Raw genomic sequence first — 230686 nt, 5'->3', positions numbered from 1 at the left:
ATAGCAGTGCCCGGCAGTGGTAAAACCCGGACCATGATGGAAAGAATCGGCATCCTGGTCAATAAGCATGGCATCCCCCCGGAAAACATCCTGGGCCTCACCTTTACCCGGAACGCGGCGGATGAGATGAGACACAGACTGGTCCCGGTGTTAGGAGAGATGTCATCCAGGGTCTTTTTAACCACCATACATTCGTTCTGTTACACGTTATTGCGGTCGGAAGGGATTGTCTTTGAGATTCTTTCCGGCAGGGAACAGATGATTTTCATAAAGGAGGTCATAAAAAAGCTCAAAATCAGAGAGGTGTCCGCCGGCATGGTGCTTGGAGAAATCTCCCTGGCGAAAAACAACCTGATCGGTTGCGAGGAGTTCCGGGTCATGCATGCGGGTGACCGGACCATGGTCAGGATCGCTGATATCTACGAAGCCTATGACCGTGAAAAATCGGCACGTATGCTCATGGACTTTGATGATCTGCTGGTGAGAACCCATGACATGCTCAATAACCGTATCGACATACGAGAAAAATATCAGGAGGTGTTTTGTCATCTGCTGGTGGATGAGTTCCAGGACACCAATCCCGCCCAGATGGAAATCTTAAAACTGTTGATACCGGAAAACCGGCAGGGCTCTTTCTGGTGCACGGGAGACGACCATCAGGCGATATTTTCCTTTACCGGGGCTTCGGTGGGTAACATCATTCATTTCAAATCCATCTTTCCGGATTCACAGCAGATGATACTGCATGTCAACTACCGGTCAACTCCCCAGATCCTTGCAGCCTGCCAGAACCTGATCCGGCATAACGAAAAACAGATCCATAAAACCTTAAAAACGGACAATCCGGACGGTGAGGAGGTCATCGTTCTTGAGTCCTCTTCTGAAGAGACCGAAGCCATCAACCTGGTCCATGAGATACAGACCTTAAAAGAATCTACGGATTATGATTACCAGGATATGGCCGTGCTCTACCGGTGCAATTTTCAAAGCCGGATCATCGAAGAGGTGTTCTCTCAGCACAAAATCCCTTATCACATTGAAAACGGCCTCTGCTTTTATGACCGGCGGGAGGTAAAGATTCTGCTGGACTATCTGCGGGTTATATCCTCCCCTGAGACAGACGAAGGAGATGAGGCCCTTGCCGGGATTTTAAATGTCCCCAACCGGTATATCGGCAGAAAGTTCATCGGCGAGCTCAGGTCCTTTGCCGCAGAAAAACAGTTTCATCTCTACCGGGCCTTAAAAGAACTGCCTGTCACCCTTCCTTATATCCGGAAAAACATTCAGGCGTTAACCGGATTTTTAGATCCGCTGATCAGTGAGGCCGGCCATATCAGGCCTGCTGAGGCAATAAGCCTGGTCAGGACCTCTCTGGATATTGACCGATATGTCAGTGAAGAGGACATGCCCAGCCCGGATGACGTGAAGATTCAGAATATGGACCAGCTGCTGCTGTCCGCGGCCCGGTATGATGATATCAGGGCCTTTCTGGACTATGCGGCGGGCTTTCAGAACGAATCGGTCAGTGACAACAGGGAGGGGGTCAGCCTGATGACCATTCATAAGGCAAAGGGGCTGGAGTTTCCCGTGGTGTTCCTGGTCGGTATGGTGGAGGGGATTCTGCCCACCCGGCGCAATGAAAACATCGAGGAGGAACGGCGTATCTGCTTTGTCGCCATTTCCCGTGCCATGCATCTTTTGTATTTGAGCCATTACATGACCTGCCTGGGTCAGGCGGCCCGCACATCCCGATTCCTTTGCGAGATACTGGGCCAGGAGACCGACAAAAAGGTTTCTGCCTGACCTCGCCGGATGCCCTCCTGAGCACCCGATCCCCTTTAACCCAACCCATATATACCAACGGCCGAAAGGACCCTCAGGGGCGCTGTCAGGCCCATTAACGACGATGTTTAACCGACACAAATACAAGGAGGAAAACCATGCCCGTAGAAATGCTGCACTTTAGAGGTTCGGACGCCATTTTAAAAGAAAAGCGACTGATCAGTGACATCCATCTCACCATGGATTACCTGTCCGATGTTTTAGACGGGTCATCATACCGGCGGGAGCTGACACATCAGGCTTTAGCCGAGATGGGCTGGAGAGAAAACGGCACATTGGCCATTCTTGAGGGCCGGCGGTACCAGCACAAGGGATTTAAAAAACGTATCGCCCTGGAGGGTAATTTCGCGACCTACGAATACATCCTGGAAGGGCTTTTACGTCTTCAGGTCTCTTTTGACAAGGGCCGGATCGATGCCGGCGTTCTGATGCTCACCGCCCAGAGAAGTGAAAAATCATCCTACGGCTCCAGCTATGACCTGGTCAAAACCGAGGTGGAGATGCTTACCCCGACGATCTCCCTTCCGGTTTCTGTGGCCCTGTTTGATATCGGGCGACCTGTGGCAACAGAATACATTCATCAGGGAGGAAACCATGGCATATCCGTTCCAGCCGGTCACACTCCGGCAGCTGAAAATGATGCGCAAGTCACACCCCCATGACCCCACAAGCGCAGGAAACATCGAATCGACAATAGACTTGCGCCCTATGCCCGGTAAGCCGCCGATACCCGGCAGTGATATGCACCGGGATTATTTAAAACACGATCATAACGAACAGGAGCACTCTCATGCAGAAACTTGTTACCCTTGAAAAGGTCTTTGACCGGGTTGATAAAATGTCGGCCCAGTGCCATGACCACCACGTTGACGTAAAAGATATCGATTTTGAAAGCCTTGACAGTATTCGCCTGTCAGGAACCCCTCATCCGGTGAGGCCTGTCGCTCAGAGGTCATTTGCCAACCGGCTTGGAATCCCTTTTCCCTATTTGAGACGCTGCCCGGAAGAGATCCAGGCGGCCAACCTGAACCACTGGATAAACCAGGAAAAAAACGATCAGCTGTTTATCCGGTTTGACGGAGATGAGATTCGGGCCGTCTTTACCCCGAAATACACGCCGGTGGACAACTTTGAAATCCTGGAAAGGCTGGATTCTCTTGGATATGGGCCGGACACAAAGGTTCAGTGCAGCCTGGACGCGGAATTCTTGTCACTGTCCATACCGGACGGCAGGAAGGCTTTTGATATCAATGGTGACCGGTTCAAGCCCGGTATCAGTATCTCTAACAGCGAGGTGGGGCTGGCGTCTTTGACGATTTCTGCCTTTGTGCTGCGTCTGGTCTGCACCAACGGACTGATTGCCAGGACCGGTATATCCGCCTCCTATCGCCATGTGTCCACCCGTATTTTAAAAGAGTTCCCCCAGACCATTGAAACGGTATCAAAAGAGCTCGGTGCCCAGCAGAGGCAATTCAGAATCTCTATGGAGGCCCCGGTGGATAACCCCATGCAGACCATGGACAGCTTTAACCGTCAGTTCGCTGTCAGCGCTCAGGAAAAAGAGGCGGTGGATTGGGGCTGGTCCCAGGAATCCGGAAAGACGATGTTTAATATTATCCAGGCCTATACCAGGGCGGCACAGATGGAAGGCCTGCCGGCGGAGTCCAGTTATCGTCTTCAGCGGATAGGGGGCGACATACTGGACATGGTTACTTAGAGGAGGCGCCATGGAAGACCAAGCAAAGTTCTGGCGGCAGTTAAAGTCCGGGCATTTTGTACCGATGGTCAAGGAGGCGGTAAGGGGGCAGGAGATCAGCAGCGCCCAGGAGGTCTACAACATCATGAAGCCGGTCTTTGCCGAAACCGATGATGTTGAAACACTTTACTGCCTTTATCTGGACACGAAAAACAGAATCCTGGCCATGGAAAAGATGTTTACCGGTAGCCTTTCCAGTACGGCAGTTTATCCCCGGGAGATTATCAAGCGGGTCATTGCCCTTAAATCTTCCGCTGTTGTGATTACCCATAACCATCCTACTGGTGATCCCGGCCCGTCTGTCGAGGACACAAGAATCACCATCCGGTTGCTGGTGGCCTTAAAAAGCATGAATGTGGACCTGCATGACCATATCATTGTCGGTGAAGGATATTACAGTTTTGCCGATGCCGGTGTGATCGGGTCAGCGGATGTCCGGTTTTGTGACTTTCTGTGCCGGTTGTCCCGGGAATAATAAAAACGGCAAAACAAAGGAGACATATGATGATACCCCCGAAAGACAAACCTGTTGTCAGGCTCACGGGACATGACGGCAATGCGTTCGCTGTAATGGGAACCGTCAGAAAAGCCCTCAAACGTGCCGGGGCAGACACGGAATATGTTGATAAATACTTCCGGGAAGCCACAGCCGGGGACTATAACACCCTGTTGGCGGTCACCATGGACTATGTGGATGTGGAGTGAAAGGGACCGACATGAAAAAATTCTTCTGCGAGATGTACGTCAAGATTTACACGGACGGCTATCCCTCCATTTACGGCAAGATCCCCCCTGAAACCCTATATGCCTACCTGGTTGATGATATGGGGGCCTGCTATGACGGCGACAGTCAGCTCCCTGGCGATCACAGGCTTTGGTATTTTGGCTGTAATGAGAAGTTCGGTGTGATGCGGATCGTGCTTGGTCAAAAAACGTTTGTTCGGCGATGGGGAATGGGCGAGGCGTCTTTTAAAAACGTCCGGGATCTGCTCGCCTTCTGCCTGGAGAACAAAATCTTTGACCAGCAGCAGCATGACCGGCTTTCTCGGATAACCGGAGAGGGAGAGACCATCAACGATATGTATCGGATCGGGGATTACCTTGCGGCAAAAGCATCAGGCAGGGTCGCCCCGGCAACCACACAACGAAAGGAATCAGAATATGCACAACGATCGAGTTGAAAACTGGCGGCGCTTTTCTGAGCACATGGAGGCGTATATCCAGGACCAGACGGTGGAAAAATACAAGATGGATGGGAGACAGGGTATCGACCTGATGTCCATGTCAAAGCCGGAAATCGGCATCTGGAATATCCTGCGATACGCCCTGCGGATGTGGAACGGGAAAAAGAAGCCGCATGACCTTGAAAAGGTGGCCCACTATGCTGAGATGGCCTGGACCATGAGCCTGGACCCTTCGGATTAACCGGATAACAAGACCCCATGTCCTGCCTGATGGAGGGAGGGCATGGGGTTTTTTCGATTATTCATAAATCAACGATTCATAGTGTTTTTGTAAGACTTCCAAGTCGGCGAGGCTTTCTTCCCATTCGATCAGCAGTTGCTCAAACATAAATTCGCGGGCAGTATTGTCATAAATCTGTTCTTCAGATAAAAAATGATCATCAAAAAAAATATCTGATATCGGGCTTTTATGTATACAATAGGGGGCTTTGGATTCATTGGTATCATAGTGATCGTTAAACATAAGATTTCCTCCTTTAAAAAGTTTTTTTATAAGTACAGCTTTTGTAGTTGTTTCTTTTTTTTCAAAAAAGAAAATAAATCTAACAAAAATCAATTAACGAACAACATAAAGAATTGCCAGTTAAGCATATTTCTGTAAAAAATATAAAAAAAAGTAATATCTATTCGATTATTTATTGTAATAACTTAAAAAATAATTAACGCTTGATTAAATTTGAAAATAGGATTTATTGTATAATAACAAATATTTAGTTTAAAAAATTAAAAAATTAATGTGGTATATAAAACTTTTATTTATAAATAATATATATTACTAATAATATATATATAAAAAAGTTTTGTTTTTTACATTAATCCTTAATCTTTTTCTATAACAGCTTGTATTTTTATAATATTTTGAATTAACAGAGATTAAAAAAATTATTTATCTAACATTGGTTAGATATATTTTTTCACTTAAATATTATTCTCTTTTTTTTTGAAAAGAAAAAGAAAGCAATAATTACAATAATGCTATGCCATAGACACAAAGACTATTTGATGCTTTGGTGTTGTTATCGACTTTATACCCACTGTTCTCCAAGGTCTTTCTAAAGTCCTTTTTTGACAGGACATCTGCTCCATTACTCTCACAGTAAGCACAGTACAGATGATACAGATCTTTGAATAAAATATAGTTATCAGTCGCTTGCGCCTTAGCGCACTTTTTCTTAATGAATGATATGACGTTATTGTTTTGGCATTGATAGTTGTATTTTGCTTGTTCCAAGCTTTCTCCTGTGTGCAGGATATAGCCATTTTCCTTAAGTCTGTGATATCCGGCAATCGCCCAGTTAAAAATTCCTGACAATTCATTCTTTAATTTGTCGGTTAGAAAAACATCCATTTCATGCTTATGAAATGTCCTTTCAAATTTTAAAACATATATACGTCGCCACCAACCATAGGAATTATCATCTGTTGCCGGCTCCTCATTCATTGCAATAAAATGTTTTGCATATGGTCTGAACTTTGTGGGTCGCTTATAGGGGTCTCGTCCTTGTACCCAGTCACCGGACACGATCGCTTTAACTACGTCTGTGCTAAGAAACTTATTTGGTGCTTCTCCGGAGATATTTGCCATTTTTCCGAAAAGGCCCAAGGTATAATACTCCTTACTAAAGCTACCTAAACTGATGCTTGCCACATTTTCTTCGCCAAATAAATTAGTGATTGTATTTATAAAAACAGACTTGCCATTACTTCCAGTGCCTTTTAAAAAGAACAGCGCTGGGGTTGGTATCTGCTTTAAAAAAACATATCCGATTGCTTCCTGGGCAAACATTATTTTGTCTTGATCGCCCATAAACACATCATCCAAATACTTCAACCATAATGGGCATTGGGCTAATTCGTCGTAATCATACGGTAAAAGATTTGTTGTAAAGGTATCTGGTGAATGATGAACAAGAACACCCTGATCCAAATCAAATAACCCGTTTTGGAGAGTCAGATATTTGACTTGGTCCTGATTCGCATTGCTTAAAATACACTGCGGGTCTCCTATGCAATGATGCTCAAAGCTTGATAAATCTTTTGTTGTAAACAACTTACGTTTTCTGCCCAGTTCTTTTTGGCATTCTGCATTCAGCGTGTCCTTATTAATATATTCATAACACTGACCATTATATTTAAAAAACGACGTCTCATCTGCCAGATACTTCAACTGATGTTTTTTTGAAAAATATTCTTCAAAACAAAAAACATCCAGCTTGTATTCATTATTTTTGTTCTTGGTAATTGTGCCAGATATAAACAGAGGATCAGCCATTTCTTCTTCGGTCAGATTGGAAATTTTTTTTGCTTCTTTAATATTATGGTTCAAATACTGGGAAGGATCACTATGTTCCAGATATTTGGCACCCCTTGGATAATTTTCGAAAATGGACCTGATTTCATCGTCACTATACCCCTTACTGACCAAAGCCAGAATAACCGCCATATCAGCTTCACTACGGGAAGAATAGTGTCCCGCTCCGCCTGACAAGATAAGATCTTTCATCTTATCCGATATGCGGAGATCCGGAATTCTCAGCCCACTGTTAATCGGCCTATCGCCTTGGCTGGCCTGTTTTTCAACAGTTGGCTTTATTCCTTTGATTTCAGGTTCTTTTGAAACAAGGTAATCAAAATTTTCTAAATTATATTTAGGTCCGCTTTTATCAACAATGGCAACTTCCCGTGGGTTTTCCGGTATTTTAAAATTATACGTGTAGGGTACCCGCAGAATCATATTGACTTGGCTCGTCGTGTCCCCCTTTAAAAGGCGGGACAACGCCTTGTTTATGTCTTCGACTTTTTCTATTCCAACATCTTTGACGCACACTGGATTTTCCAACACCCAATAACAATGAAAACCACCGCCAGTGTGGATCACAACAGTCGGCTTTAATTCAAAGCGTTGAATGGCATTTAGTGCAGAATCATAGTCGGCATATTCGGATGCTTTCTTGTGGCCAGGTTTTCCGTAGTCGATATCAACGTGTAGGGTGGTCACATAATGCACATTTTCTTTTTTCCCTGCGCCACCAATCCTCGGATTAACGCCGAAATAAACATCATGCGCAAGGTTGCAATAATTAAACGCGGCCTCGATGACTTTTCCAAAATTACTGTTAAATAAAGCATTTGGATGGCCGTCCTTCAATACCCGAATTTCAATGGCACCATAGCCTTTTGTGCCTATATCGCCGAACATGATATTAAAAAAATTGTATACCTCGGTACAAAAGAGCTCCTTGTCTTTAATTTGTGGTTGTCGATTATTCTTCATACTTGTTTTCCTCCATATTTCTGATTTCTTGAATTAATATCCGTCGTGCGATCTCCGCACATGACGTGACCCGTTCCTGGTTTTCGATGTTTTTTCGGGCCGCCATTTGTCGTAGTTTGTTCCTGACGTCTAAAGGTAAATTTGTGGTAAAAGATACTAATGGGTTTCTTTTCATGCCTTTGTCTCCTTTATGTTGTTGAAAATTAATATTTATTATTTGTTCTGAAAAAATGTTGAGATCGGTTGGAGATTGTTTCTAGGGCGTTGAAATTCTGGTGCTTCTGGTGGGGATTGTTTCTGTCGGGCTGGGTAATGCCTGGGGCAAAGAAAAAATAGGGCAGACTCGTTTGAATCTGCCCTATCTAGGGGAAAACGCAGGAAGCTGCGTTTTTGCGCTAATCTTACGTCTTAAAACCCTTCTGCCGGTGGATGTCGGTTATAATGTCCTCCAGTTGGGCGTAATAATAGGTGTTCACCAGTTGTTTGTTTGCTTGCCCTGTAGGCCCGATCAGGTCATAATATGTAAGATTAAAAGTTTTCCAGAGGAATTTATCCAATTCCGATCGATACTGATATGTGGAATAAACCGTGTTACCTACCGGGCCCCCCTTGATTCGTTCTTGAAGATATATTCGGTCTGTTTTATTGATCCCTTTTTTTTCAGGGTTCCAGTATCTGATGAGGCCGAATCCCCCGGTTCTTGCCCATCCGGCTGTGTCTGCACTATGGATCGGAAAATTGGCAAGATATTTAAAACGGACATTGCCCATCAGATGGATCTTTATGTCGGTACCCGCAAATTTAGATAAAGCCATGGCCAAAGCATCTTCATTTGTTATTTGTGGAGAACCCAGCGCCACTCTGCGATACCCTTTTTGAATGTAGTAGGGGATTTCATCGCCATAAATGTCATGCACGACAGGGACTGGAGACAAGCCCTCAGCTTCCAGAGCCTGCTGGCTTCCCAGATTGTTTTCAAATCCGTTTTCATTGAAGTCCGCATCGAAATTTGCGTACCAGTCAAACCTGCCTCCAAACAGTTTAAGATATCTTAAGTAGCCATTAAGGCATACCTGTGCTGGGTTGATGCCTGCTGCATAGTTTAACGAAAATGTTCCCGAGTCCAGTATCATGCTGCCTATCTTACCCCTGTGCGCATTATGCAGCAGGCACTCGTAGGGGCTCAGCAACGCGAATGAGCGGAGTACATTCAGCCTTCTCCCGGGACAAATTTTATTAAACCGCAATAGGGTCTCAAAATTCAAACTGGCACAGTATATTTTCATGGTTGCCTCCTTAAAGAAAAAGCCCCTCCCCAGACCAAGCGGCCAAGGGAGGGGCTGCAATAGGGTTATTGATTGTTCTTTAATTGCTTCAGGGCCGCGATTTCACCTTCCAGAGCCTCAATGTCCTGAAGCTTGATCTGATCAAGCAAACTTGCGTCATCGCTTATATGTTCACGGATTGACTTCACGCGCGCAATAATAGTGGGCAGGCTCTCCGCCGTGACACTCGACCCGGCGACATGAACATCCGCCCCGCCATTCATACAGATCTCATCGAGGTAGGCGTTGGCATCACCGCCGAATTTTTGCATCGTTACCATCTTCTTAAGCAAAGAATCGCTTGGCTCTTTACCAAGTGCGATCAGCATCTCGATCTTCTGGGGATCGACCTCCAGGTCAACTCCGTTTTTCTGCGCGATGGACTGAACCTTCTCCATCACAAGGGCTGCATCAACCTTCGTTTTGAGCTCCGTGATATCAGACAGGTCATCATCATCCGGTGTAAAGTTGATGTCATTCTGGAGGAGAAAAGCGCCGATCGGGTCGTCTGATTCGGCTGGTTTGATTGCCCTTATTATTTCCAGGAGCCGCTCTTTACCAAAGACGGCATAGCCGATAATACGGGGTATCTTTGCGAGTCGCATATAGTCCTGCGCACTTCGGCGCGACGATTCGGGATAATTTGCATTGAAGTGCTCTTCCCATGTGAGTCCCTTTTTTTTAATCAACTGCTTGGCTATATTAAGCAACATGGCTTCCCGCAGCCGGTATTTCGTGATGACACCGGCGCAGAAGGCTTCCGACCTGGTAACAACAGCTGAATACTGTCCGACCAGTTCTTTTATTTGCGACAGTTTTTCGTCTATTTCATTTTCTGCAATGCCGGCGCCATCAGCATGCTGATTGATAAAATTTTTGACCCGTTGTTCCAGGTCTGGATTGCCATGAAGTGGGCCATCGTCATCAGATACACGCAAATAGGCAATCGTCATGTCGGGATCACCATGAAAAGCATCCAGATGCACTTCTTCCCCGTTGCGAGGCTCTTTGGTAACATCTGGGGGAAGCTCCGCCGTTGGCGTTTCGACTGAGGTAACATCCGGGTCAACTCCATCTGTCACCATTTGATCTTCCTGGTCAGCGGCCTCTTGAGTGGGCACCGACTCTTCACTTAACTGATTGTTTTTATTTTTTTTTAATGTTGTCATTTTTCTTTCCTCCATTTTGGGTTGATTGGTTTGTCTGGGGCTTTGCCCCGCCTTGTTCAATCCCCCGTCTGACGGCCTTCGTTCACCGGCCTCCTTTCCACCGCCAAAAAATTTCAGGGCATCTGTTAATAGAAAAAATCAACCCAAACATGAGGTAAATATTTGAAATAAAACAAAATAGATGAAAAATTGCCAATACGCAGTATGCTGCGTATTGGCAGTGGTCTTCAGGGATATTAATCCTCGGGTGAGATGGAAATCACTGCTGAAGCTGATCTGGATTTAAATGATGGTTATACGACTGGGAAGGGATTGCTTAAAAAGTAAAAAGGGGTGGTGTTGCAGAGATAAATTGTGTTGATATTCTTGGTCTGCATGGATTGGGTGAGTTCGGAACGAAATTTTTCTATGATCTGATTTTCCTGCTCAAATGCTTTGAGTTCGTGTTCACAGAAGTTCTTGATTGACTGTTTAGCACCGGCATCATCCCTGGCTGTATGTAGGTGGCTATGGAGTTTCCATTGTCTTAATAATTCTGATGGTGATCGGCTTCCTGTTGGCAGAAACGCCAGGACTGTTGCGCAGAACATATTACGGTAGGCCGATATTATTTCGTCCTTGTCAGCTATGTCAAGCACAACGGTATCGTCCTTGGTTTTTGTCTTTACGGACTTATAAGTTTCAAGAACGTGCTTGATAAAATCAGCCTTAGCATCATAGGCTTTGAAAACGATCTCGGCAAAATCGTCCGCAGGGTTCCGCATATCTTCACATTCATCTATAAACGCGTAAAGCTCAGCGTCATCGTCGCTGTCATCCTCTTGCGCTTTGTCTTCCAAAAAAAACTGATACTTCCTGTCATAAATCGAAAGAGCTTCAAACGCGTCAGCACGTGCTTTATCAATACTTAACGTAACCACACCGGGCAGGCTCTCATGAATAGCGCTGTTCCATGCCTGATGTTCAATCGACACAAAACAGAGCCCCTTAAAATCCGTGATTAAAGAAAAGGGGATATCCTCATAAATGATGGGCGCCGTGACTGTTGAGAAAAGATCATTATCGAAACAAAACTTTTGTAAATACTGATGGTCAGCATCCTGAATAGAAATTCCCTGGTTTTTCAAATTCAGAAGCCGGTTATTTAAGGCCTGCCATAGCAGAGACTCTTTAAGCTCGAATCTTATTTGCTCGATTTTATTCATGGCGTTCCGTGAATCCATTTTCTTTTATATCCCGTTGGCGTTAATTTAACAATTTCCTCCTGATTGTCTTTGGCCAACCTCCTAACTATACAAGTAAACATCCTTGCCAAATATTTTCTTATGTTTTCTGGGGTACAGCCGGCTCTTTCGGCCAGTTCTTTTTCTTTTGCACATCTTATGAAAGCAAAAAATAAGCGTTTTCTTTTTCGACGACTCTTGTGGTCACAGACTGTGGCATGCTTTCTTATTATTTTATACATCTTATCGTCCATAACAATATCCTCTATAACATCTTGAAATGATTTAGTATCCCATTCCACATTTTGATCATTGTCCGCCACATATTTATTCCCGGGCACAATCTTCCTACGGGCATCAATATTCTTAATCATATTATGCCCCGATTTTATGGGAGCAAGACCTTCTTTCTTCAGCTGCGCCTCAAGCTTCGTACATTGTTGTGGACAAGGGCCTGTTTTGTATTGCCCGCATTTTATACAAACCGATTTGACCATCCCAAATTGCCTATTTATCGATTAAATACAAATGTTTGTATAAGTTGATGGTTGTTTTTCCCTATATGTAGAGGTTTACATTGAAAATGTTTTTTTTCAACAAAAAAAGAGTTTTGGTGACATGCAAACACTCGGGATAAACGGGTGCCGAATATTAGCGTTCAACCTTCATATATCGCAGCAGAGAACCCTGTAACGGGCCGGGGAGCAATCAAGTGTCGCAAACAGATCTTGACAGCCATTCCAGACCTGAAATAATGACAGTCGAGGAGGTCGCCCGGTATTTTCAAAAAAGCCCCAGTTGGGTTTATAAAAACTGGAAAATACTGGGCGGCAGGAAGCTCGGGGGTTCTCTTTTTTTTGCATCAAAGGAGGACCTTTATGAGCGTTTATTCTGTAACAGGGAAGGGGTGGAGGTACGACTTCACCCACATGGGGACCAGGTACACGGAAGCCTGGTTCAAAACAAAAAAAGAGGCCAATCAGGCAGAGGCCGAAAAACGAAAGGAGATAAAAAACCCGAAGCCGGTTCTGGAGACGCCAACAGACATGGCCTTCTTGGAACTGGTGAACCAAAAGCTTGACCATGTCAAAGCCTATAATTCAAAAAGCCACTACATATCCTATCTGTATATGGCGCGGCGATGGGCTAACCTTTGGGGGCACTTGCCTTGTGGTGAGCTAACGGGAGATATGATTCAGAAGCACCTTTATCAGCGGCATAAAGTCTCCGCATATACCGCCAATCAGGACCTGCGGTACCTGCGGGCTGTCTTCAATTTTGGGGTCGGACAAAAGATGATTTACACCGACCCTACGGCGGGCATACGGTTTTTCCCGGTTGAAAAAAAAATCAAGTATGTGCCATGCAGTGAAGACATTGACAAAGTGATAGCCGCTGCAGATCCTGATACACAGGACTATCTCTGGGCGATCAGGGAAACCTTGGGCCGCGTGAGTGAAATAAACAGGCTCGTGTGGGAGGATATAAATCTGGATGAGCGCTTTATCATCCTCTATACCCGCAAAAAGCGTGGTGGTCATTTGACTCCGCGAAAGGTGCCAATGACCGAAAAACTACACGATGTTTTACAAAACCGATTTAATCGGCGTTCTCCCGACGTCCCTTGGGTATTCTGGCACCGGTTTTGGAACAAGAGAAACGGTGAATTCAACATCGGCCCATACAAGGATAGAAAGCGCTTTATGAAAAGCCTTTGCGAAAAAGCAGGTGTTCGGTACTTTCGATTTCATGCACTTCGACATTCCGGTGCATCTATCATGGATGGTAATGATGTGCCTATTGCCGCCATACAGCGAATTCTGGGGCATGAGAACCGCAAGACAACCGAAATCTATCTTCACAGCATGGGTGACATGGAACGTAATGCAATAGCCGTTTTTGAGCGTGCAAGGGGAAAGTCTCACACAGACTCTCACACAACAATGGGGTAAAAGAAAAAGGGCTAACCTTTGATCCGGCTAACCCTTCTTCTTTATTGAAAATTTGTGGTGGAGCTGAGGGGGATCGAACCCCTGACCTCATGACTGCCAGTCATGCGCTCTCCCAGCTGAGCTACAGCCCCGAGTAACTGCCTTTTTTAACAAACCGGCATGGTACAAGTCAACACTTATCTTTGACAGCGTTGTAAAAAGCCCTGTTCAAAGCGAAATTTCTATTGGAACCTGGACTGATACGGGTCATTGCGAGCACAGCGAAGCAGTGTTGAACAGATGCGAAGGAGATTGCTTCGTCGCTTTGTTTGTAGTGACGCCGTCAGGCGTTTTGCTGCGGGGCATATCCGATGCCCTTACGGGCACACTACAAACAGGCTTTTAACCGCAAGGCATGTCCCGGTTTGCGATGACGGAAAAAAATCACGGGCACGAGTGAGGGAAAGAGAGTTGGTTCGGATGGCCGGATTTTCCCCTGAAATCAAGGTACGTGTTTTTTGAGAAAGGCCAGTTGATCGGCAATGGTCTGGTCAAAATCCGGAGGAACATAAACCGCGAAATGGCCCAGCGGATAGGTGATCAGTTCTCCTTTGGGCGCTTTTTTGGCGGCGGCAATGGTGGGCTTGGACGGGGTGGTGGTATCCTGAAGCGCCACCTGGACCAGCCAGGGCATGGTGATTTTTGAAGCCAGCCGGCCCGGTGAATAGAGGGCCAGGGAAAGGAAAATGCGGGCCGCCACCCGTTCATCCACCACCGAGCCCTCGGGCATGAGCTTTCGGGAGGCCTCAAATTCGCCGGGGGCGGTCATGGCCGCCAGATCACCGGGACGGCCCAGGGCAGGAACATAAAAAGGGGGCCGGCCCAGGATCGCGCCGACACGGTCGATAAAGGAAACAATGCCCAGCCGCAGGTTCTGTGCAACGCCCACGGCCATGGCAGTGGCCAGCCCATTTATGTGCGGCACCTGGGAGATGACCGCGGCAATGTTTTTATCTTCAGACGCCATCACCGCCACATGGCCCCCGCTGAAGGATGTGCCCCATAAAATGAGGCGCCGGGGGTCCACGCCGTCCAGGGTCCGGGCGTGGGCAATGGCGGCCCGCCAGTCCTGGTGCTGCTTTTTAATGTCCAGAATCTGCCGGGGGTTGCCGTCGCTGATACCGAAGTGGCGGTAATCAAACACCATGGCATGGTAGCCGGCAAGGGCAAAGGCTTCCGCGTAGTCTTTCAGCCGCATTTCTATGGTGCCGCAGAATCCGTGGGCCAGCAACACGCAGGGCGCCTTTCCGTCCCGGTCGGCCCTGAAAAAAAGTCCCCGGCAGGTGACTCCCTGTGATTTAAATGTGATGTTCTGCTGTTGCACTGTCATGAGGACTCCTTAATAGAGATGTTACCATTTTTGTGTCATTGCGAGGAGCGCAGCACATCCCCCGTCATTGCGAGGAGCGAAGCGACGAAGCAATCTCCTTCGCTTCTGGACAAGATTGCTTCGCTGCGCTCGCAATGACCGATTTCGATAGCGATCCCGATTTCGATTAAAATAAGGTCAGGCTTTGCATCCTTTAATCATGGACTCAATATACCGGATTTTTTTCATGGGCGCCATGCCCAGCAGGGCCTGAATCTGTTTGGCGTCCCGGAACCGTTTCTCCTGGCCGTAATCCTTCATGTAGCCCACCCCGCCCAGCACCTGAATGCCGTCGGTGGTGACGTCGCAGGCGCTTTTCTGCACCTGAAGGGCCGCGGCCCGGGTACACAGCTCCCATCCCGGAATCCGGGCGTCGGCCACGTGGCAGGCCATGCCCACGATCATTTCCGCGTTCTGCACGGCAATGGCCATCTCGGCCACGATGCGCTTGAGTTCGGACCACTTGATGATCTCCTGGCCCCCCTGGAACCGCTGCTGGCTGAAGGTAAAGGCCTCTTTGAACGACCCCTTCATCACGCCCAGGGCCATGGCCGCGGCCGCGGCGTGCATGATATCCGCCATCTCCCCGAAATAGACCGATCCCTGGTCCGCCTTCCCCACCGGCTGGGCCGCCACGTTATCAAAGGACATGTCCACGGCCGGGCAGGCGTGCAGGCCCAGGCTGACCACCGGCTCGCTGAGGGTGATGCCCGGTTCGGCCAGGTTGACCAGAAAGAAGGTGTAATCGTCTTCACAGTCCAGGTGGGCCGGAATCAGCGCGTGGCCGGCCATGGCGCCCAGCACCACATACTCCACGGTTCCTGAAAGCCGGAACCCGTCGCTCCCCTGCTTTGCACGGGCCAGGTTGCGGACATCCCTGGGGTTGTTGAACCCGGGAAAGGCGATGAGACAATCGGAAAGGCTTTCCGCGGCCGTGATTTTTTCCAGCAGGGCCGAGCCGCCGGCTGCCATCAGCACCTGCTGGGCCGAGGCATTGGTAAACAGAATACCGCCCAGGCTGCTGTCCTCCTGGCAGAGGCCTTCCAGCACCGTGGCAAATGCCTTAACCCCCATGCCCATGCCGTTTAAATCCTCCGGCAGCATCACGGCAAAAAAATCCAGATCAAAAGCCTTTTGCACCACCGTGTCAAAGAACGGGCCAAAGGGATAGGCGTCGTTGGCCTCCCGCTCCGGAGCCAGCTGCTTTTTTGCAAAGTCAGCGGCCGCCTTTTCCAGCATGAGAATTTCTTTGTCTTTCCCGCCCGCGATAATGTTGATCATGGTTTCACCTTTTTATTGTTATTCGTGCTCGTAAACCCTCACCCCGGGGTGGTGCCTTCCCACAAACGCCTCAAAGGCATTGACCCGGTTGAGCTGGTTGGTGCCTTCGTAAACCTGGAGCAGCTTGGCGTCCCGCAAAAATTTTTCCGCTTCCCGGTCATGGCGGATTCCGGCCTGGCCCATCAGCTCCACGGCCAGGTGGCTGTTTTTCATGCCCGCGTCCGTGGCGATAAACTTGGCAATGGCACCCCATCCGGCGGCCCGGAACCGCTGATCTTCACTCTGCCAGTCTAACTGAATTTTTCGAAAAAGCCAGGTGACACTGTTCCGGCTCATCATGCGCGACACCAGGTTTTCCGCCCAGTCAAAGGGCAGGTATTTAAAAAGGTAGAACAGCGGCTTTACATACAGGGGCCGGGTCATACCGTCTGCGGCATTGGCATAAGCACCCTCAATATAACACAACCGGGCCGAAGCCGCATTCTTATACATTTCCGCCAGCAGGCTCTGGCACCACTCGTGGTTGATCAGCGGTTTGCCGTTGACCCGGGTGGTGGCGGCAAAGGAAGCCGCCTTTTCAAAGGCCCCCCGGGCCACGCCCGTGCCAAAGGCTGCCACGCCCAGGCGGGAGGTGGCAAAAAAGTGGCTCAGCACCTTGCGGGTTTTGTCGCTGTGATCTCCTTTCAGGCCGGCCACCTGTTGCGGGGCCATCGATACATACCGGTCCGGCACAAAGCAGTCTTTTAAAATCAGTTCGCTGGCCGGGCACCCCAGCTGGCCCATCTTGTTTTCCTGGCGGCCGAAGGAAAATCCCGGCGAGCCGGTTTTGACCAGGCAGACCACGGCGGTTGCCGAGGGCCGGGCCGGGTCTTCGTAGCACACCACGTTGTGCCAGGTGGAAAGATGGCCGTTTGAGATGAATATCTTGGTGCCGCTGATCCGGTAGCCGCCCTCCACTTTTTTCGCGTGGCAGGCGATTGTCCCCCTGTCCAGCAGCTCGGGCTCTTCGCAGTCGGTGCCGGCGCCCGGCTCAGTGGTGGCGGCGGTGAGCAGGCAGGGAACCCCGGTTTTTTCGCCTTTTGCCACATCCCGGAAAATCTCGTTGGCCACCCGTATGTTCCACACGCAGAAAATGGCGCAGGCCCCCAGGTAGTGGACCCCGATCAGGTTGGATATGGCCACGCACTCAGAGGCGATCTCTTCAAGAAAGAAGAAAAGCGAGTGGTAGTTGTAACCGTGGCCCCCGAAAAACCGGGGCAGCCACATGGTGAAAAATCCCCATTCGTTGGCTTTTTTCACAATGTCCCACGGCAGAAAGTCGTGGTCTTCCTGTTTTTTGCGGTCCAGCTCCAACACATGAGGGACCACCACCTCCCTGTTGAACTTACGGGCCAGGGCCACGATTTCGCGGACCTCTTTTAACAGCGCCCTGTTGGGAAACCGGGCCGCTCCCCGCATGCAGTTTGAAATATCGTCAAAGGCCGGCTGCTCCTTTAGCAGGGTCTTTATTTCCGATCGCCTAAGCATGAAACGCCCCCCTTTTTTAAAAAAGGTTGTGTTTTCCCGAACGGGTTTGGCAGGACCGTGTCAGGGCAACGAAGTATTATAAACAAATAACGATAATTGATTAAACCAATACAACCAACAAAGACCTGTCAAGTCAAGCACCTTTTTTGATAAAGGGTGAGGTGATGTGGCGGTTTTGAGGCCAGGAATCAGAAGACAGCGGCGGATTTTATGATAAAATTCTAAGATTAATGTATTATTTAATGGTGAAGGGGGTTTTCAGCGGAAAATGAAGGGGGTATGTTTTGGTAAAATTGGTTAAACCAAACCATCTTAATATTGGGGCCGATTCGGCAGGAACTCAAACTCTTTTAGCAGAATCATGGCTTCATCGGTCAGCAGGGGGCGGCAGTTGACCCGTCTTTTTTCAGGTGGAAGGGCAAATTCATTAAAAATCACGGCATCATTAAAGCCAACAGTCCCGGCATCAACAATGGAAAATCCGAAATAGACGGTTTGAATGTGGGCCCAGTAGATGGCGCCCAGGCACATGGGGCAGGGCTGGCCCGTGGTGTAGAGCACGCATCCGTCAAGGTCATAGGTGCCCAGGCGTTTTGCCGCGTCCCGAATGGCCACGATCTCGCCGTGGGCCGTGGGGTCGTTATGGGCCAGCACCCGGTTGGCCCCTTCTCCAACGATTTGTCCGTCGCGCACCACCACCGCGCCGAAGGGCCCGCCGTCGCCGGCTTTCATACCGGCCCGGGCCAGCTCAATGGCCCGCCGCATGAATGCGTCGTGCATCTCCATGAACCGGTCTCCCATCTTTATCTTTTTAACCGGTAAACCGCCGATGCCTCGGTCCAGTCAACGGGTTCAAGCCGGTTGAGCCGGCGCACCAGGTCGCTGATCATGCCGGTTGAGTTCTGGTCATAGGCCTGGAACGCCCCCTCTTTAAAACCCAGGGAGAGCAGGTCTTCTTTTCCCCGGGTGGCCACCAGCTTGATTTTTTCTTCCGCTGTGTCACCTTTGTGGCCGGGCAGAAACATGGCCGTAAGCGCAATGGCGCTGTCCTCCGGCGGAAACCGGCACGCTTTGCCGGCTGGCGTAAAGTTGTCCGGCATGGCGGCGTTGGGCAGCAGGAGGGTCACGGAGCCGTCCGCTGCAATGGAAAAAATATAAACATAGGCGTCCCGGCTGACCTGGTAAAAAAGCTGGACCGGGTCCCCCTCTTTTAACTCGGTTTGTGACAGAAAAAGATCCGCCGACAGCCCTTCGCCTTTTTCAGGGTAGACCGGTTCAACCCGGGCGGAAATGGTGGTCCGGTAAAGCGACCTTTCCTCTGGGTCCCAGTCCGCGGACACCACCTTTTCTTCAACGATTTTGCCCCGCACCGCCGCATAGATCAGGTCATCGGCCACCTGGCTGTTGGAAACCAGGGTGTGGGAGCGGATAAAAACGCCTACCGCCTTTTCAATAGCCCTGCTTTCCGCGTCCCGCCGGGAACGGTCCCTGACCTCCCTGGCCGTGTCAAAGTCGCCCAGCCAAGCCTCGCCCGTGGCCTCGACCCAGACCGGCACATCTGCGGCCGGGCAGACCAGCGGTGTGATCAGCATCCATACCAGAAGAACAATCGCTTTTTTCATCATCATGTCTTTCCGTTGTTTTACAAAAAGGCCTTATTCTATCAGGCTGAACCTGTTTTTAATCGTATCCGCGCCCGGCGCGAGACTGGGGCTTTGCTGCACATTAAGCCGCCTGGCAGCGTCCTCCACCTGGGGGCGGATGGTTGTATAGATATCGGCCAGGTCGGTTTTGCCGTCTTTTAAAGCCTTGAGAAAATAGTAGGTCAGAATGCCGTGGCCCTTGTCCGGGGCAGAGGTGGATATCTGGCTGCCCTGGGCCGCGGCCAGCACGGCCACGCGGGCGGGCATCGGGCCGGCGGCGGCCGTCATTACCAGTGGCCGGGCGCCTTTGGCCAGTACGCTTCTGCCGCCGGCACCTGAAAAACAGGAATCCAGCACCACGATGATCTCTTTGGCGGGAAGTTTCCCCAGGCTGTCATACAACCTCTTTAAAGAATAACCGGTCACGCCGAGATAGTTGGGGTCCCCGTCATAAGGCACCAGATAGGATTCGCCGGTGGCCGGTTCCGGCGCGCCATGGCCGGAAAAATAGACAAACACCGTGCTCTGGTTGGTCACCTGGTTGGGGAGCCATGCCTCCAGGGCCTTTGCCATGCCGGATCGGGTGGCCCGCTGGTCGGTCATCAGCTCGACATTTCTTTCCTGAAACCCCAGGGCCACTAGATAGCTTTTGATCGTTTCCGCGTCTTTTTTGGAATAGTCGGATCGGGGAATAGTCTGATAGGATTCAATGCCGATCACCACGGCAAAGGCATCGGGCCGGGGCGATGCCTTCCAATAGGGAACCATATCCACGTCGGACCGGACGACTGCCGTGACAGACGTTTGAGGGGAAGACACGGCGGCCGTTGCCATGGGCCGGGCATACTTTTCAAGCAGGGCCAATCCTTCAGCATGGCCGTGGCCGTCCTCATCAAAAAGCGATGATGACGTCCATCGTCTCAATACAGAGGCGGCGTCATCCACATCAGCCCCCCGGCTGATCAGGTATTCGACCAGCCTGCCATCACCATTCATCGCCGCGATGGCCAGAGCCGATCCCCACCTGTTATTGGCCTTGGCGTTAATATCAGCGCCTGCATCCAGAAGTATCTCTACCGCCTTAATACAGCCTGCATCGACAGCAATATGCAGGGGCCGCCACCCCGCTCCACCGAAACCGGTGGCCTCTACATCCGCGCCCCTGCTGACCAGATATCGGACCACTTCAGGCTGGCAGTGATGCGCCGCATGTGACAATGGTGGCCCCGCAATGGTGCCCCCCGCAGCGCTTTCATTGATATCCGCGCCCTTGTTTAGTAGTTTTTCCATGGCAGCCACATCACCCTTTTGTGCGGCCCGGCTCAGCGCGGTTCCGCAACCGGTCAGCGAGGCAATGGCCGCGACAGCCACAAGCGTCCAAAATATTCGTCTCATGCAGCTTCTCATAATGCTTATCTTCCTTCCAGCAACTGGGGCGTTTGTTCATTATTGTACTGCTTGCGGGCGATACGCTCCACCTGTGGCTTGAGGTAGCCGTACAGGTCGTCCATTTTGATAGAACCGTCCGGATTGACCACATCCTCGTTTTTAATCCCTTTGAGCATGAAATAGGTGAACAGGCCGTGGCCCTTTTCGTCATAGGTGGAACTGATCTGGTCCCCGGATGAGGCAGCCAGCACCGTCATGTTTTTTGACAGGGCCGTGCCGGTCTGAAGGTTCATCACCAGGGGCCGGGCGCCCTTGGCCAGCACCGACCGGCCACCGGCGCCGGAAAAGCAGGAGTCCAGGGCAACGATGATCTCTTTTGCCGGAAGTTTGCCCAGGGCGTCATACAGTCTGCTTAACGAGTAGCCGGTCTCGGCGATAAACGTGGGGTCCCCGTCATAGGGAACCAGATAGGCCCCGCCGGTTTTGGGGTCGGGCGCGCCATGGCCGGAGAAATAGACAAAGACCGTGCTTCCCGGCTCCACGTTGTTGGGCAGCCACTTTTCAAAATACTTTACCAGATCAACGTTAGATGCGTGATCGTTCAGAAGCGTCACCACATTCTCTTCCGGATATCCCATGGCTTTGGTCAAATACCGGGACATTATCAGGGCGTCCTGGTCGGCGAAATCGGCTTTGGGCAAATTCTGCCGGTAGTTCTCAATTCCTATAATTATGGCGTAGGCGTGATGATTGGGCTTTGCTTTTATCCCTGGGATTTCGTCAATATCTGATCTGCGGGGCACGCCAAGTGTTTGAGAAGGTTCTGCCGTAATCAGCTTTTTCTCCTGCTCTTGAGCAATTCTTTTAATCAGACTATTGCCTCTTGAAGCGTTCTGGCGCGTCAAGAAACCAAGAGCATATTCGACATCAGCGCCGTTTTCTATCAGTAGTTTTACAATTTCCACATGGCCGGAGCTAGCAGCCACTGCCAAAACACTCCAGCCATTTACATCTTCCTTATTAACATCAGCGCCTTTTTCTATAAGCGTCTGAACCATTTGCACATGCCCCTCCTGCGCTGCAAGCTGCAACGCAGTGATTCCCCATAAATCTGCTGCATTAACATCAGCGCCCCGGTCTATCATAGTATTCACTGTGTCAATATCGCCTCTTTGCGCTGCATTATTTAATTGCGTACAGCCGATGGCCACCATGCACACAAACAATAAAAAACCCCCCTTGATTAATATTGTGGATTGCCGCACTTTTTTCGGGCACTCGCATCCTGCTGGAAAAAGGCCAACAGGGTATATGGCTCTTTGTACATCCATAACAAAGTCTTTGCTATACATCGTAGCCCCTTTCAACAGGATCTGTATTTGCACAGTTCTTTTTGGTGATCTTCGTTTCTATCCCATTCAACTACTTCGCCCCGATCAGCTGCGGTGTCTGTTCGTTGTTGTATTGTTTGCGCGCAATGCGCTCCACCTGAGGCGAGATGTAGCCGAACAGGTCGTCCATGCGAAGGGAGCCGTCCGGGTTGAGCACATCCTCGTTCTTGATGCCTTTGAGCAGAAAGTAGGTGAACAGGCCGTGGCCCTTTTCGTCATAGGTGGAGCTGATCTGGTCGCCCGCTGAAGCGGCAATCACGGTCATGTTTTTTGATATGGCTGTTCCGGTCTGAAGGTTCATCACCAGGGGCCGGGCCCCTTTGGCCAGCACCGACCGGCCACCGGCGCCGGAAAAGCAGGAGTCCAGGGCAACGATGATCTCCTTTGCCGGAAGTTTGCCCAGGGCGGTATACATTCTGCTTAACGAGTAGCCGGTCTCAGCGATAAATGTAGGGTCTCCGTCATAGGGCACCAGGTAGGCAGAACCGGTTTTGGGGTCGGGCGCGCCATGGCCGGAAAAATAGACAAAAACCGTACTGCCCGTCTCCACGTTGTTGGACAGCCATTTTTCAAAATATTTTTCAAAATCACTTTTCGCCGCCCGGTCGTTTAAAAGCGTCACCACGTTTTCTTCAGGATACCCCATGGCTTTTGTCAAATAACTGGTCATTGTCTGCGCGTCCCGGGCGGCAAAATCTGCCTTGGGAAGTTGCTGACGATAACTTTCAATGCCGACGACGATGGCATAAGCGCTGTGGTTGTTCTTTGAATGAATGGAAGGAGGGTCATCGACGTCTGATTTGAGAATCGAAACGGAGCCGCCGTCGATCGAAGGTCGGGCCTCTATATCAGATTTTGCAAAAAGTGCTTTATACTGCTTCTCCTCTGCATCCTGAAGCAGGCGAAGCATAACGGCCTGGCCGTTTTCCTGGGCCATTTGTAACGGGGTTTTGCCATGGGGATTCTGAAAAGAGACATCTGCCCCCCGGTCAATCAGAAGCTTGACTACAGCGGCATTGCCGTTATCAACCGCCAGATGTATAGGCTTCCATCCATTCCCCATCCCTCTGTTGACGTCGGCGCCGTTATCAAGCAGAAGCCTTACTATCTCTATGGGGGCATCATATAAAACCGCTTCATACAGAGGTGTTACGCCCATCAACGCCGTTTCATTCACATCGGCGCCGTTTTTTAAAAGCGTTTCTACCTGTCTGATATCTCCGCTCCTTGCCGCCTTCCCCAGCTGGGTGAGCGTGGCGCATGACGGCAGGACCAAGAACAGTGCAACGATTAAAATGAATGTGATAGTTTTTTTCATAGCCCCTTCTCTATTACTTCCCTTTCATCAACTGCGGTGTATGCTAGTTATGTTACTGTTTCCGGGCGATGCTTTCCACCCGGGGCCAGAGGTAGCCGTGCAGGTCCATCCATGCGAAGGTAGCCATCCGGGTTGATACCGTTTCCGTCTTTTATGCCTCTGAGCAGAAAACAGGTGAACAGGCCGCAGCCCTGCCCTGACAGTGATAGGCCGCATGGTGCAAGGGCGGGCCACCTCACCCCGCCGACATCCCCCCGCCAATGAAATTGATCTTCGTCCCTTTATGATCGTTGGGGCAGGCGCCCTTGTTCTGACGGGCCGTGCCGAATCGTTTTTGCTATGTTACCCGAATGCAATCAGGCATGTTGCCCAACCATCCCCGTCCCGCGACAAATTTTGCCGACCGCTGCAACCGTGCGGCATAAATAGAAAATTGATTTATGTTAGCACACCCCCAAAAAGTGTCAATCAGAAGGGTGAAGCCGGAAAAGTCACAGGTATTGTGAGCGGGAGGGGCGAGCTTGGCCACGTGCTGGAAAGGATGCCGGGCTCGACAAGCAAAGGGAAGGCGGCAACAGGAGTGGCGCATGTTATCTTCCGGCCACCCATACCGCATCACCGGGTAATGGCGATGCCTATGCGGATGGCCTCGTATTTCTGCCGGTAATTTTTCAGGGTTTCGGCGTAGCCGGAAAAATACTGGGTATAGAGGTAGAAGTCGATGTTGTCGGCAAACAGCCGGCTCAGGGGGTAGGAAAAATCGACATGTACCGTGGGGCCGGCCGAGCCGTGCCGGAAGGTACTGATCAGGGCGAAACTTTCCAGTTTGCTGACGCCGGTCTCGATTTCAAAAAATCCCCGGTAATCCTCAAGGTCCGGGTTGGTCCTGTCGTCATTGTTGTGAAACATCCAAACCTGGGGGGAGATACCCATCCGGTAGTCGCCGGCAAGGTCGAAAACAAAACCGGTTTTTAAATAGGTATAGTTGGTGCTTCTGGACTCAATGCCGCTGTGGCCGTTGGATTCGTGTTTAAGCCCGGCCTGAATGACCCAGGCGTTCAGCCAGGAAGGGCGGGCCTGAATGTTGTCTGACAGAAAAAAAATTTCCGGTTTGTAACTGGTGTCCACAAAGGGCTTGGAACTGGACTCAAGGTCCCACAGAGAGGTCTGCGTGTATCCAAGGTGAAGCCCGGATATCCAGGGATGGTTCCGGGTAAGGGGCTTGTCCGGGCCAAACAGTCGGTACTTGAAGCTGAGCTGGAACTTGCTTTTTGAAAGGTCGGTGCCCGGCAGAAAGTAGGTGGGTTCGTAAAAGGAGAGGTTGGCCAGGTAGTCCTGAATGGCGCGCCGGGGGTCTTCGTCGGATACGGCGCGATCATGGGCCGTCATCGCAGGCCGTGCAGGGGTTATGGGACCCTCATCGTTGATTGCGAAGGTGTCTGATGCACCGGCTCCGGAACATGGCAGCACCAGCAGCATGGCCGCCAGCAAAGCAAGGCATCTGTTTTTAAAAAAAACCATATTGATTTTCCCGCGGGTTTTTATTCGTTTTCCTCCCGGGGTTCCGCTGTCGTCTGCCCGCCGCCCAGCACCGCATAGAGCCGTATTCTGCTGGCCATATCTGCCAGGCGAACGGCTATCAGGCCCTGCCGGGCCGCGTACAGGGAGCGCTGGGCATCCAGAACCCCCAGGTAGATCATGGCGCCGGCGTCATACCGGGCCTGGGCAATGCGGCAGATTTCGGCGGTGGCCCTTACAAGGGAGGCCTGGGCGTCCAGCTGTTCCTGAAGGGTGCCCCGACTTGCCAGGGTATCGGCCACCTCGCGAAAAGCGGTCTGAATGGCCTTTTCGTACTGGGCCAGGGCGATCTCCCGGTCCACCTTTGTCACCTTCAGGGCCGACCATGTGCGGGGATCGAAAATCGGCATGGAGATTTTGGGCGCAAAGCTCCAGGTGTCTGACTCGGTGTCAAACAGGCCGGACAGCTCGCTGCTGGCCGTGCCCAGGGTCCCGGTCAGGGTGATGGAAGGAAAAAAGGCGGCCCGGGCCGCGCCGATGTTGGCATAGGCGGCCTTGAGCCGGCTTTCCGCCTGGCGGATGTCAGGGCGGTTGAGCAGGATTTCCGAAGGGGTTCCGGCGGCCAGGTCGGGCAGGACCGTCATTTCGTCCAGGGACCGTGGCAGCAGTTCCTCCGGCACCGGTCCCCCGGCCAGCAGGTTCAGGGCATTCCTGTCCTTGGCCACCTGGGCCGTGAGCCGGGCCACCGCGCTTCTGGCTTCATCCACCTGGGTCTGGGCCTGGTGCAGGTCTATTTCAGCGGCCAGCCCCACCTCCACCCGCCGGGCCACCATATCGCGGGCCACCTGGCGGGTGGCCAGGGTGGATTGGGCCAGATCCAGGGTCTCGGTGTCCGCGGCCAGGGTCAGCCATGCGCCCGCCGTTTCCGACACCAGCAGTATTCTGGCGCCCCGGCGGGCCGCTTCCGTGGCCAGAAACTCTTCCAGGGCACGGGCCTTGAGGCTGCGAATACGGCCGAAAAGATCAATCTCCCAGGCGGTGATGCCCAGGTTAACGTTGTACTCCTCAACGGTCATGGCGCTGCCGGAACTGGAAAGATCGGCCGGCACCCGGCCCTTGTAGCCGGTGCCCGTGGCGTTGATCTTCGGCAGCAGCTCGGCCCGGGAAATCCGGTAATAGGCCCGTGCCCGCTCCACGTTCAGGGCCGCGGTGCGCAGATCCCGGTTGCTGGCAAGGGCCATGTCAATGACCTGGACCAGGCGCGGCTCGGTGAAAAAAGCATCAATGGCAAGGTCGGCGGCGGCAGCCGCGCCGTCCGTCTCTTCCTGAACATAGGCCGGGCCCGCCGGCCACTGGTCGGATACCGGGGCCTGGGGCCGTTCATACCGGGGGGCCAGTGTGCAGCCAGCCAGCAGCAGGGCCGCTAGCGTCAGTGCGGTTCCTCTGTTTCGCATCATATTACAACTCCCTGGGCGTGGTTTCCGAAGAAAAGGCCACGGTTTCCGAGGTTGCGCCTTTTTTCCGGCCAAACAGGTTGACCACAATCACGTAAAAAAGCGGAATGAAAAAGATCGCCAGAAAGGTGGCGGTGATCATACCGCCCAGCACACCGGTGCCGATGGCGGTCTGTGCCCCGGCCCCGGCACCTGTGGCCAGGGTCAGGGGCAGAACGCCGAAACCAAAGGCCATGGAGGTCATCACAATGGGCCGCAGCCGCAGCCGTGCCCCCATCAGGGTGGCGTCCACCAGCCGCATGCCCTCGGCGGATTTGGCCATGGCGAACTGAACGATCAGAATGGCGTTCTTGGTGGTGAGCCCCACCACGGTGAGCAGGCCGATCTGAAAATAGACGTCATTGGGAAAGCCCCGTAGCATGGAGGCGATCATCCCGCCGATCAGGCCCAGGGGCAGGGCCAGCATGACGGAGATGGGAACGGTCCAGCTCTCGTACAGGGCCGCCAGGCAGAGGAAGATCACGATGGTGGAAAAGGTGTAAAGCAGGCCGGTTTGGGCCGTGGCCATGCGCTCCTGGTAGGAGATCCCACTCCAGTCAAACCCCAGGCCCTCGGGCAGCCGGGCCGCAATCTCCTCCATGGCGGCCATGGCCTCGCCGGTACTTCTTCCCGGCGCCGCCTCACCCTGAATGTTCATAGAAGGAAAGGCGTTGAACCGTTCAAGGCGCGGAGAGCCATACTCCCAGTTTCCGCTGGCAAAGGCGGACAGCGGGGTCATGGTGCCTGACCGATTGCGCACGTAGAGCCGCTCCAGGTCTTCGGGCAGCATGCGGTAAGGGGCGTCGGCCTGGGCATAGACCCGCTTGACCCGGCCGCCCTGAATAAAATCGTTCACATAAGCCCCGCCAAAGGAGGCGGCAATGGTGTTGTGGATGGCGTTGATGGGAACCCCCATGGCTCCGGCCCTGTCCCAGTCCACGTCAATGCGGTACTGGGCCACGTCCTCCATGCCGTTGGGCCGCACCCGGGTCAGCCGCGGGTCCGCGAACGCCATGCCCAGCAACTGGTTTCGGGCCGCCATCAGCTTTTCGTGGCCGATGCCGCCCCGGTCCTGAAGCTGAAACTCAAAACCGGTGGCCGTGCCCAGTTCGGGCACCGAGGGCGGGGCAAAAGCAAACACCCGGGCGTTGTGAATTTGTGAGAACCGTCCCATTGCCCGGCCCACCACAGCCTTGACCTTCAGGTCGGGCCGGTCCCGTAAATCCCAGTCCTTAAGCCGGACAAACCCCATGCCCACGTTCTGGCCACCGCCGGCAAAGCTTCTGCCCGACAGGGTCATGACCGAGTCCACGGCCTCGGTCTCGTTTTCCAGAAAATAGGCCTTCACTTCGTTTAACACCTTGCTGGTCTGTTCCTCTGTGGAGCCGGATGGCAACTGGGCCTGGAAAAGCATCACCCCCTGGTCCTCGTCCGGCAGGTAGGCGGTGGGCATGCGCAGAAACAGGAAGGCCAGTGCCGCCACGATCAGCAGGTAAAGGACCATGTACCGGTACCGGCGCTGCAGAATGTTGCCGATGGCGGCTCCATAACGGTCCCGGGCCCAGTTGAACCCCTTGTCGAAGCGGTGGTAAAACCGGCGAAAGGGCGCCAGGACGGTTTTCGCTTTTTCCTCCCGCATGGCCACGGGCCGCAGCAGGGAGGCGCACAGCACCGGGGTGAGGATCAGGGCCACCACCACGGAGAGCAGCATGGCCGCGATGATGGTCACGGAAAACTGGCGGTAGATCACACCGGTGGAACCGCCGAAAAAGGCCATGGGCCCAAACACAGCGGCCAGCACCAGGCCGATGCCGATCAGGGCGGAGGTGATCTCTTCCATGGACTTGGCCGTTGCCTGGCGGGGGCCAAGTCCCTCATCGTGCATGATCCGCTCCACGTTTTCCACCACCACGATGGCGTCGTCCACCAGCAGGCCGATGGCCAGCACCATGGCAAACATGGTGAGCATATTAATGGTATAGCCGAAAAAGCCCAGCACGGCAAAGGTACCCAGAATTACCACGGGCACGGCCAGTGTGGGAATCAGGGTGGCCCGAATGTTGCCCAGAAAGAGGAACATGATCAGGAACACCAGGAGGATGGCCTCAAAAAGGGTCTTGACCACGTCGTCGATGGCCACCCTGATAAAGGGCGTGGTATCAAAAGGGTAGAATACCTTCACGCCTGGGGGAAAGTATTCGGAAAGTTCGTCCAGCTTGGCCCGAATGGCGTCGGCGGTGTCCAGGGCATTGGCGCCGGCTGCCTGCCGGATGGCAAGGGCGGCGGCGGGATTACCGTTGAACAGGGCATCCACGTCATACCGCTCGGTGCCCAGTTCGGTGCGGGCCACATCCCCCAGCCGCACAACAGCACCGTCGGCGTCGATGCGCAGGGGGATGTCGGCAAACTCTTCCGGGGTTTTCAAAAGGCTCTGAACGATGATGGATGCGTTGAGCCGCTGGCCCTTCACCGAGGGCATGCCCCCGAACTGGCCGGCGGATACCTCCACGTTATAGACGCGAAGGGCCGCTATCACATCCTCAATGGTCATGTGATAGCTGTTCAGCTTGTCCGGATCCAGCCAGACCCGCATGGCATATTGGCTCCCGAAGCTCTCCACTTCGCCCACGCCCGGCACCCGGGCCAGCACCTTTTCCAGGCTGGACTGGGCGTAGTCGCGCAGGTCGTTGCCGTTCATGCTGCCGTCATCGCAGATCAGGCCCACGATGAGCAGGTAGTTGCGGGTGGACTTGCTGACCTTGACGCCCTGGCGTTGAATCACGTCGGGCAGGCTGGACATGGCCAGTTGCAGCTTGTTCTGCACCTGAGACCAGGCCAGGTCGGGATCGGTGCCAGGCTGAAAGGTGAGCTCGATGCGGCCCGACCCCGAGGCGTCGCTGCTGGCCGTCATGTAGAGCAGCTTGTCAAACCCGGTCATTTTCTGCTCAATGATCTGCACCACACTGTTTTCCACGGTTTCAGCCGAGGCCCCGGGATAAAAGGCGTCAATGGCGATGGAGGGCGGCGCAATGGGCGGGTATTGGGAGATGGGCATGTTGTAAATGGCCAGCCCCCCGCCGATCATCATGATGATGGCGATCACCCAGGCAAAGACCGGACGGTCTAGAAAGAATTTTGAAAGCATGAAAGATCTCCGTCAGTTGGATGGCGCGGGTGCGGGCGTTTCGCCGGAAGATGGAATGTCCGCAGGAATGGGCTTGACCGTCATGTCCGGCCGGATATTTAACTGGCCCTCCACCACCACCCGGTCCCCGGCGGACAGGCCGGACAGCACCAGCCACTGGTTGCCGATGGCCCGTTCAACAGTCAGGATGCGCTGTTTGATCACGTTGTCGCTGTTGACCACCAGAGCCAGGGGCTCGCCCTTGGTGTTCCGTGCCACACCCTGCTGGGGCGCCAGAATGGCCCGGGGCGCCGTTCCCTCCATCACCACGGCCCGTACAAACATGCCCGGCATCAGCACCTGTTCCGGGTTGGGCACCTTGACGCGCAGCACGTACGATCCGGTAGACGGGTCCACGGTCACGTCCCGGAATTGCAGCGTGCCTTCATGGGGGTAGGGCGTGCCGTCCTCCAGAAGAATGCGCACCTTTTTTGTCGCGTCGGTGCCGTTTGTGATCTTGCCGGTCTCCAGGTCCCGGCCCAAGCGCAAAAGCTCAGACGATGACTGGGTCACATCCACATAAATGGGATTCAACTGGACGATGGTGGACAGCGGCACGGGCTGGTAGGCCGTCACAACCGCGCCGGCGGTGACCGATGACCGGCCGATGCGGCCGGAAATGGGGGCCGTCACCCGTGTATAATTAAGATTGATGCCGGCCTTTTCAAGTTCCGACTTCCAGTATTCGATATCGGCCCGGACCTGGGAAAGGGCCGCATCGGCATCATCAACGTCCTGTTGGCTGACCGCTTTTGCCGCCAGCAGTTCCCGGTACCGGTCGGCCCGCGCCTGCACCGACGCCAGGTTGGATTGCGATCGATCCAGGGCGGCTTTGGCCGCTGCGTAAACCGCCTCGAACTGGGCCGGATCAATCTGGTAGAGTACCTGGCCGGCCTTTACCATGGCCCCCTCTTCAAACAGGCGCTTCTGAATGATGCCGTTGACCTGGGGCCGGATGTCCGCCATCAGAAAGGGGGCGGCCCGTCCCGGCAGTTCAGTGGTCAGGGCCACCGGCTGTTCTTCGATGGTGACAACGCCCACCTCCGGGGCCGGGCGCTGGGGGGGCGGGTTGTTGTCCCTGCACCCGGAAACCAGTACCAAGCCGGTCAGCACCACCGCCACAATCAGCGCTGACGGTACAATTTTGTTTTTACCAAACCGTTGCATTCACAAACCTCCACGTTTTTACATCATGTCATGTTTCAGCGGCCGGCTGAGACGTGAAGCCGCGGAAAAATCATTTCTTTTCCACAAGAGAGTGCCATGTGTGGCGTTCCAGGAAGCTGCCCGGAACGTTTGTCTCCATTTCACAAAACAGCCGCCAGGGCAGGGCCACGGTGAGCACGTTTCTGCCCAGCAGGTTTTGCGTGTATTTCCGGGCCGAGATATCGGTAAGCCCCACCACGGCCCTGGGACAATCGGATTGCGCTTCCTTAAAAGGAATAATGCCGATGGTCTGGCACCCGGCGGCCCAGGGAATGATCGCGTTTTCCATGCCGCCCCTCCCGTAGTTGGCCAGGATCACCAGGGCCGACACCCGGTCCGGATCAACGGTAAACACCACGGTTTCCGGTGTCTCGGTCGCGGCATCCACTTCGGCCAGGGGCTTGAATATCACGTAAGGGGAACCGTGGTCCATGATGGGCAGCGCTTCCAGAAAGCGGTCCACCAGATCCGGGCTTTTGACATACGCCTCGCCGTTTAAAAAATTGTCGGCAAACTCCTTGCCCGCGTTTTCGGCAACAGCCTGTCCCACCTGGCGGCCGGTTTCCCACTGTTTATTGCCTGAAGAGAGAAAACGGGTAAAGCAGGGCACGCCGCCGGGGAACTGTTCGTAGGCGTTGCCGAACCCCAGGCCCACGCCGCCGCCCCAGCAGCCGTAAGTGGTTCTGTCAAAGGCTGCGGTTTTGCCCCGGACCGCATTGGCAAACATGAACATGACGCAGCCCCACCGGCCCGGCTTGAATCCCAGGGCATTGTCCGGTTTCGTGCCGGAGAGCATCACGGCCACGGGAGCGTGTTCGGGATCAAGCGCCTTTGCAATCACGGATTCCATGGTAACTCCTTTTTACTTTTTTCCTGTTTTGCCAGTGCCCGAATGCCGCCGATGGAAAACAGGGTGACATGATCGGCCAGGGTTTCAATATTCGCCGGATCAAAGCTTTTTGGCCGCAGGGCTTCAACAACCTCTTTCGCCTTGAAATGGTGCAGGCACTGGCCAACGATGCTCATGGTGCACAGAAAAAGGGCAGGGCTGCCGGTTTCCACGGTTACCCCCTCTTTTTGAAACAGGGCGCTGACAATGCCGGACAGGTGGGTGTGAAGGGGCCGGATGGAGTTTTTTATCATCTGTTTCATCAGGCCGGTGGGGTTGGCGATCTCCTGGGCCATGAGCTTGCCGTGCCAGGCGGGCAGGCCTTCTCCCAGAATGCGCAGCAGCAGGGACCGGATAAAGGCGGAGAGCCGTTCTTCCGGCCCGGCCCTGCCGTCAAGGCCCATGTCGGGCGGATACTTTTGTGTCGCCATGCGGTGAGAGTAGTCCAGCACCGCTTCGTAGAGACCCTCCTTGTCTCCGAAGTGGTAGTTCACAGCCCCCACGTGGGCACCGGCCCGGCGGCAGATGTCGCGCACCGTTGCCCCCTTGAACCCGTGGCCGGCAAACTCCTCGCCGGCAGCCTGAATCAGGCGGGTCTTTGTGTCATCGGAATGAATTGTATTTTCTTCCATGCGGCGCCTTTAAAAACAGTTTGGAACGCCAGTTTAGAACATGCGTTCGAATTTGTCAAACGGTTTTTCAGCCGTGTATTTGCTTGACGCGAGCCTCCAGATGTCGCTAAACTGTCGCAACCCTGCGAACTCAGAAATTTATTTTTCAAGTGCGTATAATAAGGAACGCAAATGGTTTTTTCCGTCGCGCAGATTGAAGCCGCTGTCTGGATTCCGCCGGTCACGGCCTTTGTCATCTCCTTTTTCACCTCCATGGGCGGCGTGTCCGGCGCCTTTCTGCTGCTGCCCTTTCAGGTGTCGGTGCTGGGCTACACCAGCCCCTCGGTGTCCGCCACCAACCAGCTCTTCAATATCGTGGCCATTCCCAGCGGGGTCTGGCGCTACTGGAAAGAGGGCCGCATGGTGTGGCCCCTGACCTGGATCGTGATTTTCGGCACCCTGCCCGGCGTGCTCATCGGCGCGGTGGTGCGGGTGGCCTGGCTTCCCGACCCCCGCCATTTCAAGTTGTTTGCCGCCGGTGTGCTGCTGTACATCGGGGGCCGGCTGGCGTGGGACCTGGTAAAAAACAGAAAGCGCGCCGCAAAGGAGGCGGCCGGCCCGGTTGGCGGCGGCGGCGCCGTCCGCGTGGTCCGGTTCGACGTCAGGCGCCTGGAATACAGCTTTCAGGGAGAGGTGTTCGGCGCGCCCTTCTGGGGCATATTTACCTTGAGCTTTATCGTGGGTATTGTGGGCGGCATTTACGGCATCGGCGGCGGCTCCATCATCGCCCCCTTTTTCGTGACCTTTTTCCGGCTGCCGGTTTACACCATTGCCGGGGCAGCCCTGATGGGCACCTTTGTCACTTCCGTGGCCGGCGTGGCCTTTTACCAGGCCATGGCCCCGTTTTACCCGAATATCTCCGTGGCCCCGGACTGGATGCTGGGCCTGCTGTTCGGCGTGGGCGGCATGGCCGGCATGTACCTGGGGGCCCGGTGCCAGCGCTTTGTGCCGGCCGACGCCATCAAATGGATGCTGGCCGTGGTGATGCTCTTTACCGCAGCACAGTATGTGGCCGGGTTTTTGGGTTTTTAGCCTGAATCCTTATTGTCCCAAAGCGGTTTTAATTTTGACAGGGCAGATCTTTGGTTGTTTACCCCGCGATTTCCCTCCGCCCGTCATCGCCGGGCTTGACCCGGCGATCCAGCATAAAATTGACCGGTTTCCCTATCCGTCATTGCCCAACCGGAGTGGGCAATCCAGCGTAAAATTGATTTGTAATACCGTTTTGCTTATCCGTGTACTTTTCTTGGCGGCAAGAAAAGTACCAAAAGAACCGGCCCGTGCAGCTTGGCCTTCGGCTGCCCTCACGCAAACGCTTTTTTCGGCGCGGGCAGGAACTCGCCCGCTTCGCGGTGCTCAAACAGCCTGCCCGCTTTTTCCCGAAAAAAGCGTTTGCGTGAGGCTGCGCTGCAATGGGCGGGGCCTGCCATTAATGTCCCGACGGGGTGTATAAAAAAATTTGTTTCTCCAGAGGCAACCTGGTTTTCAGTCTTATTTCCGTAATTTGTAAATTCAGATGGTTATAAAACTTAAAAGTCCTTTTGGGCGCTATTTTGGACACCACTGACGTCATGCCATATAATCTATGTTCGCTGTCAATATGCCTTTACATAATCCTTGACCTCTGTAACCTTTTAGGTTACGCTCATCCACAAATGATTAAATCATTCAAGCATAAAGGCCTTGAAGATTTCTTTTATTCTGGAAAGAAAAAGGGCATCCGACCAGAACATGCAGATAGACTTTCCAGAATTTTAGACCGGTTAAATGCGGCAAATGAGGTTATGGATATGAATTATCCCGGATCAAATTTACATAAACTGTCTGGAAATTTACAAGGCCAGTTTTCTGTGCATGTTTCTGGAAACTGGAGAGTATTTTTTCAATTTGTAGACGGTGATGCTTATATCGTTAACTATGACGATTACCATTGAAGGGGAATATGATGAAAAGAATTCAGCGAAAACCTTCCCATCCTGGATCCATACTGCGAGAAGACTATCTAAAGCCATTATCAATAACGGTAACTGATATGGCGTCAAAATTGAATGTGTCGAGAAAAACGCTATCTAAAATACTGAATGAAAAAGGTGCGGTAACGCCGGATATGGCTTTGCGGCTATCAAGAGCTTTCAACACCACCCCCGAATTATGGCTGAATTTGCAAAAGAACGTCGACCTTTGGGAAGCTGAGAATTTATCCAGAGACTGGCGCCGTGTTCGTCCTCTTCCAGAAAAAGCACTGCATTCTGAGCTATAATAAAAACAGCGAACCATGCGGTGCAGCTGATGTCCGCGGCTTGCAAATCTTCGTTGCGCTCTCACAACCCCGACCTTTCCAGGCCGGCAGGCAAACCTTTAAAAAAATGTGCGCAAAATTCCGGGCACTGCCCGGAGAAAGCCGCTTCTATTGAAAATTGAAAAGACACCCACCAAAGAGATATCAATGCCGGCATGCAACGGGTGTGGATTGTGTTGCAGGGATTTCGCATATATTCGGCTCTCTCAGGACGACATCAAGGCGCTTGAAAACTTCACGGGACTGACCCCGGAAGCATTTGCCGACAATGTTGATAAAGCCGGTGAGAAGCGTTTTATGAAATTCCAGGAGAACGGAGATTGCATCTTTCTGAATATAATAGATGGCGCCAGTTTATGCAGCGTATATGAAGCAAGACCGGCGGCATGCAGAGACTATCCATCAACCGATATTCAGAGAGAAACCTGCCGTGTAAACAGTAACCGGTGATGATGACGAAGAGCACACAATTCCGGGGCTGGCCCTACAGAACCCCATCCTGTGTCTTGCCTCTGTGGCCAAATGAATTTGTGAAATATGCGGATCAGGCACCGGCCAGAAAAGGCCGGACAATGAAATACCCTCCCAGGACGAAAATCGCCACTCCGGCCAGGCGGCGGAACCAGATGCCTGACTGCTGGAACCGGCTGTTTTCCAGCACACGGCGCACCAGGGCCGTGCTGGAACCGGCCACGGCAATGGGAATGCAGTGGCCGATGCCGAAAAGCGTGATAAACAGGATGCCGGTGGCGATCTTTTCCTGAATGGTGATCACGGCCAGGATCGGTGCGATAAAACCAAAGGTGCAGGAGCCGGAGAGTACGCCGTAGGCCAGGCCCAGGGCAAAGGCGCCGGTCATGCCGCGCACGCGAAGCCGCGCCATCAGGGTGCCGGACATGGAGCAGGCCTTTACCCCCAGCATGTCCAGGGCCACCCAGATAAGAATGGCCCCCACCAGGAGGGTCCACCAGGGGCCCACGTCACCGAGCATGCGGCCCAGCAGGGCGCAGGCGATACCTACCACGGCAATGGTGATAAACAGGCCGACGGTAAAGGCGGCGGCGTAAAAGGCCGCGCTCCGGGGGCGCAGGCCCCGCTCCTGGCCCGCCACGTAGCTCACGATCAGGGGGATGGAGGCCATGTGGCAGGGGCTTAAGGCCACGCTGACCATGCCCCACAAAAAACAGCCCAGGGCCGCGATGCCGATGCCGCCGGCCATCCACTCATTAATTGCAATCAGAAACGCCTGGATCACAGTGCTTTTTCTCCGGGAACGCCCAGCTGTTCAAATACTTCAATGATGCTTTTCTTGTCCATGAAGCCCACGTGGCGGCCGACCTCCTTGCCGTCTTTATCATAGAATATCTGGGTGGGAATGCCCCGAATCCCGAAACGCGGGGCCTGCTCCCGGTGCTCCCACACATCAATGAAGATGATGGAGGCCCGGCCGGCGTACTCTTTTTCCAGTTCCACGAGAATGGGCGCCATCATCTTGCAGGGAACGCACTTTTTCGCTCCCAGGTCCACCATGGTGACCATGCCCGGTGTGGGTACCGGCGGAATGGCCGCTGTTTTGCCATCTTCCGCCACAGCCAGGCCGGCACAGCAGAACAGCAAAAGTCCGATAAACAACAGGCGATTTATTCGTGTCATGAACGTTCCTTTTTTAATGAATTGGCGGAGGTTTTGTATCCGGTAAACTGGAAAAACAGCAGGTATCCGGCGATCACGAGGAAAACCGGGTCCCGGACCAGGTACCAGGCCGTTGCCGGCGGAGATGCCGGGTCGGGCCGGGTGGAAAAACAGCCGCAGTGTACATCCAGGCCCCGGAAGTGGTTGAACAGCAGGGCCGCGAAAAAAACCCACAGCAGGCCGTTGGCCCAGACCAGGGCGCCGGGCAGCCACAGGCCGGTGATCAGGCAGAGCCCCAGCAGAAGCTCCAGCCAGGGAAGAACCAGGGCCGCCAGGTTGATCAAGGCGTCCGGTAGGATCTGGTAGTTGTAGATGATCCGGGCAAATTCAGCCGGAGCAAAAACCTTGTCCGCGCTGGCATACAGAAAGACGCCGCCCAGAAAAAGGCGGCCTGCCAGCGGCAGCCAGGCGAGGGGTGTGTTGCGATGAACGTCTGTTGTCATGGCGTCAGTGTTCCTGTTCACAGGATGTCATCTGGCAGAGCAGTTCCCCCTGGCCGCAGACCCGCGTTTCAAACTGAAACACCGGGTGGTCGATGCCGAAGCCGTCCAGCAGCCTGTCGCCCAGGGTGCGGGCCAGTTGTTCGGTGGCGCTGACCATCTGGTCGGTCACCACCACATGGCCGGTCATGGCAACGGAACAGCCGCCCATGGCCCATGCATGCAGGTAGTGAACGCTCAGAACACCGTCCACCGCTTCCATGTCGGCCCTGACCTTTTCCAGGTCCAGCCCCCGGGGTGTGCCGTTCATCAGCACATGTGTCGCCTCTTTGAGCAGCAGGACCGCGTTCCAGGCGATATAGGCCACGATGGCCAGGCTCAGGGCCGGGTCCAGCCATGGCATATCCGCCACTCGCATGACCAGGGCGCCGGTCAGCACTGCCGCGGAGGTGAGGGTGTCGCCCACCATGTGCAGAAAGGCGCCCCTGGCGTTGAGGTTGCGCGCCGAATCCCTGTGCAGGAGCCAGGCCGACAGGCCGTTGCCCGCCAGTCCGGCCAGGGCCAGCCATGCCACGATACCCAGGCGAATGGGCTGCGGATTGGCCAGTCGATCCAGGGCTTCTGTTGCGATGAACAGGGCCGCGCCGCCCAGCAGGGCCGAATTGATCACGGCGGCCAGGATTTCCATGCGTTGCAGGCCAAAGGAGTGGCGCAGGGAGGGCCCCCGCCTGCCGGCCCGGTGGGCCCCGTAGGCCACCACCAGGGAGGCAAAGTCTCCCAGGTTATGCACGGCGTCGGAGATCAGGGCCACGCTGCCGGCCACGATGCCGCCGGCGATCTGGGCCGCCGGAATCAGCAGGTTGATGGCCATGGCCATCAGCAGGCGGCTGCCCATGGTTGTTTCATGGCTGTGAGAATGGTTATGACCCATGGCGGTCCTCTTTTTCCACCGGGTATCCATGGCGGGTCCATTGCCCCCAGCCATCGGCCAGCACTTTGACATGGACATATCCCATGTCGATCAGCATGCGGGCCAGGTCTTCGCTCAAGGCGCAGGCCTCGCCATCACAATAGACGATCACAATGGTTTCCGGGTCGGGCACGGTTGTGAAAAACTGTTCTTCATATTCATCAACCAGTATCCACGGAACATTCAGGGCGCCCGGAATATGGCCCGCGGCAAACTCCTCGGGCAGCCGGGCGTCCACAAAAACCGCTTCCCTGCGGTCATACAGGACCACGGCTTCATCCAGGGGGATGACCATGCTTTCCCCTGTGGCGGCTGAAAGCCGGGCCGCCGGAGACCAGTCCGCCACCAGGGGAATGCCGCCGGGCCGGAGCGCATTGACGCCCAGGGCCAGGACCCAGGCGATCACCAGCAGGGAAAGTCCCTGCCGGAGCGCCTGTTTTATCGTGCTGTCTGTGGTGGCATCACTCACGGGTGGTTTCCTTTGGCAACGGTTCGGTTGATTTGTTTACGATAAGTCTGTTTCATTGAAAGTCTACCCTTTTTGGTTTTGGGTATCAAACCAGTGCCGGGTCCGCAGGCAGATTTTTACCAGCATGAGCATCACCGGTACCTCGATCAGCACGCCCACCACCGTGGCCAGGGCCGCGCCGGACGAAAGGCCGAACAGCATGGTGGCCGTGGCAATGGCCACCTCGAAATGGTTGGAGGCCCCGATCATGGCCGCTGGCGCCGCGTCCTCGTAAGTCAGCTTAAACAGCCGGGCCAGGCCGTAACCCAGGGCAAAAATCAGCACGGTCTGAATAAACAGCGGAACCGCGATCCAGACAATGGTCAGGGGGTTTTCAACAATGACATCGCCTTTAAAGGAGAAGAGCAGCACCAGGGTGGCCAGCAGGGCCGTGATGGTGACAGGGGTGAGCACATGCAGAAATTTTTCCTGAAACCAGGTTTCGCCTTTGGCGGATATGACCCATCGGCGGGAAAAATAGCCGGCCACCAGGGGCAGGGCCACGTAGATGCCGATGGACAGCAGCAGCGCCTGCCAGGGCACGGGCAGCTTTCCCACACCCAGCAGAAAGCCGCCCAGCACGCCGTAAAGCACCAGCATGGTAAGGGAGTTGATGGCCACCATCACCAGGGTGAGGCCGTCGTTGCCTTTGGAAAGAAATCCCCACACCAGCACCATGGCCGTGCAGGGGGCGATGCCCAGCAGGATACAGCCGGCCAGGTAGCTGCGCCAGAGGGGAACTTCCATCATCTTGACGCCGTCGACCATCACCACCGTGCCGGCGCCGTGGGCCGCGCCCACGGGCAGGTCCAGGCCGAAGGGCATCTTGACCAGGTCCACGGCATCCGGGCCGATAAAGTTGTAAAACAGGGTGCCCAGGAAAAAGGAGGCAATGGCATACATGGTAAAGGGCTTGACGCACCAGTTGACAAACAGGGTCAGAAACACCGGTTTGCCGCTTTTGCCGGCCCGGACCACCGAGGCAAAATCGATCTTTACCATGATGGGGTACATCATGAAAAAGAGGCAGACGGCAATGGGAATCGACACCACCGGCGCGCCGTTTACATAAATGGCCAGCCCGTCCAGGTAACGGGCCACGCCCGGCGCCGCCTTTCCCAGCACGATGCCGGCAAGAATGCACAAGAACACCCAGACGGTCAGATAGCGCTCAAACAGGCTTGTCATCTTACGGTCGTCGGCTTTTGCGTTCATGTTGATTTCCTCTTTTTATGATGCGGCCAGGTTGCCGGGGATGCCGGCCACAAAGTCCCGAATTTCGTCGCGCACCCGGCGATAGTGGGCCATGGCCGCTTCGTCGGTGGGCTCGTTTTTCGCCAGTTCCGGCGGGTCGTCAAACCCGGCGTGAACCCGTTTGACCGGGCCGTAAAACATGGGGCAGGTCTCGTTGGCATGGCCGCACAGGGTGATCACGTAATCAACGTTTTTATCGGTCAGTTCGTCGATGGTCTTGGAGGTCTGTCCCCCGATGTCAACGCCTGCCTCGGCCATGGCCCGCACGGCCAGGGGGTTTAATCCCTTTTTTTCAATGCCCGCCGAGTACGCCTCGATTGTATCCGGTTTTAATTTTTTCGCCCAGCCCTCGGCCATCTGGCTGCGGCAGGAGTTGCCGGTACACAGAAAAAGGATTTTTGTTTTTTTGTTCATGCGGTCTCCTTTACAGGCCTATCCAAAATCAAATCCTGAGAGATATGCGCCAAGTTTTTCACGATTTTTCTGGCTCAATTCCGGGCAGTCGTCCGGCCCCCGGCCGCCGTCCATCACCTGGGCGGCAAACACCATGCAGGTGGGCTGGCCGCATTTCTTGCAGTTGGTCCTGGGCAAGAGTTTCAAAATTTCGATCAGTTGCGGTTTTGCCCGGCCCTTGTAACAGGGGGTGATCTCAGCCCGGTTCTCCCAGGCCTGGTTGATCTCGTTTTTCAGCCATTCCACCAGCTTTCCGGCCTCGGCTTCGTCCTTGAGCGCGTTGATCGCTATTTTCCGGCCACTGACCGTGATCAGCTTGCCCTGGGCCTTGAAGGTCACCGACGGTGGGTCCGAAAGATACACATCCCCGCCCAGGACCGCGTTCAGGTAGGGCAGGGCTTCGCTCACATCCTGGTCCAGGTGGGCAAAACAGTGCACCCCCATGGCGCCGGGCATGCATTCAGAATTAAAGATTTCCAGATGGTATGTTTCCAGCAACATTTTGCATCCTTATTGGTCCTTCATGCGGTCGTTCTCCTGGCCCAGGAGAAGGCGGATCTCCCGTGAACATCACCTGCCTCTCGGGCTGGTTTCCCGGCACCGGCCTTTTGTACAGGCTCCGGTGGCGGTTTTTATGTCTTCCAAGGACCGTGCCCCCGCGGCAACGGCCCGCAGAATATCAGCCTTAGTTACCCTGGAACAGTAACACACGGTTTCTGCCTCCGGCGCCAGGCGGATATCCTCGGTAAATGGACTTTTGGCCAGATTCTTCACGTTATTGTCGCCTGTGCAACATGCGTCCGGCATTCTACTCTCCTACTTTTTCAGCCATTGAATAACATCTTCTTTTTTGGGGATCTTGCCGACGCACTTGACGTCTCCGTCCACCACCACGGCGGGTGTGCCGAACACGCCGTATCCGGCGATTTTCATCAGGTCGGTGACCTTTTCCACGGTGGCGGCCACACCTGCTTCGGCAACGGCCTCTTTAACAATTTTTTCAGCCTGCTGGCATTTTGCGCAGCCGGGACCCAGCACCTTGATTTCCATGATGGCACCTTTCTGTTAGGTTTTTGTTTGGATGATCAGCCGGCCATCACGCCGTAGGCCATGCCGGCAATGGTGGACATGACCACGATAATGGCGCAGAAGACCGCCGTCTTTTTTATTCCCAGTACGCTGCCGATCACCAGCATGTTGGGCAGGGACAGGGCCGGCCCGGCCAGCAGCAGGGCCAGTGCCGGGCCCTGGCCCATGCCCGACCCCACCAGGCCCTGAATAATCGGCACCTCTGTGAGCGTGGCAAAGTACATGAAGGCTCCGGCCAGTGACGCGATCAGGTTGGCGGACAGGGAGTTTCCGCCCAGGAGCGACGCGATCCACTGCTCGGGAATCAGGGCCGGGTGACCGGGCCGTCCCAGCAGAAAGCCGGCCACCAGGACCCCGCCGGCCAGCAGGGGAAATATCTGCTTCATGAAGTCCCAGGTGGCCTCAAACCAGTTTTTGGTCTCTTCTTTGGTGTACCATGCCTTGACCATGAACCCCAGAATGACCAGCAGGGCCACGGTGATATACCACTTGGCCGCGAAAATGGCGGGCCACAGGCCGGTGGCACCGGGGGCCGGCTTGGCAAAGGCGGCAAAAATAAGAATCAGCACCATGGTGCCGATATACAGGCCGTCTTGCAGCAGGGTGCGTTCTCTGGCGCCCTCCTCAGGCACATAAATCTGCCCGGTGGTTCGGGCCGCGTCGTCCTTGCGGAAGATAAACGCCATGAGCAGGCCGGTGATAATGGCAAAGATCACGGCCCCCACAGCCCGGGCCAGGCCCAGTTGCCAGCCCAGGATTTTGGCGGTGAGGGTGATGGCCAGCACGTTGATGGCCGGGCCGGAATAGAGAAACGCGGTGGCCGGGCCGATGCCGGCCCCCCGGGTATAGATTCCGGCAAACAGGGGCAGCACCGTGCAGGAGCAGACCGCCAGAATGGTGCCAGACACCGAAGCCACCGAGTAGGAAAGAATTTTGTTTGCCTTGGCTCCGAAGTATTTCAGCACCGACGCCTGGGACACAAACACGGCAATGGCGCCGGCAATGAAAAACGCCGGAATCAGGCAGGTGAGTACATGCTCCCGGGCATACTCCTGGAGCATGAGAAAGGCCTCCAGGCCCGACTGCCGGACCACCGGGTGGGTCCATGGAATATAATAGGCCCCGGCAAAAACAGCGACAATCCACATCAGCTTGGTTCGTTCCTTCATTTAACACCCTCCTGTAAGCAGCCCGGTTTTAGCCCGAATATTTCATGAAATTTTCGGGGTTTGTAAGTTTTATATAAGACACAATATGTTGCATTTAATTCCATGCGGTTTTTGAAAATACAAACTGTCATAAACGTTGTGAGGCGTTTTATATCAATTTTGTGTCGAAAAATTTCACCCTTCGGGCGAGTCACCTTGACCGCAGTTGCTGTGTTGCGGGACATTCGCGGTATATTGACTACAGCTTCATGTCCCGCGCCTTGCACCTGCGGCCAAATCAACTCGTGAAATATCCGGGTTAGACCCTTTGTTCAGGCTGTTCTAATAATTCGTTTTTTGGCGATATATCAGTGAAGTGTTTTGGGCCGCAGATGTGCTCACGGTGAATGGCGGGCAGTTTTTTTACCAGGGTCTGAATTTCGGCCTCCTCTTCCAGCCAGTGGCGCAGGTTTCCCAGAAGGCTGGCCGCGTAAGGATTCGCGCTTCCATCGGCCAGGCGGTAGTTGACCCAGAGCCCCTCTTTGGCGCAGGTGATCAGGCCGGCCTCTTCAAGGATTTTAAGGTGCTTGCTGGCCGTGGACTGGGCCAGGCTAAGGGCCGCCTGTATCTCACATACGCATAAAACCCGGCGTTGCAGCAGTTTGACCATCCTGACCCGGTTGGGATCGGACAGGGCCTTGGTCACTTTGACAAATGATTTCATGTCTGCCTCCATATCGTTAAATTGGAATATAACGATGCAGGCAACCGGTGTCAAGAAAAAAATCGGGGCGAGGCGGGCAAGCTTAATCTTGCCCACGCGTCGTAAAATGATTGTTTTTTTCTGTTTTGTTTATCCAGGTACTTTTCTTGGCGGCAAGAAAAGTACCAAAAGAACCGCGCCCCGCAGCTTGGCCACGCCACAGGCGTGGCTTCCCTCGCGCGAAGAATTTTTCGGCGCGAAAATGAACTCGCCCCGCTTTCAGCGTGGCTCAGACAGCATTTTCGCTTTTCCCGAAAAATTCACCCGCGCTCGGCTGCACTGCAATGGGCGGGTGCCGTCATTGTGGAGACGGGCCGGGCTTACAACATCAAGGTTTGTAGTGTGCCCGTAAGGGCATTTGGCAGGACGGTTTCAAACGCCTGACGGCGTCACTACAAACAGGGAAGCGTCATGAAAGTCTTTTTTTTGTGTTAAATCATCAGATGTCTTCAGCCGGCGAAGCCGGGCAAAGACGGGTGTATTGGCGGGCAGGGGGGGGGCGATGCCGACTTGGAGAAGGTGGAAGATTATGGACGCCACACACTTGACCCCTTGAATCCTTGACCCCTTTGTCGTAAAAAAACGGCGTGCCCGGCATACACCGGACGCGCCGCGGGAGGAAACAATCTCAAAGGTTACTTGCCGGCCATCATGGCCGCCACATCATCGGCAACCGTACCGATGGGCTTGATGTCGAACTTGTCCACCAGGACCCCGGCCACGGTGGGTGAGAGAAAGGCCGGCAGGGTGGGCCCCAGGCGAATGCCCTTGACGCCCAGAAAAAGCAGGGCCAGCAGCACGGCCACGGCCTTCTGCTCGTACCAGGCGATGTCGTAGGAGATGGGCAGGTCGTTGATGTCGGCCAGCCCGAACACCTCCTTGAGCTTCAGGGCGATGACGGCCAGGGAGTAGGAGTCGTTGCACTGGCCCGCGTCCAGGACCCGGGGAATGCCGCCGATGTCCCCCAGGTTCAGCTTGTTGTACCGGTACTTTGCGCACCCGGCGGTGAGGATCACCGTGTCCTTGGGCAGGGCTTCGGCCACCTCGGTAAAATAGCTTCTGGACTTCATGCGGCCGTCGCATCCGGCCATGACCACGAACCGTTTGATGGCGCCGGACTTGACCGCGTCCACGACCTTGTCGGCCAGGGCCAGAACCTGGTGGTGGGCAAACCCGCCCACAATGGTGCCGGTTTCGATCTCCGTGGGGGGCGCGCACGTTTTGGCCCGCTCAATAATCGGGGAAAAGTCCTTGGCCCCGCCGTCCGGCCGGTCCCCGATGTGGGCCGCGCCGGGATAGTTGACCACGCCCGTGGTAAAGAGCCGGTCCTTGTAGGTGTTGTCGCCCTTAATGGGAATCAGGCAGTTGGTGGTCAGAAGAATGGCGCCGTTAAAGGACTCAAAATCCTTGTTCTGGTGCCACCAGGAGCCGCCGTAGTTGCCGATAAAATGGCTGTATTTCTTGAAAGCCGGGTAGTAGTTGGCCGGCAGCATTTCACCGTGGGTGTAGACATCCACGCCCGTGCCCTCGGTCTGGCGGAGCAGCTCTTCCATGTCTTTCAGGTCATGGCCGGAGATCAGAATGCCGGGGTTTTTGCCCACGCCGATATTGACTTCCGTAATTTCCGGGTGGCCGTAGGTGGCGGTGTTGGCCTCGTCCAGAAGGGCCATGGCAGCCACTGCGGTTTCGCCGGCCTTCATCACCAGGCCGATCATATCGTCCACGGAAAGCTCTTTTGTGGTGGAGGCCAGGGCTTCCATGAGAAAGGCGTAAATATCGTCCTTTTCATACCCCAGAATGGCGGCATGGTCGGTATAGGCGGCGACCCCTTTGCACCCCAGGATCAGCAGCTCCCGCAAGGAGCGCACGTCTTCATTGGCCATGGTGGTGATGCGCACCTCGTCGGACAGGGCCTTGGCCATGATGGCCGCCTTGTCTTCCGATGCCCAGGTGGCGCAGTCGGGAAGCGAGCCGGACACGGCCTCTCCCGCCTTTGCCTTTACGGCATCCCGCACCGCCAGGCCTTCTTTGATCCGGTCGACGAGCACGTCATCATCCCAGGCCACGTTGGTGATGGTGGTAAACAGGGCGCGGCAGATGAAATGGGCCGCTTCGCGATCCAGAGTGCCGGCGGCATTCAGCGCTTCACCGTAAATCGCGATCCCCTTGCACACGTAAATCAGCAGGTCCTGAAGATCGGCGGTCTCTTCGGGTTTGCCGCACACGCCCTTGACTGTACAGCCCTGGTTTTTGGCTGTTTCCTGACATTGAAAACAAAACATGTTCACGCCTCCTGTTTATGGGTTGGTAAGTTGCTTGCCTTTGTTGGAACCCACTTTATGTCAAAGGCCGACCCACTTCCTTGATTTAAGTCAAGACGGCAAAACTTTTTTTATTTTTTCATTCGTGCGGTGGCACACAGCGCTGCCAGAACTCCAGGCGATGCCCCTCCGGATCAAACAGGTAAAAGACCCTGGCGTTCCAGGCGTGGGATTTGATTTCACCGGGCCCAAGACCGGCGTCGCGGAGCGCGTTCCATGTCGCCTGGAGATCGTCCACCTCCAGGGACAGGGTCATCCCTTTTTCCGGGCCGGTCCGGACCGTGGCATGGCGCGCATCGGCAATGCTCAACCGGGCACTGCCGGTCAGGGCAAACTCCACAAACCAGCCGGTTGAAAAGGTGACGCCCAGCCCCAGCCCATCCTTATAGAAAGAAACGGTCTCTTCCCACCGGGTACAGTAAAGAATTGTGTTGGCATTTTTAAGAGGGCAGCGCATGGTGAAGGTGTCCTGTTGAATTTGACGCGAATCAGGCTGGTAATGTCACAGATTTCAGAAAACGGGCTTTTTTATCCCCTTAACAGCATTTTTTATAACAGAAAAAGTCGCCCCTGCGCAACCTGTTTCCCCACCGCTCTGGCTTCGGATCCCGATCCCGATTTCGATAGCGATAGCGATTTCGATTTGGAGGGGCCAAACCTTTTTATTGACACTCCCGTGGAATTTGCATATTTTCCTTCAGCCTGAATTTTTAACTTTTTCGTTTGCCTTTGGATCACAGACGCCAGGCGGAACAACCACATACGGGAACGCCATTGAAAGTCGCCCTGCTTGCCTCCCCCTATCCCCTGGCCGAGGGACCCTCTCCGCCCCTGGGTCTTTGCTATGCCGCAGCCGCTTTTGAAGCTGCCGGGGCCGATGTCCGCATCTTTGACTACATGGTCCGGGCCTGGTCCCCGGAAAAGATGGAAGCCGAGCTGTCGGCCTTTGGCCCGGATGTCATCGGCACCAGTTCGGTGACCCTGAACTTCAACGCCGCGGCCAATCTGCTCAAAATCGCCAGGCAGCTTTTTCCCGAGGCTATTACGATCATGGGCGGCCCCCATGTGAGCTTTGATTACGGGAACACCCTGACCCGGTTCCCTGAAATTGACCTCATCGTGGTGGGCGAGGGAGAAGCGACCATTGCCGAGCTGACGCCGGTCATCAGGGACCGCAAGGCGTGGCCCGGCATTGCCGGCATCGCTTTCAAAGAGGGCGAGGCCGTGCGCTTTACCGGCCCCCGGGAACTGATTGGCGACCTGGATCGCCTTCCCCTGCCGGCCCGGCACCTTCTGCCAATGTCCCGGTACCTGGCCATGGGGTTTCCCGCAAGCATCATCACCAGCCGGGGATGTCCGGGCAAATGCATCTTCTGTCAGGGCCGCCGCATGGTGGGCAGCCGGGTGCGCAACCGCGATCCCCGGCGCGTGGTGGATGAGATTGAAAGCCTGCTGGCTTTCGGGTTTGAACGGATCAACTTTGCCGACGATTTTTTCACCTCCAACCCCCGCCGGGTGCGGGCGGTCTGCGCTGAAATCGAGCGCCGGAACCTGAAGTTCTGCTGGACGGTGTTTGCCAGGGCCGATTCGGTGACCCCGGAACTGCTGGCGCAAATGCGCCATGCCGGGTGCGACACCATCTTTTTCGGTTTTGAATCCGGCGACCAGGAGATGCTGGACCGCATCGGCAAAACCATCACCCTGGACCGGATTCGCCGGGCCGTGGCCGATTCCAAAGCCGCGGGCATGCGGGTGTTCGGCTCCTTTATCGTGGGCCTTCCCGGAGAAACCGCCGAGACCCTGGCCGCGTCGGACCGCTTTGCCAGGGAACTGGGCGCGGAGTACGGCTATCACTTTCTGGTGCCGTTTCCCGGCACCGATGTAAAAGAGCATATCGGCGACTACGATCTTGAACTGCTTTCCAACAACTGGGACGAGTTTGACGCCAACCGGTCCATCGTGCGCACCTCTTCTTTAAGTCCGCAAGCGATCGAACAGTTCGTGGAGGAGTGCTACTTTAAAGAAATTCGACAAGACGAGAACCGGATCGAAAGAGAGTTTTACAAAGGGACGTTAAGCGAGGCCGACCAGCTGCGCCACCTGGGAAAGCAGAAAATGGAGATTGTGTTTGGCCTGCTCTCACATGACCTTGTGGAAACGGCCCCGTCCTTTGCCCTGGGCAACGGTACGCCGCCCGCGGCGGCCCTTTCCCAATACCTGGCTGCTGCCCTGAACAAGCCCCTGGATTTTGTTCAACTGAGCATTCAACAGCTGTTTGATCTCGGTTACCTGCACTTTATCGAAAAAGACCGCCAGGCCGTGTGGCAGTGGCGGTAGCAGCACTCCCTCCGGCCCCCTGCCTGCTGTATGTTTGTGCACGCATTACATGCTCATGATGTACCTGCTTTGAGCCATTATCCATCCCCGTTCTTTCTCAGACCCCAAAGTTTTGCTGTTATTTATCCGTAAACATGTTAAGCTGTTTGACATAGCATACCTTAATGGTCTAGAAGGAAATAAGTAAAAAAAGCCCGTGTGTTTTGCAACAGGCCGGGCTGTTTTATTCATCCGTAAAAAAAGGAGGCAGGCAATGGCACGAAAGGCGACACAGATTTCAATGGATGCGGCGTTCAAGCAGATTCTCAAGGACCAGGGATTTTTAACCAAAAAGGATCTGGACAAGCTGAACGCCAAGATCGACCGCCTGGAGAAGGCTGTTAAAAAGGCGGCAACCGCAAAGGCGGCCGCCACCGCCCAGAAACGGGCCGTCAAAGGCACCGGGCTGCGCCGGACGTCCGCCACCAGCACGGTGCTGGAAGCGGTTCAGCGCAGCAAGAAGGGGGTCACCTTTGCCGCGTTGCAGAAAAAGACCGGGTTTGAGGAAAAGAAACTGCGCAATATCATTTTCAGGCTTCACAAACTGGGCCAGCTTGAGCGGGTGGGCCGCGGCGTATACGTGGCGGTAAAATAAAAGGCGGGCGGGGTTTTTGTTCGACAGCGGCAGCGGCAGCGGAAACGGAGAGGTAAATGACAAACGGCGCCGGTCTTGACGTCGGCTCACGGGTAAGCGGTTACCGGGTAAAACAGGTTATTGCGTTTGACGATATTCAATCGCTGGTTTACGAACTGGTGCACGAGGCCACCGGCGCGCAACACCTGCATATCGCCAACGCCGACAGGGAAAACACGTTCGGCGTAGGCTTCAAGACGGTTCCCAGGGACTCCACCGGGGTGGCCCATATCCTGGAACATACCATTCTGTGCGGGTCGGAAAAATATCCGGTGCGGGACCCGTTTTTCTCCATGATCCGGCGCAGCTTGAATTCCTTCATGAACGCCTTTACTGCGTCGGACTGGACCCTGTATCCCTTTGCCTCTCCCAATAAAAAAGATTTTTACAACCTGGCCGATGTCTACCTGGACGCCGTGTTTTTCCCCCTGCTGACCGAGCTTGCTTTCAAGCAGGAGGGCCACCGCCTGGAGGTGGTAAAGGCGGCCGAAGGCCAGGGAGCGCCGGAGCTTGCCTACAAGGGCGTGGTCTATAATGAGATGAAGGGGGCCATGTCATCGCCGGACCAGGTGATGTCCCGTGCCCTGACCGCCGCTCTTTGCCCGGACACCACCTACAGCAACAACTCCGGCGGTGATCCGGCGGTGATCCCGACACTGACCTGGGAGCAGCTGCGGGATTTTCACCGGCGTCACTACCATCCCAGCAACGCTTACTTTTATACCTACGGCGACATTCCCCTGCAGGAGCACCTGGCCTATATCAACGACCACGCGCTTTGCCGGTTTTCCCGTATCGACCCCGATACGCAGGTGGCGTCCCAGCCCCGGTGGCAGGTCCCCCGGCAAGTGGCCCACGCCTATCCGCTGGCGCCGGACGAAGACCCGGCAAAAAAATACCAGGCCTGCGTGGCCTGGCTCATGGCCGATGTGCAGGAGAGCTTTGACGTGTTCGTCCTGGTATTGCTGGAGCAGGTACTGCTGGGCAATCCCGGGGCACCCCTGTACAAGGCCCTGATCGATTCCGGCCTGGGAAGCGCCCTTTGCGATGGCACGGGATACGACCCGGACATGAAGGACACCCTGTTTGCCTGCGGCCTGAAGGACGTGGGAAAAGACGACGCCGAAGCCGTGGAAAAGATCATTGTCGACACCCTGACCGATGTGGCGGACCGGGGTATTGATCCGGAGCTGGTGGAATCGGCCATTCACCAGATTGAGTTTCACCGCCGGGAGATATCCAACACGCCCTATCCCTACGGCATCAAGCTGTTGCTGACCCTTTGCGGCAGCTGGCTTCACGGCACCGATCCCGCCGAGATCATTCAACTTGACCCCTACCTGGAACGCCTGACCGGGGAAACCGGCCGGGGACCGTTTCTGGAAAATTCGATCCGGCGGTGGTTTTTAAACAACCCCCACCGGGTGCGTTTTACCCTGGAACCGGACATGGAAATGGGGGCCAGGGAACAGGCCGAAGAAGAGCGGGAACTGGCCCGTGTCGCCGCGTCCCTCTCCCCTGAAGCACTGGACAAGATTCAACAGGATGCCCGGGAACTGGACGCCCTTCAGATGACCGATGAGGACCTTACGGTTCTGCCCACCCTGACGCTTTCCGACATTGACGCGTCGGTCCGGACCGTGGCCCCGGTCATGGCGGCCGAGCCCCTGCGCTGTTATGACCAGCCCACCTCCGGTATCCTATATTATACGTCGGCTGTGGGCATCGACCGGCTTTCGCCGGACCTGCTGCCCCTGGTCCCCTTCTTCTGCGCGGCACTTCCCCGCATGGGCACACGCCGGCACGATTATGTGGCCCTGGAGCGGCTGATCGACATGCACACCGGTGGCCTTGGCCTGTCGGCCCAGGCCCGGACCCGGTACGGGGAAACGGGCGAATGTATTCCCTACATCTCGTTTTCCGGAAAGTGCCTGGACCGGAAGATCGAGCAAATGTTCGATCTTGTGCGGGAACTGCTGTGCGACTACAGTTTTGCCGACCATCAGCGGCTTGGCCAGCTGGTGGCCGAGTACCGGGCCCACATGGAATCGGCCGTGGTCCACAACGGCCACCGGTACGCCATCTCCCTGGCGTCACGGCACGTTTCTTTTGCCAGCCATCTTTCCGAGATGTGGCACGGCATTGGCCAGCTGCAATACTTCAAGTCCCTGACCGCCGACCTGGAAGGGCCCGCCCTGGCCGCCATTGCAGACAGGCTTTGCCTGATTGGACGGAACCTCTTTTCAAAAGAAAACCTTCAAGTCGGCCTGGTCGGCCATGGAAAGGGTCTGGACACGGCCTCCGGTCTGGCCCGGGCCATGGTGGAAAACCTGGGAGCCGGCGCGATGCCGGCTGAATTCAGGGGGCAGGCCATTGAACATGACACGCAGCCGCCCAGGGAGGGATGGTACACTTCCACGGCAGTGTCCTTTGTGGCATCGGTTTTTCCCACCATTCGCATGGACCACGAAGACGCGCCCGTGCTGGCCGTGATCAGCAAACTGCTGCGGTCCACGTTTCTTCACCGGGAGATACGGGAAAAGGGCGGTGCCTACGGCGGGTTTGCCCTGTATAACCCGGAAGACGGCCGGTTCTGTTTTGCCTCCTACCGGGACCCCCACATTCGGGCCACGCTGGAGGTCTACACACGGGCCGTGGCCTATATTCAGTCCGGTGACTACACAGACGAAGAGATCACCGAGTCCGTGCTTCAGGTCTGCTCGGACATCGACAAGCCCGACACCCCGGCCGAAGCCGCTACCCGGGATTTTTACCGAAAGCTTGTCGGCGTTACCGATACCTGCCGGCAGCGGTTCAAGGAAGGGGTGCTGACCGTGACCAGGGAAAAGGTCAGGGCCGTGGCCCTGCGCCATTTTCCCACCGGACAGGAGCACTGTGGAACGGTGGTGATCTCTTCGGAGGCGCTGCTGAAAAAGGCCAATACCCGGCTGGCTTCCCCCCTGGCGCTTCACCACATCTGAGGCACAAGATTGTCCGGCGGCCTTGACATTATTTTTCTTAGTGCCTATATTTCTACTTATTCAGCGGTTCGCGCCGGTCGGTCATGAGACGCCGGCATGTCGACGAGCCGCTGCCATCTTTTCATTATAATAAAATTCCAAGGAGGTTTGTCATGGCGGAACGATTTCAGATTTATAAATGCGAGTTATGCGGAAATATCGTGGAGGTGATGTTCGGCAGTGACGGTACCCTGGTATGCTGCGACCAGCCCATGAACCTGATGACGGAAAACACCGTGGACGCGGCCAAGGAAAAACATGTGCCGGTGATTGAAAAGTCCGGCGACAAGATTACGGTCAAGGTGGGCAGCGTTGCCCATCCCATGGAGGAGAAGCATTACATTCAGTGGATCGAGCTGATCGCCGATGGAAAGAGCTATACCCAGTTCCTCAAGCCCGGAGACGCGCCCGAGGCCGTTTTTGTGATGGCCGCGGACAAGATCACGGCCAGAGAGTACTGCAACCTTCACGGCCACTGGAAGGCCGACATGTAAACTGCCTGGCCGGCGGATGCTTTGTCGCCGCCGGCAGAGACAAGGAGGGCGTTATGACCACACCTCAGCACTGCCCGGGATTCGAGCAGTTCAAACACCTGAAGTCCTTCAGTTGTAATTGTCCCAACTGCGGGGAGTCCAAGGAGATCTTTTCCGACGAGTTTGACCGGACCCACAAATGTGATAAGTGCGGCCAGGAGATCGACTTTACCCAGTGCAAGATGGAGGGCGGAGCCTAGCCCGGATATTTCATGAATGTTTCGACATGGATAAATAGTTACATCAAACACAGCCTGTTGCGATAATATTCAGACGGTTTTGCAAAATACAAACTGTCTGAGCGGTTTGATGTCTTTTCCGTCGATTTCTATGTCGAAACATTCACCCTTCGGGCGAGCCGCCTTGGCCGCATCTGCTGTGTTGCAGGCCGCTCGCGGTAGATTGACTACAGCTTCGCGTCCTGCGCCTTACATCTGCGGCCAAATCAACTCGTGAAACATCCGGCCTAGCCCGAACATTTCATGAAATATTCCAGTTCGTCTGGTATTGACCTGTTTCTCGCGCCGGTCATGGCTGCTTGCGGCCATGACCGGCCCTTTTTTGCGGAGTCGTGAGTGTTGATGGGAAACGGGACCGGAGAAGATCGAAGCAGAACACGAAAGGCAACATTCAGCCTGACATGGCTTGCGCGACCATCTTCATGTGTTCCGTCTTGATGCATCTGTTCATGATTACGCGAAGCCCGGCCGCCTCGGCTTTTCGCGCGGCTTTGTTGTTGACAACGCCCACCTGCATCCATACCACCCTGGCGTTTACGGCAATGGCCTGGTCCACGATGGGTTCCACCATGTCGGGCCTTCGAAAGATGTTTACAATCTCTATGGGAAACGGCACAGCGGCCAGATCCGGATAAACGGTTTGCCCCAATATCTCTTTTTGAAGAGGGTGGACCGGCACCATCCGGTATCCGGCGCCCAGAAGATAGGCGGCGACCTTATGGCTGTCCCGCTCCGGCTTGTGGGAGATGCCGACCACGGCCACGGTTGTGTGGTTTTTTAAAACCGCCCGAATCTCCTTTTCCGGCACGTTGCAGGCCGGCACCTCGCACTGAATATTCATTTCAGGCCCCCTGTGATGGTTTGAAAAAAGACTGTAGCCAAAACAGTCAGCCGGGTCAACTACAACAGCATTGACACATGCCGCCGCGTTCCCTATGATACTCCCTGCGTTTTATCGGCTGTACAGAATGATCGAGCACAGAAAGGTGTTGTTAATGAAAATGCGATCCACCCCGATGGTGTGTATGATGGCAGTGGGCCTGTGGCTGTCTCTGTATACCGGCGTGATCGGCTTTGGCGTGGAGCGGTATCAATACCTGCAATGCGTGGAGTCGGACCGCACCGACGTGGAGTGGCGCCTTGAAACGGGCGGCCAGACCCGGCTGGTCTACGTGGAAAAAGAAGAAAAGTCGGTTACCACCATTGATGCGGACTTTGCCACCATTTGCTGGGAAACGGTCCGGCCGGAAGAAAACACGAAAGTGAGAGCGGAAAGAAAAGGCAACGTGATCCGCCTGACCGGTACCTTTCAGGGAAAAACGGTCAACCGGGAGTTTCCCATTGACGACAAACCCTGGTACCAGGCCACCACCCTCTGCTTCCGCCCTTTTGTGACCTCCGGCGACGAGAAGCTGGAGTTCTGGATCCTGCGGCCTTCCACCCTTGAACCCCACCGGCTGGTGGCCCGGAAAAAGGGGGTGGACCGATGGCCGGTGCTGGGTGAGCCGGCAGAGGTTCAGCAGGTCAGAATCGGCCTGCCCGGAATGCTGGCCCCGCTGTGGAGCGGAGACTACTGGTTTCGAAAAACCGACGGTGTTTTTGTGAAATATGAAGGACCCAACGGCCCGCCGGGCAGCCCCACCGTGGTGGTGGACCTGGTCCGCGTCCTGTAATCTTTTTTTATCCATCTTTCCCCCGCGCGAGGTTGTCATGAGAATCGGGCCGGTTTTTCTGGCGGGACGCACCATTCTTGCTCCCCTGGCCGGCATTACCGATGCCCCTTTCCGCCGGCTGGCCAAGGCAGCCGGCTGTGCCCTTGTCTACTCCGAGATGGTCAGCAGCCACGGTCTTTTTTACCAGTCTGAAAAAACCGGGGCCATGCTGCGCACCACTCCTGAAGAAGCCCCCTTTGCCGTCCAGATTTTCGGCGGAAAACCCGCTGTCATGGGCCGGGCCGCCGCAATGGTCCAGGCCTCCGGTGCTCACATGATCGACATAAATTTCGGCTGCTCGGTAAAAAAGATTTTAAAATCCGGAGCAGGGGCGGCCCTGATGAAGGACCTGCCCCTGGCCGCGGAGGTGATCCAGGCGGTGCGGGACGCCGTCTCCATTCCCCTGACCATCAAGATGCGAAGCGGCTGGAACCCGGACGGCAGCGATGCCTTTCACCTGGCCGAAATTGCCGAGGCCCGGGGCGTCAACGCCGTGGCCCTTCACCCCCGCACTGCCACCCAGGGGTTCGGGGGCACGGCCGACTGGTCCCTGATTGCCGCCTTAAAACAGCGGACCGGCCTGCCGGTGATCGGCAACGGGGACATTGTTCTCCCGGAAGATGCCCGGCGCATGCTGGACCAGACCGGGTGTGACGCGGTGATGGTGGGCCGGGCCGCCATCGGGGCGCCCTGGATTTTTAAACAGATCAATGCCTGCCTGGCCGGCAAACCGGTTGTGGAACCTTCCCTGGAGCACCGGTTTGAGGTGATGTCCGAATATATCAACGCCATGGTGGCGCATTATGGTGAGGACCTTGCCTGCCGGGTGATGCGCAGCCGCCTGGGCTGGTTTACCAGGGCCATGCCCCACGGCACCCTGTTTCGCGAGTCGATCAGGCGGATTGAGACAAAAGACCAGGTCCTGGCCGCCGTGTCCGATTACAGGGAGCGCCTGGCTGCCGGTGGTTTTTTGCCGTGAGGATTGTCTTTTACCGGCAGACGAGTGTATGTTGTAGTTTCTGGATCTTTTCTAATTTAGCGGGTGCACAGGATTCAAGGGGTCGAGGGTCCAAGGGGTTGTTGTTGAAAGACTTATCAGGGGCCCCTTTCAAAACCATCGGCAGCACGAAAAAAGTATGCAAATCGTTTACTGCAACTAATCGGGAGATGAACCTGATTTTTTAATGCCCGGCTCTTTTCCGGGCCGATTTAACGATCAACAGGAGAAGACAATGAAAAAGAGAGCAGCGGTGTTTCTGTGTGTGTTGAGCCTGGTGCTGCTGACCGTGGCCTGCGGCGGCAAGTATTCGGACATCATCAGCGTCAACAAGCAGTTTGCCAAGGTGATGGAGACTTACGTGACTGCCTTGGAAAAGGCAGAAAGTGCAAAGGATGTGGCGGCCGCCATTAACCGGTTTGCCGATGGCATGGAATCGCTGGCGCCGGAGATGAAGGCGATCAACAAGAAGTACCCGGAACTCAGAGGGGATGGGGATCTGCCCGAGGAGCTGGAGCAGTCCCGGAAGGAGACCGAGGCCGTCAGCCAGCGGTATGCCGAATCCTTCATGAAGATGATGCCCTACATGGCAGATCCCGATGTGCAGGCGGCCCAGATGCGACTGTCAAAAGTGATGAGTGAGATCGGCCAGGAGTAGGGGTTATTCCTTCTGGGTTTTTTCCAAGGTAGTGGGTACACAGGATTCAAGGGGTCGAGGGTCCAAGGGTTTGTTATTGAAAGATTTACCAAGGCCCTGTACCGGTTTTTGTTACTGTTCTATTGTTATTGCAAAAAAGTTGAATTATTGGTGAATAATCGCCTGATTTCAATTTATAAACCGAAAGTTTCGGTGTTTGTAAAGTTTTTGTTTACAGTCAGTGGTGTCCAAAATAGCTCCCAAAAGGACTTTTAAGCTTTATAATCATCTGAATTTACAAATTATAAAAATAAGACTGAAAACCAGGTTGCCTCTGGAGAAATAAATTTTTTATACACCCCGTCGGGGCATTAATGGCAGGCCCCGCCCATTGCAGCGCAGCCGAGCGTAAACGCTTTTTTCGGGGGAAAAGCGGGCAGGCTGTTTGAGCACCGCGAAGCGGGCGAGTTCCTGCCCGCGCCGAAAAAAGCGTTTGCGCGAGGGAAGCCGAAGGCCAAGCTGCACGGGCCGGTTCTTTTGGTACTTTTCTTGCCGCCAAGAAAAGTACACGGATAAGCAGGATAAGGGAGATAGTCTTTGAGAGCGCAGCCGTAAAGACAATTCGATTTCGATCCCGATCCCGATTTCGATTTGGATAAACAACCGGGGATCTGCCCTGCCGTGATTAAAACCGTTTTGGGACAATAATGGTTTACAGTATTTTATTTGATCACTTGAACCCTTGGCCCCTTTTAAAACCATCGACAACACGAAAAAAGTATGCAAATCGTTTACTGCAACTAATCGGGAGACGAAGCCTTTTTTCTCAGGCTTTCCAGCAGGGCGTCGATGCGCCGGTGGTTGTCCGGTGCCCCGATATAGGTGCGGAACAGCCACTCCTGGGTTTTCATGGCCCCGCCCAGATCCTGGTTTAAAAGCGCATTGGACAACTCCTTGGTTTCCCGCAGGCACTGGCGGTCGTACGCGGCCATGGATTTGGCGATGGCCATGACTGACGCGACAAGTTTTCCTTCCGGAAACACACGGCTTACATATCCCATCTGCTCGGCCTCGGCGGCCCCGTAAATCCGGCCGGTCAGGGCCACCTCCTTTGCCCGGCCCAGGCCGATGATCCGCCAGAGGGGGTCTAAAATGGGCGTCAGGGAGAGGGCGATTTCCCGCTGGCCGAATTTGGCCCGTTCCGACGCATAGCGGATGTCGCACATCATGGTCAGGTCAAACCCGCCGGCAATGGCCGGTCCTCCCACTGCCGCGATCACCGGCTGGCCGCAGAACAGGACGGCCCGGTAGGCCCGGTGAAACAGGGCCGTGAAGTCCTCGTTGCTGTTTTTTTCAATGGTGCGGATAAAATTGAGGTCAAACCCGGCGGAAAAAAAGTGCTCTCCGCCGGTGAACACCACCACGTGAACATCAGGGTCGGCGTCCAGTGCGGTAAACACGGCCTCGACCTCGGCCAGCACCTCCGGGGAGAGGGCGTTTTTCTTTTCCGGCCGGTCAATGGTCACCAGGGCCACCCGGTCGGTGATCTCCAGCTTCAGGTAGGTGTTTTTCATTCGTGATCTCCCGTTTATGAACGGCCGTTTGTCCCTGAATGCCGGAAAAGCGACGGTGTCAGGGCCAGAATCAGAACGGCGCCCACCGGTCCATTGACCACGAAGACCGCGGCGGAAAACAGCAGGGTCACGGCCGTGATGTCGTTAAAGGTCAGGGCTTTCAAAGCCGGTGGATAGACCGCGAAAAAGATCAGCTCCAGGCCGCACAGCACCACCAGCGCCCACCCGGCCCACCGTCGCAGTTTCCACGCGCCAAAGGCGCAGGCGACAAACGGAGCCATGAAAAGCACATGCTTGACGCCCAGAACGGTCAGCTGGGAGGCCGGCAGGTTGGGGTCGGTGGAGAGCCATATCACCCCTTTTAACAGGGCCATCCATCCGGCCAGCCACACAGGCCAGGGAAAGTCGGTGTTCATGCGTTCGGCAATGGAACGGTTGTTGTGGGTCATGGCGTATTCTCCTTGTGTTTCTTCGGTTGCTGTCGGTCGGAACCGTTGCGTCGGATCATGGCCGGTCCGGAAGGACCGCGGGGTCGTTGTCCGGGCTGACGATATAGCGTTTCCCCTTTTCCTCAAACACCACCACGCCGTCCAGGTAGGCCACATCGCCGTGGGCGTCGTGGGCCAGGCCCAGCAGGTACTCCCGGGCCACGAACAGGTTCCAGTCGTGGGTGATGCAGATATCCACGGTCTTTTCGCCGGTGCTCCCCGTGTCCAGCCGGTGGTGCCAGAATCCGGCCATTCGCCCGGCGATGTCGGAGGGGTGATCAATGATTTCAGGTGAAATGCGGCCGGCAAACCACTGGGTAAAAAAGTCGGAAAGCGTTTTGCACACCTCCAGGAACCGGTGGGCGTTTCTCACGTAATAGGGGGACAGGGTCTCTTCAATGACCGTGTGCCGGGTTTGGCCCCCGGCCGCCACGTGGCCCTTGTCGATCAGGTAGGCGGTTTCGATGCACCGGCCTATGAAGCTTGAGAAAAACGAGACCGGCGCGCCCGGTGGCAGGGCCTTTCCCCAGGCATGGGCGATCTCCTTTCCCTCTTCGGTGAGTTCCATGAAGGGCTCGCCGGCCGGGTGCTCGGCATAGCGCCGGGCCGAGTGGCGCATCACCACCACCAGCCGGGAGGTGCCGGGCCGGTTGTAAAGACGTTCCAGCAGGCGGGCCATGGCCAGGCCGTAAGGTTGTGTCGTTGTCATGCGTTGCTCCGTTGCCCGTTTGCCTTGACGGCAGGGCGCTTTTCAGGCATCATGAACCCGTAAAAACGGCCTGTTCGCCCGCAGACAAACAAGCCCCGGTGGAAAGAAAATGATGCCGCACAGCAACCGAATACCACTATTTGTAGAAACAATCAAATCGATCAAAGAGACGATTATCACCAACATCGTGCTCACCGGCCAGGTGCCGGCCCCGACCTTTGAGGAGGCCCAGCGGGCCGATATGCTGCTGGAGCGGTTCTCCACGGCCGGCATTGAGTGCGCCGCCGATGGCATGGGCAACCCGGTGGGTATTATTAAGGGGAAAGACCCGGACAAACCGCCCCTGTTCGTGGTGGCCCACCTGGACACGGTGGCGAACCGGGACGTGGACCATAACTACACGGTAAAGAAAAACACCATCATCGGCCCCGGCATCATGGACAATTCCGTGGGCATCGGCGTGCTGGCCTCTCTTCCCGATATTCTTCGGGCACTGGACCTCTTCTTTGCGTCGGACATCGTGCTGGCCGGGGTGGTCCGCTCCATCGGCAAGGGCAACCTGGAGGGCATCCGGTTTCTGCTGGACCACTGGCGGACCCCGATCCGCGGGGCGGTCTGCATCGAGGGCCACAAGCTCGGCCGGATCAGCTATTTTTCCGAAGGGCTGAAGCGCTGTGAAATCGAGTGCAGCGTCACGCCGGGCGCCGGCCTTAAACACAAGTCTCCGCCCAATGCCATTCTCGTGTTAAACGAGGTGATCAACCAGATTCTGGAACTGCGCCTGCCCCAGCGGCCGCTTACCCGGGTGGTGATCGGCCGGATTCGGGGCGGCACCAAGCACGGCACCGCGGCCCTGGAGGCCCGGCTCAGCCTCGAGATTCAGAGCGACCATGCCGATATGGTGACCGCTGTCTGCAACGACATTCAAGACATCGTGGCCGGCCTGGCCCATGAGTATCATGTGCATCTTCGAATGAAGAACATCAGCGAACAGCTGCCGTCGCGCCTGCGGTTCAGCCATCCCCTGGTCAAGGCCACGGTGGAGGTGATGAAGCGGCTCAAGCTGGAGCCGGTGGCCCTGCCCAGCGAGTCGGAGCTGTCCGCCTTTCTGTCGAGAAACATACCGGCGGTGACCCTGGGCATCACCTACGGTGAGGAGGCCTTTGCGCCGGAGCTTTCGAAAATCCGGATCGAGCCCATGTTCCGGGGCATCGCCCAGATCGTGGGCGTGATGCTGGCCATTGACGACGGAGTGTGCGATGAACCGGCCCTGGATTGAAACCAATACCCTGCACCACTCCGCGTTCAGCGATATCGGTGCCCTGGTGGAGGCCAAAGAGAAAAAAGGCCTGACCATCTCCCTCTGCCTGCCCACCCTCAACGAGGAAAAGACCATTGCCAAGGAGATCGTTATTTTAAAGTCGGAGCTGGTGTCCCGCCATCCCCTGATCGACGAGATCGTGGTGGTGGATTCGGGCTCTGAGGACAACACCCTTGGGGAGGCCGCGGCCTACGGCGCCAGAACCTATGCCGCCGACGAGATCCTGCCGGACCTGGAGCGGTTTTCCGGCAAGGGGGAGAACCTGTGGAAAGCCCTCTACGTTACCGAAGGAGACATTCTCGTCTACCTGGACGCGGACATCAAGAACATCCATCCGCGGTTTGTCTACGGCCTGGTGGGCCCCCTGATCACCACCGACACCATCAGGTTTTCCAAGGCCTTTTACGATCGGCCCATCGCCCTGGATCAAAAAAAAGTGGTGGCCAGCGGCGGCGGCCGGGTCACCGAGCTGGTGGTGCGACCCCTGTTTTCGCTTTTTTTTCCCGAACTGGCCCAGCTGCTTCAGCCTCTGTCCGGAGAGTATGCCGGTTACCGGTCGGTGTTTGAAAAGATTCCCTTTCCCATCGGCTATGGCATTGAGACCGGCATGATTCTTGATATCTACAGAAAGTGGGGGCTGGGTGTCATGGCCCAGGTGGACTTAGACAAGCGGGTCCACCGGAACCAGGACACCAGGGCCCTGGGCCGCATGGCGTTTACCGTAATGAAAACCTTTTTTGACCGGATTGAAAAACTGGGCCGCATCACCTTGACCCGCAGGCTGTTTGAGGAGATGATCCAGTTTGTTCTGGTCAACAACGAACATGTTCCGGACATTCATACCATGGTCCTCAACGAGCGCCCCCCCATGGTGGAGATCGCGGCATATCAACGGAAGTTTTCACAGCGGAAATGAGACAGACCCTTGCGAAATGATTTATTGATCGACACTCACGGCCGGCGCATCACCTACCTGCGTGTTTCCGTCACTGACCGGTGCAACCTGAACTGCATCTACTGCAACCCGTCCCGGTATGCGAAAAAGCTGGCCCATAGTGATATCCTGACCTATGAGGAGCTTCTTTCCATTATCGAGGCCGGTGCCGGGCTGGGCATCACCAAGGTGCGCATCACCGGCGGCGAACCCCTTGTTCGAAAGGATGCCTGTGATTTTATCGGCAGTGTGTCAGCCATCAGCGGCATCACGGATCTGTCCCTGACCACCAACGGCGTGGTGCTGGCCGACTGCGCCGGCAGGTTGCGGAAGGCCGGCGTCAATCGCATCAACATCAGTCTGGACACCCTGGACCGACGGCGGTTTAAAACCATCACGGGCCATGACCGGTTTGACCGGGTCTGGAAGGGCATACAGGCGGCCCTGAAGGCGGGGTTTTCCCCTGTGAAGCTGAACATGGTGGTGATGCGGGGCATCAATGACGACGAGGTGGCCGACTTTGCAAGGCTGGTGCTCAAGTGGCCTGTTCACGTCCGGTTCATCGAACAGATGCCGGTGGAAACCCGGCTGGCTGATGCCGAGGCGCCGCTGCTCGGTCCTGATATTCAGGCGCGTATTGCCGATGTGGGCCGCATGGTGCCCATCGGAGATACCGGTGACGGCTCCACGGCCCAGCGGTTTACCATTGACGGCGCCATGGGAGAAATCGGTATCATTCGCCCGGTGAGCTGTCATTTCTGCAAAACCTGTAACCGGCTTCGCCTGACCGCGGACGGCAGGCTGCGGCCCTGTCTGATGTCCGACCGGGCCGTTGACATCAAGGGCCCGTTGCGCGGCGGTGCCTCTTTGTCTGAGATCGAAGCGACATTCCGGGAGGCGGTGCGCCTGAAACCGGGGGGCCATAACGCCGTGGGAACAAACGGCTCCCGTCTGCCCAGGGAGATGTGGTGCATTGGTGGATAACCTGAACGCCAGTGATCTTTTAACCATTTATGCTGATCTTCGGCAGACGGCCCGGCAAATGGCGGAGGCCGGCCCGCAGCCGGACTTTTACCGCGATTTTGCGGTGGCCGTGGCCCGCTCCCGCCGGGACCTTGAAACCAGCGTCTATCTGGGGGAGCTGGCTGAAACGATAAGATCCCGTTCCCCCGGCAACCTGGGCCATGGCCTGGGCCACGCCTGGCAGGTGGCCCTGGACGCGGGCGCCGTGGCCGCGGTGGAGGCGGAGCAGGCCGGCTGTTCTTCGGCGGAAACAATTCACATGGTGCTGCTGGCCCATTGCGCGGGGCTGCTGCATGACATTGCGCGAAGCGCTCCGGACCATGCCGCCGAAGGGGCACGGGTGGCACACCGGCACCTGGAACGTGCCGGCGTGCTGGATGGTTCGGGCATCGACCTGGTGACCTTTGCCATCCGTCACCACGAGGCGTTCAAACCGGTGCCGCCGTCACCGTCGACGGCCGGCCACATTGTTTCCGGCAGCCTTTATGACGCGGACAAGTTCCGGTGGGGGCCGGACAATTTCACCCATACCCTGTGGCAAATGATACAAACGGCACCGCCCCCGCTCCCACGGTTCGTGGGGTATTACCCCAGGGCCATGGCGGTGATTGCCGACATCAAAACCACCTTTCGCACCCGCACCGGCCGGGCTTACGGCCCGCAGTTCATCGACATGGGGCTTGATATCGGCAACCGGTTGCTGGCGGTGATCCGTTCCCGTTACGGCCACCTGTTGCCGTGAGCCTGTCCATCCGGGACCGGGCGGGCAAAAAAATTGTTCTTCCTTTAAAATAGGGTATTGACAGGCAATCGGTGTTTTGTTATAGCTGTTAGCGGAAAAACGGTTTGTCGCCGTTGGTCCACAGGCGCATATACCGGGGGAGTTCCATCCAACAACAACTTTTAGAGGAGAGGTGTACACCATGACAAAGGCTGAATTGATTGACAAGATGGCCGCGGATGCAAAGATTACCAAGATGGCCGCGGGCAAAGCCCTTGACGCTTTCATGGACGGCGTGACAAAGGCGCTCAAGAAAAAGGAAGGCAAGGTCACACTGGTCGGCTTCGGCACCTTTGCCAAGGCCCATCGCAAGGCACGCACCGGCAGAAATCCCCAGACCGGCAAACCCATCAAGATCAAGGCGTGCAACGTTGTAAAATTCAGACCTGGTAAAAAGCTTCGGGACGATGTGTAGTCATTGATGTCACCGGGGGGGCGGCACTCCCGCCCCCCGCTCCTCTTTTCCCGGCCTTTCCCGTTTTGTCCCGCCATCGGCCGGAAACTGTTCAATCCGCCATGTTTAAAAATTTTCCGTCACTGTTCCGTTGCCGGCCCCGGGCCTGCCCGGCCCAGAAGGAGAGCAGACTGTTTTACACATAAACCCTGTCGCGGTGTTGCCGTCATGCGGTACTGTTTTGCATTAACGGATAAAAGGGGGTCTTTGTGAAAACCGACGTGCCTACCCCGGTGCCGCCGCATGGCAAAACCGGCCAGTTCGGGCTGCTGTCGACCCGGCGGTTTCTTCCTTTTTTCGGCACCATGTTTTTCGGCGCTTTTAACGACAACGTGTTCCGCAACGGCCTGATCGTACTGATCGCCTTTGGCGCCGGCCTTGCCGACAGCAGCAGCGCCAGCATTCTGGTCAACCTGGCCGCCGGCCTTTTTATTCTGCCCTTTTTTCTGTTTTCCGCCACTGCCGGCCAGATCGCGGACAAGTACGAGAAGGCGGTGCTGATTCGGGGGATCAAGCTTGCCGAGATCGGAATCATGGCCCTTGCGGCCGTTGCGTTTTATCTGAACAGCATTGCCCTGCTGCTGGCGCTGCTTTTTTTCATGGGGGTTCAGTCCACCTTTTTTGGCCCCATAAAATACAGCATCATTCCCGAACATCTCGAACCGGACGAAATCGTGGGCGGCAACGCCATGGTGGAGATGGGAACCTTTGTGGCCATTCTGCTGGGCCTGGTGGCCGGCGGCAAGCTGGCCCACCCGGACCGGCCCCTGCTCATCGGCGGGGCCGTTGTGGCCATCGCGGTATTCGGATGGGTTGCCAGCCGGTTTATTCCGGCATCACCGGCGCCGGCGCCGGACCTTGCGATCAATTTTAACCCCCTGACCCAGACCGCAAGGACCATCGGTTTCGGCCGCCGGGTTCACTCCGTGTTTCTCTCCATTCTGGCGGTGTCGTGGTTCTGGTTTCTGGGCATGGCCTATGTCACCCAGCTGCCCAACTTCACGGCCCGGGTGTTGTATGCCAACACTGATGTCTACATTCTGCTGATGGTGATGTTTACCGTGGGCATCGCCCTGGGATCGCTGCTCTGCGAAAAGCTGTCCGGCAGAAAGGTGGAGCTGGGCCTGGTGCCCCTGGGTTCCATCGGCTTGAGTATTTTCGGGTTTGACCTGTTTCTCTCCTGGACACCCCATCCCGTGGAGCCGCTCATGGGCATCCGGTCCTTTCTGGCCGCTGACGGGGCGTTTCGCGTGCTGGTCGATCTGCTGCTTATCGGTGTGTTCGGCGGGTTCTACTCGGTGCCGCTGTTTGCCTTTATTCAGAAGCGCACCGATCCCGCATACCGGGCACGGGTGATCGCGGCCAGCAATATTTTAAACGCCCTGTTCATGGTGGCGGCCAATGTTGCCGCCATTGTTCTTATCGGCATGGCCGGCCTCTCCATTCCCCTTTTTTTCGCGGTGCTGGCGGTGATGAACGTGGTGGTGGCCCTCTACATCTATACGGTGGTGCCCGAATTTGTGATGCGGTTTCTCATATGGATAATGACCCATACCCTCTACCGGGTGCGCCATACCGGCCTGGAGCATATTCCGGACGAGGGCCCGGTGGTGCTGGTCTGTAACCACGTGAGCTACGTGGATGGCCTGCTTATTGCCGGGGCCTGCCGCCGGCCGCCGCGCTTTGTCATGTACAAACCCATTTACCGGATGCCGGTGCTCAACTTTATCTTTCGTACCGGCAAGGCCATTCCCATTGATTCACAGAAAAATGACCCACGGACCTATGAGCAGGCGTTTGACCGCATCGCCCAGGCCTTAGACGACGGCCAGGTGGTCTGTGTTTTTCCGGAGGGCCGGCTGACGGCCAATGGAGAGATCGGAGAGTTTAAAACCGGCATTGAGAAGATTCTGGAGCGCAACCCCGTTTGCGTGGTGCCCATGGCCCTGCGGGGCATGTGGGGAAGTTATTTCAGCAGAAAGGGCGGAGAACCTCTTTCCAAGAAGCCCCGCCGGTTCTGGTCACGTGTGGAGCTGGCGGCCGGACCGGCCATGGCCCCTGAACAGGCAACCGCTGACGCGCTTCGGGCCGCTGTCATAAAGCTGCGCGGCGACCGGCGGTAAACCGAATATTTCATGAACTATTCAGGTTTGCTCAGGAAGCGCTTTTTTCCCTGGCAATGTCCGCGTACATGGAGTCCGGGTATTCGGACACGATTTGAGCGAAGGCCTTTTGGCTTTTTTCCGTTTCCCCCACCTGTTCATAGAGGCGGGCCAGGTTGAAGAGGGCCGTCTCCTTGTGGGCGGACACAGGTGTGGCCGCGATGGTTTCAAAGCAGTCGGCGGCGGCCTTCAGATCCCCGGCCGCTTCATGGGCATAGCCGAGACCGTTTAAGGCCAGGTGGTGAAGGGTCGGTTTGCCGGCCACGCTTTTAACGAGTTTTGTATAGACATCAACGGCGGCCGCCGCTTCCCCGGACCGGTAGAGCTGTTCCGCATAACGGAGTCCGGCAATCTGCCCGGCAACGGTGCGCGGGTATGTTTCGTAAACCGCCCTGTACTCATCCGTGCTGCCGGCCCCGGCGGCGTCCGCCCGGGCCGTGGCCGAAGCCAGCATATCCGATGCCTTGACCTCGGCCCGGGCGCCGAGGTAGAACACCCCGCCGGTTACCACGGCCACCGCGATCACCAGGCCGATAATGGCGGTGATCTGTTTTCTGTAGGTCTGGGCAAGCTGCATGGCTCTTGCCACAAACACCATGAATTTGTCCGGCTCTTCAAGTTCCCGTTTTCTCTCAAGGGAGATGCGACTGATTTTGGCCATGGTTTTTTGCTCCTTAATAGATCAACAATGAATCAACGAACGTATCCGCTTCCACCCGTGGTCCGGAATTTTTGCCCCGATCACCTGGCACACCTCGTATCCGCAGGCCGACCCCAGGGCCCCGCACCGGTCCAGGGAATAGCCGTTGACCAGCCCGTAAAGGAACCCGGCGGCCCACAGGTCGCCGGCGCCGGTGGTGTCGATGGCCGGGCAGTCGGTCTGCGGCTCGATGCGGATCACCTCGCCGGCGTGCGAAAGGTAACTGCCCAGGGCCCCGACCTTCAGGGCCGCAATGGTGACGTTTCTGGAGAGGCCGGCCAGGGCCTTTAACGCATCGGTGTGGCCGGTGTAGGCATGGGCCTCGTCCTCGTTGGCGATCAGAATGTCAACGTAGTCGGCCACAAGGGTTTCCAGCAGGTCCCGGGACTGGTTGACCACGTCGAAGCTGGCCAGGTCCAGGGAGACCAGTGCCCCGGCCTCCTTGGCGGCCCGCACCGTGGCCAGCATGAGTGCGGGGTTGAACAGCAGGTAGCCTTCCACCACCACGATGGCGCATCCTTCAAAGAGGTGGCGGTTCATGGCCGCCGGATTCAGCTCGGTGGAGGCGCCCAGGCAGGTGAACATGGTGCGCTGGGCATCCGGGGTGATCACGGACAGCACCTTGCCCGTGGGAGAGGCGGACAGGGAGAGCACCGCCTCCACGTTGCTCTTTTTCAGGTCAAAGTGGAAGAGCTCGCCAAAGGTATCCTGGCCCATCACGCCGATGAACCGGGCGTCGCCGCCCAGCATGCCGACACCGGCCACGGTGTTGCAGGCCGATCCGCCGGACACGATGGCGGGTTTCCGGCTGGCCCGTTCAATGGCCCGTTCGATGAATTCGCTTTCCACCAGGGTCATGCCGCCCTTGGCGCTGCCCAGCAGTTGCAGAAACGTGTCCTCTTCCAGGGCCAGCAGATCCACCAGGGCTGAGCCCACCCCGGTGATCCGTTTGGTGTTTTTCTTGATCATACGGTCTTATCCATTTGCCCGGCGGTTTTTGTTGCCGGACTTCACGAAAGTTCCAGTTTGCCGGCGCGAAAGGCGGAAAGGTAACCGGCGCAGTAATTGTCCCTGCCGGCCAGAGCCTCGGCCGCCGCGATATGGGCCACCATCCGTTTGTCCGTGGGATTGATGATGGCCGCATCCAGTCCCTTTAACACGGCCATGACAACAAAACACTGATTTAACAGTTTTCTTTCAGGGAGTCCATAGGAAATGTTCGACAGGCCACAGACGGTGTGAATACCGGGAAATTGCGCCATGATGGTTTCAATGGTGTTCAGGAAGGCCGTTCCGTAGGCGCTGTTGGTGGCCACCGGCTGGACCAGGGGATCCACGTAGATGTTGTCCACAGGCACGTTTGCTCCCACCAGGCGATTGACCAGCCGGTCGGCGATAGCCATGCGCTGGTCAACGGTCTCCGGCATGCCGTCGTCGCTCATGCACAGGGCAATCACCTTCAGATCGGTGCCGGCAATGACGGGCAGAATGGCGTCGCACCGCTTTTCTTCCAGGGAGATGGAGTTGATCATGGCCGTTCCCTGGTGGACGGCCAGGGCCGCCTCAATGGCGGCGGGGCTGGGGCTGTCGATGCAGCAGGGCGCGCCGGTGGCCTGCTGGACCGTCTGAACCAGCCAGGCCAGATGATCGGCCTCGGCATCGGCAAATACACCGGCATTGACATCGATATACCCGGCGCCGCAGGCATGCTGCATGGCGGCGATGCCGGCAATGGCGGCGCCGTCCTGCTCCCTGATGGCCTGGGCCACGGGTTTGCGGCTGGCATTGATCAGTTCTCCGATAATCAGCATGGAACCTCCTTTTTGGATGTGTGAAAAAAAACAGGCGGCCGGAGCAGCGGCGTTGCCGCTTGCGAACCGGGCTCAACATAAACAACCCGTTTCCGGCACCTGTCTGCGTTGTATCCAAAATCCCCTGGTGCTGTCAAGAAAGGGCCTGAATGCGAAACAAAAACAGGGCATGAAAAAACCGCCTGTTGCACCGGCAGGAAAGATCCGTAACAACGGGCGGTTTCAGGGCCAAGAAAGGGCTGTGTCGCAGTGCGGCCGGGTTAAAAGTTGACCGATGTGGCCTCAAAGATGACTTTTTTGCTCTTCAGCGTCTCAAGGATATCGGCGGGCACCGGCTCGTCGGTTTTGATGATCACCATGTTCTTCTGGCCCTCAATCGCTTCATTGCCCACCATAAAGCGAACGATGTTGACGCCCCCTTCGCCGAAGGTGGTGCCGATTCTGCCGATCACGCCCGGCTTGTTCTCGCTGAGAATGATCAGCATGTGGCCTTCCGGGCTGACATCCACGCGGAAATCGTTGATCTCCACGATACGGGGATAGATTTTACCGAACAGGGTGCCGGATACCGTGTCGGTCTGCTCTGTGGTGGTCACCCGCACCGTCATCAGGTTGAGGTAGTCAAAAGGCTCGGCCCGCAGGGTTTCCGTCACCTTGATGCCCATCTCCTGGGCAATGGCCGGGGCGTTGACCGCGTTGACGCCCTCACGCACCAGAGGCTCCAGCAGCCCGTTGATCAGGGCCGTGGAAATGGGCCCCAGCTCCAGGTCGTGGTACTCGCCACTGTATTCAATGGCTACTTCCTGCAGTTTGCCGCGATGAATCTGGGCCAGCAGCAGCCCCAGCTTTCGGCCCAGTTCCAGGTAGGGTTTGAGCCGGGCCAGGCGGTCACCGGTCACCGAGGGCGTGTTGACCGCGTTGATGATGGTTCCCTCTTTCAGATAAGCGATGATCTGCCGGGCCACGTCCACGGCTACGTTGGTCTGGGCCTCCTGGGTGGAGGCGCCCAGGTGGGGCGTGCAGATCACGTTTTCGCAGGTCAGCAGGGGATGTTCACCGGGCGGCTCCTTGGCAAACACGTCCAGGGCCGCGCCCGCCACCTTTCCCGATTGTAAGGCATCGTAGAGGGCTGCTTCGTCGATGATGCCGCCCCGGGCGCAGTTGATGATCATGATCCCGTCCTTCATCCTGGAAAAGGCGTCGGCATTGAGCAGGCCGATGGTTTTTTCCATTTTGGGTACATGAATGGTGATGTAGTCGGACCGGGCATACAGTTCATCCAGGGAGACGCTTTCGTAACCGGCTTCCTGAATTTTTTCCGGGTTCACGTTGGGGTCGAACACGATCACGTTCATGCGCAGGCCCCGTGCCCGGTCCGCCACGATGGAACCGATCTTGCCGAAGCCCAGCAGGCCCAGGGTTTTGTTCATCATCTCCTGGCCCTGAAGTTTTTTCTTTTCCCACCGGCCGGCCTTCAGGGAGATGGTGGCCTGGGGAATGTTGCGGGACAGAGCCATCATCATGGCAATGGCGTGTTCGGCGGTGGTGATGGTGTTGCCCGTGGGCGTGTTCATTACCACGATGCCCTTCTGGGTGGCGGCCGGCACGTTGACGTTGTCCAGGCCGATGCCGGCCCGGCCGATCACCTTGAGGTTGGTGGCCGCCGTAATGACCTCGGCGGTCACCTTGGTGGCGCTGCGGATTATCAGGGCGTCGTAAGTCCCGATCTGCTGAATGAGAGCTTCTGGCGTCAGGTCGGTTTTTACGTCCACCTCAATGCCGGGCTCATTTTTAAACAGTTCAATGCCTGCCTCTCCCAGTTTGTCACTCACCAGGACCTTCATGATGGCCTCCTCTATGGTTGGGTTGTCAGCGGGTTCCTGCCTTGCTGCTTAAGACAAGTCCCGCAAACACTTTTGGATAATAAAAGGTCGATTTTCTCGGCATGATCTCCCCGGCCCCTGCCACGGCCTTCATCTGGTCGTTGGTCGTGGGGTTTAAAAGGAACGCCATGTCGCAGTCGCCTGAAGCCACAGCGTCAAATGCTTCGCCGGCGATGCTGGTATAGGCCAGCACATGTTCGTCATCCAGATCGGCAAGGGGGTACCCCAGTATTTGGATCAGGATCAGCCGGGTGAGCACGGTAACGTCAAGGGTGCGGAGCACCGGCGGTACCTCTCCTGAGAAGACGGTCTCCATCACCCGGGGCTTGGGGGTAAGCAGGTAAAAGGCATCCTTACCGCCGATGGCGCAGCCGATGGTGTTATTTGCGGTATCGGCCTGCAGCTGTCCCATCAGTTCCTTCCGGGCCGCGGACAGGTCGGCCCCAGTCACGGGAATCGTCTGAATGTCGAAACAGGCGGACGCCTCTTCCAGGAACCGGTCGCGCCGGGCCGGTGCCACCCCCTTCAGCAGGCGGTGGGCCGGGAGAATCACCAGGCCGGGGTCGGCCATGCTGGACAGGTACATGAGCACATAATCGGCCGGGTGGCGGTCGGAAAAATCCGGGGTCTGGTCGGCCACCCACTGCCGGTAGGCCAGGGCCGTTTCGTAACGGTGGTGGCCGTCGGCGATAAAAAGCTGTTTGTCGGCCATTGCCCGTGAGATCTCCTGCTGCACGGCTTTGTCCGTGATGCGCCACAGGCACTGTTTTTCGCCCCGGTCATCCACAAAGGAGGCATCCGGGGTGTTGCCGCCGGTGGCCTGTTTTACCAGATTCAGTACCCGGTTGTCGTCATCGGAAAAGAGGGAGAAGATGGGGCTGAAGTTGGCTTTTGTGGCCTTTGTCAAAAGCAGCCGGTCGGCCTTGACCTTGGAGGAGGTCCGCTCGTGGGGCAGAATGATGCCCCGTTCAAAGGGCTCCAGCCCCACTTCGGCGATGATGCCGTAACGGGTGTAAGTCTGCTGCTCCACGGAAAAGGTGACCGAGGAGAGATAAAAGGCGGGCTCGCTGTCTTGCGCAAGAATGCCTTGTGCCCGCCATTCTTCAAACCGCTGGGCCGAGGCCCCGTAAAACCGTGGAGTTTCCCCGGCGTTTTCCCCGGGCTCGCCGAGAATCAGCCGGACCACATTATGGGGGTGGCGGTCACACAGGACCTTCTGGTAGCCAGCTGAGATGACATCGTAGGGAGGGGAGACCACGTTTCCAAAACCCCCCGTTTTTTCAGGATTATAGAGAATCCCCCGCAAAGGGACAACGCGTGCCATGGTGTATCCTTAAAAGTTAGTTTCCGTTTGTGCTTCAGCGGTGCCGTTGTATAGCGAGTACCGCTCTTTGGACCGAATGTAAAGGGCCATATTATGATCATGTGGCTTTTTTTTTCAAGAAGATATTTCCTGAGGCCGGCCTCCGGGGACAGCCGGGTGCCGGAATGTGGGCAAACAGTGGGAAGGCTCCGGCAGCACAGCGCTAAAGTGTTTACAACACATTGATTTTAGATACATATTGCCCGCCCCCCCCGCCGTGTTTCCTGTTGACAGGCAGAAAAATATTATATATATGGTCAACACTTGACAGATGTTTGGACCGGCAACACCGTGTTCCGCACCTGACTGGCGATACCCGGCGGCCACGCGATTTGCTCCACCGCCCCGGCAACAACAAAAGACAAGGAGTTTTTCATGGGCAGGACACATCTTTTTACATCCGAATCCGTTACCGAAGGCCATCCCGACAAGGTGGCCGACTGCATCTCCGACGCTGTTCTTGACGCCCTGATCAGCCAGGACAAAAACTGCCGCGTGGCATGTGAAACCCTTGTCACCACGGGTGTTGCGTTTATCGCCGGTGAAATCACGGCCAATGCCACGGTCAACTTTCCCGATATCGTCCGGGACACCATTCGCCGGATCGGTTATACCTCTTCGGACATGGGGTTTGACTGGCAGACCTGCTCCGTGGTGACCAGCATTGACAAGCAGTCTCCGGACATCGCCCAGGGCGTGAACGAGGGGGACGGTCTTTTCAAGGAACAGGGGGCAGGGGACCAGGGGCTGATGTTCGGGTTTGCCTGTGATGAAACCCCTGAACTCATGCCGGCCCCCATCAGCTACGCTCACAAGCTGACAAAACAGCTTGCCGATGTGCGCAAAAACGGGGTGCTTGATTTTTTAAGGCCTGACGGCAAATCCCAGGTCACGGTTCAGTATGAGGACGGCCAGCCCAAAAGGATCGATACCATTGTCATTTCCTCCCAGCACAGCCCGGACGTGACGTATGACGAACTCAAAGACCGGATTATCGCGGAGGTGATTCTGCCCGTGATACCCGGAGAACTGCTGGATGAACAGACAAAATATTTTATCAACCCCACAGGCCGTTTTGTGGTAGGCGGGCCCATGGGAGACTGTGGTCTCACCGGCAGAAAGATCATCGTGGATACCTACGGCGGCATGGGCCGTCACGGCGGCGGCTGTTTTTCCGGCAAGGATCCCTCCAAGGTGGACAGAAGCGCTTCTTATATGGGCCGGCACGTGGCCAAGAATATCGTGGCCGCCGGTATTGCCAAACGGTGCGAGGTGCAGGTAGCCTATGCCATCGGCGTGGCCCAGCCGGTATCGGTCATGGTGGATCTCATGGGGACCGGTCGCATTCCCGAGGCCGATGCCGAGCGGATCGTGCGGGAGGTGTTCGATTTGCGACCGGCAGCCATCATCGATTACCTGGATCTGAAGCGGCCCATCTACGGGCCCACCGCCGCCTACGGCCATTTCGGCCGCACCGGCGACAGCTTCCCCTGGGAATCGACCCGCCGGGCCGATGAGATTCGCGGCAAGGCGGGAATATAGTCGGCTTGTTCAGAGACCACAATATGGCGGTCTGTTGCCGGGCGCCGATCAGGACCGGAGCCGCGCCTTGACGGATGCTTGCGTCTTTTTGATATTAGCTTGAAAAGTTCCTTATTATTCCGTATAGTAACAACGATGCAGCAGACGGCCTGCCGGTTTGCCGGCAAAAGGGCTTAACCCGGATGTTTCACGAGTTGGTTTGGTCGCGGATGCAAGGCACGGCATGCGATGCTGTAGCCGGCTACCGCAAGCATGCTGCAACACAGCAGACGCGGCCAAGGCGGCTCGCCCGAAGGGTGAAATTTTTCGACATAAAATTGGCGTAAAATGCCTCAAACCGCTCATGACAGTTTGTATTTTCAAAAACCGGCTGAATTTTATTAGAGCAGCCTGTGTTTGGCATGAATATTCGTCCATGCTGAAAAATTTCATGAAATATTCGGGTTAGGGTTTAGCGGTTCATAACAGCGAGGAGGAGCGATGGCGCTTTATCTCTGGGAAGGAAAGCGAAAAGACCAGTCGACCCAGAAGGGCGAGATGGAGGCCCCCAGCGAGGAGGCGGTCCGTGCCCAGCTTCAGCGGCAGAGAATCACGCCGATAAAAGTCAAGAAAAAACCAAAAGATCTGTTTGAAAACGTCGCCTTTCTTCAGCCCAGGGTCAAGGAAGAGAATGTTATTATTTTTGCCCGCCAGTTCTCCACCATGATCGATGCCGGTCTGCCCATTGTTCAGTGTCTGGATATTCTTTTTTCCCAGGAGGACAACCCCACCTTCAGAAAGATTCTTAAAAGTATAAAGGACAGCGTGGAAGGGGGCCAGACCCTGGCCGACGCCATGAAGCCGTTTCCCGATCAGTTTGACAATCTGTTTGTCAACATGATCGCCGCCGGTGAGGCCGGTGGTATTCTGGATGTCATTCTGAAGCGGCTCTCCGCTTACATGGAAAAGGCGGCCAAGCTCAAGCGGCAGGTCAAGGGTGCCATGATGTACCCTCTGATCACCCTGTCCATTGCTGTTCTGGTGGTGATCGTGATTCTGGTGTTCGTCATTCCGGTGTTTCAGGAGATGTTTGCCGATTTCGGCAAAGAGCTGCCCGCCCCCACCCAGTTTGTCATTTTTCTTTCCGATACGGTGAAATCCCAGATTCATTTTATCATCATCGCCTTTGTACTGCTTGTCCTGGCCTACCGCCAGTTTTACAAGACGGAAAAGGGTCGCCTGTTCATGGACGGCCTTTTTCTCAAGTTCCCCATTGTAGGTATTCTGCTCCGCAAGGTGGCGGTTGCCCGATTCACTCGCACCATGGGTACCATGCTGGCCAGCGGCGTCTCCATTCTGGATGCTCTGGATATCGTGGCCCGCACCGCCGGCAACAAGGTGGTGGAAAACGCGGTCTTCAAGGTCCGTTCCGGCATTTCCGAAGGCCGCACCATGGCCGATCCCCTTCTGGAGAGCGGGGTCTTTCCGTCAATGGTGTGCCAGATGATTTCCGTTGGCGAGTCCACCGGCGCTCTGGATGCCATGCTGGAAAAGATCGCCGATTTTTATGAAGAAGAGGTGGATGCCGCCGTGGAAAGCCTGACCTCTGCCATTGAGCCGCTGATGATGGTCTTCATGGGCGGATTGATCGGCGGCCTGGTGGTCTCCATGTATCTGCCCGTCTTCCAACTGGCCGGCGCGGTATCCGGCTAGTCTCCCGAGTGCCCTGGCTTAACTTCGCCCGGTGGCGCTGTTCATGAGCCGGGTTTTTATCATTGTCGGGTCGCCACGGTCGGAATTTTCCCTCATGCCGAAAGAAAAAACATCATCATTGCCGCCGGGCGAACGAATCGCGATATCCGTGGTGGATGCCACCATGGACCTGTTTGCGCAGGAGTTCAGCCGGCGGCTTAAATGGCTGATCGCTCTGCGGGCCATGTTCGGACTTTTTTTACTCGGCTCCACGGTGGCCTTTACCCGCATCAAGAAGTTTTCCGCCGCCGCCGACCCATTGATCCTGCTCTATTTTCTTTCCGCCTTCATTCTTCTTCTCTCTCTGGCTTACGCCATCCTGATGCTGTTTATAAAGAGAAAGAAGCTGTTCACGTTTGTCCAGCTGATTATGGACACATTCATCGTCACAACGATCATCTTTATCACCGGCTCTTTTTCCAGCGTCTTTTCGTTTCTCTATCTCATCGTGGTGATCAGCGCCTGTTTTTTTCTGCTTCGAAAGGGCGGTATGATCATCGCGGCCCTGTGCAGTATTCAATACGGCCTGATGATCGACCTGGAATATTACGGCATTCTGCGACCCTTTGAGATGGCCCATATCTTCGGGGTGGCATCCTACAGCGGCCCCCATATTCTTTATAAGATGATCGTGACCATTCTGGCCTGTTTTGTGGTCGCCTTTCTCACCAGCCTGCTGGTGGAGCAGGAGCAGCGCGCCAAAAAAGAGTTGTGGGCCATGCGCAAGCATGTGGACCGGGTGGAGCGCATGGCCGCCATCGGGGAAATGGCCGCCGGCCTGGCCCATGAGATAAAGAACCCTTTAGCGGCCCTCACCGGTGCTATTGAGATGCTCAACAGTGAACTGACTTTTTTTGATCCTGACGGGGCCCGGTTGATGGGGATTGTCAAGCGGGAAACCAAGCGGCTCAACACGCTGGTGACCAATTTTCTTTTGTTTGCCAGACCCCAAAGGGGCAAGGCTCAGTCGGTTCTTCTGGACCGGGTGATCCGCGACACCCTTGATCTGTTTGAAAAGGGGATCAATGAAGACTGGATCGTCTGCCGGTCGGTTCTGGCCCCCAATATCTGGGTGGATGTGGATCCCGAATATCTGCGGCAGATTCTCTGGAACCTGCTGCTCAACGCGGCCGACGCCATTCGGGACAGTGGCCGGAAAGAAGGCGTCATCACCGTGACCACAGCCTCGGCCAGGGACCATTTGGCCGCCATCGAGGTGGCTGATAACGGCTGTGGCATGCCGGAAAGCGATATGGATGCCATCTTTAACCCTTTTTTTACCACCAAGCCCAAGGGAACGGGTCTTGGTCTTTCCGTGGTGCATCGCCTGGTTGAAGCCTATGGCGGCCGGATCGACGTGGAGAGCCTCCAGGGGCAGGGGTCCCGGTTCAGCCTGTTCCTGGAAAAAGTCCCCGCACCGCTGGACCAACCGACCGCGCTTGAAACTTAACCTTGACTACCGGCCGGGTCTCCTGTAGACCTTAAAGGTTTAATCGAATACCGGCTACCGGGCCGAAAATTGCCAGACAGGTTGATACGCATGGAAAAAGCCGAAAGCATAATTGACATACGCCGGGAAAAGATGTCGGCCCTCAAAGCCGGAGGGATTGATCTCTTCCCTTCCACTTTCAATGTCACCCACACGGTGGCCGACATGCTCGGGTTGATTGAGGCCGGACGGCCGCCGTCACCGGAGAGTGATAACCTGCCGGTACTGGCCGGCCGCATGATGGCCATCAACCGCTTCGGCAAGGCTGCCTTTGTCCGTTTCAGGGACCGTACCGGCCTGATGCAGGCTTACATACAGAAAGACAAGGTGGGCAGTGACGCCTACGCCCTTTTCAAGCAGATGGACGTGGGCGACGTTATCGGTCTTTCCGGGGGCCTGTTTCAGACAAAAACCGGGGAATGGACCGTTCAGGCCGAAACGATCCGGCTGCTCTGCAAGGCCACCCGGCCCCTGCCGGAAAAATTTCACGGTCTCAAGGATCCGGAAAAACGGTATCGGAAGCGGTACCTGGACCTGATCATGAACAGCGCCACCCGGGACGTCTTTATTCGTCGGAGCCGGGCGATCCAGGCCATTCGGACCTTTCTGCTGGAGCGGGATTTTCTGGAGGTGGAAACGCCCATGATGCAGCCCATTCCCGGCGGGGCCGAGGCCAGACCCTTTGTGACCCATCACAATGCCCTGGACATGGACCTGTTTCTTCGCATCGCGCCGGAACTCTATCTCAAGCGGCTGGTGGTGGGCGGTTTTGAGAGAGTGTTTGAAATCAACAGGAATTTTCGGAACGAAGGGATTTCCACCCGTCACAATCCGGAGTTCACCATGCTGGAGTTCTACCAGGCTTATGCCGACTACCAGGGCCTGATGGCCATGACCGAAGATCTGTTCTGCCATGTGGCTGAAGCGGTGACCGGTTCCCGGCAGGTCGTTTACCAGGCGCATACCATTGATTTTTCCGGACCCTGGCCCAGAGTGCCCCTGCTGGAGGCCCTGCAACGGATCGGCGGTGTGGACGCGGGGATACTGAACGACCGGGAGGCCCTGCTGGCCCATGCCGCGGCCAGAGGGGTGCAGATCGCCCGGACGGACACCAGCACCGGCAAGGTGATCACCAAGTTGTTCGACGCGCTGGTGGAGCCCCACCTGATTCAGCCCACCTTTATCACCGGCTATCCGGTGGAGGTCTCACCGCTTTCAAAAGCCAGCGCGCAGGCGCCGGGGTTTGTAGACCGGTTTGAACTGTTTATCGCGGGCAATGAAATCGCCAACGGATTTTCAGAGCTCAATGATCCCGAAGAGCAGCGCCAGCGGTTCGCGGCTCAGGTGGCGGCCCGGAAAGCCGGGGATGACGAGGCCCATTTCATGGATGAGGACTATATTGAGGCCCTTGAATACGGCATGCCGCCCACGGCCGGCGAAGGCATCGGCATCGACCGGCTGGTCATGCTGCTGACCGATGCGCCTTCCATTCGGGAGGTCATTCTTTTTCCCCATATGCGGCGGGAAGAAGCGCCGGGCAATGCCTGAATCGCGGCCCGGATCAACCATCCACAAAAGCGTAGTGGTTTTATGATGTATGAACTGTTCATCGGTAGACGCCACCTGATGACGGCCAAGCGCAACGTGTTTGTCTCCCTGATCACCCTGCTGTCGGTGGTGGGGGTCATCATCGGGGTCATGGCCCTGATCATCGTCATCGCCGTGATGTCCGGGTTTGAAGCCGACATCAAGGCGCGCATTCTCGGCATTGAGTCCCATGTGGTGCTCTCCCGCCACGGCGGTGAACTTCATGACTACGAACGCGTTGTGCAGGAGGTTTCCCGTCACCCTGAAGTGGAAACGCAACTGCCCTTTATCATGACCCAGGTCATGTTCCGTTCTTCCTATGGGGTGTCCGGCGGGCTTTTAAAAGGCGTGGAACCGGACAAGGCCGCCCATGTCATGACCATCTTTAAGAACATGGAACCCCTGGCGGAAAAGCTTCGGCAGCGCACCAAAGACCAGGCGCCGGGTATTGTGCTGGGCAAGGAACTGGCCCAGCGACTGGGCGTAACGGAAGGCGACACGGTGTATCTTGTGCTCTCCATGGGGGCGCTCTCCCCGGTGGGCCATATGCCGGCGGTCAAGCGGTTCGCGGTGACCGGCATTTTTGAAGCGGGCATGCACGAGTATGACAGTGCTTTTTCCTATATTCACCTGGCCGAGGCCCAGCATATCCTGCACATGGACAACAGCGTGGGTGGTATTGAAATACGGGTGAAGGACATCTACCGGGCCGATACCGTCGGCGAGCAGCTGGTTGCCCGCCTGGGTTACCCCTATTACGCCAGGGACTGGATGTCCATGAACCGAAACCTGTTTTCGGCACTGAAACTTGAAAAGACCGTGATGTTCATTATTCTGACCCTGATCATCCTTGTGGCGGCCTTTAATATCGCCAGTTCGCTGATCATGATCGTGATGAACAAAAAACGGGAGATCGGCATTCTAAAGGCCATGGGCGCCACCCGGAAAAGCATCAAGCGTATTTTTGTCATTGAGGGCATGATCATCGGGGGGGCCGGCACCCTGCTGGGCCTCTTTTTTGGCGTGCTTGCCTGCCTGCTCCTTCAACGGTACCAGTTTATCGATCTGCCTGATGACGTCTACTACATTACCACCCTGCCGGTGCAGCTGGAGCTGACTGACGGACTGATCATCGCCCTGGCGGCCCTGGCCATCTGCTATCTGGCCACCCTCTATCCCGCCAACCAGGCATCCAAGGTGGACCCGGTGGAGGCGATCCGTTATGGTTGACACGAACGGACTTACCGGAAAAACAGGCATGGCGGATCCTCTGATCGTGGGCCGGGACCTGTACAAGGGTTTTCATAATGACCAGTTCCGGGTGGAGGTGCTCACCGGCGTGGATATCGAGATATTCAGGGGCGAGACCGTGGCCGTGGTCGGGGCGTCGGGCATCGGCAAGTCCACCTTTCTCCAGATACTGGGGGCACTGGATCCGCCGGACAGGGGCACCCTTTTGTTTGAAGGCCGGGATGTCTATGCCCTGGGCGAATCGGAGCTGGCGGCCTTGCGAAACCGCTACGTGGGGTTTGTGTTCCAGTTTCATTACCTGCTGCCCGAATTTGACGCGCTTGAAAACGTCATGATGCCCGTGTTGATCGGGTCTAACGACCGGCCCGCGGCCGCGGATGCCGCCGAGGAGATACTGGCCCGGGTGGGGCTGGCCCACCGGCTGCACCATCGCCCTTCCGAGCTTTCCGGCGGTGAGCAGCAGCGCGTGGCCATTGCCCGTGCCCTTGTGCTGCGTCCTCAGATCGTGCTGGCCGATGAGCCCACCGGCAATCTGGACGCAAAAACCAGCAGCCGCATTCACGAATTGCTGGCTGAGCTGAACGGGGAACTGGGCACGACGCTTATTGTCGCCACTCATAACATGGGGCTTGCGTCCCTGATGTCCCGGCAAATGACCATTGTGGACGGGAAAGTGAAAACTGTTGAAGACGGATCAGAAACGGAGTCCTGAAGTGAGATCAAGACAGATATGGTATCGTTGTGTCCGGTGGTTTGCGGACAGTCCCGTTTCCCGGGCCATGTTTTATAACGGCGCCGTTTTCCTGCTGGCGCTCTGTTTCTTCCCTGTCCCCGCCGGGGCAGACCAGCAGCCTCGTGTGGCGCTTTTCCCTTTGGCCGTGTGGGCCGACAGCGACGCCGCCGGTCCGCTGTCACAACAGGTACTGGCCCTGGTTTCCGAAAATTTTGAACAGACCTGCGGTGTTTCCGTTACGCTTTACGATGAAGCAGCGTCCCTTTTCACGCCGGGGGAGAAGCAGCGGGCCGCCCGGGCGGCACAGGCCGATTTCGCGCTATGGGGCGGCATCACCTCCCTGGGCAACAGCTTCAGCATTGATCTTTCCCTGCTTTCCGCGGACAGCGGGGAACTTCGCCGGTTTTTTGGCCAGGGGGAAGATCCGGGCCAACTGGCCGATGCGATTCGCGGTCTTTCCAGTGACATGTGCGCCGCGGTCACGGGTCGCAAAAGGATCGAGCAGATTGTGGTCCAGGGCAGTGATCGTATTGAGGCCGATGCCATTGTGCGGGTGATTCGGACCAGGGAAGGGGAAATATACAACCGGGAACAGCTCTCGGAAGACCTGAAGCACATTTACGCCATGGGCTATTTTGAGGACGTGCGGGTGGAAGCCGAAGATTCGGCCCGGGGGAAAAAGATCGTTTTTACCGTCAGGGAGCGGCCCACGGTCGGCCGTATCACCATCCACAAGTACACGGTTTTTTCCGAAGAGGAGATCAGGGAGGAGCTTGTCATCAAGCGTGGCGCGGTGCTGAATATCGTTGAGATTCAGGAGAGTGTCAACCGCATTGAGCAGCTTTACAAGGGCAAGAACTATCACAACGTAAAAGTCTCCTACGAGATTCAGGAGGAAAAGAACAACCAGGCCGATGTGGCCTTTACCATTGACCGGGGCGACAAGTTCATGGTGCGCGAGATTATTTTTGCGGGCAACAGCGCATACAGGGACAAGGAGCTGCGCAAAATCATCAAAACCAGAAAAAAAGGATTCTTCTGGTGGCTCACATCGTCGGGGGATCTGAACATGGATCAGCTGCGCCAGGACGTGGCCATGCTGAGCAACCATTACCACAACAGCGGCTATATTGATGCCCGGATCGGAGACCCTGAAATCGAATACCTGGAGGAACGGATTCGCATCACCTTCAAGATTGAGGAGGGACAGCGATTCCGGGTGGGAATCGTGGACCTTCAGGGGGACGCGGATGAGTTCAGGCCCGAGCTTGAGAAAATGCTCAACATTACCGAAGAGGAATTTTTCAACCGGTCCATGGTCCGGGCCGATATTCTTTCGATCACTGGTTTTTACGGGGACAAGGGGTATTTCTATGCCGACGTGATTCCCGATGTGCGGAAAAATGATGCCGACCTGACGGTGGATATCACGTATATCGTTCAAAAGGGCGGGCTGGTCTATTTTGACGATATTATCATCACCGGCAACACCAAGACCCGGGACAAGGTGATCCGTCGGGAGCTGGATGTCTATGAGCAGGAGCTTTACAGCGGCAGCCGTTTGAAAAAGAGCGTGTCCCGGCTTCACCGGCTTAACTATTTTGAGACCCTCAAAGTAGACACCGTTGAAGGCGCGGAACCGGACAAGGTGGACCTGAAGATTGAGGTGGAGGAAAAACCCACGGGCATGTTCTCCTTCGGCGGCGGGTACAGCAGCGTGGAGAGCCTGTTTTTTACGGCCTCCGTCTCCCAGCAGAACCTGTTCGGCAGGGGCCAGGTGCTCAACCTTCAGGGCCAGATCGGCGGCACCTCCTCCGAGTACCGGCTCAGTTTTACCGAGCCCTATCTGTTTGACACCCGTGTTTCTGCAGGCATCGATGTGTATGACTGGAACGTGGATGCCGATACCTATGACCGGCATACCATCGGCGGCAGCCTTCGGTTCGGTTATCCCCTGTTTGAAAACACCCGCCTTTACCTGGCGTATACCTATGATGTCAATGAGGTGGACGATGTTTCCATCTATGCGCCCTGGTCCATTCAGGAGATGGCCGCCCAGGGAGGCGAGAGTGTCACCAGCGGGGCCTCTGTTTCCCTGGTGTATGATACCCGTGATAACTATATGAATCCCTCCCGGGGCACCAAGAGTACGATTGCCATTGAGAACGCCGGCGGTCCTCTGGGCGGAGATGTGGCGTTCACCAAGTACACCGGTGAGACCGGCTGGTATCACCCTCTTTTCTGGCGGTTTGTGGGTTTTGCCCATGCCAAGGGCGGTTATGTGCATGAAAATTCCGGCGGGTTTCTGCCGGACTATGACCGGTTCTACCTGGGCGGCATCAACTCGTTGCGGGGGTTTGGCTGGCGTGATATATCGGTGAAAGAGACCGTAGAGGTATGGTCCAGTCAAACCAACAGCTGGCAGGAGGTGATCGTGGAAGAGAAGGGCGGCGACAAGTTTGTGCAGTTTAACATCGAACTGCTCTGCCCCCTGTTTGACAAAAAGGCCGGTCTGGTGGGAGTGTTATTTTATGATGCCGGTAACGTGTATGATGAAGGCCAGGAGTTGTTTGACCTGCGCCCACGGGAGAGCGCCGGGTTCGGTATCCGGTGGTTCTCGCCCATGGGTCCCATTCGCCTGGAGCGGGGATACATCCTGGACCCCAGGCCGGGCGAGGATTCTGGCGGACGGTGGGAGTTCACCATCGGCACGGCATTTTAACCGAACCGTTCTAAATTTTTCGGGTCGGCGGTTTTTATCAGACAATACATTTTGAACACAACAAAACCAATAAGGAGGCGGTAATCCCATGAAAAAATTTGTTATATGCATGAGCGTGATGGCACTGGTGTGCATGGGGTGCTCCTTGCCCTGCTTTGGCGCTGATGTGGCGAAAATTGGGGTGGTGGACATTCAGAAGTTTTTCAAGGAGTCCGATATCGGCAAGGCGGCCAATGCCCAGGTGGAAAAGGAACACGCAAAACTCAAGGCCGATCTGGAAGCGGCGGCCCAGGAGGTCCAGACGCTTGAAGCAGAGCTGGAGCGCGACGCCATGGTGATGTCCGAGGAGAAACGCGAGGAAAAGGATCGCGCGTTTCGCATCAAGAAGTACGATTTTCAGGTGCTTCAGCAAAAATATTCGGAAAATTTAAGAAAGGTCAACCAGGAGATGCTGCGCAAGCTTGACACGAAACTCACCAGGCTGACCCAGGAGTTCGGCACCAAGGAAGGGCTGCTGTTGATGGTCGAAAAGGGGTACACCATGTATTATCCCAGTGCCATTGATGTCACCGACAAGCTGATCGTGTTTGCCAATTCCAAAAAATTGACCCTGGACGGGGAGTAATTCCCGTCGAAGACAAGGTGAGGCAGCCTGTCAATGAAACGCTCCCTTGAACAGATTGCCCGGCTGGTAAGCGGCCGGGTCGTGGGGGATGCCGCCAAGAAGGTTTCCGGGGCCGCGCCCTTTGAGCAGGCCGGGCCGGAGGAGATCACCCTGGCCGGCAGCGCCGGATTTTTAAAGCGCATCGATCAGACCGGCGCCGGCGCCCTTGTGGTACCCACTGATTTTACGGACAGCCGCCGGAACCTGGTGGCGGTGGAGAATCCGGCGGCGGCTTTTGCTCGCATACGGCAGATGTTTGACACCGGCTGCCGGCAGCCCGTCGGCATTGATCCGCGGGCTGTTATCGGCGGCGGCTTTGCCTGCGGAGAGGATGTATCCATCGGTCCCGGCGTGGTGATCGGGGACCATGTGACCTTGGGAGACCGGGTGCTGCTCTATCCCGGTGTGTTTTTGGGCAACCATGTGCGCATCGGAAATGACGGGATCATTCATGCCAATACATCGATCCTGAGGGAGTGCGTGCTCGGCAACCGGGTGATCATTCACGCCGGTTCGGTGATCGGCAGTGATGGGTTCGGGTTTGCCCCGGATGGGGAAATGTATGTCAAGATTCCCCACAGCGGTATGGTTCAGATTGATGATGACGTGGAGATCGGCGCGGGCAATGCCATTGACCGGGCCACCTTCGGCCGGACCTGGATCCGGCAGGGCGTGAAGACCGACAATCTGGTGCATATCGCTCACAATGTGACCGTGGGCGAGAACACCATTATTGTGGCCCAGGTCGGTATTGCCGGCAGCACTACCGTGGGCCGCCATGTGATACTGGCCGGTCAGGCCGGTATTTCCGGCCATCTTGATATCGGAGACAACGCAGTGGTCGGCCCTCAGGCCGGCATCGTGAAATCGATAAAACCCGGCGAAACCGTTTCCGGTACGCCGGGTATGCCACACAAATTGTGGCTCCGTGCCCAGTCCATCGTGGCCGGCCTGCCCGGAATGCGAAAGAAGATTGCGGAACTGGAAAAGCGGCTGGCTGTTCTGGAAAAAGGGTAATCCATCACAACGGGACATGCCCATGGAAACCATCGACATCGGGACGATTCTCAACATACTGCCCCAGCGTTATCCGTTTCTTATGATTGACCGGGTGCTGGAGGTGGTGCCCAACAGGCAGATTCGGGTACTCAAAAACGTGTTCGCCGCCGAACCCTGGGCCGCCGGGCATTTCCCCGGCAATCCGGTCATGCCCGGCGTGCTGATCGTGGAGGCCATGTGCCAGGCCGGCGGCCTGTTGATCGGCCTCTCCCGGCAGGATACGCCGGTGGGCGGGGTCCGGTATCTCACCGGGCTGGACAGGGTCCGGTTCCGGAAAAAGGTGGTGCCGGGAGACGCCCTGATTCTCTGCGCCGCTATTGTGAAAGAAAAACTCAACACCATCAAGATCGATGCCTTTGCCGAGGTTGACGGCGTGCACGTGGCCGAGGCCCAGATCATGGCCAGCCTTCAGCCGTCGGAGACAGACGCATAGGCACGGGAGAAGAAAAGTGATACACCCAACCGCGATTATTGATCCCGGGGCTGATATCGGGCCCGATGTTCAGATCGGCGCCTATTCGATCATCGGGGACAAGGTGTCTGTCGGTGCCGGTACCGTGATCGGACCCCATGCGGTCATCCAGTCCCATACCACCATCGGCTCGGAATGTAGGATTTTTCAGTTTGCCGCCATCGGCGCGGTGCCCCAGGCACTGAAGTTTTCCGGAGAAGAGACCTATGTCAAAATCGGGAACCGGTGTACGATCCGGGAGTTTGTCACGGTTCACCGGGGAACGGTGGAAGGCAGTGGTCTCACGGAGATCGGCGACGACTGCCTGCTCATGGCCTACACCCATGTTGCCCACGACTGCCGTGTGGGCAAACGGGTGATCTTTTCCAACAACGCCACCCTGGCCGGCCACATCACGGTGGGCGATTACGCCACCATCGGCGGCCTGGTGGCCGTTCACCAGTTTGTCAAGATCGGCAGCTACGCGTTTATCGGTGGCAAGTCCGCCGTGGTCAAGGATATTCCGCCCTACGTGATCGCCGCCGGAGACCGGGCTAAACTCTATGGACTGAACATGGTGGGACTCAAGCGACATGATTTTTCGCCCACGGCCCTGTCGGCCCTCAAAAAAGCCTACCGGATTATTTTTCGCATCGGGCTTACCCTAAATGAGGCGGTGGAGCGGGCCTATGCCGAGGTGGAGCAGACCGACGAGGTCAAAGCCTTCATGGACTTTATCACCTCGTCCAACCGGGGGCTGACACGATAGGCCAAAATCCCGTGAAGTTTTCCGGGATGGATGAATATCGTTTCGTAACCTTTTCGAGACCAAAGAGCACTCAGCACCGAAAGCGGTTATCCGCTTTGGCACCGGAAGAGAGCATATCATGAACATCGGACTGATCGCGGGGGGCGGCTGTTTTCCCCTGTTGTTCGCCCGCGCGGCAAAAGCGGCCGGCCACAGGGTCTATGCGGTGGCCTACACCGGCCAGGCTGACCCCGCCATTCAGGAGGCGGTTGATGCCGCTGCCTGGCTCAACGTGGGCCAGGTGGAGCACCTGCTGGGTTTTTTTTCCCGCCATCAGGTCACCGACACGGTGATCATGGGATGGGTGCGTAAAACCGTCATGTTTTCTGATTTTCAGCCCGATGCCACGGCCCTGGCCTTTATTGCCGGACTGACGGAGACGCATGATGATCTGCTGTTAAGAAGTTTTGCCGGGCTGCTGGAGGAAAACGGGCTGCGGGTCCGGGCCTCCACGTTCCTGTTGCCGCACATTCTTGCCGGTGAAGGGTGCTGGACGAAAACAAAGCCCACCGCCGGTCAGTGGTCCGATATCTCCCTTGGGTGGCGTATTGCCAAGGAGATCGGCCGGCTGGACGTGGGACAGTGCGTGGTGGTGCAAAAAGGGTCCGTGCTGGCGGTGGAGGCCATCGAGGGCACCGACGCGGCCATTGCCCGGGGCGGCAGGCTGGGCGGCGGGGACGCGGTGGTGGTAAAGGTGTGCAAGCCCAACCAGGACCTGCGGTTTGATATTCCCGCGGTGGGAATGGAGACAGTCAAAACCATGCAGTCCACGGGGGCCAAGGTGCTGGCGGTGGAAGCGGGCCGCTCCGTGGTGTTTGATAAGCCGGAGATGGTATCGTTTGCGGATGCAAATAACATGTGCGTCATGGCGTTGACGGACAAGGACGCAAGGCTCTCCTGATAAAGGGTAAGGCGGAAGATGGAAAAACTGCGTGTCGGTGTGGTGGGAACCGGGTATCTGGGAAAATTCCACGCGGAAAAGTATGCCGCCATAGAGGATGTGAACCTGGTGGGCGTGGTGGATATCGACCGGGCCGCTGCTGAAGCGGTGGCCGGAAAATTGAACACCACGGCCCGCACCGATTTTCGCGATCTCTTCGGCCGTGTGGACGCGGTGAGCATCGTGGTGCCCACCCGGTATCATTTTGAGGTGGCACGGGCCTTTCTGGAACAGGGTGTGGATATTCTGCTGGAAAAGCCCATGACCGAGACCCTGGACGAGGCGGACCGCCTGGTGGAGATGGCCGAATCCACCGGGGCTGTTTTTCAGGTGGGGCACCTGGAACGGTTTAACCCGGCGGTGGCGCCCCTGAAGGGAATCGTCAAAAAGCCCCTGTTTATCGAGTCCCACCGGTTGAGCATTTACAAGCCCCGTGGCACTGACGTGAGCGTGGTGCTGGATTTAATGATTCACGATATTGACATTATTTTAAACTTCGTGAGTTCCGAGGTGACCGACATTCGAGCCGCCGGCATGGCCGTGATTTCTGATTCCGTGGATATCGCCAATGCCCGCCTGGAATTTGCAAACGGGTGCGTGGCCAACGTAACGGCCAGCCGCATCTCCACCCGTAACGAACGCAAACTGCGCATGTTTCAGAAAGAGGCCTATATCGCCATCGATTTTGCCAACAGCGACATCACTATTGTTGATAAAAGCGGAGACGGCGACGCGTCGAGCTTCATTCCCGGCCTGACCGTAAAAAACCTTTCGTTTATGAAATGGGACGCACTGGAGCAGGAGGTTCGGGCCTTTGTAAAAAGCGTTCGGCGCCGGGAGACCCCGGAGGTGTCCGGCCGGGTGGGTCGGGAGGCCCTGCGGGTGGCCCTGAATGTGGCGGACCAGATTCAGCGCACAGGAGACCGGATTGGATAAGCATGCTTTGCCGAACAGGGTGCCAGTGGGCCGGTGCGTGATGATCATTGCCGGCGAGGCCTCCGGCGACCTGCACGGCGCCAACCTGATCCGAAACATGCGCGAACAGATTAAGGACCCTCTTTTTTTCTGCGGCATTGGAGGGGCGGCCATGCGCCGGGCCGGCGCCAAGATTCTGGTGGAGGCGGAGCGGCTTTCGGTGGTGGGAATCACCGAGGTGATTGCCCGCATGCCGGATATCCTAAGCGGCATGAAAACGGCCAAAAGGATGCTGGCCTCCCGCATTCCCGATCTGCTGGTGCTTATCGATTTTCCCGATTTTAACCTGAGAATGGCCGCAACGGCCAAAAAGCACGGCATTCCCGTTTTTTACTATATTTCTCCCCAGGTATGGGCCTGGCGAAAAGGCAGGGTGCGCACCATTCGAAAACGGGTGGATCACACGGCGGTGATTCTTCCCTTTGAGGCCGATTTTTTTAAGGCCCACGATGTCCCCGTGACCTTTGTGGGCCATCCCCTGCTGGACGCCGGATACGGTCCGGCGCCGTTATACGAGAGAACAGAAGGGCGGACAGTGGTGGGCCTGCTGCCCGGTTCCAGGGGCAGCGAGGTGGCACGACACCTGCCTGTAATGATGGAAGCCGGGGCCCGGATCAGCCGTCGCCATCCCCATGTCACTTTCATGGTCTCCTGCGCGCACTCGATTCCGGTGGAAAGCATGGCTTCAATCACGGAAAAGTATATCGGCACCGTTCCTTTTACCATTGTTCCCGGTGACGTGACCCAGGTGTTGAAGAGGAGCACCTGCGTTGTGGCGGTGTCCGGCACCGTGTCCCTTGAAACGGCCCTGTACGGCGTTCCCATGGTGGTGATTTACAAGGTGTCGTTTCTCAGTTACTGGCTGGCAAAGGCATTGATCCGGCTGGAGCACATCAGCCTGGTGAACCTGATCGCCGGAAAAGCGGTTGTGCCGGAGCTGATTCAGAAAGATGCGTCGGCGGAGCATATTGCCGCGCGCATCATGTCGATGATTTCTGATCCCCAGGAACTGGAGACCGTTCGAAAGGAGCTTGCCGAAGTTCGGAAGCGCCTGGGCGGTCCCGGGGCATCTGCCCGGGCCGCCGGAATCGCGGCCCGGCTGCTGAATGAAGGGGTAACCTGATGGCGATTTTTCGATTAAAACCACGACACCGCAGCCTGCTGGGATACATCAAGGGAAACCGTTTCCGGCTTTACCTGGCCGTGGCCTGCATGCTGCTGACATCGGCTACCACCGCGGCCCTTGCCTATCTCATCAAGCCGGCCATTGATCAGATTTTTATCACCAAGGACGCCCAAATGCTTCGGCTGATTCCGCTGGCGGTGGTGATTGTCTCCCTGCTGCGGGGCACGGGCATGTACGGCCAGGAGTTTTTCATGGGCCGGGTGGCCGAGGGCATCATCAAAAATTTTCGGGACAATCTTTATGCCCGGATATGTCAGCTCCCTCTGGCCTTTTTTCACAAGGAGCGCACCGGGGTCCTGATGTCCCGCATCACCAATGATGTGAATCTCATCAAGATCGTTGTCTCCAATGCCGTCACCTCCATGGTACGCGACTTCTGCACGGTTTTTTTCCTGCTGGGGCTGATCTTCTACCAGATATGGGAGCTGGCCCTGGTGGCCTTCATCGTCCTGCCGGTGGCCTTCTACCCGGTGGTGGCCATCGGCCGGAAGGTGCGGCGGGTCTCCACCCGGAGCCAGGAGACCATCGCCGACATGAACGCTTTTCTGCACGAGACCTTTTCCGGCAACAAGATCGTCAAGGCCTTTGGCATGGAGGCCTACGAAGAGGCCCGGTTTTATGAAAAGTCCCGGTCGCTTTTTGTGATTGAGATGAAAAGCATCATGGTGCGGGCACTGTCGTCTCCGCTCATGGAGTTCGTGGCCGGGGCGGGCATCGCCTTTGTCATCTGGCTGGGCGGCTCCCGGGTCATCAGCGGGGTCTATACCACCGGTACCTTTCTGTCGTTTCTGGCGGCGGTGATGCTGATGTACGACCCGGTGAAAAAGATTTCCGGTTTAAATGCCCTGCTTCAGCAGGGGCTGGCCGCCGTGGACCGGGTCTACGATATTTTAGAAACCCGGTCCGATATCGTTGAAGCGCCGGACCCGGTGACGATACAACGGGCCCCCCACACAGTGGCGTTTGAGAAGGTCTCGTTTGTCTACGACACCGGCGGGCCGGTACTTACCGACATCAACCTGACGGTGGCGCCGGGCGAAGTGGTGGCCCTGGTGGGCGCCAGCGGCGGCGGCAAAACCACCCTTGTCAACCTGATTCCCCGGTTTTATGATGTGGCCTCCGGTCGCATTCTTATCGATGGCACGGACATCCGCAAGGCATCCATCGCCTCGCTGCGGGAGCAGATCGCCATTGTCACCCAGGAGCCCATCCTGTTCAACGACACCGTGCGCAACAACATCGCTTACGGTAATCAGGATGCATCGGAGGCGGATATCCTTCAGGCGGCAAAAGACGCCTATGCGTATGACTTTGTCGTGGGGTTTCCCAAGGGGTTTGATACCATGATCGGCGAGCTGGGAGCGCGTCTTTCAGGTGGGCAAAAGCAACGGCTCTGCATTGCCCGGGCCCTGCTCAAGGACGCGCCGGTCCTGATTTTGGATGAGGCCACTTCGGCCCTGGACAGTGAATCCGAGGCAGTGGTGCAGAAGGCTCTGGCCAACCTGATGAAGGGCCGCACCACCTTTGTGATTGCTCACCGGCTCTCCACGGTCCACCATGCGGACCGGATCGTGGTGCTGTCGGACGGCCGGATCACCGAGCAGGGAAAGCACGAGGAGTTGCTGGCCCGAAAAGGGGATTATGCCCGGCTCTGCCAGATGCAACTCAGCAACGGCGGGCTTCAGGAAGAGTAGCCGGGAAGGCGTCCCTTTCCCGGCGAGCCCGGACATTTCATGAAATATTTAGGCTCATTGTTGTCCCAAAACGGTTTTAATTGTGGCAGGACAGATTCCCGGTTGTTTATCCAAATCGAATTGCTATCGGGATCGGGATCGAAATCGAATTGTCTTTACGGCAGTGCTCTTAAAGGATATCTCTCTTATCCTGCTTATCCGTGTATTTTTCTTGGCGGCAAGAAAAGTACCAAAAGAATCACGCCGCAGGCGTGACAGCTTGGCCTCTGGCTCGCCACGCCACAGGCGTGGCTTCCCTTGCGCAAACGCTTTGTTCGGCGCGGGCACCTGAATATTTCATGAATTTTTTCGACAACAAAAAGTTGATTTTAAGGGAATCTGTTATTTTTCTGTCGAAAAAATTCCCCCTTCGGGCGAGCCGCCTTGGCCGCATCTGCTGTGTTGCGGCATGCTCGCAGTAGACCGGCTACAGCGTCGCATGCCGCGCCTTGCATCTGCGGCCAAATCAGCTCGTGAAACATCCAGGGCAGGAACTCGCCCGCTTCGCGGTGCTCAAACAGCCTGCCCGCTTTTTCCCGAAAAAAGCATTTGCGTTCGGCTGCGCTGCAATGGGCGGGGCCTGCCATTGATGCCCCATTCCCGGAATTTGTAAATTCAAATAGTTGTAAAGCCTAAACGTTCTTTTGGGAACGGTTTTGAACACCAATGATTTAGCCTACAGAATTACCAGCTTTTTGACGGCCTTGACCACTGCTTCCGGTTCGTCGATAATCTGAAGAAAATCCATGTCTTCCGCAGAAATTGCGCCATCGGCCAGCAGGGTGGCCCGTACCCACTCCACCAGGCCCGACCAGTAGTCCGACCCCATCAAAATGATGGGCAGGGGCCGAATGCGCTGGGTCTGGGCCAGGGTGACCGCCTCGAACAGCTCATCCATTGTGCCGAATCCGCCGGGCATGATGATGTAGGCCTGGGCATACTTGACGAACATGACCTTGCGAATGAAAAAATAGTGGAATTGGAGTTTGATATTGGCATAATCATTGGGCTTCTGCTCAAAGGGCAGGTCGATGTTCAATCCCACCGATTTGCCTCCCTTTGCCGAGGCCCCTTTGTTAGCCGCTTCCATGATGCCCCCGCCGCCGCCGGTAATCACGGCAAAACCGTTTTCGGCAAACAGACCAGCAACTTTTTCAGCTTTTTGATAAACCGGCGAATCGGGGTGCAGCCGGGCCGATCCGAAGATGCTCACCGCCGGGCCGATGTTGTGAAGCTCGTCGATGCCTTCGACAAATTCGCCCATGATTTTAAAAAGACGCCAGGACTCTTCCAGCTTGAACTCATCAAGGAGAAACTGTCTGCTCATTGTTGTTTTTTTCCTGTTCTGGTGGGGTTGTTGGAATCCGGCCGCCGGCCGGTTGTGACTAGGCCTTTCAGCCCCGTCCCTGAAAGCCGATGATCACCCGGCCTTCATCCACGATCACCGGTATTTTCCGGTTGCCACCGGAAAGGGTCAGCATGGCGTCAAGGGTGTCGGGCGATCCCTGCGCCACATCGCGATAGTCCACTGTCCGTCCGGACGCGGCATAGGCCTCACGGGCCAACCGGGTGAAGGGTCATGTGTGCTTGCCATAAATGATCACTGTGCGGTCCATTGCTGCCTCCTGAAGGGGGAACGGTGTCACGACATGCGGGCCGTTATGATCCGGACACTCTATCAGGTTTTCCGGGAGAAATCCAGGCGCAGCAAAACACAAAAAGCCAAAAAAGCCTTGACTTGCCCTTCGAATGGATTTAAAAAATAGAACTTTAATTTTTTATGCCCTGTCCATGTACTGGCAGGGCGGTCTGTTTCATGGAGGTGTTGTCATCATGTTGTGCGTAACTGTAAAAGAGAATGTCGAATGTCCCTTTATGACGGCGGCGGGCTGCTCCTTTATCGGAGGGGTGTGCAAGCCTGTTGTGGAAGCCTGTTCGGGCTGTAAACGCATTGCCGAGTTTCCCACAGGTCTGTACTGTACAGCCACCCCTGACCCCGCGGCCAAATGGAAGCGGGGCCGGTGCAACCTGGCCACCCATGTGGTGGATGCCGCAGCGACCAAGTCGAAAGTAAACCCGCTCAAGGCGTCCAAGCGCGGTTCCAAATAGACGGGCTACGGTACCGTTTTCCAGGCCCCTGGTTGCGGATTTCTGTTGATTCCGGCGGCGAGCATGTCTTTCCCCGTCATGCCCGCCGCCCGATTTTTTTAAAACAGCCGTTGTCTTTACGAAAACAACTGCCTGTAAATCTTAATGGTCTGCCTGCCGGAAGAAAACCTTTCTGAGCGGGCCGGCAGCGACACCATGACAAAAGCCGAGTCCTATATAAAACCCGTGCTTTTGGGAATCGTTTGTCTGTGTGCCGGCATGTCGGTTTTCGGCTGTGCCGGCTTCCAACCGCTCTCCTCCCGGGACAATGTCTGCCGTATTTTTAAAGAGAAGGACGACTGGTTCAAGCCGGCCCACGCCGCCTCCCGGCGATGGGGCATTCCCATACCGGTACTGATGGCCATTATGCACCAGGAGTCCCGCTTTCAGCCCAAGGCCAGGCCGCCCCGCACCACCTGCCTTTGTCTTCTGCCCGGCCCGCGCCCCTCCTCCGCCTACGGGTATGCCCAGGCACTGGACGCCACATGGGACGCCTATCAAAGGGCCACGGGCAACGCCGGGGCCGACCGGGACGATTTTGCCGATGCCGTGGACTTTATCGGCTGGTATTGTCACTTGAGCCGGGTGAAGTGCGGTATCGCCGCCAGTGACGCCTACAGCCTCTATCTTGCCTACCATGAGGGCCAGGGCGGTTTTTCCCGGGGCACCCATCAGAAAAAGCCTTCTCTGCTGGCCGTGGCCCGGAAGGTCCAGGCCAGGGCCGACCTGTATGCCCGCCAGTATGCCGGGTGCCGAAAAAGCCTTGAAGCGTCCCTCAAGTGTTTTCTCTGGCCGTTCTGAGCGGGCTTACCCGTTTTCTCTGCACCTCATTTTAAATTCAAGTAGTTATACGTGTACTCCTCGTTTTTCTTCCGCCTTTTGCGGAAACCGGCTGATATCGGTCATTTTTGACATAAAACACTTGAAAAGGCCGCATCGACTGTGCTAGAGAATATTTTTTACAATTTTTAATTCAAACCCGTTTTCTAAAACCTGGAATGAGGACATGTAGATGGGATCACAAAAGGAGACAAAACTTGCTTACGGTCTGGCCGCAATTTTACTGATTGTGGGCGTGGTCTGTTACGCGGCGGTGCCCGCGGAAAAGCCTGACGAACCTGTTCGGAAGGTTTACAAAAGCCTGGGGGGGGATGTGATGTTCGACCATCAGATGCATGCCCAGGTGGACGACTGCGCCGCCTGTCATCATCACGGTGAAACGGGCGATTACATGTCGTGCGCCGAATGTCACCGGGCCGCTGACGTCAAGACCGTTCCTTCCGAGTGCACGGCCTGCCACCCCGTGATTTACGACGACTATATTTTTGATGAGCACCATGTGGTGCTGGAGACCGAACCGGAGGCCTGGACCTGCAAGGACTGCCATGCTCTGGCCGAAGGCGAGGATATTCCGGCCTCCTGCAGCGAGTGCCACGACCCGGATTACGGGGATGCAATGATCATGAAGTTTCAGAAGACGTCGGACGCCCTGCATGACCAGTGCATCGGATGTCACGAGGATTATGGGGCGGGACCCGTTGCCTGCGGCGAGTGCCACGCCCAGTAGAGACACGTTTGCCGCGGCGGTGTCACGGCATTTAATAGTTAATGGGATGAAAAAGGTAAGGCGATGATAAAAAGACCGTTTTTCGGATTGGCAAAGCCTACATTGATGTATGAACCCCTGGATTCGACCCTGGCGGCCCAGGAAATACCGGCACCCGCCGCTATCACCCTGCTGGTGGACACGCCCCTTGAAAATCAGACGGCGTTGCAGGTCCATACAGGAGACGCCATTGCCCAAGGCCAGGCGGTATCACCCATTGCCGGCAGCGACGCTTATGCCACGGCGGCCCTGGGCGGTACGGTGTCCTCGGTGGATGCCTATACCGGGAATTTCGGCCGGCGGTATACCGCTGTAACCGTCAAGGTGGATGCGAGTGCCGCGGCGGATGACGCCTTTGCCCAGGCCGGTAAAACCCCGTCGCTGGAGGCTGCCGACCGGTTTTTGCGGTGCGTGCCCGGCGGGTTGCCTGTCGCGCTGTTTGACACACCCGACAAGATCAAGACGATCGTTGTATGCGGTGTGGATTCGGACCTGCTGTGCGTGACCCGCCAGTATGTGTTGAAAGCCGGCATGGATGCCATTCTGCGGGGTGCCGAGGCCCTGAAAAAGATGCTGGGCGGCGCGCCCCGAATGATGCTGACGGTGTTCGACAGGATGGCGCCCGGCCTGCAGGCCGGCGGGCTGGAAATAAAAAAGGTCGGCGCTGCCTACCCGGCGGCCAACCCGCGTATTATGGCAAAAGACCTGCTGGGGATGACCATTCCGGCCGATACCACCTGCGAGGCGGCGGGCATCTGTTTTGTCAGTGCCGAGGCGGTGGCGGCCCTGGGGAAAGCCTATGAGAAGGGCAGGGTTCCGGATCGTAAGATCGTTACCGTGGTGTTGAAAAACGGGACCAAGAAACTGGTGTCGGTGGTGCTGGGCACGCCGGTGGGCCAGGTGCTTTCCGCCTGTTCCCAGGCGGTCAGTGAAAACGACCGGCTGGTCCTGGGCGGCCCGCTGACCGGAACCGCGGTCTACACCGAAAGTCATCCCGTGGGACCGGATACAGACATGATTTTTGTGCAGGGCGCCGACCAGATTTTCGATGTGTCGGAAAACAGCTGCATCAACTGCGGTGACTGCGTGAGAATCTGTCCGGCCCGGGTGCCGGTGAATGTGCTGATCCGCTATCTACAGGCCGGGGAGTACGGCGAGGCCGTGGACAGCCACGACCTGCTTTCCTGCATTGACTGCGGCCTGTGCAGTTGCGTATGCCCGGCACGAATTCCGATATTCCAGTATATACAACTCGGCAAGTACGAATTTGCCAGACTCACTACAGCGGAGGCGGATCATGCAGCATAGTTCTAAAAAACTGGTTGTTTCACATGCGCCGTTCTGGCATGACGGCAGCAGCCTGTCGGCCCGGCACTATAATATTCTGCTGGTGGCCCTGATTCCGGTGATCGCCGGCATCCTGACCTATGGTGTGCCGGCCCTGGCCGTGGTCTGCCTCTCCGTGTCCACCGCCATACTCTGGGAGCTGCTGATTAACAGGGTTTCCAAAACACCGGTTTCCGTGGGAGACGGCAATGCCGCCCTGGTGGGATTGCTTCTGGCCATGCTGCTGCCGGCCACCACGCCCTGGTGGATGGTGATCACCGGCACTTTTGTGGCCATTGTCATCGCCAAGCAGATTTTCGGCGGCCTGGGCGCCAATCCTTTTAATCCTGCCCTCATCAGCCTGGCGATTCTGGGTGTTTCATGGCCCGCTTTCGTGGATTTTAATTACATGCTGGCCGACTACGAAACCGGCTTCAACATGGTCTACCCGATGTGGTCGGCCAAGTATTTCGGTTCGGCCAGCGTGGCCGGGTTTACGCCCATGGACCTGCTGATGGGCAAACAGGCCGGCGGCATCGGCGCCACTTTCGGCCTGGGCATTCTCATCGGCGGCATCTACCTGATGATAAGGGGCTATATCCGGTGGGAGATTGCGGTCTCTTTTCTGGCCGGTGTGTTTGTCACGGCCCTGGTGTTCAGCCTGGCCAAGCCCGTGGAGTATGCGGGCCCGGTCTTTCACCTGCTGACGGGCTACACGCTGATCGGCGCTTTTTTTCTGGCCACAGAGGACTCCTCTTCACCGGTTAATTTTGTACCCATGCTGATCTACGGCGCCGCCGGCGGTCTGCTGACCGTTCTGATCAGAAACATCGGCGTGCATGTGGACGGTGTGGTGTTTGCCATTCTGGTGATCAACCTGATCAATCCACTTGTTGATAAAATCAGACCAAAAGCAATGGGGAAGGTAGCATAATGCGTGAATTAATTAAAATGGTGGTGGTGCTGACCGTTTTGACCGCGGTTTCCGGCGGACTGCTGGCCGGTGTGCGGGCCGCGACACAGGACAAGATCGAGCTTCAGGTACTCAACTTTGTGCAGGGGCCGGTGCTGCGGGAGATGTTTGCAAACGCTTCCAATGACATGATCGCTGACCGGTTCACCCTTGGCGAGGGCAAGGAGGCGGTGACCCTTTTTCCCATCGCCGTGGACGGAAAGGTCCGGTACGTGGCCCTGAGCGTCAGCGGCAAGGGCGGGTTCGGCGGTGATGTGGGCCTGATGGTGGGGGTGGATATTGACACCGGCACCATTGCCAGCGCCGGCGTGACCACTCACAGCGAGACCCCGGGCATCGGCTCCAGGGCCAAGAGCGAGCCGGATCTGGTGAACCGGTTTGTGGGCCTTCCCGTGACCCAGACGTTCAAGGTCAAAAGCGCCGGCGGCCAGATCGACGCCATCAGCGGTGCTACCGTTACCTCCGGGGCCGTGTGCAATGCCGCCACCAATGCCGGTGAGATTTACCAGCAGCTGGAAGACGAGATCAAAAACAAGATAGCAAGTTTATAAACAGGGGAGTTGAAAATGGCCAAGTCTATTACGCAAGAGTTTACCAAGGGGTTGTGGGCGGAGATTCCGCCGTTTCGGCTGGTGCTGGGCCTCTGCCCGGTCCTTGCCGTGACCACCAAAGTGGAAAACGGCATCGGCATGGGGCTTGCCACCACCTTTGTGCTGGTGGGGTCAAACATTCTGGTTTCCATGCTGCGAAACGTCATTCCCACCAAGGTGCGCATCGCCTGTTTTATCACCATCATCGCCACCTTTGTGACCCTGGTGGAATTGCTGATGCAGGCCTATACCTACAGCCTGTTCCTGCAACTGGGCATTTTTATCCCCCTGATCGTTGTGAACTGCATCGTGCTGGGACGGGCCGAGGCCTTTGCTTTTAAAAACCCCCTGTTGCCATCCATTGCCGACGGGCTCGGTATGGGTGTCGGGTTTACCTTGTCCCTGGCCGCCATTGCCGCGGTCCGGGAGGCCCTTGGCGCCGGCACATTGACGGTCCTCGGCAACAGTTATTCACTGTTCGGCGACGCGTTTCTGCCGTTTGCCTTTATGGTGCAGGCGCCGGGCGCTTTTGTGTGCCTCGGCCTGATGCTCTGTATCATGAACATGCTGGAAAAATAGGAGACCATCATGACCGAATATATTCTTCTGGCCATCAGTTGTATTCTGATCAACAACATTCTGCTGGCCCAGTTCCTGGGTAACTGTCCGTTTCTGGGCACCTCCAAGAAAATGGAGACCGCGGTGGGCATGTCCATGGCCGTGGTGTTCGTCCTGGTCATGGCCGGCATGATCACCTGGTGCGTGGACGTGTTCCTGCTCAAGTGGCTTGACCTTGAATTTCTGCGCACCCTGGCCTTTATCCTGGTGATCGCCTCCCTGGTCCAGTTTGTGGAGATGTTCCTGAAAAAGAGCATTCCGGCCCTCTACGCGGGCCTGGGCATCTTTCTGCCCCTGATCACCACCAACTGCGCCGTGATGGGCGCCTGCCTGATCAACATCAAGGAGGAGTATAATTTTCTGCAGGCCCTGGTGGCCTCCTTCTCCTACGCGGTGGGTTTCGGCCTGGCCCTGATCCTGTTTGCCGGCGTGCGGGAGCGGATCAACCTGGGCAAGGTGCCCAAGCCGCTGCAGGATACCTCCATCGGTCTGGTGACCGCGGGCATGATCGCGCTGGCGTTTTTCGCGTTCAAAGGCATGGCTTAATCATACTATTGTAATTGTAACTCGAAGGAGTATGCAGTGTTAAATGCGATTCTTTCCATGTTGGGGCTGGGCATGGCCAGCAGCGTCATTCTGGGTGTTGCTTCCCGTGTGTTTTATGTTTATGAAGACCCCCGTATCGCAGAGGTCGAATCGGCAACCGCCGGCGCCAACTGCGGCGGGTGCGGATATGCCGGCTGTTCAGCCGCTGCCGCGGCGGTGGTGAAGGGAGAGGCCCTGCCCAGTGTCTGTATTGTGGGTGGGCCGGATTCCGCGGCCAATATCGCCGCCATCATGGGAGTGGATCCGGGAACCGCCGAGCCCAGGGTGTCGGAAAACGAGTGCACCGGCGGCAACCGGGCGGAAAACAAATACAACTACAAGGGAATCCTTTCCTGCAACGCGGTCACGGCCCTGTACGGCGGCCGGCGGGACTGCCCCACCGGATGCCTGGGATACGGTGACTGCATTAAAGCCTGCGCCTTTGACGCCATCGTGATGGGCGAAGACGGCTACCCGGTGGTGGACCCGGCCAAGTGCGTGGGGTGTGGGGCCTGTGAGGCGGTCTGTCCGAAGAACATCATTCGGGTCAAAACCATGTCCCAGCGGCTCTTTGAGTTCAATGCCACCAACGGAGCCCATGCGCCGTGCACCCAGACCTGTCCGGCCCAGATCGATATTCCCAAGTACATCAACCAGATCAAAACCGGCGACTATGAGGGCGCGGTCAACACCATTCGGGAGAGAAACCCGTTGCTGCTGGCCTGCGGCCGGGTCTGCCCCCATCCCTGCGAGGACAAGTGCCGCCGCGGGGTGGTGGATGAGCCGGTCTCCATCAACCAGCTCAAGCGGTTTGCGGCTGACTATGAGATGAACTCCGGCAAGCGGCTGCCCATTTCCTGCGCGCCGTCCACCGGCAAGAAGGTAGCGGTGATCGGCGGCGGCCCGGCCGGCCTGACCGCCGCCTATTTTCTGCGCCGGGTGGGACACGGCGTGACCATTTTTGACGACAACCCGGAGCTGGGCGGCATGATCCGTTACGGTATTCCCGAATACCGGCTGCCCAAAAAAGTGCTGAAGTGGGAGACCGACGGCATTCTCAACATGGGCATCGAGCACAAGCCCAACATGCGGCTGGGCCGTGATTTTGACATGGGCAGCCTGATGGCCGCCGGGTACGACGCCATTTTCCTGGGCATCGGCGCATGGAAGGATTACGGTCTTAAGATTGAAGGCAACGACCTCAAGGGTGTTTACACCGGCATATCCTTTCTCACCAAATTTGCCGCATGGCAGCAGGGCGCCGGCACGGACCCGGTGCCGGTGGGCAGAAAGTGCGCCGTCATCGGCGGCGGCAACACGGCCATTGACTGCGTCCGGACCCTGGTGCGGCTGGGCGCTGAAGAGGTCTCCATTGTCTATCGCCGGACCCGGAACGAGATGCCGGCCAACATGGTGGAGATCGAGGCGGCCGAGCATGAAGGGGTCAACATGAAATACCTGTTCTCCCCCAACCGCATTCTCGGGGATGAGAATGGTAACGTAGTGGGCCTGGAGGTCCAGGAGATGGAACTGGGCGAGCCGGACGCCAGCGGCCGCCGTAAACCCGTACCCAAGGAGGGCGCGGTCCAGGTGCTGGAGACCGACATGATTGTGCTGGCCATCGGCCAGGGACCCGACATCTCCTTTAAAGAGACGGAAAAGGGCCGGCGGGGTGAGGCCCTGGCCACCACCAAGTGGGACACCATCGACCAGATTGACCCCCAGACCCTTCAGACCAATATTCCGTATATTTTTACCGCCGGCGATTCGGCAACCGGCGCCTCCCTGGTGGTGGAAGCCATCGGCGGGGGCCGCCGCGCGGCCCGCTCCATTGATCTTTACCTCTCCGGCCAGCCGGTGACACCGCCGCCCAACGACCTGTTCAAGACCCATATTCCCGGGTGCCTGTTTGAGACAGTGGACGGGGTCACAAAGAGCAAGCGGGTGGAGATGCCGGAGCTGGAGGTGAGCAGCCGGATCAAGACCTTTGACGAGGCCGACCTGGTCATCAGCGAGGAGAATGCCCTGAAGGAGGCGGACCGGTGCCTCTTCTGCTGCACGACCTGCTACAACCGGGAGGACGGCTGCAAGCTGTAACCCTCTTTGGGTAAACCTGGAAAAAACAAAAAGGGGCGAAGCCGTTAGGGCTTCGCCCCTTTTTTATTCGTTCTGCAGATTTTGATGTTTTCAGCCGGGATTGTCCAGAAATTCCATGCGGGAAAGAAAGTCATACCATGCTTGGCCCCGCTGTCGGCCGTTGAAAACCAGCCAGTGGCCCCCGGAAAGAAAGTGACAATCGGAGATGCGCCACTTGTCACACAGGGCCTGTACATGGACAAAGGGGCAGAGCCGGTCGCCTCTGGAGGCAACCACCAGAAGTCTGTCAGAAGACAGCTTCGGAACAAAATTCAACGGCGAATGCATTCCCCAGACGCTGAAGATCTTTTGGCGCAGTGCCGTGTCAACGGGAAAGGCGTGCCGGGCCGTGTCCGGCCCAAGGGGGGCAGAAAAGTTCACCGCCGGCACCATCATGGCACCGAAAGCCGGCATGTCGCTCAAACAGGCAAACAGGGCCGTGTTGTACCCGCCCAGGCTGGCGCCGATCAGGCCGATCTGGGGCGCGCCGAGTTGAGCAAGGATGTGAAAGGCCCCGGCCAGGTCATGCATGCTCTGGCCCACGCACTCACAGGTCATTCCCACGTTGCCGGGCTGCAGAAAGAATCCCCGTTTTGAAAGGCCCCCGGCCCGGCGCCGCCAGTGAAAGGGCGCGATAAAGAGGGCCACGTCCAGCCCGGCGGTAAAAAGATGTTTTACCCGAAACATCTTTCTTGCCTGTCGCGGTTCACCCAGCATGTAGCCGTGAAGGCAGAGCACCGTGTTCCGGTGCCGGTCCCCGTGAATCCACCGGACCAGGTAGCCGGTGCGGTTGGCCGTATGGGCATGATAGGCGTCTCGGATCAGGGGGCTTTTTGTCTCATACCCGCTTTTGTAGGCGATCTCCTGGTATCGGCCGTCACGGTAAGGCCGTTCTTCAATGATGGAAAAGGAGGGCGCTGCAGAGGGCAGCGAGAAAAAAGAGGCGGGCCGGGCCACATAGCCGCTGTCGATGTAAAAGTCAAGTTGCTGCTCATAGGTGTTGCGGTCCATGGCCGGCGGCGGCACAAAAGGGGCGGCCAGCTTCGGCGGCAGCAGGAAGAGCCGGTCCACCAGGCTTCCCGCGGTATCCTGCAGCCGGGTCTTGACGGGTGAGGGAAGGCTGGTCATGTGGCATCTCGGTCTAAGGCCGCCGGCGCCGCCTTTCGGGCCATGCGTCTGAAGAACCGGCTGATCACAATCATGGCCAGGTGATAGGCAAAGAAAAATCGTCTTTTTGCCCACCAGGCCATTCGAATATCAAAAGAGGTGATCACCATGTACCGGTTTTTTTCAATACCCTGAATAATATCGGCCGCCACTTTTTCAGGGGTAACGGCATGCTTTTCAAAGCGCCGGATCATCTTTCGGGCTGCCTTGTGACTTTTGTCCACACCCAGAATCTGGGCCGTGCCCACCAGCGGGGTTTTTACCGCGCCGGGGCAGACCACGGTGACCCCGATGCGGTGCGGCCGCAGGTCGTAGCGCAGCACCTCGGAAAGGCCTCGCAGGCCGAACTTGCTGGCACTGTAAGCGGCATGCCAGGGAAGGGCGATCAGGCCGGCGGCGGAAGAGACGTTGACCAGATGGCCTCCCTGCCCGGCCCGCACCATCTCGGACACCATACACTCAATCACATTAATGGGGCCCATGAGGTTGATATCGATCATGGTTTTCCAGTGAATATGCTTCAGCCGGTCAACCGTGCCCCAGATGGCGGTGCCGGCCACGTTCATCACGATGTCCATGGCGCCGTGGGCCTGATGGATGCGGTTTGAAAAGGCCCGCACCCGGTCAAGGTCACGGATATCAAAGGCCTCCCACGCGGCCACGGTGCCGCCTTCCTGCTCAATTTCCTTAACCACCGCCTCCAGGGGCTCCGCGTTTATGTCGGTGAGAAAGAGGCGGGCTCCCCGCCGGGCCATGGCAAGGGCCGTGGACCGGCCGATACCACTGGCCGCGCCGGTGATAAAGCATTTTTTGTCGGTAAAGTTTTTTATTTTCATGAAACCTCCATGGATGGGGGAGGGGTTACGGCCACTTGACGCATCAGGCTCTTTTTGGTGCTGTTGTGCCGTCAATGGCCCTGAGCAGGTGGAGCATCTCTTTTATATCTTCGAAAAGCGGTGCTGTAAAGCACATGGGTGCGCCGGTAACGGGATGATCAAATTCAAGTCGCCACGCGTGAAGCATCTGCCGGCCGGCGGCATTGAGCAGCTCAAAAGAGGCCCGGCTGGAAAAGTGCTGCCGTTTCCGGGTCCATTTGCACGGGTAGGTGGGGTCTCCCACCACCGGCCGTTGCAGCGCCGTACAGTGGACCCGGATCTGGTGGGTCCGGCCGGTGTGAATTTCAAGCTCCAGCAGACTGGCATCGACAAAGGCCTTGCGCACTTTCCAGCGAGTTTCCGCTGGCCGGGCCTGAGGGCTTGAAACCGACATTTTTTTTCTTTCCAGGGAGTGCCGGCCGATGGGCAGGGTGACAACGCCGCCGGTCGATTTCATTTGGCCGTATACCAGAGCCAGGTAGGTCTTGCGGACCTGCCTGGATTTGAACATGTCGGAAAGCGCCTGATGGGCGGCCGCGGTCTTGGCCACCACCAGGGCCCCGGAGGTGTTTCTGTCCAGACGGTGGACAATGCCCGGCCGGTCAGGCTCACCGACGGTGCCAATGGCCGGAAAATGGTGCAGCAGGCGGTTGACCAGGGTGCCCCCTTCATGGCCGGGGGCGGGGTGCACCACAAGGCCGGGGGGCTTGTTGACAACCAGCAGAAACGCATCTTCAAACAGGAGAGGCAGGGGGGCGGGCTCGGGGCCGGGCTTTTCCGGCTTTTGTGAAGGAATGCGACCGGTTATGGACTGGTTGACGCCAACTTTATAGGAAGGCTTCTGGGGCCGACCGTCCACAAGGATAGTGCCGTTTTTGATCAGCAGGGCCGCTGAATGACGTGAACAATCCCACTGACCGGCCACCAGCGTGTCCAGTCGCAGGCCGTCGTGCCCTGCACTCGTCACAAGGGCGACGTCTCTATCCGGCGGCATGGGAGGGAGGCATTTTGGGGAAAAAGGACTCGATCTCAGAGATGACCGTTTTTTCTTCGGCCCCTTTTGCAATGGAAAGCTCTTTTACCAGCAGGCCCTGGGCCGTATCCAGCAGTTTTCTTTCCCCAAATGAAAGGTCTTTTGTCATTTTCAGCAAAAAGAGGTCCCGGAACACCTCAGCCACCTCGTACAGGGAGCCGGTTTTGATCTTGTCCATGTACTCCTTGTACCGCCGGTTCCAGGTCTGGTTGTCACCGGCGCCGCACTCCTCCTGGCTGCGGATGATGTTGTAAATCTTTGAAACCTCTTTTTTGCAGATCACGTTGCGGATGCCCACGGCCGTAAGATTCTGGGTGGGGATCATGATGACCATGTTGGTTTCCAGGATCTTCATGATGTAAAAATCCTGCCGGGTATCGCCGATGTTCCGGGACTCAATGGTCTCAATGCGGCCCACGCCATGGGCCGGGTAGACCACCAGGTCGCCGGGTTGATAGTTGTTCGGGCCTTTTTTAACGACCGGCCCTTTTTTGGGTTTTACCTTCTGCGCCATTTTTTATGTCACCTCGGAGGTTGAATAACTACAAATCTTACTATTTATAGCAGATTTTAACCCGTCCGGCAACTAAAAAGGGGGAGGGCCGGCCGGCTCTCCCCCTTTTATCTCAGGTTGTTAACAGTTTCGTATTACAGGAACAGCACCGGCACCATGAGCAGGGCCACCACGTTGACGATCTTGATCATGGGGTTGATGGCCGGACCAGCGGTGTCTTTGTAGGGGTCGCCGACGGTGTCGCCGGTAACCGCTGCCTTATGAGCATCGCTGCCCTTGCCGCCGAAGTTGCCGTCTTCAATGTACTTTTTGGCATTGTCCCAGGCCGCGCCGCCGGTGGTCATGGAGATGGCCAGGAAGACACCGGTGACGATGCTGCCGATCAGAAGACCGCCAACAGCATAAGGACCACCGACCTTTCCGAAAAGAACACCGATAATAATCGGGGCAACAACCGGAATCAGGGCCGGTACCATCATCTCCTTGATGGCGAACTTGGTGACCAGGTCCACACAGGCGGAGTAGTCCGGCTTGGCCGTGCCTTCCATGATGCCCGGAATTTCACGGAACTGCCGGCGTACTTCGTCAACCACCGCGCCACCGGCCCGTCCCACGGCCTTCATGGCGATGGAGGCGAACAGGAAGGGCAGCAGGCCGCCGATAAACAGGCCGATCAGCACCCGGACATCTGACAGATCAAATATCAGGGCGACATGATCACCGCCTTCATGGAACTGGAATTCCATGACATAGCAGGCAAACAGCACCAGGGCGGCCAGACCGGCGGAGCCGATGGCATACCCCTTGGTAACGGCCTTGGTGGTGTTGCCCACCGCATCCAGGGGATCGGTAACGGCCCGGACGCTCTCGTCCATGCCTGCCATCTCGGCGATGCCGCCGGCATTGTCCGTGATGGGGCCGTAGGCGTCAATGGCGATAACCATGCCGGTCATGGACAGCATGGACATGGCTGCCATGGCAATGCCGTAAAGACCGCCCAGGGTAGAGGCAACGTAAATGGCGATACAGATGGCGATCACCGGCAGGGCGGTGGACTGCATGCTCACGGCCAGGCCGGCGATGATGTTGGTGCCGTGGCCGGTGGTGGAGGCTTCGGCAATATCTTTTACCGGCTGGTACTTGCCGGTGTAGTACTCGGTGATGATAACAATGACAACGGTCAGGATGATGCCGATCAATGAACAGTAGTAAAGGTTCATTGCGTCCATGCCCTCAACGCCGGTCAGCATTTTCTTGGCCACAAAGTAGAAGGCCACGGCCGAGATGGCAGCCGCGCCGAACATGCCTTTGTACAGGGCGCCCATGATGTAGTCGCTGCCTTCACGAAGCCGCACAAAGAAAATAGCAATGATGGAGGCGATGATGGACACTGCGCCCAGCACCAGCGGAAAATTGATGGCAATGGACTGAACCTCGGGGCCGTTGGCCTTGAAGAAAAGCGCGCCCAGCAGCATGGCTGCCACGGCGGTAACGGCGTAGGTCTCAAAAAGGTCGGCTGCCATACCGGCACAGTCGCCCACGTTGTCACCCACGTTGTCGGCGATGGTGGCCGGGTTCCGGGGGTCGTCCTCGGGAATGCCGGCTTCCACCTTGCCCACCAGGTCCGCGCCAACGTCTGCGCCCTTGGTGAAGATACCGCCGCCCAGACGGGCGAAGATCGAGATCAGGCTGCCGCCGAAGCCCAGGGCCACCAGCGGAATAACCGCATTAACGCCGGTAAGGTCTTTGGAGAGCAGAAATGCGTAGTAGCCGGCGACCGAGGTCAGGGCCAGGCCGGCCACGATCATGCCGGTCACGGAACCGCCCCTGAAGGCCATGGCAAGGCCTTTGGAAAGGCCGCCCCTGGCTGCTTCAGCGGTACGAACATTGGCGATAACCGAAACGCGCATGCCGATGTAGCCCGCGAAGAAAGACGCGATGGCGCCCACGGCAAAGCCGATGGCGGTCAGAGAGCCCATAGTGAACCAGATGACGACGCAGATGATGATGCCGGTGATTCCCATGCTTTTGGCCTGGCGGTTCAGGTAGGCAATAGCGCCTTCCTTGACCGCGTCGGCGATTTGGTTCATTTTCTCGTTACCGGCGGGAGCGCTCTTGACGATGCCCGCCATGATCAGAGAATAGATGATGCCCACCACTCCGATCAGGGTGCAGAGTAATGGCAGATTGCCTGTTAAAGCCTCCATTTTTCCTCCTTGTTTGTTTTAGTTGATGGTTTATATTTCTCTACAAAAATACCTGTTGTTACCGTGCGCCATGAAGCCTGTTCATGGCCGCTGTGGCGCCCTCTTTCAGGATCGCCGTAACGGTTTCCCCGGCCTGCTGTATCAGCCCGTCCAGGTGTTCCAGCTCTTCTGCTGAAAATCGTCCCAGCACATGGCCGACAACCCCCTCCCGGGCGCCGGGGTGGTCGATACCGATGCGGACACGGACAAAGTCATCCGTTCCAAAGGTATCGATGATCGATTTGATGCCGTTGTGTCCGCCATGACCTCCTTTCGTTTTTATTTTTAATTTTCCAAAAGCAAGGTCGATGTCGTCGTGTACGACCAACATTCGCTTGCTTGATATTTTTAAATATTGTGCCAGCCGGAAAAGCGGCGGCCCGCTGCTGTTCATAAATCCCTGCGGTTTTACCGCCACCACCCGTTGCCCCTCGATTCCTCCGGTGCCATACAGGCAACTGCCTTTTGTTCTGTCGATGGCAAAAGAAAACCGTTCGGCCAGCCGGTCAATCACCATGAACCCGATGTTGTGCCGGGTGCGGGCGTAATCACTTCCCGGGTTGCCGAGTCCTGCCAGCAGATAGGGTTCTGTTTCATACATGCATCACTGAATAGAAAAACCGCGTTGACAGGCTTTGGTTTATTCGTCGCCGCCTTCTTCTGTCTCCCCGGTCTCCCCGGTCTCTTCGGCGCCTTCTGCCGCGGCCTCTTCTGCTTCTTCGTCTTCAACCGTTTCTTTTGTAGGCGCGGCTACGGCGATCACCGTGAAGTTGACCTCATGCACCAGCTCAACCCCCTCCGGGGCCTCGATATCAGCCACGTGGACCGAATCACCGATGTCGAGAGCGCTGATATCGATGGCGATGGATTCCGGAATAAGTCCCGGCAGGCAGCGCACTTCCAGTTCTCTACGGATCAGCTGAAGCACACCACCCTCTTTTTCGCCCTTGCACACACCCGTTGTGGCAACAGGGACATAGGTGGTGATTTTCTTGGTCAGATCCACTTCGTGAAAATCGGCGTGAATCAGCTTCAGGGAGACCGGGTGTTGCTGGAGCTCCTTGAGCATGACGGTTTTTGACGCGGCCCCGTCGTCGATGACGAGGGAGAGAAGGGCCTGTTGGCCGGCGTCCTTGAGCAGAAGGCGAAAAGTGTGATCGTCCACGGCAAGGGGAAGCGGGTCGTTTTTATGACCATACACTATTGCGGGAACAAACCCCTGGCGCCGCAGCGCCTTTGGGGTGGGCCCACCCGCCATCTGACGTGTTTTGACTTGCAGTTCCTTTAATTCCATGTTTCAAAAATCCTTTGTTTCTTTATATTTTGGTAAGCGCAATGGACGGGGCTATACAAAAAGAGAGGTGACCGAATCGCCCCTGTAGCTTCGTATCATGGCCTCTCCCACCAGGTCGGCGATGGAGAGGACCTCTATTTTGTTGCACTGTTTCGCATTTTCATTCAGCGGCACCGTGTCGGTGACGATAATCTGTTTGAGTTTGGAGCCGGTGATGCGGTCCACCGCCGGGCCGGACAGCACCGGATGCACGCAGCAGGCATTCACTTCCCTGGCGCCCTTGGCGTCCAGGGCCGCCGCCGCCTCGGTCAGAGTGCCGGCGGTGTCCACCATGTCGTCTAAAATAATCGCGATTTTATCCTTGACGTCACCGATGACCGCCATGGCCTGGGCCTGGTTGGGAGCGGAGCGGCGCTTGTCCACAATGGCCAGTTCCGCGTCCAGTCGCTTGGCAAAGGCCCGTGCCCGCTCCACACCGCCGGCGTCGGGAGAGACAATGACCAGGTTGTCGGGGGAAAAGTGTTTTTTAATGTGGGTGATCAGCACCGGGGCCGCGAACAGGTTGTCTACCGGCACATTGAAAAAGCCCTGAATCTGGCCGGCATGCAGGTCCAGGGTGATGATCTTGTTGGCACCGGCCTGGGTGAGCAGGTCCGCCACCAGCTTGGCGCTGATCGGCACCCGGGGCGCTACCTTTTTGTCCTGGCGGGCATATCCGTAATAGGGAATCACCGCGGTGATCTTGCTGACCGAGGAGCGTTTGAGCGCATCAAGCATCAGCAGCAGTTCCACCAGGTTATCGTTGACCGGCGCGCAGGTGGACTGGATCAGAAACACGTCCTTGCGCCGGACGTTTTCGTTGATTTCGATCTGGACCTCGCCGTCGCTGAACCGGGAGACCTTGGCCTTTCCCAGGGGCCGGCCCAGGTACGCGCAGATTTTTTCCACCAGCCCGGGATTTGCGTTTCCCGAAAAAATTTTAAAATCGTTGTTTGGTTCCTTCAATGGCCTGTCCTCATATCGTTTTCCGGCATCGTGTCCATTGGCTGGGGCGGGAGGATTCGAACCTCCGAATGCAGGAATCAAAATCCTGTGTCTTTACCGCTTGACGACGCCCCAGTGCAAAGGCTTCATTTTTCGGTCAAGCCGTATGTCCCGCCGTCAGTAATGTCGCGCAAAACAGCCGTTCTCCCGTCTGCCGGGGAATCGTCGCATAGGCCTGTTCCGCCGCCGCCGGGTCCTTAAAAACGCCGAACACGGCAGGGCCGCTGCCGGACATCAGAACACCCCGCGCGCCGGCGGCCACCAGTCTTTTTTTGGCGGCCCCTATCTCCGGATATCGCTCCAGAGTAACCGTTTCCAGATCGTTTTCAAGGTGTTTTGCAAACTCAAAAGGCGTCTGTTTTGTAAAAGAATGGATCGTAGAAATTTTTTTGTTATTTGTCAATGTTAAATTGAAACTTTTGTAGATATCGCCGGTGGAAACAGGAATGTCCGGATGGATCAGCACCACCGGCAGGGAGGGCAGGAGAGGGTAGGCGACAAGGCGGTTTCCGATGCCGGTGGCAAGGGCCGGCCGGCCAAAGATGAAAAACGGCACATCCGCGCCCAGAAGGGCCCCCATCTCCAGAAGGCGGTCCATGGAGAGCGGCCGCCCGAACCGGTTGTTGAGCCACACCAGGACCGTTGCGGCGTTGCTGCTGCCGCCGCCCAGGCCGGCGGCCACAGGAATGTGCTTGACAAGGGTGATGGAGACCCCGGCCTGAATGCCGGTACGCTCAAAAAAGAGGGTCGCGGCCCGGTGGGCCAGGTTGGAAGCATCGGAGGGAACCGCTGAATGGTCACACCGGACCGAAACGCCGCTGTCGGTGAGTTCGAATGTCAGCTCGTCAAACAGGCCGATGCAGCACATCAGGGTAAAAAGATCGTGATACCCGTCGGCCCGCTTTCCGGTGACGTGCAAAAACAGGTTGATTTTGGCAGGGGACAGCACCTTCATGACGGACCCCCTTGGTTACCATAAAACGGCAGGCGCTGATATCGGGAGATATCAAGCGCCTGCTCAAATTGTCCGGTGTTGTCGCCCGTTACCCCGGATGTTTTATGCAATATCCGGGCTACCGGGTGGTTTTTATCACCATGAACATGCCGTTGGATTTTCGAATCAGGATCAGCAGGGGGTCTCCCTCCTTGATACCTTTCAGGATGGCCTCAAAGTCGGCCGTGTTCTGAATGCGCTGCCGGTTGATCTCTCTGATCACATCTCCCGGCTGAATGCCGGCCTGATCGCCCTTTCCACCGGGGGCCACTTCAGACACGTACACGCCCTCGGTGCTGTTCAGGTTCAGTTTTCTGGCCACCTCTTCGGTGATGTCGGCCACTTCCAGGTCCATGGCGCTCTGGGTGCCGGTTTCCGATTTGCCCGCCACGCGGGTGTCGTCCCGTTCCTTGATCTTGACGGTTACGGTTTTTTTCTTTCCGTCCCGCAGCAGCATTACTTTGATGGTTTCTCCCACGGGCAGGCTGGCGATCATGGCGGAAAGATCCCGGCTGTCTTTAATTTCTTTACCGTTGACCTCAAGAATGATGTCCTGGGTCTTGATGCCGGCCTTGTCCGCCGGATCCCCGGGAAAGACCTCGGTGACCAGTGCCCCTTTGCCGCTTTCCAGGTTGTAATACTCGGCCATCTCTTTGCTCACCGGCTGAATGCCCACGCCCAGCCAGCCGCGAATCACGTGGCCTTTGGTCTCCAGCTGCTCAAGAATGTTGTTGGCAAGGTTGGCGGGAATGGCAAACCCGATGCCCTGGCCGCTGGCAATGATGGCGGTGTTGATGCCCACCACCTCGCCGGCCAGGTTGACCAGGGGGCCGCCGCTGTTGCCGGGGTTGATGGAGGCGTCGGTCTGAATGAAGTCGTCATAGGGACCGGCCCCGATCACCCGGCCCTTGGCACTGACGATGCCCGCGGTGACGGTCTGTTCCAGGCCGAAGGGGCTGCCGATGGCCACCACCCATTCCCCCACCTTCAGGTCGTCTGAATCGCCCAGCTCCAGGCTGGGAAGGGGCCGCTTTGCCTCGATTTCCAGCAGGGCCAGATCGGTGTTGGCGTCGGTTCCCACCACCGTGGCGTCAAACTCATCACCGTCTTTGAGCTTGACAATAATCTTGTCCGCGTTTTCCACCACGTGGTTGTTGGTGACGATCAGCCCCCGTGAATCGATGACAAACCCCGAGCCCAGGCTGCGTTGCTTGAACTGCCGGCCGTGGGGGGCATTGAAAAACCGCTCGAAGAACTCGTTAAACGGGTCGTTTTCTCCAAAGGGGGAGTTAAAAAAATGGCGGGACAGGCGGTCGCTCTGGGCCGTTGTTGTTTCGGTGCGGATGTTGACCACGGCCGGACCGATAGCGTCGGCCAGTTCGCTGAATGATTCGGGAATCAGGGCCGGCTGTTTTTGAATCGCGGCCAGGGCCGCCGAGTTCATGGTAAAAAGCAGGGTAAGCAGGGCAAGGGCCATTCCGGCGCCCGCCACGCACCGCCTGCTGATTGCCGTGGGGAGAGTGGCGTAATGTTTCATTTGCTGTCCTTCTCCTTTACGTAAAGAATTCTCAGGTCGCGCAAAGCCGTTTCCAGCAGTCCTTTTTCATCATCGGTCAGGTTTCCGGCGGTTTTCTCCTTCAGCATACCGATAATGTCGATGGTATGTTTGGCCACGGCCAGGTTTTTCTCTGTTTTGCCGGACACGGGGTCGGCAATGACGCCCAGGTGTACCAAGGCCGATGAGTTGAGGGAAAAGACAAAGGTGGAAAAATTGATGGCCGGAAGCCGGCTTTCCGTTTTTTGGGACTTGTTCTTGTCGTCTTCCTTGAGAACAAAGTCCTGGGATTCTGCAGCGGTCATGGGGATTACTCCTTGTCGTATGCGGTCATGCAACCGGCACGGGCATTGCCTGCGGGTGTTGATCCACGGGCCGCACACACCGGCCGGGGGCGGTATATCAATAGAAATGTAAGACCGGTTTGCTATTCGTCAAGCTCAAAAACCGTCACATCCTTGACCAGGGGCAGCTCTTTTACGGCCGCCAGGGCATCGTCGGGAATGCGCGATCCGGTTCTCAGGAAGATGATGTTGCGCAGGGTGTCGCCCTGCTGGCCCACCTGCATGCGCTCGATGTTGACGCCGAAGGTGCCCAGGGTGGTGCCGATGCTGCCGATGGCGCCGGGCTTGTCCAGGTTGTGAATGATGGCAAAATGGCCTTTTGTAGGAATCATCTCCAGCCGGAAGTCGTTGATCCGGACCACCCGCGCCTCCTTTTTGCCAAAGATGGTGCCGGCCACGGTGTGGGTGCCGGCGCCGGAGGTCACGCTGATGGTGATCAGGCTGGTGTAGTCGATGGGAAGGGTTTCGCTGCGGGTGGTGATGGCAATGCCCATCTCTCCGGCCAGGGAGGCGGCGTTTACCGAGTTGACCTGGTAGGCCACCAGGGGCGTGAGCAGGCCCTTGACCGCGGCGGTGGTGACCGGCGCCAGGTCCAGGCCCTGAAAGTCACCGTTGTATTCAATCTTGATTTCGGTGATGTTGGCCCCTGAAAATTGGGCCAGCAGGCGGCCCATGCGGTCGGCCAGGGTAGTGAAGGGCGACAGTTTTTCCAGCAGGTCGCCGGACACGGCCGGCAGGTTGACGGCGTTGATCACCGTGTTGTTTTTGAGGAACTCAATGATCTGGTGGGCCGCGGCCTCGGCCACGTTGACCTGGGCCTCCTTGGTAGAGGCGCCCAGATGGGGCGTGGCGATCACGTTGTCCAGCTTGAGCAGGGGGTGCTCACCGGGCGGTTCTGTCACAAACACGTCCAGGGCCGCGGCCGCCACCCTGCCCGACATCAGGGCGTCGTACAGGTCGGCCTCATCCACAATGCCGCCCCGGGCGCAGTTGAGAACCATCACGCCGGTTTTCATCTTTTCAAAGGCGGCCTTGTTTAAAAGCCCCACGGTCTGCTTGAGCTTGGGTACATGGACGGTGATGTAGTCGGCCCGGGCAAAAAGGTCGTCTAAAGAGACATACTCGAACCCTTCATTTTCAATGGTGGTCCGGGCGATGTTGGGGTCAAAGACAATAACGTTCATCTTGAGCTGGCGGGCCCGGTCGGCCACGATGGAACCGATTTTGCCGAAACCGATCACGCCCAGGGTCTTGTTGAACACCTCCCGGCCCTGGAGTTTTTTCTTTTCCCACTGGCCGGACCGCAGGGAGAGGGTCCCCTGGGGAATGTTGCGGGTCAGGGCCATCATCATGGCAATGGTGTGCTCCGCCGTTGTCACCACGTTGCCTTCCGGCGTGTTCATCACGGCCACGCCGTGCTTGGTAGCCGCGGGAATATCCACGTTGTCCAGGCCGATGCCGGCCCGGGCCACGGCCTTGAGCTTCGGGGCACCCGCTTCGAGAATATCGGCGGTCACCTTGGTGGCGCTGCGAATGATCAGGGCGTCGTACTGTCCAATAATGGATTTCAGTTCCTCCGGGGGAAGCCCGGTTTTAACGTCAACGGCAAAGCCGGATTCGTTCTCCAGGCGGGATACGCCGGACGCGTCAATGGTGTCGGATACAAGCACTTTCATCGTCATGTTATGGCCTCCAAGCCTTGTCAATCAAGTGAGTGCCGCCGTGGGTACGGCGTCACAATAGGGCCTGATTACGCCATTTGCCGGGAAAATTCAAGGCAAAAATGTTTGCACAACCGCAAAAAATAGTATAATTCATTAAAATAAATAAGATGTTATCTTTCAATAACCGCGGGAAGGGAACGCCTATGCGAACCGATGCGCAAAAAGAACTGTTAATCAAGTCCATTGATGCGTCCCAGCGGAAGTTTTTTATCATCTCTCCGGACTATACCATTCTGGTGGCCAACACCTTTACCGGGCTGCTGGTGGGAGAACCCCTGGAGGGCAAAAAATGCTACGAGGTGTTCTGCAACCGGGATACGCCCTGCCAGACCTGCATGGCCAGCGAGGTGCTGCGCAGCAAGCGGCCGGCCCTGTCCGGCGTGACCCGGGGCACTTTTGAGATCGCCGGCGACGGGTCGTGCTTTTACTCCTATCCCATTTTTGACGGGGACCGCATTGAAGCCCTGGTGATGATTGATTTCGACGTTACCGTGCTGGGCGAGATTCGAGGCCGGCTGGAGATGTCCAACGCCTTCTTGCGCAACCTGATCTTAAGTTCCGTGGACGGCGTGATCGCCGCGGATAAAACCGGCAAGGTGATCATCTTCAACGAGGCCGCTTCCGAGATCTCGGGCTACACGGTGGACGAGGCGCTAAACAGCCTGGATATTCGCAACATCTATCCGGGTGACGGGGCCCGTGAGATCATGCGAATGATGCGCAGCCCGGACCATGGCGGCGAAGGCAAACTCAAGTCCTTTCAGGTGGACGCCCTGAGAAAGGACGGGGGCACGGTGCCCATCCTGTTGAACGCTTCCATTGTGTACGAGGGGGAAAAGGAGATCGCCTCCATCGGGTTTTTTCATGACATGACCGAGGACCTGCGCATCAAGGCCGACCTTCAGAAGACCCAGACCCAGCTTCTGCAGGCCGAAAAGATGTCCTCCCTGGGCAAGCTGGCCGCGGGCGTGGCCCACCAGCTCAACAACCCCCTGGGTGGCATCATGCTGTACGCCAAGCTGCTGCTGGAGGACTATGACCTGAGCAGGGAGGTCACCGAGGATATTCATCGCATTCTGCGGGACGCCCAGCGCAGCAGCGACATCGTGCGGGAGTTGCTGGAGTTCGCCCGCCAGACCCGCCAGCAGCGGACCATGGTGGATGTGAACCAGAGCGTGGCCCGTACCCTGTTTCTGCTTGAAAACCAGACCCTGTTTCATGACATCACCATTGAGAAGCGGTTTGCCGACACGGCCCTGTGGGTGGATGCGGACGTGCAGCAGCTCAATCACGTGTTCATGAATATTATTCTCAACGCGGCCCAGGCCATGGAAGGCAAGGGCGAGCTGACCATCACCACCGGCGCGTCGGCCATGGGCGAAATGGTGACGGTGGAGATCGCCGACACCGGCCCCGGTATTCCGGCCGACACCCTGCCCCGTATCTTTGAGCCTTTTTATACGACCAAGGACGAGGGCAAGGGCACGGGCCTGGGCCTGAGCCTGGTTTACAGCATTATTGATGATCACGGCGGACGGGTGTCCGCCGCCAACAAACCTGAACGGGGCGCTGTTTTCAGAGTGGAGCTGCCGGCCTATTCGGGACAAGGAGAGGACGAGAGTGGACGATAGGCAACGCATGAAGATTCTGGTGGTGGATGACGAAAAGGATATCCGCGAGGGGTGTGTCCGCGTGCTCCGGCGCCTGGACTGTGAAGTGTCCATGGCGGCGAACGGCCACGAGGCCCTGGAGCTGCTGGGCCGGGAGTTTTTTGACGTGCTGCTGTTGGATCTGAAGATGCCCGGCATCGACGGCATGGATGTGTTGCGGGAGATTCAGCAGCAGGAGCGGGATATCCTGGTGATCGTGATCACCGGCTTTGCCACGGTGGAGACCGCCATCGAGGCCATGAAACAGGGGGCCTACGACTTTATTCCAAAGCCCTTTGACCCGGCCCAGCTGCGCATCGTGGTGGAACGGGCACTGGACAAGATTCGCCTGATCCATGAGACCGAGCAGCTGGCCCTGGAGCGGAGCCGGACCCTGGCCGACCTGGGCACGGAAAAGAGCCGGATCAGCGCCATTGTGGAGTCCCTTCCCACCGGCGTGGCGGTTACCGATAAAAACGGTACCGTGGTGCTGATGAATCCGTCGTTCAAGCTGCTGGTGGGGCTGGCACCGGAAACCGCTCCCGGTGCCGACATCGCCACTTACATCGAAGATCCGGTGCTTTGCGACATGGTGCGGCGCACGGCCAGGGGCGATAACGGCGGCGCCGCCGACCTGTTTACCCACGAACTGAGCATCGGCGGGGAAAAGTATCTTATTGCCCGGGGCCGCCCGGTCCAGGCCGAAACCGGCGAGTGCATCGGCACGGTGGTGACCCTGGGCGACATCACCTCCATCAAGCTGCTCGATCAACTCAAGTCCGAGTTCGTGGCCAAGGTGTCCCACGAACTCCGGTCCCCGCTCTCCACCATTCACGAGCAGCTGGGCGCGGTGCTGCGGGACATGGCCGAAGAAAACGACGACAACGAGGATCAGTACATCCTTTCCCGGGCCAAGGAGAAGACCGGCGGCCTGATCGCCCTGATCGGGGACCTGCTGGATCTGTCCCGCATCGAGTCCGGCGGCGTGACACACAACATTCAGCCGATCCGGCTGGAAAACCTGCTTGCCAGCATCGTGGACTTCATGCAGTCCCGGGCCGCGGCCAGAGAGCAGAGGCTTTCCCTGGAGCTGGGGACCGGGCCGTTTCCCGAGCTGACCGCCGACCCCCTGGCCCTTGAAAGCATCTTTGGCAACCTGGTGGCCAACGCCCTTCAATACACGGGCAACGGCGGTTCCGTTGTGGTGCGGGCCGACATGGAGGATGGGTTTTTCAGGGTGTCTGTGGCGGATACCGGGTTCGGTGTCGCCGAGCAGCACAGGGAGAAGATTTTTGAAAAGTTTTTCCGGGTCAAGGACGAGAACACCCGGTTTATCACGGGCACCGGCCTGGGCCTGCCCATTGTGAAAGGGCTGGTGGAGCAGATGGGCGGCACCATTGACCTTGCGAGCCAGCCCGGCAAGGGCAGCACCTTTACCGTCAGGCTGCCGGCGCCCAGAAACGTTTAGTCCGGCAGACACAAGGGGCCGGAAAGTTTAACGCTTTCCGGCCCGGTCTGTTTTAGTCTACCAGGCTTTTGACGCTTTCGCAGATGTCTTCAGCGGAGGCGGGCTTGGGCAGATAGTCGTCGGCTTTCATGGAAATGCCGTCAAAGTGGGAGTAGCGGGTAGAGCTGACGTGGTCAGCCACGGCGGTCAGCAGCACAATGGGAATATCGGCGTACTTCTCATCCCCTTTGAGTTCCGCGCACACCTCGTAGCCGTCTTTTTCCGGCATCATCACGTCCAGCACCATACCGTCCGGCGGGTTGGCATGGACCTTTTCCAGGGCCTCAACGCCGTTGAAGGCCATTTCCACCTGGAAGCCCGCCTTTTCCAAGTATTTTTTCACCAGCATGACGAAATCGGGTTCGTCATCCACCACGAGAATGCGTTTTTTCGACATGGGATGCACCCTCCTTTTCTTAAATGTCGGATTGTATATTAAAAACAGAATGCTTACAGGTTTTTTTACAGCTTCATGGCGGTATCTTACATGAGGCATGGTGAAAAAACCAGTTTTTTTGCCGAAGCACATGATTTTTGTTAAATGGCGTTTTGCCTCCGGGACTTTGTGTCAATCAAAGACCTGTCAGGCTGGCCGGCCAGCCGGTTTGAACACAAAGGTCGCGAAGAAAACGAAGACCACGAAGAAGGTGTTCGAATGAGAGAAACTTTTCAAACCGGAACGAAGTCGATTAAGAACAAGCGTAAAAGTGAAGGCGGGAGATGGTGTGCGGTTTTTTAAGGAAAAGGCTGTGCCCCCCGCGCGTTTGAGGGGGAGGGGGGGGAGGCAGAGGGCACAGCCAGGAGGAGCCGGTTGCAAGGCAATGGCGTTGGGGGGAGGCTGTGCCGCAGGGGAGGAGACCGGCACAGCCGCGCGCCATTACCGGATTGCTAATTCCGGCACAATCCAGGACCGGGGGACCGGCCCTGAAAACCAAAACCACATGCTCCTTTTCCAACACCAAACCGTTTACCTGCTTCAGGGGCTATCTCACGGGCTTCCATCAGATAGTCCACATGTTTTTCGGCAAGCTTTCCCTTGAGCTCAGAGATCTCTTTTACCAGCTTTTTGATCTGCTGGCGGTCCGGCTTGGAGGTCTCCATCAGCAGGGCCAGCTTGTCGGACGCCGTATTTATACTGATGCGAAGATCCACGGTGTCATCAATGAATTTCTGATTCAGCCCGTCCAGCGCTTTCTGCTGCTCTTCCGTCAGGTCGCTTTTCCACGGGGACCGGGCATTGGCCCCTTCCTCCGCGCCTTGCCCACGAAACCGGGGACAGTCTCCTGAACGGTCCGGACCCCAGGCAAAACCGTAAGTGGCCAGGGCCATCACAAACAACGCCACAACCGCTGTCAGTGCTCTCTTTTTCATTTACTTCTCCTTTCAGACCGGATTTGCCGGTTTTATAAAGTTAATTTTGATTTTCGATTTTTCAATTGCCTATCTGAATAGCAAGGCCCGTGCCAGACAGCAATAATTTTTATAAGAATCTGTTTTTGAAATTGTTTTTTGTTGATTTCCTTCCGTAAAGGCGGTAAGGTTTTCTTAAATCCGGATATTTTTTATGCACCCTTTTGTATCCATATGGGTAAAATTTACCCGTAGTTTTCGGACAACGGCGGGGCCGCCGGAAATGGAGGCAACCGGCCCTTTCAATTGAAGCTGTAAGAGCGAGCCCCTATATTGGTCCGCCAGGAGGCTTTCAATACATAAAGGCACCTCTCTTGCATAACCGACTCCGTCAGTCCCTGTACCGGCCGGGCCATGCAGGGCCGTTTATCAATATTTAAAGGTTCTGAAACTATGAAGTCCAGGCAGCGACGAACGGTTTCCTTAAAAAGCATCTTTCTGTTCGGCATCGTGGGGGTGCTTCTGATTGCCGTGCCCATCTTCGTATTCGTGGTGGTCGACAACATCCGTACCCATGACCAGCGGGTGGTGGAAAACATGAAAGGCAAAGGCGCGGCCCTGATCCGCTCCTTTGAGGCCGGCACCCGCACTGGCGTGGTGATGATGATGTGGGGCGCGGAAAAGGTGCAGCGGCTGCTCATGGAGGTTTCCCTGCAGGAAGACATCGCCTACCTGCTGATTACCGATGAGACCGGCGACATCCTTGCCCACAGCGACCCGGACCGGGTGGGCAGCCGGTATGAGAATTTCCCGGAGATTCCGGCGGACCAGGCCCCCTCCACAATTTCTCACCGCCGCGTGGAGCATGACAACGGGCCGGTATTCGAGGTATTCAAGCAGTTTACGCCGGACCGGCCCCCTGCCGTCCGGGGCCGGCTCAAAAGCATGATCGACCGGCTGCCGCCCGGAGAGCACAAGCGGCTGTTCAACGACTGGTGCGCCATGCATTTTTTCCAGGACATGGACCAGCCCCCGGTGCGCCAGTTTATCTTTGTCGGCTTTGACATGACCCGGCTGGACGCGGCCCGGTCCGCCTATATTCGCCGCGCAGTCCTCAACGGCACGGTGGTGCTGCTGATCGTGTGCACCGGCATGCTGGCGCTGTTTTCCATTCAGGCCTACCGGTCGGCCCGTTCCTCCTTTGTCCGTGTCAAGGCCCTTTCCGACGAGGTGGTGGCCAACATGCCGGCCGGCCTGGTCACCTTCGGCCCCGGCCCGGAGATCACGTCGTGCAACCGCCGGGCCGCCGAGATTCTGGGTATGGCGCCCTGTCGTACGGATGACGACCCGCTGGACATGGACCGTTTACCGCCGCCGGTGCGGCAGGTGGCCGACCAGGTGGTTCAGGACGGAGGCAATGTCTCCCAGGAGGTGGAGGTGCCGGGGCCGGACGGTGTGGACCGGGTGCTGGAGATCGGGGCCTCCCCCATTCAGGACGAAGGCGGCCGGGTGTCCGGCTACCTGCTGCTGATAAAAGATCTTACCGGCATGCGCCGCCTGGAAAAAGAGGTGGCCCGCAGCCGCCGCCTGGCCGCCATCGGCAAGCTGGCCGCGGGCGTGGCCCATGAAATCCGCAACCCGTTAAGTTCCATCAAGGGGTTTGCCACCTATTTCAAGGAGAAGTTTTCGGATTCGGACCAGGACAAGAAGACCGCCGACACCATGATTTACGAGGTGGAACGGCTCAACCGGGCCGTGACCCAGCTTCTGGAGTTTGCCCGGCCCGTCTCCCTGGAGATAACCGAGGTAGAACCCGGCGAGCTGATTGAGCATTCCCTGCGGCTGATGGAAAACGATTTTACCAACAAGGGTATAGAATCCACGGCCCGCATTCAAACGACCCGGCCCGTCATCCGCACCGACCGGGACCGGCTCAACCAGGTGCTGCTCAACCTGTATTTAAATGCCGTGGACGCCATGGAGAGCGGGGGCCGCCTCACCGTCACCCTGTCCGACGGCGACAACAACGATACCGTGACCATCGATGTGACAGATACCGGCCACGGCATTGCGGAAAAGGATATGGAGCAGATTTTCGATCCCTATTTTACCACCCGAAGCCGGGGCACCGGCCTGGGCCTGGCCATTGTCTACAAGCTGGTGGAGAGTCTGGGCGGCACCATCACCGTGGAGAGCCGGGAAGGCCACGGTACAACGTTTCATATCCGCGTTCCGGCATGAACGAAACACAGAAGGAGAACATGAAAAAGCACGCCACAATCCTGATTGTTGATGATGACGCCGGCCACCGCTCCATGCTTCGCACTCTTCTGGAGGGGTGGGGCCACCAGACGGCCGAGGCCGACGACGGCCTGGCCGCGGTGGAATATGTTCAAACCCGGCCCGCGGACATCGTGCTCATGGACCTGAAGATGGTCCACATGTCCGGCATGGAGGCCTTAGAGCAGATCCGGTCTTTTAACCCCGGAGTGCCGGTGATCATCATGACCGCCTTCTCCTCGGTGGACACGGCGGTGGAGGCTCTGAAAAAAGGGGCTTACGACTACCTGACCAAGCCCCTGGATTTTGAAAAGCTGCGCCTTACGCTGGAGCGGATTCTGGAGGCGGCCCGCCTGCGAAAGGAGAACCGCCACTTAAAGGAGCGGCTGGGCAGCCGGTTTTCCAGGGACCAGATCATCGGAAACAGTCCGGCCATGACCCGGCTGCTGGAAACCGTGGAGCAGGCGGCCCCGTCCGACGCCAGCATCCTGATCACCGGCGAATCCGGCACCGGCAAGGAGCTGATCGCCGGGGCCCTGCATTTCAACAGCGCCCGCAGGGAGGGCCCCTTTGTCAAGATCAACTGCGCCGCCATCACCGAGACCCTGCTGGAGTCCGAGCTGTTCGGCCATGAAAAGGGGTCCTTTACCGGCGCGGACAAGGCCAAGAAGGGAAGGTTTGTCCAGGCCGACACCGGCACCATTCTGCTGGACGAAATCGGCGAGATGCCCCTGTCCATGCAGGCCAAACTGCTGCGGGTGCTTCAGGAAAAAGAGGTCACCCCCGTGGGCGGGGAACGCACCATTCACGTGGACGTACGGGTCATCGCCTCCACCAACAAGGACCTGCATGCCCTGGTGGAGGCCGGCACTTTTCGGGAAGACCTGTTTTTCCGGCTCAACGTGGTCAATCTGGAGGTGCCGCCCCTGCGCAACAGAAAAGAGGACATTCCCGAGCTGGCCCACCATTTTCTGACCCTGTTTTCCGCCAAGAACAAAAAGCAGGTCCAGGGGTTTACGCCCGACGCCATGGAGGCCCTGCTGGCCTATTCATGGCCGGGCAACGTGCGGGAGTTGATGAACGCCGTGGAACGGGCCGTGGTCCTGGCCCGGTCTGAATACCTCTCCCGTGAGGACGTGCTGCTGATGGCCGAGCGGCAGGCCCCGGCCCAGGCCACTCCGCCCCTTGCCGCGGGCGCCGGCCCGGCGTCCCATGGCCTGCCGTTGTCGGAAGTGGAAAAGGACGCCATCTTAAGAACCCTGGAAGCCACGGATAACAACAAAAGCGAGGCCGCCCGCCGCCTGGGCATCACGCGAAAGACATTACAGAAAAAACTGAAACAGTACGGGGTCTCCTGATACCCTATTCATCGAAATCGCTATCGGTATCGGTATCGAAATCAGCGAAGCGATCTCCTCCTCAAACGGTTGCCCCACCCCAACCAGCGGCCTGCCGTGCCAGTAACTCCGGCTGTTCTCAACACGAAGCACACGAAGAAAACAAAGACCACGAAGAAAAATTCTCACACCTCCTCCCGTTCGTAGTGACGCCCCAATGCGTTTGAAACCGTCCATTCCCAATGCCTTTAGGGCGTATTAAAACCGGGGCCTCCCTTTATTCGACCGCTGCTATTACATATGCATCGGGTCATGACGCATAAGCAGTATCATATTTTTTTCTTGACATTCCCAACGCAGATATTTTAGTGTCTAATTAAGAATAAAGGGAATAGGGAAATAAGACCTTTTTTCTCTACGAACAATTAGTTTTCATTCATAAACGGGCTTTTCCCGTAATCTCTGCGTCAAACTGTGGGATTCCTTGTGCGTCTTACAACAGTGGGCATCTTCTGAATCTCTTGTTTTCCTTGACCTTGCGAAAAATTCTAATTTCCAGAGTGAACTCCTTGTTTGTGCCCTGATACCATATGGATGGGCACTAATCTTCTGCTTTATAATGAATATATGAATTTGATATTCAGAGTGTCAAAGTGATTGGCTCAAGAGATTGCTGAAATGTTGTTCTCTCTGTTTTTGCCCGGTTCTTTGCGGTTGTCATTCTATGATGGCAATATGATATCTTGTGTCATATTTGCATGTACTGTTTTTGGTGTTGTATTTATCCTGAAACCGAAAAAGAATTTAGATCGAATAGGCTATCTGTTGAAACAAAAGAAGATTAGATAAAATTGAATAAATCCTTACTCTGGGCCCTTATATAGCGTATCATTTTTGTGGGATATTCTATTAAACTCTTTTCGCTTTCCGGCCGTTTTCGTGATGCGCCGCCCGCCAAGTGCTTTTGAGGCAAATGGGATTATATTAGAAATATCCACCGGCTCATATTTTCAAAACCTGAAATGATGAAGGAGCAAAACCATGACACATCACCACCTGCAAGTCGGCGATACGGCGCCGGAGTTTTCTCTCAACAATCAGGACAATCAGGCTGTAAACCCCATGGCGCTGGCGGGCAAGAGAATCCTTCTGTCTTTTCACCCGCTGGCCTGGACATCGATCTGTGAGATCCAGATGCGCACCCTCGAAGTGAAGCATACGGTTTTCAAAGAACTGGAAGTTATGGCATACGGCATCAGCGTGGACAGTCTCAAGTCCAAACAGGCATGGGCGGACGCCATGGGGATTAAGGAAACCAATCTGCTGGCCGATTTCTGGCCCCACGGCGGGGTGGCCAGGCAATACGGATTGTTCCTGGATGACACGGGGGTTTCCAACCGGGCCAATGTCCTGATCGCGCCGGACCACACCGTCGAATGGATTAAAATTTATGATATCCACGAGGTGCCGGACATTGAGGCGATCATCGCTTTTGTTAACCAAAAGAAACAATAAAAGGAGACGGCAGCCATGAAAAACAGCTTTTTCAGGTATTTTGTCATCGCCCTGGTTCTGTTTCTGGGGGCGCTGTGGTCCTTCAGCGCCGCCGATCAAACGGCCAGGGGCTATCCCAACGGAAATTTCATCACGGACGCCCAATGGGTTAAAGCCCACCTGACGGATACGGATCTGGTGGTCGTGGATGTCAGGACCGACGACCACTATGACGGCAGTGTTATTCCCGGTGCGGTACGCCTGCCCTGGTCCGAGTTCCAGTTCAACGATGTGGGGGAAGACCTGGCGTCAACATTCGTCGGGGTCCGCCAGGCCCAGGATATTCTCGGCCGTCACGGGATCACCCGGAAGGATACGGTGGTGCTTTATGATTCGGTGGAAAGAGACGGCGGCGCAACAGCGTCCTATGTGTTCTGGGTGCTTGATGTGCTGGGGCATGAAAACAAGATGCTCCTGGAACGCGGTATCAATGCATGGCGGGATGCCGGTTACGAGGTCACAACCGCCCCCCGGACGCCCGAACCGTTGTTGTATCAGGCCCCGGCCGGGGAAGTGAACCGGGAGAAACTGACTACCGGGCAATTCGTTTATAAGCGGCTGGGCGATCCTTATTATCAAATCGTGGATGTGCGGTCCCGCGCTGAGTATGTGGGGGAAAAGGGCACCACCGGCCTTGACGGCAATCCTTTGAAACTCGGTCATATTCCCACGGCTGTAAACATCAATTATGAATCGGCCTGGACCGACGCCGATACCAAGGCCCTGAAATCCTATCCCGAACTGCAGGCGCTTTACAGGGGCCTTGATCCTTCAAAGGGCGTCATCGTTTATTGCAACTCCGGCAGGCGAAGCTCGTTTTCTTATTATGTGCTGAGGCTCATGGGATTTGAAAACGTGTTCACATATGAAGCCTCCTGGAAGGAGTGGGGAAATCCGGATAAGTTTTTCCCCGTGGAAACAAGGGAAAACCGCCTGGTGGGTGATATGCTGCCGGACGCTTCCGGGCAGGCGGTTTCTTCCAGGCGAATTAAACCCCGGGATGGAAAAACCGGTAAACCATCGTCCGGTGAACCGTCCGGCGGTTATGTCTCATGCGGAGGTTGATTATGCGGAAAAACAATCAAACATCACCATATTGGAAATGGCTTCCGGCCGCCTTTGCCCTGGCGGGCATTATTCTTTTTGTTTTTGCCACATACGGCCCGCCGGCCTCTTCAAGCGGTTTTGTGAGCACGCTGAAAGGTGTCCTGCAGACCGTGGCGCCGGATTATGTGGTGGAGAAGGCCCATTACCGGATGATCCCGGATACGGGATCATGGCTGTTCGCCTTTGTGCTGGGAATGGCCATCGGCGGCTTTATTGCGGGTCGTACCTTCAGCATACCGGTGCGGGACATTCCCGAAATATGGGAAAAGCGGTTCGGCAACAGTAAAGTCAAACGGTTTGCCGCCACGTTCGCGGGCGGATTTGTCATTCTGTTCGCTTCCAGGCTGGCGGGCGGTTGTACGCTGGGCCTCTTTATGTCGGGCTCCACCCAGCTTGCCGTCAGCGGTCTGTATTTCGGTGTGCTGATTTTCGGGATCGCTATGCTGACGGCCCGTTTCGTCTATCGCGGGGCCGGCGGCGGTATTGGAAAGGGGGAAAAATGAGTACTGAAATATGGTTGGGATTGTTGTCCGGCATCGCATTCGGGTTCGTTATTCAGCGCATCGGCGCCACCAACGCGGATAAGATGGCGCGGGCGCATTTGATGATGGAAGGCGATATTCCGCGGTTCATGCTCACGGCGGTGCTGCTTTCCTCTGTCGGTCTGCTGGGGTTGCAGGCCGCCGGCGTGGGCCGTACCCTGATTATTCCCACCAGCCTGGTGGCCACCGGCGTCGCCGGTATTCTGTTCGGCCTGGGCTGGGGGTTGTCCGGCTATTGTCCGGGCACCACATGGGCCGCGGCCGGCGAAGGCCGGATGGACGCGGTGTTCGCCCTTCTCGGGGGGCTGGCCGGAACGGCTCTGTTCGCCCAGTTGCATGAATTCCTGATTCCGTTGCTTTATGCCCCCACCAATGTGGGGCAGATTACCCTTGCGGACTGGTTCGGCAGCAAACCCCTGGCGGTGGCTGTTTTTGTCATCGTGTTCGGTATCTGCATATGGGCTATCGGCATTTTATGGGGAAGGGGTGAAGATGTGCCGGAAAGCTGAAACAACGCTTTTATCAGTACCGGTCCTGTTTGTCTGCTTCATGTTCTGGATTGGCGGGGCGGGCTGCGGCCAAACCAACAACGAGGCCATATCGCTGTCAGTTCCCCGGGGATATGTGTCCACTGTTGAGATCGATCTGGACGGACGCCGGGTGGGGTTCGGCCCGTTTGTGGGTTACTATTTCAAGCCGAAGGCGCCGGGGGACCTGACACGGCTCGAATTTGTCTGTTTTAATGAACGCTCGTTTTATACCCGTGATTTGCCGGAAAACGCGAGTCTTTTTGAAGGGGAGGCGGTTTTTACCCGTCTGCCGGACGCCAGCGTGACGCTTCCCGTGGAAAATCGCATTAACCCGGTATTTTTTTCAGAGGCACCGGAAAACTGGCTTGAGACACGGCCTTCTCCGGAAGACGCGTTTCTCCATTTTCATTCCTGCTATGACGCCGCGGGTCCGGTACGGGCGGGCTACTGGATCCGTCATGTGGGCATGGCGGCATTCACCTATGATATGGGGGGGCGTGTCGGGCCCGACAGCCCCCTTTATCATCAGGTGCACCCGGGAGTGGACAAAGCGTTTGCCCGCATTATGGAGTTTGATCGAGGCCCGGCAGATCGTTGACGATTATCTGCAGGCAGGCCGGAACCCAAATCTCAAGATCGGCGATATCAAAGAAAAGAAAGAAGGATTTGAAGTGAAGATTGTCACTTCAAAAAGCGGCGACCTGGTGGATGTTGTCCTGGTGGACAGGGATACCGGTTTTCTGCGGTCACTTTATCAGTAGTGATAAGCCTTCAATAAAAAAGGAAGAAATTAAAAATGACCAGGGCCGATGAGAAACATTCCGGCGACAAAGACGCGGCAGTGGACGATCATGCATCTCCCCATGGCGGAGGCGCTGACCATCACCATGATCAGGGAGAAGATGGCGGGCGTGGGCATGGGAATCACGATCATCATGCCAGACATCAAAAAGAGGGGAACGGGACACATCAGGATCACCGGCAACACGGCGCGCACCAGGGACACCAGGACCATCACGCCCACATGGTGGCGGATTTCAGACGGCGGTTCTGGATTGCGCTGGTACTGAGCGTTCCCATTGTTTTGCTGGCACCGCTCATTCAGGGGGCGCTGGGGGTCAAAGGGAAGTGGGATTTCCCGGGGGATGCCCTGGTGCAGTTCGGATTCGCGACGGTTGTCTTTTTCTATGGGGGGTGGCCTTTCCTCAAAGGGCTTGCCGACGAACTGAAAAAGAAAGCCCCCGGCATGATGACCCTCATCGGCGTCGCCATCATTGTCGCGTATACCTACAGCAGTGCCGTGGTGTTCGGCCTTCCCGGAAAGGTCTTTTTCTGGGAACTGGCCACCCTGATCGACATCATGCTTCTGGGGCACTGGATTGAGATGCGGAGCGTCATGGGCGCCTCCGGCGCGCTGGAAGAACTGGTCAAACTGATTCCGTCAAAGGCCCACCGCCTCAAATCGGATGGCGAAACAGAAGAAGTGCCCGTATCCGGGCTTGAAAAGGACGACCGCGTGGCGGTCAAACCCGGTGAAAAGGTTCCCGTGGACGGCGAGATCGTAAATGGCCGCACCAGCATTGACGAGTCCATGATTACCGGCGAAAGCAAACACGTGGAAAAAGGAGAAGGGGATACCGTCATCGGGGGGAGTATCAACGGCGAGTCCGCTATTACGGTCGCCGTGCAGAAAACCGGGGATGACACCTATCTCTCCCAGGTGGTGGAGATGGTCAGGCAGGCCCAGGAATCCGGATCCAAAGCCCAGGGCACGGCGGACCGGGCCGCATTCTGGCTGACGATTGTCGCCCTTACCGCCGGGGCCGTAACCCTGGCCGCATGGCTTATCGCGGGGAGGGAATTCGTCTTTTCCCTGGAGCGGATGGTGACGGTGATGGTTATCACCTGCCCCCATGCCCTGGGCCTGGCCGTGCCCCTTGTGGTGGCCGTATCCACGGCCATTGCCGCAAAAAAGGGGCTGCTGATAAGAGACCGTACGGCCTTTGAGGCGGCACGGAATCTCGATGTCATCGTGTTCGACAAAACCGGCACCCTGACCGAAGGGCGGTTCGGCGTATCCGCGGTGGTTTCCCTGGGAGACCGTTCAGAGGATGATATCCTCCGGCTGGCCGCGGGACTGGAAAGCCGGTCTGAACATTCCATAGCCGCCGGCATTGTTGAAGCAGCGAAAAAAAAGGAACTACACGTTGCCGGGCCTGAAAACTTCAAGGCAATTCCAGGGAAGGGGGCCGAAGGGACTGTTGAGGATCTCGCTGTTAAGGTGGTCAGCCCCGGTTATCTCAAAGACAACGGGATCGACGTTCAAAACCAACGGGTGAATGAACTTGCCGAAAAAGGCAACACCGTGGTGTATCTGCTGGTGGACGACCGGCCCGAAGGCGCGCTGGCCATGGAAGATATAGTGCGGCAATCTTCGAAGGACGCGGTTCATCGTTTAAAGGAGATGGGGCTTCAGGTCATGATGCTGACCGGTGACTCCCGGGCCGTGGCTGAATCTGTTGCTGGAGAACTGGGGCTGGATGACTATTTTGCCGATGTGCTGCCCGACCAGAAGTCCACCCGTATTAAAGAAATCAGGAAAAAAGGACTGCGGGTGGCCATGGTGGGCGACGGCATCAATGATGCGCCGGCGCTTGCCGAAGCGGATGTGGGTATCGCCATCGGCGCGGGAACGGATGTGGCCATGGAAACCGCCGATATCGTGCTGGTCCGTTCCGATCCCAGGGATGTCATCCATGTTATTGAACTCTCGGGGGCGACCCACTCGAAAACGGTGCAGAATCTCTGGTGGGCGGCGGGTTACAATATTATCGCCATTCCGCTTGCGGCCGGTATCCTATATCCGTTCTTCCGGTTTCTGCTGCCGCCGTCGGCTGGGGCCGTTGTCATGTCTCTGTCCACGGTGATCGTGGCAGTGAACGCAAGGCTGCTAAAAGAGTGATGGATTCTGATGGTAAGCGGTTGGCGTCGCTGGTAGTGTTTCCCCACCAGCGGCCTGCCGTGCCAGTCACTCCTGCTGTTTTCAACACGAAGCACCCGAAGAAAACGAAGATCACGAAGAAAAATTCTCACACCCCTTCCTGTTTGTAGTGACGGGTCAGGCGTTTGAAACCGTCCATTTCCAATGCCCTTACGGGCACACTACAAACAGGACAGCCGGCCTTCCCGTCATTCAGACCCTGCATTATGGCGCATGCCAATGCCATGTTTTTCGATTGACATGTCAAGAGAATAGGCTTTAGGCTTCAGGAAAAAAAGGAGGGGTGGTTTTTCAGTTACGATGTATAAAATTAATGCCGTGCCCGAAATAGAATATTCTGGTGACTGGTGACAAATGAAAATCCGATACCCTGATCTGGCCCCTCTGGGCTGGAATGAGTGGTTTGAAGAGAGGGCCGCCGAATGCCGGCCCGGGGATACCATTGCCCGGGTTGTGGCGGTGGACCGTGATCTGCTGCTGGTCATGGACCCGGCCGGCACTTTTCGGGCAAAGACGGCGGGCAGTTATCTGTTTCGCCACCATCTGGTCCAGGAACTGCCCTGCGTGGGGGACTGGGTGTGCGTTGAAAAAGACCCGGCCGGCGAACTGGGCCGGGTGCGCGCGGTCCTGGAGCGAAAAAGCGCGCTGCGCCGCAGGGCCGCCGGGGATGTCGTGGACTACCAGATGATCGCGGCAAACGTGGACTGCGTGATTATCGTCCAGTCCTGCCATTTTGATTTTAACGTAAACCGGCTGGAGCGGTACCTTGTCATGGTAAAAGACGGCGGGGCCGAGCCCTGGATTCTTCTGACCAAGACGGACCTGGTCGGGCCGGAGGTGCTGGCATCCCAGGTGGCGCAAATTCGGGCCGCCGGGGTGACGGCGCCGGTGCTGACCCTGAGCAATGTCACGGGCCGGGGCATGGCCGATCTTAAACAAATACTGGCGCCGGCACAGACCTACTGCTTTGTCGGGTCTTCCGGGGTGGGCAAAAGCACGATGATCAATCACCTGCTCGGACGGGAACTGCTTGAGACCAGGGGTGTCAGCGGCACCGGCGAGGGCCGGCACACCACCGTACGCCGGGAACTGCTGCTGCTTGAAGGCGGGGCCCTGGTCATCGACAACCCGGGCATGCGCGAGTTCGGCCTTCTGGGGGCCGAAAGCGGAATGGAAGAGAACTTTTCAGACATTACCGGGCTTGGAACCGGGTGCCGCTACGGCAACTGCACCCACACCGCCGAACCCGGCTGCGCCGTGCTTGAGGCGGTAAATTCAGGCGCAATCAGCCGCGCCCACTATGACAATTACATCAAGCTGCGGCAGGAGTCGGCGTTCTACCAGATGTCCTATGTTGAGAAGAGAAAAAAAGACCGCAACTTTGGAAAATATGTTAAATCCGTCAAGAAACAGCTAAAAAAATAGCCGGCCGGGGCTGCCCCTATTTTTTTACGTGGTCCAGAATCCAGTCGGATACCATTTCCAGGACCGGTTCCCGTTTTTCCGGGGTTTCGTTCATGGTTTCGTGGCGCAGGCCGGAAAAGATTTTCAGGGTTTTGTCGGTGCTGCCCGCCTTTTCATAAAAGGCTTTGCTGCCGTCGGGCGACACAATGGCGTCGTTGCCGCCGTGAAACACCAGCAGGGGCGCGGTGACCCGGCCCGCCTGTTCCATGCAGCGACGGGTGGCGGCGGTAAACTCGACAAACCATTTTACCGTGACCATGGTGTGGACCAGGGGGTCGCTTTTGTAGGCCTCCACGGTTTCCCGGTTTGAGGAGAGGTGTTCCGGGTCCAGCTTGTTGTTCTGGGAGAGGCGCGGCATCAGCCGGACGGCCAGGGCCGCTGCCAGCCGCTGGACCGCGGGAACCGGCACCGTGGGTTCAAAGGCCGGGGAGGACAGCACCAGCGCGTCCATGTCGCCGGGGTAGGTCAGGGCGTGAAGGGCCGCGATCAGGCCGCCCATGCTGTGGCCCAGCATGATCATGGGCAGGTCCGGCAGGTCGGGCCGGATCAGGTCGGTGATGTACTGGTGAATGTCGTCGCAGTAATCGGTAAAGCTGTCGGTGTGGCCCCGCTTGCCCCCGGACTTGCCGTGGCCCTTGTGGTCCAAGGCGTAAAAGGAGATGCCCCGGCCCCGCAGCGCCTGAATCAGGTGGCTGTACCGGCCGGAGTGTTCGCCCAGGCCATGGCAGAGAAAGACCAGCCCGACCGGTTCATCAACGGTCCAGCTGCGATAGAAGATACGGATGTTGTTCCTGTTGAGCAATACCCCCATGCTGTGCTGGTAACTCTGCATGGCGAACTCCTTCCTTATTGTCGAAATCGGTATCGGTATTGAGCTTCCGTTGTCACTGCCCGATTATTCGGGCGAGCCTTCTGCCATTCCAAATTGTCCGGTCCAGACAGGCTGAGACATTAAAAAGCTGGGCTCTGCTGGTGCCGAACCATATAACGTACAGGATTATATATAGTACCCGGCATCAACTTGTGCAATATCTGGAGGAAAAAATTCGTCAAGGGGAATCGATTTCGATTCCGATGAATCTTTTTGCCGGCCTGAATCCTTTTAAAACCGTTTCCGGATAACAACAGGTTTATCTGGCCGCCGGTTCCAGGGTCAGCACGTTTGTGTAGAGCGCGTCCACACCCTCCTTTGCAAAGGGAAATTCCTTGTACCGACCCTCACGCCAGGCGGTGATGCCGTCGTCGTAGTGGGGGCTGGCCGGGTTGTCCGACTGGCCCGAGCTGTTGATGCCGGTCAGCGGCTCCTCGCCGCCGAAATCCGCGATGACGCGCATTGCCGGAATCAGCCACACGTCAAAGTTTTTCCCCGGGTAGTAGGCCGCCACGTTCAGCGTGGTGTGGTCCCCGGGCGCTGGATAAGGCCCCCGGTCAAAATAGCCGGAGAGAAACTTGATACCGGTACGGTCGAAAAAGCCCATGTAGTCGGCCAGCAGGGAGGCATCGGTTTTCCAGGTGGCGGTGTGCAGCTTTCCCCACTGCCATTTGGCCGTGTCTTTGCCGCACCGTTTTTCCACCAGGGCCACGGCATCGGCCAGGGTGTCTGCCAGGATCTGCGGCCGCTGCTCTTTTTCCGGGGTGGTTATATCGTCCCAGAAGGGGCTTGTTTCGCACCGGTCGGTGAGATGGTCGTGCAGGGCCGAATAGGCCATCAGAAAGGTCTCCAGCAGGGAGTGGTAGGCCTGGGAGCCGGTGCCGCCCATCTCGTCTGCAAACAGGTTTTCTCCCAGGCAGAACAGGAAGGCCCCGTACAGGGCCGCACCCGGTGAGTCCACGGCCATGCGGCCGTCAAAGCCGGAAAGCAGGTCCAGGGCCTTCTGCCCGGCCTCAATTTGTCCGGCGGCCTGCCATGTGGCGGTCATGCGCTCTGCCATGGCCGGGTCCAGCAGAAGGGATTTAACGGTCTCGGTAAAGACTGAGTAGTCATCCAGCTGCATGGCTCTGGCCGTGTCCGCGTCATAGATGTCTGTTGTCTCGATCATTTGCTGTATGCGCTGGGCCCGGTCCGGATAGTACCAGGAAGAGGAGAGTACATGGGGAAAGTCGGCGGGTACGGTGCGGTGGTTGGCCGTGCCCACGTAACCGGTGTCCGGGTTTTTCACTGACGGGTGCAGGGCCGGATCCAGGTAACCCTCCCATCCGTATTCACCGGTCCACCCCGGTGAGGGGCAAAGGCCCCGGCCTTTTTTGCGCAGGGGATACCGGCCGGTGACCTGCCAGGCAATGTCTTTTTCATCGGCCATCACCAGGTTCAACGGAATAATGGAGTGGCCTTTTCGGGTATGGGCCAGCACCTCGTCCACGGATTTGGATCGCATGATGCTGAAAAAGGTTTCCATTGACTGGTCCGGTTCCATAACGGCCCATTTTACGGCGATGCCCAGGGGCGAATTGTTTACAGGCTGGGGCATCAGATCGTGGCGCGGCGAGACGGTGAGAATGTCATTCATGAGCACGCCGTTTGCGGTTTCATAGATGGTGCGGACCGTGTCCTTTTCGCCCTTGATCCGGAAGGTCTCCTGCCGGGCCGCGGCCTTTTTCCACTGGTCTTTGTAAAGGTAATAGAGGCCGTCCGGCTCCCGTTTGATCTTTTCTAAAAACACGTCCTGGTTGTCGGCCATCACCATGGTCATGCCCACGGCCATGTGGCCGTTGTATCCGGCGATGATGCCCGGTACCCCGGCCAGGGCAACTCCGGCGCCTTCAAGTCCCGGGCACTTGAGATGCATCATGTGCCAGATGGAGGGCATGCACAGGGGGAGGTGGGTGTCGTTGGCCAGGATGGGTTTGCCGGACCGGGTGCGGCGCCCGGACACGGCCCAGTTGTTGGAGGCCGCGGCAGCCGGCACCAGCACCTGGTTGACGGAGCGGGCCGTGTCGCAGAGGGCCTGAATATCCCCGGCCGCTGCCGTCAGGTCCAGCCCCTGGAGCTTTTTGATCTCGTCAAAGGGCAGGGGCTCGTCGGGGTAGATGGGAAAAAGCCACGCCAGGTCGTCAACAGCCACCTTCCGGGCCACGTTGAGCATGTTGATCTCTTCGTGAAGGTTCTGGGCCAGGCCCAGGGTGAGCACCACGAACACACGCACGGAATCCAGGGCGGTCCATGGCTCGGGTGTGTATCCGGCCAGCTTGAGGGTCATGGGCCGGGGCGCCTGGTCCATGTAGGCATTGACGCCTTCACTGTAGCGTTTAAGCATGTGAAGCAGTTCAGGAGACGCGCTTTCGTAAAGGATTGTGGCGACCTGGTTTACGTTCAACGCCCGCAGGTAGATGTCCATTTCCAGGGTGGCCTTGCCGATCAGCTCGGAGAGCCGGCCCTGGCCCACCAGCCGGAAGCCCTCCATCTGGGTAAACCGGTCGTAGGCGCTGACATACCCCATGGCAAAGACCAGGTCCTCCAGTGAGGCGGCGTCGATCATGGGAATGCCCATGTTGTCGCGCTGTACCGTGACCTTTTCCGCCAGGCCGGGAACCGTCTGGACCCCCTCCATGGGGGGCAGGGCGTTGTCAAAGACGCTGTTGAGCAGCGGGGCGCAGCCGGTGGTGGCCAGGCAGAGGAGCAGGGCGGTCATCACAGGCACGCAGATCCGGCAGGTACGGGTTAAAGAACCGGTTTTCATGGCGTTCTCCTTGGTTGTATGCGTCTGGTGAAATTGTAAAAAATTGTTTGATCGATTGGCCAATATATAGTCAGGCGCGGGAAAAGGTCAAGAAAAAACTGAGGGGTAAGGATTCAAGTGTCATATCAGCAGGTGTCGGACCTTGTCCGGAGGAACGGCCATCATGGTGACGGTCTGCTGCTGTTTTCCGGCGGCCACGTTTACGGCCGCGGGCTTGTCATCCGGTGCCTTGCTGTATCCCAGGCAGATGCCGGCGGCCAGGAGGAGCGCCCCTTCGCCGGGCTCTCCGATCAGCAGGCCCGTGGGGCCGGGAAACTGCTTGATCTTGAGGACCGTCGCGTTGAGGCCGGTGCTGTGGTCCAGAATGTCCTGGTTGTCCTGCCGGGTCCGTCCCACCACCAGCTTGGCCGTGGGCGAAAGCCGGAAGTGGCGGCCGTACTTGAGCAGCAGAACATCATTTTCCGTGCAGGTCTCCTGGTGGGCAAAAAGATCGCGCAGCCGCTGGGAAAACCCCTTGTCCGTGAGCAGGCATCCGCCCGCCGGAGAGGGGTAGTCGGAGACGCCGAACCGCCGGGCCATCTCCATCTGGGGCTTGCGGGACCGGCCGGAAAGCCCCAGCAGTCCGTTTCGATCCACAAGGCCGGCCTTTTCCGGCTCGGTCTCGGGCAGCAGCAGGGCACTCAGGGGCCGGAGAATGTATCCGTCAAACCCGGAATGTTTTTCCACGTACCGCAGGGAAGGCTTGGTCTGGCTCATGGGCCGCTGGCCCACCACCTCACCGCTGAACAGAAAATCATATCCTTTCTCCTTCATGATACCCCCGGCGATGTTGAACATCAGGGCGTGGCAGTCCATGCAGGGGTTCATGTGCTGGCCATACCCGCAGGGCGGGTTCTTGAGCATGGGAACATACCGGCCGGTGATGTTTTGCACGGTAAGGGGGATATCGAGGGCCTCGGCCGCCCGCACCGCCTTTGCCGCGCTGAAAAAGGGGGTTTCAAAGCAGACCCAGCAGACCTCAATGCCCTGGTCCCGAAGCACCAGGGCCGCCAGCATGCTGTCCAGTCCGCCGGAACACAGGCCCAGGGCACGGACTTTCTGTTTGTCGTCGGTCATGTTCTGTTGCCAAAATTAAAGATTAAATTTCGGCGTGTGGGGCCGAAAAAGTCATTTTGGGGTAATCTAAAAGCATCGCCGCGCTTTTTCAACAGGAAAGTGACAATCACCAGGGCAAATCCGCTGATTTTTTGTCAGATAAATTATTAAAAAAATAAATCATTTTTTATTCTTTTTTTCTTGACTCTGGGTTCAGGGAGTGTAAATTGAAGGGGAGCAAAGTGGAGCAAAGTGGAGTAACTATGTTTCGAGGCACTTCCTATCACAGAATTGACCCAAAGGGCAGAATCGTCATCCCCTCCCGTTTTCGGGATCTTATAGGGGCCGACGGCACCGCCATGATCACCTTTTTTGAAGGCGGGCTTTATGCCTACACCCTGGAGGAGTGGTCAAAAATAGAGGCCAAAATGGTGATGCTGGAGAAGAAGGGCAACCAGATGCGCCGGTTCCGCCGGTTTTTTATCGGGCGTGCGTCCGAATGCCAGCCGGACAAACAGTGGCGCCTTCTGATTCCGCCGGAGCTTCGCCAGGACGCCGGGCTTGAAGAGGAGATCGTGCTTATCGGCATATCGGATCATTTCGAGATCTGGTCGCGGGCAAAGTGGGAAGAACAGAAAAATCTGCATGAAGACGATATGAACGATGAGGATTTTCAGAATGAAATAGAAAAGCTGGGACTTTAACATGTCGTTTCGCCACACATCGGTCATGCCCGACCAAGCGGTCGCCCTTCTCAACTGCGAAAAGGGAAAGATCGTTGCGGACTGCACTCTGGGGGGCGGGGGACATGCGGTCCGTATCGCTGAACAAATTCTTCCGGAAGGGCTGCTGATCGGCATTGACAAAGACCCCGCGGCCCTGGCTCACGCGAAACAGGCGCTTTCCGTTTTTGGAGAGCGCGTTTTATATGTTCGGGGCAATTTCGCCGATTTTTCGGAGATCCTTTCCAGCCTGGATATACCGGCAGTTGATGGTGTCTTGCTGGACCTGGGGCTCTCCTTTTACCAGATCGACGGCAGCGGCCGGGGCTTTTCCTTTCGAAAGGACGAGCCCCTGGACATGCGCATGGACCCGGATCAGAGCCTGACGGCGGCAGACCTTGTCAACCAGTCGGCCGAGGCCGACCTGGTACGGATTTTCAGGGAGTTCGGGGAAGAGCGGTATGCCTCCCGAATCGCCCGCCGCATTGTTGAGGCCAGAAGGTCGGCGCCCGTCACTACCAGCGGGCAGCTGGCCCGCATCGTGACTGATGCGTATCCCGCAAAAGAGCGGCACACGGCAAAGATCGATCCGGCCACCCGCGTGTTCATGGCCCTTCGCATCGCGGTCAACACCGAGCTTGAGAACCTGGAGCGGTTTCTGGACACGGTGATCGACCGCATAAAGCCGGGGGGCCGGATTTGCGTCCTGTCGTTTCATTCGCTGGAAGACAGGATGGTCAAGCGCCGGATGAAGCTGTGGGAGAAAGCGTGTGTCTGTCCTCCCGGCCTGCCGGTCTGTTCGTGCAGCAAGCAGCGGGAGTGCCGGATCGTTACCCGCAAGGCCCTGGTGCCGACAGCGGAAGAGGTTCAGGCAAACCCCATGGCCCGAAGCGTGCGGCTGCGGGCCGCGGAAAAAGTATAACCACCGGAGGCAGGTGATGGCCGAAAAGAAAAAGCAGCGCAAGTCAGGCGACCGAACCATCCTGCTCTGGCTGGCCGTGCTCCTGCTGCTGACCGGAGAATTTTTCTGCTTTGCCTGGTGCCGCGTGCAAAGCGTGGACCTGCGGTACGACATCACCCGGAACACGGACCTGGCGGCGACTCTGGCGGCCCGGCAGAAGGACCTGAAAATCGAACTGGCCCGGCTGCGCTCGCCGACCCGCATCATGGACATTGCAAGAACACGGCTGGACATGGTCATGCCGAACACGGACCAAGTGGAGTTAATTCCATGAGATACGGCCGCAAGACAGACGAGACAAAAGGCATTCGCATCCGCATCCTGGTGGTGGGGCTGATTTTCAGCGCCCTGTACCTGGTGGTGGGGGCACGGGTGATCTATCTTCAGGCCTTCTGCGCCGATATGCTGGCCGGTGAAGCCTCCAGAGAGTACCAGAAGGTGCGGGTCACCACCGGCAAGCGGGGCGCGATCTATGACCGGAACAACATGGAGATGGCCGTGACCATTGACACGGTTTCCATTGGCATGCATCCCGGTGTCATGATCAATGCCGAAGACAAGGTAAATGACCTTGCCGCGGCCCTGGGCGTCAAGGCCGGGGAAATCAGAAAACAGATCGCATCCGGTAAATCCTTTGTATGGCTCAAACGTAACGTGATGCCCGCCGAGGCGGACGCGGTCCGCCGCATCGGACTGGACAGGGGCGCCATCGCGTTTGTGCCGGAACGGCAGCGGGTCTACCCGAACAAGACCCTGGCCGCCCAGGTGATCGGCTTTTCAGGTATTGACGAGAAAGGGCTGGAGGGGCTGGAGTATACCTATGACGCCTCTCTGCGGGGCCTTAAGGTTGAGCGTACCATCATCAAGGACGCCATCGGCCGCGATCTTTATACCGAGGACGGGGATGCCGGCGGCAGCAGCGGCAACAGCCTGGTGCTGACCATTGACGGCACCATTCAGAGCATCGTGGAAACGGTGCTGGAGGAGACGGCCCGGACCTACGAGGCGGCATCGGGTATGGCGGTGGTGATGGATCCGCGCACCGGCGAGGTGCTGGCTATGGCCAACTATCCTTTTTTCAACCCCAACGCCTTTTCCCGGTACGACCGGCGCTGGTGGCGGAACCGGACGGTGACCGACGCCTTTGAACCGGGCTCCACCATGAAGATCTTCCTGGCCGCGGCCGCCCTGGAGGCCGGCGTCTGCACGCCGGACAGCGTTTTTTTCTGCGAGGAGGGCAAGTACCGGGTTTACAAAAATTTGGTGCATGACACCAAGGCCCACGGCTGGCTCTCTCTGGGCCAGATCGTGCAGTTCTCCAGCAACATCGGGGCGGTGAAGATCAGTGAAATGATCGGCCGCCAGGTTTTGTGGGAAAGCCTTCACCGGTTCGGCTTTGGCCAGGAGACCGGCATCAACTGTTCAGGAGAGACCCAGGGACGGCTGGCCGACTATGCCAGATGGACGCCCATTGATACCGGCGCCATTGCCTTCGGCCAGGGCATATCGGTGTCGGCCATTCAACTGGTCACCGCCCTTTCAGCGGTCGCCAACGACGGCGTGCTCATGAAACCTCATGTGGTGAAGGCCGTTGTGGATGAGAACGGCAGCGTGGTCCGGCAGTACGGCGTCACCCAGGGACGGCGGATTATCTCCAGGGAGACGGCCCGGACCGTCACCGATATCATGGAGACGGTGACGGCGGTGGACGGAACGGGAAAGATGGCCGCCATCAAGGGGTACACGGTCTGCGGTAAAACCGGCACGGCCCAGAAGTATAACGCCGAAGGCGGTTACGCGGAAGACGAGTTTCTCGCCTCTTTTATGGGGTTTGTGCCGAAGGTGGACCCCCGCATCGCCGTTCTTGTGGTGCTGGACGCGCCGCAGAAACATCACTACGGTGGCGTGGTGGCGGCTCCGGCCTTCCGGCGGATCGCTTATGAAGTGTTGAGTTACCTGGGGGTGCCCCCTGAGTTTGAGAAGGACCGGGGGAAAATGATGGTTTCGATACCCGGGGAGGTGAACGGATGAGACTCTCCGAACTGCTGCTGCCGGTCTGCCCGGAAAGCGTCCGTTCCACGGCGGCGGCCCGGGGCGTGATGCCGGACCCAGAGATCGCGTCGATTCATTACCGGTCCGACGAGGTCCGGCCCGGTGGCCTGTTTGTGGCCATTCGGGGCAGTGCCAGAGACGGCCATGATTTTATCGACCAGGCCCTGGCCAGGGGCGCCGTGGCCGTGGTGGCGGAAAAAGAGGTGGATGCCCGCGACGCCGTGACGGTGCGGGTGGCTGACGCCCGGAACGCCCTGGCGTTGCTGTCCGCTGTTTTCTACGGCGCGCCCTCGGCAAGGCTTGTACTGGTCGGTGTCACCGGCACCAACGGCAAGACCACCACCGCGGCTCTGGTGGAGCACATACTGGTAAAGGCGGGAAAACAGGTGGGGGTGATCGGTACCGGCAATTTTCGTTACGTGGGCCGGCGGTTCAAAAACCCGCTGACCACGCCGGAGTCGGCCGACCTGCAACACATTCTGCGTGACATGGCAACAGCCGGCGTTACCCATGTGGTCATGGAGGTCTCCTCCCACGCCCTGGCCCAGCAGCGGGTGGCCGGGTGCGCCTTTGACGTGGCCATCTTCACCAACCTGACCCAGGATCACCTGGATTTTCACGGGGACATGGAGACCTACTGGGAGTGCAAAAAACGACTGTTTACCGGAACCCGGTCCGTGGGCGTCCGGGAAAAGCACATGGTCTCGGTGATCAACTGTAATGATGCCCGGGGACGGGGCCTGTTTGATACGCTGCCCGTGCCCGGTCGCATGGGCGCGGGGTTCGCCGAGGCATGTGACATTTATCCAAAGGGGGTGACCAGCTCTCCGGACGGCCTTGCCGGCACAATTGTGACGCCGGCCGGACCGATCCCATTCTGCTCACCGCTGGCCGGCACCTATAACCTTGAAAACATTCTCTGCGCGGCCGGCGCCGGTGTTGTCCTGGGCGTGGAAGGGGCGGCGATTCAGGAAGGCATCGAGACCTTTGCCGGTGTGCCCGGCCGCCTGGAAAAGGTGGCCGACCGGATGGGCCGCTTTGTTTTTGTGGATTATGCCCATACACCGGATGCCCTTCAAAACGTGCTGTCGGCCCTTCGAAAGATATCTGCCGGCCGGCTTTTCTGCGTGTTCGGCTGCGGCGGCGACCGGGACAGGGCCAAGCGGCCGAAAATGGGCGGGATTGCCGCCACTATTGCCGACCGGGTGGTGGTGACGTCGGACAATCCGAGAAGTGAGGATCCGGAAGCCATTATCGCGGATATTGTAAAGGGAATGACCGGCCTGGCCGAGCGGGTGGCCGATGTGGCCGGCCTGGCCGGAAAAAGCAGTAATGGCCGGTACCTGGTGGAGCCGGACCGCCGTCTGGCCATACGGGCCGCTGTGTCGGCCGCGGCTCCCGGCGACACCATTCTGATCGCCGGCAAGGGAGAGGAGAACTACCAGATATTCAGGGACAGGACCATTGATTTTGATGACAGGCAGGAGGCCGCGGCCGCGCTGCAGGCCCGGGGGAATTCCGGGAACGACCAGATGCCCGCCATGTCGGCGGGGCAGTGCGGATAGGCGATTATGGCAGGCGGCCTGGTGTGGCATATGTCAGATGTGATAGCGGCAACCGGCGGTGAGCTGGTGCAGGGAAAAGGAAACGAGATGTTTGAAAACATCTCCATTGATTCGCGGACCCTTGGCAAAGGAGATCTGTTTGTGGCGATTCAGGGTCAGCAGCATGACGGCCATGATTTTATCGACCGGGTGCTGGCGCAGGGAGCCGGCGGCGTGATGATCGACCAGGCCCATGCGTCCCGGATCAATACGCCGCGGGCAACCGGCCGGGGGGCGCGGGTGGTGGTAAAAGACACCGTTGTCGCTCTGGGGGATCTGGCCCGTCATCGCCGAAGAAGCGTGAATCCACGGGTGGCGGCCATCACCGGCACCAACGGCAAGACCAGCACCAAGGAGATGGCGGCAATGGTATGCGGCCGCCGGTACCGGGTGCTGGCTACCACGGGAAATTTCAACAACGAGATCGGTCTGCCCCTGACCCTGCTGCGGCTGGAAAAAGGCCACCAGGTGGCGATCCTTGAGATGGGTATGAACGCGCCCGGCGAGATTGGGCGACTGGCAAAGATCTGCGAGCCGGACATGGGCGTGGTCCTCAATGTGGGGGCCGGGCACCTGGAGGGTGTGGAAAACATCGACGGCGTGGCCCGGGCCAAGGCTGAACTTCTTGAAGCCTTGACCGACAAGGACACGGCCATTGTGAATGCCGATGACATGCGGGTCATGAAGATGGCGCAAAAGGTCCGGGGCCGGGTGGTGACCTACGGCATGCGGCAGAAGGCCGATATCACCGCCGCTTCGGTCAGAAGGCAGGACGGCCGGGTCTGTTTTGACCTGTGCCTGTCCGCCACGGACGAGCAGGTGGCCGTGGCCCTTCCGGCATCCGGCACCTTCATGGTGTCCAACGCCCTGGCCGCCGCCGCCATCGGGGCCGGTCTGGGTCTGTCCGCGCCGGAGATCAAGGCCGGGCTGGAGAACTTTTCTCCGGTGCCCGGCAGAATGACCATTACGCAGACCAGGGCCGGGTTTACCCTGGTGGATGACACGTATAACGCCAATCCGGAATCGATGAAGGCGGCCCTGGCCGGATTGCGGGAGTTGAAAGGGGCCGGGCGCGGTATCCTGATTATGGGCGACATGTTTGAACTGGGGGATCACGCGCCGGTGATGCACGGCAAAACAGGCGTCATGGCGGCCGAAAGCGGTGTGGACAGGCTCTATGTGACGGGTGAATTTGCGGAAGCGGTAGCCGGGGGCGCCGCTGCTGCCGGCATGACGCCTGAAAAAATTATGATTGAATCAAAAGAAACAATCATCGAAGCGGTATGCCCGGTCCTGGAACCGGGGGACTGGGTCCTGGTGAAGGGTTCCCGGGGCATGCGGATGGAGACCGTTGTTCAGGCCCTTTCGGCCTACGGTAACGGCGCCGCGGACAGGGAAGGGGGGCGGTAGCGATGCTGTACCATTTATTATATCCGCTGCACACGCATATATCGTTTTTCAACGTGTTTCAGTACATCACCTTTCGAACGATCTATGCCAGCCTCACCGCCTTTCTGATCTGTTTTCTGCTGGGACCATTTACCATCCGGACATTGGCGAGAATGCAGATCGGCCAGTACATTCGGGAACTCGGGCCCCAGAGCCATCAGGGCAAGGCCGGTACCCCCACCATGGGCGGACTGCTGATCGTCTTTTCCGTGCTGGTGGCCTGCCTGCTCTGGGCCGACCTGACCAACCGGTATATCTGGGTGACCCTCGCGGCCCTGGCGGGGTTCACGACTATCGGTTTTATTGATGATTACCTGATGCAGATCAAAAAAAGGAACAAGGGGCTTTCGGCCAGGGCCAAGTTTCTGGCCCAGACCGTGCTGGCAGCCGGGATATGCCTGTTGATTTTCGCGGCCTCGGACACCAACACCGTGCTGCTGGTGCCCTTTTTCAAACGGGTGGCGCCGGACCTGGGGCTTTTTTACATCGTGCTGGGCGTGTTCGTCATTGTGGGCACCTCCAACGCCGTGAACCTTACCGACGGGCTGGACGGGCTGGTGACCGGCCCCCTGGTGATCTCGTTCGTGGCCTATATGGTATTCGCCTACGTGGCGGGCAACGCCATCATCTCCAACTATCTGCAGGTGATTCACGTGCCGGGAAGCGGTGAGGTGACGGTGTTCTGCGGCGCCATGGCCGGCGGCCTGATGGGCTTTCTCTGGTTCAACGCCTACCCGGCGCAGATATTCATGGGGGACGTGGGGTCCCTCTCCCTGGGCGGGGCCCTGGGCACGGTGGCCATCATTACCAAGCAGGAGATCCTGCTGACCCTGGTGGGTGGTCTGTTCGTGGTGGAGACCCTGTCCGTAATTTTTCAGGTGGGGTTTTTCAAAGCCACAAAGGGCCGGCGCATTTTTCGCATGGCGCCGCTGCACCACCATTTTGAGCTCAAAGGGTGGGCCGAACCCAAGATCATTGTCCGCTTCTGGATCATTGCCATCGCCCTGGCCCTGATCGCGGTAAGCACATTGAAGATACGCTGATGAAACCTGTTGAAACGGAAAACAGAAAAGTGGTCGTGGTCGGACTGGGAAAGTCCGGGCTTGCAACGGCCCGGTTCCTGCTCCGGCGCGGCGCGCTGGTGACCATTACCGACCAGGCGTCCGAGGCCAGGCTCGGTGACCTGGTGGTGTCCGCCCGGGACCTGGGCGCAACCCTTGAACTGGGCGGCCACCAGGACAGTACCTTTCTGTCGGCGGACTATATCGTGGTGAGCCCCGGCGTGCCCGAGACCCTGGCGCCTTTGAAAAAAGCCGCGGAAAAAGGGATTCCGGTGATGGGCGAAATGGAACTGGCGGCCCGGTTTGTCACAAAGCCGGTGGCCGCGGTCACCGGCACCAACGGCAAAACCACCGTCACCACCCTGCTGGGCGACATGCTCAAGGCGTCGGGCCGGCAGGTATTTGTGGGCGGCAATATCGGCGCCCCCCTGATCGGGTTTGCCGACAAGGGGGAAAACGCGGATATGGCCGTGGTGGAGGTGAGCAGCTTTCAACTGGACACCAGTGAAACCTTCCGGCCCCATGTGGCCGTGCTGCTCAATATCGCAGAGGACCATCTGGCCCGGTACGTGGACTTTAACGCTTACGTGCGGTCCAAGGGCCGTATTTTTGAGAACCAGGAGGCAGACGACGTGGCGGTGATCAACGGCGCCGACTTTCACGTGCTGCAGGCCTCAAAGGGAATCAGAAGCAGGAAACTGACCTTTAATGCCGGTAAAAACACACAGGACGGTGCCGTGATTGGTGACACTGCCGTGGAGATCGTCACGGCAGGGACAAAAACGGCGACCATCAGCGTGACGTCCCCGTTGATGCGGGCCCGGCACAACATGGAAAACATCGCGGCCGCGACCCTGGCGGCCCTGGCCATGGGGGCCACGGTGGAGGGAATTCAGGCGGCGGTGGACGGGTTCCAGGGGCTGCGTCACCGCCTGGAGTATGTGGCCAGTATCGACGATGTCCATTATTTTGACGATTCCAAAGCCACCAATCCGGACGCGGTGCGACGGGCCCTGGAGTTTTTCACCTCCAGGGTGGTGCTGCTGCTGGGTGGTGAGGACAAGGGGTGTGATTACGGGGTCCTCAAAAATGTCATCCGGGAACGGGCCCGGGCCGTGGTGCTGTTCGGCGCGGCCAAAGAAAAGATTCGCATGGCCATCAACGGATCGGTCTCGCTGTGGGATGCCGGTTCAATGGCCGAAGCGGTGCGCCGTGCCCACGAGCTGGCCGCCCCCGGTGACGCGGTGCTGCTGTCGCCGGCCTGCTCCAGTTTCGACAGCTATGAGAGCTATGCCCACCGGGGCGATGACTTCTGTAATGCCGTGAAAAAACTGAAAGAGGGAGACCATGCGCGGGGTTAGGTCAAAATCCAACCTGCTCTATGTGGACATCAGCCTGCTGTTTCCGGCCCTGATCCTGGCCGGCATCGGGGTGGTGATGGTCTACAGCGCCAGCTCCCACATAGCGATCCGCGAGTTCATGGACGGCGCCCATTACCTGAAACGGCAGGCGGCCTTTCTGGTTGTGGGCATCTGCCTGATGGTGGGCTGCCGTTATGTGCCCTACCGGCTGTTCCGTTTTTTTGCTTATGTGCTTCTGGGCGCGGCCTTTCTCCTGCTGGGGGCCCTGTACGTCAACGGCATCGGCTACACCGCGGGCGGCGCCACCCGGTGGATGCGCGTGGGACCGGTCTCTTTTCAGCCGTCGGTGTTTGCCACGTTCGCGCTGATTGTCTACCTGGCCTATTCCCTGCACAAAAAGCAGGAGAAGGTCACCGACTTTTCCATCGGGTTTGTTCCCCATGTGGCGGTGTTTGCCATCCTGTCGGTCCTGATCGTTATGCAGCCCGACTTCGGCACCGTTGTGATCCTGGCCGCCATCACCTGGATCATGCTGTTCGTGGCCGGCGTCAGACCCCTGCACCTGTTCGCCTCCGGCGTGTTTCTGATACCGGTGGTTGTTTACTACATGTTTACCGCCGACTACCGGCGGCTCCGGCTGATCAGTTTCCTGGACCCCTGGCGGTACAGGACCGACGAGGGGTATCAGGTGGTCCACTCCCTCATGGCCTTCGGCACCGGCGGGTTGTGGGGAACCGGCCTGGGACAGGGATACCAGAAGCTTTTTTACCTGCCCGAGCCCCACACCGATTTTATTTTTTCGGTGATCGGCGAAGAGCTGGGCCTCTGGGGCGTGCTGGTGATTCTGACGCTCTATTTCGTGATTCTGTGGCGGGGCGTGATAATCGCCCGGCGGGCCGAAGACCTGTTCGGCAGCTTTGTGGCCATCGGCCTGACCGCGGCCATCGGTTTGCAGGTGGTGGTCAACATGGGTGTGGCAGTGGGGCTGCTGCCCGCCAAGGGACTGACCCTGCCGTTTTTGAGCTACGGCGGCACGTCGCTGATGTTCAACATGGCGGCGATTGGTATTTTAATGAATATAGGACAACGTCGGCATGAATAGGCAGACCGGCTCAACAACAGGCGAGATGCGCGTCATCATTGCCGGCGGCGGCACCGGGGGGCACCTGTTTCCCGGCATCGCCATTGCCGAGAGCTTAAAGGAGATGGCGCCCGGGTGCCGGGTGCTGTTCGTCGGCACGGGCAGCCCCATTGAAAAGCGGGTGCTCCCAAAGACCGGGTTTGCCTTTGAAGTTATTGCAACCGAGGGCATCAAGGGACGGGGGCCGGTGGCCAGAGTCAGGGCCGTGGCTAAACTGCTGGCCGGTATTGTTGCCGCCGGCCGCCTGGTGCGGCGTTTTGACCCGGCCGTGATCATCGGCATGGGCGGGTACGTGTCCGCGCCGGTGGTGATAGCGGCCCGGCTGATGGGGCGGAAAGTGGTGCTCTGCGAGCAGAACGCCCTGCCCGGCCTGACCAACCGGGTGCTGGCCCGGTTTGCCGACCTGGTGTGCGTCTCCCATGATGCCGCCGCCGGGCGGCTGGGCGCGGCAAAAACCCTGACCACCGGCAATCCGGTGCGAAAGGCTTTTTTGAACGCCATGGGTGAGGCAGAAAGCGGTACCAAAAAGAACGGGCAACGGTTTACCGTTTTTATTGTGGGCGGCAGCCAGGGGGCCCACGGCATCAACCTGGCCGTAACAGAGGCCTTGGACATTCTGGCGGACCGGGAGAACATCCGGTTTGTACACCAGACCGGCACAGCGGATTTACAGATGGTGAAGCAGGCCTATGAACGGACCGGCATCGGCCACGTGGTCCAGCCCTTTTTTGATGACATGGCGGCCCGGTATCTGGCCGCCGACCTGGTGATCTGCCGGGCCGGCGCCACCACCGTGGCGGAGATCACCTGCATGGGAAAGGCCTGTATTTTCGTGCCTTTTCCCGGTGCAACGGACGACCACCAGGCCTTTAACGCCGAGGCCCTGGTGAAAGCCGGTGCCGCGGAGATGATACGGCAGAAGGACCTGAGGGGCCGGGTGCTTGCCGACCGGATCGGGTTTTACGCCGGTGCGCCCGAGGCGCTTTTGGAAATGGCGAAAAAGTCCAGGCACCTGGGAAAACCCGATGCCGGGCGACGCGTGGCCCGGGCGTGCCTGGCCCTTGTAACGGATGGAAACAGGCAGGAAGCCGGAGTGTTTCAATGTATTTAAAAGCATACCATATCTATTTTGTGGGCATCGGCGGCATCGGTATGAGCGGCATTGCCGAGCTGCTGCTCAACCTGGGATACACCGTGTCCGGGTCCGATATCCGGCAGTCGGACATTACCGACCGGCTGACCGGCCTGGGCGGGAAAATATTTTACGGCCATGACGGCAAAAACATTGGCGGCGCCGATGTGGTGGTGGTGTCATCCGCCATCGCCGCCGACAACCCGGAGGTGGCGGCGGCCCGGGAGGCGGGGATTCCCGTGATTCCCAGGGCCGAGATGCTGGCCGAGATCCTGCGGCTCAAGTACAGTATCGTGATCGCCGGGGCCCACGGCAAGACCTCCACCACCTCCATGGTGGCGTCGGTGCTGGGCCAGGGCGGCATGGATCCCACGGTGGTGATCGGCGGCAAGCTCAAGAGCATCGGCACCAACGCGGTGCTGGGCCATGGTGACTACATTGTGGCCGAGGCCGACGAGAGCGACGGGTCATTTCTGAAGTTTTCCCCCTCCATTGCCGTGGTGACCAATATCGACCGGGAACACCTGGATTTTTACCCGGATCTCGCAGCCATATCAAAAAGTTTTCTGGAATTTCTCGACCGGATTCCCTTTTACGGAGTGGCCGTGGTCTGCCTGGACAACGAACCGCTCCAGGCCCTGGTGCCCCTGATCAAGAAGCGGTTCATCACTTACGGCACCAGCAACCAGGCCGACCTTCAGGCCCGCCATATCACGCCCATCAACGGCAAGGTCCGATTTTCCGTTGTCTGGCGCCAGGAAGAGCTTGGCACCATCGACCTGGGCGTGCCGGGGTTCCATAACGTGCGAAACGCCCTGGCCGCCGTGGCCGTGGGTCTGGAGCTGGGCCTTGCGTTTGCCGTGATCAAGGAAGCCCTGGAAACCATGGCCGGCGTGCAGCGGCGGCTTGAGAAAAAGGGCGAGACAGGCGGCGTCATCGTGGTGGACGACTACGGCCATCATCCCACGGAAATCAAGGCCACCCTTCAGGGGGTGCGGCAGCACTGGGAAGACCGGCGGGTGGTGGTGGTGTTCCAGCCCCATCGGTATAGCCGGACAAAGGCCCTGTTTGATGACTTTACCCGGGCCTTCTACCAGTGCGACGAACTGGTGGTGCTGCCCATCTACGCGGCCGGCGAACATCCCATCGACGGGGTGGACGGCGAGTCCGTGGCCGAAGGCATCCGCGCCCACGGGCACAAGGGCGTGCGGTATGTGGAGGGACGGGCCGAGGCCGTGGCATACCTGAAAGAGATACTGCAGAAGGGCGACATCCTGTTGACCCTGGGCGCCGGGGATGTGTGGCGCATCGGCGAGGATGTGCTGTCCGGGCAGGAAAGATAGAGACCAGTGGAAGGCACACATGGACCAGGGGTTTCGGCAATGGCTGACAACGGTTTTCAGGGACCGGGTAAAATGGGACGAGCCCATGTCCCGGCACACCACCCTTGGGGTGGGCGGCCCGGCCGACGCCCTGGTGGCCCCGGAGACTGTTTCGGAGTTGCGGGAACTGATCGGCCGGTGCCGGGCACAGAACATTGCCTTCATGGTCCTGGCCGGAGGCAGCAACCTCCTGGTCCGGGACCGGGGCATTCGCGGTATTGTGATTGATATGAAAAAATACTGGCAGACCATCGAACGGCATTCCGACCGGGGGAGCGGGGCCCGCCTCACCGTGGGCGCCGGCCTTACACTGGCCGCGCTGTGCCGGTATGCCGCGGACAACGGGCTTGCCGGTATGACCTTTGCCGTGGGCATTCCCGGCACCGTGGGCGGGGCCGTTGCCATGAACGCGGGCACGGCCGAGGGCTGGATGGGTGACGTGGTGGAGGCGGTGGAAATGGTGACCGGCGACGGCCGAAGGATTCGAAAAGAAAAACAGGACCTGGTTTTTTCCTATCGCCGCTTTGCCGTCAGGAATGACGATACGGCAACACCCGGGCCGCCGGTGATCACCGGCGTTGACCTGGGCCTGGGGTTTGACGATTCCGAAGCATTGAAGGCCGCGGCGGAAGAACGGCGGCGACGGCGGACGGCCACTCAGCCGGCCGGGTTCCGCAGCGCGGGATGCTTTTTTAAAAATCCGGAAGCCGGTGACCCGGCGGGAAAGCTCATCGACAGGGCCGGGCTTAAAGGTCTGGCCGTGGGCGGCGCCGTTGTGTCGGAGGCCCACGGCAATTTTCTTGTAAACAGGGGTAACGCCACCGCCGGCGACCTGCTGGCCCTGATGGAGACCGTTCAGCGGCGAGTGGCCGACAGGTTCGGTGTGACCCTGGAACCGGAGGTGACCATTGTCGGTCAATAAACCCATACTCAAGCGGCCGGCCTCGGTAAAGGCCATGCAGAAACCGGCCCGGAAAAACGCGCCCCGCCGGCCGGTCCGGCAGGGGGCTGTGCGCGTGCTAAGGGTCGCGGGGCTTGTGACGGTTCTGCTGGCGGTCAGTGTCATCTTTGCGGCGGGATACGGGTTTCTGACCGGCTGTGAATATTTTACCACGCAAACCATTCGCGTGGAGGGAAACGAGGTACTTGCGCGGGAGGACGTGGTCCGGGCCTCGGGTGTGCGGCCGGGGGACAACATTCTTGCCGTCAACCTGGCGGTTGTGCGCCGGCGGCTGCTGGTCGAGCCCTGGATCGCGGAAGCCGAGCTCTACCGGGAGCTTCCCGGCACCCTGACCATTCGCATTCGGGAACATGTTCCCATGGCGGTGGTGAACCTGGGCACCCGGTTTTTTATCAGCGACGCGGGCGTGATCTTCAAGCGCATGGAACCGTCGGACCCGGACACGCTGCCGGTGATTTGCGGCCTGGACTACAGCGATATCGACGCCGACGGCCGGCCGGCAAGCAGGGCGTTTCTGGCCGCCCTGGAGGTGCTGGACACCGGCACGCGGGTGGAAAAGTTTATCTACGGCATGCGCGTTCAGACGATTCACGTGGACCCGGACACCGGGGTCACGATGCGCGCCTTTGATACGGTTGATGAAGTCAGGTTGGGATATGACGACTTTGTGGACAAGTTTCGCAGGCTCAACCGGGTAATGGCCCATTTTCGTAAAGAGCCGTCGCCGGAACATGTGGCGGTCATCGGCCTGCAATGGCCGGATCGCATCGTGGTGGCGCCCGGTTCCGGGGCCGCCTACGCCAATCATTCCAAAAAGGGGGCAACATGCGGGAGCAGGACATAATCGTCGGCCTGGATATCGGCACGACAAAAATATGCACCGTGGTCGGTGAAAAAGACGGTGACAAGATTAACATCATCGGCATCGGCACCCATCCCTCGGAAGGGCTGCGCAAGGGCGTGGTGGTGAACATGGAGTCCACCGTGGCCTCCATCAAGAAGGCCGTGGAAGAGGCCGAACTCATGGCCGGGTACGAGATTTCCGACGTCTACGTGGGCATTGCCGGAGGCCACATCAACAGCTTCAACAGCCGGGGTGTGATCGCCATCAAGGGCCGGGAGATCACCGCCAACGATGTATCCCGCGTCATTGACGCGGCCAGTGCCGTGGCCATTCCCATGGACCGGGAGATTATTCACGTGCTGCCCCAGGAGTACATCGTGGACGATGAGCCGGGCATTCAGAACCCGGTGGGCATGACCGGCGTGCGCCTGGAGGTGAAGATTCACATCGTTACCGGCGCCGTGACCTCGGCCCACAACATCGTCAAGTGCGCCAACCGGGCCGGGCTGAACGTGTGCGACATCGTGCTGGAGTCCCTGGCCTCGGGCGAGGCGGTGCTGACCGACGAGGAAAAGAGCCTGGGCACGGCGCTGATCGACCTGGGCGGCGGCACCACCGATCTGGCCGTGTTTTACGGCGGCAACATCCGGCACACCTTTGTGCTGGCCCTGGGCGGCAACAACCTGACCAACGATATTGCCATCGGCCTTCGCACGCCCCATACCGAGGCGGAAAAGATCAAGAAGAAATATGCCATTTCCGGAACGGCCGCCGGTATCGGCAACGACGAGATCGAGGTGAAGAGCACCGGCGGCCGGGAACCCAAGAAACTGCCCCGCCAGATTTTAAGCGAAATTGTCACCCCCCGGGTGGAGGAGATATTCACCCTGGTCAACCGGGAGATATTCAGCAAGGGGGCCGAGGAGCTGATCACCTCCGGCGTGGTGCTCACCGGCGGCACGGCCCTGCTGGAAGGGATCTGTGACGTGGCCGAATCCATCATCAACCAGCCTACCCGCCTGGGGCGGCCGGCCGGCATCGCCGGCCTGGTGGACGTGGTGAACAACCCCATGTACGCCACCGGCGTGGGCCTGGTGATTTACGGCGCCCGCAATGACGGGGATCGCAAGTTCCGCATTCGGGACGCCAACATCTTCAATCGGATCATCGGCCGCATGCGGCGGTGGTTCAAGGATATTGTATAGATTATAAACAGCATTACCATAACGGAACCCGCGGGGTTCCAACCGACCCAGTGAAAGGAGGGCGTATGGCTTTCTCATTTGTTGAGAGCGAAAAAAGGGCAAAAATCAAGGTAATCGGTGTGGGCGGCGCCGGCGGCAACGCCATTAACAACATGATCGACGCCGATCTCAAGGGCGTGGAGTTCATTGTTGCCAACACTGACGCTCAGGCGCTGGAGATGTCAAAGGCCACGATCAAAATTCAGATCGGGGTCGAGGTGACCCAGGGGCTGGGGGCCGGTGCCAACCCGGAAATCGGCAAAGAGGCGGCCATGGAGAATGCCGACGCCATCCGGTCCGCGGTGGAGGGGGCCCACATGGTCTTTATCACCGAGGGATGCGGCGGCGGCACCGGCACCGGGGCGTCTCCGGTGGTGGCCGAGATCTGCAAGGAGCTGGGCATCCTTACTGTGGCCGTGGTCACCAAGCCTTTCTCTTTTGAGGGAAAGAAGCGGGCCCGGCAGGCGGAAGAAGGCATTGCCGCGCTCAAAGACCTGGCCGACACGGTGATCACCATTCCCAATGACCGGCTGCGGGCCATTGCCTCCAAGAGCGCCCGTATGGTGGACATGTTCCGCAAAGCCGACGAGGTGCTCCATCACTCGGTGCGGGGTATTTCCGACCTGATCATGGTGCCCGGCCTGGTGAACCTGGACTTTGCCGACGTCAAGACCATCATGTCCAAGGCCGGTATGGCCCTCATGGGCATCGGCGTGGCCCATGGCGAGAACCGGGCCGTGGATGCCGCGGAACGGGCCATCGCCCATCCGCTGCTGGAAGATTTTTCCATTTCCGGCGCCAAGGGCGTGCTGATCAACATCACCAGCACCAGCGATATGACCTTTGAGGAGATGACCGAGGCGTCGGATCGCATTCACCAGGAAGTGGGTGACGACACCGAGATCATCTGGGGCCAGACCATCGACGAGTCCCTGGGCGACGAGATGCGCATCACCGTGATCGCCACGGGCATCGGCCAGGAAAAGGATACGGTGGTGGACATCAAACGGGGCCGGGTACGGGACATCACCCCCGCCGATCTGGAGAAGGTGTCGGTGTCGAGCCTGGAAACACCCACCTTCCGGCGGGTGCAGGAGGTGTCCGGTGATTCACCGGGGTCCTCTTACCGGGGCTACAAGGGCATCATCTACAGTGACGATGACCTGGACATTCCGACCTTTCTGCGCAAGAAGGCCGACTGAGGTCCGCGCCCATTCGTTGAAGGCGGCTTTGTGCTTTCCGGTGTGTTGACGGTGCTGTCGGGTCGGTCAGTGCGTAAATGCCGGGATTGCGTGCAAAGCCGCTGAAGGCGGATGCAGGTGAGTTGTGCCGCCGTAGCCCGTTCGGGCTGCGTCGGTGTTATGCGTTTTTGCTGGGAAAGAGTTTCGGATTTTGATTCAGATGGTTATGGTTCCCCGTTTTCCTTCCCGAATCGTTTGACACGCCTAAATCGTAAAGCCTTTTGACTGATTCTCACAAGGCCGTATCGGACGGTTCCTCCCCGTCATCCTGCGCCGGAATAGCGCCGGCGTACCGTTTTTCAATGCGCCGCACCACGGCATACATTCCGGCAAACAGCACCACTGCAATGCTCAGCAGCACGGGGTCCATGTCCGTGGCCGCGCTGCCGATCAGCACCATGGGCAGGGCCAGGACCAGCTGCACCGGCCAGGAGACCCAGAAGAAAAGGGGAAACCGAATGCCGGCCAGGGGTTGCAGGTAGTTTTTTACCACATAGGGAATGGGCAGCATGTTCATGATCAGGCAGAAGCTGGCCCGTCGGTGGGCCGGAATTGCCGGGGGCCTGTGGCCCCGCCGGGCCAGTATCCTTTCAATGGGGGTTTTCACGGCCCGGGCCAGTAAAAAAAAGCCGGCCAGGTGAAACGGAATAACAAGGGCCGTGACCAGGACGCCCATCCCCATGGGAAAGACAATACCGGCAAGGGCATAGAACAGGCTGATGGGAGCCCCGACCAGGGGCAGCAGGGCCATGAGGCAGACAAACAGCCAGGGCGGTATCTCTTCATTGACAAGGGCCACCAGGTCTCTTACGGGAACGTACCGCCAGACCAGGTACCCGAAAGCCGCCAGCAGCAGCACTGCTATGGCAAGTAAAACCAGTTTTTTAGTGCGTGACAACGCCATGAAATCCCCGTTCCTGCACCACAAAGCGCCGATTGACATGAATGACGCATTCTAATATAAACGGGGGCTGATGGAAAGGGCTTTCCCGGCTGTAACTGAATAATGCGCGGTTATTACTATTTTAAATCGTGTTGTTGTTTGTACTGGTGTTTGCCTGGACAGGGTAGCGGTAATCGGGCTGTAACGGTTTGATTCGCCCATTGCAGCGCAGCCGAGCGGAGACGGTTTTTTCGGGAGAAAGCGGGCAGGTTGTTTGAGCACCGCGAAGCGGGCGAGTTCCTGCCCGCGCCGAAAAAACCGTTTGCGCGAGGGGAGCCGAAGGCCAAGCTGCACGGGCATGTTTCTTTTGGTACTTTTCTTTGCGCCAAAGAAAAGTACATGGATAAATAAGGAGACCATTTTTGTAAAATCATATTGAAAAGAGGATGTCATGATCAAGATCAACGAACACTTTTTAAAACTCCAGTCCTCCTACCTGTTTTCAGAAATCGCCAAACGGGTAAACGCCCACCAGGCAACCCATCCCGACCAGTCCATCATCAAGCTGGGCATCGGCGACGCCACGCAGCCCCTGTGTCCGGCCTGCCTGGACGCCTTTCATAAAGCCGTGGATGAAATGGGTACGGCATCCTCTTTTCGCGGGTACGGGCCGGAGCAGGGATACGCGTTTTTGAGGGAAGCCGTCGCGGCCAACGATTACCAGGCCCGGGGTGCCGACATTCAACCCGACGAGGTGTTTATCAGCGACGGGGCCAAGTGCGACACCGGCAATTTTCAGGAGCTGTTTGCCACAGACATTCGGGTCGCCATTCCCGACCCGGTCTACCCGGTCTACCTGGACACCAATGTCATGGCCGGCCGCACCGGGGCCTTTGAAAACGGCCGTTACGGCAACATCGTTTACATGGAGTGCACCGCGCAAAACAGTTTTCTGCCGGCCATTCCCAAAGAGCCGGCAGACCTGGTCTACCTCTGCTTTCCCAACAACCCCACCGGCGCCGTGGCCACAAAGGAATACCTTCAGGCATGGGTGGACTGGGCTCTGGATGCAAAGGCCCTGATCCTTTTTGACGCCGCCTACGAGGCCTTTATCCGTGACCCGTCCATTCCTAAGACGATTTATGAGATTCCGGGCGCCCGCAAGGTGGCGGTGGAGTTTCGCAGCTTTTCCAAAACCGCCGGGTTCACCGGCACCCGGTGCGCCTTTTCCGTGGTGCCAAAAGAGTGCATGGCCTACGACACCAGCGGCAAGGCCCACGCACTGCACGCATTGTGGAACCGGCGTCACTGCACCAAGTTCAACGGCGTCTCCTACCCGGTGCAGCGGGCCGCTGAAGCCGTTTACAGCCCCGAGGGCAAGGCCCAGGCAAAAGAGATGATTCGCACCTACATGGCCAATGCCGACAGAATTACCGCGGCCATGGCCGGCATGGGCTTTTCCTACGTGGGCGGGGACCATTCGCCCTATATCTGGGTGGACACGAAAACCGATTCCTGGGCGTTTTTTGATACCCTGCTGACAAAGGCCGGGGTGGTGTGTACCCCGGGCGGGGGATTTGGAAAGTGCGGCGCACAGTATATCCGCCTGTCGGCATTTAACAGCTACGCCAATGTGGATGCGGCCATGAAGCGCATGGCAGAGGTTTTTGGGAAGGCGTAACCGCCTTCCCCTCCCCATCCAAATCGCTATCGCTATCGGGATCGGTATCGACACCGGCTGATCGCCTGCCGGTCAAGCCTTTTTGCCAGCCGCCGCACAGTGCGTCATTGCGAGGAGCGCCAGCGACGAAGCAATCTCTTCCGCTAAACTCTTTTTTCCTCCCCCTGCTTATCCGTGTACTTTTCTTGGCGGCAAGAAAAGTACCAAAAGAACCGCGCCCGTGCAGCTTGGCCTTCGGCTCCCCTCGCGCAAACGCTTTTTTCGGCGCGAAAATGAACTCGCCCGCCTTCGGCGGTGCTCAAACAGCATTTTCGCTTCTTCCGAAAAAACCGTTCGCGCTCGGCTGCGCTGCAATGGGCGGGGTTGGTTCGTTGATGTCCGGTTGTTCCGTAAACTGCTGGGAGAGATTTCAGGTTTTACACACTTGCAAAGAAAAAACTTTTTTCCTCTTCTTGTTTGTAGTGACGCCGTCAGGCGTTTTGCAGCCGGTCATTTCCAATGCCCTTACGGGCACACTACAAACAGAGCACCCATCCGCTTGGTCCCCCACGTAGCTCTTGCGCCATAACGCAGAATCAACAGCCCGCTTTTTCGTTGACATTTCAATGAGGTAAATTCTAGTATCCAAGAACAATGGGGGAAATGGACGGTTTACGTCACGGCAGACAATCTATAGTTATAAAAAGTGAATGAAATGAACCAGAACTGCTTGTTACCATCAATCATCGTAGTTTCGCTAGTTTATTATGCATATACTTTTATCAGACGAAAAATGGATCCCAAATATGGATTGAAAAAAAGGCCTCTTAATCCCTTTAAATTTATTTTGGGGTTCCTTGCGATTATTTTGGGGTCACTATTCATAAGGTTATTTTTATCTCTAATAAATCCATCTGAAGTCTTGAAAATTAATTATCTCTTTATGACATTGGATTTAGTTTTGTTTTTTATTTACTTGGAAGCTTTAGAATATTTTTTGCGGAATGGAAAGGCCCAGTGGTTTCTGAAAAACCAGCTGCAATAATAAAAATTTTATAACATGGGGCTGTTGACCGACTCGTTTCACTCGCCGAAAAGCCCCGCCGGTATACTTGATCAAAGTTAAAGAACTATTATGCAAAAAAACAAACACACTGTTTTTTGGGGTAGCCTGTTTCTCATCACGGTGGTGTTACTTTCTTGTAAACAGGCAGCTTACACCACAGAAGACTTTCTGGGGATTTGGGACTCCAGCCCTGTTTTTGGCGACTCGGAGGTGTCTGTTCAGATCAGTCTTCGGGCCCACTATAAAAAGGATGGAGCGGTTGTTTATAGTGGCCAGGAAGTTTTTAAAGTGGGAGACCGAAAAGCGACGGTTGATTTTGAAGATACATCACGGTGGAGAATTGATGGCGTTTATCTTATTGAAGAAACAATCGATAAAAATTATTTCAATTACAATGGAGACATAGAGCTCATTAATATATTAAAGAAAAATATTGAAAAAGAGCGATCTCAAAAAGACAAGACCTCAAAAGCAAAAATATTAAACTATCAGCCCAGGCAAAAATTTGACCTTTTATTAGACCTCGGTCAAGAGGAAAAACAGATAACCTTTCATTTTATATCTAAAAGTTAGAATCTTTCTGGACACTTCCTGCAGGAAGGAAAGCGTCTCAATGACATTTTTGGAGGAACGTCAACTCTTCAAAATCCGATCCAGGATTTTGTCGATGGCAGTCAGGCCGGGCAGGGGGGAAGCTCCAGGATCAATTTTCCCCGAATGTTCAAAACCCCCCTAGCCCTGGTTGTCTTTTTGAGCTGCCTTGTTAGGCTGGTCCACTCCGGTCAACCAACGAGCTAAAACGACAATCAAACGTAAGCCATCTGAAATTAAATTCAAGCGTTTTAATTTAAATGGGATCAAGTTAATAACCCCTATAAAGATAGAGACAGCACCAAAGATCATCAGTAGTTCACGCAAGTCATTGTTATTACGATAATGGTATGCAGAAAGCAATAAAGCGCCAAATATTAAATTGGCAGATATTCCTGAAACTGAAAAGATAAACTCTTTTTTAAGAGGAATCGTATTGTCTGGTTCAATTCGTTTAACATGACCAGAGAAAGCATTCTTATAAAAATGTAATCGGAATTTTCCTCTTCTCTTTCGAAAGCCAATAAAACCCACTTTAACTTCATCAATGTGAAGATTCACGGCCAGCGCACCTATGACATGTCCAATCTCATGAATTAAGATGGAAGTAAATATGACCGCATACATAAATATAAAAAATGGAAGTAGTCCTTGCATGCTCTTTTTATAAGCCTAACAGTGATTATACGGCGTGATGTAAAATGCTAGTTTTCCCCAAGCCTTTCGGATACTAAAAGTTATCCCACTGAAGTGTCAACAGAAAAACAATGAGGGGATGGCGCATGCAAGGATAGGACAGTGCCGGCGATTGTTTTCGCCCGTTGCAGCGCAGCCGAGCGGGGGCGCTTTTTTCGGAGAAAGCGAAAATGCTGTTTGAGCACCGCCGAAGGCGGGCGAGTTCATTTTCGCGCCGAAAAAAGCGTTCGCGCGAGGGCAGCCACGCCTGTGGCGTGGCAAGCCAGAGGCCAAGCTGCGGGGCGCGGTTCTTTTGGTACTTTTCTTGCCGCCAAGAAAAGTACACTGAAAAGCGGGAAGGTATTTTAATCAATTTTACACTGGATTGCCGGATCAAGTCCGGCAATGACGCACAGTGCGGTCAAGATTGCTTTGCCTGCGGCTCGCAATGACACAAGGATGACCAGGATTGCTTCGTCGCTGTCGCTCCTCACAATGACTTTTATGCGGGTGAAGGGTTTTAACCCTTCAAAATCCGGTCCAGGATTTTATCGATGGCCGTCAGGGCAGGGCAGGGGGGAAGATCCAGGATCGATTTTCCCTGAATGTCAAAGTCGCGGATGGTGTCGTCTTCCGGAATCCAGCCGGCGGTTTCAAGGTCGGTGCGGGAGATGGCGGCTTCGGCCTCTTCGGGAGTGCGAATGCGATTCAAGACCAGGGCCGCTTTTTTGAACTTCACGGTGCGGGCCGCGGTCTTTTGAATTTCGGAAACCACGTTGAGCCCCTTGGCAGAGGCGTCGGACACCAGGAGCAGATAGTCCACCGCGTCCATGACCCGGCGGTTGACCTGCTCAATACCGGCCTCGCCGTCAATGACCACAAAATCAAAATGGTGGGCCGTGGTGTTGATGATCTCTTTTAAAAAGCTGTTGACCCGGCAGTAGCACCCCTCTGTTTCGGGCCGGCCGATGGCCAGAAATCCCAGGTTGCCCTTTTCCTCGATGGCCTCAAACACGTCGTAATCAATGCGGGAGAGCAGCTCCTGCTTGTCCACCCCCGATCCGTCGCGGACATCTTTTATCAGGGCCGTGCGGATGTCGTCGATGGTACGGCCGGGGGCCATGCCCAGGGCCGAGGCCAGGCCCACGGCCGGGTCCGCGTCAATGGCCAGCACCTTTGCGCCGGGCCGGTCGCACAGCAGCTTGACAAGGGCGGCGCTGATCGATGTTTTTCCCACGCCCCCCTTGCCGCACACGGCAAAGAGGATGGTCGTATTCGATGGTTTGGATGCGTTTGTGGTCATGACAATATTTCTATTCCTTAAATTTTCTATTCATTTTTTCTATGTACTTTTCTTTGGCGCAAAGAAAAGCACCAAAAGAAACATGCCCATGCAGATTATGTAAGAGCAACCGGCGGGTGCCCATCAGTGGGGCGAACACAAGGTTCGCCCCTACGCGATTTCCCGCTTCTTCCGAAAAAACCGTTCGCGTTCGGCTGCGCTGCAACGGGAGCAGCGGTTTATGCGCGCGCCGTCGCCCTGGTCCGGGCCACGCTTTTGGACGCCTCGGCCGCCGCTCCCAGGGCCCCCATCAACTGAGGGTCTATGGAAAGGGGCGCCAGCTTTGTGCGCAGCAGCCGCTCCAGGTGAATAATCAGGCCCCGGCTTTTGGCGCAGCCGCCGGTAAGGGTCACCTCCGGCGTGATGCCCACCCGCTTGAGCAGGGTAAACCCCCGCTTGGCAATGGAGGCGAAAATGCCGGCGGCAATGTCCGGGGCCGGCCGTTTTTTGCTCAACAGGCTGATCACCTCGGTTTCGGCAAACACGCTGCACTGGGAGGTGATGGGAATCACGCTTTTGGCCTGAAGGGAAAGCTCGGAAAACCCGTCCAGGTCCATTTTAAAGATCCGGCTCATCATCTCCAGAAAGCGGCCGGTGCCGGCGGCGCACTTGTCGTTCATCACAAACTCTCTTACCCGGCCGGTTTCGTCCGTGGCAATGGCCTTTACGTCCTGGCCCCCGATGTCGATCACCGTGCGCACCGCCGGGTTGCAGAAGAATACGCCCGAGGCGTGGCAGGTGATTTCCGACAGGTTTTCATTGGCAAAGGGCACTTCGTTGCGGCCGTAGCCGGTGCCCACCAGCCAGTCGATCCGGTCGATGCCGGAAAGTTCCGGCACCTGGCGGCACGCCGCTTCCAGTACGCTGGTGGCGGTCTGTTCCGGGTCGATTTCGCTCTGAACGATGGCCGAGCCCACAAGGGTGTTTCCTTTAAGAATAACGGCCTTTCCCGTGGTGGAGCCCACGTCGCAGCCGGCGCAAAAAAGTTCTTTGTCCATGTATCTGTCCTGCCTTTATTGCCCGAAGAAGGGCTTCAACATATTGTTAAAAATTTTTTATCAAAATCGGGATCGCTATCGCTATCGGTATCGGTATCGAAATCGCAATCGCTTCAGCATCATGTGTGCCGCAAGATTGCTTCGTCGCTTCGCTCCTCGCAATGACGGACTGGGAGGACGCTCCTCGCAATGACGGAAGGGAGAACGCTCTCCGCAATGGCAATCAACAACTCGCTCATGACGACTTGCCTTTTACCCAAAGCCCAAACGTATTTCTGCCATCTGGTATCTGATGGCAAACAGTGTCGAAAAAATTCATGCCGCATCCCGGCGTTTGGCGCCCATGATATTTTCCATAAAATGGTTGATCTGCTCCAGTATGCCGGCATTGGAGACGACGCGCGGGTCGCTCAGGTCGTAATTGATTATGAGCATGGGAAGGCCGTGTTCCCGGCATTTTTCCCGCAGCATGCCGTTTAAGGCCGCGGTGTTTTTGCACCCCACGTGGCCGGCCACCCAGAGCATGTCGATGTCAAACCGCTTGGCCATGTCGAATATGTCTTCCGTGTAGTTGGCGGCCGGGCCCCGGGTGTGGCGGGCCATGGGGCCTTCCATGATGTTCAGGCCCAGGCCGTAAAGCATGGCCTCTTCGGAGGAGGTGTCGATGTAAGGTTCCCGGCTGTTGTAGGACATGCTGTCGATGATCAGCGAGGCCCCGTAGGCGGTTTCGGCCCAGTTGAACAGGTCGCTGGCATGCAGCAGGGGCGGGTTCCACAGCAGGATCCGGTACTTCTCATCTTTCAGGGCCCCTTTACCGGCGTCGATGTTTTTGCGGGCAAGATCGCTCAGCTGTTTAAAGATGCGGGTGCTGGCCGGGTGGCCGGGCTGGACGTTGGAACCCCACAGGTGGCTCAGGTAGACCGGTTCGGCGGCCAGCGGGGCCGGCCGGGTCTGAAGCATCTCCCAAAGTTCCAGTTCATGTTCCACCATCCTGTTGCGCTCTTCGCAGATGGCGGCCAGCTTGTCCCAGTCCATTTTTCCGGGAGTGTTGGCTTCCAGCCAGGTGATCATGCGCCGGAGTTCGCTCACAAAGTAGGTCCGTGCCCGGTCGTTGTAAAAATGGTGGGGAATGTCGATGCGGACGGTGGGCAGGTTTAGCTTCCGTTCCATTACGGTGTAGGAGGCCATGCCGCCGTCACAGGGCAGGTTGGAGGCCACCAGGGCCAGGGCCGGGGGAAACTGGTCGGCCAGGGCGAACCCCATGGTGCTTTTGGGCAGGCTGCAGATGTCCGGGGGCACGCCGGCGTTTTCCGACAGGTCGATGTATTCCTCCACTGCATAAGGGTCGATGATGGGCAGGGAGATGCCCAGCAGTTCGGCCATGAACGGGGTAAGGTTCATGGCCCGGAAGATTTCCGGGGGCACCATGTCTTCATGGATGATCAGCCGGTCCCCGCGCTGGAACATGTCGTCCAGCAGCTCTACAAAACCCCGGATAATATACCGGGTCACCAGGCGCGTGGCCTCAAAGTAGGCGTCGTCGCGATCCTTGCCGAATTTATCTAACAGCAGGTTGGCCCGCAGCAGGGTTTTCATCCAGGGGTAGCGGGGCATGTCTTTTAACAGGGTCTTGAAAAGGCCGTTGCGAAGGGCCATGCCGGCGATGGCGGTCCAGTTGCCGGCCACAAAAGAGGCGTGAAGATAGTTTCGGCGGAGTCGGTTCATGATTATTTTCCCATGCTTTCCAGAAAGGCCTGAATGCGTGTCTGAAGCTGGCCCATGCCGGTGGCGGCATACTCTCTTTCCAGGGAGAGGACCCGAAAGCCGGCATCTCGCAGGGCCGGCACCAGGGAGGCGGCTTCCACGCCCCAGGTGTCGCAAAATTTGATAAACTCAACGATGATCCCGTCAACGCGGAATGCTTTTGCCGCTTCAAGAATGCGGGAAAGCCGCCGGTCAAAATCTTCCATCATGCGGGGGCAACCCGGAGAAAAAAGCCCGTGACGGGCAATGGCGTCCAGGGGATCGGCTTCCGTCTCATCAATGGGGGCGGCGCCGAAAAGGGACCCGGTGCAGGTGCGGTCCGCCACCACCAGGGCGCCGGCGGATTCGATGGTCTCGATAAACCGGGGGTTGTCCATCTGGCCCCCCACGATCATCAGCCGGGCCCGCGCATCCTCAATGGGCGGCCTCTGGGCCAGGTGATCAAAAAAGGTGTCGATCCGGGGACCGATCAGGTGGGCCGGCGAGGTGACGGCCGCCATCAGCAGGCAGTGAAATTCGGCACCGGAAATCACCGGCTGCTCGGCCTTGCGCAGGTCGGAGACGGCCTGTATCTTTTTTATCAGAAGGTTGTGGTCGGCAATGGCGGCCTTCAGGGCGTCTGAAGACATGGAGACGCCGAAATGGCTTTCCAGTTTTTCAGCCAGGGCCTTTATGTCCTGCCTGTACCAGGCCAGGCCCTCTTCGCCGGTCCGGTGGGGAATGTCCAGAATATGGCTAAAGGACGGCGGCATCAGGTAGGTCAGGTTGTCGTGAAGCCGCCGCATGTGGTCACACCCGGCGGTATGAACAAAACCCCCCAGGGCCTGGTAGCGGTAGTCCATGGCAAACTCAAGCAGGCTGCGGGTGTAGGAGCAGGTGAGGTTGGACATGTAGATGTCAGCCAGCTCGGTGCCGGCGGCGCCGGGGGCCCGCAGGCGCAAGGGAAACAGGGGTGGCACCGACAGCAGAACCGACGGCACGTAACTGCATGTGTAGCCGATGGCAATGCGGCCTTCGTCCATGGCCTGCTCGGCCAGGCTGTTGACCGGCTCCTCCAGCAGGGCATCAAAGGGGGTGGGGGTCTTTCTCGGCATCAGGGTGTGTTCTCCGTTTTTTTCTGCTGCATGGCGCTTCGCATCTTTCTTAATTCAGACACGCTGTCGCACACGGGGCTGTACTCGCAGGCGTCGCAGTCCAGGTCCATCTCCTCGCCCATCTTGTTCATGGCGCCGGTGATTTTGCCCACGCTCTCGCCCACGGCTTTTAACGCGGTCACGTCATCCGCGGACGAGGTGACAAATATCACCTCCGCGCCATGCACATAGGGCAGGGCCGAAAGTTTTTCGATCAGCGCTTTTCCCAGGAATGAAAGGGAAAATCCGTCGGTTTTTGCTTTTTTGCTGATGCGGCTCCACTCCCGCTGGTACTGGGACACGGCCCGCATCATGTATCCGGCCGGGTGAATGTCGTACTTTGCCATTTCCATTTCCCGGAACCGGTCGTAGGTGTTGGCCTCGTCAAACCCGGAAACATTCACCAGAACAATTTTGCCGAAAGGAACAAGGTCCCGGGTCTCTTTTGGAATGTCGGGGCCGATTCGGGTGACGCGGCCGTGGCTGACCGCCTCTGTGTCGTCGGTCCAGACCAGAAAGGCGGTGGACGCGGTTTTGGGGCTGCCCAGCTCCACGGCCGTGTCCGATGAGAGCACCAGGCTGCGGCTGTCGCCCATGGGCCAGGAGGGCACGTCATCGGCGGCAACGACCGACACGTCGGGCCGTTGCGCCCGCGAGTCAATGAATTTGCGGATTTGCGCGATATGGTCGTCAAACAGGCCCATGGTTCTACCTCTTTCCCTATCTAATCAAAATCGGTATCGCTATCGGTATCGAAACCGACGGTCATTGCAAGCCGCAGGCGAAGTGATTTTTGCCGAATGCGTATGCCGCAAGATTGCTTCGTCGCTTTGCTCCTCGCAAAGACGAATGGGACGAAGCTCCTCGCAATGACGGGAGTGTGCCATTTTGTTCCTCACTGCTCGTGCTTTGATTGTCCGAAGCAAAATCGAAAATGTTTGCCTCCGCCCGTTGCAGCGCAGCCGAGCGCCAAGCTGCGGGGCGCGGTTCTTTTGGTACTTTTCTTGCCGCCAAGAAAAGTACGCTGAAAAAAGAATTTGAAAGCATGACGATATGGAGAGTTCCTTTATTTCCTGAACAATGTCTCCAACAGGGCCGGCCAATAAGAGCCGGCCCTATTTGCCGGCTGCCAATTCGGCCGCGAACAGGGCCGCGCCCAGGGCCCCGTTGATCTGGGGATCCACGGGCAGGGCCTTGACGGTAACCCCCAGCCCTTCGGAAAGGGCGTTGAACATGCCGCTGTTTTTGGCAACCCCGCCGGTCATCACCACCTCCTCATGCACCTCGATGCTTTTGGCCAGGGAGGCCACGCGGTTGGCCATGGCATGGTGAAGGCCGCAGATGATATCGCAGGTTTCCCGTCCTTCGTTGATCAGGGAAACCACTTCGGTTTCGGCAAATATCACGCACTGGTTGGAGATGCGGATTCTTTCCGTGGAGCGCGCCGAAAGCGCCCCCATGTCGGCCAGGTCCACTTCCAGGGCCTTGGCCATCACCTCCAGGAAGCGACCGGTGCCGGCGGCGCACTTGTCGTTGTAGATATAGCGGGCCACATTGCCCTGCTCGTCGATACGGATGGCCTTGGCGTCCTGGCCCCCGATGTCGATGATGGTGCGGACCGAGGGCAGGTTCCACCAGGCCCCCTTGGCATGACACGATATTTCGGAGCAGGTGGAACTGGCAAAGTTGATATGCTCTTTTCCATAGCCGGTGCCCACCGTGGCCGTGATGTCGGAAATGGGAATACCGGCCTTTTCAGCGGCCAGCCGGATCACTTCGTTGGCGGATTCGGCAGGGTTGGTTTTCACACGGATCACCTGGTGGCCCACAATTTTTCCGTCCTTTAGAACGACTGCCTTGGCGGTGAGGGAGCCGATGTCGCAGCCTGCTGTAATCATGAGGCCTCCTTTTTATTGCCGTTGGTTTTCTCAAGGGCGAATACCGCCGCGCCGATGGCCCCGGCCAGTTGCGGATCGGCCTTGCGGATCCTGCGAAGGCGCTGGCCGATAATTTTTTCCAGGGTGGCCACCACGCCGGCGTTTTTGGCCACCCCGCCGGTCATGACCACCTCTTTTTCGATTTTCACCGAGTTGGCCAGGATGGCCACCCGCTTTGCCATGGCACTGTTGATGCCGGCGCCGATATCTTCCACAGAAACTCCTGAATTTAAATATTTGATCACATCGGCCTGGGCCCAGACCGTGCAGGTGGAGGCCAGCATGATCGGCGAGCGGGCCCTGGCGGACAGATTTCCCAGTTCATTGACATCGATCTGCAGCACGTCGGCCATCACTTCCAGGAACCGGCCGGTGCCGGAGGCGCACTTGTCATTGGTGATAAAGTTTTCCACCGTTCCGGTATCGTCCAGCCTCATGGCCTTGCAGTCCTGGCCCCCGATGTCGATGACGGTCCGAACCGAAGGCGCCATCCAGTGGGCCCCCTTGCCGTGACAGGCGATCTCTGATCGGGCGGCATTGACAAAGGGAATTTTATCCCGTCCGTAACCGGTGCCCACGCACCAGGCCACCTGGTCCATGGCGATTCCGGCATCGGCCAGGGCCTGGTCCATGGCGGCCTGGGCCGAGACCTCGGGCCGGGCCTTGGACCGGACGATGCTTGAACCGAGAATCTTGTTCTGTCTCATGATAACGGCCTTGGATGTGAGGGAGCCCACATCACAGCCGGCGACAATGGTCATAACAACCCCCTTACGGTAAAGAATTCTTCCAGCCGGGCACGGGTGCTTTCCCATGATTCCACCCGGTCGTCAAAAGCGTCGTCATACATGATAAACGTGGGATAGCCCAGTTTCTCCAGGTCCCTGGCAAAGGGCTTGACCATGCCCCAGGTGTTGCGGCATCCCGGCGTACCGTTGTAGACAATGCAGTCCGCTTTGTATGCCCGGGCCACGGCGATGGTTTCGTCCAGCCACATGTTGGGCTGGTCGTAGGGGCCGCGGATGGAGCGGACCATGGGGAGCCGGGCGTTGAGCTGGGCGATGGAATTGAGCATGGCCTCCTCGGAGCTGGTGTCCATTTTATAGGCCGATCCTTCCAGGTCCGCCGAATAGGCCGTTCCTTCCATGAAGGTCTTGGAAAGAATGGACCCCAGGTGGGAGATACCCTGGTCGTCCAGCCATTGCCAGAAGTTCATGTCCACGGTGTAGTGGTCGATGTAGCACAGGTAGAGCCGTCTTTTTTCAATGCCGGATTTGAGGCCGGCAATGCCGTTTTCAGCGTTCTGCCGGACCGTGTCCCGCATTGCCTCCAGGGCGCGTGTGAACTCCGGCAGGCCGGAGCAAATGAACCGGCCCGCGTAGATGAACATGTTGTAAAGGGGCGGCACCGGGCAGGGGACCAGCATCTGCATGTCCTCCATGTCCGCGATGATGGTGTCCTGCTTTTCTACTTCCAGCAGAACGGTCTTCAGCCGGTCGTAGTCCATTTTGTTACCGGTCTGCCCTTCGAGAAACTTTATCATTTCCCGGTAGTCATCCAGGTGGTAGTGACTGGTGCGGTTGTCATTGAGTCTTTGCGGATAATTGAGCTGATAGCACGGTTTGTCCAGGTAGCTGGAGGCAAAGGCAAAGGCATTGGCGTTGGTGTCGCACACGCCCGGCGTGTCGCAGACCAGAAAATCCAGTTCTTCGGCCAGTCCCGCCAGATAGGCGCCCAGGGAACCCCGCTGGGACGAGCAGGAGGTCTCGGTAAGGCCCACTTCGCAGCCGAAGTCGAGGTAGTCAAAGGCGCCCCGTTTCCACAGCATGCCGGCCAGGGCCGACAGAATCTCAAAGGTCACGGGCACGGCGCCCACGGCGTACAGAATGGCCGGAGAAAAGCAAAAGGTGGTGGCCGCGATCTTCTTGCCCTTTTTATGGGCCGTCAGGAGGTTGTCGAAAAACTTGGCCATCATTTTCAGAAACACAGCACCGGGCTCGCCTTCATTCAGAATTTTTTCCAGCGACCCTCTGAAGTAGGGCGCATAGCGCATCAGAAGATCTCTTTCCTTGGGCGTGCCGTCGGCCGCCTTTGCGGCGGCCGTCACACCGCGATGTAGCAATGCGTCAAAATTGTATTCTTTGAGTTCCGCTCTCATAACTGCCTCCTGAACCCAGAAAGGGTGTTAGGTTGAGATTCTTTCCAAAAACGCCTGGATGCGCATCTGCATGCGGCCGGTGTCCGTGAGCGGTCCGTATTCCCGCTCGATCTTCAGGCAGGGGATGCCCGCCTTTTCAAGGTCGCGCTCCAGAAGACCGTGTTCCGAACCGTGCAGGTCGCAGAACCGGATGTTCTGCATGATCACGCCGTCAATGGCGGCCGCGTCGATTTTCGCCTTCAGGATCGCCAATCGCTCCTGGTATTTGCCGAACATGCGGGGGCAGGTGCACTCTCCCAGGTAGCCCTCGGCCATGGCCTCCACCGGGTCTCCGGTCTCGGCCACCAGGTTGCCCTCGTAACGTACGCCGAAGCAGAGGTTTTCCGCCACCACGATGGCGGTGGGGTTTTTTTCGATCAGTTCCACGATCTGAATGTCGTCGCTGATGCTGCCGATGACCAGAATCCGTTTTTTGCCGGTCGATACCGAAGGCCGGGTTTTCAGGTCTTCCAGGAGCTGTTGCAGCTGCTCCGTATACAGGTCCCGGGGCAGAACCGTTCCGGCCACGGCCACGGCAAAGGCCTCGGTTCCGGTGATGGGGACTTCCGGCCGGGTGCGTATCTCCTCCAGCTCCTTGAGCAGCATCCGGCCCCGGTTGTAAAGGGCGATGGCCTGGTGCAGCCCGTCGGTGTCGACGGTGACGGAAAAGTGCTGCTCCACCCCGGCGATAAGGGTCAGAAGCTCTTCCTTGAACCATTTCATGCCGTGGGGCAGTGTCTTGTGGGGGACATCGAAATAGTAGAAAAAGGGCGGCACGATTCCCGGGTAGTCTTCTCCGGCTTTGCGCCAGCACTCGTCCAGGCGGCGCATGGCGTCGCATCCGGGCGTGATGATGACGCCGCTTAAAAAGTTGTATTTGCCCTTGCCGGCCAGTTGCAGGATGCACTTGGGAAACGAACAGATAAAAGGTCCGAAATAGGCGTCGCCGATATCCGTTCCTTCGGTTTCAATGCCCCGGATGCGAACCGGCAGAATCCCGGCGGCGTGAAATATTTCCGGGGGAACATAGGAGCAGGTATAGCCGACGATTTTTTTTCCGGACGACTGCCATTCCTGAATCGACTGGTTGCAAACCGTGGTGGTGGCCTCGTAGAAAGAATTCGTCATTTTAATCCGCCTCCCCGTTTTTTAATAAAGCGGCCAGCAGGCGCCTTGCGGCCTGTGCGCCGTCTTCAAATTCGTCATCGTCCGCGGCCAGGGATTTGAGGATTCCCCGGGCCAGGGGGGGCACCACGGCCCGGGCCAGCGGCAGCAGCGCTTCTCCCACGACCTCGCCCGCCCTTTCGATCGTCTCCGACGCGCCGTACAGGTCCAGGGCGTCGACCAGGGAGCCGGCCTTGTCGCGGATCGCCTCCGACCGGGCTTCCAGCAGCCGGCCGGCCACCAGGATCACGGCGTTGACGGCATTGGCGCCCTCCTGAAGATCGAGGTTTTCCAGGGAGGTTCCCAGGGCGGTGTTGATCGCGTCCGGGTCCATGGACTCCAGGGTGGAGACCCGGTGGCTGACAGCGCGTATACGGGCGTTGTGTACCGCGCTTTTGGTAGCCATGCCGCCGGTCAGCAGGTCCGGGTTGTCCGCCAGAACATCCGTCATGGCGGAGTGGGCCTGGCTTTTGATCTCAGCCATGGCAGCCCTGGCTTTCCACAACACCTCACCGTTTATCTCTTTGACAATGGCATCAAACAGGGAGGATAAATCGTTGGGCAGCTGCGGAGCGCCCGGCTCGCCGATCAGGGCGCTGCCCACATGGAGTTGCCGCGCCTGTTCCGCCATCTGGTTCACCAGGCGGCCGGCGGCCTGGGCATCGATTTCCCGCAGCACCGACAGCAGCACATCGGCCACCATATCCGGTGTGCCTTCATTATTGAAAGTGCCCAGGGTCTGGGCCAGGGCATCGATGGTTATATTAATGATCGACGGCGCCAGGGACACGAGAGAGATGACCTTGGCCGGGTACTTCCACAAGGTCTCGTTGATCATATGGACCAGGGCCGAAATGCCCGGTGTGCTGGTTTCCAGAAGCTCCTTGAGCTCCCCGAAATCCATGGAGGTGATCCATTTTTCAAAGGCAGGCGCCAGGACTCGGGCCAGGAATTCCGGCTCATCCTTATGAATATCATTGATGACGCGACAGCAAATCGTTACCAGCGCGGCACTTTTTCCGGAAGACAGGTCGCTGGTAATCGTTTGGATCAGGTCTTTTTTAACGGCCACATCAAGCGCGTTGATCTCCCCGGCCGCGTTCAGCAGCACGGTATACAGGCCGTTCACCAACTCCCCGGTCTGTGCGGACACCTGTCCCACGAATTCGGGATCTCCGGCCAGGGTGTGCAGGGCCGGGGCCCGGTCCATGGCGGTTTTGTCCAGCATGGCGTTTCGAATATCGCCCCCGGCGATTTTCGAAACCGTTTTTCTGGCGGTGGTCCGGATCGGGCCGGTGCCGCTCTGTGCCCAGATGTCCAGCATCTCAGGCATCAGGGCCGCCACCAGGGTTCTTATTTCCCGTGTGCCGGCGATGCGGCGCATCGGGTCGTCGGCAGCCGGTGGAACGGGGTGTGCGTTTTCGGTCATATGCTTTTTCTCCTGTTTGATGCGATGGCCGGCCGTACGGGCCGTTCATTGTATATAGGGATGCCACCGGCTCCGGGGTTGCCGGGCAGGTGCCGTGTTGCCCCGTCCCTGCCGGCCATGAGGTGAAGCCCCTGGTTGAGGGTTTTGACGGCCACGCTTTTTTCCTTTGCAACATATTCGATGACCGTGTTGACCGCCATTTCGCCGTCATTGTTCTGAAGATAGGCGTTGCCCCTTTCAAGGATTTCCAGGTTCTCCTCCAGGTTTTCGCTGCGCAGGGAGAGGGTGAGGAACTGCATGCGGCGCACCCCGTGCAGAAGGTCCATGATCATGTCCTCCAGCAGTGGGTTTTTCGCGCTTTGCATGCAGTGCAGGGCAAACTCGAAAAAAGCGGTGTGATAGCCGGCCACATCTTTTTTTGCAACGGCCCGGCCGGCCCGGACCACGGCGTCGTTGATGGCGGAAAGCTCGTCGGCCGTGCTTTTGGCCGCGCACTGTTTGGCGGCCAGCACAATCAGTGCCCCGGCAACGTCGTAGAGGTCCGCTATTCCCTGTTCGGACAGGTCGGTTACCCGGGTGCCCTTGCGCGGCACCTGTTCCACCAGGCGCTGTTTTTCCAGCAGGCGCAGGGCCTCCCGTATGGGGCTGCGGCTGACATTCAATTCTGCGGCAAGCTGGGCCTCGCGAATGTTCTCGCCGGGCCTGAGTTCCAGCCGAACGATTTTTTCTCTAATAATTTCAGCAATCTGTTCTGGGAGGCTCTGGGGGGCGATAAATGTCATGGCACCTCGTTCTTATAAAGAATCGCTGTTATAAAGTCGATTGTCGGCAATATGCCGTTTTGGTCGGGGAGTGTCAACAGAAAAAATCGATACCAGCCGCTTTCCTTTTTTCTTATCAATAAATAAGCGCGGAGAGAGATGCCCTGTTTGTAGTGTGCCCGTAAGGGCATCGGCAGGACGGTATCAAACGACCGGTCTCTGACGGGTGCCACGGGCCAAGCGACAGCTTGCCCGTGCTTCATTTCCGGACTGATGTTCACGGGCAACCTGCGGTTTGCCCGTGCCACCCGGGAAAGGGAAAGCCGGCCGCTTTGTAACACGAAGATCACGAAGATCACGAAGGGAACGAAGAAGAACCCTTCGTGTCGGTCAACCTGCCGCACCAGCTAAGAGGCAGAAGGGAAAAATATTGACACTCAGCAGGGGGATTGGTATAGACAATGACTGTGATAGCAACTTCTTATCATTAATTTTTTTCCACACAGATATGGCGGCCACCAAGGGATTCCTGTTGCGGTGCGGCCAGGGGAAATAAACAGCAAGGAGAAAAGACCATGCGGCTTCAGGCAGACATAAAAAAGAACGGTACCATGGCGGCCATTTTCGGCCTGTTTCTGGCCCTGGCCCTTTTGCTGGCCCTGCCCGGCGCGGCAACGGGGGCTGACTATTACGTGGATATCAACACCGGCAGTGACACCAATGACGGCCTGACCCCGGGAACAGCCTGGAAGACGCTGCACTATACCGCCAGCATGCTGGTCGAATCCAGCTTCAACATCATCCATGTGGCCCCCGGTATCTATAGTCCTGCCAATGGTGAGCTGGACGATTTTCTGGATATTTATATGACGGACTCCTCCATTCTTGGAGACCCGGCCGGTGGCACCATCATCGACTGTTCCGGTGCCGCCTACTGGAGCAATGGTATCAGTGTGAGCCAGCTCTATACGGTTTCCAACATAACGATCAGCGACCTCGAAATCAGGGGGGCATCGGGTTACGGGGTCTATATCAACGGCGGCAGCGGCCATACAATTACTCGATGCAGTATTCATGATAACTTCGGGGCCGGTATTTATCTGAGTGAATGCGATGCCAGCAACACGGTTGCCGCCAACAAGATCTACGACAATCCCACCGGTATTGAAATTTCGGCCGCAGGGCTTGTGGGGTCTCCCGTCATTGTCAACAACCTGATTTACGACGGCCCGACGTCGGGCATGGACACGGGCATCTTTATTAATGTGACAGGCTCGACAGTCACAGCTTCTCCCACAATTTATCACAATACCATTGACGGCGGTGCCACCTATGGCATTTTTATTTACGACCTCGGCGGCGGCGGGACTATAGAACCGGATATCCAGTACAACAATATCACCACCTTTGATGTAGGCATCTTTGGTTCGGGCACGATTACGCCCAACATCGACTATAATAATCTGTTCGGCAACACCACCGCCGATTACAGCGGTACCGGCGTCATTGCCGGCACCAACGATATCAGTGCCGATCCCCAGTATGCCGATCCGGGCACTGCCGCCGATTATCACCTGGTAGGGGCGTCTGCATGCGTGGAGGCAGCCATTCCTTCCACTACGCCGGTTGATCTGGACGGCAAGACCCGTCCCCAGGGAACTTACGCGGATATCGGGTGTTATGAGTATTCGGCGGCCAGTGTCTATTATGTCAACGTCAACACCGGCAGTGACACCAATGACGGCCTGACCCCTGGAACAGCCTGGAAGACCCTGCACCACGCGGCAACGGAGTTGTGGGACACCACTGGCATAACCATTTATGTGGCGCCGGGGGTATACAGTGTGGCCAATGGTGAAACAGAGTCGGACCTGGAGTTTTACATGTTTGATTCGGAGATTCTGGGTGACCCGGCCGGCGGCACCACTATCGACGCCACCGGCACCTCCTGGACCTATGGCCTGCACTTCTGGTATTGCGACAACATCACGGTCAAAGATTTCGAGATCCGCAACGCAGACCTGTACGGCGTTTATATCTACAACAGCACCAACATCACCGTCACGGGCTGCGATATTCATGAAAATCTCAGCGCCGGCATTATCCTGTACGATTGCGACAGCACCAACACGATTGCCGGCAACAAGATTTATGACACCCCGTTTGGCATTCATCTTATCAGTGATGCGCTTACATGCTCTCCGATCATTGTCAACAACCTGATCTACAACGGCGACAGCATGGTCACGGACCTGGACAGGGGAATTTTTCTGGATGCGGGAGAGTCCGATCCCGTGACCCCCATAATCTACCATAATACCATTGATGGCGCTTACATGGCGGGCATCGACATGTCTTATCTCACTGGCACTACGGTGTCCCCGGATATCCGGTACAATATCATTACCAATTGCGGCACAGGTATTGCCGATAGCGCTACTGCAAGCACGCCAACCATTGACTATAACTGCCTGTTCGGCAACACCCTCAACTATGACGGCGTCACTGCGGGGGCCAACAACATCACCGGAGATCCCCTTTATAATAACACCGGCATTGCCGACTACCACCTGATGTCCGGTTCGCCCTGCGTGGACGCGGCTGTGACCTCCACCATTTCAGTCGATCTGGACGGCACCATCCGGTCCACTCAGGGTGCCCATCCGGACATGGGGTGTTACGAGCATCTGGTGATGCCGCCCACGGGCAACCTGCCGCCTGCAGTGCCTACCTATGTGAGCCCGTCGCCGTTTCAGGTGTTTGCGCCGGGGCAGCCGGTCACCCTTCGGGCCAGTGCCTTTTCCGACCCGGAAAAAGACAGCCATTTGACCACCCACTGGAAGGTGGGCCGGGCCGATATCGACTATTTCAGCAGTTTTCCCTCGCCGTTCAACTATGTGGCGGAAGGGGGCACGGACCTGACCCGTTATACCCTTGACGCGTATAATTTTTTGGAAGGCATGGCCTACCAGTGGATTGTGGGATACCAGGACAGCGGCAGCCTGAAATACGCCTGGTCCCAAAAACCGGGAGAAGAGGGTGTGCCGACCAATATTTTTGTTGTGGGCACTGAAGAAACCACGTCCCTGCCGCCCATGGAGCCGGGCACCGAGATTGAGGACTACCGGATGGTTTCCTTTACCCATATTCCAAGCAACCCTTCGGCCACGGCGGTTTTCGGGGACGACCTGTCCGGCGGATACAACACCACCCATTACCGCATCGGCGTGTATGACTGCGAGATGGGAGCCGGGGGGTACCGGGAGTATCCCAACTTCATGGTTTATCCGGGCGAGGCCGCATGGGTCCTGGCCCGGGAGGGGCTGACGACCGACATCTCCGGCGTGCCCATGACCACGGAGGTGGATGTGGAGGTCGCCCTGCGGTATAACGATGCCAACGGCAACGGTTGGAACATGGTGGGCCCGCCCAACGACCGGAACTATGCCTGGAGCGAGGTCGGCGTGGTGGTGTATGACCCGGAAACCGGGGAGCCGGTCTTTACCGACCTGATCGGCAATCTGCCGGCCGGCAACGAATATATTGACACCCGCCTCTGGTCGTGGAACGGGGCTTATAATGCCGCCACCACCACGATGGAGGCGGGCTGTGGTTACTGGGTACGGGCCAAACAGCCCCATATAAACCTGCGGTTCTATGGGTCCTATCATGGCGGCGGTGATCTGCTGATTCATGCGGATGCGGGAGTTGGCGTAAAAACATGGCTGGCCCGCAGCCTGGATTACGTGAAACAGGCGGCAGAAACGCTTTTTGCCCCGGCTTCGGCCATTGCCGGGGATGACGAGCCGCCCCCGCCCATGGCCAGCCTGAACTATACTTCAGGTGACTCTTCCGTGGATATGTCCTGTTTTGTGTCCACTTTGCTGGAGGAGTAGGCTTTCGCCGCCTGATTTGTCTGGATAACATTGCCCCCGGTATGCGGGTTGCCGCATGCCGGGGGTTTTTTTTGATTCCCGACAAACCCCGGTTGCGTCTCCACCCTCCTTCGGGTTTCACGCCACCGGATTTTTTCCCATGCCATGAGATTGCTTCGTCGCTTCCCGCCGTCGCCAAAGGCTATGGCGGACAGGCCGCTCCTTGAAGTTTACCCATGGTTCCTCACGCCGGCCCCCCTCCCCCCGGCCCCTGATTTGACAAGGGGCCGAAATTTTGATACCACTGGGGCATATCAAAAATATATCATAGTTTAAATTAGTTATGGCTCATTTGTAAAAGCCCCTGTGTTTTTTCAATGGTGTGCCCGCGGTAAAAACTATTTAAAACAGAAACAGGGCTGGTTGTTTTTTTGCACCCTGTTCGTTTTTATTAAAATATTTCAAGTAGTTGCCTTAAGGCTTGTTTTTTTTGCAACTTCCGGCCTTCTGGTACGGGGGCGGCGCCAGGGCAGGGACGATCCTGCTTGCTGCATACTCATCTGTATATAAAAAACATTCTGGTTAAAGAGAAAAGGGACGCCAATGACGGAAAAAATTGTAATTGAAAATCTTTACAAGATTTTCGGGCCCAACCCGGAGGCGGCAATGAAGCTGCTTGCCCAGGGCATGGGCAAGGACGAGATCATGGAAAAGACCCGGCACGGGGTGGGGGTGGCCGATGCTTCTTTTACCGTGAAAGAGGGGGAGATCCTGGTGGTCATGGGGTTGTCCGGCAGCGGCAAGTCCACCCTGGTGCGGTGCATCAACCGGCTGATCGATCCCACTGCCGGAAAGGTGATCGTCGACGGCCAGGATGTGACAAAGCTGGACAAGGAGCAGCTGCGGCGTTTCCGGTTGCAGCATTTCGGCATGGTGTTCCAGAATTTTGCCCTGTTTCCCCACCGCACGGTCTTGGACAACGTGGCCTACGGCCTTGAAATTCAGAAGCTGGAGCCGGTGGCCCGCAAAAAACGGTCCCTGGAGGCCCTGGCCCAGGTGGGGCTGGAGGGGTGGGCCGACTCCTATCCCGGTCAGCTCAGCGGCGGCATGCAGCAGCGGGTGGGCCTGGCCCGGGCCCTGGCCCTGGACGCGGATGTCATGCTGATGGACGAGGCGTTCAGCGCCCTGGACCCGTTGATCCGCGGCGACATGCAGGACGAACTGCTCACCCTTCAGGACAGGATGCAGAAGACCATCGTGTTTATCAGCCATGACCTGGACGAGGCCCTCAAGCTGGGGGACCGGATCGTGCTGATGAAGGACGCCCGTATCGTACAGGCCGGAACAGCCGAGGAGATTCTCTCCCACCCGGCCAATGATTATGTGGCCAAGTTCGTGGAAGACGTGGACATGACCAAGGTGATCACCGCCGAACGGGTGATGATCAAACCCAAGGAGCTGGCCTATTTTCACACCGACGGCCCCAAGGCGGCCCTGCGAAAGATGCAACACTCCCAGATTTCCCAGATTTTCGTGAGAAAAGACAAAAAGCTCTACGGCTATGTTACGGCTGACACCGCCGCCGAGGCGGCCGGGAGGGGGGATCCCACCCTTGAAAAGATCGTGAACACCGATATTGAGACAGTGGCCCTGGACACCCCGGCGGTGGAGATCATTCCGCTGCTGGCCCGGCTGCCCTACCCGGTGCCGGTGGTGGATGAGGCCGGCCGGTTAAAGGGCGTGATCATAAAAGGGTCGTTGCTGGCCGGACTTTCAGAAAGGGGGACCATTGGAAATGTATAGAATACCCATCGGTGAGGTCATCGAGTCGGCCATCGATTTTTTCGTGGACCATTTTTCCTTTGCCACCAAGGCCTTTTCCAAGGTCACGGAAAACGGTGTGGATATCATGGTAAGCGTCATGATGTTTTTTCACCCCCTGGTGCTGATCCTGGCGCTCACCGGCCTGGCCTGGTTTTTAAGCCGGCGCCGGGGCATTGCCCTGTTTACCCTTGTGGGGCTGCTGCTGATCTGGAACATGGAGCTGTGGGCTCCCACTGTGAGCACCATGGCCCTGATCGTCATCGCGGTGCTGTTTGCCATTGCCATCGGTGTTCCCCTGGGCATCCTGTCGGCCCTGAGCCAGACCGCCTACCGGATCATCACGCCCATCCTGGACGTGATGCAGACCATGCCGGCCTTTGTCTACCTGATTCCGGCCATTCCCTTTTTCGGCCTGGGGGCCGTGGGCGCCATCTTTTCAACCGTGATTTTCTCGGTGCCGCCCTGTATCCGGCTTACCTGTCTGGGCATCAAGCAGGTGCCCAGGGAACTGGTGGAGGCGGCCGACGCCTTTGGCAGCTCCAGGGGACAGAAGCTGTTCAAGGTCCAGCTGCCCATTGCCAAGACCACCATGATGGCCGGTATCAACCAGACCATCATGCTGGCACTGTCCATGGTGGTGATTGCCGCCATGATCGGCGCCAAGGGTCTGGGTGGCGAGGTCTGGAAGGCGATTCAGCGGCTGGAGCCGGGCCGGGGGTTTGAAGCCGGCATCGGCATCGTGATCCTGGCCATCATTCTGGACCGGGTCATGCAACGGGTGGGAACGGACCAAAAGGAAGGCCACTGATATGTAGATCCGACAGATCATCCGGTCTGTCTGAAAAAGTTGAGAGTGTGCGGCGTTCTGTTTTTGCGCCGCATGGTTGTTCCATTTAACTGTAAATCAGAAGGAGGATGTTATGAAACGGATGTTATCGATTCTAATTGTTCTGGCACTCGGCATGGCCCTGGGCCTGGGGCCGGCAACGGCCAAGGACAAGACCGCTGAGATTGTTTACGTGGAGTGGTCCTGCGCCACGGCGTCGGCCAATGTGGTCAAGGCCGTGCTGGAGACAAAAATGGGCTACGATGTGGAACTCACTCCGGTCAGTGCCGCCGCCATGTGGCAGGCCCTGGCCACCGGTGACGTGGATGCCTGCACCACGGCCTGGCTGCCCACCACCCATGGTCATTACTATGACAAGGTCAAGAACAAGGTGGAAAACCTGGGTCATAACCTGGTGGGCACCCGCATCGGCCTGGTGGTGCCGGCCTATGTGACCATCGACTCCATCGAGGAGCTGGACGCCAATGCCGACAAATTTGACGGCCAGATCACGGGCATCGACCCCGGCGCCGGCATCATGTCCAAGACCGAAGCCGCCATCAAGGCCTATAAGATGAAGAAGATGGAACTGATGGAGGGCAGCGGCGCCATGATGACCATGGTGCTGAGCGACAAGATCAAAAACAAGGAGTGGGTGGTGGTTACCGGCTGGACCCCTCACTGGAAGTTCGGCAGGTGGGACCTGAAGTACCTGGAGGATCCGCTTGGGATTTATGGCGGGGACGAGTATATCGACACCATCGTACGCAAGGGGCTGAAGAAAGACAAGCCGGACCTGTACGCGTTTCTCGACCGGTTTGAGTGGACCCCCGAGGATATTCAGACCGTGATGGCCTGGAACCAGGAAAAGGGAACCACCCCGGAAGAAAACGCCGTCAAGTGGGTGAAGCAGAACCCGGACAAGGTGGCGGCCTGGCTGCCCAAATAGACGGCATCTTCGTATAAAAAAGATAAACTCAAAAATATGATATCAAGGAGGAAAAATGTTTAAGACAAGCAAATGGCTGATGGTGACGGCAGCGGTGATGCTCTGCCTGCCGGTTGCGGCTTCCGCCTTTCAGGTGGGGGACCTGAAGATCGGCGGTGCGATTCGGGCCAACTACACGATCGGCGATTATGATCCCATACTGGACCGCTCTTCACGTGCCCAGGAGGACGGCGGCACCGTGGCCCTGGACACCTTTCGCATCAACCTGGACTACGCCCACGCGCAGTGGGTGGCCAAGGCCGAGTACCGGTTTTATCCCGGTTACGGCAACAACAACCACGACGGCTACCACTTTCCCCACACCGGGTGGATCGGGTACAACTTTGACAATGACAGCCAGGTCCAGGTGGGCCTCAACCGGGTGCCTTTCGGCCCCACCGCCTACGGCGTCTCCCAGAGCTGGATGTTTGACCAGCACTACTATGTGGGCCTGGCCGATGACATGGACCTGGGCGTCAAGTACACCAAGCCCATGGACAATCTGACCCTTGATTTCGGTTACTATGTTTCCGACGAAGGAACCCACAACGGCGCCAATTTTTCAAAAGACAGCGTGCGCTACTCCTATGACGTGGTGGACGAGACCGGCCAGGGGTACGAGGAGCGTCACCAGTTCAACGTCCGGGCAATTTATACCGTTGCGGGGGACAGTGTCTCCACCGATCTCGGCGCCTCCCTGCAGTACGGGCTGCTGGAGAGCAACGGCATCCAGGACGACGGGGACCACATGGCGGCATCGGTCCACGCCGTGGCCACCATGGGGAATTTCAAGCTGGCGCCCCAGCTCACCTATTACAATTATGATGTGGACGCGGCCCAGCCCCTGGGTACGGACAAGCTGGTGCAGATGGGGGCCTTTGATTTTCCCACCCTGATTGCGGCCGAGGCCTTTATTCCCGCGGTCTCCCTGAGCTATAAAATTGATACGCCGGGGGTGGAGTGGCTGGACTACGTGCTGCCCTACGTGGAATACAGCGCCATCATGAAGACGGAGAGCGATTTCAACGACAGCGAGATGGCGGTGGTCGGGGCGGCCTGGGCCAACGGCGGATGGTATATCTACACCGACCTGGCCTTTTCCAATGGCAACGACTTTGTGGGCAACGAGGTGGGATACGGCACCAGCCCGGGTCCGGCCTGGGCCAGCAACCGGTTCGGCGCCAACACCACCAATGCGTGGGAATACCGGGGCAACATCAACTTTGGCTATTACTTCTAACCCGAATATTTCACCCTTCGCACCGGGTCACCTTGGCCGCAGCTGCTGTGTTGCTTCGACACTCGCAAATACGGTAGGGGCGAACCTTGTGTTCGCCCTTTGACGGGCCATCACAGGGGTTTGCCCGGTGTCTCAGATAGAGGTGCGGTCCGGCTTGCCGGGCCGCACCTCTTCTTTTAACATGCAGCAGGCGATGCGGTATTTGGGCCGGCCGTCGGGCCGCCAGGAAAGGTTGCCCGGCTGCACCAGCCGGTTCATCACGCACCCCTCGGCAATGTCCAGCTCAAACAGGTCGGCCTCGTTGACGCGCGGGGTGGCCACCAGCCGGTTGTTTTCAAAGGCCAGGCTGTGCAGGGGAAAGTCCTCGCACAGGGGGCACCGGTAGACCCGGCCGTTGGGGAAAATAAAATAGTTGTCCGCCACCCGGCCCGCGCATTCAAACACTTCATCCTCGCCTAAAAACACTTTCGGGTAGGTGACAATGATGCCGTGATCGGCACCGGCCATGGCCGCCGCCGGTACATTTTCCCGCCATTGTTCCCGTGATACCTGGCCCATGTCCTGAGCGGCCTTGTCTCCGGCTGATTTGCCGCGAATGCCCAGCACCTGGATAAACATTCTGGAAATGCCCAGCCGGCCCGCCAGATCGGGCATGGCGGCAAGCTCGTGCAGGTTGGCCGTGCTGACCGTGTAGATCAGGCTGGTGGCAAACCCCCTGGCATTGGCCTTTTGAATACCGGCCAGGCAGGCTTCGTAGCTGCCTTTTCCCCGAATGGCGTCGTTGGTTTCCGGCGTGGCCCCGTCTAAGGAAAAGCTGATGTAGTCGATGGTGTCGGGGGTGGTTTTATCAAGTATATCGTTAAACAGGTAGCCGTTGGTGTCGATGGTGACCGAATCATAGCCGATTTTCCGGGCATGGGCCGCGGCGAGGGCCAGGTCCGGGTGCAGGGTGGGCTCTCCGCCCAGGAAAATGAGATTGGCCTTGCGGGTGGCCGGGGAAAACGCCTCCAGCCAGCGGCAAATGGTCTCCAGGGGCAGGGTGTCGGCGCCGTGCTGATCCGGGTTGATGTAACAGTGGGCGCAGCGGAGGTTGCACCGGGTGAGAATGTGAAAAAAGACATTGACCGCCTCCCTGGAAAAGGAGACGGTCTTTTTTTCGTGCGGCAATCGGGGCGTCATAAGGGATTGTGGCGGCAGGAAACCATCGGCTATTTTCCCTGAAGCTTCTTTCGAAGCTTGCCCGCCTCCATCTTGGCCTTGATCAGTTCAGTGTTGGTGAGCCGCAGCCGGGCGCTCATGTACTCGGCGAAGATCCGGTAAAGCAGCAGGATAAAGTCTAAGGTCTCTTCCTTGTCGGTGCTGGTGCCGGACGGGTAATGCTTGTGGGCCGAGGTGTTTACCGCCAGGCAGATCGTGTGGCCGTCGGCATAGACATCGGCGGACCGGCCCTCATCGTCGATGATTCGCATCTCGCCGAAGATCTCGCCGATAGAATTGATCTGGGTGATTTCGATACCCCGTTTTTTGATGATCACCCTGCCGGTCAGCAGGAAGTAGAGCCAGGGATCCACGTCCCCTTCCTTGATGATTACCTCGCCGTCGTCATACTCCCGAATTTTGCTCAGCCGCAGGATTTTGGCCAGGTTGCGTGTTTCAAAGTGTTTCAACGCAGGGATGCTCATCAACTTCTGAATGTTCTGAATGTTGTCTTTCAGGTATTTGGATTCCAGCATGTGCGTTTCTCCTGTCCAGGAGGCCGATGGTTTCCAGCTGGCCCGGGGAAGGTGATGGTGGGCGGTACTGGATTTGAACCAGTGGCTTCCACCGTGTGAAGGTGGCACTCTCCCGCTGAGTTAACCGCCCATCTGTCAAGGCCCCGGCCTTTTCCCGGTCCGGGTCCTTTGGCCGGGAGCTGAATGTTTACCGCCGCCCGGCGTACCCCTATAAATAAATAATAGTTGATCCAAGGTCAAGCATCATTTTCAAAATCGCTGTTTTCTTTTTCCCCGGTAGGCGTCGAATCCGGCGGTTCGTTTTTACCGTCTTCAGGGGCTGCTGCCGGCATTTGGGCCGCTTCCTCCGCCTCGTCCGCCGATTCCGGGGTGCCGGCTTCCCGGTCCGGGGCCGCTGACCCGTAATCCGCGGGTGTGTCTTCCTCCGTTGGGGCGTCTGACAGGGTATCGTCCGGTGATGGGGCCTCGTCCGCCGAAGTCTCGTCAGCCGGGGCCTCGTCGGTCGGTGTATCGCTTTCCGTCATTTCATTGTTTGTGCTGTCCGGCGTCGGTTCCTCGAATTCGGCAACGTCGGTCTCCACCAGGGGGGGATCCATTTCGTCATCGTCGCTTCGGGCAAAGTCCTGAATCTCCTTGAGGGTGGGCATGTCCCGCAGGCTGCGCAGGTTGAACACCTCTAAAAACCGCTGGGTGGTGGCATATATCAGGGGCCGGCCGGGGATCTCCTTTTTTCCCAGGATGCGGATCAGCTTGCGCTCCAGCAGGGTGCGCAGGATGGCGCCGGAGTCCACGCCCCGGATTTTTTCCACGTCGGCCCGGATCACCGGCTGGTGATAGGCAATGATGGCCAGGGTTTCCAGGGCCGCCTTGCCCAGCCGGGTGGGCGGCGGTTTGAACATGCGTTTGATCCACTCTTTGTAGGCGCTCCGGGTGCGAAACTGGTAGCCATCGGCCACCTCGCTCAGGACAAAGCCGCCCTGCCGGGCCTCATACTCCGCCTTCAACTCGGCCAGGGCCTGGCGAATTTCACCAATGTCGCTGTCCGTGACCACCTTCTTGACGGCCGATGGGCTCAGCGGCGTGTCGGTGACGAACAGCAGACTTTCAATGATGTTTTTCAGTTCCGTTGGGTTCATTGGTAAAACAGCCTTATCACGCCGTTGTGCGTATGCTGCCGCACAGCGACAATGCTCAGTTTCACCATTTCCAGCAGGGCCAGAAAGGTGACCACGATATCGCTTTTGGTATAGTTTTCCTCAAACAGCTGGTCAAAGGTGACCGACCGGTTCTTTTCGAGAATGTCCACGATCTGGGAGATGCGCTCCTTGATGGAGATGACTTCGGCGGACAGGGAGAGGGTGGTGGAGGACGGCAGCCGGTCCAGGATGTTCTGAAACGCGTCGATCAGTTCAAACAGCCCCACCACGATCATGCCGTCGTCGGCCTCGGCGGTCAGGGCCTTTCGGTCCGAGGCCCGCACAAATGTGTCTTCATTGAGAATGTCCCGGCTGCTCAAGGTTTCGGCCGCGTTCTTGATCTGCATGTACTCTTCAAGGGCACGGGTGATCTCCATGCGCGGGTCTTCGTCATCGTCCGGCCCGTTGTGGGAGGGGAGCAGGGTGCGGGACTTGATGTTGGTGAGAATGGCCGCCATGTAGAGAAAATCGCCGGCCACGTCGATGTTCATCAGCTTCAGCCACTCGATGTATTCCAGAAACTGGCGGGTGATGTCGGCAATGGGAATGTCGTAGATGCTCACCTCGTTTTTCTTGATGAGGTGCACCAGCAGGTCCATGGGGCCTTCAAAGATGTCGGTCTTGACCTTGTAGGTATCGTCCTGCCGCATGGCCCGCCTTTTTTCCGAAACCGTTTCGATCACAGCCGTACCCCGGCCCGCACCGCTTCCATGGTCTGCCGGGCCACGGCCCGGGCTTTTTGGGTGCCGTCGGCCAGAATCTGTTTCACCTGGTCGGGCCGCTCCATGTAATGGGCCCGCTTTTCGCGGATGGGGGCAAGCCCCTCGGCCAGGGAAACGGCCAGGTTCTTTTTGCATTCCACGCATCCCAGGGCCGCTGACCGGCACCCGGCATCAATCTCTTTGACCTTTTCGGGGTCGGTGTAAAGCTTGTGAAACTCGAACACGTTGCACACGCCGGGGTCGCCGGGGTCGCTTTTTCTGGCCCGCTGGGGGTCGGTGATCATGCGACTGGTGCGCTCGGCAATGGTTTCCGGCGGGTCGCCCAGGTAGATGGCGTTGTCGTAGCTCTTGCTCATCTTGCGGCGGTCAATGCCCAGGATGCGGGCCGTGGCCTTTGTCAGCAGGACCTGGGGCTCCCGGAACACCGGGCCGTACAGGTGGTTGAACCGCCGGGCGATCTCCCGGGTGATCTCCACGTGGGGAATTTGGTCTTCCCCCACCGGCACCGCGTCGGCCAGGTACATGATGATGTCCGCGGCCTGCAACACCGGATAGCCCAGAAATCCGAAAGTGGAGACATCTTTTCCCACCAACTGGGCCATCTGATCCTTATAAGTGGGGTTGCGCTCCAGCCAGGACAGGGGCGTGATCATGGAAAGAATCAGAAACAGCTCGGCATGCTCCTTGACATGGGACTGGACAAACAGGGTGCTCTTTTCCGGCGACAGGCCGGCGGAAAGCCAGTCCGCGGCCATCTCCAGGGTAAATTCGTCAAGCCCCACCGGGTCTTCGTAGTTGCTGGTCAACGCGTGCCAGTCGGCCACAAAATAGAAACATTCGTACTCGTCCTGCAGGGCCACCCACTGGTTCAAGGCGCCGTGCAGGTTGCCCAGATGCAGCGGGCCCGTGGGCCGCATGCCGCTTAATATTCGTTTTTTTCCGCTCATTACCGCTCCGTATACTGTTGCTGCGTCAGAATCCCGTGGCCATCAGGGCAACCCCGTCCTGGCCCAGGGCCAGGACGACCAGCGGGGTTATCAGGGCGTTGATGACGCTGAACACCACGTCCGCCTTAATAATAAATAAAAACAGAAGGATCATTATACCGAAGCGTTCCATGGATGCAACCCGTTTTTGAAGGCCAACCGGCAGGAACACGGTGATCACCCGGCTGCCGTCCAGGGGTGGAAGGGGAATCATGTTGAACACGGCCAGCACCGCGTTGATCAGCACGGAAAACCAGAGCAGCAGCAGGAGTTGCGAGGCCACCATGGCGGCCGGGGAGCCGGCCGTGGCCCAGGCCCGGGCACCGGCCAGCACCAGGCGGAACAGGATGCCCGAGGCGGCCAGGCAGACCAGGTTGGCGCAGATGCCGGCCAGGGAGACCACGATCACCCCTTTTTTGTATTCCCGGAACAGGCCCGGGTTGATGGGTACCGGCTTGGCATAGCCGAACACAAAAGGGGCCCTGGCAAGCACCAGCAGCAGCGGCAGAATGATGGACCCCACAATGTCGATGTGGCGAAGGGGATTTAAGGTGATACGGCCGGCCCGGGCAGCGGTGTCGTCGCCCATTTTCCAAGCGGCAAACCCGTGGGCCGCCTCGTGAATGCCCACGGCAAACAGAACAGGCAGGGCCATGATCACAATCCGGTTGATCGTTTCAAACATATTAGTTTAACACCCTTAATCTTAGAAAAATATTAAAATTTAAATTCACCGCAAAGGACGCAAAGCAATATCCGACCGTCCTATTCGTCATTGCGAGCGACCGCAGGGAGCGAAGCAATCTCTTTCAGCCGTGCCTCGTATGATCAAGATTGCTTCGTCGTTTCACGCCCCGCAATGACGGAAAACATTTTTCCCTGCCCATTGCAGCGCCGCCGAGCGCGAATGATTTTTCCGGAAAACAGCGGGCAGGCTGTTTGAGTTCGCCGCAGGCGAACGAGTTCCTGCCCGCGCCGGAAAAAGCGTTTGCGCGAGGGCAGCCGCAGGCCAAGCTGCAGGGCCGGTTCTTTTGGTACTTTTCTTGCCGCCAAGAAAAGTACACTACCTGCGTTTCCACCAGCCGTCGGGGTCATTTGCGTAGCGCATGGCAAATTCCAGCTCGTCCTCCCGGGTGCGGACCTTTTCATCCAGCCGGGCGTAGAGGATCTTTCTTAAAATTTCGCTGTAGAGCGGGCCCGGGGCGATGCCGATCTCGTTTAAGTCCTTGCCCTTGATCAGGGGCGCAACGTGCTGCAGGGTCAGGATGTAGCGGGAGATGTGTTTTTTCACGGTGTCGCTGTCGGTCACGGACATGACATACAGCATCTGCTCCACCCTGAAGCCGAACAGCCGCTGGTAGAGCTCGCTGTTTTTGATCCCCGGATTGCGCTGAATCCAGTGGAGAAAGGTGTCTGCCTCGCGCCGGCCGGCGTCGGCCATCTCCCGGTGGCGGGGCGGCAGCTCCAGCCGGTCGCACAGATCCTCGGTGGTCTGCTGGGCCATGCCCCGCATCAGGACCATCAGGTAGACCATCCACTTCATGTAGGGCTTGTCCACGAACAGCAGGTCGTACCACGATACCACCTCCCGGGTGGCGTGCAGCGCGGCCACGGTCTTCTTGTCGATTTTCAGGGCCTCGTGCAGGGAGACCAGCAGATTGAACTCGGCCAGCCGCTCAATGGCCGGCACCGGATCATCCTCTTCCAGGATCTGCCGCAGCTCGCCAAAGACCCGGTGGCCGCTTAAGCGCCGGAAGAACTCCATTTTTACCGCGTTTTTGATCAGCCCTTCAGTCATCTTGCCGATGGTAAACCCGAACCGCTGCTCAAACCGCACGGCCCGGAAGATGCGGGTGGGGTCTTCCACAAAGCTTAAGCTGTGCAGCACGCGGATGGTCTTTTCCTTGATGTCCCGCTGGGCCGAGAAAAAGTCCACCAGCAGGCCGAACTTGTCCGGGTTCAGGCAAACGGCCAGGGTGTTGATGGTAAAATCCCGGCGGAACAGATCCAGCTTGATGGAGCTCATCTCCACGGTGGGCAGGGCCGCGGGAAACTGGTAATACTCCAGCCGGGCCGAGGCCACGTCGATCTTGGAACCGTCGGCAAAGGTGATCACCGCGGTGCCGAACTTTTTGTAGTAGTGGACCCGGGCCTTCATTCGGCCGGCAAACTCCCTGGCAAAGGCGATGCCGTCGCCTTCGATCACGATGTCCACATCCTCGGTGGACCGGGAAAGAAACAGGTCCCGCACGAATCCGCCCACCACGTAGGCGCTGTATTCCAGCTCCGCGGCGGTGTTGCCCGCGTTTTTGAGAATGTCCAGAACAGGGGGCGTCAGCCGCTCGTTCATCATCCGTTTGATGTCCCGGGTCTTGGGATGGGCCTGAATCTGGGTGGGGGCCGGCTGTCGCTGGTTGCCCGCCTCCCGCTGGTAGACCAGGGTGTTGAGCAGGTCGGTGCGGGTGATCACACCGATGACGGCCCCGTTTTCCACCACGGGCAGCAGGCGCTGGCTGTTTTCAATGATCTTGCGCTGAATATCGGCCAGCTCGTCGTCGGGCCCGGCCAGAGAGAGGTCGGTGTTCATGTATTCACTTACCGGCGCTTCCTCCAGCTTGTGATAGAGGATCTTTTCTATCACCTGGCGCGTGATAAACCCCAGGAGCCTTCCTTTGGCCTCCGGTTTTTCGGTGACCAGCAGGGCGTTTATGTTGTAGCGGGTCAAAAGCTCCCCGGCGGCCCGGCAGGAGATGTCCGGGGTGGCCGCGACCACCGGCGTGGACATGATTTCCCTGGCCAGGGTGGTTTTGCGGACCTGCATGCGCAGGATGGCCAGCAGCTCCTGCTCCACCTGGGGCAGGGCCATGTGCTTGATGCTGGCCGAAGCGGCAAAGGGGTGGCCCCCGCCGCCAAAGGGGTTGAGAATCTGGCCGGCATCCACCTCGTCCGCCTTGGAGCGGCCCACGATATAGACCTTGTTGCCCATCTGGGCCAGGGCGAACAAAACGTTGATGCCCTTCATCTTCTGCATCTTGTGAACCAGGAAGGCAAAGTCCGGCACATACTCCTCGGTGTAGATGGAGGCAAGGGTCACGTCCATGCCGTTGATCTTGTGGGTCCGGGAGTTGTTGATCATGTTGTTCAGAATGCCCACCTGCTCCGGGGTCATCTCCCGGGAGACGATGTTGGCGATGGTGTTGATGCTGGCCCCTTTTTCAAGAAAAAAGGCGGCGGCGCTAAAATCCTTGGGCGTGGTGGAGGTAAAGGTGAAGCTGCCGGTGTCCTCATAGATGCCCAGGCACATCACCGTGGCTTCGTCCGGTGAGATGGGGATGTTTTGCTCCTGAAGCATTTTTGCCAGAATCGACACCGTTGCCCCGGTGGCCTCGTAGACCCGAAGGTCGGCGGTCACGTCACCGTCGGCGGCCGGGTGGTGGTCGTACACATGGACCTCCAGGCCCGGGTTGGCCAGCAGGTCGGCCGCTTTCCCGATGCGGTCCTTCTGGCTGGTGTCCACCAGCACCAGCCGGGAGACCTTTGGCCCGTCGATCTGGCCGATGTCGCTCATGTTGAACAGGTAGGCCATGGAATTGATGAAGAAGTTGCGCAGGTTCTTTTCGCTGGAGCCGGGCAGCACCACGATGGAGCCGGGGTAGAGCTTCTGGGCCGCCAGCACCGAGGCGATGGCGTCAAAGTCGGCGTTGATGTGGGTGGAGACGACCGTGAGGCCGTCTTTGTCTGCTGTCTGGTTCACCAGGAATGGTCCTTGTCACCTGCGCGGGTGTTCTCAATCATTGTCGACATGATCGCCCCCAGGGCCGGTCGATATTTGAATATCAGGCTGACAATAGGGCATATCGTCTTTTTTATCAAGCAACGGATGGTGAAAAAGGGCCGGAACCATTTTCTTCTTGACTTGTTTTTTACAACCGGTGCATGGTTGATTCAACAATAAAACCAGTCGGAAGGAGGATTTTGCCATGCCCGGTATTCGTGAACTGAAAGACAAGGTCGTGGTGATTACCGGCGCGGGGTCCGGCATCGGCCGGGCTGCAGCCCATGCCTTTGCAAAAGAGGGGGCCTGCGTGGTGATCACCGATATTCACGCTGAAAGGCTGGCAGCGGTTGAAGACGAACTTGTGCGAATGGGGGCACGGGCCTCTTCCAGAGTGGTGGACGTGGCCGACAAGGCTCAACTGGAAGATCTGTGCCGGTTTGTCATCGATACCCATGGCCGGGTGGATGTGCTGCACGCCAACGCGGGCATCGGCTACGGCGGTCCCCTGGAAGTTTTCCCCATGGCGGACTTTGAAAAGGTGATGGCCGTCAACTTCTGGCACGTGGTTTACAGTGTCGGCTTTTTCCTGCCCCACATGATCAAACAGCATTTCGGCCATATCGTGGTCACGGCCAGCGCGGCCAGCTATTTCGGCCTGCCCGGCCTGGGGGCCTACACCGCCTCCAAGTTCGCCGTGGCCGGCTACCTGGAACTGCTGCGGGCTGAGCTGCGCCGCCACAACATCGGCGTCACCACCATCTGCCCCGGTTTTATCAACACCAACATCGTGAAAGACGGCAAATCCACCCTGCTGCCCGGCGCCAAGGCCGACCAGGAAAAGATGGCCGCTTTTTACAAACGGTTCGGCTGGCCCCCGGAACGGGTGGCAAAGGCGGTGCTTAAAGGTGTTCGAAAGAACAAGGCCCTGGTGCCGGTGGGGCCGGAAGCATGGGCCCAGTGGTATTTAAAGCGCCTCTCCCCGGGCCTCTACAACCTGATCCTGCGCATTGGGGCAAAGCTGTCACTGTAGACGTTGTGTACTTTTCTTGGCGGCAAGAAAAGTACCAAAAGAACCGCGCCCTGCGGCTTGGCCTTCGGCTTCCCTCGCTCGAAGAATTTTTCGGCGCGAAAATGAACTCGCCCCGCTTTCAGCGTGGCTCAGACAGCATTTTCGCTTTTCCCGAAAAACTCTTCTCACTCGGCTGCGCCGCAATGGGCGGGGGCGTCATTGTGGAGACGGGCCGGGCTTAAAACATTCAGGTTTGTAGTGTGCCCGTAAGGGCATTCGGCAGAACGGTACCAGCTGCCGGCCTCTGATGGGTGGCACGGGCCAGGCGACAGCTTGCCCGTGCCGCATTCCCGGACTGATGTTCACGAGTAAGTTTGCGCTCTGTCCGTGGCCCGGACGTGTTGACAAAAGGCAGACAAAAGGCTATGGTGGAGCCATGCAATATTTCAACTGGAGCCTTGAAAAAAACGAACAACTGAAGGCCAGCCGGGGCCTGTCGTTTGAACAGATTGTCTTTATGATTGAATCCGGCCATCTTCTTGGCATTGAAGAACACCCGAAACGGGCCGGCCAGAAAATTTATATTGTGGAGATAGACGGCTATGCCGTGGTTGTGCCTTATGTGGAAAAGGGCGATGAGATATTTCTTAAAACCGCCTTTCCAAGCCGGAAATACGCAAGGCGATACGGTCTGAAGGAGGATGAATGACAAAAAAAGACAAAAAAATATTTGATCCGGTTGATAAAGAAGAAAAAGATCTGATGGAGTCGATTGAGCAGGAGGCGTGGCGGCCTGTTAAAAACCTGAACCGGGAAAAGGAAAAAGCCCTGGCCGCGGCCCGGAACACTCTTAAAAAAGACAAGCGGATTAATCTGCGGCTGAGCCAGAAGGACTATCAGCAAATCCAGCTTAAGGCCATTGAAGAGGGGATTCCCTACCAGACTTTTATCTCCAGCATCATTCACAAGTATTTAAACGGCTCCCTGACCCCGAAGGCATAAGGCCATTTCCAAAAATTGGAATTTGGGGGTTCGCGCGAGGGAAGTCACGCCTGCGGCGTTTTTGTAGGGGCAACCTGTGGTTGCCCATCAGTCGGGCGGCCGCCGGCCGCCCCTACATTACCTGCCCGCTCTCTTCGGAAAAATCACGCCGATGCGTGACTGCGCCGCAATGGGCGGGGGCGTCATTGTGGAGACGGGCCGGGCTTAAAACATCCAGGTTTGTAGTGTGCCCGTAAGGGCATTCGGCAGGACGGTATCAGCGGCCGGCCTCTGATGGGTGCCCGTGCCACCCGTTAAAGAATAAGCGGCACCGGGATGCAGTACTCCTACAAAGAAAAGCCGGCCGTGCACACCCGGGAGCGCCGCACCCCAGTGCGGCAACTCAAACGGCAGACCACGATTCTACAAACGTTCATGTGGATAAATCATTCGCCTTAAATATAAAATTTTCTTGACAATGATATCAATAATGATACTATTGTAGCCGATGGCTAAATTCGATGGCATACTTAGGCAAATGAACCAAAATCCGAAGGATGTACGATTTTCGGATTTATGTAAAGTCTGTGATTTTTATTTCGGCGAGGCTCGCCAGAAGAAAACCAGTCACCGGATATACAAAACACCCTGGCAGGGTGATCCAAGAATAAACATTCAAAGTGACCGGGGTAAAGCCAAAGCATACCAAGTTAAACAGGTATTACTGGCTCTTGAAAAATTGGAGGTGAATTATGGCACAAAAAAATGATAAATATACATACCGAGTTACATGGTCTGAAGACGATAATGAGTATGTTGGTATTTGTGCTGAATTTCCAAGTTTAAGTTGGCTGGACAATACACCTGAAAAGGCGCTGAAAGGAATTCGACGATTGGTTGCCGAAGTTGTGTCGGATATGAGCGGGAATCATGAACCTGTTCCTGAACCAATTGCAGGCAAAAATTACAGTGGTAAATTTATGGTCAGGATTCCGCCCGAAGTCCATCGGAAGCTTGCCATTCAGGCCGCCGAATCAGGCGTTAGCCTTAATCGAATCGCCAGTTCTAAGTTAAGCCAATAAAATTACAATCGCCACACAACCAGGGCATCCAGCAGAACACAAAAAACACCGTGGCGCTGATGCCAGACGTTGCGCCCCTGCGGTCCATTCCGGTCCGATGAAACCCGATCCTTTGTGGGTGCCTGTAATCGGACCGATCCCGATCCCGATAGCGATAGCGATTTCGATGGTGGGGAGTAAGAGTAAGAATAAGAGTAAGGAGTCAGGTAAATAGATATGAAATTAGCCTTCCTTTACAATGTCCGTCACCAGTACCCCGATCCTGACCGACCGGAAACCCAGGTCGAGGCCGATTTTGATGATCCGGAAACCATTGCGGCCATGACGGCTCACCTGCGCGAATGCGGGTTTGACGTCATTCCCATTGAAGCCGATCCGGATGCGTATATCAAACTCTATGAAAACCGTGACAGTATCGACCTGGTTTTTAACTACTCAATCGGTATTTACGGCCAGGCCCGGTATGCCCAGGTGCCGGCCATGCTGGAGATGCTTCGGCTTCCCTACACCGGCTCCGGTCCCCTGACCCAGGCCCTGATCCTGGACAAGGCCCGCATGCAGCAGGTGCTGTCGGCCTGCAACGTGCCGGTGCTTTGCTCCCAGGTGTTTGAAACCGGCGACGAACCGCTGCAAAGCGGGCTGGCCTTTCCCCTGATCGTCAAGCCCGTGGCCCAGGGCTCGTCGGCCGGCATCACATCCGACAGCGTGGTGCGGGACGAGGCGGCTCTTTACCGACAGGTGGGCCGGGTGATGGCCACCTTTGGCGAGCCGGCCCTGGTTCAGCCTTTTTTAGACGGCCGGGAGTTTTCTATTCCCATGATGGGAAATCCTCCTGAGATATTCCCGATCATCGAACCGGATTTTTCCCGCCTGCCCGAAGGCTATGCCCGCATTGATTCTCTTGAGGTCAAGTGGATATTTGAGGAGCAGGCCGAGTCCCACCACCTGATCTGCCCGGCGCCTGTGGCACCGGGCTTACAAGAGCGGCTGGAGCAGACCGTGCGGGCCGCGTGGAAAGCCCTGGGCATTTGCGACTGGTGCCGTATCGACCTGCGGTGCGACATGGCGGGCACTCCCTATGTCATTGATGTCAACTCGCCGCCGGGCATGATTCCGCCGGAAGGCTCCATGACCTCCTATTTTCCCATGTCGGCCCGGGCCGCGGGCATCGACTACCAGGGCCTGCTCAAAAGGCTTATTGAGACTGCCATGGACCGGCTGAGCGCAAGATAAGGTTTCGTCTTTCCCGTTGACATTTCAATGGAATAAAAGATAGTGTGAGCAATCTGACAACTCATTTCCGGAGCCGGAATTGGACCAGAACCGTCAAAAACACCTCTACCTGCTGCTGCTCTGCCTGGGCATTGTGCCGTTTCTGATCAATGGCTGGGTCAACTCCCTGATTCACGCAAGCGCTGTTGCCTACTGGAGCTTTGAGCTGGTCTCCTGGGTGCTGATTCCGGTACTGGTGTTTTCCGTGGCCGGACGAAACGGGCTGAGCCTTTCCGACCTGGGGCTGGACGCGCGGATTTTCGGAAGAAAGAATTTGCTGCTGGTGGCCGTCATATGCCTGGTCTTCTGCCCGCTCAACCTGTGGGTGTACAAGTACACCTACAAGTTTTTCGAAGCCCTGCTGCCATCGGCCCCCTACTTTCAGTATGAGACCATTGTGCCCACCAAAGGCGTTATGAAGGTGGTGGTCTCCCTCTATTTCAGCCTGAGCGCGGGTATCGTGGAAGAGTTGTACTTTCGGGGGTTCATTCACCGGGTGTCGCGGTTTTTCGCGCGGCCGGCCGTGATCTACATGATTTTCTCACCGCTGGTCTTTGCCATGGTGCACTGGGAGGGAGGGCCTTCCAACCTTCTGGCCACCTATGTTTTCGGCCTGTTCAACGGCGCGGCCTTTCTGGTCATGCGGAACCTGTGGCCCCTGGTTTTCGGGCATATTTTTACGGACTACGTCTGGTTCAACTAGTTTCCACCCATAAATGGCCTTTTTCCGCAATCTCTCTCGTCAAATTGCGGGCTTCCTTGTGCGGCGCCTTGATCTTGAACTTTTTACAAAGCCATCCAAGCCCGGATATTTTTTTTTGGAAGGCTTCGGCCTCAGGAGATAACGATAAAGACCATTTTTAAAAATACATATTTCGCGTTTTTACCCCCGCACCGACGCCCGTTCTTGTAATGCCTCTTTTTTCAGGTCTTCGTCCGTGGCAAGGGATGCGGCCTGGGAAAAGGCGGCCTCCGCCTTTTTCATGTTGCCGGTCATTCTATAGGCCCGGCCCAGGTCCAGATGGAACACCGCTACAGCCGGTCCCTTTTCAACGGTGTTCTCAAGAATTTTGACCGCCCGGGGCGCCTGGCCCATGGCCATGTAGGTTTTGCCCAGCCAGTGGCCGGCAAACACGTAATCCGGCTGAAGCTCAAGGGCCTTTTGAAATTTTTCCACCGCTTTTGCATACTCTTTTTTATGGTAGTAGGCCTGTCCCAGCAGGAAGTTGGGAAAGTGGGGCGTGGCATAGATAAAGCTTTCAGAAATGGGGGTAAGGGTGATAATGGCCTTGTCCCACTCCTCCTTTTCCATGTACAGCACCCCCAGGTTGTTGATGGCCGTGGCAAAGTCCGGTTTGAGGGCAATGGCCTTTTTGTAAGACTCGATGGCCATGTCAAACTCTTTGCGATTGTGGTATAAAAGGCCGTAGTCATAATAGAGCAGGGGATCCTTGGGGTTTAAGGCCTTTGCCTTTTCAAATTCCTTAAAGGCCAGCGGGTATTTCTCCTCCACCAGAAAGGCCTCTCCCAGGCTTCGGGTTTTGTCGGCCTGCTCTTTTTTTGTTTTGGCCGAGGCGCAGCCGGAAACCACCATTATCAACAGCAACAGAAGACAGACAAGTCGTTTCATTGTTTTGTCCTTTTCAAGCCAAGCCGGTTTGCAATCTCATCAGCGGTTTTTCTGACAAATGTTGTCATCTCCGGCCCGCTCAGTGTCTCCCGGTCCGCCGGCGTGGCAATGCCGGGAACCTCAACCAGCTGCGGGGCATTGACAAGGGCCGGGTCCGGCGTCACCCCGTAATGGGCCGGAAAAGCGTTTTCAAAGTACATCTGTTGAAAATTGGAGAACTTGAGCATGTGGGCCGTGGAGTCCAGGACCGCCATGTCGTCGTCGGTTACCAGGCCCTGCTGCCGTGCCGTTACCAGGCCGGCCAGGCTTTCGCCGCCATGGGTGCAGACGATGTTGCCGTGCCGGTTGGCCGTCAGCTGCCAGTCCATGATCTGCTGCTCAGATACTTCCACCACGAACACCCGCCGTTGGCCGGCGGCCTGGTCATACCGGTCGGCCAGACGGATCACCCGCGGCATGGAGACCGGGTTGCCGATCATGGCGGCCTGTGCCACGCTGGGTTTGACCGTCACCGGGGCAAACCGGCGCCGGGCCGGGTCGGGCTCTCTGTAGTACTGGAACACCGGGCTGGCGTGGTCGGACTGGACCCCGATGATTTTGGGCAGGGCATTGATAATGCCGATTCGGAAAAATTTTAAGAAGCCGTTCATCACCGCCGTGATGTTGCCGGCATTGCCGATGGGCACCACAACGGTCAGATTCCGGGTGTCGTAGGAAAAATCCTGGGCGATTTCATAAGAGTAGGACTCCTGACCCAGAATGCGCCAGGCATTTTTGGAGTTGAGCAGGGCCACGTTGTAGTTTTCGGACAATTCTTCGACCACCTTCATGCAGTCGTCAAACACGCCGGCAATTTCAAACACGGCGGCCCCGTTGCCCAGGGGCTGGGAAAGCTGCTGGGGTGTGACCTTGCCGTGAGGAAGAAGAACGGCGGATGTGACCCGGGGCTTGAGATAGGCGGCATAGAGGGCCGCCGATGCCGACGTGTCCCCTGTGGAGGCGCACACAGCCAGCACGTTGGAGAGGATGCCGCTTTGCAAAAGAAAATTAATACGGGAAAAGGCGCTGGCCATGCCCCGGTCCTTGAAAGAGGCGCTGGGATTCTGGCCGTCGTTTTTGAAAAAGAGGCGGATTCCCACCTTCTGCTGAAGGAGCGGGCTGGCTTCAACCACCGGGGTACCGCCTTCACCCAGCCATACCACCGCTTCCAGGGGCAGGTCCGGGCCGATAAACTCGTGAAACCGGTAGACCCCTTTTAAAGCGGGGATGTTGAGGCTTTTTCGAAAATCGAAAATCTTTCGCCACAGGGGGCCGGGGATGGCCCTGTGCCGGTCAAAGTCCCGGTCCTCGATCAGCAGCACGCTGTTGCAGGAAGGGCAGGTGTATAGAAGGGTGTTGATGTCGTGGGTGGCGTCGCACCCAAGGCATTTATACACCATGTCGCCCCCGGGCCGGGGCACCAGGTGGGGCTGTACATCGCATGGAAAGTCGGAAGGGTTCATAATGACAGGACCGCCATGTTTCTCATGTAAGGCCGCAGGGTATCGGGAATCTCAACGGCGCCCTCTTTTGTCTGAAAATTTTCCAGTATGGCGGCCAGGGTCCTGCCCACGGCCAGCCCTGAACCGTTTAATGTATGAACAAACCCGGTGCCTTTCTGGCCGGGCCGCTTGAACCGGATGTTGGCCCGCCGGGCCTGGAAGTCCTCGAAGTTACTGCATGAGGAGATCTCCCTGTACCGGTTCTGGGCGGGAAACCACACCTCTATGTCATAGGTTTTGGCCGCGGAAAATCCCATATCACCGGAACAGAGGGTGATCACCCGGTAGGCCAGGCCCAATCGCTGTAAAATAGTTTCCGCATCGGCCAGCAGTTTTTCCAGCTCGTCGTAGGAGTGTTCCGGATGGGCAAATTTGACCAGTTCCACCTTGTTGAACTGGTGCTGGCGGATCAGCCCCTTGGTGTCCTTGCCGTAGGAACCGGCTTCGGATCGGAAACAGGGAGTATAGGCCGTGTATTTGATGGGCAGGTCTGCCTCGTTGAGAATTTCGTCGGCAAAGATGTTGGTCACCGGCACTTCGGCTGTGGGAATCAGGTAAAACCCCCACCGTTCCAGCTTGAACAGGTCCTCTTCAAACTTGGGCAGCTGGCCCGTGCCGGTCATGGTTTTGGCATTTACCATCAGGGGCGGCAGGCACTCGGTGTAGCCGTGCTCCGTGGTGTGAATGTCCAGCATGAAGTTGATCAGGGCCCGCTCCATCAGAGCGCCGGCCCCCTTGTACAGGGGAAACCGGGCGCCGGCGATCTTGGCGGCCCTTGCAAAATCGAAAATGCCCAGGGCCTCACCGATCTCTTCGTGGGGCCGGGGGGCAAAATCAAATGCCGGAGGGGTGCCCACCTCCCTTTCCGTCACGTTGGCGCTTTCGTCCGGACCGATGGGAACCGACGCGTGGGGGATATTGGGAATGCGCATCAGCAGGGCATCGCTTTTTTCCTGGTTTTCGGCGAGCAGGACCTCCAATTCCTTTATTTTTGCGGACACTTCGCGCATGGCGGCAATAGGTTCATCCGCGGTCTGCCCCGCCTTTTTCATTTGCGCGATGGTGTCGGAGGCCACGTTGCGTTTGTGCCGTAACGCTTCGATCTCGGCCAGAATATCCTTGCGGGCCGTGTCATATCCAAGAAACGCGTCAATCATGACCGGGTCTTCATTGCGATGCGCAAGGGCCTGCCTGGCCCTGTCGGCCTGTTCTCTTACAAATCGGCTGTCAAGCATGGGCGTTCAATCTGTTTATGAGTCATTCAAGCGAGTTTTGTCGAAACCGGCCCTGGTGGGCCGTCCGGCAAGGGTTTTCAAGTATTCTGTTGGTATCATGGCTGAATGTTTTAGTCAATGATTATTAATGGTTGACATAATACCAGAATCATGATAGATAACCTCTCAATCATTGTATAGAAAAATGAATAAAAGCATATAGAGGTAGGTCATGGATGATGTCAAGGAAATAAAACAGGGGCTCAGCGCCGGTGTGGTAAAAAAAATCGGTGCGTTCACAAAAGATGAGCTCTCTCAGAAAAGCCGGCAGATATTGACCCGGCTGTTTGGTTTTGCCAACTTCATGGAAGCACGGGTGGTGTTTATTTACCTTAACAAACCCGGCGAGGTGGACACCCGCAGCATCATAAAGCACTGTTTTTCGTGCAACAAGGTCGCCGTGGTGCCTTATGACGACACCAACCGAAAGGATCTTCGGCTGCTCAAGCTCAATGATCCTTCCGCTGATTTTATCACCGGCCCCAGGGGTGAAACCGTGGCCGATCCCAACCGTTGCAGAGTGGTGCCCATCGACAGCGTGGAAATCGCCATCATACCCGGCCTGGTGTTTGATGAAAAAGGGGCCCGCATCGGCCTGGGCACCGGTTATTACGACAAACTGATTCCCAAGCTGCCCGCCACCACCCGCAAGGTCTCCCTGGCCTTTGAAGACCAGATCATCGCCCAGGTGCCCAAGGGGTCCATTGACCGGCATGTTGATATCATCATCACAGAGGACCGTGTGATTTACAAGATATAGCGGCCTTCTTCCTTTTCTGTCTATCGGTGACGCCGGTCAGCGTTCCTCCCCGCAAGTGAGTCTGAATGTCGGTATCGGCACTACTGAAACCGGCAGGCTTTTTTTTGTCATGCGGCCATGGCGGCTTTTCCGAATTTTTCCAGGTTTTCCGTGCTGCCCACCACGATAACAGTATCGTTGGCGTGAATTTTCGCGTCAAAGGAGGGGTTGAAAATCATGGAAGCATCTGATTTTTTAATGGCAATGACAATCAGGTCAAACTCCTGCCGAATACCTGACTCGCTCAGGGCCAGGCCGCAGAACCGGGAGCCGGGCCGAATCGGAATCTCTTCCATCTGAATATGCTTGTTCTTCCTTGCCAGTGCCAGCTCCAGGAAATTGGTTACCGTTGGCCGCAGCACCCGCATGGCCATGTTGTGTGCCCCGATGTCGTAGGGGGATTCCACCTTATCGGCGCCGGCGGCCCTTAGCTTGGATTTTGACCCTTCATGGCTGGCCCGGGCCATAATAAAAAGGTCGGGGTTCAGCTGGCGGGCCGTGAGTACGAGAAACACGTTGTCCGTGTCCGTGGCCAGGGCCGCGATCAGCACCTTCGCATGTTTAATGCCGGCCTGTATCAGGGTCTCTTCCTCTATGGCGCTGGCACAGATGTAAAGCACGTTATCGGCCTCCATGGCCGGCACCAGGTCGGGATTCCCGTCGATGGCCACCATGTCAATCGGCTTCTCCCGAAGGTGAGCGGCCAGTACGCGGCCGATGCGGCCGTACCCGCAGACAATATAGTGGTTTCTCAGCCGTCTGATTTTTGAATCCAATTTCCGCCTCCCGAGAATTGCGCGAATCTTTCCATCCACCATGAACTGGACCACGGACCCCGCCACATAGAGGCATAGACCGTAACCCAGGAAAATCACCACCATGGTGAAGACCCGGCCGGCCCGGCTCATGCCATGAACCTCCCCGTATCCCACGGTGGTGACCGTGATCATGGTCATGTAAAAGGCATCAAGCAGATCCCATCCTTCTATGATGGCATAGCCGAAAGTGCCGGCGATCAGCACCACGATAAACAGCAGAATCAGTGAAAAAAGGTTTTTTGTATTGCCCAATGCCCTGTCCGTTACCCCTCATGGCTCATGGCCCGGTTGCCATGGATAGTTTTGAAATGCCGGGAACCGTGGAATAGTGTTGCCGTAACGGTTCAGGCCCCGGCACGCCCCTTTTGATGGCCCACAACCGGTTCTGTTGTGATATCTATCATATTCCGGCTGTGGGGCTCGCGCAACCGCTTTTTTGTCTTGACGGCTTCAGGGGGCCTTGCTATTAAACCGCATGGTTATGGAAAACGAAGAAATAAGATATGTGCGCCGGCGCAAACAGATGGTGGAAAACCAGATCGCGCGGCGCGGCATCAACGACCCTTTTGTGCTGGGCGCCATGGGCACGGTGCCCAGGCACCTGTTTGTCAGCGAGGCCCTGATGGACCAGGCCTACGGCGATTTTCCCCTTCCCATCGGTGAGCAGCAGACCATCTCCCAGCCCTATATCGTGGCGGAAATGACCCAGGCACTGGAACCCACCGGTAACGATCGGGTTCTGGAGATCGGCACGGGATCGGGATATCAGGCGGCCATACTCTCCCGCATCGTGTCCCGCGTTTATACCGTTGAGCGGATACACTCCCTTTACATTCGGGCAAGGGCCCTGTTTGACAGGCTGGGTTACTACAACATCGCCACCCGGTACTCCGACGGCACCACCGGGTGGAAGGCGGAAAGCCCTTTTGACCGGATTATCATCACCGCCGGTGCCCCGGACATTCCTTCGGTGCTGGTGGATCAACTGGCTGTGGGCGGGCGGCTGGTAGCGCCGGTGGGAACCGAGTCCGTGCAGAGCCTGATCAAGCTGGTCAAGGAAAAAACCGGGGTTCGGTCCACCGATCTGGGCGGGTGCCGGTTTGTCAAGCTAATCGGCGAACATGGGTGGAAAGAAAATTAGTCCTCGGCCTTTTTGTGGTTGACGACGTATCCGATCTTTTCTTCCAGCTTTTTTTCCACGATCGCCGGCACCATGCCGCTGATGTCGCCGCCAAAGGTGGCCGCCTCCTTGATAATGGAAGAGCTGGTATAAATCCACCGCATGCCGGTCATCAAAAACACCGTCTGAATATCCCGGTTGAGCCGCCGGTTCATCAGGGCCATCTGAAATTCGTACTCAAAGTCGGATACGGCCCGCATGCCCCGGAGAATGGCCTTCGCGTTTTTCCGCTCGGCATAGTCGATGAGCAGGCCGGCAAAAGAGTCCACCTCCACACCGTCAATATCCTTCAGACTTTCGGTCAGCATGTCCAGCCGTTCATCAAGGGAGAAGAGTGCTTTTTTCCCGGGATTGAGAAGAATCGACACGATGATTTTGTCAAACAGGTGACGTCCCCGCTGAATGATGTCGATGTGACCGTTGGTGACCGGATCAAAGGAACCCGGGTAGATGGCGATTTTCATCGGGCCTCTCCTTGTGCAAACCGGTTGTCCGCGTCAACCGGCGTCATGGGTGTGGTGAAAGGGCGGTGTGTCGCTGTTCATGGGAGTTTCTACCATATATTGGAAAAAAGAGACAACCGTTTTTCCGTATTTGCGCTGGTCTGTCAGGCTAAAATCGCGTCCGTCACAGGCGGCTGCCTCGGCTGTTGTTTTTCGTGAGTGCTCGGCCACCACCCATGCTCCGGGCAACAGCGTTTGGCTGACGCGAAGGTTTTCAAGGACCTGACCGATGGCGCCGGATTTATAGGGAGGGTCCATGAACACCAGGTCAAAGGTCATGCCCAGGGATGGCAGGCAGGCAAGGTTTTGTGCGGCATCGTGGCGAATGGCTCTGGCCGAGGACTGAAGTTCGCACGCGTGGATGTTTTTTTGAATCACCGCCAGAGCAGCGGGGGTGTTGTCGATCAGCACGGCCCGGGCGGCCCCCCGGCTCAGGGCCTCGATGGCCAGCGCCCCGGTGCCGGCAAACAGGTCCAGCACCGTGGCACCCGGAGTTTCATGCATGAAAATATTGAACAGGGCTTCCCGCACCCGGCCTGACGTGGGCCGGATCGCCATGCCCGTTGGTGAAAAAAGCCGCCTGCCCTTTAATGTGCCGCCGATAACAGTAAGCGCCATGGCTGTTACAACTTCATCTTTTTGATTTTTTTGCGCAGGTACCCCTTGTCCACGCCAATGGCCAGGGCGGTCCTGGTGATGTCCGCGTCGTTCTGCTGCAGGATAAACCGGATATAGGCCTCTTCAAAACGGGTGCGGGCCTGCTTCAGATCAATGGGGGAGAACAGTTCGGCCACGGGAAGGGCCGGCGGCGTTTTTTCCGGGTTGTAAGGCCGGGGCAGGTCGCCGGCTTCGATGGTCTTCTTGTGAAGCATGATGGTCAGCCGCTCCAGCAGGTTTTTAAGCTCCCGTACATTGCCGGGCCACGCGTAATCGCACAGCAGGTTCAGGGCATCTTCAGAAAGTTGTTTGGGCTCCGTGTTGTTCTGCCGGGCATGTTGTTCCAGGAAGATGGCCGCAAGAACGGGAATGTCTTCCTTGCGGTCCCGCAGGGGCGGCACTTCGATGGGAATCACGTTGAGCAGAAAAAAAAGGTCCTGCCGGAAGCGGCCCTCCCTGATTTCCAGTTCCAGGTCCTTATGCGTTGCCGCAATCACTCGCACATTCACCGATACCGTTCGGGAACTGCCCAGGCGCTGGAATTTCTGTTCCTGCAGCACCCGCACCAGTTTTGCCTGGGTGGCCGGCGCCATGTTGGATATCTCGTCTAAAAACAGGGTGCCCTTGTTGGCCAGTTCGATTTTGCCGACCGACTTTGTGGTTGCGGCCTCAAACGCGCCCTTTTCATGGCCGAACAGCTCGCTTTCCAGGTACGTCTCCGGAATGGCCGCGCAGTTGATGTCCACAAAGGGGTGTTCTCCCCGGGGGCTCAGGGTGTGAATGGTGCGGGCCACCATCTCCTTTCCGGTGCCGTTTTCCCCGGAGATCAGAATCCATGCATCCGTAGGCGCGGCCGAAGCGATCTGCTGTTTCAATGCAACCACCGCCGGGCTGGCGCCGTCGATGGAACTTTTTTTCAGCGTCTTTTTCTTGAGGTACCGGTTTTCCTCCTCCAGCCGGCGAAAGTTCAAAGCGTTGTGAATGGCCACGATGACCTTGTCAATGGACAGGGGTTTTTCAATAAAATCAAAGGCCCCGATCTTGGTGGCATTGACCGCGGTCTCAATGGTGCCGTGGCCGGTAATGATGACCACCGGAATATGGGGGCTGGCGGCCTTGATCTCCTTTAAGGTCTCAATACCGTCGATGCCGGGCATCCAGATGTCCAGCAGCACAATGTCCGGGGATGCGGTTTCGATAAGCTTTAGTGCCTCATACCCGTTTGACGCGGTGAGAATCTCAAAGCCTTCATCCGACAGCAGTCCGCCCAGGGACTGAAGGATGGAAGGCTCGTCATCTACAATTAAAACCGATGGAAACATCCGCTTTTCTCCATTTGGCCGGCCGGCTGTCTCATGCCGGCAGCTCGATGATAAACCGAGCGCCTCTGGGCTTATTGTCATGGGCGCTGATGGTGCCGTTGTGGTCCGCGATAATGGAGCTGACAATGGCAAGGCCCAGCCCCATTCCCGATTTTTTGGTTGAAAAATAGGGTTCAAAAAGGTTGTTTTTCGCCGCCTCGGAAAGCCCTCTGCCGGTATCGGCAAAGGTCAGCACCACCTTCATGGCCGCGGGATCGTGGCGCACCGTGATCGTGATCCGCCCGGCCCCCTCCATGGCGGTGATCGCGTTTTCAATCAGGTTGATCAGGGCCTGTTTGATCTGCTGCCGGTCCAGGTTCAGCCGGGGCAGGTCCGGGGGCGCGTCAATGGTGAATGTGACGGGGCTGTCTTCCTCGGTATAGAGGTCGGCGGTTTCCCGAATGGTCTGCACCAGGTCGCAGGGCCCCAGCTTGGCCGATGGAAACTTGGCAAAGGCGGCAAACTCGTTGACCAGGTTGCGAATGATATCCACGTAATCAAGAATGGTGCGAATACATTCTTCAAAGATCGGGTCATCGGCGTCGGGCCCGAACTTTCTTTTCAGGCGCTGGGCCGAAAGGGAGATGGGGGTCAGCGGGTTTTTTACCTCATGGGCGATGCGACGGGCCACCTCCCGCCAGGCCGCCATGCGCTGTGCCTTTTCCAGTTCGGTGAGGTCGTCGATTACCATCACGATGCCCATGTACTGGCCGGTCTTGTCGTGCCGCAGGGCGTTTAAGTAGATAATAAAGCTGCGGGGCGTACCGCTGATGGTGAGTCGCAGCGGCAGTTCCACCATGTCCTGGCCGCCGTCCCGAATGGTGGCGATTCGCTCATCGGCAAGTTTCAGGTACCGGTCCTTCAATACGTTGGCATAGTAACGGTTGAGCACGTTTTCGTGGGAAAGGGACAGCATTTTCCGGGCCGACTTGTTGATCGTTGTAATGGTGCCGTGGGCATCAATGGAGATGACGCCGGTGGAGATGTTGTTGAGAACGATCTCCATATAGAGGCGGCTCTCTTCCAGCGCGTCCTTCTGCCGTTCCAGCGCCTGGGTGGCCGCTTCGATCTGCTGCCGCCCGGCCCGCAGGTCCCCGGTCATTTTGTTAAACGAGCTGACCAGCATGCCGATTTCATCATCGGCCAGGCGTTCGATGGTATAGGCCAGGTCTCCGGCGGAGACCCGCTCCAGGCCCTTGGCCAGCTCCATGATGGGATTGGTGAGGGACTTGGCGATGTAAAAGCCGAACCACACGGCACAGAAGACCACCAGCAGCGCCACGATGGAGAGAACGATGTAATAGGTGCTCTGAATGGGCTCCTTGAGAAGCTTGATCTGCTGGTACTCTTCAATGCCCCTGGAAATGGCGGTCAGGCTGTCGGACAGGTCCGGGGGCAGCAGGATGGAGATCACCAGAAAGGCTTCGGCCTTTTCCCTCGGCTGGCCAAAGGGTATCGAGCAGATGGAGCTGACCAGCTCACCGGCGGGCAGATCCCGGCTGATGGAAAAAACCGTGTCTGTTTCCATGCCGGTTTTTTGCAGATCGTTTATTGATAAGGTTCCGAAAGGGGCCGTCTCAATTTCCGGAGAGACGGCATAGGTGATCCGTTCCCCGTCGGGATTGTAGACCTCCACCGTGTTCAGGTGAAACTCCCGCTGAACGATCTGGATATACCGGGAGAGATCGTCGGTGCGATAGGGCCGCAGCAGATTGTTGGTGGTGATCTGGTAGGCGGCCCGTTTCAGAAAAAATCGGTTGCTGTCCTCAATGTGGGCATACATGTTCTTGCCCACGGCCAGGGAGTTCTCCAGGGCATGGTCCACGGGCACGTTGAACCAGAACTTGATACTGGTGGTGATAAAGCTCATGGAAAAAAAGAACAGCACAATGGCGGGGACCAGGGTCAGGGAGATGAACGCCACCACCAGCCGGGTCCGCAGCCGGGCGCCCATGACATTCTGCTTGCGGTCGTAGAAAAGTTTGACCAGGTTCCTGAAAACAAGAAAAATCAGCAGGATCAGCAGCAGCAGGTTGATGTTGATGAAGACGAACATCAACACCGTGTTGGAAATCGGAATGTCGGCGCCGAACTGGATGATGCGGCTTTCCAGGTAGGTAAGCACGGCCACTGTCACCAGCAGCACAACAGCCAGAATGCCTTCCCGCTTTCTGCGCCGGCGTTCTTCCTCATCCAGTCCGGACATGAAGGTCCGGAACGCTTTGAAAAATTTTTTAATCATATCGGCGGATGTCGCATGGATGAACAGGGGTTTAACCCGGATATTTCATGAGGTATTCAGGCTAATAAGTAAAGTCGACATGATGCCAGTCGGTTTCCACGTCCCAGAAGGAGACAAAGAAGAGCACGTAATGCAGGTAAAGCGGCAGGGTGAGCTTGTCCAGTTCTGCCTTGGCGCTGACCCGGTAAACCGTGTCCCGTTCAAGATCGTTCAGGCTGCAAAGGGGCAGCCCCTCGATCCGGACCATGGCGTTCCGGGCCTGATCCAGCGATTTGGTGACCAGGGTTTTTTCCCCTTCCCAGGAACGCTTTACGGTAAACTCCTCTTTCAGGTTGTCGTATTTGATCGTGTGGGTAACACGGAATTCGGTCACGTCCTTGTCGAACCACATGCGCCGGACCCTGGCGGCCCGGATCAGGAAAGTGAAAGTGACCGGCACACCGCTTTTGATGGCGGCCTCCATTTTTTCGTTGAATGCGCCGGCCACGGTAGTTTGAAAAACAAGGACGTCTCCCGAGGGCGTGACGGACATTTCGGACAGGCGGGCGCCATCTGCCGGAGCGGGCGTATGGCAGATCATCACAAAAAGCATGCACGAAAGCATCAGGCCGGAAAATCGAAACATGGAATGCATATCATTTACCAGGATTAGGGTTTACCGAACGGCTCATGAAGTATTCGGACTTGCCTAGTTTCCATCCATAAATGGCCTTTTTCCGCAATCTCTGCGTCAAACCGCGGGCTTCCTTGTGCGGCGTACAACAGTACGCCTCCGCGTCAGCCCTTGTTTTCCTTGATCTTGTGAAAAAATTCTCATTTCTGGATTGGAAACCTTTTTCGTGTCCTCATAACCGATGGATGGACACTGGCCTATCCTATAATGAAGGTTTTCTAAAAGGCAAGGGCTTTTGCCGCGGGTTGCGGAAGTTCCGGAAAGCCGGTTTCCCAGCACTCCTTGTTCGCGAACAGGGCCTCCAGGAGCCGGTGATTAAACAGGTGCCCCGATTTACAGGCAACGATGCGGCCCAGCAGGGGCATGCCCAGTAGAGAAAAATCGCCGATGCAGTCCAGGATCTTGTGCCGGACAAACTCATCATCAAAGCGCAGCCCCCCCTCGTTCAGGATACTCGAACCATCCAGCACTACGGTATTGTCCAGAGAGCCCCCCCTGGCCAGGCCATGCTGCTTCAGGTATTCGTATTCATGATAAAACCCGAAGGTGCGGGCTTTGCTGATGTCGTTCATAAAGGTTTCGGTGTTCACCTCAACGGTGCGGGACTGGGTGCCGATCAGGGGGTGGTCATATTCGATAGTGGCCGAGATGGTATAGCCGGATGCCGGATATATGCTCACGGACCGGTCGTCTTCCTCTATTTCCAGGGGCTTTTTGATGATAAAAAAACAGCGCCGGGCCTCCTGTTCCACGCATCCCACCCGGGACACGGCATCTGCAAAGGGGAAGGCGCTGCCGTCCATGATGGGCAGTTCATAAGCGTCCACCTCCACCAGGGCGTTGTCCACGGCCATGCCCGAAAAGCAGGCCATCAGGTGCTCCACGGTGGATACGATGGCGCCGTTGCTGCCCAGCACGGTGGCCAGGCTGGTATCCGTGACCATTCTGAAGAGCGCGGGAATACGGGGAGCATCTCGAAGATCGGTGCGAACAAACTTGATGCCGTGGTTGGGGGGCGCCGGTTTTACCACCAGCGTAACCGGCTTGCCCGAATGGACCCCCACCCCGGTACAGGTAACCGGGCTGGCCACGGTCCGCTGAAAAAGATACATTATATATAAACCTTTACATTTTAAGTGAAAAATATTTTATACAGCTTCTGCCACGATACCCAAACATACCCGGTTTGTCAATCTATTCCCAGGGAGGTAACCGGGTTTTGTTGAGACAAACGATTGTGAAAAAATATTGCTCATGCACGATCTCTCTGGTATTTAAACAAGAACGCCGATCAATAGAGTGCTTATTGTTTTTATTACTTGGGGTTGTTTCCCATGCCACAGGATCTCGACGCGGTAGAGACTGCACAGACATGTTAACAAGGGTTTTTTCCAGCGCCGTTACCGGCATTGACGCGGGCATTGTGGAGGTGGAGGTCAATATTGCCAGGGGACTTCCTTACTTTACCACCGTGGGGCTTGCCGAGGTGTCGGTGAAGGAGAGCCGGGACCGGGTCAAGGCGGCCATGGTCAATTCCGGGTTTTCGTTTCCCTACGATCACATCACGGTGAACCTGGCGCCGGCGGGCATTAAGAAAACCGGAACCGGTTTTGACCTTCCCATTGCCCTGGGAATCCTTGGGGCCGGCGGCATCGTTCCGGAAGCGATTTTTGCCGATTACCTGATTACCGGAGAGCTCTCTCTGGGCGGTGCGGTAAAGCCGGTGCCCGGGGTGCTGCCCATGGCCATGGCCGCCAGGGACGCGGGATATAAAGGCGTCATCGTGCCCGGGGAAAACAGCCGGGAAGCCGCCGTTGTTTCCGGCATATCGGTCTACCCGGTGGCGCACCTGTCCCAGGCCGCCAATTTTCTGTGCGGCACCTCGGTTATTTCACCGATACAGGTGGACATGGCGAAAATTTTCACCTCCGCCGGGCACTCCAGCGATGATTTTTCCGAGGTGGCGGGCCAGGAGCAGGCCAAGCGGGCACTGGAGATTGCAGCGGCCGGGGGCCACAACCTGATCATGACCGGCCCTCCGGGGTCGGGAAAAACCATGCTGGCCCGGCGCCTTCCCACCATTCTGCCGGACATGACTTTAGAAGAGTCTCTGGAGACCACCAAGATATTCTCCGTGGCCGGCCGGCTGGAAAAAGACCAGGCCCTGGTGACGGCCCGGCCTTTTCGCGCCCCTCATCACACCATTTCCGATGCCGGTCTTATCGGCGGCGGTTCCCATCCCAAACCCGGCGAGGTGAGCCTGGCCCACAACGGGGTCCTGTTTTTAGATGAACTGCCGGAGTTTAAAAAGTCGGTGCTGGAGATGCTGCGCCAGCCCCTGGAAGACAAGCAGGTCACCATCTCCCGGGCCGCGGCCGCCATCACTTACCCGTCGGCCTTCATGCTGCTGGCCGCCATGAATCCCTGCCCCTGCGGTCACCTGGGCGATCCCCGGCACGAGTGCCGTTGCTCGGCCACCCAGGTGCAGCGGTACCGGTCCCGCATATCCGGCCCCCTGCTGGACCGCATCGACATTCACGTGGAGGTGCCGGCCGTGGCCTTTCGTGATTTTGCCGGAACCGGCACCGCTGAATCCTCAGCGGTGATCCAGCAACGGGTGACAACGGCCCGCCGGGTACAGCGGCAGCGGTTTGCAAAAACCCGGATTTACTGCAACGCTCAGATGACCAACCGCCATATTCGAAAGTACTGCGTTCCCGGGCCGGGCGCCGCCCGCCTGCTGGAGACCGCCATCGACCGGCTGGGATTCTCGGCCCGGGCCTATAGCCGTATCTTGAAGGTGGCGCGCACCATTGCCGATCTTGAGGGGAGCGGAAACATTTCCGAGGCACATGTGGCCGAGGCCATTCAAAGCCGGCACCTGGACCGGACGGCTGCGGCGTGACCGGCGTTTTCCGGAATGCCATGAAAAAATCAGTCATTTTTCATCAAACCCGTCCATTTTCTGTTTGACAAAAAGCAGTGATTCCGGTACTCATGTAAGGTCTGAATGAGATGTGGTCCCATCGTCTAGCGGTTAGGACGTCGGCCTCTCACGCCGGTAACGGGGGTTCGATTCCCCCTGGGATCACCACTACTTACGCTGCTTTTGGCTTGCCGCTGAGTGAAAAACTGAGTGAATTTTTTTCATGTTTTTTGAGTTCCTTGATCTCCAGCAAACTCATCACCTCTCTGGTGTTCGTGTAATTTCCAGCCACATATATTTCAGTCGTGGTTTGTTTCTGGTGCCGAAGCACCTGTTGCACTTTCTTTAACGGCACATTCTGAAGGTCGTTCAGATACTTTGCTACGGTATGCCGCAGATCATGATAATTGAAGGTAAGCACCTCCGCTGTTTTACATAAGCCTTTAATAAATCTTTGTCTGGAAACATAGGGCTTGCCGTAATGTTCGCTTCGCTCATCCAGATTGCAGAACACGTAAGGGCTGTCTGGGAACCTGTTGTCCCACTGCCATGATAACTGCTGGTAGAGGTCATCGTTCATCCACAGCTTTTCATAGCTCATAGCCCGGTCTCTGCTTTTTCGTGTGCCAAGGCGCACCCATCTTTCTTCAAAGTTTATATCTTCAGCCCATTTCCAGCGGAATATCTCGCTTTTTCTCGCCCCTGTGTGCCAATATGCTTCAATCATTACTCTGTCCTGCCCTTCAGCGGCTTCAATGATTTTTAATATGTCCTGAATAGGTATAATTCGTCGAGTTTTAGTGGTATGGCTTTTCTTTCTAACGACAGCAACAGGGTCATACAAAATATTATAGTAGTCACGAAGCCAGGAATAGAATGCCTTTAGATTCTTTCTGTCCTTATTCGCTGCATTATTGCTCTGTTGTATGGCCCGGTCATTAATAAAGTCTAAAATGGTGTACGGTTGAATTTCGGTAACATCAATATCACCCACAGCATTGTAAAAGCGGGTTAGACAGAATTCCTTCTCGTCAAAGGTTTTTTGAGAATAATTCAGTTTGCAGTCAGCCAAATATTTTTGGGCCAGATACCACAGGGACAGGTTATCTGGGGAAGAATATCTCTGGCGGTTCTTCGCTATTTCTTTCTCTTTTTTTATCCACTGCCTGGCTTCGTCCTTGTACTTGAAGAACCCTTTTGCCAGAATCCTTTTTCCCCGATGCATGAACTCGGCCCGGTACCCCCATTTTGTTTTCCAGATGCTCATACAGTGCCCTCCTGGTTGTCCGCCATGAGCCCCCAACTTTTGTGGCAGGTAACTCATTTTTGCGCATCAGAGCCCTTACCGTCTCTTCTCTGAGAGAAAGCTCCTGTGCGACTTGCTCAACTGTTAATATAGCATTTTCCATGGCATTATATCAATAACTATTTGAAATTAGATGTAAATTTAATATTTTTCTTTGTAAAGTCCTATTGCACAAGCATCTTATTGCTTGCCTTTGTCCTTCTTTAGAAAAAAACAAAATTATTACAGACCATTAAACATATGCCACGCTGACCAGCAAGGCGGTTATGATGAACATACCGGGCAAGATCCGATATGGATTTCATCCATCCCGAACTCCGGCCCTGGCAAATCCCAGGTGCCAAGCTGTTGTAGCTGGATATAGCCGCTACGATATAAGATGCTTTCGGCAAGTGGGCCAATAAACACTTAGCCGACGATGAGTGATGTTGCCGCGATAGTTTTCATGGCCATCCAGCGCCATTCTCGAGGCACCATAACTTATGCTTTAGGGCTTTGAACACACATGACCGGCTCAAAAATTATCATCTCATCATTAGAATTATCCCGAATTACTCGTCTATTTTTTTTCGGATAAACTTCAGCCTCTTTATTAATTTTTCCAATGCGTTGGGGTTAACACCGTCAAAAAATTCCCTGTCTTTAATTGCTTTTGACCACTTGGCAAGAGCGTTAACCTTAACGCTATATGTTTTCACCAACTCGTCCTTATCCATCGCTTCAGCTTTCTCTTTAATGGACGTCCTACCCGACGGCTTTTTCCCCGGTGATGGTTTTTTTGCAGACGTTTTCTTATGGGGTGGCTTGCCAGGAGCCTTTTTTTTCTTTGATGTTTTTTCCGCAGACGGTTTCTTCGGTGGCGATTTTTTAGCTTTCTTCGTGAGCTTCTCCTTTTTAGCATCGAGATATTTATTAACTTCAAATCGGAATTGATTCAGCTCAGCCATGTCTTCCTCGTCTTCCGGAATATCAATATCTTCCCGATCCAGAATTATCGCCACATGCTTGTTTTTTTCGTTACACATCAACTCCAGAAGAATAGAAAATCCCAGATGCCGAAAGGCAGGATAATCCTCAATATTGGCATACCGAGCAATTTGCTCGGCTCTTTGAAGTGTCCGGGGGTGAATTCCCGGGAGATGTTCCTCGGCATAGGCTTTAAAGTTTTTATGTCCCTCTTTTAGTCTAAGTAGATGCAAGCCCTGATTAAATCGCTGCTCGACCAAATCCCCTTCAAGCGAAATAATTACTTTTTCGATTTCTAGAATTTGATTTATATGATTTTCCTCTGTTCTGTGTGTCATGATTTTTTCTCCTTAAAAATGATTATTGATAAATTGTTCCTAAGCTCTGTGACTTGATAGAGAGGCACTTACAGATCCCTGATGTTTGTTTGTTTTTCAATTTCATTAGAAACCTCCTTTCACAAACTGGATAATTCTTTTTTGCTGCGAATTTTTGACCTTCCAGATTCATAAACGTTTTTTTGCGACACAGTTGTCGTGGAAGGAAAAAATTTTTTGGGGGATAGTCGGTTTGAAAGTTATTGTCGTGTTTGGTCGATGGAGGGGTGTCCCCCACCAATTACGATGCAACTGATTCGGCACTCGAAGTAGCGTAAAAGCTGTTTTCGAATTTTTGACCTTCCAGATTCATAAACGTTTTTTTGCGACATTAAGTGTCGTTGCGGAAAAATTTTTTTTTGGGGGGAGATAAACGGTATAAAAATCTATTGTCTTTGACAGTGGGGGGGCGCTCCCCATTATCTATGGCAAGACCGCTCCAGCAGTCGAAATTTGCAGAAAAACTGTTATCGAATTCTGGCTTCCAGATTCATAAACGTTTTTTTTTGCAGAAAAAATATTCTGGAGTAATTTTTTTGGATAATCGACCTGAAGATTGATTGTTTATTCTTGGCAGTCGGAGGGGTGCCACCCACCACCTAAGATAAAACAGCTTCAGCAGTTGAAATGCCGTAGTAAAATAGCATGGAAATGCTACCCAAAAAAAATCTGGACATCATCAGAACTGTTAACGAGTTCTTGACATCCAGATTCATAAACGTTTTTTGCGACTTAAGTGTCGTTGCGGAAAAATAATAAAGTGGAAAAGATTCAGGAGCGGCTCTAACATTTATTGATTTGGTGATAATCGACAAAATAGATCAAAAATTTTACCTCAACTTATTGTCAATTTTTTCCCGAAGCCCCCGAAAGTTAATCAACAGTACAGTCGCGTTCTCGTTGTCTTCCAGGATATTCAGTTCATTAAAATTAACCTTGCCGTTATAATCTTCTCCATTGATATTCTCATCCACATCAATAGTCATCATGCCTACCTCGCCAGAACTGCTGGCATCTATATCCGTTTTACCCTTGAGATAAAAAGCAACGTACTCTGCTCGAAGCCAGCGATCCTGCATACCGCTGCTACCTAAGCGGCGAGCTATTTTTTGGGTTTGACTTGATGCCTGCTTCCTTGGAAACCCCTTGGCTACTAATTCTTGGAAAAGACCGATGGCGTAAAGGTCATAGAGGGAAAATAAATTTTTTGTCCCTCGCCCGTCTGCCGCACCGAGGTTGGGCTTGATATACCCCTTCTTCAGCCAGTCTTTACATTTATCAATATTAATACCCAAGACCTTCCACAAGTCTGTTGTAGTGTAAGCCGTTCGTGTCATGAACCCCCCTTTTTTTTGCCTGCTACCTAATTGGTAAGGATACCACAGAAGGTATGTTGTTTTAATAAAATATTATCAAAAATAATATCAGTGGAGTTGGTCACATATTTGACAGGCTGTTAGATGCAACTCAATAGAAATGTTTTGAGTTTGGACGGTATTTCCAATAGCACAAAGGCCCTGCATCCTTTGCATCTTCTTTACAATTAAATTATGTTGTATTAAATTGAGCGTTAAGGGGAAGGAAAAATCGGAACAAAATGCAGAATATGTACAATATGCCCATGCCGGGCATTCGTGATTGTGTGTCCCAAATCTTTTAACCCAAGTCACCACATTTTCAACTGCATCCATATCGGCCGATGGTCAGACAGGATAAAGGTGGCATCATCGGAGAAATTCAGTTGAAAGTTGTTGCGTTTGAGCAGGCGGGGTCGAAAAAATAAGGGTCATAAGGCTGTTGATAATTTTTTCTCTTTAATTGGGATAATGTTTAAATACACAACAAAATGCAGCAGCAGCCTCAAGCCAATTTTTTATAACGAATTATGATAAAAGAATAATTTATTGTTGACAGCGGGTGACCATATCTCAATAATGGGCTGAGACTGGGGGAAATACAGCAGCCAATTAATATTATACTTTGAATTGGAAATATCCAATTGAAAGACCAAAATCAAAAAATTGAATCCATAATTTCAACTTTGCATCGGATATCGGCCGAAGAAGAATCTGTTCGGAAATATATTAATACCACGAGATATCAAACCGATTTATTGCAGAATCTGGATATTTGGAATCAAATATGCAGCTCTTTGGACACCACCGGAGACACTACTCTTTCAATAGAGGAATATTTGGTGTCGGACTACCCTGAAAACGATGGCTTGAAATATATTTACACATATGGGCTATTACAATCCCTTTTTATCCAGCAAGAGGCTGTAAAACATCTTTCAGAGGCATTTGAAGTTGATTTTAAAATCAATGACCAACTCAAAAAGGTTCGCGCGATAAGAAATGCTTCAATAGGCCATCCAACAAAAAATAGAGTTCGTGGAACAGTTTTTTACAATTATATCTCAAGAATTACATTGTCAAAATTTGGTTTCACTCTTTTAAGGTCTTCAAAAGGCGATAGAGATGAATTCATAGATGTTGATTTACTTTCCATTTTCACTGCCCAAGTTAATGAAATTGAAAAAAGCTACAAACTTATATCTACCAAATTGATTGAGGCCGATAAAATGCATCGAGAAAAGTATAAAAACAAACTTATCGTAGACATATTTCATTCTTCTATAGGGTATCAGTTTTCCAAAATTGCTGAGGGAATTTATTCTACTTCTACCCCTCACCATCGTTCTTTCGGTTTAAAAATGTTGGAATCAGTAGAAAAGACTTATTTGGAGTTTGAAAATGCTCTTAAAGAAAGAAATGAGTTAAATGATTATATAGAACATGATTTAGAACAGTATAAACATGCAATCACAATTCTAAAATCATTTCTAACCGAAGAGAATGAAAATATGACCGAGAGAGATGCGAGAATATACCTTTTTTACATCCGTGAAAAGCACGTGCATTTTGTTGAGGTTGCTAAGGAAGTAGATGAAGAATACACGAAAAAAGTATAACATGGTGTTTCACTGGATTGCAGGGGGGTGAGTCGCTTTGAAAATCTTTGGCTTAACAAAATTATGAATACAAACAAAGTTTCTGGGAAACCCCTGCAACCAGTGAACTTTGCGTTGGGCGTCATAAAATTATGAAAAACCAATACTTCGGAGACATAAACGATTACAGAAAATATGGCCTACTCCGGGCTATATCTTCTGTTTCCAACCTTCGAACTTTGGTAGCTTGGATGCTAACGCTTGACGATGGTAGTACCAATGGTAAATTCACGAAGTATCTTTCCGAGCCGCAACAATGGTCAAAATATGACCCAGAGCTTTATTCTCACCTAAGTCAAATATTGAGCACCCATAGCGAAAGAAAGGTAAAGTATATCGAGGAGACAAACCTCCTCAAAAATACGGAATACTATTCAAAGCTCGTACCTGATCTAGCATTAGATCGTGACACCTGGTTTGTTGAACTTCTTCAAAACTCGAAAGACTGTGATTTTGTGTTCCTTGATCCAGACAACGGGCTTGAAATTAAATCAAAGCCGTATGGCCGCAAAAACTCATCTAAATTTTTATTCTGGCGTGAGGTTGAGTCTCTTTGGCAATCTGAAAAATCGTTGCTGACATATCAACATTTCATTAGAGAAAAAAGAGTCAACTTTATTCAGCGTATGCTCGAAACCCTAAAAGAAGCAACCAATGGTTCTTTTGTTGAAGCGTTTTCAACGCCTCATGTTGTTTTTCTTCTGGCTCTTCAACCAAAGCATCAGCCCTTACATGGTGCTATTGTTGAGTCCGTACAAAAAAACTGGTCGGGGCAAATCAAGCATTGGGAGTTAATTCGCGCCACTCAACTCCACGTTAGCGGTAAAATATAAATGGAGAAATGCTTATGGGCGGATATAAAACCAACAGTGGCGATAATTTAAAACGAGTATGGAATATCCCTGCTACTCAGGTTCGTTATCATAAAGACGGAACATTTTTCATGCCAGTAGATAAGTTTCCAGCCGCCCTTTGCGATCCAAATGGGTATGTTCTATTTAAAACAAAAGAAGAATACGAAAATTCATCATACCTTGAACTTGGCAATAGATTAAATGTCAGACATGGTATCTGGAGAATTCCCGGATACGTCAAAATGAAATGAAAAAAGCGCTAACGAACAAGGCTAGATCGTGCGTAGCCACGATCTTATCCGGTGGTTGAACAAGCCCGATACGCCGGGTTAAGCGCTATATGTAAATATCTTTTTTCAGGCAGGGGTGTGGCTGGGCTACCTGGAACTCGGGAGCTTAGAAAGAAGGTATCATCCACGGCGAAAATTCAAAATTATGGGGCAGGGAGGCGGCTGCACCAGCCACTAGCATGTTTGCGGGGAAATGGACACTTCCAGGGAAAATCAAAAAGTAATTCACCGGCAGTTGCTTTTCCAAGCCATGAGTTCCTTAAACAAGTCCGATTATGACATAAGGGCAAAGGGCATGGTTTGTTTAAGAGAAGAAAGCCAACGGTCTGATTTGGCCCGGGCAAAACTTCGAGACTTAATTTATGATGATGATGGTTCTATACGTATACTCGCTGCAGAAGCGCTTTCCACAACTCAATCATATCCATCTGATGCTATTCCTTTGCTGGAAGCAGTTTTAGAGGTTGGCTGTACAATGGAGATAACAGACGGTGTTGAGCCGTGGATAAGGATATGCCTTGGAGCTCTTTTTAATTATAATGAAGCAGCGAGTTCTTCAGAAATTCTTGTTTGGCCCTATCTTTATGCTCAGCCAAATACGAACCTAATACTTTATGCAACCCGACTTGTCTCTCTCTTTGCAAAGTTTTCCGACGCCTCACGGACTATTCTCTGTCTTCTTTGTCAGCACCACGATTCGCATATACGAAATTATGCACGTGAACTCATGAGTAGCGAATCGTTTAATTCTGACTGCAACAGGGTCTGATTGTTTCAAGGGCAGTGTCAGTTGTCCGGTAATAGAATAAGGGGAAATAAAAGTGGACTATTATGCGGTAGCGAGAGGCCGTAACCCAGGCATTTACAAAAACTGGTCGGATGCAGAGAAACAGGTAAAGGGTTTTGCCGGCGCAATGTATAAAAAATTTCAAAGCCGGCAAGAGGCTGAAGAGTTCATAAGAAATCCAACGTACAAAACCGCGTCAAAAATAAAAAAAGCTATCCAAACAAGCGAACCTCCTGTTCCTAAAAATGCCATCATTGTATACACGGATGGTTCCGCTATAGGGAATCCTGGCCCAGGTGGGTATGGTGTTGTTATAAAAGGCGGGAAGGAAATAAGTGGTGGGTATAAGTTAACCACCAACAATAGAATGGAGCTTATGGCTGTAATTGTTGCCCTTCGAGAACTTCAAGACGATGATGAAAGACCAATCGTGATATATTCCGATTCTAAATACGTAGTTGACAGTATTAATAAAGGATGGGTTCTAGGTTGGAAAGAAAATAAATGGGCTGTAACAAATGGAACGAGAGTGAATTCTGATTTATGGAAAAAGTTTTTAAGGTTACGGTCAAAAGTTGACGTGGAATTTCGTTGGGTGAAGGGTCATGCCACAGACCCTTTGAACATAAAAGCAGATCAGCTTGCCAATTCCGCAGCAAGACAAAAAAGATTATCGCACGACAAGGGGTATGATGAACGAGAATAAGACGAAAGCCGGCCATATATTAGGCTGAAACTCAATAGATATGTACAATAATGTATTGAGTTTGATACGGTGTAACGTCGTCAAAAAAATTCTGTGCCCCCCACATCATTAATTTATAATGCCTTGAAGAGACCGACACGGTCGCATCCCTCAAGAAACGCCTTTTTAAGAAAATTGGCATCAGCAAAAGGTTTTTTTGCCGTCAGTCTGGTAAGTGTATTCATAAAATCATCCGGCGAGCGACCCTCCTCCTGCCATTCATCGAGCACCTGGGTCAGCCAATATTTTCCGTCACTCTCACTGCAACATTTGGCTTTGTAGCGTTCCTCGATACCGTACACATCCTTCCATGTTTCGATTTCCTCGTTTAACTCAGCCGGCCCGAAGGTAAGTTGAATGTCTCCGGGTGTAAGATGGTCGACATCCGGCATGCCAAGATCAATCGTCACTTCGATGTTGTGGTCAAGGTTGGCATAGGGGTAAAAGGCCTTCCGCCTATGTATTGTCCCTGCCGGGTCTTTGGGTGTAAATGTAGGGTCTTTGCTGAGTTTATAGGTGCTGTTGCACTCGTGGCAGGCCGGGACAAGATTGCGAAAGTTGATCGAGTTGAAGGGATAGAGTGCTTTGGGAAGATAATGATCATAGGCATCCCGTTTGGTGTGGTGAATGCCTTTGATATCTCCGATACCACAAAAGGGACATTTGCCCACGATATTGGACTGCATGAAATTATAATAATGATCATCGATGTCGCCAATCTTCTCCCGGAGAGCTGCAAGATCGAGCAATTGCTGTGAATAGAGACCTTTAAAGAAAGCAGCAAGCTGCTCACAAAGTCCCTGATGCACGGCTCGGATATCGACATAGTGGGCAATATGCACCGCCGGGTCATTGGCGCAAACCCTTTCGATATTGTTATTGGCCTGATACCACTGCCTGAACTGTTCGACCTGCTCCGGGGTCAATGTCGCAAAATAGCCATAAATGCGCTCGACGTGGCCATAAAAGAAGTCGCCGCCGTGGGTGTCTCCGTAGCAAAAAGCAGACATCACCTCTTTAAGATCGGCGTCGCCATCAAACAGATCAAGACTGAATGGCGTGCCGCTCGGAGCCTGGCACCACACCTCAAAAAAGATGAAGTCGATGAACTCCTGCATCTTCTCCATTTGGTGGGAGACGTATGTGTAGGGGAACAGCATCAGCCATGTGCCTCCATGCTGTCGAGAATCGTCTTGATGAGCAGCACCTTTTCCACCGAATCACCCAGTTGCCGGTTGATTTCGGTAATGAGCTTCTCTTTGTCCTCACCGCCTTCAAAGCGGCTGCGTAGTTCCTCAAGAATCGCCTGGGCGTGGCCGCTTATGGTTTCGCGTTTGCCAAAGGTGGTCATGGTGATCTTATTGATGGACGCCCCAAGCGTATTATATTCCGGATTTTTAACTTCCACGACACCATCCATCTTTTTAAAAACCAGCACCTTTTCCGGTTTGCTATCGGAGATCAAAAACGGGGTATGGGTGGTGATGAACATTTCATGGGAATCGTCCGCGTCTTTAAAACACTGGTGCAATCGGGTTATAAAGCTTGAGCGCCAGTCGGGATTAAAATGCGTTTCCGGTTCGTCCAGTAGAAACAGGCTATTGGTATTTTTGAACAACAGGCAGAGTCCAAGGCTGTGTAGCAGTTGATGTTCACCATCGGAAAGGGATTTGAGCAGCACCGGCTCTTTAACGCCGGTTTTCTTGAGCCAGAAGTTTTTAAACCGCATCATCCGCTCATCTGAAGCCAGGATCGGTACTGTCTCGCCGACATAAAGGCTGTCGGACTGGTACAGATCGGCTTTCAGCGTCTCGCTGACGGGAAAAAGGTTAAGCGTCAGCAGCACCTGAAGCGCCTGAAACAGGGCGATGGGGGATTGATTGACCTCAAAATCAAAGTTTTCGTTAAATGCCTGCTTGGTCGCCTCGTTGACATAATAATCAAGATAAAGCGTGTCAGCGGTTTCATCCACATAGAAACAGGTTGCGCACCGCTTCAGGCGAGGGATAATTCCGACAGAACGTTCATCTCCTTCAAGTAACTCCAGCAGATTTACCTGATAACGTTTTGCCTCAGTCTCGGTCTCGGCCTCTTTAATCGACAGCGCTGGATGGTTCTTAACAATTTCCTCTATTGTTTCGCCCTTGCTTTCATCCTGACTGCCAAAAGCAGGGATCTGACTTTCTTTGATCTCGATGTTGCGACGGATAATGATGCGGAACTCCTTTAACGCATCTATACCCACATCATCGCGGAATGGTTTTAATGCATCCGTATCCTGAAACAGCAGATTGCAAAGCAGGATCGCCTGGCTGAAACCGCTGTCCAGAAACGCCAGTCGGGTTTCCGGCCGGCCGGAATAGGGCAGCTGATTGCTCAGCGCATGCCAGTATTCGTCAAACTGGACAAAGCGCATTTTGAAAAAGGGCAGGCTGAGAATTTCGTTTTCACCGGAGGAGTAGCCCAGCACATACTGCGGCAGCAAAAAATCCCGCTCCCTCTCCGATATTTCTCCTAGCTCGTCAAATTCAAAATACTCCTGATTGATCCAACTGATATTAGGGGACTGGTCGAGTTTTTTGACGATCTTAACGTGGGCAAAATCAGGGGATGCTGAAGAGCAAAACTCGTCCGGCACCTGGATCAGATATTCCAGCTCAAAACCATTGGGAATACCATCACCGTCTTGAAAGCCTTTGGGATTGGTCGCTTCATCGAAAAGAAACGTCTCCGGCAGAATGCGCCGACCCCGCAAAACTTCGAGTTGAAAAAAGATTGCGACCAGGGCTTCCAGCAGGTTCGACTTGCCGCTGCCGTTGGGGCCGGCACAGACAAACGGGGCAAAGCCCTGCGCTTCCTGTGACTCGGTCTCCAATTCCCACGCCGTGCGGAAGTGGTGCTCAAAGCCCGGTTGCAGGCTACGAAAGCCTTTAGTATCCGTTATTTTCAGGCGTACCAGTTTCATGAAACATCAATCTTATTTTTTGCTGACCCGGACTTTGTTTTCGTCATTGTCATAGGTTTGCGCCAGGCGACCATCTTCTAATGCCTCGAAAACCCAGTCTTTAAGCTGATCATATTCTTCTACACCCCAGTCCGGCGTTTCGTCTTCAACCAATTTTAACAACCGTTGCTGTGCGATATCCATAAATTGCTGAGCGGAAAACGGTGTGGTGCCAGATAGCTCAAGGTAGAAATCTAACCATTGGTCGATGATTTCTTTGCGGCCTTCGGTGCTGGCAAGTGCAGTAAAGTCTGATGGTACCGGCAGTTCAATGCCAACCTGAATTTCAAGGTCGTCTGTTACATGGACTGCGTCTTCAACGTCTTCCGTATGTTCCCTGATTAAGGGAATTTGTGATAAATCCAGCTCGCCCTTAAAGGCTTTTTGACTCAGCGCGCCATAGAGGTTTTCCAGCTCGGCAAGGCTTTGCTGGTAGCTGGATTTGATGCCTTCGATCTTTGTTGAAATTACAGAAAACTTAATCCGATCATCGGATTGTGGTCTAATGACTGGCAACGGGCGCAATGTTTCTATGTTGATATTTGCCCGCGCAGCTTCGGGTGCTTTCGCTCTAAGGATAGGCTTCCAAAACCGCAATATGTACTCTATAAAAATTGATTCCGCGGCCGAATTATTACCTTTTGGGGTAATGCCGATAACTGAATCAGGCGCATATGTTGGTATTTCAAGGATGGCTGTTTCCCCAATCGTTGCTCCAACTATTGCAATTACAATCGTGCCGACCTTGAACTCCTTGCTCACTTTTATGCCAAGCTCGTTAAGGGTTTGTGTATATTCCCTCAACCTTCCATTCGAACGGTTAATGTCGCCAGTTTGAATGAATGGGTGCACACCGTTATAATACTTCGGATCGTTTCTTGGGCGAGGCGAAAAACGACCACGTTCAATCGAGGCTATTTCTACCAGTCTCTCGGTCTCCCACCCTTTCTCATTCCGCACCGGATCGCCAAACATTTCCAGAAAGACGCTTTTGAGCAGGTCGTCGAGTTGTTGGAGATTTTGTTTGCGCTGGGCGATCAGCCCTTCCACCTTGCCGAGCAGATGGGCAATGCGCTTTTGGTCGTCGATTTCTTTGGGAAACGGAATTAGGATATCAGATAGATAGGTCTTGGAAATATGCTTGAGACCGGCCCCTTTAAAGCCGCTTTCAAGCACCTGAATGTTGCCCTTGAAATACTGGAACACATAGCTGGCATCGATTTTGGCATTTGGCTTGGGCCTTATGGTGATGCAATCAGTTGAGGTGGCAAAACGGCTGGTTGTAAAGTGCACGCTGGCCTTGCCGCCAGTGCCAAACACAAGACAGCCCGGCTCATGCTGAAATTCATCCAGATATTTTGCCTGGTTCTCACTGGATGTATAAAAAGGGTATTTGCCATCTTCAAGCCCATCGCCAGCTTTGACCTTGGACTTGGGGAGAAAGTCAAACAGGTTGTTAAGTTTATCCTGTTTCATCCAATCATCCCCCGCAACTCCAGCAGTTCCCGAACAATTCCGCGCTGCACCTTGGCCAGGTCGTCATCGCCGGCCTCCCCCACTTCCGACTTGAGCAGCTTATCCAGAATCTTTGCCGGGGCTTCGTACTGGATCTCTTCAAACACATCTTCCTTGTAACGGCTCAGAGAAAGGTCATAGCCCTTAGCTTCAATGTCGGCCCGGGGCACCACAAAGCCTTTTTGGGTGCGGTCGGTGTCGGTCTCGGGGTTGCGAGCATGATATTTGGTGATGATATCCTGCAAATCGCCATACCCCGCCAGCTTGGTGCGCTTGTCGTCCAGGGAGTAGCCGTCGGCAGCCATCTCATAAAACCAGACATGTTCGGTGGCCGGTTGGGTGACCTTATCTTTCGGCCCCCAGGCCTTGGTGAAAAGCAGAACAGCGGTGCTGACCCCGGCATAGGGTTTAAACACGCCGCTGGGCATGGTGACCACCGCCTTGAGTTCGCAGCGCTCCACCAGCAACTGACGCAGGTTTTTAAAGGCCTTGCCAGAACCGAACAGCACCCCTTGCGGCACGATGACGCAGGCGGTGCCGCCTTTTTTCAGCAGACGGTAGATGTTCTCGACAAAGAGCAGTTCGGTCTTGGTGGTGGAAAGGGTCAGGTTTTCGTTGATGTCGCCCTTGTCGATGCTGCCGGTAAACGGCGGGTTGGCCATAACGACGTCATATTCGGCTTCTTCAAGGTAGCCCTTGCTCAAGGTATCTTTATAATCGATTTGCGGCTCGTCAATGCCGTGCATCATCAGGTTCATCAGGCCCAGGCGCACCATGGTGCTGTCAATGTCGTAGCCGTAAAGTGAGCTTTGCAGAATAGCTTGGGCTTTTTCGGTCAGCCCGGCCGCCACCGAGGTACGCACAAAGCCGTCTTCATCCGGCTGCAAATCTTTTTTCCCTGCCTTTTTAGCAAGCTGGGTAACAATGTGCTGATAGGCCCCCAACAGGAAGCCGCCGGTGCCGCAGGCCGGGTCGGCAATGCGGTGGCCCAGTTGGGGTTGCACCAGTTCGGCCATCATTTTGATGATGTGGCGCGGAGTGCGGAACTGGCCGTTTTTGCCGGCAGAGGCGATCTCAGAAAGAAGCATTTCATAGACATCGCCCTGAATATCCTGAAAAGCCTGGCCCTTTTCCTGGGAATCTTTCTCCATGATTTCGAAAATTTCATCGATGGTCTTGACCGCTTCGACCAGCAGGGCCGGTTTGGGAATGATAAACACGGCGTTTTTCATGTGATGGGTGAAGTTGGACTCGGCGCCGTTCATGTCTCTGAGGAAGGGAAAGACCTTGGTCTGGACATGCTGAAGCATCTCCTCGGCCTGCATGCGCTTAAACTCACTCCAGCGCAGGGTATGTCTTTTGACGGCAAAGGGCTTTTGCTCTTTTTCCGGTTTGTCGCGGTGTTCGGGCGGAATCCAGGTGCCGGCAAATTTGGAGGTATATTTTTCCCCAGCCCATTCTCCATCAGCCTGTTTTTTCTGATCCAGCTCGTCGAGTCGCTTCATGAACAACAAATAGGTGATCTGCTCGATGGCGGTGAGCGGGTTGGAGATGCCACCGGACCAGAATTTGTTCCAGAGTTGGCCGATCTTGCTTTTAAGTTCGGGGTTGTTTTGCAGCATGGGTTATAAATTCCTTGTTCCTGGTTGCTCGCCAAAGGGCATATCAGGCTGCCACCCTTTCGGTAAGTTGTAATATTTCGTTGATTTCCGCCGGGCTGAAAACGCCGCGAATTCCTTGCGGGTGAATGACCGTAAAGGGGGAGTTTATCAGGTCTTTCTTTTCCACCTTTTCGCGTTCGATGATAAAATTTTTGAGCAGGTTCAAAAACTCCAGCTGCCGGCTGCTGAGGCTGCTGTGCTGCTGGATAAACTGCTCAAACGCTTCGCTGACCGTTTCAGGAAAGGTCTTCAAAATTTCGATGCCGAGGATGTGACGGATAAACTGAATAAAATGAGCCTTGCGGTTCTTGTAGGCCTGACGCAGTAAATCCTCGGTAATGTGCGGATGCTCGGTATGGAGTAGTTCGGCCAGGGCATTGGCTTCATCCGGCGTCACCGCTTCGCCGTTCTTTATCTTCAACAGCACGGGGTTATGTTCGGTCAGCTCGGCGATCAGCGCCTCGACCATCTCACGGTAGCGACTGATGCTTACCGCCTCGTGTTGCGGACCGAACTCTACCCACTCTTTATGGTGCAAGGTATCGGTCAGGTCCAGATTCATGGGGCCGGGGCCGGTGTCCTGCTCGCGAAATTTCATCAGGGGGCCAAGGCGGGTGTTCAGCTCATCCAGAGCGTTCTCTGTTTCAATGGAGTCTTGCTTGGCCCAGTAGTGATTGGTCTGGGAAGCACGAATCAGTGTTTCCTCGGCTTTGACAAAATTGACGGATAACGGCAGGTCGCTTATTTGCTCGACGATTCCAGCCTTGAGGGTTTCAGCCTTTTCTTTCTCTTGGCGCAATCGGGCCAGGGAATATTCCAGCAGATCGCGCTCAAAACGCATGGCCTTAAAGTCTGCCTCGGACACGGTCCGGAACAGGGGCTTGATCTCGGCACGCAGGAATTCCAGCTTCTGATGGTTGAGAGTGATCCAGAAATTTTCTTCTTCAAGCCGGGCCAGCGCGGCGGCAGCTTCCTTGATAACCACGGAAGTTTGCGGCAACTCGCTTATCTGCTTGCGAAATTTTCCGATTTCGCGCTCGGTGATCGTTGTTTGAGCAGTGTCGGTGGCCTTTTCGATCTTGTCGAGACGCAAGCCCACCAGACGCACCGGAAGGGGCAGTTGCTGCTTAAGCTCCTTGCCTTTTGGTTGGAGCTTGAAATATTCAAAATTGTCCCAGCAATCGAGAATCAGGAAAACATCTTTTTCAATGCACCAGGGTTTGGGCTTGGCGATTTCCAGCAGACGGGTGCCGCGCCCGATCATCTGCCAGAACTTGGTATAAGAATAGACCGGTTTGGCAAAGACCAGGTTAACAATTTCGCGTACATCAATGCCGGTATCAAGCATGTCAACGCTGATGGCGACACGGGGCATATCGCTATTGGTAAACTGGTCAAGCAGCCCTCCCTTGCCGTAAACACGCGGGTCTTCGGAAACCAAAACTTTGGCCAGTTCGCCTTTGTGCTGGGGATAAAGTTTGTCGAAAATATCCTCCATACGCCGGGCATGGGCTATGGTTGAACAGAAAAAGATGGTCTTGCCGGGCATAACACCATTGTGATCCTTGATGCACTCTTCCATGAACTCCTTGACAATCAGCGTATTGGTGCCCTTGTTGATGACTGTCTTTTCAAGTTGTGTGCCTTCAAAGTTAATCTCTGCAACATCCTTACCTTCCAGCAGTAGTTTTTTCTGATCCTCCAACGAGATGGTGCGCTTGCTGATCCCTTCTTTCTGGAACTTGGTCTGAATCTTCATCACCTGAAAACTACAAAGGTACGGCGGCACGTTGTTGGCAGCTTCCTCAAAAGTATACGCAAAGGTGGGAAGACCGTCTTCACAGTGAAAAATCCGGAAAGTGTTATGGTCGATGATGTCGGTGGGTGTTGCCGTCAATCCCAGGGTGATGGTTTTGAAGTAGTCGAGAATTTCGCCGTAAGTGTTATAAATGGAACGATGACTTTCATCGATGACGATAAAATCAAAGAAATGCGGCGAAAGATACTGCGACTCATCCCGGATGATGTTGAGCATGGTGGGATAGGTTGAGATATATATGCGGCGGTCCTTGGCGATCAGCTTTTCGCCGACGTTGGGCCAGCGGGGCTCGTGGGGAAGGTGTTCCTTAAAAGCGGCCAGTGCCTGTTCCCGAAGGGCAATGCGGTCGACTAGAAACAGCGCTTTTTCGGCATGGCCTGCCCGCATCAGGGCGTCGACCATGGCGATGCTGGTGCGCGTTTTGCCGGTGCCGGTAGCCATCACCAGCAGGAAGTCGCGTTTCTTTTGCTCGATTCCTTCCAATACTGCTCGGATGGCACGGATCTGGTAATCACGTCCGGCGATGGCGGTGTTGATCAGCTCCTGAGTCAGTGGCTTGTGGTTGCGGCGGATATATTGGAACCGCTCCAGGTCATCACGAGTGGGGAAGCCCACGACCTTGCGCGGCGGATAATTGTCCAAGTCCCAGAAATAGGTTTCAAGGCCATTGGTATAAAAGCAGAATGGCAATTCTCCACCGAGCTGCTTTTGGATGTTATAACAGTACTGTTTGGCTTGTTCCCGGCCGATGGCGGCATCTTTGCTGGACTTCTTAGCTTCTACGACGGCAAGCGGTCTGCCATCTTTCCCAAGCAACACGTAATCACTGAACTGATGCCCTTCGTATGGGGTGCGCGGTTCGGCAATACCTTCGGGGAGGGCCATCAAAATATCGAACTCTTCAACCACCTGCATAGGGTCTTTGACATTCCAGCCCGATTGCGCCAGATGCTTATCGATAAGTTCGGATCGGGTTTGGGCCTCTGTTTTAGTCATGCTTAGCTTTTCGTGGTTGGTTACCTGGCGCGAAAGTCCTCAGGCGCCGTCTGTCCCGGAAAACGTACGAATGCTGGTTAAATTCATCAAAAAATTGATTATAGCACTTGGTGTGTCTCCTGCAAGAGGATAGAAATGAATGGTATTGATTTTCGCATAACATATAATCAATTCATAAATATATCTAATAAATTAACGTGCTGCTCTCTGGCGCAAAGAACGAACGCCCGAAGTAGCAGGTGATTAACCGTTTTGTCCAACTATTGCGGACGTCATATCAGCAATTTCCAGCTGCTTTAATGTGCTTGGGATACGATTTGGCAGGCACTTGAGAAATTTTGCCATTAATTCCGTTTTGGAGTCTATGTAAGATTCTAAAGATAAGGAATAGAATGATTGGTCCCCCCAACCCGATTTTCAATAGGTATCAATTAATCATCATGCCGGGGAAAAATCAATAAATAATGAGTACATGCTTATTACCCCTTGGACCAAAGCAGCTGCATATAAACCTGCCAATAAAGGGGAAACCAATTAATACGGATTTTAATAACGGTTTCTATTGAGTTTTTATGCTGATTGCAAACGAACTTTCGGGCGTTTACGGCGAAAATCAGGCGGAACTCAATACATTATCAGCAGTATCTATTGAGTTTGGACGGTATTTCGAATAGCACAAAGGCCCCTTCATCCTTTGCCCCTTCTTTACAGTTCAATTATGTCGTATTAAAATGAGAGTTAAGGGGAAGGAAAAACCGGAAAAAAAGCAGCAGAACCCTCAAGTCGTTTTTTTTATAACAATTTATTGTTGACAGCGTGTGACCATATCGTGATACTGGGCTGAGACTGGGGGAAATACAACAGCCGTATAATTAATGTTGGGCCTAACCAAACAAAGGAGGCACAAAATGTCAGAAGAAAAACAAGTTCATACAGCAGATGAAGAAGAAAAAGGGTTCGATAAATTCATTATCAAAGTACTGGGCTTTCTTAAATTAACATCTGGTACAGGTTTGATAGGTTTGGGTGGTTTTTGGTTCTTGTATGGAATACTGCAATTTCTGTTTGTTGGTGCTGAAAATGTAATGCAGCAACAAGTTCAGGAAACTTTTTTTCTTCAGGCAGAAATGGGGCTTTTAATTGTGGGCGTTGGTATATTGATAAGAGAGATAAAACAACTAAAAAAATAAAAAGCTACTAACCTTCCTGCTCCAGTGGACGGCAAAAAGCGCCGCCACTGAGCAGGTCGTTAGGGCATGTTTGTTTTATCTTCTATTCATTTATTCTTCCAGACAGATAAGGGATAATAATGTATTCATTTATTCCTCGAGCAAACCAATTGTACTTTGCACCGTATCCCAACGACTCGGTTATATCAGCTTTTTTCACAATATCTTCAGGCAATAGGCCACTTCTTTTGAGTATCATAATGGAATCATTCAGAGTTGTCTCATCTGAAAGATGGTGGCTTGCAACTGCCCAACACAGAATCTCTGATTTAAGGTTTACATTTTCATTAGTAACACACTGCAAACTATCGATGATGTTATCCAGGTGTGATTTGAGTTTTTGTTGCTGAAATTCAGGACTTTCATATAATTTTTGAATTCTCTCAGTCCAAGCATCAGTTCCCTTCAGCTTATCTATCGCTACCCGTTCGTTGTTCACCCATTTAATTTCGGATGGCTTAGGTGTTGAAAGATATGAAGAAAGTTTCTCAATTTGACCGATAATATCTTTGGCTATTTTTTGTCTTTCATTTTTGGAGGTGGCGTCAAATTCTCCTGCAATTAGACTACTCGCATCAGCTGCAAATGCCGTGACAAATGTACAGATGTTGTAAAGTATAAGTAAAAAAATCAAAGTCCGTTTAAGTATCATTATTTTTCTCCTGGTCTTACCCACAAAAAGTTGACACGGTTAATTGGTCGTATCGTTTTTCATATTCATCCGGCCTTGCACCGGCCAATGCCATCTATGGCAACACACCGGGCACCACCTACACCGCCCCCGCCACTGTGAACCTGATCTACATATTAAAAACGTACGGCCCGATAAATGCCCGGGGATTTGCTTTCCCTTGAGCCAGCTATGTTCAGGACTTTAATTTTATTGGTCCTCAGCCAGTCTTGGATCTCTGTCACGGGATCGGCTATCCGAGTTAAATCAATATGGAGCCAGGGCCTTCCATGTTTTTCTGCAAGCTGCCGTGTCAGATCAGAACCGCCTGTAAGCCTGCCGAACGTGAAAATAATAGTCCCATCAGAGTCAATGACGTTCTGCTCGGTTCTTTTCGGATATCCGCCCCTGGACAGTTCCTGAAGCTTGGTATATCTGGCGGGAACAATACCATCTTCGGCTTTACGGCCCTTTGGAAGCCAGCCGCCATATTCTATACCAGCATCCATAGCAGCATCAAGACCTGCCCTGTCAGCCCCGGTCTGGCCGCCTGATATGATTTTTTTAAGCGATGCCATTCTCATCATATTCATGTTGTTCCCCCATTATAACTGATGAATCTTTAGGCACAACCTGTAGCGACGGCCTGACATGTGTGGGGAATTCTGTAACTGTATTCTAAAGCTTTCTCCACTTCAAACAGCACTGTAAAAGATTGTGGCGGACACAGAAAAACCAAGAGATAAACTCATTTTCTGATTAATATTTTTAATTTCAAATATTTATAAACACATAGTTAATATCTGTTTGAATTTAATGTGTTTTCTAATTGTTTTGTATCTATTTGATATGTTTTATGAAAATGCCTATTGATCTTTTTTGGGTTATTTGTTATAATTATAAAAATATTCAGAGTGCTATATTAAAAAGAGCATTGCATTATCTGGCATGAAAATGCCATTCAAAAACAACCCCCACTAGCTATATTTAAGTATTTGTTATTATTGGATTGCAAACCAATAAGGGGGCGACGTGTTTCCAGTGGCTGTAAGCGGTTAAAGGGAATCAATAAACCCGAACATATCAAGGCGAGCATAAGGAGAAGAAAATGAATGAATCGCATGATGGTATCGTAGATTTAAACCATTCTTTTTCTTCAGCCTACAACTGGCTTAAGCACAACAACAGGGTAAAATTGAAAACATCACAAGGCACTTTTTTTACGACAAAAGCCGATGTCTCAAAGAAAGGGGAACATGCCGGTGAACAGGTAATTGTTTTTAGGCAAGAAAACAAGGAGTATGCGCGATCCTATACGTGTTGCTGGGGGTATTATTATAACTGCAACAGAACTCGCATTGGAATGTACTGCAAGGCTTTGGATGAGAGTATGGGTCGGGATCATAACTTCATAAACAAAGGTAAGGAGAAGCGAATGGACTCTTTGTCATCAAGGGATAAAGTACAGTGCAGACCGGATGATTCAGGAGGGAATTCGATTACAACGGCTGAAAAAATAGCACAATACTGCTTGAAAAAGCTGAACCTTCAAGATGCGCGGCTAAGCGAAGAATACTTCTATCACAGTCTGCCTTTTTGTATTGTTGACGCAGTTTATTCTATTGGTGTGACGTACACCGGAACAAGAAATACCGTACAATATTTCTGCAACAGACAGAACCTGCATAAATTAAGGGCACACGGTTCGCCATATCCGGATATATCAGAGCAATATTCGATAGCAGATTTTGAAAAATTATTATCTGGATATGACGACTATTCCTTGGTTGCAGAGGACGTATTCAACAACAGACAAAGAACCTCCTCGAGAAATGGTATTCTTAAAGCTGAGGCCGTGCATAGGTTTGCCCGTGTTCTGATGGACCATCATGTCAATTACTATCAAGATATACCGGCGGTCATCAAAAGCGATCGTTTTGAATCGGCCATTTGTTTAATTCCTGGTCAGAGATCCGGGATATCCTTAAAATACTTTTTTATGCTTGCTGGTGAAAAAAATCTGATCAAGCCGGATAGGTGGATTAGAATATTTTTGACAAAAATAACCGGAATTGATTTGAGTCTTTCAGATGCCCAGTTGCTGCTGTCACAAGCATTGGAGATTCTCAAAGAAACTTACCCTGAATTAACGCTACGTGAATTGGACCACGAAATATGGAAATATGAAAGCACCGGAGGATCAACCTAAATGAACCTGATATCTCTTGATAAAAAAATTTTCCAAACCGATCTGCTCATCAAAGAGTATCCGCCAAAGTGGGGACATCCCAACAAACAAGCGGTTTTTGATCTGATTTGTTCTGCAAACTGTGAGTTTAAAGGTCAGGTCGAATATACCAGATGGCTGGCAGCGCAAATTCCCGGGTCGGTTGAAGCACTGGCGATGCCCAGAATCCAGGCAGAAAGATTCACTTACCCCCTTTCCTCGAATGATACTGACGTAGACTGGCACATGAACTTTGCAGATCGGCACCTGTTCATCGCATACGATTCCTCCCTCCTTGCTCAGGATGAACTTCAGGTTCTTGAACATCCTGTACTCGGATCTTTGCGGGAGGCCCTAGACGACATGGGGTATTGTCCTGAAACGGTGAATGAGGAGGGCAGCCCGACACCGGTTACAATATCCGGAGTACAGCGATGTTGCGCCGTTGATACACGCCATGGTTTATATGGCAATGCTTTTGCGGTTGCTGCCAAGGAAGATGTTTTGAATGCCACCAGGCTGATCAACCCACCTTCTATCAGCAACATTCTAGCTATGGCTGCTCCAGAATATGGTATGGGGGACTACGGTATGAATGATATGGCATATGTCCTGACGGCCGCCTATACGGGTTATACGGCTGCGCGCCAGGAAAGCCATCATCTTAAAGCATCCTCCCCAAATACAATTATTCATACGGGATTCTGGGGATGTGGAGCTTTTGGTGGGAACCGTACAATAATGACAATACTCCAGACGCTGGCTGCGGATCTCGCGGGAGTCGGTTTAGTTTTTTACGCATTTAATCCAGAAGGTGTTTCTCTTGTAAAGGATGCGTTGAAAAAATATCAACGCATACGGGAAATCAAATCATCCGTAGATGATATTTTAGATGCACTTATTGCGGAAAGATTTCAATGGGGCGTGAGTGATGGGAACTGACAGAAAATCAATAAACAATCAGCCCATCTAATATCCTATATACCTCGGTCTCTTTTATGGCAACAGGATCAAGAATACCAAGCTTCCAGCCTGGAAACCTATGAGCGTTGCAGTCTAGTGCAACTGCTCTGGGTATAGATGCAAAGTGTTTGGTAAAGTCACAGGTATCAGGGCTATAGTCTATCACCTGACCGATAGAAAACATGGGTACTCCTGGAAGGGCAGCTTCAAGGTATTGGACAACAGATCTATCCTCTGAACCAACACCTTCTTCCTAATCCATGTGCCGCAGGTCCGATTCCTGCCGGGGGCACCAGTAAAATCAAGCCTTCACACGTTTTCATAAATTCCATTTTTTATCCGGGGGGACCATAGGGGGACCAGATGTAGGATTTTGCCCCATACTGGAAAGAACACTTCAAGAGGGGCTTTAGTTCTCTCCCCTAACGCCTGCGGTCAGTGGCAGCCGGGCTTCCACCAACATTATAAAAAGCTACGCTTTTCGATTTTGAACAAACTTACAAAAACGCCCCGGCCCCGGCTGTCAAACGGACTGCGGTGTTATACATCGGGGCAAATGATAGTTATTCACAAATAAATGTGAGTTCAACCCTTGGATATTTCCCCAATATGTAAGGGCCTTCATTTTCTTTTAACTCTACGATCTTTAAAATTTTATTTTGTGATGTACAATATTCTGATGCCTCTTTAAGAGCTTCAGTTTTAATCCCACCAGTTCCTGGAAAACCCGTTGCTGCCTGCTTAGCAATAAACAATTTTTCTTCTCCAATTTTAATGATTCCAGTATTGGATGCACATGAGACTAAGAATAAAGTGAGGCAAATAAATAGGATTTTTCTTAACATAATATCACTCTTTCCCTTTGGACGTATAACATGGCAGATAGACCTAATCGCCTTTAATTGCCCCTCCCATACCAAGTAAACCGAAGGCTACTATCCCTCCCCCATAAGTAACTGCCAAGGGGAGCCATGTCCCCATAACCACAAGTGCATACCAAGGGACTACGGCAAATGTGACTGGAAAGAAAAAAAGACCAATGACAACACCCCAAAAACCAGCCACATGATTAACTATCGCTATTTCAATGCCGAGGCCCCAAAGGCCAAAAACGATAAGAGCAATGCCACCGAAGATTTGAAATATCGTACCAAAAAAATTTTTCATGCCCTCCCCCTTTTTTTGTGATTATTTTTTATGTTTCTCCCACCACTCAGCGGCTTCTTTTTGTGCCTGGGCGATTTGCTCCGGGGTCATTTGTTTTGGGGCCTCTTGTAAGGTCATCCTTCCTGCCTTAATACCATTCGCAGCAGCCAAGCTCCCCCACTTATATGCCGCTTTGTAATTCTGTGGCACACCTAGTCCCAAAAAATACATGGCACCAAGGCTAGCTTGAGCTTCGGGCTGCCCCTGCTCAGCAGCCTTGCTATACCATTCAAAAGCCTTCTTGTAGTCTTGTGGTACACCTGTTCCATAAAAATACATACCACCAAGAAGATACTCAGCGTCAGATTCACCTTGTTCAGCAGCTTTGGTAAACCACTCAAAAGCCTTCTGATAGTTTTGCGGCACACCATGACCCAAATAATACATTCTGCCAAGATCAAGCTGAGCACCGGAATGCCCCTGCTCAGCGGCTTTCTCAAACCATTGCAAGCTTTCTTCTTTATTTACCTCCATTCCTTTCAAGCCTTCTACATAATAAAAAAGTCCAAGGTTTTCTTGTGCGTCCTTCCCCCCCTGTTCAGCCGCTTTTTTTGTCCAAAAAAGGGCTTTTTCAAAATCTTGTTCCACACCATCACCCAGATAGTACATATATCCAATTAGTGTTTGTGCCCAACATTTACCTTGCTCTGCTTTTTTTAAAGTTTCGGTGAAGTCGTCTGATTCAGCGTTAACGCTGGCGGCAAATAGAAAGAATAAAATGAGTGTGAGTGATAGAGCTTTTTTCATAATCCCCCCTTTTTAAGATTATGCATTTTTTATAAATCAATTCATCCCAGCTTTGCAACACCAAACGCAAAAGGCGCTTAAAACTTCATCGGCACAAGACAGAACGCAGTCTATCTGCCTGCCGATCTTATCTAAAATCTAATAACCTTTTCATGGTCATGGTGCAAAAGCTTCTTTGTAAAAACGCGGTGGCCCGTTCTCTTGATTTTTCACCCAAAAAAATGAATAAATCTTTTAATATCAGTTCTTTGTTGATAGGCCGAAAATAATTTTCCTGCCAGGAACAGGGTGGGGGTATCCAAAGGAAGGGGGTGGCTTACTTAGGATAGATAGCGGGCACACATTTTTTAGAAACTTACCCTAAATTGTGTTTAAGGACATTTGTTCAAGCGAGGTGTTTTATGTCATAGGTGACCCGGTTTTGTTGAGATTACTTTTGGGGGATTCCATATACTTCTTTTATATACCATTCGTAGTTATTATCATATTCGATGAATGTCTCAATTTCGAAAGTACCTATTGTCTGTGGGGTGATCGTTGCAAAGCTGCGTACAGGATTTGTCTTTTCTTCTTGCAATACCCTCTGCTCTTGTTGTGGCGGCTCCATTGCGGGTGCCTGTGGCTGCTGTGTGGCTCTCTCCTGTGCGATGGTAGCCATCATCTCTTTCCACTTTTTGTCGAACTCAGAGGCATTGGGATCAACTTTCTCGATT

213 protein-coding genes and 4 tRNA genes (2 of these 217 running past the window's edge) are annotated in these 230686 nt (G+C 55.7%); 104 read left to right on the top strand and 113 right to left on the bottom strand.

Going from position 1 to position 230686, the window contains the following annotated elements:
* The 7 genes from DOLE_RS15020 to DOLE_RS14990 all read left to right on the top strand — a co-directional run.
* Positions 1 to 1803: the 3' portion of an ATP-dependent helicase gene (locus DOLE_RS15020; protein ID WP_012176333.1), read on the top strand. It extends 63 nt beyond the left edge of the window; 1803 of the gene's 1866 nt are visible here — the last part of the coding sequence; its start codon lies beyond the left edge, outside the window; its stop codon occupies positions 1801 to 1803.
* Between the two features lie 137 nt (positions 1804 to 1940).
* On the top strand, positions 1941 to 2504 hold the full coding sequence (locus DOLE_RS15015) for a hypothetical protein (RefSeq protein WP_012176332.1): 564 nt from the start codon (positions 1941 to 1943) through the stop codon (positions 2502 to 2504).
* Between the two features lie 128 nt (positions 2505 to 2632).
* Positions 2633 to 3559 carry a DUF932 domain-containing protein gene (locus DOLE_RS15010; protein WP_012176331.1) on the top strand — a complete coding sequence of 309 codons (927 nt, stop codon included), beginning with the start codon at positions 2633 to 2635 and terminating at the stop codon, positions 3557 to 3559.
* A gap of 10 nt (positions 3560 to 3569) precedes the next feature.
* Positions 3570 to 4073 carry a JAB domain-containing protein gene (locus DOLE_RS15005; protein ID WP_012176330.1) on the top strand — a complete coding sequence of 168 codons (504 nt, stop codon included), beginning with the start codon at positions 3570 to 3572 and terminating at the stop codon, positions 4071 to 4073.
* Positions 4074 to 4102: 29 nt separating this feature from the next.
* Entirely contained in the window at positions 4103 to 4303 is a 201-nt protein-coding gene (locus DOLE_RS15000; RefSeq protein ID WP_041280619.1) for a hypothetical protein, read from the top strand.
* An 11-nt stretch (positions 4304 to 4314) separates the two neighbouring features.
* Positions 4315 to 4779 carry a hypothetical protein gene (locus DOLE_RS14995; RefSeq protein WP_012176328.1) on the top strand — a complete coding sequence of 155 codons (465 nt, stop codon included), beginning with the start codon at positions 4315 to 4317 and terminating at the stop codon, positions 4777 to 4779.
* Positions 4760 to 5023, top strand: a complete 264-nt coding sequence (locus DOLE_RS14990; protein ID WP_012176327.1) for a hypothetical protein — start codon at positions 4760 to 4762, stop codon at positions 5021 to 5023. Before DOLE_RS14995 ends, DOLE_RS14990 begins: the two co-directional genes overlap by 20 nt.
* Before the next feature lie 57 nt (positions 5024 to 5080).
* On the opposite strand, the gene DOLE_RS14985 is transcribed toward DOLE_RS14990, so the two are convergent.
* The 6 genes from DOLE_RS14985 to DOLE_RS14960 all read right to left on the bottom strand — a co-directional run bounded on the left by DOLE_RS14985 (position 5081) and on the right by DOLE_RS14960 (position 12330).
* Positions 5081 to 5305 carry a hypothetical protein gene (locus DOLE_RS14985; RefSeq protein ID WP_041280618.1) on the bottom strand — a complete coding sequence of 75 codons (225 nt, stop codon included), beginning with the start codon at positions 5303 to 5305 and terminating at the stop codon, positions 5081 to 5083.
* A 501-nt stretch (positions 5306 to 5806) separates the two neighbouring features.
* On the bottom strand, positions 5807 to 8116 hold the full coding sequence (locus DOLE_RS14980; RefSeq protein ID WP_012176325.1) for a DNA primase family protein: 2310 nt from the start codon (positions 8114 to 8116) through the stop codon (positions 5807 to 5809).
* A gap of 401 nt (positions 8117 to 8517) precedes the next feature.
* On the bottom strand, positions 8518 to 9402 hold the full coding sequence (locus tag DOLE_RS14975) for a hypothetical protein (RefSeq protein ID WP_041280617.1): 885 nt from the start codon (positions 9400 to 9402) through the stop codon (positions 8518 to 8520).
* Between the two features lie 65 nt (positions 9403 to 9467).
* Entirely contained in the window at positions 9468 to 10610 is a 1143-nt protein-coding gene (locus DOLE_RS14970; protein ID WP_012176323.1) for a hypothetical protein, read from the bottom strand.
* A 293-nt stretch (positions 10611 to 10903) separates the two neighbouring features.
* Positions 10904 to 11815 (bottom strand): hypothetical protein, encoded by a 912-nt coding sequence (locus DOLE_RS14965; RefSeq protein WP_012176322.1) that lies wholly within the window; start codon positions 11813 to 11815, stop codon positions 10904 to 10906.
* Positions 11812 to 12330 carry a hypothetical protein gene (locus DOLE_RS14960; RefSeq protein ID WP_041280615.1) on the bottom strand — a complete coding sequence of 173 codons (519 nt, stop codon included), beginning with the start codon at positions 12328 to 12330 and terminating at the stop codon, positions 11812 to 11814. The genes DOLE_RS14965 and DOLE_RS14960 overlap by 4 nt, the downstream gene beginning before the upstream one ends.
* A 381-nt stretch (positions 12331 to 12711) precedes the next feature.
* Between DOLE_RS14960 and DOLE_RS14955 the strand changes: the two genes are divergently transcribed.
* A complete protein-coding gene (locus DOLE_RS14955) occupies positions 12712 to 13785 on the top strand; it encodes a tyrosine-type recombinase/integrase (RefSeq protein WP_012176320.1) in 1074 nt (357 codons plus the stop codon).
* 55 nt (positions 13786 to 13840) lie between these two features.
* Here the strand turns inward: DOLE_RS14955 and DOLE_RS14950 are convergent.
* The 15 genes from DOLE_RS14950 to DOLE_RS14880 all read right to left on the bottom strand — a co-directional run bounded on the left by DOLE_RS14950 (position 13841) and on the right by DOLE_RS14880 (position 32664).
* Positions 13841 to 13916 (bottom strand) — tRNA-Ala (locus DOLE_RS14950).
* A 350-nt stretch (positions 13917 to 14266) separates the two neighbouring features.
* Complete coding sequence (locus DOLE_RS14945; RefSeq protein ID WP_012176319.1) at positions 14267 to 15154, bottom strand: alpha/beta hydrolase; 888 nt, start codon at positions 15152 to 15154, stop codon at positions 14267 to 14269.
* 177 nt (positions 15155 to 15331) lie between these two features.
* A complete protein-coding gene (locus tag DOLE_RS14940; protein ID WP_012176318.1) occupies positions 15332 to 16474 on the bottom strand; it encodes an acyl-CoA dehydrogenase family protein in 1143 nt (380 codons plus the stop codon).
* An 18-nt stretch (positions 16475 to 16492) separates the two neighbouring features.
* Positions 16493 to 18001, bottom strand: a complete 1509-nt coding sequence (locus tag DOLE_RS14935) for an acyl-CoA dehydrogenase family protein (protein ID WP_012176317.1) — start codon at positions 17999 to 18001, stop codon at positions 16493 to 16495.
* A 312-nt stretch (positions 18002 to 18313) separates the two neighbouring features.
* A complete protein-coding gene (locus tag DOLE_RS14930; protein WP_012176316.1) occupies positions 18314 to 18787 on the bottom strand; it encodes a nucleoside deaminase in 474 nt (157 codons plus the stop codon).
* 17 nt (positions 18788 to 18804) lie between these two features.
* On the bottom strand, positions 18805 to 19629 hold the full coding sequence (locus tag DOLE_RS14925; RefSeq protein WP_012176315.1) for a DUF4384 domain-containing protein: 825 nt from the start codon (positions 19627 to 19629) through the stop codon (positions 18805 to 18807).
* A gap of 27 nt (positions 19630 to 19656) precedes the next feature.
* The gene (locus tag DOLE_RS14920; protein ID WP_041280613.1) at positions 19657 to 21039 is read right to left on the bottom strand and encodes an ankyrin repeat domain-containing protein; all 1383 of its coding nucleotides are present in this window, start codon (positions 21037 to 21039) and stop codon (positions 19657 to 19659) included.
* Positions 21040 to 21056: 17 nt separating this feature from the next.
* Positions 21057 to 22247 carry an ankyrin repeat domain-containing protein gene (locus tag DOLE_RS18075; protein ID WP_153304532.1) on the bottom strand — a complete coding sequence of 397 codons (1191 nt, stop codon included), beginning with the start codon at positions 22245 to 22247 and terminating at the stop codon, positions 21057 to 21059.
* Positions 22248 to 22455: 208 nt separating this feature from the next.
* Positions 22456 to 23742, bottom strand: a complete 1287-nt coding sequence (locus DOLE_RS14910) for an ankyrin repeat domain-containing protein (protein WP_012176312.1) — start codon at positions 23740 to 23742, stop codon at positions 22456 to 22458.
* Between the two features lie 615 nt (positions 23743 to 24357).
* Complete coding sequence (locus DOLE_RS14905) at positions 24358 to 25263, bottom strand: phospholipase A (protein ID WP_012176311.1); 906 nt, start codon at positions 25261 to 25263, stop codon at positions 24358 to 24360.
* A 20-nt stretch (positions 25264 to 25283) separates the two neighbouring features.
* A complete protein-coding gene (locus DOLE_RS14900) occupies positions 25284 to 26717 on the bottom strand; it encodes an efflux transporter outer membrane subunit (protein WP_012176310.1) in 1434 nt (477 codons plus the stop codon).
* 1 nt (position 26718) lies between these two features.
* Positions 26719 to 29898, bottom strand: coding sequence for an efflux RND transporter permease subunit (locus tag DOLE_RS14895; RefSeq protein WP_012176309.1), 3180 nt, complete (start codon positions 29896 to 29898; stop codon positions 26719 to 26721).
* A 12-nt stretch (positions 29899 to 29910) separates the two neighbouring features.
* Positions 29911 to 31104, bottom strand: a complete 1194-nt coding sequence (locus tag DOLE_RS14890) for an efflux RND transporter periplasmic adaptor subunit (RefSeq protein ID WP_012176308.1) — start codon at positions 31102 to 31104, stop codon at positions 29911 to 29913.
* Between the two features lie 70 nt (positions 31105 to 31174).
* Positions 31175 to 31993, bottom strand: coding sequence for a DUF169 domain-containing protein (locus tag DOLE_RS14885; RefSeq protein ID WP_012176307.1), 819 nt, complete (start codon positions 31991 to 31993; stop codon positions 31175 to 31177).
* Positions 31981 to 32664, bottom strand: coding sequence for a CerR family C-terminal domain-containing protein (locus DOLE_RS14880; RefSeq protein ID WP_012176306.1), 684 nt, complete (start codon positions 32662 to 32664; stop codon positions 31981 to 31983). Before DOLE_RS14880 ends, DOLE_RS14885 begins: the two co-directional genes overlap by 13 nt.
* A gap of 171 nt (positions 32665 to 32835) precedes the next feature.
* Between DOLE_RS14880 and DOLE_RS14875 the strand changes: the two genes are divergently transcribed.
* The 4 genes from DOLE_RS14875 (at position 32836) to DOLE_RS14870 (ending at position 35452) form a co-directional block, all read left to right on the top strand.
* Positions 32836 to 33735, top strand: a complete 900-nt coding sequence (locus tag DOLE_RS14875; RefSeq protein WP_012176305.1) for a sulfite exporter TauE/SafE family protein — start codon at positions 32836 to 32838, stop codon at positions 33733 to 33735.
* Between the two features lie 623 nt (positions 33736 to 34358).
* The gene (locus tag DOLE_RS18070) at positions 34359 to 34637 is read left to right on the top strand and encodes a type II toxin-antitoxin system RelE/ParE family toxin (RefSeq protein ID WP_012176304.1); all 279 of its coding nucleotides are present in this window, start codon (positions 34359 to 34361) and stop codon (positions 34635 to 34637) included.
* An 11-nt stretch (positions 34638 to 34648) separates the two neighbouring features.
* Entirely contained in the window at positions 34649 to 34963 is a 315-nt protein-coding gene (locus tag DOLE_RS18065; RefSeq protein WP_012176303.1) for a HigA family addiction module antitoxin, read from the top strand.
* 150 nt (positions 34964 to 35113) lie between these two features.
* The gene (locus DOLE_RS14870; protein ID WP_012176302.1) at positions 35114 to 35452 is read left to right on the top strand and encodes a YkgJ family cysteine cluster protein; all 339 of its coding nucleotides are present in this window, start codon (positions 35114 to 35116) and stop codon (positions 35450 to 35452) included.
* 94 nt (positions 35453 to 35546) lie between these two features.
* Here DOLE_RS14870 and DOLE_RS14865 read toward each other — a convergent pair whose 3' ends face one another.
* The 12 genes from DOLE_RS14865 to DOLE_RS14810 all read right to left on the bottom strand — a co-directional run bounded on the left by DOLE_RS14865 (position 35547) and on the right by DOLE_RS14810 (position 43280).
* Entirely contained in the window at positions 35547 to 36257 is a 711-nt protein-coding gene (locus DOLE_RS14865) for a cytochrome c biogenesis CcdA family protein (protein WP_012176301.1), read from the bottom strand.
* Positions 36254 to 36655, bottom strand: coding sequence for a thioredoxin family protein (locus DOLE_RS14860; RefSeq protein WP_012176300.1), 402 nt, complete (start codon positions 36653 to 36655; stop codon positions 36254 to 36256). The genes DOLE_RS14865 and DOLE_RS14860 overlap by 4 nt, the downstream gene beginning before the upstream one ends.
* Positions 36652 to 37137 (bottom strand): MauE/DoxX family redox-associated membrane protein, encoded by a 486-nt coding sequence (locus tag DOLE_RS14855; protein ID WP_012176299.1) that lies wholly within the window; start codon positions 37135 to 37137, stop codon positions 36652 to 36654. Before DOLE_RS14855 ends, DOLE_RS14860 begins: the two co-directional genes overlap by 4 nt.
* 4 nt (positions 37138 to 37141) lie before the next feature.
* A complete protein-coding gene (locus DOLE_RS14850; protein ID WP_012176298.1) occupies positions 37142 to 38065 on the bottom strand; it encodes a cation diffusion facilitator family transporter in 924 nt (307 codons plus the stop codon).
* Entirely contained in the window at positions 38055 to 38573 is a 519-nt protein-coding gene (locus DOLE_RS14845; protein ID WP_012176297.1) for a rhodanese-like domain-containing protein, read from the bottom strand. Before DOLE_RS14845 ends, DOLE_RS14850 begins: the two co-directional genes overlap by 11 nt.
* 63 nt (positions 38574 to 38636) lie before the next feature.
* The gene (arsB, locus tag DOLE_RS14840; RefSeq protein ID WP_012176296.1) at positions 38637 to 39827 is read right to left on the bottom strand and encodes an ACR3 family arsenite efflux transporter; all 1191 of its coding nucleotides are present in this window, start codon (positions 39825 to 39827) and stop codon (positions 38637 to 38639) included.
* Positions 39828 to 39842: 15 nt separating this feature from the next.
* A complete protein-coding gene (locus DOLE_RS14835; protein WP_012176295.1) occupies positions 39843 to 40280 on the bottom strand; it encodes an arsenate reductase ArsC in 438 nt (145 codons plus the stop codon).
* 18 nt (positions 40281 to 40298) lie between these two features.
* The gene (locus DOLE_RS14830) at positions 40299 to 40820 is read right to left on the bottom strand and encodes a (Fe-S)-binding protein (protein WP_012176294.1); all 522 of its coding nucleotides are present in this window, start codon (positions 40818 to 40820) and stop codon (positions 40299 to 40301) included.
* Positions 40821 to 40889: 69 nt separating this feature from the next.
* On the bottom strand, positions 40890 to 41126 hold the full coding sequence (locus tag DOLE_RS14825; protein ID WP_083766628.1) for a (2Fe-2S)-binding protein: 237 nt from the start codon (positions 41124 to 41126) through the stop codon (positions 40890 to 40892).
* 9 nt (positions 41127 to 41135) lie between these two features.
* A complete protein-coding gene (locus tag DOLE_RS14820) occupies positions 41136 to 41369 on the bottom strand; it encodes a thioredoxin family protein (protein ID WP_012176292.1) in 234 nt (77 codons plus the stop codon).
* Positions 41370 to 41404: 35 nt separating this feature from the next.
* On the bottom strand, positions 41405 to 42577 hold the full coding sequence (locus tag DOLE_RS14815) for a permease (protein WP_012176291.1): 1173 nt from the start codon (positions 42575 to 42577) through the stop codon (positions 41405 to 41407).
* Positions 42578 to 42875: 298 nt separating this feature from the next.
* Entirely contained in the window at positions 42876 to 43280 is a 405-nt protein-coding gene (locus DOLE_RS14810) for an ArsR/SmtB family transcription factor (protein ID WP_012176290.1), read from the bottom strand.
* A 34-nt stretch (positions 43281 to 43314) separates the two neighbouring features.
* Between DOLE_RS14810 and DOLE_RS18320 the strand changes: the two genes are divergently transcribed.
* On the top strand, positions 43315 to 43671 hold the full coding sequence (locus DOLE_RS18320; protein ID WP_153304452.1) for a hypothetical protein: 357 nt from the start codon (positions 43315 to 43317) through the stop codon (positions 43669 to 43671).
* A 283-nt stretch (positions 43672 to 43954) separates the two neighbouring features.
* Here the strand turns inward: DOLE_RS18320 and hcp are convergent, their stop codons facing one another.
* A complete protein-coding gene (hcp, locus tag DOLE_RS14805) occupies positions 43955 to 45601 on the bottom strand; it encodes a hydroxylamine reductase (protein WP_012176289.1) in 1647 nt (548 codons plus the stop codon).
* A 118-nt stretch (positions 45602 to 45719) separates the two neighbouring features.
* A complete protein-coding gene (locus DOLE_RS14800) occupies positions 45720 to 46097 on the bottom strand; it encodes a VOC family protein (protein ID WP_012176288.1) in 378 nt (125 codons plus the stop codon).
* Positions 46098 to 46414: 317 nt separating this feature from the next.
* Between DOLE_RS14800 and DOLE_RS14790 the strand changes: the two genes are divergently transcribed.
* The 5 genes from DOLE_RS14790 to DOLE_RS14770 all read left to right on the top strand — a co-directional run bounded on the left by DOLE_RS14790 (position 46415) and on the right by DOLE_RS14770 (position 52403).
* Positions 46415 to 47977 (top strand): B12-binding domain-containing radical SAM protein, encoded by a 1563-nt coding sequence (locus DOLE_RS14790; RefSeq protein WP_012176287.1) that lies wholly within the window; start codon positions 46415 to 46417, stop codon positions 47975 to 47977.
* Between the two features lie 253 nt (positions 47978 to 48230).
* Positions 48231 to 48611 (top strand): hypothetical protein, encoded by a 381-nt coding sequence (locus DOLE_RS14785; RefSeq protein ID WP_012176286.1) that lies wholly within the window; start codon positions 48231 to 48233, stop codon positions 48609 to 48611.
* Positions 48612 to 48667: 56 nt separating this feature from the next.
* The gene (locus DOLE_RS14780; RefSeq protein WP_012176285.1) at positions 48668 to 51631 is read left to right on the top strand and encodes an insulinase family protein; all 2964 of its coding nucleotides are present in this window, start codon (positions 48668 to 48670) and stop codon (positions 51629 to 51631) included.
* Between the two features lie 152 nt (positions 51632 to 51783).
* The gene (locus tag DOLE_RS14775) at positions 51784 to 52164 is read left to right on the top strand and encodes a desulfoferrodoxin (RefSeq protein WP_012176284.1); all 381 of its coding nucleotides are present in this window, start codon (positions 51784 to 51786) and stop codon (positions 52162 to 52164) included.
* A gap of 53 nt (positions 52165 to 52217) precedes the next feature.
* Positions 52218 to 52403 carry a hypothetical protein gene (locus tag DOLE_RS14770; RefSeq protein ID WP_012176283.1) on the top strand — a complete coding sequence of 62 codons (186 nt, stop codon included), beginning with the start codon at positions 52218 to 52220 and terminating at the stop codon, positions 52401 to 52403.
* 430 nt (positions 52404 to 52833) lie between these two features.
* Here the strand turns inward: DOLE_RS14770 and DOLE_RS14765 are convergent, their stop codons facing one another.
* A complete protein-coding gene (locus DOLE_RS14765; protein ID WP_012176282.1) occupies positions 52834 to 53283 on the bottom strand; it encodes a CoA-binding protein in 450 nt (149 codons plus the stop codon).
* 154 nt (positions 53284 to 53437) lie between these two features.
* Between DOLE_RS14765 and DOLE_RS14760 the strand changes: the two genes are divergently transcribed.
* From DOLE_RS14760 to DOLE_RS14750, 3 genes are all read left to right on the top strand, one after another.
* Positions 53438 to 54115: a hypothetical protein gene (locus DOLE_RS14760; RefSeq protein WP_012176281.1), complete on the top strand. Its 678-nt coding sequence runs from the start codon at positions 53438 to 53440 to the stop codon at positions 54113 to 54115.
* A gap of 37 nt (positions 54116 to 54152) precedes the next feature.
* Positions 54153 to 55133: a tRNA dihydrouridine synthase DusB gene (dusB, locus tag DOLE_RS14755; RefSeq protein WP_012176280.1), complete on the top strand. Its 981-nt coding sequence runs from the start codon at positions 54153 to 54155 to the stop codon at positions 55131 to 55133.
* Between the two features lie 253 nt (positions 55134 to 55386).
* Positions 55387 to 55809 (top strand): hypothetical protein, encoded by a 423-nt coding sequence (locus DOLE_RS14750; RefSeq protein ID WP_012176279.1) that lies wholly within the window; start codon positions 55387 to 55389, stop codon positions 55807 to 55809.
* Positions 55810 to 56588: 779 nt separating this feature from the next.
* On the opposite strand, the gene DOLE_RS14745 is transcribed toward DOLE_RS14750, so the two are convergent.
* From DOLE_RS14745 to DOLE_RS14735, 3 genes are read right to left on the bottom strand one after another with little or no spacing between them, the layout of a single operon-like run.
* Entirely contained in the window at positions 56589 to 57362 is a 774-nt protein-coding gene (locus DOLE_RS14745) for an enoyl-CoA hydratase/isomerase family protein (protein ID WP_012176278.1), read from the bottom strand.
* A 14-nt stretch (positions 57363 to 57376) separates the two neighbouring features.
* Positions 57377 to 57811, bottom strand: a complete 435-nt coding sequence (locus tag DOLE_RS14740; protein WP_012176277.1) for a hypothetical protein — start codon at positions 57809 to 57811, stop codon at positions 57377 to 57379.
* A gap of 55 nt (positions 57812 to 57866) precedes the next feature.
* A complete protein-coding gene (locus DOLE_RS14735; RefSeq protein ID WP_408622811.1) occupies positions 57867 to 58469 on the bottom strand; it encodes a histidine phosphatase family protein in 603 nt (200 codons plus the stop codon).
* Here DOLE_RS14735 and DOLE_RS18810 point away from each other — a divergent pair.
* The 7 genes from DOLE_RS18810 to DOLE_RS14705 all read left to right on the top strand — a co-directional run bounded on the left by DOLE_RS18810 (position 58383) and on the right by DOLE_RS14705 (position 65195).
* Positions 58383 to 58622, top strand: a complete 240-nt coding sequence (locus tag DOLE_RS18810) for a hypothetical protein (RefSeq protein ID WP_408622809.1) — start codon at positions 58383 to 58385, stop codon at positions 58620 to 58622. The genes DOLE_RS14735 and DOLE_RS18810 overlap by 87 nt on opposite strands.
* A gap of 46 nt (positions 58623 to 58668) precedes the next feature.
* Entirely contained in the window at positions 58669 to 59838 is a 1170-nt protein-coding gene (locus DOLE_RS14730) for a M28 family peptidase (protein ID WP_012176275.1), read from the top strand.
* Positions 59819 to 60796: a glucosyl-3-phosphoglycerate synthase gene (locus tag DOLE_RS14725; RefSeq protein WP_012176274.1), complete on the top strand. Its 978-nt coding sequence runs from the start codon at positions 59819 to 59821 to the stop codon at positions 60794 to 60796. The genes DOLE_RS14730 and DOLE_RS14725 overlap by 20 nt, the downstream gene beginning before the upstream one ends.
* 9 nt (positions 60797 to 60805) lie before the next feature.
* Positions 60806 to 61798: a GTP 3',8-cyclase MoaA gene (moaA, locus tag DOLE_RS14720; RefSeq protein ID WP_012176273.1), complete on the top strand. Its 993-nt coding sequence runs from the start codon at positions 60806 to 60808 to the stop codon at positions 61796 to 61798.
* On the top strand, positions 61791 to 62579 hold the full coding sequence (locus DOLE_RS14715; RefSeq protein ID WP_153304451.1) for an HD domain-containing protein: 789 nt from the start codon (positions 61791 to 61793) through the stop codon (positions 62577 to 62579). Before moaA ends, DOLE_RS14715 begins: the two co-directional genes overlap by 8 nt.
* 181 nt (positions 62580 to 62760) lie before the next feature.
* Complete coding sequence (locus DOLE_RS14710; protein ID WP_012176271.1) at positions 62761 to 63033, top strand: HU family DNA-binding protein; 273 nt, start codon at positions 62761 to 62763, stop codon at positions 63031 to 63033.
* Positions 63034 to 63281: 248 nt separating this feature from the next.
* Positions 63282 to 65195: an MFS transporter gene (locus DOLE_RS14705; RefSeq protein WP_012176270.1), complete on the top strand. Its 1914-nt coding sequence runs from the start codon at positions 63282 to 63284 to the stop codon at positions 65193 to 65195.
* A 31-nt stretch (positions 65196 to 65226) separates the two neighbouring features.
* Here the strand turns inward: DOLE_RS14705 and DOLE_RS14700 are convergent, their stop codons facing one another.
* From DOLE_RS14700 to DOLE_RS14690, 3 genes are read right to left on the bottom strand one after another with little or no spacing between them, the layout of a single operon-like run.
* Positions 65227 to 65895, bottom strand: a complete 669-nt coding sequence (locus tag DOLE_RS14700) for a tetratricopeptide repeat protein (RefSeq protein WP_012176269.1) — start codon at positions 65893 to 65895, stop codon at positions 65227 to 65229.
* Between the two features lie 21 nt (positions 65896 to 65916).
* Entirely contained in the window at positions 65917 to 66903 is a 987-nt protein-coding gene (locus tag DOLE_RS14695) for an adenosine kinase (RefSeq protein ID WP_012176268.1), read from the bottom strand.
* Between the two features lie 41 nt (positions 66904 to 66944).
* Positions 66945 to 67745, bottom strand: coding sequence for a methyltetrahydrofolate cobalamin methyltransferase (locus tag DOLE_RS14690; protein WP_012176267.1), 801 nt, complete (start codon positions 67743 to 67745; stop codon positions 66945 to 66947).
* Here DOLE_RS14690 and DOLE_RS14685 point away from each other — a divergent pair.
* The gene (locus tag DOLE_RS14685; RefSeq protein ID WP_153304450.1) at positions 67744 to 68016 is read left to right on the top strand and encodes a hypothetical protein; all 273 of its coding nucleotides are present in this window, start codon (positions 67744 to 67746) and stop codon (positions 68014 to 68016) included. The genes DOLE_RS14690 and DOLE_RS14685 overlap by 2 nt on opposite strands.
* On the opposite strand, the gene serA (DOLE_RS14680) is transcribed toward DOLE_RS14685, so the two are convergent.
* Together serA (DOLE_RS14680) and DOLE_RS14675 are read right to left on the bottom strand one after the other, a co-directional pair.
* A complete protein-coding gene (serA, locus tag DOLE_RS14680; protein WP_012176266.1) occupies positions 68006 to 69589 on the bottom strand; it encodes a phosphoglycerate dehydrogenase in 1584 nt (527 codons plus the stop codon). The genes DOLE_RS14685 and serA (DOLE_RS14680) overlap by 11 nt on opposite strands.
* A gap of 25 nt (positions 69590 to 69614) precedes the next feature.
* Complete coding sequence (locus tag DOLE_RS14675; protein ID WP_012176265.1) at positions 69615 to 70952, bottom strand: DUF1015 domain-containing protein; 1338 nt, start codon at positions 70950 to 70952, stop codon at positions 69615 to 69617.
* Between the two features lie 414 nt (positions 70953 to 71366).
* Here DOLE_RS14675 and metK point away from each other — a divergent pair, with 414 nt between their 5' ends.
* From metK to msbA, 15 genes are all read left to right on the top strand, one after another.
* The gene (metK, locus tag DOLE_RS14670; RefSeq protein ID WP_012176264.1) at positions 71367 to 72533 is read left to right on the top strand and encodes a methionine adenosyltransferase; all 1167 of its coding nucleotides are present in this window, start codon (positions 71367 to 71369) and stop codon (positions 72531 to 72533) included.
* A 480-nt stretch (positions 72534 to 73013) separates the two neighbouring features.
* Positions 73014 to 74225 carry a type II secretion system F family protein gene (locus DOLE_RS14665; protein WP_012176263.1) on the top strand — a complete coding sequence of 404 codons (1212 nt, stop codon included), beginning with the start codon at positions 73014 to 73016 and terminating at the stop codon, positions 74223 to 74225.
* Between the two features lie 94 nt (positions 74226 to 74319).
* On the top strand, positions 74320 to 75714 hold the full coding sequence (locus tag DOLE_RS14660) for a two-component system sensor histidine kinase NtrB (RefSeq protein ID WP_167320888.1): 1395 nt from the start codon (positions 74320 to 74322) through the stop codon (positions 75712 to 75714).
* Positions 75715 to 75804: 90 nt separating this feature from the next.
* The gene (gene lysS / locus DOLE_RS14655) at positions 75805 to 77301 is read left to right on the top strand and encodes a lysine--tRNA ligase (protein WP_041280608.1); all 1497 of its coding nucleotides are present in this window, start codon (positions 75805 to 75807) and stop codon (positions 77299 to 77301) included.
* A gap of 42 nt (positions 77302 to 77343) precedes the next feature.
* A complete protein-coding gene (locus DOLE_RS14650) occupies positions 77344 to 78570 on the top strand; it encodes a lipoprotein-releasing ABC transporter permease subunit (protein ID WP_012176260.1) in 1227 nt (408 codons plus the stop codon).
* 28 nt (positions 78571 to 78598) lie between these two features.
* Positions 78599 to 79303, top strand: coding sequence for an ABC transporter ATP-binding protein (locus tag DOLE_RS14645; RefSeq protein WP_041281239.1), 705 nt, complete (start codon positions 78599 to 78601; stop codon positions 79301 to 79303).
* A 1-nt stretch (position 79304) separates the two neighbouring features.
* Positions 79305 to 82046: an outer membrane protein assembly factor BamA gene (gene bamA / locus DOLE_RS14640; protein WP_012176258.1), complete on the top strand. Its 2742-nt coding sequence runs from the start codon at positions 79305 to 79307 to the stop codon at positions 82044 to 82046.
* A gap of 88 nt (positions 82047 to 82134) precedes the next feature.
* Positions 82135 to 82671, top strand: a complete 537-nt coding sequence (locus DOLE_RS14635; RefSeq protein ID WP_012176257.1) for an OmpH family outer membrane protein — start codon at positions 82135 to 82137, stop codon at positions 82669 to 82671.
* A 33-nt stretch (positions 82672 to 82704) separates the two neighbouring features.
* On the top strand, positions 82705 to 83727 hold the full coding sequence (gene lpxD, locus DOLE_RS14630) for a UDP-3-O-(3-hydroxymyristoyl)glucosamine N-acyltransferase (protein WP_012176256.1): 1023 nt from the start codon (positions 82705 to 82707) through the stop codon (positions 83725 to 83727).
* A gap of 22 nt (positions 83728 to 83749) precedes the next feature.
* Positions 83750 to 84202, top strand: coding sequence for a 3-hydroxyacyl-ACP dehydratase FabZ (gene fabZ, locus DOLE_RS14625; RefSeq protein WP_012176255.1), 453 nt, complete (start codon positions 83750 to 83752; stop codon positions 84200 to 84202).
* A 16-nt stretch (positions 84203 to 84218) separates the two neighbouring features.
* Positions 84219 to 84989 carry an acyl-ACP--UDP-N-acetylglucosamine O-acyltransferase gene (gene lpxA, locus DOLE_RS14620; RefSeq protein WP_012176254.1) on the top strand — a complete coding sequence of 257 codons (771 nt, stop codon included), beginning with the start codon at positions 84219 to 84221 and terminating at the stop codon, positions 84987 to 84989.
* Between the two features lie 118 nt (positions 84990 to 85107).
* Positions 85108 to 85929: an LpxI family protein gene (locus DOLE_RS14615; RefSeq protein WP_012176253.1), complete on the top strand. Its 822-nt coding sequence runs from the start codon at positions 85108 to 85110 to the stop codon at positions 85927 to 85929.
* Between the two features lie 18 nt (positions 85930 to 85947).
* Positions 85948 to 86904: a Gfo/Idh/MocA family protein gene (locus tag DOLE_RS14610; RefSeq protein WP_012176252.1), complete on the top strand. Its 957-nt coding sequence runs from the start codon at positions 85948 to 85950 to the stop codon at positions 86902 to 86904.
* The gene (lpxB, locus tag DOLE_RS14605; RefSeq protein ID WP_012176251.1) at positions 86897 to 88066 is read left to right on the top strand and encodes a lipid-A-disaccharide synthase; all 1170 of its coding nucleotides are present in this window, start codon (positions 86897 to 86899) and stop codon (positions 88064 to 88066) included. The genes DOLE_RS14610 and lpxB overlap by 8 nt, the downstream gene beginning before the upstream one ends.
* The gene (gene msbA / locus DOLE_RS14600; RefSeq protein ID WP_012176250.1) at positions 88066 to 89823 is read left to right on the top strand and encodes a lipid A export permease/ATP-binding protein MsbA; all 1758 of its coding nucleotides are present in this window, start codon (positions 88066 to 88068) and stop codon (positions 89821 to 89823) included. The genes lpxB and msbA overlap by 1 nt, the downstream gene beginning before the upstream one ends.
* Before the next feature lie 715 nt (positions 89824 to 90538).
* Here msbA and DOLE_RS14590 read toward each other — a convergent pair.
* Complete coding sequence (locus tag DOLE_RS14590) at positions 90539 to 91189, bottom strand: LOG family protein (protein WP_012176249.1); 651 nt, start codon at positions 91187 to 91189, stop codon at positions 90539 to 90541.
* A 67-nt stretch (positions 91190 to 91256) separates the two neighbouring features.
* Positions 91257 to 91478, bottom strand: a complete 222-nt coding sequence (gene uxx1 / locus DOLE_RS18835) for a UXX-star selenoprotein family 1 (RefSeq protein WP_083766625.1) — start codon at positions 91476 to 91478, stop codon at positions 91257 to 91259.
* A 217-nt stretch (positions 91479 to 91695) separates the two neighbouring features.
* Here uxx1 and DOLE_RS14585 point away from each other — a divergent pair, with 217 nt between their 5' ends.
* From DOLE_RS14585 to DOLE_RS14540, 9 genes are all read left to right on the top strand, one after another.
* Positions 91696 to 91971, top strand: coding sequence for a PxxKW family cysteine-rich protein (locus tag DOLE_RS14585; RefSeq protein WP_012176247.1), 276 nt, complete (start codon positions 91696 to 91698; stop codon positions 91969 to 91971).
* 144 nt (positions 91972 to 92115) lie between these two features.
* Positions 92116 to 92811, top strand: coding sequence for a transglycosylase SLT domain-containing protein (locus DOLE_RS14580; RefSeq protein ID WP_012176246.1), 696 nt, complete (start codon positions 92116 to 92118; stop codon positions 92809 to 92811).
* Positions 92812 to 93022: 211 nt separating this feature from the next.
* A complete protein-coding gene (locus tag DOLE_RS17615) occupies positions 93023 to 93577 on the top strand; it encodes a cytochrome c3 family protein (RefSeq protein WP_012176245.1) in 555 nt (184 codons plus the stop codon).
* 63 nt (positions 93578 to 93640) lie between these two features.
* Positions 93641 to 94924 carry a 4Fe-4S dicluster domain-containing protein gene (locus DOLE_RS14565; RefSeq protein WP_012176244.1) on the top strand — a complete coding sequence of 428 codons (1284 nt, stop codon included), beginning with the start codon at positions 93641 to 93643 and terminating at the stop codon, positions 94922 to 94924.
* On the top strand, positions 94914 to 95876 hold the full coding sequence (locus tag DOLE_RS14560) for an RnfABCDGE type electron transport complex subunit D (protein ID WP_012176243.1): 963 nt from the start codon (positions 94914 to 94916) through the stop codon (positions 95874 to 95876). The genes DOLE_RS14565 and DOLE_RS14560 overlap by 11 nt, the downstream gene beginning before the upstream one ends.
* Positions 95876 to 96466 carry an RnfABCDGE type electron transport complex subunit G gene (gene rnfG, locus DOLE_RS14555; protein WP_012176242.1) on the top strand — a complete coding sequence of 197 codons (591 nt, stop codon included), beginning with the start codon at positions 95876 to 95878 and terminating at the stop codon, positions 96464 to 96466. Before DOLE_RS14560 ends, rnfG begins: the two co-directional genes overlap by 1 nt.
* Positions 96467 to 96481: 15 nt before the next feature.
* Positions 96482 to 97084 (top strand): electron transport complex subunit RsxE, encoded by a 603-nt coding sequence (rsxE, locus tag DOLE_RS14550; RefSeq protein ID WP_012176241.1) that lies wholly within the window; start codon positions 96482 to 96484, stop codon positions 97082 to 97084.
* Positions 97085 to 97093: 9 nt separating this feature from the next.
* Positions 97094 to 97669 carry an electron transport complex subunit RsxA gene (rsxA, locus tag DOLE_RS14545; protein ID WP_012176240.1) on the top strand — a complete coding sequence of 192 codons (576 nt, stop codon included), beginning with the start codon at positions 97094 to 97096 and terminating at the stop codon, positions 97667 to 97669.
* Between the two features lie 36 nt (positions 97670 to 97705).
* Positions 97706 to 99805 carry an FAD-dependent oxidoreductase gene (locus DOLE_RS14540; RefSeq protein WP_012176239.1) on the top strand — a complete coding sequence of 700 codons (2100 nt, stop codon included), beginning with the start codon at positions 97706 to 97708 and terminating at the stop codon, positions 99803 to 99805.
* A gap of 90 nt (positions 99806 to 99895) precedes the next feature.
* Here DOLE_RS14540 and DOLE_RS14535 read toward each other — a convergent pair whose 3' ends face one another.
* From DOLE_RS14535 to serA (DOLE_RS14475), 13 genes are all read right to left on the bottom strand, one after another.
* Complete coding sequence (locus tag DOLE_RS14535) at positions 99896 to 100972, bottom strand: alpha/beta hydrolase family protein (RefSeq protein ID WP_012176238.1); 1077 nt, start codon at positions 100970 to 100972, stop codon at positions 99896 to 99898.
* Positions 100969 to 101847, bottom strand: coding sequence for an SDR family oxidoreductase (locus DOLE_RS14530; RefSeq protein WP_012176237.1), 879 nt, complete (start codon positions 101845 to 101847; stop codon positions 100969 to 100971). Before DOLE_RS14530 ends, DOLE_RS14535 begins: the two co-directional genes overlap by 4 nt.
* Before the next feature lie 43 nt (positions 101848 to 101890).
* Positions 101891 to 102853: an RluA family pseudouridine synthase gene (locus DOLE_RS14525; RefSeq protein WP_041281230.1), complete on the bottom strand. Its 963-nt coding sequence runs from the start codon at positions 102851 to 102853 to the stop codon at positions 101891 to 101893.
* A 13-nt stretch (positions 102854 to 102866) separates the two neighbouring features.
* Complete coding sequence (locus tag DOLE_RS14520) at positions 102867 to 103433, bottom strand: CarD family transcriptional regulator (protein ID WP_012176235.1); 567 nt, start codon at positions 103431 to 103433, stop codon at positions 102867 to 102869.
* 134 nt (positions 103434 to 103567) lie between these two features.
* Positions 103568 to 105640 carry a sodium-translocating pyrophosphatase gene (locus DOLE_RS14515; protein WP_012176234.1) on the bottom strand — a complete coding sequence of 691 codons (2073 nt, stop codon included), beginning with the start codon at positions 105638 to 105640 and terminating at the stop codon, positions 103568 to 103570.
* A 58-nt stretch (positions 105641 to 105698) separates the two neighbouring features.
* On the bottom strand, positions 105699 to 106280 hold the full coding sequence (gene pth / locus DOLE_RS14510) for an aminoacyl-tRNA hydrolase (protein WP_012176233.1): 582 nt from the start codon (positions 106278 to 106280) through the stop codon (positions 105699 to 105701).
* A gap of 39 nt (positions 106281 to 106319) precedes the next feature.
* Positions 106320 to 106973, bottom strand: a complete 654-nt coding sequence (locus DOLE_RS14505; RefSeq protein ID WP_012176232.1) for a 50S ribosomal protein L25 — start codon at positions 106971 to 106973, stop codon at positions 106320 to 106322.
* Positions 106974 to 107024: 51 nt separating this feature from the next.
* On the bottom strand, positions 107025 to 107978 hold the full coding sequence (locus tag DOLE_RS14500; RefSeq protein WP_012176231.1) for a ribose-phosphate pyrophosphokinase: 954 nt from the start codon (positions 107976 to 107978) through the stop codon (positions 107025 to 107027).
* Between the two features lie 38 nt (positions 107979 to 108016).
* A tRNA-Gln gene (locus tag DOLE_RS14495) sits at positions 108017 to 108092 on the bottom strand.
* A gap of 22 nt (positions 108093 to 108114) precedes the next feature.
* Entirely contained in the window at positions 108115 to 108972 is an 858-nt protein-coding gene (ispE, locus tag DOLE_RS14490; protein WP_012176230.1) for a 4-(cytidine 5'-diphospho)-2-C-methyl-D-erythritol kinase, read from the bottom strand.
* A 118-nt stretch (positions 108973 to 109090) separates the two neighbouring features.
* Positions 109091 to 110548, bottom strand: a complete 1458-nt coding sequence (locus tag DOLE_RS14485) for a DegQ family serine endoprotease (RefSeq protein WP_012176229.1) — start codon at positions 110546 to 110548, stop codon at positions 109091 to 109093.
* On the bottom strand, positions 110545 to 110871 hold the full coding sequence (locus DOLE_RS14480) for a DUF1844 domain-containing protein (protein ID WP_012176228.1): 327 nt from the start codon (positions 110869 to 110871) through the stop codon (positions 110545 to 110547). The genes DOLE_RS14485 and DOLE_RS14480 overlap by 4 nt, the downstream gene beginning before the upstream one ends.
* A gap of 122 nt (positions 110872 to 110993) precedes the next feature.
* Positions 110994 to 112586 (bottom strand): phosphoglycerate dehydrogenase, encoded by a 1593-nt coding sequence (serA, locus tag DOLE_RS14475; protein WP_041280605.1) that lies wholly within the window; start codon positions 112584 to 112586, stop codon positions 110994 to 110996.
* Between the two features lie 191 nt (positions 112587 to 112777).
* On the opposite strand from serA (DOLE_RS14475), the gene DOLE_RS14470 reads away from it, so the two are divergent.
* Both DOLE_RS14470 and DOLE_RS14465 read left to right on the top strand, forming a co-directional pair.
* A complete protein-coding gene (locus DOLE_RS14470; protein ID WP_012176226.1) occupies positions 112778 to 114265 on the top strand; it encodes a PAS domain-containing sensor histidine kinase in 1488 nt (495 codons plus the stop codon).
* Positions 114255 to 115751, top strand: a complete 1497-nt coding sequence (locus DOLE_RS14465; RefSeq protein ID WP_012176225.1) for a hybrid sensor histidine kinase/response regulator — start codon at positions 114255 to 114257, stop codon at positions 115749 to 115751. Before DOLE_RS14470 ends, DOLE_RS14465 begins: the two co-directional genes overlap by 11 nt.
* A gap of 52 nt (positions 115752 to 115803) precedes the next feature.
* Here DOLE_RS14465 and DOLE_RS14460 read toward each other — a convergent pair whose 3' ends face one another.
* Both DOLE_RS14460 and DOLE_RS14455 read right to left on the bottom strand, forming a co-directional pair.
* Positions 115804 to 116187 (bottom strand): response regulator transcription factor, encoded by a 384-nt coding sequence (locus DOLE_RS14460; RefSeq protein ID WP_012176224.1) that lies wholly within the window; start codon positions 116185 to 116187, stop codon positions 115804 to 115806.
* Between the two features lie 491 nt (positions 116188 to 116678).
* Positions 116679 to 117161, bottom strand: a complete 483-nt coding sequence (locus tag DOLE_RS14455; RefSeq protein WP_012176223.1) for a Spy/CpxP family protein refolding chaperone — start codon at positions 117159 to 117161, stop codon at positions 116679 to 116681.
* A 432-nt stretch (positions 117162 to 117593) separates the two neighbouring features.
* On the opposite strand from DOLE_RS14455, the gene DOLE_RS14450 reads away from it, so the two are divergent.
* The 7 genes from DOLE_RS14450 to DOLE_RS14420 all read left to right on the top strand — a co-directional run bounded on the left by DOLE_RS14450 (position 117594) and on the right by DOLE_RS14420 (position 125088).
* A complete protein-coding gene (locus tag DOLE_RS14450) occupies positions 117594 to 119381 on the top strand; it encodes an ATP-binding protein (protein ID WP_012176222.1) in 1788 nt (595 codons plus the stop codon).
* Positions 119382 to 119401: 20 nt separating this feature from the next.
* Complete coding sequence (locus DOLE_RS14445) at positions 119402 to 120778, top strand: sigma-54-dependent transcriptional regulator (protein ID WP_041281221.1); 1377 nt, start codon at positions 119402 to 119404, stop codon at positions 120776 to 120778.
* A gap of 1020 nt (positions 120779 to 121798) precedes the next feature.
* Complete coding sequence (locus tag DOLE_RS14440; RefSeq protein ID WP_012176220.1) at positions 121799 to 122272, top strand: redoxin domain-containing protein; 474 nt, start codon at positions 121799 to 121801, stop codon at positions 122270 to 122272.
* A 15-nt stretch (positions 122273 to 122287) separates the two neighbouring features.
* Complete coding sequence (locus DOLE_RS14435) at positions 122288 to 123376, top strand: sulfurtransferase (protein WP_012176219.1); 1089 nt, start codon at positions 122288 to 122290, stop codon at positions 123374 to 123376.
* A gap of 2 nt (positions 123377 to 123378) precedes the next feature.
* Positions 123379 to 123921, top strand: a complete 543-nt coding sequence (locus tag DOLE_RS14430; protein ID WP_012176218.1) for a YeeE/YedE thiosulfate transporter family protein — start codon at positions 123379 to 123381, stop codon at positions 123919 to 123921.
* Positions 123918 to 124469 (top strand): YeeE/YedE thiosulfate transporter family protein, encoded by a 552-nt coding sequence (locus tag DOLE_RS14425; RefSeq protein WP_012176217.1) that lies wholly within the window; start codon positions 123918 to 123920, stop codon positions 124467 to 124469. The genes DOLE_RS14430 and DOLE_RS14425 overlap by 4 nt, the downstream gene beginning before the upstream one ends.
* Entirely contained in the window at positions 124453 to 125088 is a 636-nt protein-coding gene (locus DOLE_RS14420; protein WP_012176216.1) for a hypothetical protein, read from the top strand. The genes DOLE_RS14425 and DOLE_RS14420 overlap by 17 nt, the downstream gene beginning before the upstream one ends.
* A 192-nt stretch (positions 125089 to 125280) precedes the next feature.
* Here DOLE_RS14420 and DOLE_RS18315 read toward each other — a convergent pair whose 3' ends face one another.
* A complete protein-coding gene (locus DOLE_RS18315; protein ID WP_153304448.1) occupies positions 125281 to 125505 on the bottom strand; it encodes a hypothetical protein in 225 nt (74 codons plus the stop codon).
* A 9-nt stretch (positions 125506 to 125514) separates the two neighbouring features.
* Here DOLE_RS18315 and DOLE_RS14405 point away from each other — a divergent pair, with 9 nt between their 5' ends.
* Complete coding sequence (locus tag DOLE_RS14405; RefSeq protein WP_041280601.1) at positions 125515 to 127452, top strand: heavy metal translocating P-type ATPase; 1938 nt, start codon at positions 125515 to 125517, stop codon at positions 127450 to 127452.
* 393 nt (positions 127453 to 127845) lie between these two features.
* Positions 127846 to 128916: a ribosome small subunit-dependent GTPase A gene (gene rsgA, locus DOLE_RS14400; protein WP_012176214.1), complete on the top strand. Its 1071-nt coding sequence runs from the start codon at positions 127846 to 127848 to the stop codon at positions 128914 to 128916.
* Positions 128917 to 128932: 16 nt separating this feature from the next.
* On the opposite strand, the gene DOLE_RS14395 is transcribed toward rsgA, so the two are convergent.
* The 3 genes from DOLE_RS14395 to DOLE_RS14385 all read right to left on the bottom strand — a co-directional run bounded on the left by DOLE_RS14395 (position 128933) and on the right by DOLE_RS14385 (position 133748).
* The gene (locus DOLE_RS14395; protein ID WP_012176213.1) at positions 128933 to 129787 is read right to left on the bottom strand and encodes an alpha/beta hydrolase; all 855 of its coding nucleotides are present in this window, start codon (positions 129785 to 129787) and stop codon (positions 128933 to 128935) included.
* A 298-nt stretch (positions 129788 to 130085) separates the two neighbouring features.
* Entirely contained in the window at positions 130086 to 132632 is a 2547-nt protein-coding gene (locus DOLE_RS14390) for a penicillin acylase family protein (RefSeq protein ID WP_012176212.1), read from the bottom strand.
* Between the two features lie 120 nt (positions 132633 to 132752).
* On the bottom strand, positions 132753 to 133748 hold the full coding sequence (locus DOLE_RS14385; protein WP_012176211.1) for a tRNA 4-thiouridine(8) synthase ThiI: 996 nt from the start codon (positions 133746 to 133748) through the stop codon (positions 132753 to 132755).
* Positions 133749 to 133990: 242 nt separating this feature from the next.
* Here DOLE_RS14385 and mraZ point away from each other — a divergent pair, with 242 nt between their 5' ends.
* The 15 genes from mraZ to ftsZ all read left to right on the top strand — a co-directional run bounded on the left by mraZ (position 133991) and on the right by ftsZ (position 150843).
* On the top strand, positions 133991 to 134431 hold the full coding sequence (gene mraZ / locus DOLE_RS14380) for a division/cell wall cluster transcriptional repressor MraZ (protein WP_012176210.1): 441 nt from the start codon (positions 133991 to 133993) through the stop codon (positions 134429 to 134431).
* A gap of 1 nt (position 134432) precedes the next feature.
* Positions 134433 to 135371 carry a 16S rRNA (cytosine(1402)-N(4))-methyltransferase RsmH gene (gene rsmH / locus DOLE_RS14375; RefSeq protein ID WP_012176209.1) on the top strand — a complete coding sequence of 313 codons (939 nt, stop codon included), beginning with the start codon at positions 134433 to 134435 and terminating at the stop codon, positions 135369 to 135371.
* A 16-nt stretch (positions 135372 to 135387) separates the two neighbouring features.
* Positions 135388 to 135684 carry a septum formation initiator family protein gene (locus DOLE_RS14370; RefSeq protein ID WP_012176208.1) on the top strand — a complete coding sequence of 99 codons (297 nt, stop codon included), beginning with the start codon at positions 135388 to 135390 and terminating at the stop codon, positions 135682 to 135684.
* Positions 135681 to 137441, top strand: coding sequence for a peptidoglycan D,D-transpeptidase FtsI family protein (locus DOLE_RS14365; protein WP_012176207.1), 1761 nt, complete (start codon positions 135681 to 135683; stop codon positions 137439 to 137441). Before DOLE_RS14370 ends, DOLE_RS14365 begins: the two co-directional genes overlap by 4 nt.
* Positions 137438 to 139027: a UDP-N-acetylmuramoyl-L-alanyl-D-glutamate--2,6-diaminopimelate ligase gene (locus DOLE_RS14360; protein WP_012176206.1), complete on the top strand. Its 1590-nt coding sequence runs from the start codon at positions 137438 to 137440 to the stop codon at positions 139025 to 139027. The genes DOLE_RS14365 and DOLE_RS14360 overlap by 4 nt, the downstream gene beginning before the upstream one ends.
* A gap of 30 nt (positions 139028 to 139057) precedes the next feature.
* Positions 139058 to 140476 (top strand): UDP-N-acetylmuramoyl-tripeptide--D-alanyl-D-alanine ligase, encoded by a 1419-nt coding sequence (locus DOLE_RS14355; protein ID WP_012176205.1) that lies wholly within the window; start codon positions 139058 to 139060, stop codon positions 140474 to 140476.
* A 2-nt stretch (positions 140477 to 140478) separates the two neighbouring features.
* Positions 140479 to 141558 (top strand): phospho-N-acetylmuramoyl-pentapeptide-transferase, encoded by a 1080-nt coding sequence (gene mraY, locus DOLE_RS14350; RefSeq protein ID WP_012176204.1) that lies wholly within the window; start codon positions 140479 to 140481, stop codon positions 141556 to 141558.
* Positions 141558 to 142937, top strand: a complete 1380-nt coding sequence (gene murD, locus DOLE_RS14345; RefSeq protein WP_012176203.1) for a UDP-N-acetylmuramoyl-L-alanine--D-glutamate ligase — start codon at positions 141558 to 141560, stop codon at positions 142935 to 142937. Before mraY ends, murD begins: the two co-directional genes overlap by 1 nt.
* Positions 142924 to 144039 (top strand): putative lipid II flippase FtsW, encoded by a 1116-nt coding sequence (gene ftsW / locus DOLE_RS14340; protein WP_012176202.1) that lies wholly within the window; start codon positions 142924 to 142926, stop codon positions 144037 to 144039. The genes murD and ftsW overlap by 14 nt, the downstream gene beginning before the upstream one ends.
* Positions 144032 to 145189 carry an undecaprenyldiphospho-muramoylpentapeptide beta-N-acetylglucosaminyltransferase gene (gene murG, locus DOLE_RS14335; RefSeq protein ID WP_012176201.1) on the top strand — a complete coding sequence of 386 codons (1158 nt, stop codon included), beginning with the start codon at positions 144032 to 144034 and terminating at the stop codon, positions 145187 to 145189. Before ftsW ends, murG begins: the two co-directional genes overlap by 8 nt.
* Positions 145180 to 146553, top strand: a complete 1374-nt coding sequence (gene murC, locus DOLE_RS14330) for a UDP-N-acetylmuramate--L-alanine ligase (RefSeq protein ID WP_012176200.1) — start codon at positions 145180 to 145182, stop codon at positions 146551 to 146553. Before murG ends, murC begins: the two co-directional genes overlap by 10 nt.
* A gap of 19 nt (positions 146554 to 146572) precedes the next feature.
* Entirely contained in the window at positions 146573 to 147514 is a 942-nt protein-coding gene (gene murB, locus DOLE_RS14325) for a UDP-N-acetylmuramate dehydrogenase (RefSeq protein WP_012176199.1), read from the top strand.
* On the top strand, positions 147501 to 148397 hold the full coding sequence (locus tag DOLE_RS14320; protein ID WP_012176198.1) for a cell division protein FtsQ/DivIB: 897 nt from the start codon (positions 147501 to 147503) through the stop codon (positions 148395 to 148397). Before murB ends, DOLE_RS14320 begins: the two co-directional genes overlap by 14 nt.
* On the top strand, positions 148379 to 149602 hold the full coding sequence (ftsA, locus tag DOLE_RS14315) for a cell division protein FtsA (RefSeq protein ID WP_012176197.1): 1224 nt from the start codon (positions 148379 to 148381) through the stop codon (positions 149600 to 149602). Before DOLE_RS14320 ends, ftsA begins: the two co-directional genes overlap by 19 nt.
* A gap of 65 nt (positions 149603 to 149667) precedes the next feature.
* On the top strand, positions 149668 to 150843 hold the full coding sequence (ftsZ, locus tag DOLE_RS14310; protein ID WP_012176196.1) for a cell division protein FtsZ: 1176 nt from the start codon (positions 149668 to 149670) through the stop codon (positions 150841 to 150843).
* Positions 150844 to 151114: 271 nt separating this feature from the next.
* On the opposite strand, the gene DOLE_RS14305 is transcribed toward ftsZ, so the two are convergent.
* Both DOLE_RS14305 and DOLE_RS18310 read right to left on the bottom strand, forming a co-directional pair.
* Positions 151115 to 151786: a TVP38/TMEM64 family protein gene (locus DOLE_RS14305; RefSeq protein ID WP_012176195.1), complete on the bottom strand. Its 672-nt coding sequence runs from the start codon at positions 151784 to 151786 to the stop codon at positions 151115 to 151117.
* 51 nt (positions 151787 to 151837) lie between these two features.
* Positions 151838 to 152224 (bottom strand): hypothetical protein, encoded by a 387-nt coding sequence (locus tag DOLE_RS18310; protein WP_153304447.1) that lies wholly within the window; start codon positions 152222 to 152224, stop codon positions 151838 to 151840.
* Between DOLE_RS18310 and DOLE_RS14300 the strand changes: the two genes are divergently transcribed.
* Positions 152217 to 153446 (top strand): LL-diaminopimelate aminotransferase, encoded by a 1230-nt coding sequence (locus DOLE_RS14300; protein ID WP_012176193.1) that lies wholly within the window; start codon positions 152217 to 152219, stop codon positions 153444 to 153446. The genes DOLE_RS18310 and DOLE_RS14300 overlap by 8 nt on opposite strands.
* A gap of 1114 nt (positions 153447 to 154560) precedes the next feature.
* Positions 154561 to 155064 carry a hypothetical protein gene (locus DOLE_RS14290; protein WP_012176192.1) on the top strand — a complete coding sequence of 168 codons (504 nt, stop codon included), beginning with the start codon at positions 154561 to 154563 and terminating at the stop codon, positions 155062 to 155064.
* Between the two features lie 159 nt (positions 155065 to 155223).
* Here the strand turns inward: DOLE_RS14290 and DOLE_RS14285 are convergent, their stop codons facing one another.
* From DOLE_RS14285 to DOLE_RS17610, 12 genes are all read right to left on the bottom strand, one after another.
* Positions 155224 to 155709: a M50 family metallopeptidase gene (locus DOLE_RS14285; RefSeq protein WP_041280598.1), complete on the bottom strand. Its 486-nt coding sequence runs from the start codon at positions 155707 to 155709 to the stop codon at positions 155224 to 155226.
* A gap of 568 nt (positions 155710 to 156277) precedes the next feature.
* On the bottom strand, positions 156278 to 157060 hold the full coding sequence (locus DOLE_RS14280; protein ID WP_012176191.1) for an ATP-binding protein: 783 nt from the start codon (positions 157058 to 157060) through the stop codon (positions 156278 to 156280).
* 218 nt (positions 157061 to 157278) lie between these two features.
* Positions 157279 to 158097, bottom strand: a complete 819-nt coding sequence (locus tag DOLE_RS14275; protein ID WP_012176190.1) for an acyl-CoA dehydratase activase — start codon at positions 158095 to 158097, stop codon at positions 157279 to 157281.
* Between the two features lie 315 nt (positions 158098 to 158412).
* On the bottom strand, positions 158413 to 159822 hold the full coding sequence (locus DOLE_RS14270) for a 2-hydroxyacyl-CoA dehydratase subunit D (RefSeq protein WP_012176189.1): 1410 nt from the start codon (positions 159820 to 159822) through the stop codon (positions 158413 to 158415).
* A 2-nt stretch (positions 159823 to 159824) separates the two neighbouring features.
* Positions 159825 to 160955, bottom strand: coding sequence for a 2-hydroxyacyl-CoA dehydratase subunit D (locus DOLE_RS14265; protein ID WP_012176188.1), 1131 nt, complete (start codon positions 160953 to 160955; stop codon positions 159825 to 159827).
* The gene (locus tag DOLE_RS14260; RefSeq protein WP_012176187.1) at positions 160955 to 161698 is read right to left on the bottom strand and encodes a hypothetical protein; all 744 of its coding nucleotides are present in this window, start codon (positions 161696 to 161698) and stop codon (positions 160955 to 160957) included. Before DOLE_RS14260 ends, DOLE_RS14265 begins: the two co-directional genes overlap by 1 nt.
* A 411-nt stretch (positions 161699 to 162109) precedes the next feature.
* Positions 162110 to 162892: an acyl-CoA dehydratase activase gene (locus DOLE_RS14255; protein WP_012176186.1), complete on the bottom strand. Its 783-nt coding sequence runs from the start codon at positions 162890 to 162892 to the stop codon at positions 162110 to 162112.
* Positions 162889 to 163692 (bottom strand): acyl-CoA dehydratase activase, encoded by an 804-nt coding sequence (locus DOLE_RS14250; RefSeq protein WP_012176185.1) that lies wholly within the window; start codon positions 163690 to 163692, stop codon positions 162889 to 162891. The genes DOLE_RS14255 and DOLE_RS14250 overlap by 4 nt, the downstream gene beginning before the upstream one ends.
* Complete coding sequence (locus DOLE_RS14245) at positions 163689 to 165089, bottom strand: 2-hydroxyacyl-CoA dehydratase subunit D (protein ID WP_012176184.1); 1401 nt, start codon at positions 165087 to 165089, stop codon at positions 163689 to 163691. The genes DOLE_RS14250 and DOLE_RS14245 overlap by 4 nt, the downstream gene beginning before the upstream one ends.
* A 27-nt stretch (positions 165090 to 165116) precedes the next feature.
* A complete protein-coding gene (locus DOLE_RS14240) occupies positions 165117 to 166256 on the bottom strand; it encodes a 2-hydroxyacyl-CoA dehydratase subunit D (RefSeq protein ID WP_012176183.1) in 1140 nt (379 codons plus the stop codon).
* 1 nt (position 166257) lies between these two features.
* The gene (locus DOLE_RS14235) at positions 166258 to 167721 is read right to left on the bottom strand and encodes a hypothetical protein (RefSeq protein WP_012176182.1); all 1464 of its coding nucleotides are present in this window, start codon (positions 167719 to 167721) and stop codon (positions 166258 to 166260) included.
* Positions 167718 to 168503, bottom strand: a complete 786-nt coding sequence (locus DOLE_RS17610; RefSeq protein WP_012176181.1) for a GntR family transcriptional regulator — start codon at positions 168501 to 168503, stop codon at positions 167718 to 167720. Before DOLE_RS17610 ends, DOLE_RS14235 begins: the two co-directional genes overlap by 4 nt.
* A gap of 554 nt (positions 168504 to 169057) precedes the next feature.
* Between DOLE_RS17610 and DOLE_RS14220 the strand changes: the two genes are divergently transcribed.
* From DOLE_RS14220 to DOLE_RS14200, 5 genes are all read left to right on the top strand, one after another.
* Entirely contained in the window at positions 169058 to 172378 is a 3321-nt protein-coding gene (locus DOLE_RS14220) for a right-handed parallel beta-helix repeat-containing protein (RefSeq protein ID WP_012176180.1), read from the top strand.
* A gap of 582 nt (positions 172379 to 172960) precedes the next feature.
* A complete protein-coding gene (locus tag DOLE_RS14215) occupies positions 172961 to 174160 on the top strand; it encodes a quaternary amine ABC transporter ATP-binding protein (protein WP_012176179.1) in 1200 nt (399 codons plus the stop codon).
* Positions 174153 to 174989, top strand: coding sequence for an ABC transporter permease (locus tag DOLE_RS14210; RefSeq protein ID WP_012176178.1), 837 nt, complete (start codon positions 174153 to 174155; stop codon positions 174987 to 174989). Before DOLE_RS14215 ends, DOLE_RS14210 begins: the two co-directional genes overlap by 8 nt.
* Positions 174990 to 175101: 112 nt before the next feature.
* Entirely contained in the window at positions 175102 to 175956 is an 855-nt protein-coding gene (locus tag DOLE_RS14205; RefSeq protein WP_012176177.1) for a glycine betaine ABC transporter substrate-binding protein, read from the top strand.
* Positions 175957 to 176011: 55 nt separating this feature from the next.
* The gene (locus tag DOLE_RS14200) at positions 176012 to 177235 is read left to right on the top strand and encodes a hypothetical protein (protein WP_012176176.1); all 1224 of its coding nucleotides are present in this window, start codon (positions 176012 to 176014) and stop codon (positions 177233 to 177235) included.
* Positions 177236 to 177367: 132 nt separating this feature from the next.
* Here the strand turns inward: DOLE_RS14200 and DOLE_RS14195 are convergent, their stop codons facing one another.
* The 10 genes from DOLE_RS14195 to DOLE_RS18300 all read right to left on the bottom strand — a co-directional run bounded on the left by DOLE_RS14195 (position 177368) and on the right by DOLE_RS18300 (position 185854).
* Positions 177368 to 178414, bottom strand: a complete 1047-nt coding sequence (locus tag DOLE_RS14195; protein WP_012176175.1) for a radical SAM protein — start codon at positions 178412 to 178414, stop codon at positions 177368 to 177370.
* Positions 178415 to 178443: 29 nt separating this feature from the next.
* Complete coding sequence (locus DOLE_RS14190; protein WP_012176174.1) at positions 178444 to 178968, bottom strand: cyclic nucleotide-binding domain-containing protein; 525 nt, start codon at positions 178966 to 178968, stop codon at positions 178444 to 178446.
* Between the two features lie 55 nt (positions 178969 to 179023).
* Positions 179024 to 179098 (bottom strand) — tRNA-Val (locus DOLE_RS14185).
* Positions 179099 to 179204: 106 nt separating this feature from the next.
* Positions 179205 to 180104 (bottom strand): SMC-Scp complex subunit ScpB, encoded by a 900-nt coding sequence (scpB, locus tag DOLE_RS18055; RefSeq protein ID WP_012176173.1) that lies wholly within the window; start codon positions 180102 to 180104, stop codon positions 179205 to 179207.
* Positions 180101 to 180847, bottom strand: coding sequence for a segregation and condensation protein A (locus tag DOLE_RS14175; RefSeq protein WP_012176172.1), 747 nt, complete (start codon positions 180845 to 180847; stop codon positions 180101 to 180103). Before DOLE_RS14175 ends, scpB begins: the two co-directional genes overlap by 4 nt.
* Positions 180844 to 181833 (bottom strand): tryptophan--tRNA ligase, encoded by a 990-nt coding sequence (gene trpS / locus DOLE_RS14170; RefSeq protein WP_012176171.1) that lies wholly within the window; start codon positions 181831 to 181833, stop codon positions 180844 to 180846. The genes DOLE_RS14175 and trpS overlap by 4 nt, the downstream gene beginning before the upstream one ends.
* 25 nt (positions 181834 to 181858) lie before the next feature.
* Positions 181859 to 182557 carry a site-2 protease family protein gene (locus DOLE_RS18525; protein WP_012176170.1) on the bottom strand — a complete coding sequence of 233 codons (699 nt, stop codon included), beginning with the start codon at positions 182555 to 182557 and terminating at the stop codon, positions 181859 to 181861.
* Positions 182558 to 182700: 143 nt separating this feature from the next.
* Positions 182701 to 182925 carry a hypothetical protein gene (locus tag DOLE_RS18305; RefSeq protein WP_153304445.1) on the bottom strand — a complete coding sequence of 75 codons (225 nt, stop codon included), beginning with the start codon at positions 182923 to 182925 and terminating at the stop codon, positions 182701 to 182703.
* A 10-nt stretch (positions 182926 to 182935) separates the two neighbouring features.
* A complete protein-coding gene (locus DOLE_RS14160; RefSeq protein ID WP_012176169.1) occupies positions 182936 to 185626 on the bottom strand; it encodes a CBS domain-containing protein in 2691 nt (896 codons plus the stop codon).
* Positions 185627 to 185659: 33 nt separating this feature from the next.
* Positions 185660 to 185854, bottom strand: a complete 195-nt coding sequence (locus tag DOLE_RS18300) for a hypothetical protein (RefSeq protein ID WP_153304443.1) — start codon at positions 185852 to 185854, stop codon at positions 185660 to 185662.
* Here DOLE_RS18300 and DOLE_RS14150 point away from each other — a divergent pair.
* The 6 genes from DOLE_RS14150 (at position 185853) to DOLE_RS14130 (ending at position 190697) form a co-directional block, all read left to right on the top strand.
* Positions 185853 to 186680 carry an SDR family NAD(P)-dependent oxidoreductase gene (locus tag DOLE_RS14150; RefSeq protein ID WP_012176168.1) on the top strand — a complete coding sequence of 276 codons (828 nt, stop codon included), beginning with the start codon at positions 185853 to 185855 and terminating at the stop codon, positions 186678 to 186680. The genes DOLE_RS18300 and DOLE_RS14150 overlap by 2 nt on opposite strands.
* Positions 186681 to 187095: 415 nt before the next feature.
* On the top strand, positions 187096 to 187368 hold the full coding sequence (locus DOLE_RS14145) for a toxin (RefSeq protein ID WP_012176167.1): 273 nt from the start codon (positions 187096 to 187098) through the stop codon (positions 187366 to 187368).
* The gene (locus DOLE_RS14140) at positions 187365 to 187661 is read left to right on the top strand and encodes an antitoxin (protein ID WP_012176166.1); all 297 of its coding nucleotides are present in this window, start codon (positions 187365 to 187367) and stop codon (positions 187659 to 187661) included. The genes DOLE_RS14145 and DOLE_RS14140 overlap by 4 nt, the downstream gene beginning before the upstream one ends.
* 731 nt (positions 187662 to 188392) lie before the next feature.
* Complete coding sequence (locus DOLE_RS18045; RefSeq protein WP_012176164.1) at positions 188393 to 188722, top strand: type II toxin-antitoxin system HicB family antitoxin; 330 nt, start codon at positions 188393 to 188395, stop codon at positions 188720 to 188722.
* Positions 188723 to 188938: 216 nt separating this feature from the next.
* Positions 188939 to 189955 carry a D-alanine--D-alanine ligase family protein gene (locus tag DOLE_RS14135; RefSeq protein WP_012176163.1) on the top strand — a complete coding sequence of 339 codons (1017 nt, stop codon included), beginning with the start codon at positions 188939 to 188941 and terminating at the stop codon, positions 189953 to 189955.
* 79 nt (positions 189956 to 190034) lie between these two features.
* A complete protein-coding gene (locus DOLE_RS14130) occupies positions 190035 to 190697 on the top strand; it encodes a CPBP family intramembrane glutamic endopeptidase (protein WP_012176162.1) in 663 nt (220 codons plus the stop codon).
* 180 nt (positions 190698 to 190877) lie between these two features.
* On the opposite strand, the gene DOLE_RS14125 is transcribed toward DOLE_RS14130, so the two are convergent.
* Genes DOLE_RS14125 through serS form a run of 3 tightly spaced genes read right to left on the bottom strand, consistent with a single transcriptional unit; the run spans position 190878 to position 194400 of the window.
* Entirely contained in the window at positions 190878 to 191624 is a 747-nt protein-coding gene (locus DOLE_RS14125) for a tetratricopeptide repeat protein (RefSeq protein ID WP_012176161.1), read from the bottom strand.
* Positions 191621 to 193126 (bottom strand): threonine synthase, encoded by a 1506-nt coding sequence (thrC, locus tag DOLE_RS14120; protein WP_012176160.1) that lies wholly within the window; start codon positions 193124 to 193126, stop codon positions 191621 to 191623. Before thrC ends, DOLE_RS14125 begins: the two co-directional genes overlap by 4 nt.
* Positions 193123 to 194400 (bottom strand): serine--tRNA ligase, encoded by a 1278-nt coding sequence (serS, locus tag DOLE_RS14115; protein ID WP_012176159.1) that lies wholly within the window; start codon positions 194398 to 194400, stop codon positions 193123 to 193125. Before serS ends, thrC begins: the two co-directional genes overlap by 4 nt.
* A gap of 211 nt (positions 194401 to 194611) precedes the next feature.
* Here serS and DOLE_RS14110 point away from each other — a divergent pair, with 211 nt between their 5' ends.
* The gene (locus tag DOLE_RS14110; protein WP_012176158.1) at positions 194612 to 195199 is read left to right on the top strand and encodes a 5-formyltetrahydrofolate cyclo-ligase; all 588 of its coding nucleotides are present in this window, start codon (positions 194612 to 194614) and stop codon (positions 195197 to 195199) included.
* A 107-nt stretch (positions 195200 to 195306) separates the two neighbouring features.
* Here DOLE_RS14110 and DOLE_RS14105 read toward each other — a convergent pair whose 3' ends face one another.
* Complete coding sequence (locus DOLE_RS14105) at positions 195307 to 196308, bottom strand: potassium channel family protein (protein ID WP_012176157.1); 1002 nt, start codon at positions 196306 to 196308, stop codon at positions 195307 to 195309.
* Positions 196309 to 196531: 223 nt separating this feature from the next.
* Between DOLE_RS14105 and DOLE_RS14100 the strand changes: the two genes are divergently transcribed.
* A complete protein-coding gene (locus DOLE_RS14100; RefSeq protein WP_012176156.1) occupies positions 196532 to 197197 on the top strand; it encodes a protein-L-isoaspartate(D-aspartate) O-methyltransferase in 666 nt (221 codons plus the stop codon).
* On the opposite strand, the gene coaD is transcribed toward DOLE_RS14100, so the two are convergent.
* The 6 genes from coaD to lpxC all read right to left on the bottom strand — a co-directional run bounded on the left by coaD (position 197194) and on the right by lpxC (position 203784).
* Positions 197194 to 197700, bottom strand: a complete 507-nt coding sequence (gene coaD / locus DOLE_RS14095; RefSeq protein ID WP_012176155.1) for a pantetheine-phosphate adenylyltransferase — start codon at positions 197698 to 197700, stop codon at positions 197194 to 197196. The two genes, DOLE_RS14100 and coaD, sit on opposite strands and share 4 nt — an antisense overlap.
* A 33-nt stretch (positions 197701 to 197733) precedes the next feature.
* Positions 197734 to 198357, bottom strand: coding sequence for a 16S rRNA (guanine(966)-N(2))-methyltransferase RsmD (gene rsmD / locus DOLE_RS14090; protein WP_012176154.1), 624 nt, complete (start codon positions 198355 to 198357; stop codon positions 197734 to 197736).
* Between the two features lie 5 nt (positions 198358 to 198362).
* On the bottom strand, positions 198363 to 199718 hold the full coding sequence (locus DOLE_RS14085) for a sigma-54-dependent transcriptional regulator (protein WP_012176153.1): 1356 nt from the start codon (positions 199716 to 199718) through the stop codon (positions 198363 to 198365).
* A 31-nt stretch (positions 199719 to 199749) separates the two neighbouring features.
* The gene (locus DOLE_RS14080; RefSeq protein ID WP_012176152.1) at positions 199750 to 201999 is read right to left on the bottom strand and encodes a sensor histidine kinase; all 2250 of its coding nucleotides are present in this window, start codon (positions 201997 to 201999) and stop codon (positions 199750 to 199752) included.
* Between the two features lie 61 nt (positions 202000 to 202060).
* Positions 202061 to 202633 (bottom strand): DUF4390 domain-containing protein, encoded by a 573-nt coding sequence (locus tag DOLE_RS14075; protein WP_012176151.1) that lies wholly within the window; start codon positions 202631 to 202633, stop codon positions 202061 to 202063.
* 257 nt (positions 202634 to 202890) lie between these two features.
* A complete protein-coding gene (lpxC, locus tag DOLE_RS14070; protein WP_012176150.1) occupies positions 202891 to 203784 on the bottom strand; it encodes a UDP-3-O-acyl-N-acetylglucosamine deacetylase in 894 nt (297 codons plus the stop codon).
* Positions 203785 to 204044: 260 nt separating this feature from the next.
* On the opposite strand from lpxC, the gene DOLE_RS14065 reads away from it, so the two are divergent.
* Positions 204045 to 205577, top strand: a complete 1533-nt coding sequence (locus DOLE_RS14065) for a YifB family Mg chelatase-like AAA ATPase (RefSeq protein ID WP_012176149.1) — start codon at positions 204045 to 204047, stop codon at positions 205575 to 205577.
* 114 nt (positions 205578 to 205691) lie between these two features.
* Positions 205692 to 205766 (top strand) — tRNA-Glu (locus DOLE_RS14060).
* Between the two features lie 4 nt (positions 205767 to 205770).
* On the opposite strand, the gene DOLE_RS14055 is transcribed toward DOLE_RS14060, so the two are convergent.
* From DOLE_RS14055 to DOLE_RS14045, 3 genes are all read right to left on the bottom strand, one after another.
* Positions 205771 to 206865 (bottom strand): tyrosine-type recombinase/integrase, encoded by a 1095-nt coding sequence (locus DOLE_RS14055; RefSeq protein WP_012176148.1) that lies wholly within the window; start codon positions 206863 to 206865, stop codon positions 205771 to 205773.
* Positions 206866 to 207455: 590 nt separating this feature from the next.
* Positions 207456 to 208208, bottom strand: coding sequence for a hypothetical protein (locus DOLE_RS14050; RefSeq protein WP_012176147.1), 753 nt, complete (start codon positions 208206 to 208208; stop codon positions 207456 to 207458).
* An 869-nt stretch (positions 208209 to 209077) separates the two neighbouring features.
* Positions 209078 to 209584 carry a MerR family transcriptional regulator gene (locus tag DOLE_RS14045; RefSeq protein WP_041280595.1) on the bottom strand — a complete coding sequence of 169 codons (507 nt, stop codon included), beginning with the start codon at positions 209582 to 209584 and terminating at the stop codon, positions 209078 to 209080.
* Between the two features lie 662 nt (positions 209585 to 210246).
* On the opposite strand from DOLE_RS14045, the gene DOLE_RS14040 reads away from it, so the two are divergent.
* From DOLE_RS14040 to DOLE_RS14030, 5 genes are all read left to right on the top strand, one after another.
* Positions 210247 to 211221 (top strand): hypothetical protein, encoded by a 975-nt coding sequence (locus tag DOLE_RS14040; protein WP_012176146.1) that lies wholly within the window; start codon positions 210247 to 210249, stop codon positions 211219 to 211221.
* Between the two features lie 131 nt (positions 211222 to 211352).
* Positions 211353 to 212093 carry a hypothetical protein gene (locus DOLE_RS14035; RefSeq protein WP_041280594.1) on the top strand — a complete coding sequence of 247 codons (741 nt, stop codon included), beginning with the start codon at positions 211353 to 211355 and terminating at the stop codon, positions 212091 to 212093.
* A 14-nt stretch (positions 212094 to 212107) separates the two neighbouring features.
* A complete protein-coding gene (locus DOLE_RS18295) occupies positions 212108 to 212365 on the top strand; it encodes a hypothetical protein (protein ID WP_012176144.1) in 258 nt (85 codons plus the stop codon).
* 232 nt (positions 212366 to 212597) lie between these two features.
* Complete coding sequence (locus DOLE_RS18290) at positions 212598 to 213173, top strand: hypothetical protein (RefSeq protein ID WP_153304442.1); 576 nt, start codon at positions 212598 to 212600, stop codon at positions 213171 to 213173.
* Positions 213174 to 213225: 52 nt separating this feature from the next.
* The gene (locus DOLE_RS14030; RefSeq protein WP_052294309.1) at positions 213226 to 213897 is read left to right on the top strand and encodes a ribonuclease H family protein; all 672 of its coding nucleotides are present in this window, start codon (positions 213226 to 213228) and stop codon (positions 213895 to 213897) included.
* A 113-nt stretch (positions 213898 to 214010) separates the two neighbouring features.
* On the opposite strand, the gene DOLE_RS14025 is transcribed toward DOLE_RS14030, so the two are convergent.
* The 5 genes from DOLE_RS14025 to DOLE_RS14005 are packed head-to-tail and all read right to left on the bottom strand — an operon-like array spanning position 214011 to position 222931.
* Positions 214011 to 215096, bottom strand: coding sequence for an HNH endonuclease (locus tag DOLE_RS14025; protein ID WP_012176142.1), 1086 nt, complete (start codon positions 215094 to 215096; stop codon positions 214011 to 214013).
* Entirely contained in the window at positions 215096 to 216901 is a 1806-nt protein-coding gene (locus tag DOLE_RS14020) for a restriction system-associated AAA family ATPase (protein WP_012176141.1), read from the bottom strand. Before DOLE_RS14020 ends, DOLE_RS14025 begins: the two co-directional genes overlap by 1 nt.
* 12 nt (positions 216902 to 216913) lie before the next feature.
* Positions 216914 to 218416 carry a restriction endonuclease subunit S gene (locus tag DOLE_RS14015; protein WP_012176140.1) on the bottom strand — a complete coding sequence of 501 codons (1503 nt, stop codon included), beginning with the start codon at positions 218414 to 218416 and terminating at the stop codon, positions 216914 to 216916.
* Entirely contained in the window at positions 218413 to 220077 is a 1665-nt protein-coding gene (locus DOLE_RS14010) for a type I restriction-modification system subunit M (protein ID WP_012176139.1), read from the bottom strand. Before DOLE_RS14010 ends, DOLE_RS14015 begins: the two co-directional genes overlap by 4 nt.
* A 43-nt stretch (positions 220078 to 220120) precedes the next feature.
* Positions 220121 to 222931, bottom strand: a complete 2811-nt coding sequence (locus DOLE_RS14005) for a type I restriction endonuclease subunit R (protein WP_012176138.1) — start codon at positions 222929 to 222931, stop codon at positions 220121 to 220123.
* A 908-nt stretch (positions 222932 to 223839) separates the two neighbouring features.
* On the opposite strand from DOLE_RS14005, the gene DOLE_RS14000 reads away from it, so the two are divergent.
* Entirely contained in the window at positions 223840 to 224121 is a 282-nt protein-coding gene (locus DOLE_RS14000) for a hypothetical protein (protein ID WP_012176137.1), read from the top strand.
* Between the two features lie 82 nt (positions 224122 to 224203).
* Here DOLE_RS14000 and DOLE_RS13995 read toward each other — a convergent pair whose 3' ends face one another.
* Positions 224204 to 224812, bottom strand: coding sequence for a hypothetical protein (locus DOLE_RS13995; RefSeq protein ID WP_041280593.1), 609 nt, complete (start codon positions 224810 to 224812; stop codon positions 224204 to 224206).
* 155 nt (positions 224813 to 224967) lie between these two features.
* Complete coding sequence (locus DOLE_RS13990; protein ID WP_012176135.1) at positions 224968 to 225423, bottom strand: putative molybdenum carrier protein; 456 nt, start codon at positions 225421 to 225423, stop codon at positions 224968 to 224970.
* A 515-nt stretch (positions 225424 to 225938) separates the two neighbouring features.
* Between DOLE_RS13990 and DOLE_RS18520 the strand changes: the two genes are divergently transcribed.
* Both DOLE_RS18520 and DOLE_RS13980 read left to right on the top strand, forming a co-directional pair.
* The gene (locus tag DOLE_RS18520; RefSeq protein WP_012176134.1) at positions 225939 to 227039 is read left to right on the top strand and encodes a hypothetical protein; all 1101 of its coding nucleotides are present in this window, start codon (positions 225939 to 225941) and stop codon (positions 227037 to 227039) included.
* A complete protein-coding gene (locus DOLE_RS13980) occupies positions 227040 to 227999 on the top strand; it encodes a poly(ADP-ribose) glycohydrolase (protein WP_012176133.1) in 960 nt (319 codons plus the stop codon). It abuts the gene before it with no gap.
* Positions 228000 to 228583: 584 nt separating this feature from the next.
* Here the strand turns inward: DOLE_RS13980 and DOLE_RS18285 are convergent.
* From DOLE_RS18285 to DOLE_RS13960, 4 genes are all read right to left on the bottom strand, one after another.
* A complete protein-coding gene (locus tag DOLE_RS18285) occupies positions 228584 to 228865 on the bottom strand; it encodes a hypothetical protein (protein ID WP_153304441.1) in 282 nt (93 codons plus the stop codon).
* Positions 228866 to 228908: 43 nt separating this feature from the next.
* Complete coding sequence (locus DOLE_RS13970; protein WP_041280591.1) at positions 228909 to 229187, bottom strand: hypothetical protein; 279 nt, start codon at positions 229185 to 229187, stop codon at positions 228909 to 228911.
* 21 nt (positions 229188 to 229208) lie between these two features.
* The gene (locus DOLE_RS13965; RefSeq protein ID WP_012176132.1) at positions 229209 to 229973 is read right to left on the bottom strand and encodes a tetratricopeptide repeat protein; all 765 of its coding nucleotides are present in this window, start codon (positions 229971 to 229973) and stop codon (positions 229209 to 229211) included.
* Positions 229974 to 230403: 430 nt separating this feature from the next.
* Positions 230404 to 230686: the 3' portion of a hypothetical protein gene (locus DOLE_RS13960; RefSeq protein WP_041280590.1), read on the bottom strand. 410 nt of this gene lie beyond the right edge of the window; the window shows 283 of its 693 coding nt (coding positions 411–693); its start codon lies off the right edge, out of view — the gene reads right to left on this strand; its stop codon occupies positions 230404 to 230406.

This window comes from Desulfosudis oleivorans Hxd3 (assembly GCF_000018405.1).
GTDB lineage: Bacteria > Desulfobacterota > Desulfobacteria > Desulfobacterales > Desulfosudaceae > Desulfosudis > Desulfosudis oleivorans.
This window is presented reverse-complemented; position numbering and strand designations above follow the sequence as displayed.

Excerpts from the sequence above, each read along its gene's own strand:
- ftsZ (WP_012176196.1), top strand. The coding sequence starts at position 149,668 with ATGGCTTTCTCATTTGTTGAGAGCGAAAAAAGGGCAAAAATCAAGGTA.
- hcp (WP_012176289.1), bottom strand. The coding sequence starts at position 45,601 with ATGTTTTGTTTTCAATGTCAGGAAACAGCCAAAAACCAGGGCTGTACA.
- DOLE_RS14880 (WP_012176306.1), bottom strand. The coding sequence starts at position 32,664 with ATGGAAGAAAATACAATTCATTCCGATGACACAAAGACCCGCCTGATT.
- DOLE_RS14100 (WP_012176156.1), top strand. The coding sequence starts at position 196,532 with ATGGTTATGGAAAACGAAGAAATAAGATATGTGCGCCGGCGCAAACAG.
- DOLE_RS14710 (WP_012176271.1), top strand. The coding sequence starts at position 62,761 with ATGACAAAGGCTGAATTGATTGACAAGATGGCCGCGGATGCAAAGATT.
- DOLE_RS14020 (WP_012176141.1), bottom strand. The coding sequence starts at position 216,901 with ATGAAACTGGTACGCCTGAAAATAACGGATACTAAAGGCTTTCGTAGC.
- serA (WP_041280605.1), bottom strand. The coding sequence starts at position 112,586 with ATGAAAGTGCTTGTATCCGACACCATTGACGCGTCCGGCGTATCCCGC.
- DOLE_RS13990 (WP_012176135.1), bottom strand. The coding sequence starts at position 225,423 with ATGAATATGATGAGAATGGCATCGCTTAAAAAAATCATATCAGGCGGC.
- arsB (WP_012176296.1), bottom strand. The coding sequence starts at position 39,827 with ATGAACGCAAAAGCCGACGACCGTAAGATGACAAGCCTGTTTGAGCGC.
- DOLE_RS14695 (WP_012176268.1), bottom strand. The coding sequence starts at position 66,903 with ATGATCAAGAAAAACACCAAACGGATCACCGGGGTGGGCTCAGCCCTG.
- lysS (WP_041280608.1), top strand. The coding sequence starts at position 75,805 with ATGGAAAAAGCCGAAAGCATAATTGACATACGCCGGGAAAAGATGTCG.
- DOLE_RS18285 (WP_153304441.1), bottom strand. The coding sequence starts at position 228,865 with ATGTTAAGAAAAATCCTATTTATTTGCCTCACTTTATTCTTAGTCTCA.
- DOLE_RS14430 (WP_012176218.1), top strand. The coding sequence starts at position 123,379 with ATGCGGAAAAACAATCAAACATCACCATATTGGAAATGGCTTCCGGCC.
- pth (WP_012176233.1), bottom strand. The coding sequence starts at position 106,280 with ATGTATGAAACAGAACCCTATCTGCTGGCAGGACTCGGCAACCCGGGA.
- ispE (WP_012176230.1), bottom strand. The coding sequence starts at position 108,972 with ATGAAGGTGCTGTCCCCTGCCAAAATCAACCTGTTTTTGCACGTCACC.
- DOLE_RS14405 (WP_041280601.1), top strand. The coding sequence starts at position 125,515 with ATGGTGGCGGATTTCAGACGGCGGTTCTGGATTGCGCTGGTACTGAGC.
- DOLE_RS14305 (WP_012176195.1), bottom strand. The coding sequence starts at position 151,786 with ATGGCGTTGTCACGCACTAAAAAACTGGTTTTACTTGCCATAGCAGTG.
- DOLE_RS18045 (WP_012176164.1), top strand. The coding sequence starts at position 188,393 with ATGGCACAAAAAAATGATAAATATACATACCGAGTTACATGGTCTGAA.
- DOLE_RS14360 (WP_012176206.1), top strand. The coding sequence starts at position 137,438 with ATGAGACTCTCCGAACTGCTGCTGCCGGTCTGCCCGGAAAGCGTCCGT.
- fabZ (WP_012176255.1), top strand. The coding sequence starts at position 83,750 with ATGGAAACCATCGACATCGGGACGATTCTCAACATACTGCCCCAGCGT.
- DOLE_RS14190 (WP_012176174.1), bottom strand. The coding sequence starts at position 178,968 with ATGCTGGAATCCAAATACCTGAAAGACAACATTCAGAACATTCAGAAG.
- DOLE_RS14205 (WP_012176177.1), top strand. The coding sequence starts at position 175,102 with ATGAAACGGATGTTATCGATTCTAATTGTTCTGGCACTCGGCATGGCC.
- DOLE_RS14260 (WP_012176187.1), bottom strand. The coding sequence starts at position 161,698 with ATGGGCCTGTTTGACGACCATATCGCGCAAATCCGCAAATTCATTGAC.
- DOLE_RS14355 (WP_012176205.1), top strand. The coding sequence starts at position 139,058 with ATGTCAGATGTGATAGCGGCAACCGGCGGTGAGCTGGTGCAGGGAAAA.
- DOLE_RS18315 (WP_153304448.1), bottom strand. The coding sequence starts at position 125,505 with ATGGTCCTGGTGTCCCTGGTGCGCGCCGTGTTGCCGGTGATCCTGATG.
- DOLE_RS14140 (WP_012176166.1), top strand. The coding sequence starts at position 187,365 with ATGACAAAAAAAGACAAAAAAATATTTGATCCGGTTGATAAAGAAGAA.
- DOLE_RS14825 (WP_083766628.1), bottom strand. The coding sequence starts at position 41,126 with ATGCCGGACGCATGTTGCACAGGCGACAATAACGTGAAGAATCTGGCC.
- DOLE_RS17615 (WP_012176245.1), top strand. The coding sequence starts at position 93,023 with ATGGGATCACAAAAGGAGACAAAACTTGCTTACGGTCTGGCCGCAATT.
- DOLE_RS15000 (WP_041280619.1), top strand. The coding sequence starts at position 4,103 with ATGATACCCCCGAAAGACAAACCTGTTGTCAGGCTCACGGGACATGAC.
- DOLE_RS14740 (WP_012176277.1), bottom strand. The coding sequence starts at position 57,811 with ATGACCCACAACAACCGTTCCATTGCCGAACGCATGAACACCGACTTT.
- DOLE_RS14440 (WP_012176220.1), top strand. The coding sequence starts at position 121,799 with ATGACACATCACCACCTGCAAGTCGGCGATACGGCGCCGGAGTTTTCT.
- DOLE_RS14760 (WP_012176281.1), top strand. The coding sequence starts at position 53,438 with ATGAAAATGCGATCCACCCCGATGGTGTGTATGATGGCAGTGGGCCTG.
- DOLE_RS18065 (WP_012176303.1), top strand. The coding sequence starts at position 34,649 with ATGAAAAGAATTCAGCGAAAACCTTCCCATCCTGGATCCATACTGCGA.
- serA (WP_012176266.1), bottom strand. The coding sequence starts at position 69,589 with ATGAAGGTCCTGGTGAGTGACAAACTGGGAGAGGCAGGCATTGAACTG.
- DOLE_RS14435 (WP_012176219.1), top strand. The coding sequence starts at position 122,288 with ATGAAAAACAGCTTTTTCAGGTATTTTGTCATCGCCCTGGTTCTGTTT.
- rnfG (WP_012176242.1), top strand. The coding sequence starts at position 95,876 with ATGCGTGAATTAATTAAAATGGTGGTGGTGCTGACCGTTTTGACCGCG.
- DOLE_RS14815 (WP_012176291.1), bottom strand. The coding sequence starts at position 42,577 with ATGAAGGAACGAACCAAGCTGATGTGGATTGTCGCTGTTTTTGCCGGG.
- DOLE_RS14990 (WP_012176327.1), top strand. The coding sequence starts at position 4,760 with ATGCACAACGATCGAGTTGAAAACTGGCGGCGCTTTTCTGAGCACATG.
- DOLE_RS14005 (WP_012176138.1), bottom strand. The coding sequence starts at position 222,931 with ATGACTAAAACAGAGGCCCAAACCCGATCCGAACTTATCGATAAGCAT.
- DOLE_RS14970 (WP_012176323.1), bottom strand. The coding sequence starts at position 10,610 with ATGACAACATTAAAAAAAAATAAAAACAATCAGTTAAGTGAAGAGTCG.
- DOLE_RS14255 (WP_012176186.1), bottom strand. The coding sequence starts at position 162,892 with ATGATTACAGCAGGCTGCGACATCGGCTCCCTCACCGCCAAGGCAGTC.
- DOLE_RS14280 (WP_012176191.1), bottom strand. The coding sequence starts at position 157,060 with ATGACCACAAACGCATCCAAACCATCGAATACGACCATCCTCTTTGCC.
- DOLE_RS14960 (WP_041280615.1), bottom strand. The coding sequence starts at position 12,330 with ATGGTCAAATCGGTTTGTATAAAATGCGGGCAATACAAAACAGGCCCT.
- DOLE_RS14385 (WP_012176211.1), bottom strand. The coding sequence starts at position 133,748 with ATGACCGACGACAAACAGAAAGTCCGTGCCCTGGGCCTGTGTTCCGGC.
- DOLE_RS14565 (WP_012176244.1), top strand. The coding sequence starts at position 93,641 with ATGATAAAAAGACCGTTTTTCGGATTGGCAAAGCCTACATTGATGTAT.
- murD (WP_012176203.1), top strand. The coding sequence starts at position 141,558 with ATGAAACCTGTTGAAACGGAAAACAGAAAAGTGGTCGTGGTCGGACTG.
- DOLE_RS14690 (WP_012176267.1), bottom strand. The coding sequence starts at position 67,745 with ATGCTGATTATCGGAGAACTGATCAATGCCAGCCGCAAACCCGTGGCC.
- DOLE_RS14455 (WP_012176223.1), bottom strand. The coding sequence starts at position 117,161 with ATGAAAAAGAGAGCACTGACAGCGGTTGTGGCGTTGTTTGTGATGGCC.
- DOLE_RS14645 (WP_041281239.1), top strand. The coding sequence starts at position 78,599 with ATGGCGGATCCTCTGATCGTGGGCCGGGACCTGTACAAGGGTTTTCAT.
- DOLE_RS14485 (WP_012176229.1), bottom strand. The coding sequence starts at position 110,548 with ATGAAACATTACGCCACTCTCCCCACGGCAATCAGCAGGCGGTGCGTG.
- DOLE_RS15010 (WP_012176331.1), top strand. The coding sequence starts at position 2,633 with ATGCAGAAACTTGTTACCCTTGAAAAGGTCTTTGACCGGGTTGATAAA.
- DOLE_RS14195 (WP_012176175.1), bottom strand. The coding sequence starts at position 178,414 with ATGACGCCCCGATTGCCGCACGAAAAAAAGACCGTCTCCTTTTCCAGG.
- DOLE_RS14935 (WP_012176317.1), bottom strand. The coding sequence starts at position 18,001 with ATGCTTAGGCGATCGGAAATAAAGACCCTGCTAAAGGAGCAGCCGGCC.
- DOLE_RS14810 (WP_012176290.1), bottom strand. The coding sequence starts at position 43,280 with ATGAAATCATTTGTCAAAGTGACCAAGGCCCTGTCCGATCCCAACCGG.
- DOLE_RS18300 (WP_153304443.1), bottom strand. The coding sequence starts at position 185,854 with ATGGCAAAATCCTCCTTCCGACTGGTTTTATTGTTGAATCAACCATGC.
- DOLE_RS14050 (WP_012176147.1), bottom strand. The coding sequence starts at position 208,208 with ATGACACACAGAACAGAGGAAAATCATATAAATCAAATTCTAGAAATC.
- DOLE_RS14800 (WP_012176288.1), bottom strand. The coding sequence starts at position 46,097 with ATGCGCTGCCCTCTTAAAAATGCCAACACAATTCTTTACTGTACCCGG.
- DOLE_RS13965 (WP_012176132.1), bottom strand. The coding sequence starts at position 229,973 with ATGAAAAAAGCTCTATCACTCACACTCATTTTATTCTTTCTATTTGCC.
- DOLE_RS14700 (WP_012176269.1), bottom strand. The coding sequence starts at position 65,895 with ATGGCCAAAATCAGTCGCATCTCCCTTGAGAGAAAACGGGAACTTGAA.
- DOLE_RS14765 (WP_012176282.1), bottom strand. The coding sequence starts at position 53,283 with ATGAATATTCAGTGCGAGGTGCCGGCCTGCAACGTGCCGGAAAAGGAG.
- metK (WP_012176264.1), top strand. The coding sequence starts at position 71,367 with ATGGGCAGGACACATCTTTTTACATCCGAATCCGTTACCGAAGGCCAT.
- DOLE_RS14365 (WP_012176207.1), top strand. The coding sequence starts at position 135,681 with ATGAGATACGGCCGCAAGACAGACGAGACAAAAGGCATTCGCATCCGC.
- DOLE_RS14615 (WP_012176253.1), top strand. The coding sequence starts at position 85,108 with ATGAACATCGGACTGATCGCGGGGGGCGGCTGTTTTCCCCTGTTGTTC.
- DOLE_RS14470 (WP_012176226.1), top strand. The coding sequence starts at position 112,778 with ATGCGAACCGATGCGCAAAAAGAACTGTTAATCAAGTCCATTGATGCG.
- DOLE_RS14780 (WP_012176285.1), top strand. The coding sequence starts at position 48,668 with ATGACAAACGGCGCCGGTCTTGACGTCGGCTCACGGGTAAGCGGTTAC.
- DOLE_RS14515 (WP_012176234.1), bottom strand. The coding sequence starts at position 105,640 with ATGGAGGCTTTAACAGGCAATCTGCCATTACTCTGCACCCTGATCGGA.
- DOLE_RS17610 (WP_012176181.1), bottom strand. The coding sequence starts at position 168,503 with ATGACATTTATCGCCCCCCAGAGCCTCCCAGAACAGATTGCTGAAATT.
- DOLE_RS14135 (WP_012176163.1), top strand. The coding sequence starts at position 188,939 with ATGAAATTAGCCTTCCTTTACAATGTCCGTCACCAGTACCCCGATCCT.
- msbA (WP_012176250.1), top strand. The coding sequence starts at position 88,066 with ATGGCGATTTTTCGATTAAAACCACGACACCGCAGCCTGCTGGGATAC.
- DOLE_RS14035 (WP_041280594.1), top strand. The coding sequence starts at position 211,353 with ATGAAAAACCAATACTTCGGAGACATAAACGATTACAGAAAATATGGC.
- DOLE_RS14955 (WP_012176320.1), top strand. The coding sequence starts at position 12,712 with ATGAGCGTTTATTCTGTAACAGGGAAGGGGTGGAGGTACGACTTCACC.
- scpB (WP_012176173.1), bottom strand. The coding sequence starts at position 180,104 with ATGAACCCAACGGAACTGAAAAACATCATTGAAAGTCTGCTGTTCGTC.
- DOLE_RS14235 (WP_012176182.1), bottom strand. The coding sequence starts at position 167,721 with ATGACCGAAAACGCACACCCCGTTCCACCGGCTGCCGACGACCCGATG.
- rsmD (WP_012176154.1), bottom strand. The coding sequence starts at position 198,357 with ATGGCGCTTACTGTTATCGGCGGCACATTAAAGGGCAGGCGGCTTTTT.
- DOLE_RS14535 (WP_012176238.1), bottom strand. The coding sequence starts at position 100,972 with ATGACCAGCCTTCCCTCACCCGTCAAGACCCGGCTGCAGGATACCGCG.
- murG (WP_012176201.1), top strand. The coding sequence starts at position 144,032 with ATGAATAGGCAGACCGGCTCAACAACAGGCGAGATGCGCGTCATCATT.
- rsgA (WP_012176214.1), top strand. The coding sequence starts at position 127,846 with ATGAAAATCCGATACCCTGATCTGGCCCCTCTGGGCTGGAATGAGTGG.
- DOLE_RS14290 (WP_012176192.1), top strand. The coding sequence starts at position 154,561 with ATGCAAAAAAACAAACACACTGTTTTTTGGGGTAGCCTGTTTCTCATC.
- DOLE_RS14110 (WP_012176158.1), top strand. The coding sequence starts at position 194,612 with ATGGATGATGTCAAGGAAATAAAACAGGGGCTCAGCGCCGGTGTGGTA.
- DOLE_RS14675 (WP_012176265.1), bottom strand. The coding sequence starts at position 70,952 with ATGGCACGCGTTGTCCCTTTGCGGGGGATTCTCTATAATCCTGAAAAA.
- DOLE_RS14875 (WP_012176305.1), top strand. The coding sequence starts at position 32,836 with ATGGTTTTTTCCGTCGCGCAGATTGAAGCCGCTGTCTGGATTCCGCCG.
- DOLE_RS14250 (WP_012176185.1), bottom strand. The coding sequence starts at position 163,692 with ATGACCATTGTCGCCGGCTGTGATGTGGGCTCCCTCACATCCAAGGCC.
- DOLE_RS14940 (WP_012176318.1), bottom strand. The coding sequence starts at position 16,474 with ATGATCAACATTATCGCGGGCGGGAAAGACAAAGAAATTCTCATGCTG.
- DOLE_RS14125 (WP_012176161.1), bottom strand. The coding sequence starts at position 191,624 with ATGAAACGACTTGTCTGTCTTCTGTTGCTGTTGATAATGGTGGTTTCC.
- DOLE_RS14200 (WP_012176176.1), top strand. The coding sequence starts at position 176,012 with ATGTTTAAGACAAGCAAATGGCTGATGGTGACGGCAGCGGTGATGCTC.
- DOLE_RS14660 (WP_167320888.1), top strand. The coding sequence starts at position 74,320 with ATGCCGAAAGAAAAAACATCATCATTGCCGCCGGGCGAACGAATCGCG.
- DOLE_RS14480 (WP_012176228.1), bottom strand. The coding sequence starts at position 110,871 with ATGACCGCTGCAGAATCCCAGGACTTTGTTCTCAAGGAAGACGACAAG.
- DOLE_RS14080 (WP_012176152.1), bottom strand. The coding sequence starts at position 201,999 with ATGATTAAAAAATTTTTCAAAGCGTTCCGGACCTTCATGTCCGGACTG.
- DOLE_RS14065 (WP_012176149.1), top strand. The coding sequence starts at position 204,045 with ATGTTAACAAGGGTTTTTTCCAGCGCCGTTACCGGCATTGACGCGGGC.
- DOLE_RS14900 (WP_012176310.1), bottom strand. The coding sequence starts at position 26,717 with ATGATGCGAAACAGAGGAACCGCACTGACGCTAGCGGCCCTGCTGCTG.
- DOLE_RS14075 (WP_012176151.1), bottom strand. The coding sequence starts at position 202,633 with ATGCATTCCATGTTTCGATTTTCCGGCCTGATGCTTTCGTGCATGCTT.
- ftsA (WP_012176197.1), top strand. The coding sequence starts at position 148,379 with ATGCGGGAGCAGGACATAATCGTCGGCCTGGATATCGGCACGACAAAA.
- DOLE_RS18290 (WP_153304442.1), top strand. The coding sequence starts at position 212,598 with ATGGACACTTCCAGGGAAAATCAAAAAGTAATTCACCGGCAGTTGCTT.
- DOLE_RS14265 (WP_012176188.1), bottom strand. The coding sequence starts at position 160,955 with ATGCCGAGAAAGACCCCCACCCCCTTTGATGCCCTGCTGGAGGAGCCG.
- DOLE_RS14445 (WP_041281221.1), top strand. The coding sequence starts at position 119,402 with ATGAAAAAGCACGCCACAATCCTGATTGTTGATGATGACGCCGGCCAC.
- DOLE_RS14665 (WP_012176263.1), top strand. The coding sequence starts at position 73,014 with ATGGCGCTTTATCTCTGGGAAGGAAAGCGAAAAGACCAGTCGACCCAG.
- DOLE_RS13980 (WP_012176133.1), top strand. The coding sequence starts at position 227,040 with ATGAACCTGATATCTCTTGATAAAAAAATTTTCCAAACCGATCTGCTC.
- DOLE_RS14685 (WP_153304450.1), top strand. The coding sequence starts at position 67,744 with ATGGAACCTCCTTTTTGGATGTGTGAAAAAAAACAGGCGGCCGGAGCA.
- DOLE_RS14000 (WP_012176137.1), top strand. The coding sequence starts at position 223,840 with ATGTCAGAAGAAAAACAAGTTCATACAGCAGATGAAGAAGAAAAAGGG.
- DOLE_RS14730 (WP_012176275.1), top strand. The coding sequence starts at position 58,669 with ATGATGCCGCACAGCAACCGAATACCACTATTTGTAGAAACAATCAAA.
- DOLE_RS14085 (WP_012176153.1), bottom strand. The coding sequence starts at position 199,718 with ATGTTTCCATCGGTTTTAATTGTAGATGACGAGCCTTCCATCCTTCAG.
- DOLE_RS14735 (WP_408622811.1), bottom strand. The coding sequence starts at position 58,469 with ATGCGCCACTCGGCCCGGCGCTATGCCGAGCACCCGGCCGGCGAGCCC.
- DOLE_RS14505 (WP_012176232.1), bottom strand. The coding sequence starts at position 106,973 with ATGGAATTAAAGGAACTGCAAGTCAAAACACGTCAGATGGCGGGTGGG.
- DOLE_RS18295 (WP_012176144.1), top strand. The coding sequence starts at position 212,108 with ATGGGCGGATATAAAACCAACAGTGGCGATAATTTAAAACGAGTATGG.
- DOLE_RS14855 (WP_012176299.1), bottom strand. The coding sequence starts at position 37,137 with ATGACAACAGACGTTCATCGCAACACACCCCTCGCCTGGCTGCCGCTG.
- DOLE_RS14270 (WP_012176189.1), bottom strand. The coding sequence starts at position 159,822 with ATGAACCGACTCCGCCGAAACTATCTTCACGCCTCTTTTGTGGCCGGC.
- DOLE_RS14560 (WP_012176243.1), top strand. The coding sequence starts at position 94,914 with ATGCAGCATAGTTCTAAAAAACTGGTTGTTTCACATGCGCCGTTCTGG.
- DOLE_RS14920 (WP_041280613.1), bottom strand. The coding sequence starts at position 21,039 with ATGAGACGAATATTTTGGACGCTTGTGGCTGTCGCGGCCATTGCCTCG.
- DOLE_RS14930 (WP_012176316.1), bottom strand. The coding sequence starts at position 18,787 with ATGGAGATGCACGACGCATTCATGCGGCGGGCCATTGAGCTGGCCCGG.
- DOLE_RS14285 (WP_041280598.1), bottom strand. The coding sequence starts at position 155,709 with ATGTATGCGGTCATATTTACTTCCATCTTAATTCATGAGATTGGACAT.
- DOLE_RS14220 (WP_012176180.1), top strand. The coding sequence starts at position 169,058 with ATGCGGCTTCAGGCAGACATAAAAAAGAACGGTACCATGGCGGCCATT.
- rsxE (WP_012176241.1), top strand. The coding sequence starts at position 96,482 with ATGGCCAAGTCTATTACGCAAGAGTTTACCAAGGGGTTGTGGGCGGAG.
- mraZ (WP_012176210.1), top strand. The coding sequence starts at position 133,991 with ATGTTTCGAGGCACTTCCTATCACAGAATTGACCCAAAGGGCAGAATC.
- DOLE_RS14450 (WP_012176222.1), top strand. The coding sequence starts at position 117,594 with ATGAAGTCCAGGCAGCGACGAACGGTTTCCTTAAAAAGCATCTTTCTG.
- DOLE_RS14965 (WP_012176322.1), bottom strand. The coding sequence starts at position 11,815 with ATGAATAAAATCGAGCAAATAAGATTCGAGCTTAAAGAGTCTCTGCTA.
- lpxD (WP_012176256.1), top strand. The coding sequence starts at position 82,705 with ATGAAACGCTCCCTTGAACAGATTGCCCGGCTGGTAAGCGGCCGGGTC.
- DOLE_RS13970 (WP_041280591.1), bottom strand. The coding sequence starts at position 229,187 with ATGAAAAATTTTTTTGGTACGATATTTCAAATCTTCGGTGGCATTGCT.
- DOLE_RS14905 (WP_012176311.1), bottom strand. The coding sequence starts at position 25,263 with ATGGTTTTTTTTAAAAACAGATGCCTTGCTTTGCTGGCGGCCATGCTG.
- DOLE_RS14520 (WP_012176235.1), bottom strand. The coding sequence starts at position 103,433 with ATGGCGCAGAAGGTAAAACCCAAAAAAGGGCCGGTCGTTAAAAAAGGC.
- DOLE_RS14010 (WP_012176139.1), bottom strand. The coding sequence starts at position 220,077 with ATGCTGCAAAACAACCCCGAACTTAAAAGCAAGATCGGCCAACTCTGG.
- DOLE_RS14885 (WP_012176307.1), bottom strand. The coding sequence starts at position 31,993 with ATGGAATCCGTGATTGCAAAGGCGCTTGATCCCGAACACGCTCCCGTG.
- DOLE_RS14985 (WP_041280618.1), bottom strand. The coding sequence starts at position 5,305 with ATGTTTAACGATCACTATGATACCAATGAATCCAAAGCCCCCTATTGT.
- DOLE_RS14650 (WP_012176260.1), top strand. The coding sequence starts at position 77,344 with ATGATGTATGAACTGTTCATCGGTAGACGCCACCTGATGACGGCCAAG.
- DOLE_RS14770 (WP_012176283.1), top strand. The coding sequence starts at position 52,218 with ATGACCACACCTCAGCACTGCCCGGGATTCGAGCAGTTCAAACACCTG.
- DOLE_RS14055 (WP_012176148.1), bottom strand. The coding sequence starts at position 206,865 with ATGAGCATCTGGAAAACAAAATGGGGGTACCGGGCCGAGTTCATGCAT.
- DOLE_RS14585 (WP_012176247.1), top strand. The coding sequence starts at position 91,696 with ATGTTGTGCGTAACTGTAAAAGAGAATGTCGAATGTCCCTTTATGACG.
- DOLE_RS14995 (WP_012176328.1), top strand. The coding sequence starts at position 4,315 with ATGAAAAAATTCTTCTGCGAGATGTACGTCAAGATTTACACGGACGGC.
- DOLE_RS14835 (WP_012176295.1), bottom strand. The coding sequence starts at position 40,280 with ATGAACAAAAAAACAAAAATCCTTTTTCTGTGTACCGGCAACTCCTGC.
- DOLE_RS14215 (WP_012176179.1), top strand. The coding sequence starts at position 172,961 with ATGACGGAAAAAATTGTAATTGAAAATCTTTACAAGATTTTCGGGCCC.
- DOLE_RS14820 (WP_012176292.1), bottom strand. The coding sequence starts at position 41,369 with ATGGAAATCAAGGTGCTGGGTCCCGGCTGCGCAAAATGCCAGCAGGCT.
- DOLE_RS14945 (WP_012176319.1), bottom strand. The coding sequence starts at position 15,154 with ATGACAGTGCAACAGCAGAACATCACATTTAAATCACAGGGAGTCACC.
- thrC (WP_012176160.1), bottom strand. The coding sequence starts at position 193,126 with ATGAACCCTTCCGACTTTCCATGCGATGTACAGCCCCACCTGGTGCCC.
- mraY (WP_012176204.1), top strand. The coding sequence starts at position 140,479 with ATGCTGTACCATTTATTATATCCGCTGCACACGCATATATCGTTTTTC.
- DOLE_RS14425 (WP_012176217.1), top strand. The coding sequence starts at position 123,918 with ATGAGTACTGAAATATGGTTGGGATTGTTGTCCGGCATCGCATTCGGG.
- DOLE_RS14775 (WP_012176284.1), top strand. The coding sequence starts at position 51,784 with ATGGCGGAACGATTTCAGATTTATAAATGCGAGTTATGCGGAAATATC.
- DOLE_RS14370 (WP_012176208.1), top strand. The coding sequence starts at position 135,388 with ATGGCCGAAAAGAAAAAGCAGCGCAAGTCAGGCGACCGAACCATCCTG.
- DOLE_RS14390 (WP_012176212.1), bottom strand. The coding sequence starts at position 132,632 with ATGAAAACCGGTTCTTTAACCCGTACCTGCCGGATCTGCGTGCCTGTG.
- DOLE_RS14860 (WP_012176300.1), bottom strand. The coding sequence starts at position 36,655 with ATGACACGAATAAATCGCCTGTTGTTTATCGGACTTTTGCTGTTCTGC.
- DOLE_RS18075 (WP_153304532.1), bottom strand. The coding sequence starts at position 22,247 with ATGGTGGCCATCGGCTGTACGCAATTAAATAATGCAGCGCAAAGAGGC.
- DOLE_RS14045 (WP_041280595.1), bottom strand. The coding sequence starts at position 209,584 with ATGACACGAACGGCTTACACTACAACAGACTTGTGGAAGGTCTTGGGT.
- DOLE_RS14145 (WP_012176167.1), top strand. The coding sequence starts at position 187,096 with ATGCAATATTTCAACTGGAGCCTTGAAAAAAACGAACAACTGAAGGCC.
- DOLE_RS14025 (WP_012176142.1), bottom strand. The coding sequence starts at position 215,096 with ATGCTGTTCCCCTACACATACGTCTCCCACCAAATGGAGAAGATGCAG.
- lpxC (WP_012176150.1), bottom strand. The coding sequence starts at position 203,784 with ATGTATCTTTTTCAGCGGACCGTGGCCAGCCCGGTTACCTGTACCGGG.
- DOLE_RS18320 (WP_153304452.1), top strand. The coding sequence starts at position 43,315 with ATGCAGGCAACCGGTGTCAAGAAAAAAATCGGGGCGAGGCGGGCAAGC.
- DOLE_RS14750 (WP_012176279.1), top strand. The coding sequence starts at position 55,387 with ATGAAAAAGAGAGCAGCGGTGTTTCTGTGTGTGTTGAGCCTGGTGCTG.
- DOLE_RS14210 (WP_012176178.1), top strand. The coding sequence starts at position 174,153 with ATGTATAGAATACCCATCGGTGAGGTCATCGAGTCGGCCATCGATTTT.
- DOLE_RS14240 (WP_012176183.1), bottom strand. The coding sequence starts at position 166,256 with ATGACGAATTCTTTCTACGAGGCCACCACCACGGTTTGCAACCAGTCG.
- murB (WP_012176199.1), top strand. The coding sequence starts at position 146,573 with ATGGACCAGGGGTTTCGGCAATGGCTGACAACGGTTTTCAGGGACCGG.
- DOLE_RS14610 (WP_012176252.1), top strand. The coding sequence starts at position 85,948 with ATGGAAAAACTGCGTGTCGGTGTGGTGGGAACCGGGTATCTGGGAAAA.
- DOLE_RS14910 (WP_012176312.1), bottom strand. The coding sequence starts at position 23,742 with ATGAAAAAAACTATCACATTCATTTTAATCGTTGCACTGTTCTTGGTC.
- murC (WP_012176200.1), top strand. The coding sequence starts at position 145,180 with ATGTATTTAAAAGCATACCATATCTATTTTGTGGGCATCGGCGGCATC.
- DOLE_RS15015 (WP_012176332.1), top strand. The coding sequence starts at position 1,941 with ATGCCCGTAGAAATGCTGCACTTTAGAGGTTCGGACGCCATTTTAAAA.
- DOLE_RS14395 (WP_012176213.1), bottom strand. The coding sequence starts at position 129,787 with ATGCAGAGTTACCAGCACAGCATGGGGGTATTGCTCAACAGGAACAAC.
- dusB (WP_012176280.1), top strand. The coding sequence starts at position 54,153 with ATGAGAATCGGGCCGGTTTTTCTGGCGGGACGCACCATTCTTGCTCCC.
- DOLE_RS14890 (WP_012176308.1), bottom strand. The coding sequence starts at position 31,104 with ATGCAACGGTTTGGTAAAAACAAAATTGTACCGTCAGCGCTGATTGTG.
- DOLE_RS15005 (WP_012176330.1), top strand. The coding sequence starts at position 3,570 with ATGGAAGACCAAGCAAAGTTCTGGCGGCAGTTAAAGTCCGGGCATTTT.
- DOLE_RS14530 (WP_012176237.1), bottom strand. The coding sequence starts at position 101,847 with ATGAAAATAAAAAACTTTACCGACAAAAAATGCTTTATCACCGGCGCG.
- DOLE_RS18070 (WP_012176304.1), top strand. The coding sequence starts at position 34,359 with ATGATTAAATCATTCAAGCATAAAGGCCTTGAAGATTTCTTTTATTCT.
- trpS (WP_012176171.1), bottom strand. The coding sequence starts at position 181,833 with ATGAGCGGAAAAAAACGAATATTAAGCGGCATGCGGCCCACGGGCCCG.
- DOLE_RS14785 (WP_012176286.1), top strand. The coding sequence starts at position 48,231 with ATGGCACGAAAGGCGACACAGATTTCAATGGATGCGGCGTTCAAGCAG.
- DOLE_RS13995 (WP_041280593.1), bottom strand. The coding sequence starts at position 224,812 with ATGATACTTAAACGGACTTTGATTTTTTTACTTATACTTTACAACATC.
- DOLE_RS18525 (WP_012176170.1), bottom strand. The coding sequence starts at position 182,557 with ATGTTTGAAACGATCAACCGGATTGTGATCATGGCCCTGCCTGTTCTG.
- DOLE_RS14980 (WP_012176325.1), bottom strand. The coding sequence starts at position 8,116 with ATGAAGAATAATCGACAACCACAAATTAAAGACAAGGAGCTCTTTTGT.
- DOLE_RS14850 (WP_012176298.1), bottom strand. The coding sequence starts at position 38,065 with ATGGGTCATAACCATTCTCACAGCCATGAAACAACCATGGGCAGCCGC.
- DOLE_RS18520 (WP_012176134.1), top strand. The coding sequence starts at position 225,939 with ATGAATGAATCGCATGATGGTATCGTAGATTTAAACCATTCTTTTTCT.
- DOLE_RS14300 (WP_012176193.1), top strand. The coding sequence starts at position 152,217 with ATGATCAAGATCAACGAACACTTTTTAAAACTCCAGTCCTCCTACCTG.
- DOLE_RS18810 (WP_408622809.1), top strand. The coding sequence starts at position 58,383 with ATGGGCGATCTCCTTTCCCTCTTCGGTGAGTTCCATGAAGGGCTCGCC.
- DOLE_RS14275 (WP_012176190.1), bottom strand. The coding sequence starts at position 158,097 with ATGGACAAAGAACTTTTTTGCGCCGGCTGCGACGTGGGCTCCACCACG.
- DOLE_RS14725 (WP_012176274.1), top strand. The coding sequence starts at position 59,819 with ATGAACCGGCCCTGGATTGAAACCAATACCCTGCACCACTCCGCGTTC.
- DOLE_RS14590 (WP_012176249.1), bottom strand. The coding sequence starts at position 91,189 with ATGAGCAGACAGTTTCTCCTTGATGAGTTCAAGCTGGAAGAGTCCTGG.
- DOLE_RS14015 (WP_012176140.1), bottom strand. The coding sequence starts at position 218,416 with ATGAAACAGGATAAACTTAACAACCTGTTTGACTTTCTCCCCAAGTCC.
- DOLE_RS14580 (WP_012176246.1), top strand. The coding sequence starts at position 92,116 with ATGGTCTGCCTGCCGGAAGAAAACCTTTCTGAGCGGGCCGGCAGCGAC.
- DOLE_RS14975 (WP_041280617.1), bottom strand. The coding sequence starts at position 9,402 with ATGAAAATATACTGTGCCAGTTTGAATTTTGAGACCCTATTGCGGTTT.
- DOLE_RS14830 (WP_012176294.1), bottom strand. The coding sequence starts at position 40,820 with ATGTTGCTGGAAACATACCATCTGGAAATCTTTAATTCTGAATGCATG.
- DOLE_RS14245 (WP_012176184.1), bottom strand. The coding sequence starts at position 165,089 with ATGAGAGCGGAACTCAAAGAATACAATTTTGACGCATTGCTACATCGC.
- rsmH (WP_012176209.1), top strand. The coding sequence starts at position 134,433 with ATGTCGTTTCGCCACACATCGGTCATGCCCGACCAAGCGGTCGCCCTT.
- coaD (WP_012176155.1), bottom strand. The coding sequence starts at position 197,700 with ATGAAAATCGCCATCTACCCGGGTTCCTTTGATCCGGTCACCAACGGT.
- DOLE_RS14925 (WP_012176315.1), bottom strand. The coding sequence starts at position 19,629 with ATGATGATGAAAAAAGCGATTGTTCTTCTGGTATGGATGCTGATCACA.
- DOLE_RS14460 (WP_012176224.1), bottom strand. The coding sequence starts at position 116,187 with ATGTCGAAAAAACGCATTCTCGTGGTGGATGACGAACCCGATTTCGTC.
- DOLE_RS14420 (WP_012176216.1), top strand. The coding sequence starts at position 124,453 with ATGTGCCGGAAAGCTGAAACAACGCTTTTATCAGTACCGGTCCTGTTT.
- ftsW (WP_012176202.1), top strand. The coding sequence starts at position 142,924 with ATGCGCGGGGTTAGGTCAAAATCCAACCTGCTCTATGTGGACATCAGC.
- DOLE_RS14150 (WP_012176168.1), top strand. The coding sequence starts at position 185,853 with ATGCCCGGTATTCGTGAACTGAAAGACAAGGTCGTGGTGATTACCGGC.
- serS (WP_012176159.1), bottom strand. The coding sequence starts at position 194,400 with ATGCTTGACAGCCGATTTGTAAGAGAACAGGCCGACAGGGCCAGGCAG.
- DOLE_RS14635 (WP_012176257.1), top strand. The coding sequence starts at position 82,135 with ATGAAAAAATTTGTTATATGCATGAGCGTGATGGCACTGGTGTGCATG.
- rsxA (WP_012176240.1), top strand. The coding sequence starts at position 97,094 with ATGACCGAATATATTCTTCTGGCCATCAGTTGTATTCTGATCAACAAC.
- DOLE_RS14895 (WP_012176309.1), bottom strand. The coding sequence starts at position 29,898 with ATGCTTTCAAAATTCTTTCTAGACCGTCCGGTCTTTGCCTGGGTGATC.
- DOLE_RS14745 (WP_012176278.1), bottom strand. The coding sequence starts at position 57,362 with ATGAAAAACACCTACCTGAAGCTGGAGATCACCGACCGGGTGGCCCTG.